Annotated in this window: 212 protein-coding genes, 3 tRNA genes and 3 riboswitches (2 of these 218 cut by a window edge); of the genes, 125 read left to right on the top strand and 90 right to left on the bottom strand. The window is 64.5% G+C overall.

Translation table 11 applies throughout. The features are described 5' to 3' along the window. Positions 1-1,214 carry the 3' portion of a phosphoenolpyruvate carboxykinase (GTP) gene (locus ACSU1L_RS05880; protein ID WP_439255010.1) on the top strand. The gene continues 652 nt to the left of window position 1, outside the view, so 1,214 of the gene's 1,866 nt are visible here — the last part of the coding sequence; its start codon lies off the left edge, out of view; it ends in the stop codon at positions 1,212-1,214. A gap of 84 nt (positions 1,215-1,298) precedes the next feature. Here the strand turns inward: ACSU1L_RS05880 and ACSU1L_RS05875 are convergent, their stop codons facing one another. Both ACSU1L_RS05875 and ACSU1L_RS05870 read right to left on the bottom strand, forming a co-directional pair. Beyond that, a complete protein-coding gene (locus ACSU1L_RS05875) occupies positions 1,299-3,218 on the bottom strand; it encodes an ABC transporter ATP-binding protein (RefSeq protein ID WP_439255009.1) in 1,920 nt (639 codons plus the stop codon). 25 nt (positions 3,219-3,243) lie between these two features. After that, positions 3,244-3,450 (bottom strand): AsnC family protein, encoded by a 207-nt coding sequence (locus ACSU1L_RS05870; RefSeq protein WP_438253294.1) that lies wholly within the window; start codon positions 3,448-3,450, stop codon positions 3,244-3,246. A gap of 72 nt (positions 3,451-3,522) precedes the next feature. Between ACSU1L_RS05870 and ACSU1L_RS05865 the strand changes: the two genes are divergently transcribed. Together ACSU1L_RS05865 and ACSU1L_RS05860 are read left to right on the top strand one after the other, a co-directional pair. After that, entirely contained in the window at positions 3,523-4,554 is a 1,032-nt protein-coding gene (locus ACSU1L_RS05865; protein WP_439255008.1) for a S66 family peptidase, read from the top strand. 73 nt (positions 4,555-4,627) lie between these two features. Beyond that, complete coding sequence (locus tag ACSU1L_RS05860; RefSeq protein ID WP_439255007.1) at positions 4,628-5,881, top strand: DUF222 domain-containing protein; 1,254 nt, start codon at positions 4,628-4,630, stop codon at positions 5,879-5,881. Between the two features lie 11 nt (positions 5,882-5,892). Here the strand turns inward: ACSU1L_RS05860 and ACSU1L_RS05855 are convergent, their stop codons facing one another. The 12 genes from ACSU1L_RS05855 to ACSU1L_RS05800 all read right to left on the bottom strand — a co-directional run bounded on the left by ACSU1L_RS05855 (position 5,893) and on the right by ACSU1L_RS05800 (position 17,773). Then, positions 5,893-7,116: an alpha-hydroxy acid oxidase gene (locus ACSU1L_RS05855; protein WP_439255006.1), complete on the bottom strand. Its 1,224-nt coding sequence runs from the start codon at positions 7,114-7,116 to the stop codon at positions 5,893-5,895. Continuing rightward, complete coding sequence (locus tag ACSU1L_RS05850; RefSeq protein WP_438253298.1) at positions 7,113-7,844, bottom strand: ABC transporter ATP-binding protein; 732 nt, start codon at positions 7,842-7,844, stop codon at positions 7,113-7,115. The genes ACSU1L_RS05855 and ACSU1L_RS05850 overlap by 4 nt, the downstream gene beginning before the upstream one ends. Further along, positions 7,831-9,525 carry a branched-chain amino acid ABC transporter ATP-binding protein/permease gene (locus ACSU1L_RS05845; RefSeq protein ID WP_438253299.1) on the bottom strand — a complete coding sequence of 565 codons (1,695 nt, stop codon included), beginning with the start codon at positions 9,523-9,525 and terminating at the stop codon, positions 7,831-7,833. The genes ACSU1L_RS05850 and ACSU1L_RS05845 overlap by 14 nt, the downstream gene beginning before the upstream one ends. Beyond that, positions 9,525-10,400 (bottom strand): branched-chain amino acid ABC transporter permease, encoded by an 876-nt coding sequence (locus tag ACSU1L_RS05840; RefSeq protein WP_438253300.1) that lies wholly within the window; start codon positions 10,398-10,400, stop codon positions 9,525-9,527. The genes ACSU1L_RS05845 and ACSU1L_RS05840 overlap by 1 nt, the downstream gene beginning before the upstream one ends. Before the next feature lie 25 nt (positions 10,401-10,425). Further along, on the bottom strand, positions 10,426-11,601 hold the full coding sequence (locus tag ACSU1L_RS05835) for an ABC transporter substrate-binding protein (RefSeq protein WP_439255005.1): 1,176 nt from the start codon (positions 11,599-11,601) through the stop codon (positions 10,426-10,428). Positions 11,602-11,781: 180 nt separating this feature from the next. After that, positions 11,782-12,132, bottom strand: coding sequence for a Fe-S protein (locus ACSU1L_RS05830; RefSeq protein ID WP_438253302.1), 351 nt, complete (start codon positions 12,130-12,132; stop codon positions 11,782-11,784). A 47-nt stretch (positions 12,133-12,179) separates the two neighbouring features. Continuing rightward, positions 12,180-12,659 carry a 6,7-dimethyl-8-ribityllumazine synthase gene (gene ribH / locus ACSU1L_RS05825; RefSeq protein WP_438253303.1) on the bottom strand — a complete coding sequence of 160 codons (480 nt, stop codon included), beginning with the start codon at positions 12,657-12,659 and terminating at the stop codon, positions 12,180-12,182. Next, on the bottom strand, positions 12,656-13,930 hold the full coding sequence (gene ribA, locus ACSU1L_RS05820; RefSeq protein WP_439255004.1) for a GTP cyclohydrolase II: 1,275 nt from the start codon (positions 13,928-13,930) through the stop codon (positions 12,656-12,658). Before ribA ends, ribH begins: the two co-directional genes overlap by 4 nt. Continuing rightward, positions 13,927-14,559: a riboflavin synthase gene (locus tag ACSU1L_RS05815; RefSeq protein WP_439255003.1), complete on the bottom strand. Its 633-nt coding sequence runs from the start codon at positions 14,557-14,559 to the stop codon at positions 13,927-13,929. Before ACSU1L_RS05815 ends, ribA begins: the two co-directional genes overlap by 4 nt. Further along, positions 14,559-15,599, bottom strand: a complete 1,041-nt coding sequence (gene ribD, locus ACSU1L_RS05810; RefSeq protein ID WP_439255002.1) for a bifunctional diaminohydroxyphosphoribosylaminopyrimidine deaminase/5-amino-6-(5-phosphoribosylamino)uracil reductase RibD — start codon at positions 15,597-15,599, stop codon at positions 14,559-14,561. The genes ACSU1L_RS05815 and ribD overlap by 1 nt, the downstream gene beginning before the upstream one ends. Positions 15,600-15,650: 51 nt before the next feature. Continuing rightward, a riboswitch (FMN riboswitch) is annotated at positions 15,651-15,794 on the bottom strand. Between the two features lie 70 nt (positions 15,795-15,864). Next, positions 15,865-16,728, bottom strand: a complete 864-nt coding sequence (locus ACSU1L_RS05805) for an Fpg/Nei family DNA glycosylase (RefSeq protein WP_439255001.1) — start codon at positions 16,726-16,728, stop codon at positions 15,865-15,867. 37 nt (positions 16,729-16,765) lie between these two features. Then, positions 16,766-17,773, bottom strand: a complete 1,008-nt coding sequence (locus ACSU1L_RS05800; protein WP_438253308.1) for a LacI family DNA-binding transcriptional regulator — start codon at positions 17,771-17,773, stop codon at positions 16,766-16,768. A gap of 116 nt (positions 17,774-17,889) precedes the next feature. Between ACSU1L_RS05800 and ACSU1L_RS05795 the strand changes: the two genes are divergently transcribed. The 4 genes from ACSU1L_RS05795 to ACSU1L_RS05780 all read left to right on the top strand — a co-directional run bounded on the left by ACSU1L_RS05795 (position 17,890) and on the right by ACSU1L_RS05780 (position 23,973). Continuing rightward, positions 17,890-19,002 (top strand): carbohydrate ABC transporter permease, encoded by a 1,113-nt coding sequence (locus ACSU1L_RS05795; RefSeq protein WP_438253309.1) that lies wholly within the window; start codon positions 17,890-17,892, stop codon positions 19,000-19,002. Beyond that, positions 18,999-19,886 carry a carbohydrate ABC transporter permease gene (locus tag ACSU1L_RS05790; protein WP_438253310.1) on the top strand — a complete coding sequence of 296 codons (888 nt, stop codon included), beginning with the start codon at positions 18,999-19,001 and terminating at the stop codon, positions 19,884-19,886. The genes ACSU1L_RS05795 and ACSU1L_RS05790 overlap by 4 nt, the downstream gene beginning before the upstream one ends. Before the next feature lie 31 nt (positions 19,887-19,917). Beyond that, on the top strand, positions 19,918-21,294 hold the full coding sequence (locus ACSU1L_RS05785; RefSeq protein WP_438253311.1) for an extracellular solute-binding protein: 1,377 nt from the start codon (positions 19,918-19,920) through the stop codon (positions 21,292-21,294). Between the two features lie 63 nt (positions 21,295-21,357). Then, entirely contained in the window at positions 21,358-23,973 is a 2,616-nt protein-coding gene (locus ACSU1L_RS05780; RefSeq protein ID WP_439255000.1) for a glycoside hydrolase family 2 protein, read from the top strand. A gap of 24 nt (positions 23,974-23,997) precedes the next feature. Here the strand turns inward: ACSU1L_RS05780 and ACSU1L_RS05775 are convergent, their stop codons facing one another. Next, positions 23,998-24,612 carry a TetR/AcrR family transcriptional regulator gene (locus tag ACSU1L_RS05775; protein WP_438253313.1) on the bottom strand — a complete coding sequence of 205 codons (615 nt, stop codon included), beginning with the start codon at positions 24,610-24,612 and terminating at the stop codon, positions 23,998-24,000. A gap of 123 nt (positions 24,613-24,735) precedes the next feature. On the opposite strand from ACSU1L_RS05775, the gene mfd reads away from it, so the two are divergent. From mfd to ACSU1L_RS05760, 3 genes are read left to right on the top strand one after another with little or no spacing between them, the layout of a single operon-like run. Continuing rightward, complete coding sequence (gene mfd / locus ACSU1L_RS05770) at positions 24,736-28,260, top strand: transcription-repair coupling factor (protein WP_439254999.1); 3,525 nt, start codon at positions 24,736-24,738, stop codon at positions 28,258-28,260. Positions 28,261-28,303: 43 nt separating this feature from the next. Next, the gene (locus tag ACSU1L_RS05765) at positions 28,304-29,044 is read left to right on the top strand and encodes an SDR family oxidoreductase (RefSeq protein ID WP_439254998.1); all 741 of its coding nucleotides are present in this window, start codon (positions 28,304-28,306) and stop codon (positions 29,042-29,044) included. 38 nt (positions 29,045-29,082) lie between these two features. Further along, entirely contained in the window at positions 29,083-29,679 is a 597-nt protein-coding gene (locus ACSU1L_RS05760; protein WP_438253316.1) for a gamma carbonic anhydrase family protein, read from the top strand. Positions 29,680-29,732: 53 nt separating this feature from the next. On the opposite strand, the gene gdhA is transcribed toward ACSU1L_RS05760, so the two are convergent. After that, on the bottom strand, positions 29,733-31,100 hold the full coding sequence (gdhA, locus tag ACSU1L_RS05755) for an NADP-specific glutamate dehydrogenase (RefSeq protein WP_438253317.1): 1,368 nt from the start codon (positions 31,098-31,100) through the stop codon (positions 29,733-29,735). Positions 31,101-31,231: 131 nt separating this feature from the next. Then, positions 31,232-33,850 carry a phosphoenolpyruvate carboxylase gene (locus ACSU1L_RS05750; protein WP_439255049.1) on the bottom strand — a complete coding sequence of 873 codons (2,619 nt, stop codon included), beginning with the start codon at positions 33,848-33,850 and terminating at the stop codon, positions 31,232-31,234. A 163-nt stretch (positions 33,851-34,013) separates the two neighbouring features. Between ACSU1L_RS05750 and nhaA the strand changes: the two genes are divergently transcribed. From nhaA to ACSU1L_RS05730, 4 genes are all read left to right on the top strand, one after another. Further along, positions 34,014-35,180: a Na+/H+ antiporter NhaA gene (gene nhaA / locus ACSU1L_RS05745; protein WP_438253318.1), complete on the top strand. Its 1,167-nt coding sequence runs from the start codon at positions 34,014-34,016 to the stop codon at positions 35,178-35,180. Between the two features lie 20 nt (positions 35,181-35,200). After that, positions 35,201-35,851, top strand: a complete 651-nt coding sequence (locus tag ACSU1L_RS05740) for a MazG family protein (RefSeq protein ID WP_439254997.1) — start codon at positions 35,201-35,203, stop codon at positions 35,849-35,851. Between the two features lie 155 nt (positions 35,852-36,006). Beyond that, a complete protein-coding gene (gene hisS / locus ACSU1L_RS05735; protein WP_438253693.1) occupies positions 36,007-37,266 on the top strand; it encodes a histidine--tRNA ligase in 1,260 nt (419 codons plus the stop codon). A 76-nt stretch (positions 37,267-37,342) separates the two neighbouring features. Then, positions 37,343-38,167 carry an SGNH/GDSL hydrolase family protein gene (locus ACSU1L_RS05730; protein WP_439254996.1) on the top strand — a complete coding sequence of 275 codons (825 nt, stop codon included), beginning with the start codon at positions 37,343-37,345 and terminating at the stop codon, positions 38,165-38,167. On the opposite strand, the gene ACSU1L_RS05725 is transcribed toward ACSU1L_RS05730, so the two are convergent. Both ACSU1L_RS05725 and ACSU1L_RS05720 read right to left on the bottom strand, forming a co-directional pair. Then, positions 38,121-39,347, bottom strand: a complete 1,227-nt coding sequence (locus ACSU1L_RS05725) for an APC family permease (RefSeq protein ID WP_439254995.1) — start codon at positions 39,345-39,347, stop codon at positions 38,121-38,123. The two genes, ACSU1L_RS05730 and ACSU1L_RS05725, sit on opposite strands and share 47 nt — an antisense overlap. A 37-nt stretch (positions 39,348-39,384) precedes the next feature. Next, positions 39,385-39,858 carry a DUF4442 domain-containing protein gene (locus tag ACSU1L_RS05720; RefSeq protein ID WP_438253322.1) on the bottom strand — a complete coding sequence of 158 codons (474 nt, stop codon included), beginning with the start codon at positions 39,856-39,858 and terminating at the stop codon, positions 39,385-39,387. A gap of 107 nt (positions 39,859-39,965) precedes the next feature. Between ACSU1L_RS05720 and ACSU1L_RS05715 the strand changes: the two genes are divergently transcribed. From ACSU1L_RS05715 to ACSU1L_RS05665, 11 genes are all read left to right on the top strand, one after another. After that, positions 39,966-40,316, top strand: coding sequence for a GntR family transcriptional regulator (locus ACSU1L_RS05715; protein WP_439254994.1), 351 nt, complete (start codon positions 39,966-39,968; stop codon positions 40,314-40,316). Then, a complete protein-coding gene (locus ACSU1L_RS05710; protein ID WP_439254993.1) occupies positions 40,313-41,332 on the top strand; it encodes a DUF1648 domain-containing protein in 1,020 nt (339 codons plus the stop codon). Before ACSU1L_RS05715 ends, ACSU1L_RS05710 begins: the two co-directional genes overlap by 4 nt. Before the next feature lie 15 nt (positions 41,333-41,347). Next, positions 41,348-42,289, top strand: coding sequence for a lysostaphin resistance A-like protein (locus ACSU1L_RS05705; protein WP_439254992.1), 942 nt, complete (start codon positions 41,348-41,350; stop codon positions 42,287-42,289). 47 nt (positions 42,290-42,336) lie between these two features. After that, entirely contained in the window at positions 42,337-43,005 is a 669-nt protein-coding gene (locus ACSU1L_RS05700; protein WP_438253326.1) for an O-methyltransferase, read from the top strand. Positions 43,006-43,162: 157 nt separating this feature from the next. Then, positions 43,163-44,191: an NAD(P)-dependent alcohol dehydrogenase gene (locus ACSU1L_RS05695; protein ID WP_439254991.1), complete on the top strand. Its 1,029-nt coding sequence runs from the start codon at positions 43,163-43,165 to the stop codon at positions 44,189-44,191. Between the two features lie 30 nt (positions 44,192-44,221). Next, positions 44,222-45,163, top strand: a complete 942-nt coding sequence (locus ACSU1L_RS05690; protein WP_439254990.1) for a sugar-binding transcriptional regulator — start codon at positions 44,222-44,224, stop codon at positions 45,161-45,163. Positions 45,164-45,243: 80 nt separating this feature from the next. Continuing rightward, positions 45,244-46,524, top strand: a complete 1,281-nt coding sequence (eno, locus tag ACSU1L_RS05685; protein WP_438253339.1) for a phosphopyruvate hydratase — start codon at positions 45,244-45,246, stop codon at positions 46,522-46,524. Positions 46,525-46,570: 46 nt separating this feature from the next. Further along, positions 46,571-47,065: an FtsB family cell division protein gene (locus ACSU1L_RS05680; RefSeq protein ID WP_439254989.1), complete on the top strand. Its 495-nt coding sequence runs from the start codon at positions 46,571-46,573 to the stop codon at positions 47,063-47,065. A 36-nt stretch (positions 47,066-47,101) separates the two neighbouring features. Then, entirely contained in the window at positions 47,102-47,620 is a 519-nt protein-coding gene (locus ACSU1L_RS05675; RefSeq protein ID WP_438253341.1) for a DUF501 domain-containing protein, read from the top strand. 11 nt (positions 47,621-47,631) lie between these two features. Continuing rightward, the gene (locus tag ACSU1L_RS05670) at positions 47,632-48,960 is read left to right on the top strand and encodes a S8 family serine peptidase (protein ID WP_438253342.1); all 1,329 of its coding nucleotides are present in this window, start codon (positions 47,632-47,634) and stop codon (positions 48,958-48,960) included. A 35-nt stretch (positions 48,961-48,995) separates the two neighbouring features. Next, positions 48,996-50,516 carry an NAD(P)/FAD-dependent oxidoreductase gene (locus ACSU1L_RS05665; RefSeq protein WP_439255048.1) on the top strand — a complete coding sequence of 507 codons (1,521 nt, stop codon included), beginning with the start codon at positions 48,996-48,998 and terminating at the stop codon, positions 50,514-50,516. Between the two features lie 77 nt (positions 50,517-50,593). Here the strand turns inward: ACSU1L_RS05665 and ACSU1L_RS05660 are convergent. Then, positions 50,594-50,666: transfer RNA gene (locus ACSU1L_RS05660), tRNA-Leu, on the bottom strand. Between the two features lie 78 nt (positions 50,667-50,744). Between ACSU1L_RS05660 and ACSU1L_RS05655 the strand changes: the two genes are divergently transcribed. From ACSU1L_RS05655 to ACSU1L_RS05645, 3 genes are all read left to right on the top strand, one after another. Beyond that, the gene (locus ACSU1L_RS05655) at positions 50,745-51,950 is read left to right on the top strand and encodes an alanine racemase (protein ID WP_439255047.1); all 1,206 of its coding nucleotides are present in this window, start codon (positions 50,745-50,747) and stop codon (positions 51,948-51,950) included. After that, complete coding sequence (locus tag ACSU1L_RS05650; RefSeq protein WP_439254988.1) at positions 51,947-53,260, top strand: D-arabinono-1,4-lactone oxidase; 1,314 nt, start codon at positions 51,947-51,949, stop codon at positions 53,258-53,260. Before ACSU1L_RS05655 ends, ACSU1L_RS05650 begins: the two co-directional genes overlap by 4 nt. Positions 53,261-53,332: 72 nt before the next feature. Continuing rightward, complete coding sequence (locus ACSU1L_RS05645) at positions 53,333-53,899, top strand: LemA family protein (protein ID WP_438253344.1); 567 nt, start codon at positions 53,333-53,335, stop codon at positions 53,897-53,899. A gap of 12 nt (positions 53,900-53,911) precedes the next feature. Here the strand turns inward: ACSU1L_RS05645 and ACSU1L_RS05640 are convergent, their stop codons facing one another. Together ACSU1L_RS05640 and ACSU1L_RS05635 are read right to left on the bottom strand one after the other, a co-directional pair. After that, the gene (locus tag ACSU1L_RS05640) at positions 53,912-54,796 is read right to left on the bottom strand and encodes a hypothetical protein (protein ID WP_439254987.1); all 885 of its coding nucleotides are present in this window, start codon (positions 54,794-54,796) and stop codon (positions 53,912-53,914) included. After that, positions 54,793-56,052 carry a winged helix-turn-helix domain-containing protein gene (locus tag ACSU1L_RS05635; protein WP_439254986.1) on the bottom strand — a complete coding sequence of 420 codons (1,260 nt, stop codon included), beginning with the start codon at positions 56,050-56,052 and terminating at the stop codon, positions 54,793-54,795. Before ACSU1L_RS05635 ends, ACSU1L_RS05640 begins: the two co-directional genes overlap by 4 nt. Positions 56,053-56,121: 69 nt before the next feature. Here ACSU1L_RS05635 and ACSU1L_RS05630 point away from each other — a divergent pair, with 69 nt between their 5' ends. Together ACSU1L_RS05630 and ilvA are read left to right on the top strand one after the other, a co-directional pair. Continuing rightward, a complete protein-coding gene (locus tag ACSU1L_RS05630) occupies positions 56,122-57,315 on the top strand; it encodes an AI-2E family transporter (protein ID WP_439254985.1) in 1,194 nt (397 codons plus the stop codon). Next, positions 57,312-58,541, top strand: coding sequence for a threonine ammonia-lyase (gene ilvA / locus ACSU1L_RS05625; RefSeq protein WP_438253348.1), 1,230 nt, complete (start codon positions 57,312-57,314; stop codon positions 58,539-58,541). Before ACSU1L_RS05630 ends, ilvA begins: the two co-directional genes overlap by 4 nt. Here ilvA and greA read toward each other — a convergent pair. Together greA and ACSU1L_RS05615 are read right to left on the bottom strand one after the other, a co-directional pair. Then, positions 58,538-59,026, bottom strand: coding sequence for a transcription elongation factor GreA (gene greA / locus ACSU1L_RS05620; protein ID WP_438253349.1), 489 nt, complete (start codon positions 59,024-59,026; stop codon positions 58,538-58,540). The two genes, ilvA and greA, sit on opposite strands and share 4 nt — an antisense overlap. 93 nt (positions 59,027-59,119) lie before the next feature. Then, positions 59,120-59,506 (bottom strand): DUF4307 domain-containing protein, encoded by a 387-nt coding sequence (locus tag ACSU1L_RS05615; protein ID WP_439254984.1) that lies wholly within the window; start codon positions 59,504-59,506, stop codon positions 59,120-59,122. 68 nt (positions 59,507-59,574) lie between these two features. Between ACSU1L_RS05615 and ACSU1L_RS05610 the strand changes: the two genes are divergently transcribed. Continuing rightward, on the top strand, positions 59,575-59,862 hold the full coding sequence (locus ACSU1L_RS05610) for a hypothetical protein (RefSeq protein ID WP_439254983.1): 288 nt from the start codon (positions 59,575-59,577) through the stop codon (positions 59,860-59,862). A gap of 7 nt (positions 59,863-59,869) precedes the next feature. On the opposite strand, the gene ACSU1L_RS05605 is transcribed toward ACSU1L_RS05610, so the two are convergent. The 3 genes from ACSU1L_RS05605 to trhA all read right to left on the bottom strand — a co-directional run bounded on the left by ACSU1L_RS05605 (position 59,870) and on the right by trhA (position 61,940). Further along, entirely contained in the window at positions 59,870-60,637 is a 768-nt protein-coding gene (locus ACSU1L_RS05605; RefSeq protein WP_439254982.1) for an SDR family NAD(P)-dependent oxidoreductase, read from the bottom strand. Then, positions 60,637-61,110: an S-ribosylhomocysteine lyase gene (locus tag ACSU1L_RS05600; protein ID WP_439254981.1), complete on the bottom strand. Its 474-nt coding sequence runs from the start codon at positions 61,108-61,110 to the stop codon at positions 60,637-60,639. The genes ACSU1L_RS05605 and ACSU1L_RS05600 overlap by 1 nt, the downstream gene beginning before the upstream one ends. A 125-nt stretch (positions 61,111-61,235) precedes the next feature. Next, entirely contained in the window at positions 61,236-61,940 is a 705-nt protein-coding gene (trhA, locus tag ACSU1L_RS05595) for a PAQR family membrane homeostasis protein TrhA (protein ID WP_438253696.1), read from the bottom strand. Positions 61,941-62,060: 120 nt separating this feature from the next. Between trhA and ACSU1L_RS05590 the strand changes: the two genes are divergently transcribed. The 3 genes from ACSU1L_RS05590 (at position 62,061) to ACSU1L_RS05580 (ending at position 65,544) form a co-directional block, all read left to right on the top strand. Continuing rightward, on the top strand, positions 62,061-62,843 hold the full coding sequence (locus tag ACSU1L_RS05590) for an isoprenyl transferase (protein ID WP_438253354.1): 783 nt from the start codon (positions 62,061-62,063) through the stop codon (positions 62,841-62,843). 36 nt (positions 62,844-62,879) lie between these two features. Then, positions 62,880-63,998, top strand: a complete 1,119-nt coding sequence (locus ACSU1L_RS05585; RefSeq protein WP_439254980.1) for an aminotransferase class V-fold PLP-dependent enzyme — start codon at positions 62,880-62,882, stop codon at positions 63,996-63,998. A gap of 190 nt (positions 63,999-64,188) precedes the next feature. Then, positions 64,189-65,544 carry a PhoH family protein gene (locus ACSU1L_RS05580; protein WP_439254979.1) on the top strand — a complete coding sequence of 452 codons (1,356 nt, stop codon included), beginning with the start codon at positions 64,189-64,191 and terminating at the stop codon, positions 65,542-65,544. A gap of 98 nt (positions 65,545-65,642) precedes the next feature. Here the strand turns inward: ACSU1L_RS05580 and ACSU1L_RS05575 are convergent, their stop codons facing one another. Beyond that, a complete protein-coding gene (locus ACSU1L_RS05575; protein WP_439254978.1) occupies positions 65,643-66,476 on the bottom strand; it encodes a DUF559 domain-containing protein in 834 nt (277 codons plus the stop codon). Between the two features lie 234 nt (positions 66,477-66,710). Here ACSU1L_RS05575 and ACSU1L_RS05570 point away from each other — a divergent pair, with 234 nt between their 5' ends. Next, a complete protein-coding gene (locus tag ACSU1L_RS05570; RefSeq protein WP_439254977.1) occupies positions 66,711-67,136 on the top strand; it encodes an ASCH domain-containing protein in 426 nt (141 codons plus the stop codon). Between the two features lie 113 nt (positions 67,137-67,249). On the opposite strand, the gene ACSU1L_RS05565 is transcribed toward ACSU1L_RS05570, so the two are convergent. Genes ACSU1L_RS05565 through xseA form a run of 5 tightly spaced genes read right to left on the bottom strand, consistent with a single transcriptional unit; the run spans position 67,250 to position 71,504 of the window. Beyond that, positions 67,250-68,671, bottom strand: a complete 1,422-nt coding sequence (locus ACSU1L_RS05565) for a class II fumarate hydratase (RefSeq protein WP_439254976.1) — start codon at positions 68,669-68,671, stop codon at positions 67,250-67,252. Then, complete coding sequence (locus tag ACSU1L_RS05560; protein WP_438253360.1) at positions 68,668-69,342, bottom strand: carbonic anhydrase; 675 nt, start codon at positions 69,340-69,342, stop codon at positions 68,668-68,670. The genes ACSU1L_RS05565 and ACSU1L_RS05560 overlap by 4 nt, the downstream gene beginning before the upstream one ends. Continuing rightward, positions 69,339-69,980: a DUF4245 family protein gene (locus tag ACSU1L_RS05555; protein WP_439254975.1), complete on the bottom strand. Its 642-nt coding sequence runs from the start codon at positions 69,978-69,980 to the stop codon at positions 69,339-69,341. Before ACSU1L_RS05555 ends, ACSU1L_RS05560 begins: the two co-directional genes overlap by 4 nt. Next, positions 69,977-70,216, bottom strand: a complete 240-nt coding sequence (locus tag ACSU1L_RS05550) for an exodeoxyribonuclease VII small subunit (protein WP_438253362.1) — start codon at positions 70,214-70,216, stop codon at positions 69,977-69,979. The genes ACSU1L_RS05555 and ACSU1L_RS05550 overlap by 4 nt, the downstream gene beginning before the upstream one ends. Position 70,217: 1 nt before the next feature. Then, on the bottom strand, positions 70,218-71,504 hold the full coding sequence (gene xseA, locus ACSU1L_RS05545; RefSeq protein WP_438253363.1) for an exodeoxyribonuclease VII large subunit: 1,287 nt from the start codon (positions 71,502-71,504) through the stop codon (positions 70,218-70,220). Positions 71,505-71,653: 149 nt separating this feature from the next. Between xseA and ACSU1L_RS05540 the strand changes: the two genes are divergently transcribed. The 4 genes from ACSU1L_RS05540 (at position 71,654) to ACSU1L_RS05525 (ending at position 75,517) form a co-directional block, all read left to right on the top strand. Then, the gene (locus ACSU1L_RS05540) at positions 71,654-72,649 is read left to right on the top strand and encodes a 4-hydroxy-3-methylbut-2-enyl diphosphate reductase (RefSeq protein ID WP_438253697.1); all 996 of its coding nucleotides are present in this window, start codon (positions 71,654-71,656) and stop codon (positions 72,647-72,649) included. After that, positions 72,591-73,448, top strand: a complete 858-nt coding sequence (locus ACSU1L_RS05535) for an IclR family transcriptional regulator (RefSeq protein WP_438253364.1) — start codon at positions 72,591-72,593, stop codon at positions 73,446-73,448. Before ACSU1L_RS05540 ends, ACSU1L_RS05535 begins: the two co-directional genes overlap by 59 nt. A 228-nt stretch (positions 73,449-73,676) precedes the next feature. Next, on the top strand, positions 73,677-74,207 hold the full coding sequence (locus ACSU1L_RS05530; RefSeq protein WP_439254974.1) for a DUF6264 family protein: 531 nt from the start codon (positions 73,677-73,679) through the stop codon (positions 74,205-74,207). Positions 74,208-74,257: 50 nt separating this feature from the next. Continuing rightward, complete coding sequence (locus ACSU1L_RS05525; protein WP_439254973.1) at positions 74,258-75,517, top strand: hypothetical protein; 1,260 nt, start codon at positions 74,258-74,260, stop codon at positions 75,515-75,517. A gap of 78 nt (positions 75,518-75,595) precedes the next feature. Here the strand turns inward: ACSU1L_RS05525 and fbaA are convergent, their stop codons facing one another. Further along, on the bottom strand, positions 75,596-76,624 hold the full coding sequence (gene fbaA, locus ACSU1L_RS05520) for a class II fructose-bisphosphate aldolase (RefSeq protein WP_439254972.1): 1,029 nt from the start codon (positions 76,622-76,624) through the stop codon (positions 75,596-75,598). A 185-nt stretch (positions 76,625-76,809) separates the two neighbouring features. Between fbaA and glpX the strand changes: the two genes are divergently transcribed. Next, positions 76,810-77,796 carry a class II fructose-bisphosphatase gene (glpX, locus tag ACSU1L_RS05515; protein ID WP_438253368.1) on the top strand — a complete coding sequence of 329 codons (987 nt, stop codon included), beginning with the start codon at positions 76,810-76,812 and terminating at the stop codon, positions 77,794-77,796. A gap of 131 nt (positions 77,797-77,927) precedes the next feature. Continuing rightward, positions 77,928-78,221, top strand: a complete 294-nt coding sequence (locus ACSU1L_RS05510) for a hypothetical protein (protein WP_439254971.1) — start codon at positions 77,928-77,930, stop codon at positions 78,219-78,221. Here ACSU1L_RS05510 and rmuC read toward each other — a convergent pair. Genes rmuC through ACSU1L_RS05495 form a run of 3 tightly spaced genes read right to left on the bottom strand, consistent with a single transcriptional unit; the run spans position 78,218 to position 80,586 of the window. Further along, positions 78,218-79,504 (bottom strand): DNA recombination protein RmuC, encoded by a 1,287-nt coding sequence (gene rmuC / locus ACSU1L_RS05505; RefSeq protein WP_439254970.1) that lies wholly within the window; start codon positions 79,502-79,504, stop codon positions 78,218-78,220. The two genes, ACSU1L_RS05510 and rmuC, sit on opposite strands and share 4 nt — an antisense overlap. Positions 79,505-79,550: 46 nt before the next feature. Further along, the gene (locus ACSU1L_RS05500; protein WP_439254969.1) at positions 79,551-79,958 is read right to left on the bottom strand and encodes an ankyrin repeat domain-containing protein; all 408 of its coding nucleotides are present in this window, start codon (positions 79,956-79,958) and stop codon (positions 79,551-79,553) included. A gap of 34 nt (positions 79,959-79,992) precedes the next feature. Further along, positions 79,993-80,586 (bottom strand): 3'-5' exonuclease, encoded by a 594-nt coding sequence (locus tag ACSU1L_RS05495; protein WP_438253372.1) that lies wholly within the window; start codon positions 80,584-80,586, stop codon positions 79,993-79,995. A gap of 284 nt (positions 80,587-80,870) precedes the next feature. Here ACSU1L_RS05495 and ychF point away from each other — a divergent pair, with 284 nt between their 5' ends. The 3 genes from ychF (at position 80,871) to ACSU1L_RS05480 (ending at position 83,817) form a co-directional block, all read left to right on the top strand. Beyond that, entirely contained in the window at positions 80,871-81,944 is a 1,074-nt protein-coding gene (gene ychF, locus ACSU1L_RS05490; protein ID WP_438253373.1) for a redox-regulated ATPase YchF, read from the top strand. Between the two features lie 527 nt (positions 81,945-82,471). Next, a complete protein-coding gene (locus ACSU1L_RS05485; RefSeq protein ID WP_439254968.1) occupies positions 82,472-83,083 on the top strand; it encodes a hypothetical protein in 612 nt (203 codons plus the stop codon). Between the two features lie 8 nt (positions 83,084-83,091). Then, a complete protein-coding gene (locus ACSU1L_RS05480; protein ID WP_439254967.1) occupies positions 83,092-83,817 on the top strand; it encodes a class I SAM-dependent methyltransferase in 726 nt (241 codons plus the stop codon). Positions 83,818-83,953: 136 nt separating this feature from the next. On the opposite strand, the gene ACSU1L_RS05475 is transcribed toward ACSU1L_RS05480, so the two are convergent. Then, positions 83,954-84,334 (bottom strand): transposase, encoded by a 381-nt coding sequence (locus tag ACSU1L_RS05475; RefSeq protein WP_439254966.1) that lies wholly within the window; start codon positions 84,332-84,334, stop codon positions 83,954-83,956. 171 nt (positions 84,335-84,505) lie between these two features. Between ACSU1L_RS05475 and ACSU1L_RS05470 the strand changes: the two genes are divergently transcribed. The 10 genes from ACSU1L_RS05470 (at position 84,506) to ACSU1L_RS05425 (ending at position 96,861) form a co-directional block, all read left to right on the top strand. Beyond that, a complete protein-coding gene (locus tag ACSU1L_RS05470; protein WP_439254965.1) occupies positions 84,506-84,634 on the top strand; it encodes a hypothetical protein in 129 nt (42 codons plus the stop codon). A gap of 338 nt (positions 84,635-84,972) precedes the next feature. Then, entirely contained in the window at positions 84,973-85,188 is a 216-nt protein-coding gene (locus ACSU1L_RS05465; RefSeq protein WP_439254964.1) for a helix-turn-helix domain-containing protein, read from the top strand. A gap of 179 nt (positions 85,189-85,367) precedes the next feature. Then, positions 85,368-86,936 carry a type I restriction-modification system subunit M gene (locus tag ACSU1L_RS05460; protein WP_439254963.1) on the top strand — a complete coding sequence of 523 codons (1,569 nt, stop codon included), beginning with the start codon at positions 85,368-85,370 and terminating at the stop codon, positions 86,934-86,936. Continuing rightward, complete coding sequence (locus ACSU1L_RS05455) at positions 86,936-87,874, top strand: restriction endonuclease (RefSeq protein ID WP_439254962.1); 939 nt, start codon at positions 86,936-86,938, stop codon at positions 87,872-87,874. The genes ACSU1L_RS05460 and ACSU1L_RS05455 overlap by 1 nt, the downstream gene beginning before the upstream one ends. Beyond that, positions 87,871-89,052: a restriction endonuclease subunit S gene (locus ACSU1L_RS05450; protein WP_439254961.1), complete on the top strand. Its 1,182-nt coding sequence runs from the start codon at positions 87,871-87,873 to the stop codon at positions 89,050-89,052. The genes ACSU1L_RS05455 and ACSU1L_RS05450 overlap by 4 nt, the downstream gene beginning before the upstream one ends. Then, positions 89,052-92,093: a type I restriction endonuclease subunit R gene (locus ACSU1L_RS05445; RefSeq protein WP_439254960.1), complete on the top strand. Its 3,042-nt coding sequence runs from the start codon at positions 89,052-89,054 to the stop codon at positions 92,091-92,093. The genes ACSU1L_RS05450 and ACSU1L_RS05445 overlap by 1 nt, the downstream gene beginning before the upstream one ends. 375 nt (positions 92,094-92,468) lie before the next feature. Continuing rightward, the gene (locus ACSU1L_RS05440; protein ID WP_439254959.1) at positions 92,469-93,470 is read left to right on the top strand and encodes a DUF4238 domain-containing protein; all 1,002 of its coding nucleotides are present in this window, start codon (positions 92,469-92,471) and stop codon (positions 93,468-93,470) included. 240 nt (positions 93,471-93,710) lie between these two features. Next, positions 93,711-95,648 carry an AAA family ATPase gene (locus ACSU1L_RS05435; protein WP_439254958.1) on the top strand — a complete coding sequence of 646 codons (1,938 nt, stop codon included), beginning with the start codon at positions 93,711-93,713 and terminating at the stop codon, positions 95,646-95,648. 582 nt (positions 95,649-96,230) lie between these two features. Further along, entirely contained in the window at positions 96,231-96,632 is a 402-nt protein-coding gene (locus ACSU1L_RS05430) for a RidA family protein (protein WP_439254957.1), read from the top strand. 22 nt (positions 96,633-96,654) lie between these two features. After that, on the top strand, positions 96,655-96,861 hold the full coding sequence (locus ACSU1L_RS05425) for a DUF1697 domain-containing protein (RefSeq protein WP_439254956.1): 207 nt from the start codon (positions 96,655-96,657) through the stop codon (positions 96,859-96,861). A gap of 220 nt (positions 96,862-97,081) precedes the next feature. Here ACSU1L_RS05425 and ACSU1L_RS05420 read toward each other — a convergent pair whose 3' ends face one another. The 3 genes from ACSU1L_RS05420 to ACSU1L_RS05410 all read right to left on the bottom strand — a co-directional run bounded on the left by ACSU1L_RS05420 (position 97,082) and on the right by ACSU1L_RS05410 (position 99,667). After that, the gene (locus tag ACSU1L_RS05420; protein WP_439254955.1) at positions 97,082-98,254 is read right to left on the bottom strand and encodes an alpha/beta fold hydrolase; all 1,173 of its coding nucleotides are present in this window, start codon (positions 98,252-98,254) and stop codon (positions 97,082-97,084) included. 71 nt (positions 98,255-98,325) lie between these two features. Continuing rightward, on the bottom strand, positions 98,326-98,934 hold the full coding sequence (locus ACSU1L_RS05415; RefSeq protein ID WP_438253375.1) for a TetR/AcrR family transcriptional regulator: 609 nt from the start codon (positions 98,932-98,934) through the stop codon (positions 98,326-98,328). Positions 98,935-99,115: 181 nt separating this feature from the next. Then, the gene (locus ACSU1L_RS05410; protein WP_438253376.1) at positions 99,116-99,667 is read right to left on the bottom strand and encodes a TetR/AcrR family transcriptional regulator; all 552 of its coding nucleotides are present in this window, start codon (positions 99,665-99,667) and stop codon (positions 99,116-99,118) included. Between the two features lie 113 nt (positions 99,668-99,780). Between ACSU1L_RS05410 and ACSU1L_RS05405 the strand changes: the two genes are divergently transcribed. Then, complete coding sequence (locus ACSU1L_RS05405; protein WP_438253698.1) at positions 99,781-100,269, top strand: HPP family protein; 489 nt, start codon at positions 99,781-99,783, stop codon at positions 100,267-100,269. A gap of 188 nt (positions 100,270-100,457) precedes the next feature. Here the strand turns inward: ACSU1L_RS05405 and ACSU1L_RS05400 are convergent, their stop codons facing one another. Together ACSU1L_RS05400 and ACSU1L_RS05395 are read right to left on the bottom strand one after the other, a co-directional pair. Beyond that, positions 100,458-100,670, bottom strand: coding sequence for a helix-turn-helix transcriptional regulator (locus tag ACSU1L_RS05400; protein WP_438253377.1), 213 nt, complete (start codon positions 100,668-100,670; stop codon positions 100,458-100,460). Between the two features lie 2 nt (positions 100,671-100,672). Then, entirely contained in the window at positions 100,673-101,146 is a 474-nt protein-coding gene (locus ACSU1L_RS05395) for a hypothetical protein (protein WP_438253378.1), read from the bottom strand. A 192-nt stretch (positions 101,147-101,338) separates the two neighbouring features. Here ACSU1L_RS05395 and ACSU1L_RS05390 point away from each other — a divergent pair, with 192 nt between their 5' ends. After that, positions 101,339-101,707, top strand: coding sequence for a DUF4440 domain-containing protein (locus tag ACSU1L_RS05390; RefSeq protein WP_439254954.1), 369 nt, complete (start codon positions 101,339-101,341; stop codon positions 101,705-101,707). 203 nt (positions 101,708-101,910) lie between these two features. Here ACSU1L_RS05390 and ACSU1L_RS05385 read toward each other — a convergent pair whose 3' ends face one another. Both ACSU1L_RS05385 and ACSU1L_RS05380 read right to left on the bottom strand, forming a co-directional pair. Next, positions 101,911-102,513 (bottom strand): GNAT family N-acetyltransferase, encoded by a 603-nt coding sequence (locus ACSU1L_RS05385; protein ID WP_439254953.1) that lies wholly within the window; start codon positions 102,511-102,513, stop codon positions 101,911-101,913. Further along, positions 102,510-103,118 carry a TetR/AcrR family transcriptional regulator gene (locus ACSU1L_RS05380; protein WP_439254952.1) on the bottom strand — a complete coding sequence of 203 codons (609 nt, stop codon included), beginning with the start codon at positions 103,116-103,118 and terminating at the stop codon, positions 102,510-102,512. The genes ACSU1L_RS05385 and ACSU1L_RS05380 overlap by 4 nt, the downstream gene beginning before the upstream one ends. A gap of 488 nt (positions 103,119-103,606) precedes the next feature. On the opposite strand from ACSU1L_RS05380, the gene ACSU1L_RS05375 reads away from it, so the two are divergent. The 5 genes from ACSU1L_RS05375 to ACSU1L_RS05355 all read left to right on the top strand — a co-directional run bounded on the left by ACSU1L_RS05375 (position 103,607) and on the right by ACSU1L_RS05355 (position 105,577). Then, entirely contained in the window at positions 103,607-103,954 is a 348-nt protein-coding gene (locus tag ACSU1L_RS05375) for a hypothetical protein (protein ID WP_439254951.1), read from the top strand. Between the two features lie 11 nt (positions 103,955-103,965). Continuing rightward, entirely contained in the window at positions 103,966-104,412 is a 447-nt protein-coding gene (locus ACSU1L_RS05370) for an NUDIX hydrolase (protein WP_438253383.1), read from the top strand. 79 nt (positions 104,413-104,491) lie between these two features. Next, positions 104,492-104,773 (top strand): type II toxin-antitoxin system RelE/ParE family toxin, encoded by a 282-nt coding sequence (locus ACSU1L_RS05365; protein ID WP_439254950.1) that lies wholly within the window; start codon positions 104,492-104,494, stop codon positions 104,771-104,773. After that, positions 104,748-105,068 carry a HigA family addiction module antitoxin gene (locus ACSU1L_RS05360; RefSeq protein ID WP_439254949.1) on the top strand — a complete coding sequence of 107 codons (321 nt, stop codon included), beginning with the start codon at positions 104,748-104,750 and terminating at the stop codon, positions 105,066-105,068. Before ACSU1L_RS05365 ends, ACSU1L_RS05360 begins: the two co-directional genes overlap by 26 nt. Beyond that, positions 105,065-105,577 (top strand): RES family NAD+ phosphorylase, encoded by a 513-nt coding sequence (locus ACSU1L_RS05355; RefSeq protein WP_439254948.1) that lies wholly within the window; start codon positions 105,065-105,067, stop codon positions 105,575-105,577. Before ACSU1L_RS05360 ends, ACSU1L_RS05355 begins: the two co-directional genes overlap by 4 nt. 175 nt (positions 105,578-105,752) lie before the next feature. On the opposite strand, the gene ACSU1L_RS05350 is transcribed toward ACSU1L_RS05355, so the two are convergent. Together ACSU1L_RS05350 and ACSU1L_RS05345 are read right to left on the bottom strand one after the other, a co-directional pair. Beyond that, positions 105,753-105,980, bottom strand: coding sequence for a tautomerase family protein (locus ACSU1L_RS05350; RefSeq protein ID WP_438253386.1), 228 nt, complete (start codon positions 105,978-105,980; stop codon positions 105,753-105,755). Positions 105,981-106,115: 135 nt separating this feature from the next. Further along, positions 106,116-107,186, bottom strand: coding sequence for an alpha/beta fold hydrolase (locus ACSU1L_RS05345; RefSeq protein ID WP_438253387.1), 1,071 nt, complete (start codon positions 107,184-107,186; stop codon positions 106,116-106,118). A gap of 246 nt (positions 107,187-107,432) precedes the next feature. Between ACSU1L_RS05345 and ACSU1L_RS05340 the strand changes: the two genes are divergently transcribed. The 4 genes from ACSU1L_RS05340 (at position 107,433) to ACSU1L_RS05325 (ending at position 109,969) form a co-directional block, all read left to right on the top strand. Further along, positions 107,433-107,864 (top strand): MepB family protein, encoded by a 432-nt coding sequence (locus ACSU1L_RS05340; RefSeq protein WP_438253388.1) that lies wholly within the window; start codon positions 107,433-107,435, stop codon positions 107,862-107,864. Positions 107,865-108,034: 170 nt separating this feature from the next. Beyond that, on the top strand, positions 108,035-108,493 hold the full coding sequence (locus ACSU1L_RS05335; RefSeq protein WP_438253389.1) for a hypothetical protein: 459 nt from the start codon (positions 108,035-108,037) through the stop codon (positions 108,491-108,493). Further along, on the top strand, positions 108,483-108,785 hold the full coding sequence (locus tag ACSU1L_RS05330; RefSeq protein ID WP_438253390.1) for a transcriptional regulator: 303 nt from the start codon (positions 108,483-108,485) through the stop codon (positions 108,783-108,785). The genes ACSU1L_RS05335 and ACSU1L_RS05330 overlap by 11 nt, the downstream gene beginning before the upstream one ends. 215 nt (positions 108,786-109,000) lie before the next feature. After that, entirely contained in the window at positions 109,001-109,969 is a 969-nt protein-coding gene (locus ACSU1L_RS05325) for a zinc-binding dehydrogenase (RefSeq protein ID WP_439254947.1), read from the top strand. A 42-nt stretch (positions 109,970-110,011) separates the two neighbouring features. On the opposite strand, the gene ACSU1L_RS05320 is transcribed toward ACSU1L_RS05325, so the two are convergent. Both ACSU1L_RS05320 and ACSU1L_RS05315 read right to left on the bottom strand, forming a co-directional pair. After that, positions 110,012-110,824 carry an arginase family protein gene (locus ACSU1L_RS05320; protein WP_439254946.1) on the bottom strand — a complete coding sequence of 271 codons (813 nt, stop codon included), beginning with the start codon at positions 110,822-110,824 and terminating at the stop codon, positions 110,012-110,014. Positions 110,825-110,944: 120 nt separating this feature from the next. Then, positions 110,945-112,135, bottom strand: coding sequence for a N(5)-(carboxyethyl)ornithine synthase (locus ACSU1L_RS05315; protein ID WP_439254945.1), 1,191 nt, complete (start codon positions 112,133-112,135; stop codon positions 110,945-110,947). 158 nt (positions 112,136-112,293) lie between these two features. On the opposite strand from ACSU1L_RS05315, the gene ACSU1L_RS05310 reads away from it, so the two are divergent. Together ACSU1L_RS05310 and ACSU1L_RS05305 are read left to right on the top strand one after the other, a co-directional pair. Continuing rightward, positions 112,294-112,869, top strand: a complete 576-nt coding sequence (locus tag ACSU1L_RS05310; RefSeq protein WP_438253394.1) for an alpha/beta fold hydrolase — start codon at positions 112,294-112,296, stop codon at positions 112,867-112,869. Between the two features lie 46 nt (positions 112,870-112,915). Continuing rightward, entirely contained in the window at positions 112,916-113,467 is a 552-nt protein-coding gene (locus ACSU1L_RS05305) for a HEAT repeat domain-containing protein (protein ID WP_438253395.1), read from the top strand. An 11-nt stretch (positions 113,468-113,478) separates the two neighbouring features. On the opposite strand, the gene arfB is transcribed toward ACSU1L_RS05305, so the two are convergent. Both arfB and ACSU1L_RS05295 read right to left on the bottom strand, forming a co-directional pair. After that, positions 113,479-113,922 (bottom strand): alternative ribosome rescue aminoacyl-tRNA hydrolase ArfB, encoded by a 444-nt coding sequence (arfB, locus tag ACSU1L_RS05300; protein ID WP_439254944.1) that lies wholly within the window; start codon positions 113,920-113,922, stop codon positions 113,479-113,481. Positions 113,923-113,947: 25 nt separating this feature from the next. Then, positions 113,948-114,382, bottom strand: a complete 435-nt coding sequence (locus ACSU1L_RS05295; protein ID WP_438253397.1) for a DUF6630 family protein — start codon at positions 114,380-114,382, stop codon at positions 113,948-113,950. A 48-nt stretch (positions 114,383-114,430) separates the two neighbouring features. Here ACSU1L_RS05295 and ACSU1L_RS05290 point away from each other — a divergent pair, with 48 nt between their 5' ends. Beyond that, entirely contained in the window at positions 114,431-116,098 is a 1,668-nt protein-coding gene (locus ACSU1L_RS05290; RefSeq protein WP_438253398.1) for an ABC-F family ATP-binding cassette domain-containing protein, read from the top strand. On the opposite strand, the gene ACSU1L_RS05285 is transcribed toward ACSU1L_RS05290, so the two are convergent. Together ACSU1L_RS05285 and ACSU1L_RS05280 are read right to left on the bottom strand one after the other, a co-directional pair. Beyond that, on the bottom strand, positions 116,085-117,110 hold the full coding sequence (locus ACSU1L_RS05285) for an acetylxylan esterase (RefSeq protein WP_439254943.1): 1,026 nt from the start codon (positions 117,108-117,110) through the stop codon (positions 116,085-116,087). The genes ACSU1L_RS05290 and ACSU1L_RS05285 overlap by 14 nt on opposite strands. Beyond that, positions 117,110-118,153: a LacI family DNA-binding transcriptional regulator gene (locus ACSU1L_RS05280; protein ID WP_439254942.1), complete on the bottom strand. Its 1,044-nt coding sequence runs from the start codon at positions 118,151-118,153 to the stop codon at positions 117,110-117,112. Before ACSU1L_RS05280 ends, ACSU1L_RS05285 begins: the two co-directional genes overlap by 1 nt. A gap of 300 nt (positions 118,154-118,453) precedes the next feature. Here ACSU1L_RS05280 and ACSU1L_RS05275 point away from each other — a divergent pair, with 300 nt between their 5' ends. The 5 genes from ACSU1L_RS05275 (at position 118,454) to ACSU1L_RS05255 (ending at position 124,923) form a co-directional block, all read left to right on the top strand. Then, complete coding sequence (locus ACSU1L_RS05275; RefSeq protein ID WP_439254941.1) at positions 118,454-119,446, top strand: ABC transporter permease; 993 nt, start codon at positions 118,454-118,456, stop codon at positions 119,444-119,446. Further along, positions 119,440-120,372, top strand: coding sequence for a carbohydrate ABC transporter permease (locus ACSU1L_RS05270; protein WP_438253402.1), 933 nt, complete (start codon positions 119,440-119,442; stop codon positions 120,370-120,372). The genes ACSU1L_RS05275 and ACSU1L_RS05270 overlap by 7 nt, the downstream gene beginning before the upstream one ends. A 43-nt stretch (positions 120,373-120,415) precedes the next feature. Beyond that, positions 120,416-122,077, top strand: a complete 1,662-nt coding sequence (locus ACSU1L_RS05265) for an ABC transporter substrate-binding protein (protein WP_439254940.1) — start codon at positions 120,416-120,418, stop codon at positions 122,075-122,077. Between the two features lie 75 nt (positions 122,078-122,152). Further along, positions 122,153-122,908, top strand: coding sequence for a DUF624 domain-containing protein (locus tag ACSU1L_RS05260; protein ID WP_439254939.1), 756 nt, complete (start codon positions 122,153-122,155; stop codon positions 122,906-122,908). After that, entirely contained in the window at positions 122,905-124,923 is a 2,019-nt protein-coding gene (locus ACSU1L_RS05255; RefSeq protein ID WP_439254938.1) for a beta-galactosidase, read from the top strand. Before ACSU1L_RS05260 ends, ACSU1L_RS05255 begins: the two co-directional genes overlap by 4 nt. Before the next feature lie 31 nt (positions 124,924-124,954). On the opposite strand, the gene ACSU1L_RS05250 is transcribed toward ACSU1L_RS05255, so the two are convergent. From ACSU1L_RS05250 to uxaC, 3 genes are read right to left on the bottom strand one after another with little or no spacing between them, the layout of a single operon-like run. Then, the gene (locus tag ACSU1L_RS05250) at positions 124,955-126,913 is read right to left on the bottom strand and encodes an alpha-glucuronidase (RefSeq protein ID WP_439254937.1); all 1,959 of its coding nucleotides are present in this window, start codon (positions 126,911-126,913) and stop codon (positions 124,955-124,957) included. A gap of 37 nt (positions 126,914-126,950) precedes the next feature. Further along, the gene (manD, locus tag ACSU1L_RS05245; protein WP_438253407.1) at positions 126,951-128,186 is read right to left on the bottom strand and encodes a D-mannonate dehydratase ManD; all 1,236 of its coding nucleotides are present in this window, start codon (positions 128,184-128,186) and stop codon (positions 126,951-126,953) included. Then, positions 128,183-129,721, bottom strand: coding sequence for a glucuronate isomerase (gene uxaC, locus ACSU1L_RS05240; protein WP_439254936.1), 1,539 nt, complete (start codon positions 129,719-129,721; stop codon positions 128,183-128,185). The genes manD and uxaC overlap by 4 nt, the downstream gene beginning before the upstream one ends. Positions 129,722-129,906: 185 nt before the next feature. Between uxaC and ACSU1L_RS05235 the strand changes: the two genes are divergently transcribed. Continuing rightward, positions 129,907-130,914 carry a LacI family DNA-binding transcriptional regulator gene (locus ACSU1L_RS05235; RefSeq protein ID WP_438253409.1) on the top strand — a complete coding sequence of 336 codons (1,008 nt, stop codon included), beginning with the start codon at positions 129,907-129,909 and terminating at the stop codon, positions 130,912-130,914. A 29-nt stretch (positions 130,915-130,943) separates the two neighbouring features. Beyond that, on the top strand, positions 130,944-132,290 hold the full coding sequence (locus ACSU1L_RS05230) for a mannitol dehydrogenase family protein (RefSeq protein ID WP_439254935.1): 1,347 nt from the start codon (positions 130,944-130,946) through the stop codon (positions 132,288-132,290). Between the two features lie 64 nt (positions 132,291-132,354). On the opposite strand, the gene ACSU1L_RS05225 is transcribed toward ACSU1L_RS05230, so the two are convergent. The 3 genes from ACSU1L_RS05225 to ACSU1L_RS05215 form a co-directional block, all read right to left on the bottom strand. Beyond that, positions 132,355-132,654: a Fe-S cluster assembly protein HesB gene (locus ACSU1L_RS05225; RefSeq protein ID WP_438253411.1), complete on the bottom strand. Its 300-nt coding sequence runs from the start codon at positions 132,652-132,654 to the stop codon at positions 132,355-132,357. A gap of 130 nt (positions 132,655-132,784) precedes the next feature. Next, entirely contained in the window at positions 132,785-133,357 is a 573-nt protein-coding gene (locus ACSU1L_RS05220) for a 1-acyl-sn-glycerol-3-phosphate acyltransferase (RefSeq protein ID WP_439254934.1), read from the bottom strand. 26 nt (positions 133,358-133,383) lie between these two features. Then, complete coding sequence (locus ACSU1L_RS05215; protein ID WP_438253413.1) at positions 133,384-133,908, bottom strand: DUF6328 family protein; 525 nt, start codon at positions 133,906-133,908, stop codon at positions 133,384-133,386. A gap of 71 nt (positions 133,909-133,979) precedes the next feature. Here ACSU1L_RS05215 and ACSU1L_RS05210 point away from each other — a divergent pair, with 71 nt between their 5' ends. Then, positions 133,980-134,111 carry a hypothetical protein gene (locus ACSU1L_RS05210; protein WP_438253414.1) on the top strand — a complete coding sequence of 44 codons (132 nt, stop codon included), beginning with the start codon at positions 133,980-133,982 and terminating at the stop codon, positions 134,109-134,111. Positions 134,112-134,144: 33 nt separating this feature from the next. Here the strand turns inward: ACSU1L_RS05210 and ACSU1L_RS05205 are convergent, their stop codons facing one another. Then, a complete protein-coding gene (locus tag ACSU1L_RS05205; protein WP_438253700.1) occupies positions 134,145-135,554 on the bottom strand; it encodes a DHA2 family efflux MFS transporter permease subunit in 1,410 nt (469 codons plus the stop codon). A 215-nt stretch (positions 135,555-135,769) separates the two neighbouring features. On the opposite strand from ACSU1L_RS05205, the gene ACSU1L_RS05200 reads away from it, so the two are divergent. From ACSU1L_RS05200 to ACSU1L_RS05175, 6 genes are all read left to right on the top strand, one after another. Then, positions 135,770-137,818 carry an ABC transporter ATP-binding protein gene (locus tag ACSU1L_RS05200; protein WP_439254933.1) on the top strand — a complete coding sequence of 683 codons (2,049 nt, stop codon included), beginning with the start codon at positions 135,770-135,772 and terminating at the stop codon, positions 137,816-137,818. 112 nt (positions 137,819-137,930) lie between these two features. Further along, positions 137,931-139,145 carry an ROK family protein gene (locus ACSU1L_RS05195; RefSeq protein ID WP_438253416.1) on the top strand — a complete coding sequence of 405 codons (1,215 nt, stop codon included), beginning with the start codon at positions 137,931-137,933 and terminating at the stop codon, positions 139,143-139,145. A gap of 47 nt (positions 139,146-139,192) precedes the next feature. Next, complete coding sequence (locus ACSU1L_RS05190) at positions 139,193-140,035, top strand: ABC transporter permease (RefSeq protein ID WP_438253417.1); 843 nt, start codon at positions 139,193-139,195, stop codon at positions 140,033-140,035. Then, entirely contained in the window at positions 140,032-140,838 is an 807-nt protein-coding gene (locus ACSU1L_RS05185) for an ABC transporter ATP-binding protein (RefSeq protein ID WP_438253418.1), read from the top strand. The genes ACSU1L_RS05190 and ACSU1L_RS05185 overlap by 4 nt, the downstream gene beginning before the upstream one ends. 24 nt (positions 140,839-140,862) lie before the next feature. Beyond that, entirely contained in the window at positions 140,863-141,888 is a 1,026-nt protein-coding gene (locus tag ACSU1L_RS05180) for an aliphatic sulfonate ABC transporter substrate-binding protein (RefSeq protein ID WP_438253419.1), read from the top strand. Between the two features lie 83 nt (positions 141,889-141,971). Then, entirely contained in the window at positions 141,972-143,408 is a 1,437-nt protein-coding gene (locus tag ACSU1L_RS05175) for a sulfatase family protein (RefSeq protein ID WP_439254932.1), read from the top strand. 11 nt (positions 143,409-143,419) lie between these two features. Here the strand turns inward: ACSU1L_RS05175 and ACSU1L_RS05170 are convergent, their stop codons facing one another. The 7 genes from ACSU1L_RS05170 to ACSU1L_RS05140 all read right to left on the bottom strand — a co-directional run bounded on the left by ACSU1L_RS05170 (position 143,420) and on the right by ACSU1L_RS05140 (position 150,874). Continuing rightward, on the bottom strand, positions 143,420-144,229 hold the full coding sequence (locus ACSU1L_RS05170; RefSeq protein WP_439254931.1) for an SDR family NAD(P)-dependent oxidoreductase: 810 nt from the start codon (positions 144,227-144,229) through the stop codon (positions 143,420-143,422). Beyond that, complete coding sequence (locus ACSU1L_RS05165) at positions 144,226-145,176, bottom strand: glycosyltransferase family 2 protein (RefSeq protein ID WP_439254930.1); 951 nt, start codon at positions 145,174-145,176, stop codon at positions 144,226-144,228. Before ACSU1L_RS05165 ends, ACSU1L_RS05170 begins: the two co-directional genes overlap by 4 nt. Positions 145,177-145,290: 114 nt before the next feature. After that, entirely contained in the window at positions 145,291-146,433 is a 1,143-nt protein-coding gene (locus tag ACSU1L_RS05160; protein WP_439254929.1) for a cysteine desulfurase family protein, read from the bottom strand. Between the two features lie 16 nt (positions 146,434-146,449). Beyond that, positions 146,450-147,301: a carboxylating nicotinate-nucleotide diphosphorylase gene (gene nadC / locus ACSU1L_RS05155; protein WP_439254928.1), complete on the bottom strand. Its 852-nt coding sequence runs from the start codon at positions 147,299-147,301 to the stop codon at positions 146,450-146,452. Further along, the gene (nadB, locus tag ACSU1L_RS05150) at positions 147,301-148,797 is read right to left on the bottom strand and encodes an L-aspartate oxidase (protein WP_439254927.1); all 1,497 of its coding nucleotides are present in this window, start codon (positions 148,795-148,797) and stop codon (positions 147,301-147,303) included. The genes nadC and nadB overlap by 1 nt, the downstream gene beginning before the upstream one ends. Next, a complete protein-coding gene (nadA, locus tag ACSU1L_RS05145; protein WP_439254926.1) occupies positions 148,794-150,101 on the bottom strand; it encodes a quinolinate synthase NadA in 1,308 nt (435 codons plus the stop codon). The genes nadB and nadA overlap by 4 nt, the downstream gene beginning before the upstream one ends. A gap of 107 nt (positions 150,102-150,208) precedes the next feature. Beyond that, positions 150,209-150,874, bottom strand: coding sequence for an NUDIX hydrolase (locus ACSU1L_RS05140; protein WP_438253427.1), 666 nt, complete (start codon positions 150,872-150,874; stop codon positions 150,209-150,211). Positions 150,875-150,968: 94 nt separating this feature from the next. Next, positions 150,969-151,064: riboswitch (glycine riboswitch) on the top strand. Continuing rightward, positions 151,065-151,173, top strand: a riboswitch (glycine riboswitch). 54 nt (positions 151,174-151,227) lie between these two features. Here ACSU1L_RS05140 and gcvT point away from each other — a divergent pair. The 8 genes from gcvT to ACSU1L_RS05100 all read left to right on the top strand — a co-directional run bounded on the left by gcvT (position 151,228) and on the right by ACSU1L_RS05100 (position 161,545). Further along, positions 151,228-152,334, top strand: a complete 1,107-nt coding sequence (gene gcvT / locus ACSU1L_RS05135) for a glycine cleavage system aminomethyltransferase GcvT (RefSeq protein WP_439254925.1) — start codon at positions 151,228-151,230, stop codon at positions 152,332-152,334. Further along, positions 152,331-152,708, top strand: a complete 378-nt coding sequence (gcvH, locus tag ACSU1L_RS05130) for a glycine cleavage system protein GcvH (protein ID WP_439254924.1) — start codon at positions 152,331-152,333, stop codon at positions 152,706-152,708. The genes gcvT and gcvH overlap by 4 nt, the downstream gene beginning before the upstream one ends. Before the next feature lie 61 nt (positions 152,709-152,769). Then, positions 152,770-155,589 (top strand): aminomethyl-transferring glycine dehydrogenase, encoded by a 2,820-nt coding sequence (gcvP, locus tag ACSU1L_RS05125; protein WP_439255046.1) that lies wholly within the window; start codon positions 152,770-152,772, stop codon positions 155,587-155,589. A gap of 184 nt (positions 155,590-155,773) precedes the next feature. Further along, positions 155,774-157,408, top strand: coding sequence for a peptide ABC transporter substrate-binding protein (locus ACSU1L_RS05120; RefSeq protein WP_439254923.1), 1,635 nt, complete (start codon positions 155,774-155,776; stop codon positions 157,406-157,408). A 76-nt stretch (positions 157,409-157,484) separates the two neighbouring features. After that, the gene (locus ACSU1L_RS05115; protein ID WP_438253431.1) at positions 157,485-158,417 is read left to right on the top strand and encodes an ABC transporter permease; all 933 of its coding nucleotides are present in this window, start codon (positions 157,485-157,487) and stop codon (positions 158,415-158,417) included. Continuing rightward, positions 158,404-159,348 (top strand): ABC transporter permease, encoded by a 945-nt coding sequence (locus ACSU1L_RS05110; protein WP_438253432.1) that lies wholly within the window; start codon positions 158,404-158,406, stop codon positions 159,346-159,348. The genes ACSU1L_RS05115 and ACSU1L_RS05110 overlap by 14 nt, the downstream gene beginning before the upstream one ends. Further along, positions 159,345-160,991, top strand: a complete 1,647-nt coding sequence (locus ACSU1L_RS05105) for a dipeptide ABC transporter ATP-binding protein (protein ID WP_438253433.1) — start codon at positions 159,345-159,347, stop codon at positions 160,989-160,991. The genes ACSU1L_RS05110 and ACSU1L_RS05105 overlap by 4 nt, the downstream gene beginning before the upstream one ends. Further along, positions 160,988-161,545, top strand: a complete 558-nt coding sequence (locus ACSU1L_RS05100; RefSeq protein WP_439254922.1) for a PH domain-containing protein — start codon at positions 160,988-160,990, stop codon at positions 161,543-161,545. The genes ACSU1L_RS05105 and ACSU1L_RS05100 overlap by 4 nt, the downstream gene beginning before the upstream one ends. A gap of 22 nt (positions 161,546-161,567) precedes the next feature. On the opposite strand, the gene ACSU1L_RS05095 is transcribed toward ACSU1L_RS05100, so the two are convergent. Continuing rightward, positions 161,568-162,362, bottom strand: a complete 795-nt coding sequence (locus ACSU1L_RS05095) for a CPBP family intramembrane glutamic endopeptidase (RefSeq protein WP_439254921.1) — start codon at positions 162,360-162,362, stop codon at positions 161,568-161,570. Between the two features lie 112 nt (positions 162,363-162,474). Between ACSU1L_RS05095 and typA the strand changes: the two genes are divergently transcribed. Further along, on the top strand, positions 162,475-164,385 hold the full coding sequence (gene typA / locus ACSU1L_RS05090; protein WP_438253436.1) for a translational GTPase TypA: 1,911 nt from the start codon (positions 162,475-162,477) through the stop codon (positions 164,383-164,385). A gap of 81 nt (positions 164,386-164,466) precedes the next feature. Here typA and ACSU1L_RS05085 read toward each other — a convergent pair whose 3' ends face one another. Beyond that, entirely contained in the window at positions 164,467-165,015 is a 549-nt protein-coding gene (locus tag ACSU1L_RS05085) for a helix-turn-helix domain-containing protein (RefSeq protein WP_439254920.1), read from the bottom strand. A gap of 64 nt (positions 165,016-165,079) precedes the next feature. Here ACSU1L_RS05085 and ACSU1L_RS05080 point away from each other — a divergent pair, with 64 nt between their 5' ends. The 6 genes from ACSU1L_RS05080 (at position 165,080) to ACSU1L_RS05055 (ending at position 169,500) form a co-directional block, all read left to right on the top strand. Next, positions 165,080-165,841, top strand: coding sequence for an AzlC family ABC transporter permease (locus ACSU1L_RS05080; RefSeq protein WP_438253438.1), 762 nt, complete (start codon positions 165,080-165,082; stop codon positions 165,839-165,841). Continuing rightward, positions 165,838-166,152 (top strand): AzlD domain-containing protein, encoded by a 315-nt coding sequence (locus ACSU1L_RS05075; protein ID WP_439254919.1) that lies wholly within the window; start codon positions 165,838-165,840, stop codon positions 166,150-166,152. The genes ACSU1L_RS05080 and ACSU1L_RS05075 overlap by 4 nt, the downstream gene beginning before the upstream one ends. Before the next feature lie 37 nt (positions 166,153-166,189). Beyond that, positions 166,190-166,588 (top strand): histidinol dehydrogenase, encoded by a 399-nt coding sequence (locus ACSU1L_RS05070; protein WP_438253440.1) that lies wholly within the window; start codon positions 166,190-166,192, stop codon positions 166,586-166,588. Positions 166,589-166,597: 9 nt separating this feature from the next. Continuing rightward, a complete protein-coding gene (gene fdxA, locus ACSU1L_RS05065) occupies positions 166,598-166,918 on the top strand; it encodes a ferredoxin (RefSeq protein ID WP_438253441.1) in 321 nt (106 codons plus the stop codon). A 5-nt stretch (positions 166,919-166,923) separates the two neighbouring features. After that, positions 166,924-168,036, top strand: coding sequence for a succinyldiaminopimelate transaminase (gene dapC, locus ACSU1L_RS05060; RefSeq protein ID WP_439254918.1), 1,113 nt, complete (start codon positions 166,924-166,926; stop codon positions 168,034-168,036). Positions 168,037-168,204: 168 nt separating this feature from the next. Next, entirely contained in the window at positions 168,205-169,500 is a 1,296-nt protein-coding gene (locus ACSU1L_RS05055; RefSeq protein WP_439254917.1) for a citrate synthase, read from the top strand. 61 nt (positions 169,501-169,561) lie between these two features. Here ACSU1L_RS05055 and ACSU1L_RS05050 read toward each other — a convergent pair whose 3' ends face one another. Together ACSU1L_RS05050 and dapD are read right to left on the bottom strand one after the other, a co-directional pair. Next, positions 169,562-171,019 carry a DEAD/DEAH box helicase gene (locus ACSU1L_RS05050; protein WP_439254916.1) on the bottom strand — a complete coding sequence of 486 codons (1,458 nt, stop codon included), beginning with the start codon at positions 171,017-171,019 and terminating at the stop codon, positions 169,562-169,564. 230 nt (positions 171,020-171,249) lie between these two features. After that, on the bottom strand, positions 171,250-172,191 hold the full coding sequence (dapD, locus tag ACSU1L_RS05045; protein WP_439254915.1) for a 2,3,4,5-tetrahydropyridine-2,6-dicarboxylate N-succinyltransferase: 942 nt from the start codon (positions 172,189-172,191) through the stop codon (positions 171,250-171,252). Positions 172,192-172,247: 56 nt separating this feature from the next. On the opposite strand from dapD, the gene dapE reads away from it, so the two are divergent. From dapE to ACSU1L_RS05030, 3 genes are all read left to right on the top strand, one after another. Continuing rightward, complete coding sequence (dapE, locus tag ACSU1L_RS05040) at positions 172,248-173,321, top strand: succinyl-diaminopimelate desuccinylase (RefSeq protein ID WP_439254914.1); 1,074 nt, start codon at positions 172,248-172,250, stop codon at positions 173,319-173,321. Further along, positions 173,303-174,520 carry a hypothetical protein gene (locus ACSU1L_RS05035; protein WP_439254913.1) on the top strand — a complete coding sequence of 406 codons (1,218 nt, stop codon included), beginning with the start codon at positions 173,303-173,305 and terminating at the stop codon, positions 174,518-174,520. Before dapE ends, ACSU1L_RS05035 begins: the two co-directional genes overlap by 19 nt. A gap of 93 nt (positions 174,521-174,613) precedes the next feature. Then, positions 174,614-174,781, top strand: a complete 168-nt coding sequence (locus tag ACSU1L_RS05030; protein ID WP_084595462.1) for a DUF3117 domain-containing protein — start codon at positions 174,614-174,616, stop codon at positions 174,779-174,781. Between the two features lie 59 nt (positions 174,782-174,840). On the opposite strand, the gene ACSU1L_RS05025 is transcribed toward ACSU1L_RS05030, so the two are convergent. After that, the gene (locus tag ACSU1L_RS05025) at positions 174,841-175,476 is read right to left on the bottom strand and encodes an O-methyltransferase (protein WP_438253448.1); all 636 of its coding nucleotides are present in this window, start codon (positions 175,474-175,476) and stop codon (positions 174,841-174,843) included. A 94-nt stretch (positions 175,477-175,570) separates the two neighbouring features. Between ACSU1L_RS05025 and ACSU1L_RS05020 the strand changes: the two genes are divergently transcribed. Next, positions 175,571-175,963, top strand: a complete 393-nt coding sequence (locus ACSU1L_RS05020; protein WP_438253449.1) for a Sec-independent protein translocase TatB — start codon at positions 175,571-175,573, stop codon at positions 175,961-175,963. Here ACSU1L_RS05020 and ACSU1L_RS05015 read toward each other — a convergent pair whose 3' ends face one another. The 4 genes from ACSU1L_RS05015 to ACSU1L_RS05000 are packed head-to-tail and all read right to left on the bottom strand — an operon-like array spanning position 175,964 to position 179,450. Beyond that, positions 175,964-176,467 carry a YcxB family protein gene (locus ACSU1L_RS05015; protein ID WP_438253450.1) on the bottom strand — a complete coding sequence of 168 codons (504 nt, stop codon included), beginning with the start codon at positions 176,465-176,467 and terminating at the stop codon, positions 175,964-175,966. Positions 176,468-176,479: 12 nt separating this feature from the next. Next, on the bottom strand, positions 176,480-177,646 hold the full coding sequence (locus tag ACSU1L_RS05010; RefSeq protein ID WP_439254912.1) for an Mrp/NBP35 family ATP-binding protein: 1,167 nt from the start codon (positions 177,644-177,646) through the stop codon (positions 176,480-176,482). Continuing rightward, positions 177,643-178,185 (bottom strand): DUF1003 domain-containing protein, encoded by a 543-nt coding sequence (locus tag ACSU1L_RS05005; protein WP_438253702.1) that lies wholly within the window; start codon positions 178,183-178,185, stop codon positions 177,643-177,645. The genes ACSU1L_RS05010 and ACSU1L_RS05005 overlap by 4 nt, the downstream gene beginning before the upstream one ends. Further along, on the bottom strand, positions 178,185-179,450 hold the full coding sequence (locus ACSU1L_RS05000) for a magnesium transporter MgtE N-terminal domain-containing protein (RefSeq protein WP_438253452.1): 1,266 nt from the start codon (positions 179,448-179,450) through the stop codon (positions 178,185-178,187). The genes ACSU1L_RS05005 and ACSU1L_RS05000 overlap by 1 nt, the downstream gene beginning before the upstream one ends. 68 nt (positions 179,451-179,518) lie before the next feature. On the opposite strand from ACSU1L_RS05000, the gene ACSU1L_RS04995 reads away from it, so the two are divergent. Both ACSU1L_RS04995 and ACSU1L_RS04990 read left to right on the top strand, forming a co-directional pair. Further along, the gene (locus ACSU1L_RS04995) at positions 179,519-180,265 is read left to right on the top strand and encodes a general stress protein (RefSeq protein WP_439254911.1); all 747 of its coding nucleotides are present in this window, start codon (positions 179,519-179,521) and stop codon (positions 180,263-180,265) included. 7 nt (positions 180,266-180,272) lie between these two features. Continuing rightward, positions 180,273-180,968, top strand: coding sequence for an alpha/beta hydrolase family protein (locus ACSU1L_RS04990; protein WP_439254910.1), 696 nt, complete (start codon positions 180,273-180,275; stop codon positions 180,966-180,968). Here ACSU1L_RS04990 and ACSU1L_RS04985 read toward each other — a convergent pair. Both ACSU1L_RS04985 and ACSU1L_RS04980 read right to left on the bottom strand, forming a co-directional pair. Then, positions 180,871-181,503, bottom strand: a complete 633-nt coding sequence (locus ACSU1L_RS04985) for a YdcF family protein (protein ID WP_438253455.1) — start codon at positions 181,501-181,503, stop codon at positions 180,871-180,873. The genes ACSU1L_RS04990 and ACSU1L_RS04985 overlap by 98 nt on opposite strands. Continuing rightward, on the bottom strand, positions 181,503-182,900 hold the full coding sequence (locus ACSU1L_RS04980) for an aminopeptidase P family protein (RefSeq protein ID WP_439254909.1): 1,398 nt from the start codon (positions 182,898-182,900) through the stop codon (positions 181,503-181,505). Before ACSU1L_RS04980 ends, ACSU1L_RS04985 begins: the two co-directional genes overlap by 1 nt. Positions 182,901-182,936: 36 nt before the next feature. Between ACSU1L_RS04980 and ACSU1L_RS04975 the strand changes: the two genes are divergently transcribed. Then, positions 182,937-183,326, top strand: coding sequence for a DUF3054 domain-containing protein (locus ACSU1L_RS04975; RefSeq protein ID WP_438253457.1), 390 nt, complete (start codon positions 182,937-182,939; stop codon positions 183,324-183,326). A gap of 113 nt (positions 183,327-183,439) precedes the next feature. Here the strand turns inward: ACSU1L_RS04975 and ACSU1L_RS04970 are convergent, their stop codons facing one another. Then, complete coding sequence (locus ACSU1L_RS04970) at positions 183,440-184,456, bottom strand: endonuclease/exonuclease/phosphatase family protein (RefSeq protein WP_438253458.1); 1,017 nt, start codon at positions 184,454-184,456, stop codon at positions 183,440-183,442. Positions 184,457-184,530: 74 nt separating this feature from the next. Here ACSU1L_RS04970 and ACSU1L_RS04965 point away from each other — a divergent pair, with 74 nt between their 5' ends. Continuing rightward, on the top strand, positions 184,531-185,400 hold the full coding sequence (locus ACSU1L_RS04965; protein ID WP_438253459.1) for a PHP domain-containing protein: 870 nt from the start codon (positions 184,531-184,533) through the stop codon (positions 185,398-185,400). Positions 185,401-185,516: 116 nt separating this feature from the next. Here ACSU1L_RS04965 and ACSU1L_RS04960 read toward each other — a convergent pair whose 3' ends face one another. Further along, positions 185,517-187,022, bottom strand: coding sequence for a DEAD/DEAH box helicase (locus ACSU1L_RS04960; protein WP_439254908.1), 1,506 nt, complete (start codon positions 187,020-187,022; stop codon positions 185,517-185,519). Between the two features lie 172 nt (positions 187,023-187,194). Here ACSU1L_RS04960 and ACSU1L_RS04955 point away from each other — a divergent pair, with 172 nt between their 5' ends. After that, positions 187,195-187,905: a ferritin-like fold-containing protein gene (locus ACSU1L_RS04955; protein WP_438253461.1), complete on the top strand. Its 711-nt coding sequence runs from the start codon at positions 187,195-187,197 to the stop codon at positions 187,903-187,905. A 43-nt stretch (positions 187,906-187,948) separates the two neighbouring features. On the opposite strand, the gene ACSU1L_RS04950 is transcribed toward ACSU1L_RS04955, so the two are convergent. Beyond that, on the bottom strand, positions 187,949-188,236 hold the full coding sequence (locus tag ACSU1L_RS04950) for a hypothetical protein (RefSeq protein ID WP_438253462.1): 288 nt from the start codon (positions 188,234-188,236) through the stop codon (positions 187,949-187,951). A 4-nt stretch (positions 188,237-188,240) separates the two neighbouring features. Then, entirely contained in the window at positions 188,241-188,465 is a 225-nt protein-coding gene (locus tag ACSU1L_RS04945; RefSeq protein ID WP_439254907.1) for a DUF3107 domain-containing protein, read from the bottom strand. An 83-nt stretch (positions 188,466-188,548) separates the two neighbouring features. On the opposite strand from ACSU1L_RS04945, the gene ACSU1L_RS04940 reads away from it, so the two are divergent. Next, on the top strand, positions 188,549-191,812 hold the full coding sequence (locus ACSU1L_RS04940) for an ATP-dependent helicase (RefSeq protein WP_439254906.1): 3,264 nt from the start codon (positions 188,549-188,551) through the stop codon (positions 191,810-191,812). Beyond that, positions 191,809-195,276, top strand: coding sequence for a UvrD-helicase domain-containing protein (locus ACSU1L_RS04935; protein ID WP_439254905.1), 3,468 nt, complete (start codon positions 191,809-191,811; stop codon positions 195,274-195,276). The genes ACSU1L_RS04940 and ACSU1L_RS04935 overlap by 4 nt, the downstream gene beginning before the upstream one ends. Here ACSU1L_RS04935 and ACSU1L_RS04930 read toward each other — a convergent pair. Continuing rightward, positions 195,222-196,496 carry a phosphotransferase gene (locus ACSU1L_RS04930; protein WP_439254904.1) on the bottom strand — a complete coding sequence of 425 codons (1,275 nt, stop codon included), beginning with the start codon at positions 196,494-196,496 and terminating at the stop codon, positions 195,222-195,224. The genes ACSU1L_RS04935 and ACSU1L_RS04930 overlap by 55 nt on opposite strands. A 64-nt stretch (positions 196,497-196,560) precedes the next feature. Between ACSU1L_RS04930 and nudC the strand changes: the two genes are divergently transcribed. Next, the gene (gene nudC / locus ACSU1L_RS04925; RefSeq protein WP_439254903.1) at positions 196,561-197,436 is read left to right on the top strand and encodes an NAD(+) diphosphatase; all 876 of its coding nucleotides are present in this window, start codon (positions 196,561-196,563) and stop codon (positions 197,434-197,436) included. Beyond that, positions 197,433-199,154, top strand: a complete 1,722-nt coding sequence (locus tag ACSU1L_RS04920) for an ATP-dependent helicase (protein ID WP_439254902.1) — start codon at positions 197,433-197,435, stop codon at positions 199,152-199,154. Before nudC ends, ACSU1L_RS04920 begins: the two co-directional genes overlap by 4 nt. A gap of 823 nt (positions 199,155-199,977) precedes the next feature. Here ACSU1L_RS04920 and ACSU1L_RS04915 read toward each other — a convergent pair. After that, on the bottom strand, positions 199,978-201,345 hold the full coding sequence (locus tag ACSU1L_RS04915) for a zinc-dependent metalloprotease (protein ID WP_439254901.1): 1,368 nt from the start codon (positions 201,343-201,345) through the stop codon (positions 199,978-199,980). A gap of 117 nt (positions 201,346-201,462) precedes the next feature. On the opposite strand from ACSU1L_RS04915, the gene ACSU1L_RS04910 reads away from it, so the two are divergent. Continuing rightward, the gene (locus ACSU1L_RS04910) at positions 201,463-202,548 is read left to right on the top strand and encodes a YlbL family protein (RefSeq protein WP_438253470.1); all 1,086 of its coding nucleotides are present in this window, start codon (positions 201,463-201,465) and stop codon (positions 202,546-202,548) included. Positions 202,549-202,605: 57 nt separating this feature from the next. Continuing rightward, on the top strand, positions 202,606-205,557 hold the full coding sequence (locus ACSU1L_RS04905) for a UPF0182 family membrane protein (protein WP_438253471.1): 2,952 nt from the start codon (positions 202,606-202,608) through the stop codon (positions 205,555-205,557). A gap of 163 nt (positions 205,558-205,720) precedes the next feature. Here the strand turns inward: ACSU1L_RS04905 and ACSU1L_RS04900 are convergent. Together ACSU1L_RS04900 and ACSU1L_RS04895 are read right to left on the bottom strand one after the other, a co-directional pair. Then, positions 205,721-205,797 (bottom strand) — tRNA-Met (locus ACSU1L_RS04900). Between the two features lie 155 nt (positions 205,798-205,952). Further along, a tRNA-Met gene (locus ACSU1L_RS04895) sits at positions 205,953-206,026 on the bottom strand. 68 nt (positions 206,027-206,094) lie between these two features. Here ACSU1L_RS04895 and ACSU1L_RS04890 point away from each other — a divergent pair. Then, positions 206,095-206,898, top strand: coding sequence for a carbon-nitrogen hydrolase family protein (locus ACSU1L_RS04890; RefSeq protein WP_439254900.1), 804 nt, complete (start codon positions 206,095-206,097; stop codon positions 206,896-206,898). Between the two features lie 31 nt (positions 206,899-206,929). Here ACSU1L_RS04890 and ACSU1L_RS04885 read toward each other — a convergent pair whose 3' ends face one another. After that, the gene (locus ACSU1L_RS04885) at positions 206,930-208,132 is read right to left on the bottom strand and encodes an aminotransferase class I/II-fold pyridoxal phosphate-dependent enzyme (RefSeq protein WP_439254899.1); all 1,203 of its coding nucleotides are present in this window, start codon (positions 208,130-208,132) and stop codon (positions 206,930-206,932) included. A 98-nt stretch (positions 208,133-208,230) separates the two neighbouring features. Here ACSU1L_RS04885 and ACSU1L_RS04880 point away from each other — a divergent pair, with 98 nt between their 5' ends. The 3 genes from ACSU1L_RS04880 (at position 208,231) to ACSU1L_RS04870 (ending at position 212,445) form a co-directional block, all read left to right on the top strand. After that, positions 208,231-209,688 carry a S1C family serine protease gene (locus ACSU1L_RS04880; RefSeq protein WP_439254898.1) on the top strand — a complete coding sequence of 486 codons (1,458 nt, stop codon included), beginning with the start codon at positions 208,231-208,233 and terminating at the stop codon, positions 209,686-209,688. Between the two features lie 70 nt (positions 209,689-209,758). Further along, positions 209,759-211,012 (top strand): CDP-glycerol glycerophosphotransferase family protein, encoded by a 1,254-nt coding sequence (locus tag ACSU1L_RS04875; protein ID WP_439254897.1) that lies wholly within the window; start codon positions 209,759-209,761, stop codon positions 211,010-211,012. Then, positions 211,009-212,445 carry a CDP-glycerol glycerophosphotransferase family protein gene (locus tag ACSU1L_RS04870; RefSeq protein WP_439254896.1) on the top strand — a complete coding sequence of 479 codons (1,437 nt, stop codon included), beginning with the start codon at positions 211,009-211,011 and terminating at the stop codon, positions 212,443-212,445. The genes ACSU1L_RS04875 and ACSU1L_RS04870 overlap by 4 nt, the downstream gene beginning before the upstream one ends. A gap of 37 nt (positions 212,446-212,482) precedes the next feature. On the opposite strand, the gene ACSU1L_RS04865 is transcribed toward ACSU1L_RS04870, so the two are convergent. Continuing rightward, the gene (locus ACSU1L_RS04865; protein ID WP_438253703.1) at positions 212,483-213,508 is read right to left on the bottom strand and encodes a glycosyltransferase family 2 protein; all 1,026 of its coding nucleotides are present in this window, start codon (positions 213,506-213,508) and stop codon (positions 212,483-212,485) included. A 97-nt stretch (positions 213,509-213,605) separates the two neighbouring features. Here ACSU1L_RS04865 and ACSU1L_RS04860 point away from each other — a divergent pair, with 97 nt between their 5' ends. The 7 genes from ACSU1L_RS04860 to ACSU1L_RS04830 all read left to right on the top strand — a co-directional run bounded on the left by ACSU1L_RS04860 (position 213,606) and on the right by ACSU1L_RS04830 (position 220,954). Next, positions 213,606-214,895 carry a CDP-glycerol glycerophosphotransferase family protein gene (locus ACSU1L_RS04860; protein WP_439254895.1) on the top strand — a complete coding sequence of 430 codons (1,290 nt, stop codon included), beginning with the start codon at positions 213,606-213,608 and terminating at the stop codon, positions 214,893-214,895. Between the two features lie 59 nt (positions 214,896-214,954). Next, the gene (locus ACSU1L_RS04855) at positions 214,955-216,235 is read left to right on the top strand and encodes a CDP-glycerol glycerophosphotransferase family protein (RefSeq protein ID WP_439254894.1); all 1,281 of its coding nucleotides are present in this window, start codon (positions 214,955-214,957) and stop codon (positions 216,233-216,235) included. 17 nt (positions 216,236-216,252) lie between these two features. After that, positions 216,253-217,017: a biotin--[acetyl-CoA-carboxylase] ligase gene (locus ACSU1L_RS04850; protein WP_438253479.1), complete on the top strand. Its 765-nt coding sequence runs from the start codon at positions 216,253-216,255 to the stop codon at positions 217,015-217,017. Positions 217,018-217,094: 77 nt separating this feature from the next. Beyond that, the gene (locus ACSU1L_RS04845; protein ID WP_439254893.1) at positions 217,095-217,649 is read left to right on the top strand and encodes a PH domain-containing protein; all 555 of its coding nucleotides are present in this window, start codon (positions 217,095-217,097) and stop codon (positions 217,647-217,649) included. Positions 217,650-217,721: 72 nt separating this feature from the next. Next, positions 217,722-218,840, top strand: a complete 1,119-nt coding sequence (locus ACSU1L_RS04840) for a 5-(carboxyamino)imidazole ribonucleotide synthase (RefSeq protein ID WP_439254892.1) — start codon at positions 217,722-217,724, stop codon at positions 218,838-218,840. 198 nt (positions 218,841-219,038) lie between these two features. Beyond that, entirely contained in the window at positions 219,039-219,506 is a 468-nt protein-coding gene (purE, locus tag ACSU1L_RS04835; protein WP_438253704.1) for a 5-(carboxyamino)imidazole ribonucleotide mutase, read from the top strand. Beyond that, entirely contained in the window at positions 219,503-220,954 is a 1,452-nt protein-coding gene (locus ACSU1L_RS04830; protein WP_439254891.1) for an LCP family protein, read from the top strand. Before purE ends, ACSU1L_RS04830 begins: the two co-directional genes overlap by 4 nt. Positions 220,955-221,107: 153 nt before the next feature. On the opposite strand, the gene ACSU1L_RS04825 is transcribed toward ACSU1L_RS04830, so the two are convergent. Both ACSU1L_RS04825 and ACSU1L_RS04820 read right to left on the bottom strand, forming a co-directional pair. Beyond that, positions 221,108-221,722: a hypothetical protein gene (locus tag ACSU1L_RS04825; RefSeq protein WP_439254890.1), complete on the bottom strand. Its 615-nt coding sequence runs from the start codon at positions 221,720-221,722 to the stop codon at positions 221,108-221,110. A 149-nt stretch (positions 221,723-221,871) separates the two neighbouring features. Further along, on the bottom strand, positions 221,872-223,596 hold the full coding sequence (locus tag ACSU1L_RS04820) for a DUF4012 domain-containing protein (RefSeq protein ID WP_439254889.1): 1,725 nt from the start codon (positions 223,594-223,596) through the stop codon (positions 221,872-221,874). Between the two features lie 102 nt (positions 223,597-223,698). On the opposite strand from ACSU1L_RS04820, the gene ACSU1L_RS04815 reads away from it, so the two are divergent. Next, positions 223,699-224,772, top strand: coding sequence for a glycosyltransferase (locus ACSU1L_RS04815; RefSeq protein ID WP_439254888.1), 1,074 nt, complete (start codon positions 223,699-223,701; stop codon positions 224,770-224,772). Positions 224,773-224,858: 86 nt separating this feature from the next. Then, a protein-coding gene (locus tag ACSU1L_RS04810) for an FG-GAP repeat domain-containing protein (protein WP_439254887.1) crosses the window boundary here: on the top strand, positions 224,859-227,107 show its 5' portion. 238 nt of this gene lie beyond the right edge of the window; only the first 2,249 of its 2,487 coding nucleotides appear in the window; the start codon lies at positions 224,859-224,861; the stop codon falls past the right edge of the window.

The following is a 227,107-nucleotide window of genomic DNA, read 5'->3' as shown; positions in this document are numbered from 1 at the left end:
ACATCGTCCACTTCCCCGACACGCTCGAGGTCTACTCCTACGGATCCGGCTACGGTGGCAACGCCATCCTCGCCAAGAAGTGCTTCGCACTGCGCATCGCCTCGGTCATCGCCCGCGATGAGGGCTGGCTGGCCGAGCACATGCTCCTCATCCGCGTGATCGACCCGAAGGGCAAGGCCTACCACGTGGCCGCGGCCTTCCCCTCGGCGTGCGGCAAGACGAATCTCGCCATGCTGCGCCCGACCATCCCCGGATGGACGGTGGAAACCCTCGGCGACGATATCGCCTGGATCCGCCCCGGCGAAGACGGCCGGATGTGGGCGATCAACCCCGAGGCCGGCTTCTTCGGCGTCGCACCGGGCACCGGCGAATCAACCAACGTCACCGCGATCGAGACCCTGTGGGGCAACACGATCTTCACCAACGTCGCACTCCGCCCGGACGGAGACGTGTGGTGGGAAGGCCTGACGGACGCCCCGCCGGCGAACCTCGTCGACTGGCAGGGAAATGACTGGACTCCCGACTCGGGTCGTCCCGCAGCACACCCGAACTCTCGATTCACCGTGGCTGCAGCTCAGTGCCCGCAGATCTCCGACGACTGGGAAGAAGCTGTTCCGCTCGACATCATCCTGTTCGGCGGTCGTCGTGCGACCAACGTCCCGCTCGTCGTCGAGGCGACGGATTGGACGCATGGCGTCTTCCTCGGCTCGACGATCTCCTCCGAGCGCACCGCCGCCGCTGAGGGGACTCTCGGGGAACTGCGCCGCGACCCATTCGCCATGCTGCCGTTCTGCGGTTACAACATGGGCGACTACTTCGCGCACTGGTTGAAGGTCGGTCGGTCGCTGCGCTTCGACCGTGCACCGCGGATCTTCCAGGTCAACTGGTTCCGCCGCGGCGCAGACGGCCGGTTCCTCTGGCCCGGCTTCGGCGATAACTCGCGCGTCGTGGACTGGATCATCCGCCGCATCAGTGGCGAGGTGGGCGCTGTCGACAGCCCGATCGGGCGTCTGCCGATCATCGACGATCTCAACCTGGACAACCTCGACATCCCCCAGCAGGATCTCGACGAGCTCTTCGCAGTGGATCCGGATGCTTGGCGGCAGGAAGCCGACTCGACAGAGGCGTTCTACGACACCTTCGGTGACAAGCTGCCGGCTGCGCTGCGCACCGAGCTCGCTTCGCTGCGCTACCGACTCGCCCAGGCCGAGTAAAGACCCGCGACGGCGGGATGGCAGGGACATACCCATGGCTGAGTGGTCCCGCCATCCTGTCGTCGCGTTAAGCCGCTCGGGGGACTAGGCCAGCAACTGGTGCCGTGCCAGATCGCGGTACAGCGGCGTCGATTCGATGAGTTCCGTATGCGTTCCCTGCCCCACGACCTCGCCAGCCTGCAGCACGACGATCTGGTCGCTGTCGACGACGGTGGACAGCCGATGCGCGATCACGATGAGCGTGCGGTCAGCAGAGACCGCATCGATCGCTTCGCGCATGCGCTGCTCGTTCACCCCATCGAGAGATGATGTCGACTCGTCCAAGAGCAGGATGGGGGCCTCGGTGAGGAGAGCGCGGGCGATTGCGAGGCGTTGACGCTCACCGCCGGAGAGCATCACACCATCCTCACCGACGGGTGTTTCCAGTCCCAGCGCTCCGCGATCCAGCACGTCGCCCAGGTTCACGGCACGCAGAACACGTTCGCAGTCGGCATCCGTGGCCTCCGGTGACGCCAACCGCAGATTATCGGCCAACGTGCCGGCGAGGGTCGGGGCATCCTGCTCGACGTAGCCGAAGTTCGCGCGCAGATCCGTCCGCGGATAGGTGCGGATGTCGTGACCATCGAGGCGGATTGAACCACCAGTCGGGTCGTAGAACCTCTCGATCAGCGAGAGGATCGTGCTCTTTCCTGCACCGCTCGGTCCGACGAGTGCGACGCGGGAGCCGCGTGGAACTGCGAAGGAGACGCCGCGGAGTACGTCGCGATGTTCTTCTTTCGCGAGGGCTGAATCATCCGTCTTGCTTTCGAGGTGCGCATCGACGAGGACGGTGTGCGCCTCGGTCGTGGCGGCCTCGCGGGCGGCGATGACAGCATCCGGATAACGGAAGCGCACGTCATGGAACGACAGCGCGGGGACGACTGCCCGCCCGGTGGCAGGATCAGCGGCCGCATCAGCATCGCTTGTTCGGACGGCGGCGGCGATCGCGGCATCTTCCTGGTCTTCGGTGGGAAGATCAAGCACCTCTTGGATGCGGCCGAGGGCGCCGAGCGCCTGGTTGACCGAGGTGATGGCGCCGAAGGTCGTGGCCAGCGGCATGAGCATCATAAACAGGAACATCACGAACGTGATGAGCGAGGCCACGGTGATAGCGCCCGCGGCAACGCGGAATCCTCCCACACCGAGCACGGCGAGCAGGGACAGTTGCAGTGCGACACCGGAGATCGGCACGACCAGAGCGGACACCTTGGCAATCTTCACACCGAGACCGTACGCCTCGCCGGCCAGGTGGGAGACCGACGTCGTCTCGCGCTCGGTGGCACCGGATGCGCGCACGGTGCGAATGGAACCGACGGCGCGTTCGACCGCCGAGGCGAGCTCGCCGACCTTCACCTGCTGCGCGGTGGAGGCGGTGCGGATTCGGCCGCTGAGCATGACCACCACGGCCAGCGAGAGCCCCACGACAGCGACGATGATGAGCAGCAGGATCGGATCGATGATCAGCATGGCGATCAGAGCGCCGAGGAACAGGATCGCGCTGCCGACGGCATCTGCAAGGCCTTGCGTGAGTACGGCATACAGCAGCGTCGTGTCGGTCCCGACGCGCGAGACGAGATCGCCGGTGCGGCGCGCGTCGAACTCGCGGATCGGCAGGTGCAGGATGCGGGCGATGAGCTGACGGCGACTGGAATGCACGACGGCTGTTCCGGTGCGCTGCAGCAGATAGTGCTGGTAGCCGGAGATGACGGATGACACGATCACGAAGCCGACCAGCAGCCAGACGAGCACTCCCAGCGTCTGATTGGACTGCACCGCGACGATGACCTGTCCGACCAGCAACGGCTGGGCGAGCGAGGTGGCCGCTCCGAACACACTGAGGATCGCGACGACGATCAGCGTGCGCTTGTGCTCGAACAGGAAGGGGAGAAGCTGGCGGAACGTGGCGCGCGGGCCGTCCTGCGGTGCGCCGCGTCCGCGTCGGCGGCTGGTCGCCGTGCGAGACATACGAGACCTCGATCTGAGTAAGGGGTTACCTACGACCGTACTTCCTATGTGCGGCCTGTTTTGTCACTCCGAGCGCGCTGGCGATCGCCTGCCATGAATATCCGGCCAGTCGCGCACGCCGCACCTGTGTCTCTTCGGTGCGGGCGATCTCACTGCGGATCCCGGCGAGTCGGTGCAGTTCAGCGATCGGCTCGCCATCCGGTTCGAGGCTTTGTGCGGTGCGAATAGTCATAACGTCAATATATGTTGACGATTCGGGCTCGTCAAGCAATGTTGACGCCTGGTCATGCGAGAGAATCAGTGGATGCTGACTGTGCCCAAGCTCGTTCCCGGCGACCGTGTCGCTATCCTTTCGCCCGCGTTTGCCGCGCCAGCGGTGGCTCCGGAGATCCATGAGCAGGCGCTACGGCGACTGACTGAGCTGACCGGGCTCATCCCGGTCGAGTATCCGACCACCCGTCAGCTCGACGCGTCACCAGAAGCCCGGGCGGGCGATGTCAACGCGGCCTTCGCGGATCCCAGCATCCGAGCGATCCTCGCCACCATCGGCGGCGACGATCAGATCCTTGTCGTTCCGCACCTCGACGCGACGCTCGCGCAGGCCGACCCGAAGCCGTTCATCGGCTACAGCGATAACACCAACATTCTGAACTGGCTCTGGGGTATCGGCATCCCGGGGTTCTACGGCGGGTCAACGGCGGTGCACCTCGGGCCCGGCCCCGCCGTGGATGACGTTCATCTGCGCTCTTTGCGGGCGGCTCTGTTGGGCGGTGGGGAGATCGAGCTCACTGAGCCGGGGGAATCCGAGGACGTCGGCAAGCGCTGGGAAGACCCGCTCGCCCTCACAGAGTTCGGTGATCGCGTGCCGACGGAACCGTGGAGCTGGGCGGGCCCCGCCGTGCGCATATCCGGACGCACCTGGGGTGGTTGCCTGGAATCGATCGATGAACTGGCACTCGCAGACCGACTGCCCGCACTGTCGGCGCTTGAGGGGACGATCCTGATCGCCGAGACGAGCGAAGAGCGTCCCTCGGCCGGGTGGGTGGGGCGCTGGTTGCGCGGCTTGGGGGAGCGAGGTCTCCTCGCGGCGGTCTCAGGGGTCGTCTTCGCGCGTCCGCCGGTCAGCGATTTCGAGTTCCACCCTTCGCCGGATGAGGCACAGGCGCTGCGGGATGCGCAGCGCGACGTCGTGATCGAAACCGTCGCCCATTACAACGCGGATGCTGTGGTTTGTGTTGGTGTGCCATTCGGGCACACCAGGCCGCAGTGGATCGTTCCCTATGGCGGAACCATCACGCTGGACGGCGCTGCACAGCGGGTGCTCGCCAGCTATTGATATCTCGAAGATAATTTCGAGAGTACGCAAATAAGCTCTTGCTCGATTAGAAGATAGATGCCATAATTGACCTATGGCAGATATCTCTCCCATCGAAGTTGAGTTCCAGCGCGTATCCGCGTTGCGGGACGAATGGGCCACGCTCGGAACCGAAGTCTCGCGGCTCGAGGCTCGGCGCGCCGAGATCATGGGCGAGCGGTTCGCGATGCTGCGCGAGAAGCTGCCTCCGGGTGCCTTCGACCATGACGTGGCATTCCGTTCGATGGCCGCCGAGTTCGCGGCGGCGGCGAATATGTCGCAGGGGACGGTAGAAGGCGACTTCTGCCGAGCAGACACTCTGAGGCGAGAGCTCCCCGAAATCGCGAAGGCGTTCGCGGCAGGGCTGATCAGTAAACGACACGTCGACGTCATCATTCCGCCGACGATCGGGCTGCCGTATGGCGATGCAGATGCCTACGCGCAGTATCAGGCGCGCATACTCGAGTTCGCCGTCGGCGAGACCCCGGCCCGCACCGGAGCGCACGCCAAAGCACTTGTCGCAGCAATCGCTCCCGCCAGTGTCAGCGAGAGACATCGCAGCGCACGCGAGACGAGAAACGCGCAGTTCCACTCTCTCAGCGATGGTATGGGCCAGCTTGTCATCACGACGCCCGAAGTGCTGGGCAGAGCCGCCTTGGATCGTGCCACAGCCATGGCCAAAGTGGTCTTCGAACAGAACAAGAACGACACCTCTCCCGATGCCGACAGACGAACGATGGGCCAGATCCGCGCAGATATCATCATGGATCTCCTCCTGGCGGGAAAGGCCGAATCAGTAACGGGCACGGCAGCCGAATCGATCAAGGCGACCGTGCAGATCACGCTCACCGCGAGCACCCTCACCGGTGACGACGAGCGGATGGCTGAGCTCGACGGCTATGGGCCGGTTCTCCCAGACCTGGCTCGAGACTTCGCCAGCAGAGCGACATCCTGGTCCCGCCTGTTCCTCGATCCGGAGGGGATGGCCGTTTCCACTGACAATTACGTGCCAACAGCCTCGATGAAGCGATTTTTACGGGCGAGAGATCGACACTGCCGCTTCCCCGGGTGCCGGAGGCCCGTACACCGCTGCGAGATCGATCACAATCATGACCACGCCAAGGGCGGAGCAACCGAGATCTGCAACCTTTCGCACTTCTGCAAAGGGCATCACACGCTCAAGCATCCGGATCTCGACGAACGATATCGATGGTCTGCCACCCAGCTTCCCGGTGGGGCGATCGCATGGACGAGCCCAACGGGTGCCACGTATATCGACGAACCGCCGCCTCGCGTGATGTTCGTCTGACCGAAGTGGCGTCAGCCCAAGCTGACGCGTCCGCGCAGTTCCCCGATCGAGCTCACACCAGTGAGCTGCATCGTGCGCACCGCTTCCGCGCGCATGATCTCCAGCATCCGATCGACGCCGCGCTCGCCGCCGGCCATCAAGCCGTACAGGTACGCCCGGCCCACCATGCACGCGTCGGCGCCGAGACCGACGGCTGCAAGCACGTCCGCTCCCGACAGGATGCCGGTATCCAAGAAGACCTGTGCCTGGCCATCCACAGCAGCGGCGACCTCGGGTAGCAGCCGCAGGGGAGTAGGTGCGCGGTCGAGCTGCCGGCCGCCGTGATTCGAGACGACCAGTGCGTCAGCACCAGCATCCACCACCTGCCGGGCATCCTCAACAGACTGGATGCCCTTCACGACGAGCTTGCCCTCCCACTGTTCGCGCAGCCACGCGAGATCTGTGAAGCTCAGCGTCGGATCGAACATCTTCGCCACGAGCTCTGCGACCGTGCCATCGAAGGAACGCAGGCTCGCGAACTCGATCGGGTCGGTCGTGAGCACATTGATCCACCAGTTCGGATGCAGGGCGAAGTCCCACATCGTCTTCACATTCAGAGCAGGCGGAATCGTCAAGCCGTTGCGGGTGTCCCGCAGCCGGTTGCCAGCAACCGGCGTATCGACGGTCAGCACGAGGGTGTCAAAACCGGAGGACCGTGCCTCATCGATCAGCCGCAGCGTTCCCTCGCGGTCCTTCCACAGGTACAGCTGGAACCAGTTGTCTCCCGGTGCCTCGTGCTGCAGGGCACGCGGTGACGTCGTGCCCATCGTCGAGAGGCTGTATGGAACTCCGGCCCGCGCCGCAGCACGTGAGACCGCGATCTCGCCCTCATGATGCATCATCCGGGTGAATCCGGTGGGCGCCATGATCAACGGGAAAGAGGCCGGACGCCCCAGAATCATCGTGGACGTGTCCACGGCGCCGACGTCGCGCAGGACGCGGGGCGAGAACTCCACCGAGGAGAATGCCGAGCGCGCCCGGCGCAGGCTGAGCTCGTCCTCCGCTGCCCCGTGCACATAGTCGAACACGGAGCGCGGCGTCGTGCGCCGAGCTACCTGCGCCAGATCCTTCACCGTCAACGCTGCGCGCAGCCGTCGCTCGACGGGATCGAGCACAGGACGACGGAATCCGAGCAGCGGAGCTACGGCTGACCAGGTGGGGATGCGGCGCCGGATGCGCCGGCGGGAGACACTCACGCGGTTGTGCCTCCGGTACCCAAGTACGCCTGGATGATGTCGTCATCGGCGAGCAGATCGGATGCCGCACCCGAGCGCACGACTGAGCCGTTCTGCAGGATGTGTCCCTCGTCCGCTGCCTGCAGCGCACGACGAGCGTTCTGCTCCACCAGGAGCACCGTGGCGCCGGTGGCACGAATCTCAGAGATCACCTCGAACACGCCGTCGACGATCTTCGGAGCCAGCCCCATGGACGGCTCATCCATCAGCACCAGACGCGGCTGCGCGAGCATGGCCCGGGCGATGGCGAGCATCTGCTGCTCGCCACCCGACAGTGAACCCGCTGCCAGCGACCGACGCTCACCGAGCACCGGGAACCGCTGATACATCTCGTCGATCGCGGATCCGGCACGTCGCCCCTGCGAGCGGGCACCCATCCGCAGGTTCTCGGCGATGGTCATGGTCGCCAGAATCTGACGGCCCTCCGGCACCTGAACGAGGCCCCGAGGAACCAGCTTGTGCGAACGGGTGCGGGTGATGTCCGCACCGTCGTAGGTGATCGTCCCCGAAGCCGGACGCACGATGCCCGAGATCGCATTGATGATCGATGACTTGCCGGCGCCGTTGGCTCCGACCAGCGTCACGAGTGCTCCCGGGGCGACATCGAAGGAGACGCTGCGGACGGCCTCTACGCGTCCGTACGAGACCACGAGGTCCTTCACGCTGAGCAGTGGTTCAGACATGGTCATCGGCCTCCGTATCTGCGCTGTCGGCCGAGCCGAGGTACGCCTCGATCACCCGTTCATCGGCTGCGATCTCATCGGGTGTGCCATCGGCGAGCACCTCACCGAAGTTCAGCACGATGATGTGGTCGCAGGTACCCAGCACCATGCCGACGTTGTGTTCGATGAAGATGATGGTCAGGCCATCCGAAGCCAGCGAACGGATGAGCTCCGACAAGCCCTCGGCCTCGACGTGGTTCATACCGGCGGCCGGTTCATCGAGGATCAGCAGGGAAGGATCGGCGGCAAGGGCCCGCGCGATCTCCAGCCGACGCTGGTCGCCGTACGACAGTGCGGTGGCCGTGACATCAGCCTTGTCGAGCAGGCCGACACGGCGCAGGCAGCGGGCCGCGTGCTCCAGCGCGAGACGCTCGTCGCGTCGCGCCGAGGGCAGCCAGATCAGCCGACGCAGGAACGTGGGCTTCGCGACGAGGTGGGCGCCGATGAGGACGTTCTCCAAAGCGGTGAGGCGGTTGAAGAGCTTCGAATGCTGGAAGGTGCGGGTCACACCCGCTGCCGCGAACTTATGCACCGGGGTCTTGCCGATCTGCACGCCAAGCACCGTCGCTGATCCGCCCGACGGCGGGATCAAGCCACTGAGCATGTTGACCAGCGTGGTCTTGCCGGCGCCGTTGGGCCCGATGAGGCCGACGACCTCGCCGCTTCGGATGGTCAGATCGACGCCGCGCACAGCGTGTACGCCGCCGTATTCCTTCGAGAGACCCTTCAACTCGGCGATGACTTCACCCGCGGCGGGGTGGCTGCGGCCGGTTGCCGGAGCATCCATGTCGAGAGCGCTGATATCGATGCGCTGCTTGCGACGCGGGATCAGGCTCGCGATGCCGCCGGGCAGGTACAGGATGACGATGAGCAGCAGCAGCCCGGACAGGAACGGGCGGATCCAGCCCGCTTCGATCCCGATGAGGCGTTGGATCTCCGGAAGCATGGTCTGGAAGCCGCTGCCGAGGATCGGTCCGAAGAAGTTCGCCGTTCCGCCGACAACCGCGGTGACCAGACCATCGATGGCCGTTTCGAACGCGAAGTCCTCCGGTGCGATCAGGCGCATGTAATACGCCCACATCACGCCGTAGAGCCCGGCGAGCACACCGGCCGAGACGAATGCGGTCAGGCGGTGCCCGCCGACGTTGATGCCGATGGAACGCGCGGCGAGTTCGTCCTCGCGGATCGCCTCCAGCGCCCGGCCGTAGCGTGAGCGGGTCTGACGCCAGAACCAGTAAGCGACGATGATCAGCACGACCCAGGCGATGACCGGGGTCATGATCTTCGGCACGGACATGCCCTGCGCACCGCCGGTCCATTCGGCGTTGAGGATGAAGATGCGCATCGCCTCGGCGAATCCGAGGGTCGCGATGGCGAGGAACACCCCGCGCAGCTTCATCGTCGGAAGACCGAGGATGACAGCGGCGAGAGCGCCCACCACCATGCCAACGAACATCGCGAACAGCAGGGTGGGGAGCGGGCCCCACTCGGTCGGAGCAGGGGCGATGCTGGCGGCGACGAATGCGGACAGCCCAGCGAATCCGGCCTGAGCAAGGCTCAGCTGGCCGGCGACGAGAACCGCGTAGAACGAGAACGCGAAGACGCCGTTCATCGCGATGAAGACGAGAGTCGACTCCGTGAAGAACATCAGACTTCCCGCACCTTCCGCTTACCGAACAGTCCCTGTGGTCGCAGCAGCAGAATCAGGAACAGCAGAGCGAACGCGATCAGATCACGCCAGCTCGATCCGACGTACTGGATCGTGAAGACCTCGGCGATACCGAGGATCAGCCCGCCGATCAACGCGCCGGGAAGAGAACCCATACCGCCGACGATGATGACGGCGAGCCCTTTAAGCTCGATCGCGGTTCCCATGCCGAGCTGGGCGCTATTGACGTTCAGAGCGAACAACACACCCGCAACAGCGCCGAGCGCCGTCGATATCGCGAAGGTGAGGGAGGTTACCCGGTCGACATTCACGCCGAGAACGCGGGCGGCGGTGGGGTTCTCCGCCACCGCCCGCATCGAGCGTCCCAGTGACGATCGCTTCACCAAAATGGTGAGGGCGATCATCAGTCCCAGCGAGATCGCGAGGATTGCCAGCTGCAGATAGCTTGCTGTCACCCCGCCGATCTGAAGGGACTCATCAGATACCGTCCCCGCCGGGAAGCGGCGGGTGTTCGGTCCGAAGAATGCCTGCAGCAGTGCGATCACCATGCCGCCGAGCGCGATGGACGAGATCAGACCCGCGAAGTGCGCGTCTGGTCGGTCCCGCAACGGGCGAAAGGCGATGCGTTCGATGAGCAGACCCAGGATGCCTCCGAAGAGGAACACCAGGATCAGCACAACGCCGATCGGAAGATCGTAGGCCTCGGTGAGCCAGATTCCGACGAATGCCGAAGCGGCGAACGCCGAGGGATGAGCCAGGTTCAGCCGATCCAGGATGCCGAATACCAGGGTGAACCCGATAGCGAACAGCGCATAGATCGAACCGAGAAACAGGCCATTGAGCAACTGCTGCATGGTGTGTCCTCAGGGAGGGAGACGGTTAGTTCATCACGGCGAAGGAGCCGTCCTTGACGATCTGCACCACTGCCGGGTGCTCAGCGTCACGGTCAGCGTTGATTGTCAGCGAGCCCAGCGGGGTCGCCAGATCCTTCACCTGGGTGAGGCCATCCTGGACATCGGTGCGCTCGCCCGAGCAGTTCACGCGAACCGCGTGGTCGATGACCAGCAGACCGGTGTACGCCTGTGCAGCGAACTGGTCAGGCGCCGAGCCGAACTCCTCCTCGAACGCCGCCATGAACTCGGTGTTCTCGGGGCTGTCAGAAGCAGAGTTCCAGGCAGCGCCGACGATGACGTCCTCAGCGGCTTCGCCAGCATCCGCCATCAGCTGCGGGTTGTTGAACCCGTTGCCGCCGATGATGGGCTGGTCGATGCCGAGTTCGCGGGCCTGGGTGACGAGCGGGATGGCCGCCTCGATGAGCGCGGAGACGACGATCGCGTCGGGCTGGAGTTCCTTGGCGGCCGTCAGCAGGCTGCGGAAGTCGGTGTCGCTGACCGAGAAGGTCAGCGTGTCGAGGATCTCAACGCCGGAGTCCTCGAGAGAGGATGCCATGACCTCGTACCCGGACTCGGTGAAGGCGTCATCGTTGCTGTACATGACGACGACCTTCTCCAGGCCGAGCTTCTCGGTGGCGGCCTGGATCGTCTGCGGGATGACCTGGCCCTCGGTGAGCGAGTCGCGGAAGATGAAGTCGCCCTGCGCGGTGATGCCCTCTGCCGTGTTGGAGATGGCGACGACCGGAAGGCCCGATTCCTGCGCGACCGGCTGTGCCTGGAAAGCGGTGTTGGAGAGGGTCGGTCCGATGACGGCGCTGGTGCCGTTGGCAGCGAAGCCCTCGAACACGGAAATCGCCTGGCGCGGGTCGGTGCCGTCGTCTTCGATGGTCAGGTCGTACTCGACGCCGTCTTCAGCATTGAGGTGCTCAAGCGCGAGCTCGAGGCCCTTCTGCTGCGACTCGCCGTAGCTGGCAGCACCACCGGTCAGGCTGAGCGCCGCGCCGACGGGAACGGTCGCGTCGATGACACAGCTGTCACCGCTGCCGGAACCCTTCAGAGCGCCGGCTTCTCCGCCGGACTCGCCGCCGCCGCTGGCTGCGCAGCCAGTGAGGACGAGGGCGGAAGCAGACAGGACGACAGCAGTGCGAAGCAAGTAGCGCATGTGATTCTCCGATCGTGAGGCAGGGTGGATAAGCCGCGGATCGGTTCCGCCGGTGCAGGGGTATGGCGGAGCTTCTCAGGGGTTGCAGCGCCTCAGCCTCTGTGATGGGCGCGCGTTTACGGCAACGGATCGATTATAGGCAAGATCACAGCTTGTTGTCATGACAAGCAGCCCGGCGAGTCACCAGAGGACGGCGATACCGGCGTTGACGAGCGTCAGGATGCCCACGAGCCAGAAGACGGCCGGTGCGACGCTGCCGGTCTTGCGCTGCTTCGATGTACCGATGCCCAACAGTGCGCCGATGATCAGCAGAACCACGAGCTTGGTGCCGATCTTTGCGTAGTTCATGTCACCCTCGATGCCCCACGGGGCTGCAAGAGCGAGACCTGCAACAGCAGCGATCGCCATTCCGATGCTCATCAGGCGGGTGAACTCGCGCTTCCCGCCGAAGGCCTGCACAGCCCACGATCCGAAGAGCGTGGCAAAGCCGATGAGGTGAATGAATACGACGACGTGGCGCAGGGTCTCCATGTCCTCACAGTAGGCCGACACCGAAGAAAGTGCCAGATAGGCGACCCTCAGTCGCGCAGCTGCTTGATGAGCAGCGCGGTACGCAGCGCAGCATCCGCCGCTTCGGCGCCCTTATCTTCCTTCGAGCCGGCGAGACCCGCGCGATCGATGCCCTGCTGTTCGTCGTCGAGGGTCAGCACACCGAAGCCGATCGGCTTTCCGGCATCCAGCGACACCCGGGTGAGCCCATCGGTCGTCGCAGCAGACACGTATTCGAAGTGCGGTGTGCCGCCTCGGATGATGACACCGAGAGCGACCACAGCATCCGCACCGCCGGCGAACGCAGCCTGCGCTGCGACCGCGAGCTCGAACGATCCGGGCACGCGTACGACCTCATAGGAGGCACCGGATGCCGTGAGCACCCGCTCGGATCCGGCGATCAGACCGTCCGTGATGGTGTCGTGCCAGGTGCCGGCGATCACGACGACGCGGAGTCCGGCGCCGTCGATCTTCTCGGTTCCTGTCGAAGGGGCTCCTGCGCCGCTCATACGTTGTCCTTTCCCTGGGCAAGGGCTTCGGCCAGCTCGGCTGCGCCGAGGATATGACCCATGCGATCGCGCTTGGTTTCGAGGTACTGATGGTTGTTGACGCCGACGCCAACGATCAGCGGAACCTGTTCGATGACATCGAGGCCGAGCTCGCGCAGCTTGGTGACCTTGTCGGTGTTGTTCGTCAGCAGGCGCACCTTCGAGACGCCGAGATCGCTGAGGATGCCGGCCGCTGAGGCGTACTCGCGGGCATCTGCCGGAAGGCCCAGAGCGAGGTTCGCGTCGACCGTGTCGAGCCCCTCCTCTTGCAGGCTGTATGCCCGCAGCTTGTTGATCAGCCCGATGCCGCGTCCCTCGTGCCCGCGCATGTAGATGACGACGCCGCCCTGGCGTTCGATTGCCTCAAGCGACGCGTCCAGCTGCGGACCGCACTCGCACTTCAGTGACCCGAACGCCTCGCCGGTCAGACATTCGGAGTGCACGCGCACGAGCGCAGTCTCATCAAGTTCGCCCGAAACGACGGCGATGTGGTCCGTGCCGGTGACGCGATCCTTGTAGGCGAGAAAACGGAATGTGCCGTGCGAGGTGGGCACCGTGGCATCCGCTCGCAGACTCACTCGGCGCCGACCTGCGTGCGATGACGTCACTGGCGCGTCCAGCGGGTCGGTCTCATTCAGGTAGGCGATGAGCTGTTCGATCGTGATCACCGGGATCTCGTACTGCTTGCCGAGTTCCTTGAGGCCAGGAAGACGCATCATGCTGCCGTCTTCGTCGACGACCTCGGCGATCGCGCCGACGGGCTCCAGGCCTGCCAGTCGCATCAGATCGACCGCGGCTTCCGTGTGGCCACCGCGTTCACGTACGCCGCCGTCGACAGCGCGCAGCGGCAGCACATGTCCTGGGCGGATGACGCTCGTCGCTGTCGACTGCGGGTTCGCCAGCACGTTGAGGGTGTGTGCGCGGTCGGAGGCGCTGATGCCGGTCGTCACGCCTTCTGCGGCATCCACGCTGACCGTGTATGCGGTGGAGCGGGCATCCTCATTGGCTTCGACCATGGGAGGCAGGTTGAGGGTGTCGGCGAGATCTGCGGGCATGGGTGCGCAGATGAAACCGGATGACCAGCGCACTGTCCAGGCGACCCACTCGGGGGTGGCGAGCTCTGCGGAGAGGATGACGTCACCCTCGTTCTCACGGTTCTCGTCGTCGGCGACGATGACGGGACGCCCCGCGCGCAGAGACGTGAGAGCTTCTTCGATGGTGGCAAGGCTCATCGCGAGCCTCCTTCCGAGACAGCCCGGAACGCGAGGAGGCGTTCAACATGGCGGGCGAGGATGTCAGTTTCGAGATTGACGCGGTCGCCGACGGCGCGGGTTCCGAGCGTGGTGGCGGTGAGGGTTTCCGGGATGAGCGAGATTTCGAACCAGTGCGACGCGGTCAGTGAAGGGTCTGACACCGCACTCACCGTGAGGGATGTGCCATCCACCGAGATCGAACCCTTGTCGACGACTAGCGGCGCAAGCTCGGCCGGCAGCGAGACGCGCAGAACGCTCCATTCGACGCCAGGACGCACCTCCAGAACTTCGCCCGTGCCGTCGATATGCCCCTGGACGATATGGCCGCCGAGACGTGCACCGACGGGCATCGCCTTTTCAACGTTGACGCTGGTGCCGACGGATGCTGTGGCAAGCGCCGATACGTCGAGCGTCTGCTTCATCACATCCGCGGCGAAGGAGTCCGAGGTCGACTCGACCACGGTGAGGCAGACGCCGGAGACCGCGATCGACTCGCCGTGCACAGCATCCTGAACAGCGCGCGGCGCTCGCACTGTCAACCGCCAGCCGTCACCAGACGGGGCGATGGCAGTGATCTCGCCGATCTCTTCGATGATTCCGGTGAACATCAGCGGACTCCCTTGCTCTGCGGTTCTGGGGCGGTCGGGTGCGCGATCGCGAGGAGATCGGCGCCTAGCGGCACCCACTCGTCGATCGTCAGACGGCGGGCGGCATCGATCGTCGGCACGCCGATGTCAGTCAGCGCCAGGCGATCGCCGCCCAGCAGGACCGGGGCGATGTAGGCGAGCACACGATCAGCGAGGCCAGCGGCGATGAACGCGCTGGCCAGCGTCGGGCCGCCCTCGATGAACACGCTCTGGATGCCGCGAGCATGCAGGTCGCGGACCACGACATGCAGATCGCGGGTGCTGAAGAAGAGTGGATCGTGCGGGTGGCGGTGTACGGCAGCATCCGGTGGTGTCGCGCGGGACCCGATGACGACGGGGATCGGCTGATGCGCGTACAGGGTGTCGCCGTCACGTGCGGTGAGGGCCGGATCATCGGCGAGCACGGTGCCGGTGCCGACCACGATCGCGTCGGCCTCGGCCCGGCGGCGGTGCACATCGGCGCGTGCATCCGGGCCGGTGATCCACTGACTGGTGCCATCGGTCGCAGCCGCGCGTCCGTCGAGGCTCTGCGCCCATTTCACGGTGATGTGCGGGCGGCCCGCACGCTGAGCGGTCAACCAATCGGAGATCACCGCGCGGGCGGCGTCTCTCTGTTCGCCGGAATCAACATCCACACCGGCATCGCGCAACCTGTCGGCGCCGCCACCGGATGTGGCACCGGGATCATCCAGCGCGTAGACGACGCGGCTGATCCCTGCTTCGATGAGCGCCAGGGCGCAGGGGCCGGTACGGCCGGTGTGGTTGCAGGGCTCGAGGGTGACGACGGCGGTTGCGCCGCGAGCCGCACCGGGCGGCAACTGCGACAGCGCGTCGACTTCGGCGTGCGGAGTGCCGGCACCACGGTGCCGGCCTTCAGCGATGATGTCGCCGGCGGGGGACAGGATCACGGCTCCGACCTGCGGGTTGATCCCGCGGGGGCCGAGGGCGGCGAGCTCGAGCGCACGCGTCATCGCGCGGCGCTCTGCGTCGTTCACTGCCATCCGTCGTCCTTCGGTTTTCCTCCGGGGATGATAGACGGCGCGCTCTCGCGCATCGTGCTGCCTCCCTTCCGGACTAGCGAGATCTCTCTCACATCACCGTCGGTCCCGGAATTCCACCGGATCGGCATCTGAATATCTCAGACACTCGCGGACTGTCACCGCCGGTTCGGATTCACACCGACCCCGGAGCACGTTGATGCTCAGTGTACTCAACGCGTGGACGCACATTTCATTCCGCGTCGGGCAGAGAGGATTTGCGCCTATGTCACTTGAGTAGCCGTGACAGCCTGCGGTCCGCGAGGATCTTGCCCCCGGTCTGGCAGGTGGGGCAGTACTCCAGCGAACGCTCGGCGAAGAACACACTGCGCACCTCATCGCCGCAGACCGGACACGCCTCACCGCGGCGCGCGTGCACCCGGAACCCCGCGCGTTTGGCGTCCTTGAGGTCGGCCGGTGGTTTTCCGGATGCTGCGGCGACAGCAGCCGTCAGCGTCGTCTGCATCGCACGGAACAGACGATCGATCTCGTCATCGGCCAGTGTTGCGGCGATCGCGTACGGCGACATGCGCGCGGCGTGCAGAATTTCGTCGGAATAGGCGTTTCCGATGCCCGCGATCACCGATTGATCGCGCAGCAGTCCTTTGATCTGCGTGCGGCGCCCCGCAATCAGTGTGGCGAAGGTGTCTCGGGTGAACGATTCCCTCAGCGGATCCGGCCCGAGCCGAGCAATGCCGGGAACGTCTGCGGGATCTCGCACCACGGAGACAGCGAGTGACTTCTTCGTGCCCGCCTCGGTGAGATCGAACCCACTGCCATCGTCGAGGGCGACACGCAGCGCAATCGGAGATCTTCCGGGTCTGATCACTGTTGATGGCAGCTTCTCGTACCAGCGCAGCCAACCAGCTTTGGCGAGGTGGAAGACCAGATGCAGATCCTCACCGCAGGAGAGCACGACGAACTTGCCGTACCGCGTGGCGGCGGTGACTGCTGCTCCCTCCAGAGCGGTATTCGGCGGATCATACGTTTTGAGAGCTGCGATCTCTCCGACGCTCGTGCGCGTGATCGCCCGTCCGACGGTGCGCTCGCCGAGGAAGGTGACGAGCCCGTGGACTTCCGGCATCTCCGGCATGGCATCATCCTGCCATCGGTATCCGACGCTCGAAAGGTCAGCCGCGGCCGGAACTCTCCCGCACGATCAGTTCGTAGCCGATGTCGACGTTGGTCGGCTCGAGAGTGTCATCATCGAGAAGCGCGAGCAGGGAATCGACGGCCCGATCGGCGATGGCCTGCTTGTCCGGGGCGATCGTGGTCAGCGATGGCACCGAGAATTCGGCCTCCTGCACATCGTCGATCGAGGTGATCGCGACGTCTTCCGGCACACGTACGCCCATGTTCGCGAAGGCGCGGATGGCGCCGAACGCCAGCATGTCGGTGAAGCAGACGAGGGCGTCGAAGCGGGTGCCCGCCTGCCACGCCTGCGTGATGCCCTCCAGCCCCGCCTGTCGACCGAAGCGATCGGTGTAGAGCACGAGTTCCGGGTCGAAGGGGATGCCCGCCTCGTCGAGAGCCTGGCGATAGCCGCTCAATCGCAGCCGGGAGCTGCGATAGAGCTCGGAGTGATACGCACCCAGCGTGGCGATGCGGCGGTGTCCACGCTCCAGCAGGTGCCGGGTGATGTCTGCCGTCGCTGCGACGTTGTCGATCGCGATGTTCGTGTAGCGCGAGCTGGAGATCTGCTCGCCGATGAGCACGGTGGGCACATTCGGGGGAGTGCGGTAGAGCTCTTCCTTCTCCATCGACATCGGTGAGAACACCAGTCCGTCGACGATATGGGAGCTGAGATCGCGCAGGACGCGCCGCTCGTTCTCGCGGATGCCGCCGGTCTGTGTCGCGATGACGGTGTATCCGCGCTTCTGCGCAGCGATTTCGACCAGCTCGCTCAGCTCGGCGAAGTAGGGCTGGGAGAGCTCGGGCACCGCGAAGCCGAGGATCCGGGTGCGCCCCTGCCGCAGCCGACGCGCGGAGATGTTGGGCCGGTAGCCCAGTTCTTCGATGGCAGCGTGCACGCGCTGCCGGGTACTGTCGCGCACATGGACGAAGTCGTTCACCACGTTCGACACCGTGCGTGGTGAAACGCCGGCGAGCTTCGCCACATCATTGATGCTCGCGCTCATTCAGGCCCTTCTTCGGTCACGGTTCGATCCCATCCTCGCAGACGCATTTGACAGAACGTATGCCACGTGGCAAAAATAACTCTATTGCAAGTTTGCAACGTGGCAAAGGAGAACGGATGTCGAGCCCCTCGACCATCGAGCGCAGCCGCATGCGCCGAGCATCACAGCGCAGCGGCAGTGGCCTCAAATACGGCATCGCCTTCACTGCGCCCTTCCTGGTGCTGTACCTGATCTTCGTGATCTATCCGGTGCTGCAGGCAGTATGGATGAGCTTCCACGACTGGGATCTCCTCGGCGCCACCCGCGATTTCATCGGCCTCGACAACTTCGAGCGGATGCTGTGGGGCCACGAGATCACCTGGTCGATGACCCACCTGCTCCTGCCGCGGGCCGTGCTGGTGATTGCGGCGATCGCCCTGCTGATTCGCCCGCTACTGCGTCGTCGACTCACCATCGGCGTGGGCCTGGGCGTCGCCGGCATCCTGGCGATCGTCGTAGCACTGGGCTTCCACCCGTCCGAGGGCGGATTCTGGTTCGATCCGGATTTCTGGACCGCGCTGCAGAACACGCTCCTGTTCACAGTCATCTCGACGCCGCTGATCGCCGGTCTCGGCCTGGTGATGGCTCTCGCACTGCAGGGAAATCGTCGGGGAACACGCATCTACCAGATGGTGTTCTTCGTGCCCTACATCCTGCCGGTGTCGGTCGTTACGCTGGTGTGGACGTACTTCCTCTCGCCGAACCAGGGGCTGCTCTCAGCGATGCTCGAGCCGCTCGGCATCGATCCGATCCCCTGGCTGTCCAACCCGAGCGTGGCGATGTTCGCCGTGATCGCCACCACCGTCTGGTGGACGGTCGGATTCAACCTCGTGCTCTTCTCCGCAGGGCTTCAGGACGTCGACCCGGCCCTCTACGAGGCGGCGTCGCTGGATGGCGCGGGCGCCTGGCGCAAGTTCACGAGCATCACGCTTCCCGGCATCAAACACGTGCTGCTGCTGGTCATGGTGATGCAGGTGATCGCCTCGTTCCAGGTCTTCGGCCAGGTCAACATCATGACCGGCGGCGGACCGGGCACCTCCACCCTGGTGCTGATCCAGCACATCTATGAGGCGGGCTTCCGCGACTTCGAGCTCGGCTACGGATCGGCGATGTCGCTGTTCCTCTTCGCGGTGATGCTCGTCGTCTCGGTCATCCAGATGCGTACCCTCGGCAAGGACGACAGCAAATGAGTGCACAGACGATGGCGATGACCGTCTCCGACAAGCGTGCCGCCCCGGCTCGCATCCGCCGCAGTGGGGTCGTCACTGCCTGGTATCACGTGGCGATGATCGTCGCTGCGCTGGTCTGGCTGATTCCGATGCTCTGGATGCTGTCGCTCTCGCTGAGTGACAACCAGGCTCTGACCAAAGAGACCCAGACGCTGATCCCGCAGGGCTTCACACTGGAGAACCTGTTCGGGGTGTTCAGCGTCGGTCTCACCAGCCGCTGGTTCATCAACAGCGCGATCGTGACCATCTTCACCACGCTGCTCACAGTGCTGCTGTGCGCCATGGCCGGATACGCCTTCGCGCGCTTCACCTTCCGCGGCAAGACGATCGTCTACGCGAGCGTGCTCGCAGGCCTCATGATCCCCAAAGAGGCGATGTTCATCCCGTTGTTCACGATGGTGGCCGACGTATCGATGCACAACACCTATGCGGCGCTGATCCTGCCGCGCATCGCCGCGCCGCTGGGCGTGTTCCTGATGACGCAGTTCTTCTCGCAGGTTCCGGCAGAGGTCGAAGAAGCCGCGCGCATCGACGGTGCAGGACCCTGGCGCACCTTCTTCTCCGTCATGCTGCCGCTGGCCCGGCCCTCGATGATCGCTCTGGCGATCTTCACCTTCGTGCAGACCTGGAACGACTACCTGTGGCCGCTCGTGTCGGCGACGAAGTCGGAGATGTTCACCATCACCACCGGTCTGGCATCCCTGCAGGGCAACTTCGCGCAGGCGACTGAACTCGGCAGTCTGATGGCCCGCGGACTGATCGGTTCGCTGCCGCTGCTGCTGGTCTTCATCTTCTTCCAGAAACACCTCATCCGAGGCATCTCCATGACCTCGGGCAGCAAGTAGTACCACTGTCCACACAACAAAAAGGAAAACCATGCGAAAGACCAAGACTGCTGTTGCGGCAGCGTCGCTGACTGCAGCGGCGTTGCTGCTTACCGCCTGCGGCACCGGCGCTGAAGCCGGAGCCGGTACCGGCGACGCCGGAGATCTGAATGAGCAGATCGCCGCTGTCACCGCCGACCAGCTCGAGGGCACCACCATCACCATGTCGCGCATGTTCGGCGACTGCGAGGAGAGCACTCAGGGCGTCACCGACCCGGCGCTGGCGACCACCGAGTGCGAAGCGATCCAGATCCTCACCAACAAGTTCAACGCCGAGAACGACAACGGCATCACCGTCGACCGCCTCGGCGGCACCGACTGGAACTCGTACTACGACGCCTTCAACGCGTCTGTCGCCGGTGGCGAGCCCGCGAACATCGCCAACCTGCACGACTACTCGATGTCGGACTACGCCACCCGCGACCAGCTGCTGGCGTTCGACCCCGAGTCGTTCGACATCGACATGACGGATGCCACCGAGCAGGCGCAGAAGTCGGTCATGTGGGACGGCTCCACCTACGCCGTTCCCTTCGACGCGCACGCGCTGGTGATGCACGTGAACACCGACGTGCTCGCCGAGGCGGGCTACATCGGCGAGGATGGTCGCCCGGTGCTGCCGACCAGCCCCGAAGAGCTCCTGCAGATGGGCAAGGACGTCAAGGACAAGACCGGCCTGATGCTGTTCTCCGCGGGCTTCGCCAACGATGACATGGCTTGGCGCTTCTTCTACTCCCTGGTTCGCCAGCAGGGCAGCGACGTGGTCTCGGCCGATGGCAGCGCCGAGGTCGACACCGAGGCGGCGGCCGCCGCGCTCGAGCTCATCAACGAGATGCTCGACGCCGGCTACATGCACACCGACGCCGACTACGCCGGCTCCATCGACGAATGGAAGAGCCAGCAGTCCGCGATCCTGCTCAACGGCGTGTGGGCGATCAACGAGTACGCAGCGACCCTCGACTTCGGCTACACGGTCACCGACCTGCCGACCATCTACGAGGCACCGGCCGCATGGGCGTCCTCGCACATGTGGGTGCTGCCGCGCCAGAAGGGCGACGACCCGGTCAAGTACCGTGCTGCGCTCGAGTTCGCGAAGTTCCTCTACGACAACAGCGGATCCTGGTCGATTGCCACCGGGCACATCGCACCGCGGGTCTCGATCATCGAGTCCGAGGAGTACCTGAACGCTCCGGAGCGTGCGAACTACACCGAGACCGCTCTGACCGGCATCAGCTTCGTGCCGCAGATCGAGAACTGGACGGCGGTCAAGTCGCTGATCCACGCTCAGCTGGACGAGGTCTGGTTCAGCGGCAAGGACGTCGCTGACGCCCTTGGCGAGGCACAGGCACGCGTCACGCAGGAAATCAAGTAACACCGAAGTTCTGAGGGGTGGGGTCCACCTGACCCCACCCCTCACTTTTTGGAAGAAGGCCCCATGTCAACCGCCCACCGCGCCGCCGTCAGTCTCGACGGCGCCTGGCTCTTGCACCTTCCTGGCGAGTCCGAGACGCATCAAGTCTCGGTCCCCGGTACCTGGACTACTCAGGTTCCCGGCCACGGTGATTCGCACGAGACCGTCCGCTTCCAGCGTGCACTCGAGCTGCACAAGCAGGCTGGACGGCGCCTGGTGCTGTGCTTCGGAGCGGTGAACCACACAGCTTTGGTGCGGGTGAACGGCAACGAGATCGGCACGCACATCGGTGCGTGGGAGCCCTTCGAATTCGACATCACGGATGCTGTCGTCGACGGCACGAACACTCTGGAAGTCACCGTCTCCTACCCGCCGCGCTACGGCTCGGCCGATGAGGCGGGTTTCTTGGAGCATCCCCTGGGCAAGCAGTCCTGGTACGGCACCACCGCGGGGATCTGGCAGTCGGTGACGCTGGAAGAACGGCACCCGGTTCACCTTCTCTCGCTTGCTGTGCGAACGGACGCCGCAAGCGGCGAAGTGACCATCGCAGGCTCGGCGACGGCGGGAGCGGATGCTGCGCGGGTTCGGCTGCTGCGCGATGGAACTGTTGTCACGGCCGCTGCACTCGGAGTGCAGGGCACAGATATCGCCGGCTCAGTCACAGTCGAGAACCCGGAGTTGTGGGACCTCGACCACCCCAATCTGTACACGGTCGAGGTCTCGCTGGAGCAGGCGGGCGAGATCACCGACCAGATCACGCGCGAGAGCGGCTTCCGCAGCTTCCGCGCGGACGCCGGACGGTTCTTCCTCAACGACCGGGAGATCTACCTGCGCGCTGTTCTCGATCAGGACTACCACCCCGATGCCACCCTGGCTCCAGAGGATTTCGCGGCCTGGGAAGACATGCTGCGTCAGACCAAAGCGCTCGGCTTCAACATGCTGCGCGTGCACATCAAGCGTCCCGATCCGCGCTATTACGAGATCGCCGACCGCCTGGGGATTCTCGTGTGGACGGAGCTGCCCAGCTGGATGACCTGGACGCCGGAGACCGCCGCCGATGGCCACGCGCTGCTGCGTCGCCTCATCGATCTCGACGCCCATCATCCGAGTATCGTCATCTGGACCATCATGAATGAGTCCTGGGGGATCGATCTCGCCAGCGCCACGCAGCGAACCTGGCTGCGCGAGGTGTTCGATGACATCGAGCAGTACGCCGCGGGATCCCTCGTCGTGGACAACTCAGCCTGCGAACCGAACTTCCATGTGCGCACGCACATCGATGATTTTCACGTTTACCGCGGGATTCCGGAGAGCCGCGCACTGTGGGACGAGAAGATCGCCGACTTCGCCGCGCGCCCGGACTGGACCTTCTCGCCGCACGGCGATGCTGAGCGCACCGGCGCCGAACCGCTCGTGCTCAGCGAGTTCGGTAACTGGGCGCTGCCGCATGCGCTCGATCAGTACGACGCGGATGGCGCTGAACCCTGGTGGTTCGCCCTCGGGGCGGACTGGGCGTTCGGCGCGGCGGAAGGAACGGGGCTCATGCCGCGGTTCCGCTCGCTGGGGCTGGAAGAGGCGTTCGGTTCGTGGGAGGAGCTGGTTCGTCAGCTGCACCACGCGCAGCTGGTCGCCAACCGCTATCAGACCACCAGCATCCGCCTGCATGACGACATCAGCGGCTACGTGCTCACGCAGCTCAGCGACGTGCAGTGGGAGGCCAACGGCCTGTTCGACATGAACCGCAGGCCCAAGCAGTACACCGCGGAGTTCGCGCTTGCTAACGGCGAGCATGCCGTGGCGCTGCGCCCACAGACCTATAGCCTCTATGCCGGCGCGGAGTTGCCGGTCATGGTGACGTCACTGCCTTCGCCAGCCGGTCTGCCGGAAGATGCCGTCATCCGCGTGCGCGTCGACGGTGAGACGGCTCTCGAATACGCCGTGCCCGGCGATCGAGAAGAGCGGATGCTGAACATCCCCGTGCCCGCGGCTGTTGGACAGCACCGTGTCGAGGCCGAACTGCACGGCGGGGGAGCGCTGCTCGCCCGCGATGCCGCGGACATCCTGGTCGTCGCTGACACCGCGTGGACCGGTGGTGCCGTACGGGCGGGAGACGAAGCTACGGCCCAGTGGCTGAGCGCGCTCGGCGTGCCGGTCGACGTCGAAGCGGATCTGCTCGTGTCACTCTCATTCACCGCTGAAGCGCAGCAGCACGCCCGCTCGGGTGGGCGTGTGCTCGTCCTCGCGGAAACGCAGGATGCCCTGGGCTCGGCGTTCGACTATCTGCCGTCGGCGCGTCTGGCCTTGCGCGCGGGGGACGGGGACTGGGTGCCCCGTACTGAGTGGCTCGATCGACGCGGTGCCTTCGCTGAGGTTCCCGGCGACACGATCCTCGGCATCGCCTTCGAAGATCTGCTCGGCGAGTTCGTGATCAGCGGCATCCCCGGTCCACTGCGTGCAGCGATCGTGCACTCGGCGATTTTCTCCGGGTGGCTGCGGGGAGCGGCGACCAGCACGGCGACCGTGCGCTGGAGCGAGGGCTCTGTGACGATCAGCACGCTGCGGGTGCGCACAGCGCTGGAGAAGGCGCCGATCGCACGAGCCGTCGGCCACGCGTTGCTGCGGGCCGCGGCGACCTCCTGACCGCGATCCGCCGATCAGAGCGGCTCAGACGGCGCGGCGCAGAAGCTGGATGCTGGCGATTCTGAGCCGCTCGATGGCAGTGATCTCACCGCGCAGAAAGGCGATCAGGGCGTTGAGGAAGATGCCATCGAACAGGGCGTACGCGGCTGTGGCATCGACCGTGGGCGTGCGGCCTTCGAGTTCGCTGTAGCGCGAGATCACCGCCCAGACCATCTCGGACAGCAGTCCGTCCAGCGCGACGATCGTGTCGCGGAACCCGGTTTGGAACAGTGACTGGTTGCGCAGGTCGTACCAGAGCCGGTGCATGTCGGCCTCATCACGCAACGTGGCGGCCATCGCCTGGGCGAATCGTTCGGCGAGTTCCGCGCCGCTGCGTGAGGTGGCGATGATCGGGTCGTAGCGTTGGACGCATTCGGACTTGTACTGCCAGATGGCCTGGCCGATCAGATCGTCTTTGTCGTCGAAGTAATAGTGCAGGATGCCGAGGGAGAGGTCGGTGTGCGCGGCGACGTCGCGGAGACCGGTGTTGGCGAAGCCCCGTGCGGCAATGGCTGCCAGTGCGGCATCGGCAAGCTCACGTCGCCGCAACGCATATCTGCCCGCGCCGGACTTGTCGGCACGGACGACGGCATCGACCATCGTTCCTCCAGGGGTGGGATGGTCGATTTTACCCCTGATCCATGGGAAAATCGAGGACTTGTTCTCGCGATCGTAATGGTTGCTCGCCTGTCCCGTGTCCGAGGCAGCGACTAAGCTCATCTGGTGACTGTTCCCGGGATTCTGCGCGCCTTGGAAGAGGCGACCCTGTACGAAGACGCCCTCACCTGGGCGCAGACCGATGCCGATCTCGGGCTCGTCGATGGGCTTGATGTTCCCACCATCGCCGGGCTGCTCGGCAAGCGGGCAGCGGTGGGGCGTCCGCCCGCCCTGCTGGTGATAGCGCCGACCGGACGACGTGCGGAATCGCTCGCCTTGGCGCTGGGTTCGTATGTTCCGGATGCTGAGATCCTGCGGTTCCCGGCCTGGGAGACGCTGCCCCATGAGCGGCTGAGTCCGAGCCCAGACACGGTGGGACAGCGACTGCAGACGCTGCGTCGGATCACCACCTGGACCAGAGAGCGCCCGCTCATCGTCGTCGCATCCGTGCGCGCTGCGCTGCAACCGATCGCCGGCAATCTCGGCGACACCGCCCCCGTGGTGCTGGGCCTCGGCGCGCGCGGGCTCGAGCTCGATGACGCGGTCGAACAGCTTGTCGAACGAGCGTACTCGCGCGTGGACATGGTTTCGCGTCGCGGCGAATTCGCTGTGCGCGGCGGCATCCTCGACGTGTTCCCACCGACCAGCGATCATCCGTTCCGCGTCGAATTCTTCGGCGATGAGATCGACCAGATCCGCGCTTTCTCGGTCACCGATCAGCGTTCGCTGCCCGGTGATGTCGACCGGGTAGAGCTGGCAGCGACGCGCGAGTTGCTCCTGACTTCCGACGTGCGCGAGCGCGCCCGTTCTCTTATCGCCGGTTTTCCCGCGATCGCCGGGATGCTGGAGAAGATGGCGGAGGGCATCCCCGTTGAGGGCATGGAATCGCTGCTGCCGGCGGTGTCGGGCCCGCTGAAAGCGCTCATCGAGTACTTCCCCGAGGGGACCGCAACTGCACTCATTGATCCGGAACGAGCCAGTGCTCGGGCCCAGAGCCTCGGCGACACGAACCGGGAGTTCCTCGATGCGGCGTGGAGCGCAGCGACGTCCGGGGCATCCGCTCCCATCGATCTCGGCGCGGGCGACTTCCTCACTGTTGCGCGCCTGCGCGAGATCGTGCGCGAGCGCGACGGCGTCTGGTGGCGGCTAAGCCCCTTCGCCACCGATGACGACGCGGCGGCGAACATCGACTCGTCGATCATTCCGTCCTTCCACGGCAACGTCGACGGTGCCATCGAGTTCGTGGCTGCGCGCCTCACCGACGGCTGGCGCGTGGTGGTCGTCGCCTCCGGCTCCGGCCTCGTTGACCGTGCGAACGATGTGCTCTCTGACCGCGGGCTGGCAGCGCGCACGGTCGAGTCGCTCACCGAAGCGCCCGAGGCAGGTATCGCGACGCTCGTGATGGGTGATCTCGAATCCGGCTTCCAGGTGCCCGAGATCAAGCTCGCCGTCCTCACCGACAACGAGTTCTACGGCCGCACGATCGGTGGCGATCAACGGGTCGTGCGAAAGCTCGCCTCGCGCCGCAAGAACGTCGTCGACCCGCTACAGCTCAAAAACGGCGACCACGTCGTGCATGCCACGCACGGCATCGCGAAATTCGTCGAACTGACCCAGCGAGAGGTCTCCACCGGCGGACGCAACGCCACCAAGACCACCCGCGACTACCTCGTGCTCGAGTACGCGCCCTCCAAACGCGGCTATCCGGGTGACAAGCTCTACGTACCCACCGATCAGCTCGATCTGCTGTCGAAGTACGTCGGTGGGGAAGCGCCGACCCTCTCGAAGATGGGCGGCAGTGACTGGTCAGCGGCAAAGAGCAAGGCACGCAAAGCTGTTCGCGATATCGCGGTCGAACTGGTCAAGCTCTACTCCGCGCGGATGTCGGCGAAGGGACACGCATTCGGGCCGGACACACCGTGGCAGCGTGAGCTCGAAGAAGCCTTCCCGTTCGCGGAGACTCCCGACCAGCTGCAGACCATCGATGAGATCAAGGCCGACATGGAGCGGCCGATCCCCATGGACCGGCTGCTGTCCGGAGACGTCGGCTTCGGGAAGACCGAGGTCGCCGTGCGCGCGGCGTTCAAAGCCATTCAGGACGGCAAGCAGGTGGCGATGCTCGTTCCCACCACGCTGCTCGTGAAGCAGCATCTGGAAACCTTCACCGAGCGGTTCGCCGGATTCCCGGTGAAGGTCAAATCCCTCTCGCGCTTCCAGACCGACAAGGACGCACGGCTCACACTGGAGGGGTTGCTTGATGGGTCGGTGGACATGGTCATCGGAACCCACCGCATTCTCACCGACCAAGTGCTGTTCAAGGATCTGGGACTGCTCATCATCGATGAGGAGCAGCGGTTCGGCGTCGAGCACAAAGACAAGCTCAAGAAGCTGAAGATGAACGTCGACATCTTGGCTATGAGCGCCACGCCGATTCCTCGCACGCTGGAGATGGCGGTCACCGGCATCCGTGAGATGTCGACCCTGCAGACGCCACCGGAGGACCGGCATCCGATCCTCTCCTTCGTCGGTCCGCGCAGCGACAAGCAGATCGCGGCGGCAATCAGACGGGAGATCCTGCGCGAGGGACAGGTGTTCTTCGTGCACAACCGCGTCCAGTCGATCCAACGGGTCGCATCAGAACTCGCCGAACTTATTCCGGAGGCGCGGATCGCGGTCGCGCACGGACAGATGGGCGAGCATCAGCTCGAGCAGGTCGTCGATGACTTCTGGGAGCGCAAGTTCGACGTGCTCGTCTCGACGACGATCGTGGAGACGGGCCTGGACATCTCCAACGCCAACACGATCATCATCGATCGCGCAGACAAGTACGGCCTCTCGCAGCTGCACCAGTTGCGCGGCCGAGTCGGTCGTGGTCGTGAGCGCGCCTACGCATACTTCCTGTACGACGAGATGAAGCCGCTGTCTGAGACCGCGGCCGACCGACTGCAGACCATCGCGGTGAACAACGATCTCGGATCCGGCATGCAGGTCGCGCTCAAAGACCTCGAGCTGCGCGGTGCCGGCAACATGCTCGGAGGCGAGCAGGCCGGTCACATCGCCGGTGTCGGATTCGATCTGTACCTGCGAATGGTCGGCGAAGCAGTCGCGACTTTCCGGGGCGAAGACACCGACGGCGGCACCGAGCTGCGGATGGAACTGCCGGTGGATGCCCGCATCCCGGAGACCTACATCGACAGCGAGCGGCTGCGCCTGGAGGCGTACCAGAAGCTCTCAGCGGCGGCCGCCGCGACGGCGAAGGACGACGCGATCGACCTCGTGATCGAAGAGCTCACCGACCGCTACGGCACACCGCCCGACGAGGTCGAAGGGCTCTTCGCCGTCGCTCGCCTGCGCCGTCGAGCAGCCGCAGCCGGCCTGAGCGATGTGGTCGTGATGGGATCGAACCTGCGCGTCGCGCCGGCACATCTGGCGGATTCGATGCAGGTGCGACTGCAGCGCCTGTATCCGAAAGCGAAGCTCGTCGCCGGGGGAGAAGCAGTTGTCGTGCCGATGCCGGCCGACATCGACATCCTCGGGTGGGTGGCGCAGCTGATCACCGCGCTGTTCCCCGAGCCGGTGGTTGCTGCCTGAGAGGGCGTTGTGTGCGTGGTCGGCGCACGGCAGGCTGGATCGTATGAGAATCGCGGTCGCAGGGGGCACTGGACAAGTCGGAGCGCACGTGGTGGAGGTCGCGCGTCTTCGCGGACATGATGTCGTCGTGCTCGCGCGCAGCGTCGGGGTCGATCTGGTCACCGGGTCAGGTGCAGCGGATGCCATGCGCGGTGTCGACGTCGTCATCGACGTCGCCGCGACCACCACGATGAACAAGTCCACGGCGACCGCATTCTTCGAGGCGACCACGCGTACGCTGTTCGCGGCTGAGCAGGCAGCCGGAGTCGGCCATCACATCGCGCTGTCGATCGTCGGCATCGATGGGGTCGACGCCGGGTACTACGGCGCCAAGCTCGCTCACGAGCGTGCCGTGATGGCGGGTGCAATCCCGTGGACCATTCTGCGCGCCACGCAGTTTCATGAGTTCGCTGGCCAAGTGTACGAGCGCGGGGCATTCGGTCCGTTCCACGTCGCCCTGCGGATGCGCACGCAGCCGATTGCCGCACGAGAAGTCGCCGAGCGGCTGGTGAATCTGGCAGAGGGCGCTCCGACGGGAAGAGCCACTGACCTTGCGGGACCTCGGGAAGAGCAACTCGTGGACATGGTCCGCGCCTACGCCCGATCGCAGGGTGCACGCGGCTGGATCCCCGCGATGTCGCTTCCTGGAGAGTGGGGGCGCGCGATGCGGGATGGTTCGGCGCTGCCCAGCGTCCATGCTGATCTCGGACAGCAGACCTTCGCAGAATGGCTCGACGCACGATGACTCCGACCTCCTGCCGGACAACGCGCTAGTCTGGCGGCATGTTGTACGAGCACCTCGGGGCTCGGCCCCGGATTCATGACACTGCTGTCATCGCGCCCACCGCCGTCATCTCCGGTGACGTGGAGATCGGTCCCGGCTGCCAGGTGCTGCACGGCGCCGTCATCACGGCCGAGGGCGGTGCGATCAGACTCGGCGAGCACGTCATCGTGATGGAGAACTCCCTGATCCGTGCGACCGCGGCCAACGCCGTGCATATCGGCGACCACACCCTCGTCGGCACGCTGGCGAGCATCGCCGGTGCGACGGTCGGCGAGGAGGTCTTCTTCGCCTCGGGCGCGCGCATCTTCAACGGTGCGATCATCGGTCCTCGGTGCGAAGTGCGTGTCAACGCGATCGTGCAGCGTCGCGCTGTCCTCCCGGAGGGCACTGTTGTCCCGATCGGTTGGGTGGCTGCCGGAGATCCGCTGCAGCTGTTCTCGCCTGATCAGGCCGAGGAGATCGCCGAGGCGCAGCCGGAACTGGACTTTCCTGGACACGTGTTCGGGGTGGACCGGGACACTCCCGACCTCATGGTGCAGCTCACCGAGCGCTACGCCTCGTCACTCGCTCGGCACGCGGACGACACCCCGGCGTAGCGAAACGCCCCATGCTCCGAGAAGCATGAGGCGTTTCGTAAAGAAGCGAGGGATCAGATGACGCCCTGGGCGAGCATCGCCGCAGCAACCCGCTGGAACCCCGCAATGTTGGCACCGGCGACGTAGTCTCCGGGAACACCGTACTTCTCAGCCGACTGGAAGGCGGCGTCGTGGATGTTGGACATGATCTCGCGTAGCTTGTTCTCGCTGTCGCCGAAGGTCCAGCGCTGACGGGACGCGTTCTGGCTCATCTCGAGCGCCGAGGTTGCAACGCCACCGGCATTTGCTGCCTTGCCCGGCGCGAACAGCACTCCAGCGCGTTGGAATGCCTCAACGGCCTCCGGCAGGCAGGGCATGTTCGCGCCTTCCGAAACCGCACGCACGCCGTTGGCGATAAGTGCTTCAGCATCGGCGAGGTTGAGCTCGTTCTGCGTTGCCGAGGGCACCGCGATGTCAACGGGCACTTCCCAGACGCTGCCACCCTCGATGAAGCGAGCACCGGGACGACGCTTGGCGTATTCGACGATGCGGCCGCGCTCGACCTCCTTGATCTGACGGAGCAGATCAAGGTCGATGCCGGCGTCGTCGACGACGTAGCCGGAAGAGTCGGATGCGGTGACCGCCGTCGCGCCGAGCTGCATGGCCTTCTGGATCGCGTAGATCGCGACGTTGCCGGAGCCAGAGATGCCGACGCGCTTATCCTGCAACGAATCGTTGTGGACGGCGAGCATCTCCTGGGCGAAGAACACTGCACCGTAACCTGTGGCCTCGGTGCGCACCTCGGCGCCGCCCCAGCCGGTGCCCTTGCCGGTGAACATGCCGGACTCGTGGCGGTTGGTGATCTTGCGGTAAGCGCCGAACAGATAGCCGATCTCACGGCCGCCGACTCCGATGTCACCAGCGGGAACATCGGTGTGCTCGCCGAGGTGACGGTACAGCTCGCCCATGAATGAATGGCAGAAGCGCATGATTTCTGCGTCGGTCTTGCCGTGCGGGTCGAAGTCGCTTCCGCCCTTCGCGCCACCGATGCCCTGACCGGTGAGCGCGTTCTTGAAGATCTGCTCGAATCCGAGGAACTTGATGATCGACAGGTTCACCGAGGGGTGAAAGCGCAGGCCGCCCTTGTACGGGCCGAGAACAGACGAGAACTGGATGCGGTAGCCGCGGTTGACCTGGATCTTTCCGGCGTCGTCGATCCACGGTACGCGGAACATGATCTGGCGCTCCGGCTCCACGATGCGATCCAGGATGCCGGCCTCGACGTACTCCGGGTGCTGTTCGAGCACGGGAGAGATCGTTCCGAGGACCTCATGCACTGCCTGCTGAAATTCGGGTTCATGCGGGCTGCGCGCCAGAACCGTATCGAACACGGGCTGAACGGTCTCGGCGAGCGGGTGGAATTCGGTAAGAGTAGCGGTCACGCGGGACGACTTTCTGAAGAGTGTCAAGGAGGTGCGATCGTGTCGCATAAGAGGGCGTGCAAGGTCCGGCACGAGTTCCCACTGTACCTCGCGTGTTTCGCAGTCATCACACGCGAGGTTTTCGGGCGGGCTTACCCGGTGTTTTGCAGACCCGCTGCGACGCCGCTGACCGACAGCAGGAGCAGTCGGCGCTGTTCTTCTGCTGCGCCAGACCCTTCGGCTGTCTCCGTGGTTGACTCGGCAACAGCGGCGGGCGAGCGCAGTTCGCGCAGTGCACGAAGCTGCAGTAGCGACAGCGCATCGACGTACGGGCTGCGCAGTGTCACGGCGCGCTGCAGGATCGGCTTGTTCTCGAGCAGACCCGTGCCTCCGGTGAGGCGGATGACCCACTCTTTGGTGAGGGCGAGCTCATCCAGCACCAGCTGTGCGAGATCGTCACGGTCACCGAGCGCCAGATACTGACGCGCGATGCGCTCATCAGTCTTCGCCAGGCTCATCGCCACGTTGTCGATCATCGTCTGCAGCAACGGCCACTCGCGGTACGCCTCGCTGAGGAGAGCCTCGTCGCCGACGGCCTCGAGGGCCGTGCCCAGGCCGAACCAGCCGGCCAGGTTGATGCGCGCCTGTGTCCAGGCGAACACCCACGGGATCGCTCGCAGATCCTCCAGGGACTCGACCGAGAGACCGCGGCGTGCGGGGCGAGAGCCCAGAGCGAGCAGCCCGATCTCCTCCATCGGCGTCACCGTGGCGAACCAGGGTGCGAAGCCGTCCGCCTTCACCAGCGAGAAGAAGCACTCGCGTGAGGCCGTATCCATGATGCTTGCGACATCAGCGAAGCGGGCGGCAGCACCGCTGGTGCGCGCCTCGACGGTGGGAGATGAGGCGAGCAGCGTGGCTGCGGCAACCTGGTCGATGTGTCGCATGGCGATGGCCGGCTCGCCGTAGCGGGCGAAGATCGTCTCGCCCTGCTCGGTGAGCTTGAACCGGCCGTCGACGGAGTGCGGAGGCTGGGCGAGGATCGCCGAGTTCGCGGGCCCGCCACCACGGCCGAGGGCGCCGCCACGACCGTGGAACTGGGTCAGCGCGATGCCGGCATCCTTCGCCCACAGGGCGATCTTCTCCTGTGCTTCATACAGCGCAAGTGTTGCGGCGACAGGGCCGACGTCCTTCGACGAGTCGGAGTAGCCGAGCATGACCTCGAAGCGGTTTCCGGTCGCGGCCAGACGGGACTGGAACTCGCGGAAGGTGACGACCTCGGCGAGGATCCCGGGGGCAGCTTGCAGATCGGCGAACGTCTCGAACAGTGGCACGACGTCGAGCTGGGGAACATCATCGCCGAGCGCGTAGCGCGCGAGGCGGTGCACGTTCGCGAGGTCTTCAGCCGATGTCGTGAACGACACGACATAGCGCCCGGCAGCCCGCAGGCCATAGGTGCGCTGAATCTCCGCGACCGCACGGAACACCTCGAGCACCTCTTGTGTGCGCTCACTGAGTGCGCCGCCGGCATCGAGTTCGGCGAGGGCTTCGCGGTGAACCTGCGAGTGCTGGCGCACCTCGAGTTCGGTGAGGTGGAAGCCGTAGGTCTCCACCTGCCAGATCAGGTGCTGGATGCCACCGAAGGCGTGCCGTTTCGCCCCGGATGCTGCCAGTGAATCCTGCACAGCACGCAGATCGGCGAGCAGCTCCTCGGGGGCCTGGTAGCCGCCTTCCAGGTGGAGGCGGGTTTCGGCAATGCGACGCGACAGCGCCTGCAGCACCCGGCGGTGCGGCTCGTCGGGTGCGCGGGCTGCGATCTCGGCTGCGGTGGTGGCATCCGATGCCGCAAAAGCATCCCACAGGGCGACGACGGCACTGCTGGGAGGCGTGCCTTCGGCGTCGAGAGTGAGCGTGCGTCCGATGCGGTCGAGTGCGCGCTCGAGTCCGCGAAGAACATGGTCGGAGGCGATGTGGGCGGCTTCTCTGGTGACCGAAGCTGTCACGAACGGGTTCCCGTCGCGGTCACCGCCCACCCACGATCCGATGCGCACGAAGGCGGGAACGATCGGAGCGCTAGCACCGGAATCTTCGCCGCGCAGGGCATCGTCGATGCGACGGTACACGTGCGGGACAGTGGTGAACAGCGTCTCATCGAACACCGACATCACGGTGCGCACCTCATCGGTGGGCGAGGGCTTCTGCCCGCGCAGCGGTGCGGTGCGCCAGAGCGTGTCGACTTCTTCGAGCATCCGTCGGCGTGCGCGGTGCTCCTCAGAGCCACCGGCGCTGGCCGCGTCGTGCTGGGTGAGCAGTTCTGACAGGCGACGGATGCTGGCAGAAACCGCCCGACGGCGTGCCTCAGTGGGGTGCGCGGTGAAGACCGGGTGGAAGCGGAGATCCTCCAGCCGACGCCGGGCCTCATCATCGCCGACCTCCCGGCGCAACTGCGCATAGGCGGTCGCGACGGTGTCGGTTGCATTCTCACGTCCGGGCTTACCAGCGCGTTCGCGCAGAATGCGCACCCGCTGGTGCTCTTCGGCAAGGTTCACCAGGTGGAAGTAGCAGGTGAACGCACGCGCAACCTCATCAGCGCGCTGCACCGTGAACGAGTCCGCGATCTGCGTCGCGCGCTCAAACGCGTCCGTGCTCTCTTCTTCGTAGGCCTGGATCGTCGCCAGGCGGAGACGTTCGACATCTTCAAACAGTCCAGGGCTGCCGCATTCGCGCAGCACCTGGCCCAGAAGGGCGCCGAGCATGCGTACGTCCGCACGCATCTCGTCGGGAATCCCGCGTCCGGCTTCGAATCGGCCGATGACGCGGATGGCCTCTGTGTTGGTGGGCTCGGGAGTCACTATTCGAGGTTATCCCCGAGTGGCGACCGCTTCTGACCACGTGACGACCGGGGCAGGCGAACCGGGCGGAGATAGCATGGGACGGATGTCTGAATCCAAGAACCTTCTGCGCACTCAGCAGTTCCCGGCGGTGCTCCTGCTGGTCGCCGCTGCCCTCGGGTTGCTGCTGGCGAATCTGCCGACCTTCGGTCCGATCGATCAGGTGCTGGGGTTTCACATCGCGATCCCCGGAGTCGGCATCGACATGTCGGTGGCGCACTGGATCTCGGACGGGCTGCTGGCGATCTTCTTCTTCGCCGTGGCGATGGAGTTGCAGTATGAGCTGACGCGCGGTGAGCTGAACACACCCCATAAGGCCGTGCAACCGGCAATTGCCGCCGCCGGAGGCGTTCTCGTTCCGATCGCGGTGTATCTGATGTTCGCCGGCAGTGGCGATACAGCGACCGGCTGGCCGATCCCGACCGCAACCGATATCGCCTTCGCGCTCGGGGTGCTCGCGGTATTCGGCAAGGGGCTGCCGGCCGCGGTCCGCGTCTTCCTGCTCGCGCTGGCGATCCTCGACGACATCATCGGAATCATCTTCATCGCGGTGCTCTTTGCACACGACCTGAACTGGCTCTACCTCGTACTCTCTCTCGTCGGTGTGGCGGTGTTCGCTGTGCTGTCGCGCATGCTGCCGACCCGGCATCCGCGGCTCATCGTGACCGCCATGATCATCGTCGGAGTCGTGGTCTGGGCGCTGGTGCTGCTTTCCGGCATCCACGCGACCATCGCCGGCGTCATGCTGGGGCTGGCCATCGCATACACGCCGTCGGTGCGTGCCCGCGAGGTGCTGGAGCCCTGGGTCAACGGTGCGATCCTGCCGGTCTTCGCGTTCGCTGCCGCATTCGTGGTGATCCCGGCGGTATCTCCGTCCGAACTGTCGCCAGCGTTCTTCGGCATTGCCGTGGCCCTGCCGGTCGGCAAGATCATCGGAATCACGCTGTTCGGCTGGGTGGCAGTGCGCATCGGAATGCGCGGCAAGAAACCCGCGCTGAAGATTCCCGACCTGCTGGCGGCCGGAACACTGGGCGGCATCGGCTTCACCGTCTCGCTGCTGCTGGCCAACCTTGCCTTCGCCGAGGACGCGGCCACGCGTGACCAGGCCATTCTCGGCGTGCTGGTCGGCTCGCTGATCGCTCTCGTCCTGTCGGGCTTCATCGTGTCCGCGCGAGCGGCGTGGCACCGACGGGTGACGGCCGCGAGTTCCTGAACCACCTTCGGAGGTACACGATGACCCAGTCCTCGGACTCGCTGCGTGAAGCTGCCGAGACAATGCGCGCTGTTCGAGAGCGCTGCGCGTGGTCGCAGCAGATCACACATCGTGACCTGGTGCCGTATCTGATCGAAGAATCGCACGAGGTGATCGATGCGGTGGAGAACGGCACTCGTGCGGACCTGCGTGAAGAGCTCGGCGACCTGCTCTGGCAGGTGCTGTTCCACGCGGCGATCGCCGCTCAAGACCCGGACGATCCCTTCGACATCGACGACGTTGCAGATACTCTCACCGAGAAGATGGTGCGCCGGCATCCGCATGTGTTCGCTGACGCTGTCGCGAACACGCCGGAAGAAGTCTTGGTGCACTGGAACGCCGCCAAAGCCGCCGAGAAGCGCTCACGACTCAGCGTGCTGGACGGCGTGCCGAGGGGGATGCCCGCGCTCGCGCTCGCCCAGAAGATCGCTGGCCGCGCGGCTGCTGTGCTTCCGGTCCCTGGGCCTGCCGGCGCGTCGAAGGCGGCGCCCCCGGCATCCGAAGCTGAACTCGGTGACGCGCTGCTGGTCCTGGTCAACCAGGCGCGCGACAACGGCTGGGACGCCGAGCGCGCTCTTCGCGAGCGCCTGCGCGTGCTGGAGGACGAAGTCCGCGCCGCCGAGGCGGACTGAAGCGTCCGAAGTCCCAGACGATCCGGCAGCGTTGCGGCGTGCCGTACTGCAACACGCCGCAAGCCACCGTCGCCGTCCGGTATTCGGCACAGAACTTGGCTCACCTCAAGACCTGGAAAGATAGAGACGTGGCTACTGTGAACCCGCCGCGCGGCATGCGCGATATCCTCCCCGCCGACAAGGCTCGCCGTGAGCGTGTGCTCTCCGTCATCCGGGGGCGCTATCGCGCTCATGGCTTCGACGAGATCGAGACGCCGGCGCTGGAGGAATACTCGCGTCTGCACGCAGGCCTCGGCGGTGACAACGAGAAGCTCGCGTACAACGTTCTTCGTCGCGGGATGGATGCTGAGGCGATCCGTGCTGGCGCAGACGATGCCGCCGCGCTTTCCGACCTCGGGCTGCGTTACGACCTCACCGTGCCGCTCGCACGGTTCTACGCGAGCAACCGCGGACAGCTGCACGGCGTGTTTCGTGCGATCCAGATCGGTCCGGTCTGGCGAGCCGAGCGCCCGCAGAAGGGGCGCTATCGCCAGTTCATGCAGTGTGACATCGACATCATGGGGGATGACTCCTCGCGCGCCGAAGCCGAGTTGATGGTCGCTTCGCTTGACGCCGTCGACGCGCTCGGGCTCGAGGGCGCGACGGTGCGGATCAACGACCGCCGCGTGCTCGATTGGATGCTCGATGCCTTCGGATTCACCGCCGAAGAGCGCCCGGGCGTGCTGATTACGATCGACAAGCTCGACAAGATCGGTCCGGTGGGGGTTGCAAAGGAGCTGCGAGAACGCGGTGCAGCGGCATCCGCTGTCGACGCTTTCGAGGCATTCCTGAACCGCCCGCAGACCGACGAGCTCAATCCATTCGGCGAACGGCAGATCCGTCAGGCACTGCCGGAGGGCGCACCAGACGAGATCGTCGCGCACCTGGTCGGCATCGGCGAAGCGGTCGCGGTGGGCCGGGCGCTCGAGGGCGATATCCCGCTGGCGTTCGATCCCTTCCTCGTGCGCGGTATGGGCTACTACACCGGCACGATCTTCGAACTCGCGCATCCGTCCGTCGACTATTCGCTCGGCGGTGGCGGACGATACGACGGCATGATCGGTCGTTTCCTCGGCCAGCAGGTTCCGGCAGTCGGGTTCTCCCTCGGGTTCGAGCGACTCGTCGACCTGGTCTCCGAAGAAGACGACGATGCGGCGCAGGCCATCGTTCTTGTGCACGACGCGGACGTTGCGGTCGCTGAGCTCATCGCGCACAAGGCCGCGCTCGTGCAGGACGGCGCGCGGGTGCGCTTGGAGCGTCGTGCGAAGAACTTCAAGGCGCTTCTGGAGCGTTCGGCAGCCGATGGCTACACCTCCTTCGCCACTGTCGCCGCCGGCGCGGCGGTGGGATCTTTGGAGATCAAGCCGCTGAGCTGAGTCCTGTCCGCGAAAATCCACCGACAGGTGTACCGACGTTCAGGCCGTGTTCACGGTGGAACGCTCGAATGGGGCCATGACTCGGGTCCGCGTTGCCCTCGTCGTGGGAGCGGCCTTCGCAGCACTCGCGTTCGGCGGACGCGCACTGCTCACCCATCAAGCAGCGATTGCGCGCGAGCGCATCGGCAAACCGCTCGGCGAGGACGCGCTGAACGCCGATCGAGTATGGACGCGTTCGTTGAGCGGACAGCCGGTGGAGATGCTGCTGCTCGGTGACTCCCTGGCCGCAGGCCTCGGTGCTGAACATCGGAAAGAGACGCTCGGCGGGCGCATCGCGAAAGCCACAGCCAAGCGGATGCAACGGCCGGTGCGCCTGCGCACCGCCGCGGTCGTTGGGTCGGAGTCATCGGCGCTCGCCAGCCAGATCGATGCTCTTCCCGGCGAGTATCGCGCCGACGTCGCGGTGATCGTCGTCGGTGGCAACGACGTCACGCACGTGGTTCCGCCCGCCGTCGCCGCTGAGCAACTCGAGCAGGCGATCACTCGACTTCAGGCTGCCGGTACCGCCGTCGTGATCGGCACCTGCCCCGACCTCGGCACACTCCAGCCGGTGCCGCAGCCGCTGCGCGCGCTGCTATCGCGGATGTCACGACGCCTCGCGCTGGAACAGACGAGGGTCGCATGGCGCACCGGTGCGGTGCCGGTCGATCTCCGAGAGACGGTTGGGCCGGCGTTCCGCGAGCAATCGGAGGAGATGTTCAGCCTTGACCGCTTTCACCCCAGCGCCGCTGGCTACCGACGCACCGCCGAGGCGTTGCTGCCCGCGGTCGTCATGGCGCTGGAGTCTCACCCGCTCAGCGAGCGAACCGCAGCCGCAGCATCCGGTATACGACACCGATGATCACCACACCCGTGCCGATCAGCGATGCCACCAACGGCAGTGTGTTGACCAGTACCAGACAGCCGAGCGCACCGATCACGGGGATGAACCGCGGGTAGCGCCGGGCCGCGCTGGGCTGTCGGAACGCCGAGGCGTTCGCGATCAGGTAGTAAAGCAGCACCCCGAACGACGAGAATCCGATCGCATTTCGCAGATCCGCGACGAGCACGATCCCGATGACGACCAGTGCGATGGCGATCTCCGCACGTTGGGGCACCTGCCAGCGCGGGTGTACGACGGCGAGGAAGCGGGGCAGATCTGACTCCCGGGCCATCGCCAGTGACGTTCTGCCGATTCCGGTGAGCAACGCCAACAGTGCGCCGAGGGATGCCGCGGCCGCAGCCACCCGCACGGCAGGTGCCAGATCCGACCATCCGGCCGCATCGACGACAGCTGCCAGGGGTGCGGTGCTCGTCGCAGCATCCGCTCCGAGCGTCAGCGTCACGACGACCGCGATGAGCACGTAGACGATCAAAGCCCCGGTGAGAGCGATCGCGATCGCTCGCGGAATGTTTCGTGCGGGATCGGTCACCTCTTCGCCCATGGTGGCGATGCGCGCGTATCCGGCGAAGGCGAAGAACAGCAGGCCCGCTCCCTGCAATACGCCGTAGATAGTGACATCGGGCAGCGGTGCCGGTTCGGCCGAGGTCGAAGCGGTGAAGCCCGCTGCCGCCACGATGGCGAGACCCAGCAATGAGACGACGACCAGGATGCGGGTGAGAAGCGCCGTACGGGTGACGCCAAAGCAGTTCACGGCGGCGAGAGCCGCGACGGCGACGATCGCGACCGGGAGTTCCCAGCCTGCCGGAGCGGCGTATGCGGCGAACGTCATCGCCATCGCAGCGCAACTCGCGACCTTCCCGATCACGAAGCACCAGCCCGCGATGAAGCCCCACCAGGGCCCGATCTCCGCGCGTGCGTACGCGTAGGTGCCGCCGGCAACCGGGTGCACTGCGGCGAGCTGAGCGGACGACGCCGCGTTGCAGAATGCGACGACCGCGGCGATGGCGAGTGCGATCAGCAGCCCGGAGCCTGCGACCTCGATCGCCGGACCCCACACCGAGAAGACGCCGGCACCGATCATCGAGCCGAGGCCGATGGCGACAGCATCCGTTAGCGTCAGGCGACGGGCGAGTTCCATTCGGTAATCGTGGCACGCACGAGTTAACGGATGGTGCTCAGTCTTGGCGAGCCGCGGTGACGCGCTTTTTCTCTCGGATATAGACCTCGCGGCGCACCCGCGCGACGACATCGCCGTCGCGGTCGGTGATCTCGGTTTCGAACCACTCCAGCACTTTGGTGCCGCCAGCCGCTCGCTCGCGGAGTTCATCCGCCTTCTCTTTCGGCACGTGGAAGTGCGCGGTCAGCACTCCGCGCCCCGGCTTGAGGAACTCGATCTCTCCGCGGGTGTCCCACACGACGTAGTCACGACCGAGCTGGTGCATGACGAGCATGAAGAAGTAAGGGTCGGTCATCGCCGACATCGACCCACCGAACGCGGTCTTTACGTAGTTGCGGGTGATCACGTTGATGTGCAGCTCAACGGTCGCGTGCGTCCAGTCTTCGCTGAAGCGGCGGATGCGGATGCCGCTGAAGAAGTTCGGAGCCCACAGGCTCATGCCGATCGCGAGACGTCGGGGAGTGATCTTCATTCCGCCAGTGTGGCCGAGAGTGTACGTCGCGACAAAGTAGGTGGAGAGTTGTGACAGTTGTTCTAGTTGAACTAGAATTACTATAAGTTCAGACGGAAGGGGGAACGATGTTGATCAAGATCGACGTCGATAGCTCCCAACCGTTGTTCGAGCAGGTTGCCGCCTCGGTGCGCATGGATATCGTGGCGGGGCGCCTTGCTCCCGGTCACCGGCTCCCATCCGCCCGCGAGCTCGCCGAGGCGCTCGAGATCAACCTGCACACCGTGTTGCGTGCCTACCAACAGCTGCGCGATGAGGGGCTGGTTGATCTTCGCCGGGGGAGAGGCGCCGTCGTCGCGGCGTCGGCCGGTCCGCTCGCCGAACTGTCACAGGACATCACCGCTCTTGTATCCCGAGCCGCAGGGCTGGGGATATCGCCGACTACTCTTGCCGCTCTCATCAAGGAGACTCCCGTATGACTGACGAAATCCGTCGCGCCCGCACTGCTTTTCTGTGGGTGGGTGTCATCGTGCCGCTGGGGCTCCTTGCGCTGGCCGCCGCGGTGATCATCGCGTGGATGCCGGAACTGCCGGACCCCATGGCGATCCACTGGGGCTCGGACGGCGTCGACGGCGTCGCCTCACAATGGGGTTACATCGCGATGATTCTCGGCATTGGCGGTGGTGTGGTCATCTTCGATGCTGTGATTGTGGCATTCGCGCAACGTCTGCCGCAGAGCAGCACCAAGCAGCCGGTCGCGCAGTGGTCGACGACCGCGCGCTTCATGGGCGCAGTCAATCTCGGACTCGGCACAATGATCGCGTTCCTCGCGGTAGTGGGCGCAGCGCTGCAGCGCGGTCTGGCGGATGCCGCAGACACTCCAGATATCGGGATCTGGACATTCGTCGGCTTCGGGCTGCTCGTCGGCTTCACAGCGCTGGGTTGGTTCCTGCAGCCGAAGAGCCCGGTGTACGAGGCCGCTCAAGCGGCGCCCGCCGGAAGCATCCCACTTGCGACCACCGAGCGCGCGGTCTGGTTCGGCACCGCGACCATGGCCCGAAGCGGCGTGGTCGTTCTCGTTTCGGCATTGGCGCTGCTGGCATTGATGACGGTGTTCTGGATCGCGCGTGGCGATGACAGCTGGTGGATTCTCGGTTTCGTGACCTTCTTGCTGGCGGTAACGATCGGAAGCATGGTCGTCTTCCGTGTGCGGGTGAACGCTGAGGGTCTCCGCGTTCGCTCGCTGCTCGGTTGGCCGAACACGCGAATCCCCCTCGAACGCATCGAGAAGATCGAGTGGGTGCAAGTCAACCCGTTCGCCGAGTTCGGCGGCTGGGGATGGCGCATCGGGCTCGACGGGCGGCGTGGCGTCGTGCTACGCACAGGCGACGCCCTGCAAGTGACGGAGGCCAACGGACGCGTGTTCGTCGTCACTGTCGACGGGGCATCCGATGCTGCCGCCGTATTGGAAACTCTCCGCGCGCACAGCGCCTGACGACAGGAATCTGACATGACCCGCATCCGCCCGATCGCCACAATCTCATTCGTCATCCTCGCTCTCGGCCTCGCCTGGCTCCTCGCCCTGCCGCTGTGGCTGGAAGGCGGACTGGCCAACCCGCTTGCCGGCATACTCATCCCCGTGACGATGTTCACGCCGGCGCTCGCCGTATTGATCGTCATGCTCGTTTTCCGGCCGGTGCCGAAGGGGGAGCGGCTGCGGTTCCTGGGCATGTGGCCGCTGCGGCCGGCTAAGCGTGTGGTCTGGATGATGGTGCTCGGCCTGTTCGGACCGACTGTGGTGATTGCAGCATCCGTCGCCATCGCAGCGCTGTGCGGCTGGGTGCAACTGGATCTCGTTGCGTTCTCGGGCTTTGCCCAGCAGTTGGAAGCGAGTACGCCCGCGGGGATTCCGGTGCCTCCGGCGATCATCGTCATCCTTTCTCAACTGGTGGCCATTCCGTTCGCCGCCGCGACGATCAACGCCTTCCTCGCATTCGGCGAGGAGATCGGCTGGCGCGGATTCCTGCTGCCGGCGCTCCGTCCGCTCGGCACCTGGCCCGCGCTGCTGATCAGCGGTGCGATCTGGGGCGTCTGGCACTCGCCGATGATCCTGCTCGGCTACAACTTCGGACGCATCGATATCACCGGTGTGCTGCTGATGACAGCGGGATGCATCGCCTGGGGCATCCTGCTCGGCTGGCTGCGGTTGCGCTCGGCGTCGCTGTGGCCGGCAGTGTTCGCGCACGGTGCGATGAATGCCGCCGGTGGCCTCATCGCTCTGCTGTTCGCCGCCGGAACCACCTTCGACATGGCGTTGGCCGGACCGCTCGGGGTTGCCGGATGGATCGCCTGCGCGATCGTGATCGTCATCCTCGTGCTGGCAGGGCAGTTTCGCCGCCAGCCCGAACTGGACGGATCGATCGGACGGATGCTGTCCCAACCACGCGGCTGAATCCCTCAGCCCTTGACGGCGTCGAGCGCGCGGGGTTGGGTGGAGCCATGGCTGAACCAACGGCTGCGAACTGGCGCCGCACTGATGAGTACCTGTCCGACGCGCTGGTCGGGCATGACCCCGCGTTGGAGGCGGCGCTCGCCGCGCAGCGGGCCGCGGGGCTGCCCGACATCGAAGTCGCCCCGGTCAGCGGCAAACTGCTGAACCTTATCGCCCGCATCAGTGGTGCGCGGCGCGTGCTGGAGATCGGGACGCTAGGTGGATACTCGACCATCTGGCTCGCCCGAGCCGTCGGCGAAGGCGGCAACGTCACAACGATCGAGGCGGAACCGGCCAACGCCGCCATCGCCAGAGCGAGCATCGACGCAGCTGGCGTCGGCGGTCGCGTCGCCATCCGCATTGCTCGCGCAGCCGACGTGCTGCCGACGCTGGAAGGTTCCGAGCCGTTCGACCTCGTCTTCATCGATGCGGACAAGGAATCGAACACGCTCTACCTCGACTGGGCAGCACGGCTCGGTCATCCCGGCACGGTGGTCATCCTCGACAACATCGGTCGCGATGGCGAAATCGTCAACGACGAAACCACTGATCCGCGCGTGATCGGAACCCGTGACGGGCTGCGGATGCTGGGGGAGGACCCCCGCTTCGACGCAACAGCCCTGCAGACCGTCGGAATCAAGGGATGGGACGGCATCGCGGTCGCCGTCATCGTGTGAGGCGCGGTACATCGCCCCGTGCCGGCGTACGAGCATTCGCTCTTTAGTGTGACAGCGGCGCTCCTATGAGCGCGGATGATTTCGATGTGCGGCATCCCATTAGCGTGACTTCTGATCATGGTCAGGCGTCTTGGCGCCGCACGGAAGGAAACCAACGATGGCGAATCTCGCAGCAGTCATGCCCGCTCTGGGAACGATCCGAGTTCAGGAGGTTCCGGTTCCGGAACCCTCAGCCGGTGAAGCGATCGTTCGCATCGAGGCGGTGGGCATCTGCGGATCCGACACGGCGTATTACCGAGTCGGGTACATCGGTGATTGGAAGGTGGAAGGCCCGATCATTCTGGGCCATGAAGCAGCCGGAACGGTCGTCGCCACCGGCAGCGAAGTCACGAATGTCGCCGTCGGCGATCGCGTCGCCATTGAACCGGGTACGCCATGTCGCAACTGCGAGGAGTGCCTCGTCGGCCGCTACCACCTGTGTCCGGACTTCGTCTTCCTCGCGACGCCGCCATACGATGGCGCGCTCGTGCAGAGCCTCGCGATCGACTCGCGCAACCTGTTCGTGATTCCGGATTCGATGTCTTTCGAGGCGGCAGCGCTGTGCGAACCGCTCTCGGTCGGCTTGTGGGCCTGTCGTCGCGCCGGCCTTCTGCCCGGCGACCGGGTGCGGGTGACTGGTGCAGGACCGGTCGGGATCCTCGCCGCTCAGGTCGCTCGAGCCGAGGGCGCCGCCGATGTCGTCATCTCGGACATCTCGGACTTCCGTCTCGCGCTCGCTGCGAAACTTGGCTTCCGCACCGAGAAGGTCGGCGAGATCCCGGAGGGGCCCGGACATGAGGACGCGGACGTGCTGCTGGAATGCTCGGGCGCACCGGGCGCCCTCGCCCAGGGGCTTTGGCGCCTGCGCAACGGCGGGCGTGCCGCGATGGTCGGACTGCCGAAAGAGGACGTGACGCTGCCGCTTTCGCGTCTGAACGTCAAGGAGATCTCGGTCTCGCTCGTGAACCGTTACGCGCATACCTGGCCGACGGCCATCGCGCTGGTCTCCAGCGGGCGCGTCGACGTCGAGCCGCTCGTCACTCACCGCTTCGAGCTTGCGGATGCCGAATCCGCCCTGACTCTGGCAGTGGATGTGCCGGACTCCATGAAGGCCGTCGTGTACCCGAACGGCATCCCGGCGCACTGATCTGCTCATAAGTAGCTCTATAGTGCTCTTATGAGCAAAGTGCTTCCCTTGGATCAGCAAGTACTCCACGTCTATGTCGCGCTTCAGAACCTTGCGCACGGGCGGACCGTGAACGACATCGCCGATGAGATCGGTCGATCACGATTCGCAACCGCCCGGATGGTGCGCAGGGCGCGCGAACTCGGGCTCATCGAGGTGCGCGCAACGGTCGCCGAACCGATCGATGTCGAACTGTCGGCCCGGCTGGCTCAGCGCTTCGGACTGCGATCAGCGCTCGTCGTCGCGACGTACTCGACGAATGAACTGACCGTGCGAGAGGCGATCGCCGCCGTCACAGCTCGGGTGATCGTCGAGACGATCGAAGAGGACGACGTCGTCGGTTTCACTCCCGGCCGCACGCTGGTATTGGCTTCGCGGGGCATCTCCACACTGCCGAGCGCGGACGTGGTCCAACTCACCGGTGTCGGCTGGCCGCGGCTCGAGGACGGCGTAGAGGTCATCTCCAACATGGGCCGCGCCGCTGGCGGTGCCACCTATCCGCTGTATGCGCCGATCCTGATCGAGCCGGAGGCGCGGGTAATCCTCAAGCATCCCGCGATCCAGCACACCCTCAGCCGTTTCGATCACGTCACGAAAGCGTTCCTCACGATCGGCGGCTGGCCGAGCGCTTCGTTGCTTGCACAGCACCTCACCGAGACAGGCGAACTCGACGCATACGCCGAGCAGGGTGTCATCGCCGAATATGGCACGTCGCTGCTTGACGCACACGGGCGAACGGTGCCCGGACTCGAGGATCGATTCGTCGGAATCAGCGAAGAACAGCTGCACAAGGTCGACCTGCGTGTCGCGATCGGCGGTGGGGAGGGCAAGGAGCGTGCGGTCAGCGCGGTGCTGCGCTCCGGGCTGGCGGATGTCATCATCACGGATGTGCGCTCTGCGCAGCTTGCGCTGGAAGAGCAAGACGACATGTGAATGTCGGATGCCTCGCACTAGACTGGCCACGGATCGACGACGCTCCACAACAACCTTTTCTCTGAGCAAGGAGCACATACGTGGCACTCATCGAGGCTGTAGGCGCACGCGAGATTCTGGATTCCCGCGGCAACCCGACCGTCGAGGTGGAGGTGCTCCTCGACGATGGCATCGTCCAGCGCGCGGCCGTCCCCTCTGGCGCATCCACCGGCGCATTCGAGGCGTACGAGCTCCGGGACGGCGACAAGAGCCGTTATGGCGGTAAGGGCGTCCTCAAGGCCGTCGACGCCATCATCGACGAGCTCGGCCCGGCCGTTGAGGGCATCGAGGCGAGCGAGCAGCGCATCGTCGACGAGATCCTGAACGAGACCGACGGTACCGAGAACAAGAAGCGCACCGGCGCCAACGCGATCCTCGGCGTCAGCCTCGCGGTTGCCAAGGCTGCCGCAGACAGTGCCGACCTGCCGCTCTACCGCTACCTCGGTGGCCCGAACGCGCACGTTCTGCCCGTGCCGCTGTTCAACGTCATCAACGGTGGCGAGCACGCCGACAACGGCATCGACATGCAGGAGTTCTTCCTCGCACCCATCGGTGCAGAGACCTACTCCGAGTCGCTGCGTTGGGGTGTTGAGACCTACCACGTCCTGCGCAGCGAGCTCAAGGCTGCCGGCTACGCCACGGGCCTCGGCGACGAGGGCGGCTTCGCCCCCGACCTGCCCAGCAACCGCGAGGGCCTGGAGTTCCTCATCAAGGCGATTGAGAAGGCCGGATTCACCCCGGGCAAGGACATCGCCCTCGGCCTCGACGTCGCCGCCACCGAGTTCTTCAACGATGGTGTCTACCGCCTCGACAACAAGGACTGGTCGGGCCCTGAGCTCATCGAGTACTACGTGGGTCTGGTCAATGACTTCCCGATCGTCACGATCGAGGATGCCCTCGCTGAGGACGACTGGGACAACTGGAAGCTTCTCACCGACGCGCTCGGCTCGAAGGTTCAGCTGGTCGGAGACGACCTGTTCGTCACGAACCCGGCACGTCTGGCTGATGGCATCAAGCGCGGCGTCGCCAACTCGCTGCTGGTCAAGGTCAACCAGATCGGCACCCTGACCGAGACGTTCGACGCGGTCAGCCTCGCACAGCGCTCCGGATACACCGCGATGCTCTCGCACCGCTCTGGTGAGACCGAAGACACCACGATCGCAGACCTCGCCGTCGCTACCAACGCCGGTCAGATCAAGACCGGTGCGCCGGCGCGCAGCGAGCGCGTGGCGAAGTACAATCAGCTTCTGCGCATCGAGGAAGACCTCGCTGAGGCCGCGGTATTCGCTGGCCGCTCGGCGTTCCCCCGTTTCCAGGGCTGAACGCTGAGAGCACAACAGCTGAAGCAGTAAGACGAGAGGGGGAGCCATGGCACAGCGTCAGGCTCCCCCTTCTCGTCCCCGGACGGCGCGGGCGCGGACGACATCGGCCCAGGTCGATGTGCGGGAGTGGGCATCTGGCATCCGACTGTCCGGGTTCATGGTGATCATGCTCTCGCTCGTGGTCCTGGGGGCGTGGGTGCTCGTGCCGACCCTGGGCACCTACATCGACCAGCGGCAGAAGATCGCGGCGCTCGAAGTAGCCGTTCAGGTCAGCGACGATGAGATCAAAGCGCTCGAGCAAGAGCGCGAACGCTGGGACGACCCGGCGTACATCACAACCCAGGCGCGCGAGCGGCTCTACTACGTCAAACCGGGCGAGGTCGTCTATCTCGTCGATAACGACCTGGATCCTGCGTCGCTTCCCGCCGAGCAGACTCCGGTCAGCGATGAGCTCGAAGAGACACCAACCGACTGGATGCCGCAGCTCCTGCGCACGATCGCCGGAGCAGGCCTCGCCGCCACGGCGAGTGCAGCTCAATAGGGGTTTGCACAGCATCTGCTCCCGTAGGCTGGGATGGTGACGACACCGCCTTTCACCCCGCCCACCCCTGCCGAAATCCACGTGGTCTCGACCCAGCTCGGTCGGCCGGCTCGCGGTGTCATCGGCATCGCCGCGCGTTGCATCTGCGGCAACCCCACCGTGGTCGCCACCAGCCCGCGCCTGCCGGACGGCTCGCCGTTTCCGACGTTCTACTACCTGACGCATCCCGCGGCCACCGCCGCGATGTCGACGCTTGAAGCCACCCTCGTGATGCCCGAGCTCGCTGCGCTTCTCGACGACGAGGATGTCGCCGCCGCATACCAGGCCGCTCACGAGGCTTATCAGGCAGATCGCGCCCAGTTCGGCGCGGTGCCCGAGATCGATGGCATCTCGGCCGGCGGGATGCCCACGCGGGTGAAGTGCCTGCATGCGCTGGCCGGTCACGCTCTCGCCGCCGGTTCCGGCGTGAACCCGATCGGTGACGCGGCGCTCGCGCGCTCGAGCTGGTCGCCTGAGCGCTGCCAGTGCGAGGAACCGGGAGTCGCAGGCGGATGAAGCTGCCGACGATGCTGCGAAACACCGTTGCCTTCGCAGCGGTGGCGGCATCTGTTCTGCTCATCGGGGCTGCGGCTACGCCGACTTCGACACCCGCGCCGAGCCCAAGTCCGAGTCCCACCTCGACGCCGCCGCCGATCCCGGATGATCCCACCGATCCGGTGCGTGCGACCGAGTACTGGCTCGACGGCGCTGGAATTCGCGAAGCGTGGCACACCACACGCGGTAAAGGCGTCACGATCGCCATCATCGATACCGGGATCGGCAAGGTGCCCGGCGTCTTCGGTGACGCGGTCATCGATGGCATCGACGTTTCCGGAAGCGGCACACCAGACGGCCGCACCCCCGTCGGAGCGATCGACAGCAATCACGGCACACTGGTCGCATCTGTCGCGGCCGGCCGCGGAAAAGCTGACGGCACAGGCATGATCGGCGTTGCCCCGGAGGCGAATCTGCTGTCGATCTCGGTCGGTTTCGGCGCCGCGGCGGCCGTGCCGTTCAGCGAGCAGATTGCCACCGGCATCCGCTGGGCTGTTGATCACGGCGCAGACATCATCAACATGTCGCTCACCACGAACACGCTTGACTGGGACGAAAGCTGGGATGAGGCTTTCCTCTATGCCTACGAGCACGACGTCGTCGTGGTCGTTGCCGCCGGCAACCGTGCCAGCGGCACCGGAGTCGTCGGTGCGCCCGCGACGATCCCGGGCGTGCTCACCGTCGGCGGCGTCGATCAGACCGGTACCGCGAGTGTTGAGGCATCAACCCAGGGCATCACGATCGGCATCTCAGCGCCGAGCGAGGGGCTGATCGGCATCCTCGCGGACGGCACGCTGACACCGTGGCGCGGCACGAGTGGGGCAGCTCCGATCGTGGCAGGGGCTGCCGCACTCGTTCGTGCTGCGCACCCCGAATTGGATGCCGCGAACGTGATCAACCGCATCATCAAGACGGCGATCAAGGTCGATGAGATCGAAGAACTTCCTGACCCGCTCTACGGATACGGACTCTTGGACGCGGCAGCCGCCGTGTCGGAATCGGTTCCGCTGGTCGATGAAAACCCGATGGGGGATCTTGCCGAGTGGATTCGGCTGTACCGTCGCGCGGAGGCGGATCCTTTGCCACAGCCGGAAGTCACGCCCATCGAGGTTGAGCCGCTGCCTGCCGCGGAGGCACCGACGACTCCGGGTTCGCCGCTGCTTCCCAGCGCTGAATCGCTGCGCTACGGTACCCTTCCGCTGATCGCACTCACAGTCCCTGGTATTCTTGTCGGGCTAGGCGTCACCGCAGCTGCCCGGCTCATCCGATCGGCGCGCAAATCTCGCACGCCAGCACCCTGATTAGGAGTTTCCCAACTGTGCCCGAGAACAGCACTGTGCCCAAGATTCTGATCGTCGGTGGCGGCTACGCGGGTTTCTATACTGCATGGAAGCTCGAAAAGCAGCTCCGCAAGCGTGAAGCCGAAGTGACGGTTGTCGACCCGCTTCCGTACATGACATACCTGCCGTTCCTGCCGGAGGTGGCTGCAGGATCGATCGAACCGCGCCACGCGGTGGTCGCCACACGCCGTCACCTCAAGCGCACGAATGTGATCGCCGCGAAGGTCACCAAGATCGACCACGCGAACAAGGTTGCCACGATCACCCCGACAGAGGGCGACGCATACGAGTTCGCGTACGACCAGATCGTCGTCACCGCGGGCTCTGTCTCTCGCACCTTCCCGATCCCCGGCATCGCTGACAACGCGATCGGCATGAAGTCGATCGAAGAGGCAGTCTGGGTTCGCGACAAGCTGCTGTCGAACTTCGACAAGGCTGCTTCGATGCCGGCCGGCCCCGAGCGTGAGCGACTGCTGACGGTCGTCGTCGTCGGCGGTGGCTTCGCGGGCATTGAGACCTTCGCGGAGCTGCGCTCGTTCGCATCCGCCCTGCTCAAGCGCTACCCGCAGCTCACCTTCGACGAGACGCACTTCCACCTCGTCGAGGCGATGGGGCGCATCATGCCCGAGGTTTCGCTCCCGACCAGCGAGTGGGTCCTCAAGGACCTCGCTAAGCGCGGCGCGAACGTCCACCTCGACACGCAGGTGACCGGTGCGGTCGGCGGCAACGTCGAACTCTCCACCGGCGAGGTCATCCCCAGCGACATCATCGTGTGGACGGCCGGAGTTATGGCCAACCCGCAGGTGGTGCGTGCCGGCGATCTGCCGACCGAAGAACGCGGACGCATCCGGGCTGAGGCGACGCTGCGCGTCGTTGACGCTGATGGCGCGGTCGTCGAAGGCGCATGGACCGCTGGTGACGTGTCGGCTGTTCCCGACCTGACCGGTGGAGGCGTCGGCGGCTTCTGCGTTCCCAACGCACAGCACGCTGTGCGCCAGGCCAAGCGTCTCGCCAAGAACCTCATCGCTGTGCTTCGCGGCGAGGAGCCGGTGAACTACGTGCACAAGAACCTCGGCGCTGTTGCTGGCCTCGGCCTCGGCACCGGTGTCTTCCAGTCCGGCAAGTTCGCTCTTAAGGGCTTCCTCGCGTGGGTTGCGCACCGTGGCTACCACGGTCTCGCAATGCCGTCGTGGGAGCGCAAGTGGCGCGTGCTGTGGGGCTGGTGGAACAACCTGTGGCTCGACCGCGACATCGTGAACCTCGAGAAGGTTCAGCAGCCGCGTGCGTTCTTCGAAGAGTTCGCATCGCGTCCGCGTCCGGCAGCGGATGCCGCGCCTGCGGCCACCGCGAAGCCCGCAGACGCAGCGAAGTTTGCTGACGCAGCAAAGCCCGCTCAGCCGGCGAAGCCGACCGAAACCGCCGCAGCTGCCGCTGCGAAGCCGGCCGTGAAGAAGGCTCCTGCGAAGAAGCCCGCGGCCAAGAAGGCTCCTGCGAAGACGGAACAGCCCGCGAAGTAGCATCGAGAACGCAGAAACCGTCCTTCCCGAGCAATCGGAAGGGCGGTTTCTGCGTTCTCGAGCTGTGCGGCCACCGGTGCCCCCACTGGGACTCGAACCCAGACTGTAGCGATTTTAAGTCGCCTTCCTCTGCCATTGGGATATGGGGGCGCGTCTGACCAGCTTATCTGCGCGTGAGCAGCGCAGACGTCGTAGGGTGGGGGAGTGCTCGACCTCACCGCGACACCGATGTCCGCAGACCACCGTGCTTGGGAGCATCCTGCCCGCTGGTGGCCGAGGCTCTCGGATGCCACCGCCCACCTCGCTGCGCCTGTCGCCGTCATCGACCTCGATGCTCTGCGCCACAATGCGATGGACCTGCTGGTGCGCTCCGGGGGCATCCCGATTCGTGTCGCATCGAAATCCGTGCGGGTGCGCGGCGTGCTCGACGCAGTGCTGAGGCTGCCCGGATACCGGGGCATCCTGTCGTTCTCGCTCGCCGAGGCGCTCTGGCTCTCCGAAACCTACGATGACATCGTGCTCGGCTATCCGACGGTCGATCGTGCAGGGCTGTCGCGGCTGGTGCACGACGAACAGGCAGCATCGCGCATCACGCTCATGGTTGATGACGTAGCGCACCTCGACCTCATCGACAGCATTGCAGCGCCATCTCAGCGCGAGACGATCCGGGTGGCCATCGATGCCGACGCATCGTGGCGTTCAGCCGCACTCGGGCACATCGGTGTCCGTCGTTCCCCTCTGTTCACCGCAGCCGAGGTCACCGCTTTTGCCCGCACGATCCTCGGCCGTCCCGGATTCCGGCTCGTCGGCCTGCAGATGTACGAGGCGCAGATCGCTGGTCAGGGAGACAACGGCTCTGACGCCCCGATCATCCGCATGATGCAGTCGCGCTCGAGTCGTGAGCTGCGCATCCGTCGTGCAGAGATTGCGGATGCCCTCACCGATCTCGCACCGCTGGAGTTCCTCAACGGCGGAGGAACCGGCTCGCTGGAATTCACCGGAAGTGATGAGTCCGTCACCGAGGCCTCAGCCGGCAGCGGTCTGCTGGGCGGGCACCTGTTCGACGGCTACCGTTCGTTCCGCCCGGCACCGGCCAGCGCCTTCGCCTTCGATGTCGTGCGCCGTCCCACCCCCGATATCGCCACGGTACTCGGGGGCGGCTGGATCGCCTCGGGCCCGGCGGTCGCATCACGGCAACCCCGAGCGGTGTGGCCGGAGGGCTTGCGGATGCTGTCCAGAGAAGCGGCAGGGGAAGTGCAGACTCCACTGCAGGGCGACAATGCGCGAACCCTGCGGATCGGGGATCGCGTCTGGTTCCGGCACGCCAAGAGCGGGGAGCCTGCTGAGCGCGTGAACGCGTATCACGTCGTCTCGGGCAGCGACGTGATCGAGGAGCTTCCCACCTATCGCGGCGAGGGGAAGGCCTTTTTGTGACTCGTCCTGGTGGCGTCTGGCAGAACTGGGGGCGTTGCGCACAGATTCGTCCGGCGCGGGTCGAGCGACCGCGCACACCCGAGGGAGTGCAGCGCGCCGTCCAGGCCGCCATCGCCCAGAATCTGCCGATCAAGGCTGTTGGTGCCGGCCACAGTTTCACCGGTATCGCCGTTGCGCCAGGCGTGCTGCTCGAGCTTGATGATCTGCAGGGGCTGGTTTCCGTCGATGCGACGCGCTCGCGCGTGACGCTGCTGGCCGGCACCCGACTTCACCGCATTCCCCGGTTGCTCGCGGCGCACGGGCTCGCGATGGAGAACCTGGGCGATATCGATCGTCAATCCATTGCAGGAGCGATATCCACCGGCACGCACGGCACCGGAGCAGGGTTTCGTGGTCTGGCAGGTCAGGTCGTCGCGGCGACGCTGATCACGGCGGAGGGCGAGTTCCTGCGCGTCCGTGAGTCCGAGCACGCTGAGATGCTGCCGGCGGTTGCTCTCGGCCTCGGCGCTCTGGGAATTCTCGTCGATGTGACGCTGCAGTGCGTGCCGGCATTCCTCATGCATGCAATCGATGAGCCGCTACCGCTCGAGGATGTTCTCGCGTCGCTGGATGAGTGGGTGACAGCATCCGATCATTTCGAGTTCTACTGGTTCCCGCATACCGATGTCGCCCTGACTAAACGACAGACGAGACTGCCGGAGTCAGCACGACGGCATCCGCTGCCCCGGATCGGACGCTGGGTCGATGAGACGCTGCTGTCCAACGGCGTGTATCGCGTGACGTGCGCCGCCGGAGGTCTGATCCCGGCGATAACGCCGCCGATCAGCAGGCTGGCGGTAAAACTCACCGGCGATCGCGACTACACCGATCACTCGCATACGGTGCTGACGCAGCGCCGCACCGTACGTTTTCGCGAGATGGAGTACGCGCTGCCAGCGGAGAACATCGTTCCGGCCTTTCGCGCGGTTCAGCAGTTGATCACTCAGCGCGGATGGAAGATCGAGTTCCCGATCGAAGTGCGATTCGCCGCGGCTGATGACCGCTGGCTGTCCACGGCCTACGACCGGGCCAGTGCTTATCTCGCAGTCCATCGCTACTGGCGGACGGACCCGACTGAGTATTTCTCCGCGATTGAGAAGATCTGTCTGGAATACGGCGGTCGTCCGCACTGGGGCAAGCTGCACACGCTCGACGCCGAACAACTGCGCGAGAAGTATCCGCGTTTTGACGATTTCGTCGCCCTTCGCGACCGCTGGGACCCGGAGCGCCGGTTCGCGAACAGCTATCTGGATCGCGTGCTCGGTGCCTGACGGAGCATCCAGTTCTCACGCAGACAGCGTAGATAGTATGAAAAGAAATTCGGCTCTAGGGGGTAAAGCGCCATGGAATGGCTCATTCCGGTTCTGATCGTCGTTGCGGTAGTGGTGCTGGTCGGCATCTACCTCTGGGCGACGTACAACTCTCTCGTTCAGCTGAATGTGCGCGTCGACGAAGCGTGGAGCGGCATCACCGTGCAGCTGAAACGCCGCGCAGATCTGATCCCGAATCTCATCGAGACGGTCAAGGGCTATGCCTCACATGAGAAGGCGGTCTTCGAGAACGTCACGCGCGCTCGTGCGGAAACACTTTCCGCTACGGGGCCCGGTGAAGCAGGCATCGCCGAAGGTCACCTGCAGCAGGCGCTGAAGAGCCTGTTCGCCGTCGCCGAGGCATATCCGCAGCTGCAGGCGAGTCAGAACTTCCTCCAGGTGCAGCACGCGCTCGTGGACACCGAGGACAAGGTGCAGGCCGCCCGCCGCTTTTACAACGGCGGTGTGCGCGAGCTGAACACCAAGATCAAAGTCTTCCCGAACAACCTGTTCGCTCGTGGCCTCGGCTTCACCGAGCGCGAATTCTTCGAAGTTGCCGATAGTGCTGCGATCGCGGAGCCTCCCCGCGTGCAGTTCTGACACGCAAAGGGCTCACCATACCGAGAGCGCAATGTCATCCGCGGTGAACGACACGTCCCCTCGCAATGACCAGGTGGTTGTCCGGTAGGTACGCGTCGCGTTCGAGCCGTCTGGTGCCGTGCCGGTGACCGTGGCGATCAGCTCGCCGCCTTCGGCACGAAAATCGGTGCGCGAGATCGTGATCTGCGGCAACTTCTCGACGCGGTAGCTGAACTCGCTGACTGACGTGAAATCGGCAGCCCAGGGGATGACAATGCCGCAGGACGCCGGCAGCACCGTGCTGCTGACGGTGCAGGACGCCGCATAGTCGTCGAGCTCTTCCTGGGCGAGAACGGATGCTTCGGGGCGAAGCGTTGCGTCGATCTCGATGTCTTCGGAGCTTCCGGGAAGGACAGCGAACGTCGTTTCGCCCGCGAGGAAGGCGCTTGGCGCCGCGACCGCGGTGTACGCCGCCGGCAGCAGCGTGATCTCGGTGTCGTGCTGGAGCACGGCATCGCCGATCGCGAGCGGCGCGTTGGTGGTGACAGCGCCCAGCGCCGAGGCGGGCTCCGGAACCCAGCGCTCGCCATCGCGAAGCAGTGTCAGCTCGGTGTCGTACTCCTGGGCTGCCAGGCGGTAGGAGACCGCCACGGTTGCGGAGGAGGTCTCTTCGGACAGTGGTGACACCGATACGTCACTCAGATGCTCGGCGGCCGCGAGGAAGGCTGCTGCCGCCTGCTCATCGACGATGACACCGGCCGTTCGTACGGCCGGAAGATCGCCGTCTGCGAGGGCTTGGAAGTACGCCTCGGCGTGATCTTCGGCACTCGAACCACGAGCGAGGAAGAACCAGCTCAGACCAGCCGCCACGACGACAGCGGCCGCTATTACGACAATCCAGACCGTGCGAGACCTCATGCGGATTCCCGCGCATGCACGTGGCGCTGGACATGGCCACGCTCGACGTGGAGCGCCCCGGCCAGAGTCTCGGCGGCGTTGCCCCAACCCGATACAGACACGTTGTCGAGGCCCTGCCACCGCGCCGCCAACGCCAGTTCCCGAGCGATGGGGTCGGCGTCGTCGGGCCGCGCCTGCGGCTCCCACCAGGCGGACTGCACCTGCAGGGTGGATGTCGCCCGATCGGCTTTGAGATCGACCCGCGCGACGATGCGATCACCGACCAGGACCGGCAACGAGTAGTAGCCGAAGCGCCGCTTGTGCGCAGGCACATAGATCTCGATCCGATAGTCCAGGTCGAATGCGCGCAGCGCGCGCTCGCGGAACCAGACCACCGGGTCGAACGGCGAGAGAATTGCCGCGGCATCCACGCGACGGGGAAGCACAGCGTCTTGATGCATCCAGGTCGGCACGGGGGAGCCGCCGCGCTCCCAACCGCGTACCTGCACGGGGATGAGCTCGGCGCTGCTGACGAGTTCGTCGATCGCCTGGCGCACGGCCGGGCGGTCACGGATGCGATAATAATCGCCGAAGTCGGCTTCGGTGGCGACGCCGGAAGAGCGGGCAGCGCGGCGGACCAACTCGCGAATCGCCTCATCACGGGAAACAGTGCGCTCACGCACCTCAGCCGGGATCTCCTGCTCCGCCAGCGCATACCGACGCTCGAAACCCTGTCGTCCGCTGACGGCGACATCGCCGATGCGCCACAGATGTTCCAGAGCGTTCTTGACCTCGTCCCAATCCCACCAGGCGCCGCGCTCTCGCGGCGCATCCGCTCGAAGCTCGGCCGGGCGCAGGGGGCCGCGCGTACGCAACTCGTCTTTCACCCAGGCGATCGTGCGGGCGTTCTGATTCAGCCAGGAATCGGGGTCGGTCTCCCACCGCCGACGAAAGTCATCCATTCGGAACTGCCAGAGCGGCCAGTCCTCGACAGGCACAAACGTCGCCTCATGCGCGAGATATTCCACGTAGTGCGTGGTGCGCGACAGGAAGACCCGATCGAGCAACGCCGGGTCATAAGCGCCCAGCCGCGAGAACAGCGGCAGGTAGTGGCTGCGCGCAAAGACGTTCACCGAATCGATCTGCAGCACTCCGAGGCGTTTCATCGCGGTGTGCAGATGACGGGCAGAGACTTCGGCGGATGGACGCCGCCGGGTGAAGCCCTGGGCGGCAAGCGCAATCCGGCGAGCCTGTGTCGCAGTGAGGGTCTCGACCATCTGGTCAGCGTATCGTCCGGCTCGGACATGCACGCAGAAACCGCACAGGCGCACAACTAGAATGACGACATGACGGATGAGCACCGCCCACGCAAGCGCGATCTGCTGTGGGGCCGTATGCCCACGGAGCGCACGATCAGCACGGAAGCAGACCAGCCGGTGCCGCTGTCGCTACGGGTCGCCGCCGGATACGCGTGGCGCCTGTTGCTGATCGCCGCCGCCGCCGGTGTTTTCATCTGGGTCATCATCCAGCTCAAACTCCTCGTGATCCCGTTGCTGGTGGGCATCCTCATCACAGCGCTGCTGTGGCCCGCGTTCGACCTGATGCTGCGCAGGCACTTCCCGCGCTGGCTCGCGATCGTCATCGCGCTGCTCGGCACGCTCGCGATCGTGGTGGGGCTCATGTGGCTGGTCGGGTGGCAGGTGGGGCGCGAGTGGCCTGAGGTTCAGGCGCGTACCGCTGAGGCCATCGAGGAGTTCCGCCAATACCTCATCAACGGTCCGCTGCATCTGACCGAATCCGATATCGCCGAGTACCTGGGTCAGGCATGGACGCTGATTCAGGAGCAAGCGCAGCTGCTCTGGTCCGGTGCGCTCGCCATCGGTTCCACCGCCGGGCACGTGCTCGTCGGCACTCTGCTCACCGCCTTCGTCCTCATCTGCTTGCTCGCCGACGGCGGCGGGATCTGGAAATGGACGACGAAGCTGTTCCCGCGGGACGCGCGTCCTGCAGTCGATGCGGCCGCGCGCAATGGCTGGCGCACGGTCGTCAACTACGCCAAGACTCAACTGCTGGTGGCGACGATCGACTCGATCGGCATCGGCCTCGGCGCCTTCCTGCTCGGCGTGCCCCTAGCGATTCCTGTGGCCGTGCTCGTGTTCCTCGGTGCGTTCATCCCGATCGTCGGTGCCGTGGCTACGGGCGCTGTGGCCGTCTTCCTCGCGCTGGTGTACAACGACCCGTGGAACGCCTTCTGGATGCTTGTCGTCGTAATCGGCGTGCAACAGGTGGAGGGCCACATTCTGCAGCCGATCCTGATGGGGTCCGCCGTCAAGGTGCATCCGTTGGCCGTCGTGCTCGTCGTCGCCGGAGGATCGATGATCGCCGGCATCCCCGGTGCGCTGTTCGCCGTGCCGCTGGCAGCCTTCGTGAACGTGGTCGCGGTAACCCTCAGCACGGGATCGTGGAAGACTGGACGACAGCCTGCGGGCGATCTGATCTGGAGTACAGTGCCGCGGGAGCGGCGACGGAGGAATACATGAGTGCAGTCCCCAGTCTGGCCGAGTTCGAGGAAGCCGCACGGGGGCTGGAGCGAGTAATCTCGCACACTCCGACGCTGCCCTCCAGGGCGTTGTCGGACATTCTCGGCGATCCGGTCGTGCTGAAGATGGAGAACCTGCAGCGCACGGGGTCGTTCAAGATCCGTGGTGCTGCATACCGACTCTCTCAGCTGACCGCAGAAGAGCGCTCACGCGGTGTCGTGGCCGCATCCGCGGGAAACCACGCGCAGGGCGTCGCACTCGCAGCGCAGGCGCTGGGGATCTCTGCAACGATCTTCATGCCGCTGGGCGTGCCGGTACCGAAGCTCCTCGCTACCCGCGGATACGGCGCTGAGGTCGTGCTCGAGGGGGAGACGGTCGCCACATCGCTGCGCCTGGCGGCAGAATTCGCCGAGCGCACCGGCGCCGTCATGATTCATCCTTTCGACCACCGCGACATCATGATCGGTCAGGGCACGCTCGGTCTCGAACTGATCGAGGATGCCCCGGATATCGACACGATCCTCGTCGGAATCGGCGGAGGCGGACTCATCGCCGGAGTTGCCGCCGCAGCCAAGGCCGCAGCGGCACGAATCGGCCGCACTGTTCGCATCATCGGCGTGCAGGCGGAGAACGCAGCGGCGATGCCGCCGTCGCTGGCAGCGGGGCATCCCGTCGAGATCCAGACGCAGCCGACCATTGCCGATGGCATCCTGGTCGCAAAGCCAGGAGATGTGCCCTTCGCGGTCATCAAGGACCTCGTCGACGAAGTCGTCACAGTGACCGACGACGACATCGCCCGCGCGATCCTCATCCTGCTCGAGCAGGCGAAGGTCGTGGCAGAACCCGCCGGAGCGGTCGGAGTGGCCGCGATCCTCGCCGGGAAGGTCTCCGGAACGGGAAAAACTCTTGTGGTGCTCTCCGGCGGAAACATCGACCCGCTGCTGCTTCAGCGCGTAGTATCGCACGGGCTCGCGGCATCCGGACGTTACCTGACCATCCGCATCCCGCTGCCGGATCGTCCCGGTCAGCTGGCACGCGTCTCTGAGCTCGTCTCGCAGGCAGGTGCCAACGTCATGGAGGTCATGCACACCAGACACGGGCAGGGTCTGCAGATCAGCCAGGTGAGCCTGCAGCTGAGCATTGAGACGCGCGGGGCGGAGCACACCGAACTCACGCTCGATACGCTCCGCCACGCGGGTTATGACCCGGAGGTCATTCCGGACTAACCGGCGAAAGTCTCAACCTTGGTCACCTGGACCGAGATGTTCTTGCCGCTGGGAGCCTCATAGCTGGTCTTCGCGCCGACCTTGAGGCCGAGGATCGCCTGGCCCAGCGGGCTGGCCTCGCTGTATACGTCCAGCTCGGTGCCACCGGCGATCTCGCGGCTGCCGAGAAGGAAGACCTCTTCGCCCCCTGCGACGACAGCAGTGACGACGGTTCCGGGTTCCACGATGCCGCGGCTCTCCGGAACCTCGCCGACCTTGGCGGTCTTCAGTAGTGCCTCGAGAGTGCGGATGCGGGCCTCCTGCTTGCCCTGCTCATCCTTGGCAGCGTGATAGCCGCCGTTCTCTTTGAGGTCGCCTTCTTCGCGAGCCGCTTCAATGCGTTTCGCGATCTCGTCACGGCCGAACGTTGAGAGATGCTCGAGCTCGGCGACGAGTCGATCGTAGGCTTCCTGCGTGAGGAAAGGTACCTGAGCGTCTGTGGACACAGCGTGCTCCTTTGTGCGAATGCCCTTCAGGGCGGTGGGGATAAGCCAAGACGCCCCGGCAGTTGGCCAGGGCGTCGGTCGTCTCAGGGGATTCTATGCGACCCAGCAGGTGTTAACCAAACCTGTTGTCGCTTCCGAAACAGTGGGAATGACTGTGCTCAGACGCTGACTGTGGCTGCCATCGGCAGGAATTTCCAGCACTTTCCAGCCGACAACACCGAACTCTTCATCCAGTGCCTCGACAGCGCAGACGACGTCTCTGCCCTGCGGCTCGGTCACCTGAAAGTGCAGCAGGACGCTGTGCTCGTCGACGACTTCGAAGCCCAAGTCGTCAGCCACGACAGAGTTCATCGACTGGTCGATGGTCATCCAGCTGGCGATGATGATGACGATCACAGCGACCACGGCACCGATGATCCACAGCGCACGCGGAGAGCGCGTGCGGCCGTACCGTTCGTCAAGCTCGAGCGCGGTCGTCACAGGGAAGGTCTTTCGGTCGTTAGGCTGGTAGTTCCAGGGTACGCGACCTGCGAACGAGAGGTGGACACATGATGGTGCTGTTCGGAGCAGAAACCCCGATGCCGACGCCGTCGATGACCGTCGATCCCAACTCGGTCACCCCCGGCCCCCTCGGATTCGCGGTGATCGTCATCGTGCTGATTGCCGTCGTGCTGCTCATCTGGGACATGAATCGCCGCGTGCGCCGCGTGCGCTACCGCGAAGAGGTGCGTGACGAGTTGGATGCCGAGCAGGCAGCAGGCGAGGCATCCGCCGACGCCGGTGCCGATGATGCGGCGTCCGATGGTGAGCAGCCGACGAGCGATCCCGGTCGCTGAACCGGCGTCAGTGCATTGTCATGCCGCCGGTGACATTGAGTCCCTGGCCGGTCATGTAACTTGCCAGGTCGCTGGCCAGGAATAGCGCGACACCGGCGACATCGTGCACGGTGCCGGTACGTCCCAATGGCACCTGAGAGCGATCCTCGGCGGCGACCTCTTCCGCGCTCATCCCACGGATGGCTCCTCCCTCGACGCGTTCGCGGTGCTTCATCGGTGTCTCGATGATGCCGGGGCAGATCGCATTGACGGTGATGCCGTGCGGCGCCAGTTCCACAGCCATCGTTTTGGTCACGCCCAGTACGGCATGCTTCGAGGCCACGTAGGCGGTCATTCCCCGGTAGCCGTTCTTTCCGGCCTGCGAGGCGATGAAGACGATGCGGCCGGTGCGCTCCTGCTCCAGAAGCCGACGGGATACGCCTCGAGCGATCAGGAACGAGCCCTTCGCGTTGACATCGAGGTTGCGGTCCCAATCTGAGCCCGTGGTCTCGGTGGCAAAGCCCAACGTCGAGGTTCCGGCGGCGGTGACGGCGACGTCGATCGTGCCGATGCGGTCGGTGATGGCATCCAGCACCTCCTCGACAGCGTGCTCGTCACTGACGTCGAGATTGACCGCCCACTCTCGCTCAGCGATCTGGTGCACCCCGGCCGGCAGTGTCAGGTCGGCACCGATGACGGTCGCCCCCTCAGCGAGGAAGGCGTCGACGATTCCGGCTCCGATACCGCTGCCTGCGCCGCTGACGAAGACGACACGGTTGCGTAGTTCGTCGAACATCACACTCCAACGCGCGCGAACGCGTCGAGGCTGATGCCCTGAGCAAGGATGTGCTTGGACCACTCCCGCGCGCTGTGCAGGCTGTGATCGCGGTAGTTGCCGCAGCTGACTGCGTCGACGCCGGGCACATCGTCCCAGGTGATCTCATCAGCGATGGCGGTGAGTCCGGTGCGGACTGCCCGGGCAACGTCAGTAACTGAGGGCTCGCCCCAGGTGATCAGGTGAAAGCCGGTACGGCAGCCGAAGGGGGAGATGTCGATCACGCCGTCCAGCTGATCGCGCAGCACACTGGCGAGCACATGCTCGATCGTGTGCAGCCCCGCCGTCGGGATCTCACCGGCATTGGGCTGGACGAAACGCACATCGAAGTTCGAGATTGCATCGCCTCGCGGACCTGTCTCCACCGCGATGCGCCGGATATAGGGCGCGTGCACAGCGGTGTGGTCGAGGGCGAAGCTTTCGACGTCAGCCATGGTGTTCTCCTTGCGTGTTCTCAGCACACCTTCCGGGTGCACAAAGAACCTAGCCGCGGATATGGCCGCAGATCACATCCTGTTACGCACCGTTGCTTCGCCGGTGGACAACCGGGCCATCGATCTCAACCGGGGAGGCCGAGTGAGGGCGAGTACGGTGCGATCGAGATGAGGAGGCAGGCGGTCCAGTGGCACAGGAACGCCAGCACCGTGCAGAGGTGAAAGATCTCGTGGAACCCGAAGTGTCCCGGCCAGGGGTTCGGTTTCTTCAGCGCGTAGACAACGGCGCCGCCGGTGTAGAGCAGACCACCGACGCAGACGAGCAACATCATGGCCACATTCGCCTGCAGGAGATCCACCATGTACATCACGGCCGCCCAGCCCAAGACGAGGTACAGCGCGACGTACAGCCATCGAGGTGCGTTGATCCAGAACACCCGGAACAGGATGCCCAGCAGCGCTCCGCTCCAGACCAGGATGAGCAGCAGCGAGCCCTTTTCGGGGACGAGCGCGTTCACAGCCAAGGGTGTGTAGGTGCCCGCGATCAGCAGCAGAATGTTCGCGTGGTCGATGCGCTTGAGGATCAGCTTGGTCTTCGGACCCCAGTCGAAGCGGTGATACAGCGCGGAGTTCCCGAACAGCAGCAGCGAACTGGCCATGAACACGGCCGCGGCCCACTTAGCGGGGGCCCCCTCCGCCAGCACGATCAGCACGATCCCGGCTACGATCGCCACCGGGAACGTGCCGGCGTGCAGCCAGCCCCGCCAACTCGGTTTGACCTCGACGGCGGCATCTGCGGCCGCAACCTCCAGCAGCGGAAGCTGGGGCACAGGTACGGAGTTCGTGTCGGGTGCGCTCACGTGTTCACTCTAGATCGCGCACCATACGGTTACGTGTACATATCCGCCCGGTGCACAGCTGAAGCGCACAAGGCGCGATAACGTAGGCACGTGAATGCACGCACGAGCGAGGGTCGAGGGCTGCTGTACCGGCTGTACGGCAACCGGCTGCGGCGACACCTTGATCCAGCATCCGTTCCGCATCACGTCGCAATGATGATCGACGGCAACCGGCGCTGGGCTCGGCAGCTGGGTTTTGATTCGCCGGCCGACGGTCATCGTGCCGGAGCTGCGAAGATGCGCGAGTTCCTCGGCTGGTGCGATGAGATCGGCGTCCGCGTTGTGTCGCTGTATCTACTCTCCAGCGACAACCTCATCAAGCGCGACTCGAAAGAGATCGAGGATCTCATCGAGATCATCGCCGAACTCGCCGAGGCCCTGTCACAGGAGGGCGGCTGGCGGGTCAAGCATGTCGGGCGCAGCGACATCATCCCGAATGAGCTCGCACGCGTGCTGCACGATGCTGAAGAGCGCACCAAAGATCATGACGGTCTGCATGTGAACCTTGCCGTCGGGTACGGCGGACGCAATGAGATCGTGGATGCGATGCGCTCCATCATCACCGAGCACGGCGAATCCGGTGGAACCATAGAAGACCTGGCCGCACATCTCACCCCGGAGATGATCGGCGAGCACCTGTACACCGGTGGCCAGCCCGACCCGGATCTGGTGATTCGCACCAGTGGCGAGCAGCGTTTAAGCGACTTTCTGCTGTGGCAGAGTGCGCACAGCGAGTTCTACTTTGTGGAAGCACTCGGCCCGGATCTGCGCGAGGTCGACTTCTTGCGCGCGATTCGCGACTATGTCGATCGGGATCGTCGCTTCGGACGTTGATCTGCGCCCCATGCATTTGCATGGGACACTCATAGGGTGAGTGCTTTCGATGATTACCTCGCCACCTTCGAGGGCGACCCCGGATATCTTGACTGGGCGGCTTTCGGCCCGCTGTCGCCGACCGTCCGCGCGGAGGTCTTTGCAGACGCCGATCTGCTCGGCAGTGGTAGACCCTCCTCCCGGAAGCTGATCGCTGAACGTGCCGATCAGGCGCGCGCAAGCGCAGCGGACCTGCTCGGCGTTGAGCAGGAGCGTGTCACCCTGCAGCCCTCGGCAACCCACGGCCTGATGCACGCACTGTACGGATTCTCCGGCGAGGTGATCGCCTCCTCGGCGGAGTCCCCGAGCATCGCCGTAACGCTCGAGCGGGCAGCCCAAGCATCCTCTGGCGCACTCGCTGCACGCTGGATCACCCCCGATAAGACCTTCGTCACCCCGGATGTCGTCGCCGAGGCCCTGGACGATGATGTGACCGCACTCGCCGTCAGTCACGTCGACTTCCGCACCGGCTACCGTGCCGACCTCGCAGCCCTGCGCGACGTGATCGGACCCCACCGGTTGCTCATCGTGAATGCCGTGCAGTCGTTCGGCATCGTCGACGACGACTTCTCGGTCGCCGATGTCGTCGTCGGACACGGCGACAAGTGGCTGCGTGCCGCACGAGGCACCGGCTTCGCCTCGTTCTCGGCGCAGGCGAGGGAACGTATCGCTCCGGTGCTGTCAGGGGTCGGCGGCGTGGAGGGCGGGCTTCCTGTCGACGCGCTGCCGCAGCCGGCAGCATCCGCGGCCGCATACCAGATCAACAGACCCGACCAGCTTTCCGTCGCGCGTCTGGCGATCGGCCTTCGCGACGTGCACAATGCCGGCGTCGTCAACATCGAGACCGCGATTCGCGAACGCGTCGACCGGATCTTCGAGATCGCCGAGCGGCATGGCATTCCGGTGGTCACACCGCGTGATCCTGCGCGTCGTGCGGGGATCGTCGCGTTCGCGCCGGAGGCACCGGCAGCGCTCGCCGCAGCTCTCACCAATGCCGGGGTCGTCGCCACCACTCGCGGAGCCACCGTGCGGGTGTCGGCACACGCTGGCACGAGTAACAACTCACTGCAGATGCTCGACGACGCCATCGGCTCGGCGATCATCCCAGGCGCGTAGCGGCGTTCAGCGGGGGTTCATGCAGGGTTAATCCTGCGTGTGGGCGTGTCCCGCCGGACACATGCGGTCCTCGTCGTACCGTCAAGGCATCGGACATGGTGTCCGATCGGGTCGGCCGTCAGGACCGCGACTCGTGGCCCCAGGTCGACTCGTGGCATAGCCGGGAATCATCCCGGGTCGGGAGTGGGTCGTGACCACACGTACATCGCAGCAGTCCACCCGTCAGGTCTCGCATCGGGCGGCTTCGCCCGACCAGGACCTCCGCACCTATGTGCTGGACACCTCGGTTCTGCTGTCGGATCCGCAGGCGTTCTTCCGCTTCGCCGAGCACTCGATCGTTCTTCCGGTCGTGGTGATCACCGAGCTGGAGGCCAAACGTCATGACCCCGAGATCGGCTACTTCGCGCGGCAGGCGCTGCGTCACCTCGACGATCTGCGAGTCGAGCACGGTCGGCTCGATTTTCCGGTACCGGTCGGCGCGGGCGGCACGCTCAGAGTCGAGCTGAACAACACCGACGGGCAAGTGCTGCCCAGTGGCATCCGACTCGGTGACAACGACAGCCGCATCCTGTCGGTTGCGATGCACCTCTCGCAGAACGGCCAGGACGTCACGATCGTCTCCAAGGACCTGCCCATGCGTGTGAAGGCGGCGTCCCTCGGGCTGTCAGCTGAGGAGTACCTGGCCGAGCAGGCCGTCGACTCGGGGTGGACGGGCATCGCCACACTCAATCTCTCCGGCGATGAGATCAGCGACCTGTACGAGAGCGAGGTCGGAATCAGTGAGGACGCCCGCGGAATTCCGGTCAACACCGGGCTGATCATTCACTCCGAGCGCGGCTCAGCATTGGGACGGATGGCCGGCGACGGCGAGTTCACACTCGTGCGCGGTGACCGCGACCTGTTCGGGATGCACGGGCGTTCGGCGGAGCAGCGCATCGCGATCGATCTGCTGACTGACCCGGACATCGGGATCGTGTCGCTGGGCGGGCGTGCCGGGACAGGGAAGTCGGCGCTCGCGCTGTGCGCGGGACTGGAAGCCGTGCTTGAGCGGCAGCAGCAGAAGAAGATCATCGTCTTCCGGCCGCTGTTCGCTGTCGGCGGGCAGGAGCTCGGATACCTTCCCGGCGACCAGGGCGAGAAGATGGGCCCCTGGGGTCAGGCGGTCTTCGACACGCTCGGCTCGGTGGTCTCGGGCAACGTCATGGAAGAGGTGGTCGAGCGCGGGTTGCTGGAAGTTCTGCCGCTAACGCATATCCGCGGACGTTCCTTGCACGATGCCTTCGTGATCGTCGACGAAGCGCAGTCGCTAGAGCGCAACGTGCTGTTGACCGTGCTCAGCCGGATGGGGCAGAACTCCCGTGTCGTACTCACCCACGACGTCGGTCAGCGGGACAACCTGCGGGTCGGCCGGCATGACGGGATCGCATCGGTGATCGAGACGCTGAAGGGACACGAACTGTTCGCGCACGTGACGCTGATGCGCTCGGAACGCTCGGCGATCGCCGCGCTGGTTACGGAACTGCTAGAGGGCGGGGAGCTCAACTGAGCTTGCCTTCTGGGTGTTGCACCTGTCGGAGGGTGTTACGAATGTCGGAGCTTTAGGGGGAATCGCACCGACAGACGTAACACCCTCCGACGGCTGTGTCACCGAGCGCGGAGCCGTCGCAGAGCGCCGAGGATGGCCGCTTGCACGGTCGGCCAGTCGTGAATAATCTGCGCGTAGTCGAAGCGCAATGTTTCATATCCGAGAGCGGATGCCGCGGCATCCCGTGCCCGGTCATTATGGCGCTTCGTCTCACTGTCATGATTCTCCTTGCCGTCGGCTTCGACGATCAGGCGTCCGCCGAGGACGAAGTCGACCTTCCCGACGCCGGTGATCACGACCTGGCAGTCGAGGTGGATGCCGAGGATGTGCGTTCTCAGCCGCAGGAGAGATTCCAGTCCGCTGTCGGCATCCGGTCGGGCGATCTCGACCAGCCAGCGAGCGGATGCTGGCAGCGCCTGCCGCACGCGGGAACGAGCAGACTTCGACAGGAGCCGCTTGCGCCAGGCAGACTCGTACGCCGCGAAGAAGGCCTCGTCTCCGGCGCAGCGTCGCAGATGAACCAGCGCAATCTCCACGGGCGCATACCCCAGCGGTGGGATACCAGTGTAGAAGTGGCTGGTGCATGAGCACGCGTCGTGGCTGTGCACGCGACCTTTCGGTCCCATCCAGACATGAGGCCCATCGTCGTCGGGGAGCACCCAGATCTCGTGCGCGCGCAGCGCCGAGGCACAGGTGACAGCCCCGCCGTGAGCGGCTGCGGTGCGGATGCCGCTATCAAGGTCGTGCGTCGCGAAGACACCGGCGCGCACGCGTTGAATCTTTTCCTCTTGCACCAGGCGTGCCAGCTGAGTGCGGGTGAACCCGAGGCGTTGCAGATGGGAGCCGCGGGCAATGCCGCCGAGGCGACGGATGGTCTGTGCAGGACTGAGCATGATCCATACAGTGCCGCATCACCACCCCCTCGAACGGGATTCCACAGGTGTTTGGCTAGGGGGCCGATCGTGCAGAACAAGTGGTCGCCCCGGGGGAACTCTCGTCGGGCTGCGACACCCGTCGGAGCCTGTTACGGATGTCGGAGGAATTGATCAAGTTCCTCCGACGGATGCAACATCCTCCGACATCCGAAACATAAGTCCGCGGCCGGGACCGGTCGATAGGCTGAGCGGATGCCAGACGCAACTGACCTGCCCGTGTCCGAGTATGCGTTCCCCGGGCCGCTTCGTGACTTACTCGTCGGGGCGATCCTCACGGGCGAGAAGACGTCAACTACCTCACTGGTCACGGAGTACGAGCTCGAGCGCGAACCCCTGCCTGCCGTCGGCGACCGCGCAGTCGTGATCGACTCCGAGGGCGAGCCGGTGTGCATCGAAGAGGTCATAGAGGTCCGAGTCGTGCGCCTGGCAGATGTCGACCTCGACCATGCCGTCGCAGAGGGCGAGGGATTCACGACCATAGCCGACTGGCGCACTGGACACGAAAAGTTCTGGCACAGCCCGGAGTTCCGCGAAGGAATGGGCGAGGCATCCTTCACGGTCGATGACGACACTCAGACTGTGCTCGTGCGCTTCCGAGCCGAGCCGCTGAGTCCCTGAGACGGATGCCATGGCGTCACACATGTCGGAGCCTGTTGCGGGTGTCGGAGGAATTCACAAAAAACCTCCGACGGATGCAACAGGCTCCGACAGGTGTAACAGGCGAACGAACGTCAGCCGGCGTGGGTCATGCTCAGTAGGTCGAGCTTCTCGTCCAACTGAGCCTCGGTGATCTCACCGCGCTCGACGTACCCGAGGGCGATGACGGCCTCGCGCACAGTAATGCCTTCGGCGACAGCGTGCTTGGCGATCTTCGCGGCAGCCTCATAACCGATGATCTTGTTCAGCGGCGTCACGATGGACGGGCTCATACCGGCGAATGCGGCAGCGCGCTCGGTGTTGGCAACCAGGCCGTCGATGGTCTTGTCAGCCAGAACGCGGACAGCGTTCGAAAGCAGACGGATCGACTCCAGCAGAGCGGTGCCCATCACGGGAATGGCGACGTTCAGCTCGAAGGAACCGGATGCCCCGGCCCAGGCGACGGTCGCATCGTTGCCGATGACCCGAGCGCACACCATGAGCACGGCCTCCGGGACGACCGGGTTGACCTTTCCGGGCATGATCGACGATCCAGGCTGCAGGTCAGGAATGTGCAACTCGCCAAGACCGGTGTTGGGCCCAGAGCCCATCCAGCGCAGGTCGTTGTTGATCTTCGTCAGCGAGACGGCGATGGTGCGAAGCGCACCGGATGCCTCGACCAGACCATCACGGTTGGCCTGAGCCTCGAAGTGGTCCTTGGCCTCGGTGATCGGCAGTTCGGTCTCTTCGGCGAGGAGCGCGATGACCTTCTGCGGGAAGCCGAGCGGCGTGTTGATGCCAGTGCCGACAGCCGTGCCACCGAGGGGAACCTCGGCGACGCGGGGGAGGGCGGACTGCACGCGCTCGATGCCCAGGCGGATCTGGCGGGCGTAGCCGCCGAACTCCTGACCGAGGGTGACGGGGGTTGCATCCATGAGGTGCGTGCGCCCGGCCTTGACGGCATCCTTCCACAGCTCAGCCTTCGCCTCGAGGGCGACGGCGAGGTGGTCGAGCGACGGGATGAGAGTGTCGATGAGGACCTGCGTGACCGCGATGTGCACCGAGGTCGGGAACACGTCGTTCGATGACTGCGAGGCATTCACATGGTCGTTCGGGTGCACAGCCGAACCCAGGATGCTGGAGGCGAGGTTTGCCAGCACCTCGTTCATGTTCATGTTCGATGAGGTGCCAGAACCGGTCTGGTAGGTGTCGACGGGGAACTCACCGTCGTGCTTACCGGCCGCCACCTGGTCGGCAGCGGCGGCGATCGCGTCGGCGATGGCGCCGTCCAGGGTGCCGAGTTCCTTGTTCGCCAGGGCTGCGGCCTTCTTGATGCGAGCCAAAGCGGCAATGTGGGTCGGCTCCAGGCCCGTGCCCGAGATCGGGAAGTTCTCTACCGCGCGCTGCGTCTGAGCGCTGTAGAGCGCGTTCAGGGGCACGCGAACCTCGCCCATGGTGTCGTGTTCGATGCGGTAGCTCTGCGATTCCTCGCCGCTGCGCTGGTGTGTATCGGTCACTTCGATGCCTCCTCGGTTGCGGGGACGCCTTCGATCCCCGTGTCGATTCCCACTGTGATCACGGGCACGGCCGTGCCCTCAGCAAGACGGTAGTTCGCGCCCACGATGCCGAGGCGGCCCTCGGCGACGGCGTCGCTGATCAGCTCAGACGACTGCAGCAGGTTCGCGACGGTGTTACGCAGGTGCTCGCGGCCGACCAGTTCGGCGTCGATGTCAGCCGGGGACGTACCGCCATTGGCCGCGAGTACCTTGCGGGCGGCGGGAATGATCGGCGCGATCAGCTTCCAGATGTGCGGCGGGAGGGGCGCTGCGTCGATCGCCGTCCCCTCGATGGCAGCACTGACCGCACCGCACTCATCGTGGGCAAGCACGACGATCAACGGCACCTGCAGGATCTCGACGGCGTACTCGAGGCTGCCGACGATCGATTCGCCGATGACCTGCCCGGCGTTGCGGACGACGAACAGGTCGCCCAGGCCCTTGTCGAAGATGATCTCGGCGGCCAGTCGCGAGTCGGAGCAACCGAACAGCGTCGCTGTCGGATGCTGCTGATGGGCCAGATCATGCCGGCGCTCGACATCCTGATTCGGATGCCGCGGCTCACCCGCGACGAATCGACGATTTCCGTCCAGCATCTCCTGCCAAGCGGCTGTCGGGGTGAGTACTGTCATGAGGCCTCAGCAATCGCTTTGATCTGCGGAATCAACGAGTTGGCGAGCTCAGCCGTCGACTCAGGGGAGCGTGCGCCGTAGAGCAGCACGTAGTCTTCACCGGCCTGCGTGCCGATCGCGTAGGAGACATTGCTCTCGGTGGCGCCGCCGAGCTCGTACACATCCCATTCCAAGCCACCGATCCGCGTGGTGTCGGTCGGCGCAGTGCCATCCAGCTGCTGTGGTGCCCAGGATGAGTCGGCCTCGAAAGCCTGCACGACGTTGATGAACCCGCGCTCGTCTTCTGAGGCCGGTGCCATGGTGACCTTCCAGGTGACCGTTGCGCCACCCTCGAGCTGTGCGGCGTTCGCGCGCCAGAAGCCATCCGTCTCGGGCACGAGAGCCGGACGTTGCATGGTGGATTCGACGTCGGCGGCGATGCCTGCCACATCGATCTTCTTCTCGGATGCCGGTACGCCTCGCGGCACCGCGAAGACGATGACAGCGACCACTGCCACTGTCGCGATCAGCGCGGCGATCAGATTGCGGAACGTTTGGCTGGCACGATATTTCTTGCTGAACTCCGCCTTGCGTGCTGCGGTCTCCGCCGGTGTCTCGGGGCGTCCGAGCTCAGCGACGACGGGTGCGGGCTTGTTCATGCGTCATCCTCATCAGCGGCAGCCGTACGTGCCTGCTCGAGGCGGCGCTTGGCGCCCAGCAGCCATTCTTCGCAACGGGCGGCAAGAGCTTCGCCGCGTTCCCAGAGCGCGAGCGAGTGCTCAAGGGTAGGGGAGCCCTGCTCGAGCTCGGCGACGACACGGACGAGCTCGTCACGAGCGGCCTCAAATGACAGAGTCTCGACGGGGGCGTCATTCGGCGAAGTCACGCCTTCCATCCTACGACGGGGTGTTGCCCTCGGCGATTTCTCCCTCGGAGCGAGCTGCCAGCGAGCCGCGATCCACGGTGATGGTCAGTGCGCTGCCGGCGGGAGCATCCGCTGCGTCGCGCACGATCACGCCGCCATCGAGATGGGCGATGGCGTATCCCCGAGCGAGAGTCGCCGCTGGCGAGAGCGCGCGCAATGACGCGCGCAGCTCACCGGTCCTGCGCCCGGCGAGGTCGAGTTGACGGGTGATCGTGTCGCGCCCTCGCGAGAGCAGCAGCCACAACTCCTGCGCGCGATCGGCGATGATCGGATCAGGCGAGCGCAACACCGGACGGGTGCGCAGCTGCTCGAGCTGCGTGATGTCGTGCGAGACCCGTTGCGTCAGACGTGAGGTGGCACGCGATCGCAGCTGCGCGATGATCGCGCGCTGCTCGCCCACGTCGGGAACGACACGTTTGGCGGCATCGGTCGGCGTCGAGGCGCGGAGGTCCGCTACATCGTCGAGCAGCGGGTGATCGTTCTCATGTCCGATGGCGGAGACGACCGGAGTGGATGCTGCTGCCACCGCCCGCACGAGTCGTTCATCGCTGAACCCGAGCAGGGTCTGCGGGTCTCCGCCGCCGCGGGCGATGATGATGACATCGACATCGGGGTCGGCATCCAACGTCGCGAGCGCGGCGAGGACCTCGGGCACGCACCGTTCGCCCTGAACAGCGACGTGCTGGGTGCGGAAGCGCACGTGCGGCCAGCGCAGCTCGGCGTTGCGGTGCACGTCCTTCTCGGCATCCGATCTCTCACCCGTGATGAGGCCGATGACGTGAGGAAGGAAGGGAAGAGGCTGCTTCCTGGCCGAGTCGAACAGTCCCTCTTGGCGCAGCTGGGCACGCAACTTCTCGAGACGTTCGAGCTGATCGCCCAATCCGACATGCTTCATCGATGAGACGGTAAAGCTGAAATCGCCTGCTTTGACGAAGTAGTCGGCTTTGACAGCTGCGATCACATGGTCGCCCACGGCGAGGTCGGCGGGGATGCGCCCGCGCACGCTCGACCAGATGCGGATCGATATCTGCGCATCGGACTGGGTGTCTTTGAGGCGACCGAACACGTTTCCACCGCGAACGTTCCACGAGGTGATCTCGCCTTCGACCCAGACGACGTTCCAGCGCGCGATGAAGTCGCGGATCGTTGAGTTCAAACGTGCGACAGAGGTCGGTGCATCCGCGGTCGAGTCACGGGGCGCGACAGCATCCGCCGGCGGAATCTCGCCTTTCATGGATGATGCTTCGAAGACCGTCATCGGGTCTGCTCCCTCCTTATGCGCCTGAGCGCTCGCACAGGCCCAGCACCGCTGTACGACGGTAGAATCAAGGTGTGACCCAGGCCACCGTACATCTTCCCATTCCTCGCATCCCTCGTTCCCGGGCGAAGCGGCTTCAGGATATCCCGGTGGACGGACCCAAGAAGGTGCTGCTGGCGGCACCGCGCGGGTATTGCGCCGGTGTCGACCGGGCCGTGGTGGCCGTCGAGAAGGCTCTCGATCGTTACGGGGCTCCGGTCTATGTGCGCAAGCAGATCGTGCACAACATCCACGTCGTCACCGAGCTCGAAGAGAAGGGCGCGATCTTCGTCGAAGAGGTCGATGAGGTGCCAGAAGGCGCGCACATCGTGTTCAGCGCGCACGGCGTCTCGCCCGCAGTGGTCAGCGCAGCATCCGATCGTGGATTGCATGCCATCGATGCGACCTGCCCGCTGGTGACGAAGGTGCATCGCGAGGCCGTCCGATTCGCTCGCGATGATTTCGAGATCCTCCTGATCGGCCACGAGGGCCATGAAGAGGTCGAGGGCACCGCCGGTCACGCGCCCGAGCGAGTGACCATTGTGAACTCCCCGGACGAGGCTGACACCGTCGTGGTGAAGGACCCGTCGAAGGTCGTATGGCTGTCGCAGACGACACTCTCCGTCGACGAGACGATGGAGACCGTGAATCGACTGCGCACGCGTTTTCCCGAGCTGCAGAATCCGCCGTCTGATGACATCTGCTACGCCACCCAGAATCGGCAGGTTGCGATCAAGAAGGTTGCGAAGGACGCGGACCTCGTCATCGTGGTCGGTTCCTCGAACTCATCGAACAGTGTGCGCCTGGTCGAAGTGGCTCTGGAATATGGGGCCAAGGCGGCGTACCGTGTGGATTACGCTGAAGAGGTTAAGCAGGAATGGCTCGACGGCGTCGCCACCGTGGGAGTGACGAGCGGGGCCTCCGTGCCGGAGATCCTCGTGGAGGAAGTCCTCGAAGCGCTGCAGAGCGCGGGATACGGCGACGTGGAAGAAGTTCGCACCGCTGAGGAGGATCTGATGTTCTCGCTGCCCAAGGAACTACGCCAGGATGCCTCCGGTAAGCGCGACGCTCGTGCTCTCGGTGGTCGCGCCACTGAGTCCCCGTGATGATCTGAGCGACGCTGTGAACACGCAGGAGTCCGAACCGACATTGATCGGCTCCGTGCAGCGTGCGCTACGGCTTGTTGACATCGTCGCGAACGCACCGCGGCCATTGCCGGCGAAGATGTTGGCTGCCGCAACCGGCCTCACGATCGGCACCACATACAACCTGGTGCGTACGCTCATCCATGAGGGTTACCTGGCGGCCGAGCCGGACGGGTTGGTCCTGGGCCGGCACTTCCCGGCGTTTCGCGATGAGATCGACGGGCGAGGGGTGTTCCTCGCTCGCGTGCGGGCAGCGCTTCGCGCAGTGACCGACGAGGTCGGAGCAACGGCATATCTGTCGCGTTTCGACGACGGCGAGGTGCATCTGGTGGACATCGTGGATGCTACGAGCAACCCCCGGGTGGAATTGTGGGTCGGTCTGCACCGCAGTGCGCACGCAACGGCACTGGGAAAGCAGATCCTGGCAGATCTCGAAGAGAAAGACCGCCTGGACTACCTCTCTCGGCACCAGCTGGAGGAGCTGACGCCCAAGACGATCAGCGATCGCCGTACGCTTCTGACGCAGCTGGAGCACTCACCAGGGTGGGTTGTGGACGAGGAGGAGTACTCGATCGGCAGTACCTGCATCGCCGTTCCCGTCATCGCACCGAATTTGACGGCATCGCTCGCTATTTCTCTGCCCGCCGACAGCGCGGTCGTGGATGCTGCCCTCATCAGTAAACTGCAGCGCACGGCGCGGCAACTGTCTCTGCAACTGGGCGCAGACGCGTTGGATACGAGTAGCGACTTCACTATCTGAATAACAACCCCTCGCGCTTTCCTGGACAGTTGTCTAGTCTGTTCGTGAAGGCACCCGTCTGACGGTGTCTTCAGATGGAGATAGCGCCCCCAGCGCTGCTTCGTCTCGGCATGAGCGTCCCCAGCGCTCAAGCCAGCGGCCCCCGAGGAGTCCCCACTTCTCTGGGGCCGCCGCTTTTGGCGGGGCTGGCTGGACGCAGATCAAAGCCGCGCGCATTAGCATGGCGGCATGATCGATGAGCGGCCGCAGTATGGCGAGTATGCGACTCCGGAGGAGCAACGCCGGTTGGCGGGGTTGCCGCCGATGGATGCTGTTGATGAAGTTCCGACCGCAGAATCGGCCGCATCCCAGGAGACCTCGACGCCGGCGCCGGCTGTTACCGCGCCCCGCCGGTGGGACCGCATCCTCACCATTGCCCTGGTGGCCTACGGGCTGGTCAGCGTCATCATCAATACGGTGGCGTATTTGGATCTGAGTTCGATGATGAACGACAGTATGGAGATCATCGGCATCGAGGGGGAATTCACCAACTTCGCACAGGCCAAGGTCTGGGGGACCATCGCCGCCTTCGTTCTCGTGGTCGGATGGATGCTGACCGCCTGGCTGTCGTTCAAACGTCTGCGCACCGGGAAGTTGACCTGGTGGGTGCCGCTGGTGGGCGCGGCCGTGACGATGATCATCGTTTCGCTCTGCATCGCGGTGCCGATGATGGGGGATCCGGCGTTCATGTCCTATGTCGATGGGATGGCCGGACGGTAGACGGCTTTCAACACCCCGGCTCGCATGGCGTGAGCCGGTAATGTCGAATGATGCTCGAAAACAGTTTTGGTGTTCAACTCTCCTACGCATCCGTCGACGCTGCTGACGGGGCAGATCCCCGCCCAGCAGCTCGAGAGCTGCTCGTGCACCTGCGTGTGCCGGCCGGATTGATCGACGCAGACGCCGCGTGGGGTGAGTCTCAGCAGGAGGCAGTCGTCGCGATTCCGATCACCGACGCCGGTTTTGTGCTCACGCTGACTGATCAAGACGTCATCGCGACGACTCTGACGGCGGGGGAGTTGCGCACGGCATTCGCGGATGCCGGTCTGACGTTGTGGCTGCAGGACTCTGACGATGCATGCTGCGACGACGGCGGCTGCGATGACGGTGGGTGTGACGACAGCGAAGCGGATGCTCTCGTGACAGAGTCGTTCGACGAAGCATCCGATATCTCAGCAGAATTCGATGCGGCGCCTGTTCGCATCTCGGTGTTCTCGCACCGCGGACCGTCTGCCGCGCGATTGATCGCGCAAGTGAATGGGCTGGATGTCGAATACATCGAGTCCGGCTCATGGTCGTTGCTGCGCTTCGAATCCGAGGATCCGACCAACGCGGGCGTCGCGGCGAAGGCAGAACTGCCGGTGATCGAGTTGAACCGTGTGGATGACGGCGGTGACTGGTTCGAGGTGACGACGAACGGCGGCGTGCATCAGTTCTGGCCCGATGCCGAACGGCACACCGTGCCGGTGATGGATCTGGAAGCGCTCACGGTGCCGGAGACGGCGGAGATCTGCCGTCGGCTGCTCAGCGATGGCGATGGCAGTCGTGACGAACTTGTCCAGATCGCTGCGCACTCGCGGCTGGACGTTGCTGGTGCGCATCGTGCGCTGCAGCCCGAGGCTCTGGATGGGGTGGTCGGGACGCGTGCGCGGCAGGAAGCCTTCCTTGCCGCATTCGGTGTGCCCGCTGATCTCATCGCCGCAGTATTCGACGAAGCCGTGTCCTCCGACACGGACCTTGAGGTGCTGCGTTTCGGGCCGGACGGCTGGGGATCAACGCTCGGCGAGATTCTGGTTGACGGTATGAGCGGGTTTACCCCGCTCACCCGTCGCGACCGGCCGTTGGCTCGCGTCGCTGGAGCGTTGCGCCGCAACCGTCTCCTGGCCGCAGCGCTCAGCGTCGGCGAACTGGCGCTCGGCGTCGCAGCATCCCGACGCCGCGGCTTCAGCCGTTTCGTGGGCATTCTGCTGATCGTCGATGCCATCGCCGACCTGGCAATCGGGGTGGTGCGCGCCCGTCGCGGGCGCTGACACACCCCACGTACGAAGAATGCCCCGGCCTGACGGCCGGGGCATTCTTGTGTTTCGCTGCGGTCAGCGAATGTCGTATCAGCTCTGGGACTGGCCGTGCGAGCCGAGCTGACGGGTCGACTCGACGACGCGGGCGGCCATAGCCGCCTCTGCGACCTTGCCCCACGCGCGGGGGTCGTAGACCTTCTTGTTTCCGACCTCGCCGTCGACCTTCAGGACGCTGTCGTAGTTCTTGAACATGTAGTCCGCAATCGCACGCGTGTATGCGTACTGGGTGTCGGTGTCGATGTTCATCTTGATGACGCCGTTGGCGACCGCAAGGGCGATCTCCTCGTCGCTCGAGCCCGAACCGCCGTGGAAGACCAGGTCAAGCGGCTTCGCACCCGTGTTGTACTTGGCTGCGACCTCAGCCTGGATCTCGCCGAGGAGTTCCGGACGCAGCTTCACTCCACCGGGCTTGTACACACCGTGCACGTTGCCGAAGGTGAGCGCTGCGATGTAGCGGCCCTGTTCGCCGAGGCCCAGTGCCTGCACGGCCTGGTCGACATCGGCGAACGTCGTGTAGAGGGCGTCGTTGGAGCCCTCGTGCTGGACACCGTCTTCCTCGCCGCCGACAACACCGATCTCGACCTCAAGGATCGCGTTGATGTTCTTCATGCGGGGGAGCAGTTCCTTGGCGATCTCGATGTTCTCCGCCAGCGGCACGGCCGAGCCGTCCCACATGTGCGACTGGAAGATCGGATTGCGGCCAGCCTTGACCTCTTCTTCGCTGGCGGCGATCAGCGGCTCGACGAAGCCCGCGAGAGCATCCTTCGGGCAGTGGTCGGTGTGCAGGGCCACGGTCACCGGGTAGTTCTTGGCGACCTCGGTGGCGTAGCGAGCGAAAGCAAGCGCGCCTGCGGCGCGTGCCTTGACGGTGTGGCCGGCGAAGTAGTCGGCGCCGCCCGTGGTCACCTGAATGATGCCGTCGGAGCCGGCCTCGGTCAGGCCCTGGAGGACGGAGTTGATGGTCTGCGAGCTGGAGACGTTGAATGCGGGATACGCGAAGCCACCGGCCTTCGCGCGGTCGAGCATTTCTGCGTACTGATCCGGAGTGGCGACGGGCATGAAAACTCCTGCGATAGATGAAGCCGGGACAGCTTCAACTCTATCGGTGGGGAGCATCGGATGCCGGGTGCTCTCCGGCCTGTTGAACGAGGGCACTCTTCGCAGGTGTTAAGAATCGCTGTTCCTTCATCGAAATCGGGGCGAAAGACCCCTGTTTCAGATGGCACGATCGTTAGGCTTGCCCCATGGTGAGTCTGACGGCCGATATGAGCCCGCTGCGTCCCGACCGAAATCTTGCACTGGAGCTTGTGCGGGCGACTGAGGCGGCATCGATCCGTGCCGTGCCCTTCATTGGGCGGGGAGACAAGGAAGCCGCCGACGGTGCAGCTGTCGACGCGATGCGCGCGTTCCTCGGCACCGTGAACTTTCAGGGCCGGGTCGTGATCGGCGAGGGTGAGAAGGATAACGCTCCCATGCTGTTCAATGGCGAGGTTGTCGGCTCCGGTCGTGGGCCGGAATGTGACATCGCCGTCGACCCGATCGATGGCACGTCGCTCACTGCGGCGGGGCGCCAGAATGCGCTGTCAGTGATCGCGGTCTCGGACCGCGGGACCATGCTCGACGCATCCAGCGTCTTCTACATGGACAAGCTCGTCACCGGCCCAGCAGGTGTTGGCGTCGTTGACATTCGCCTGCCTGTCGGCGAGAACATCCGGCTGCTGGCCAAGGCGCTCGGCAAGCCCGTCGACGAGATCGTCGTGTCGGTGTTGAATCGTCCGCGCCATGAGCGGCTCATCGAGGAAATTCGCGAGGCCGGTGCGGGCACGCGACTCATGAGCGATGGCGATGTCGCCGGTGGCATCAATGCAGCACGTCATGGGGCGCGTACGGACATGTGCGTGGGCGTCGGTGGCAGCCCGGAAGGCATCGTCACCGCCTGCGCGATCAAAGCGCTGGGCGGCCACATCCAGGGGCGTCTCTGGCCGCGGGATGATGACGAGCGTCAGCGGGGCATCGATGCGGGTCTGCAGATGGACCACGTGTACGAGGCAGATGGCCTGGTGAAGGGCGACAACACGATCTTCGTCGCCACCGGTGTGACCGACGGGCAGCTTGTTGCCGGGGTTCGTCGCGAAGGCAACTACGTCTACACGGAGTCTGTTGTGCTGCGCGGCGCGTCTGGAACACTGCGTCGAATCGCGTCGGAGCACCTCGTCTCCAAGTGGCTGTAGGCCGATCGTTACCGACCTGGTGCTGGTGAACGCGCGGTCTTACCGGCTTTCCCAGGCTTTGCTGGCACAATGGTGCCTGGATTCGTCGCCTCGATAGGGCATCAGAATGGCGGTGTCCGGGAGGGTGACAAATGACCACGCAGCAGTCGCGGAGCGAGAGCAGGTCCGTGCCAGCGAACATGGTCACCACCAACACCGGCCGTATTCTGCGCATTTCACCGCAGGATGAGGCCGCACGCGCTGCAGCCGTCGCGGCTCTTCCCGTGACACCTGCTCACGCTGATCCTGCACGCCGCGCCGACGTGCTCTTCCGCGTTCGTCGCGCTGAAGGGCACGAGCTCAGCTCGTGGTGGATGGTCGGTGCCTTCGTGGTGAGTTCCGGGCTGGTCATCGCGCTGCTCAGCTGGGTTCCGTACAGCGCTTAGTCTCTGTCGGCTCGCGCGCGCACGGCGCCGAGGTCGGCTCCGATTGTCGCAGTCTCTGCGATCTCCGCAGTCTCTGCATTTTGTGCTGCTTCGACGAGTTCGGGGGCGGTGAATCGGCGCGCCGGGGTCGTGATCGACTGCGGTGTGGCGTCGAGCGTTGACGCGTCGATACCGGGGAACTGGCGCGCGGTGACCAGCACCCGGCTCTCGAGGGAACCCGCGAACTTGTTGTAACTGTCGACCGTACGCTCCAGTGCCCGACGGAGGTCATCGGCATGCCCGGCGAGGGTGCCCAGACGATCGAACAGCTGCGTGCCGAGGTTCAGCAGTGTGCGAGCCTCCGCCGATACCTCCTGCTGGGTCCAGGTGAAAGAAACTGTTTTCAGGACGGCCCAGAGGTTGACGGGTGACGCCAGCGCTACTCCCTTGCCGAATGAGTAGTCCAGAAGCGTCGGATCCTCGTCGATGGCCGCGGCCAGGAGCGATTCATTGGGCAGGAAGCAGATGACGAACTCCGGGCTTGCATCAAGCCCTGACCAGTACGCCTTCTTCGAGAGAGCATCAATGTGTGCGCGCACTGCCCTGACGTGCTTTTGCATGTACCGCTGGCGCTGCGCCTCATCGGCGCTGCTCCCGGTCAGGGCGCTCGCTTCGAGATAAGCATCAAGGGGAACTTTCGCATCGACGGCGATGGATGTGCCTCCGGGCAGTCGGATCACCATGTCGGGCCGACCCTGCCCGCGGTCGGACGAGATCGTCGACTGCAGGTCGAAATCGACGTGCCGGGTGAGCCCGGCAGCTTCGACCACACGGCGTAGCTGCGTTTCTCCCCAGACACCGCGGGTCGCGGTGGAGCGCAGTGCCCCAGCAAGTGACTCGGTCGTCGCCCGGAGTGCTTCGTCGGATTCCTGAGCTCGTCGCAACTGCTCGGCGAGCGAGCCGAACTGGGCGTGGCGCTCCTGCTCGAGCGTGGTCACCTTAGTCTGCATCTGCTGCAGCGATTCGCGGACCGGCGCCAGCGCTGTAAGCACTGCATTCTGTTGCTGCACGCGCTCGGCCTCAGCCCGCTGCTCGGTGCGGGCGTGCTCAACCGCATCCCGATACAGGTCGTACTGACGGTCTCGATCATCACGCACGGCAAGGAGTTCGGCCTCGGTGCGCGCGAGTTCGGCGGTACTGCTCGAGAGTTCGCGCGCACTGCGGGCGGCTCGAGCAAACCAGCCTGCCACGGCCCCAAGAGCAACGGCTGCCAGGAGAAGAACGACGATCAGTGGAGCATCCATAAGGCCATCATGTCGAGGGCCTCGGACATTGCGGGGATCCCGGTCGTCAACGCCCCGCGTACTCGTCCAAGATCGAGCGCATTTCTGCGAGTTGGAACTGCTCAGCGATAGCGGCGGCGGAGAGGCCGCCGGCATCCGGATCTGCGCCAGCATCCAATAGCATGCGCAACAGAGTCTCGTTCTTGCGGAAGACCGCGCAGGAGATAGCTGTCTGACCGTTCGCGTTCGTAGCGTTCAGATCGGCTCCGCGCCGCACCAGGTCGGCGACGGTGTGCGTTTGCTCTGCATACGTGGCCACGATCAGAAGGGTGTCCTGCCGGGGATTGCGGGTATCGATCGGCACACCGGCGTCGATCATCTCGCCCAGCGGCCCGGTGCGGCCCTGACGCGCGAGATCGAAAGTGCCCTCGATGACTTCGAGGCTGAGGGGAGATGCGCCTGCGGGATTCGTCATGAATACATTGTCGCGTGTGAACGGACGGTTGTGCTCAGGCAGCGCGTTCACGCGGGGCGACGACAGGCGCGTCGGCCACGCGGATGCCGAGAGCGGTGGCCAGTTCGTCGACATCCGCAGCCCCGGCGCGACGTCCCGCGTCGATGATTATCTGCGCGCATGCTCGGGCATCCGCCAGCGCATCGTGGTGCGAGAACTCGGCGAAACCGGCCGCGGCCGCAGCCTTCGGCAGGCGATAGGACTCGAGATCGTAGGTCTTGCGGGCGACCTGGAGGCTGCACAGCGAACGATACGGCGGGCAGTCCAAGTCCGTCACATCGGATGCCGTGCGCAGTACTTTGAGGTCGAAACCGGCGTTGTGCGCGACGAGCACGTCGGCTCCGGCGAAATTGCAGAGGCGGTCGAACTGCTCAGGCCAGGTGGCGGCTTCCGCAACATCGTGCGGATGGATGCCGTGGATCTTGATGTTCCACTCCTGGAACTCATCGTGGCCTGCCGGCGGACGAATTAGCCAGTCTGCGGTGGCAACGACCTCGCCATCTCGAACGCGGACGAGTCCGACGGAGCAGGCTGAGGCGGGAGAGGAATTCGCCGTCTCGAAGTCGATTGCGGTGAAATCCAAGGGCACCTGTTCACCTTCTCTCCCGGGGTGCCGCTGTGGGGTCAGACTCGCCGCGAAGCGCGGGAGTTGCGGCGCACGCTTGGGCGCGACGGGGGGAGTTGCGGCGCACGCTTGGGGGCGACGGGGGGGAGTTGCGTCGCACGCATGGGCGGAGAACGCACGCTCGGGCGGAGGATCCGCTTGAGTTTCTCCGCCCAACGCTGCGTTCTCCGCCCAACGCTGCGTCGCGGAGCCCCGCACAACGCCGAGGACTCAGGTGCTGGCATCCGCGCCCGGTAGACTCGTATCCCGTGGCTCTAACTATCGGAATCGTGGGCTTGCCCAACGTCGGCAAGTCGACTCTCTTCAACGCACTCACCAAGAACGACGTGCTCGCGGCGAACTACCCGTTTGCGACGATCGAGCCGAATATCGGAGTGGTGAACCTGCCCGATTCGCGACTGAATAAGCTGGCTGAGATCTTCGGCAGCGAGCGTATCCTTCCGGCCGCGGTGTCGTTCGTCGATATTGCCGGCATCGTGCGCGGCGCGAGCGAAGGGGAGGGGCTGGGTAACCAGTTCCTCGCGAACATTCGTGAGGCGGATGCCATCGCCCAGGTCGTGCGTGGCTTCGCTGACGGTGATGTCGTGCACGTCGAGGGCACGGTGAATCCGGCATCCGACATGGAGACCATCAACGCTGAGCTCATGCTCGCGGACCTTCAGACTGTCGAGAAGGCGATCGTCCGCCTCGAGAAAGAGGTGCGCGGCAAGAAGGTAGAGCCCGTCGTGCTCGAGACCGCGAATGCCGTGAAGGATGCTCTTGAGCGCGGCACTCTCCTCTCGACGAGCGGCATCGACCTCGAGCCCGTCAAGGAACTGGGCCTGCTTACTGCGAAGCCGGTCATCTTCGTCTTCAACGTTGACGAGGCTGTGTTGACGGATGCTGCGCGCAAGGAGGAGCTCGCTGCTCTTGTTGCGCCCGCCAAGGCGATTTTCCTCGACGCGAAGATCGAATCGGAGCTGATCGACCTCGATCCGGAAGATGCCGCGGAGTTGCTTGCATCGACCGGTCAGGATGAGTCTGGTCTCGACCAGCTCGCCCGCATCGGGTTCGACACCCTCGGTCTGCAGACCTACCTGACTGCCGGGCCCAAGGAAGCGCGCGCTTGGACGATCCCCAAGGGATCGAAGGCTCCGCAGGCGGCCGGTGTCATCCACACCGACTTCGAAAAGGGCTTTATCAAGGCCGAGGTCATCTCCTTCGAGGATCTCGTCGAGACCGGCTCCGTCGCCGAAGCCCGCTCCAAGGGCAAGGCTCGCCTCGAGGGCAAGGACTACGTCATGAAGGATGGCGACGTGGTCGAGTTTAGGTTCAACGTGTAAAAACCCCGTAATTCCAGGGGTTTTGGTTCATCTGCTCTCACCGAAGATCAGGACTCGCGTTCCGATCTAATGTTTCAAAGGGGCCAGGAGCCCAACTTGCGGGTGTTCTTGGGCGCGTGGCGGCTCGGCCCTGTACGCGAAACTCGACCGGGTGGATGTCGCGACTTTGCTGCACGAGCGGGGCGCGCGGACGCGCTGACACTCCTCGGGGTATGTCTCGTGTTCACGCGAAGCTGTACTGCCGGGTCAACTTTCTGACTCATAAATCGGCCTGTCTCTATATTCGGATCCCGACAGTCGAGGAGCTCACGGCGTCGGGTCAGCGCTGAACTAACCGTCGCCTTCACTCTGTGAGAGCAGTCGGAGGGCCTCGGCCCAGTTCCCGTCTGCCATCCACTGGCGGTGCCGTCTGGCTACTGTTCTCCACGATCCGGACGTGGATGGCAGCTCGCGCCAGCGCCAGGGAACTAGCGTCCGGATCCGCCGTTCGGCGTAGTAGGACATGGCCGTGGCTATAGCATTGGCTCGTGATTAGGACCATCCTCGCGCAACTCTCAGCGGTTGCCGCTATCGTGCTGACAGTGCTGTTGGCTGGCTCTCTGGAAGAACTGCTCATGACACCCTGGAAGGCCGTCCTGGTCGTGGTCGTCGTGGCGGTCGCCATCTCGCTAGCGCTGTGGGAAGTGATCGCTGCCGTGCGGTTGCGGCCTATTGCGTACAAGGGGAAGAAACGCAACGAACGCATCCGGAAGTACATGGCGAATCTCACGAAGTTCGATGGCCAGTGCGTCGTTTCATCCAACGACCTGAGCTGGGTGTCAGGCGAAGCGTACGAGATGCTCATGAAGAAGGCTGCGGAGCGATCCCTGGTGCTGGTTATGCCGAGAGCTAACGAGATGAGCCGTAAGCTCGTGAGGGCCGGCGCGGAGGCGCGCTATTACGGTGACGAAACGTTCCGGCTTCGGAGTAGATTCACGGTCGTTAATTCGAACAGGGCCGACGCATGGGCGGCTGTCGGATATGGGCGCAAAGGCGCGCACATGATCCGGGAATTCCACTCCAGTGACGACCCGACGCTGAACATGGCAAAGGACTTGATTGACATCGCGCGCCGTCTTGCGGAGAAGGGCTCCAGGTGATTGAGCCCGTGAGGTTCTACGATCACAAGGACGAGGCTGACATCGTTCGCGAATGGGATTCAATCGCTCCGATCCGTGACCGTCAGGTCGCCCTGCATCAGGACACGTCGTATGAGCGCGTCCTCGAACCGTGGATTCTCGGGCGGGTCGATCGCTCAACTGCGAAGAGCATAGTCGACGTCGGGTGTGGGACGGGGCGGCTCACATCGAAGCTCGCGATCAGGTCGAGTGAAACGCTGGGGATCGATCCGAGCGCCGTGAGCATTGGACTGGCTCGCGCTCACGATGATGTGACGCGATTCGAGGTCGCGACGGCTGAAGAATGGGTGCGTCGAGGCTCCGATGTACGGTTCGACTTGGCTGTGGCGAACATGGTCCTCATGGACGCGCTTGATCTGGATGGGATCGTCGGTGCCCTTGCGGCGCTCGCGCGCGGTGGAGTAGTGCTCTCGACTATTGCTCACCCGGCCTTCTGGCCAATTTACTGGGATTACGCCGGCAGCGACGGGTTCAGTTACCTCGATGAGAAGGTGGTTGAAACCCCATTCAGGACGAGCTCGCAGTCCTACGGGCTGGTGGCTACTCACGTGCACCGGCCCATCGAGATGTACCTGCGTTCATTCCGTCGGCACGGGTTAACAGTGACCGCGTTCGAAGAGCTGCGGGGACCGGAGAGCATCGAGAAGTTCCCCTATCCGCGGTTCATTGGCATCGAAGCCTCAGTGCTACCGTGACATGGCTTCCGTAATGGAGCGGGCACGAGGGGTTGTGATCGCGCCGTGGCACGTATCACGGTGAGCGTTGCCAAGAGTTGAACAGCAACTCATAAACCGGCCTGTCTCAATACTCTGATGCCGGCAGCTGAGGAGCTCACGGCGTCGGGTCAGCGCTGGGTAAGCCGCCGCCGTCACTCTGTGAAAGCAGTCGGCCGACCTCGTCCCAGCTCCCGTCTGCCAGCCACTGACCGTACCGCCGAACTACTGTTCTCCACGATCCGAACGTGGATGGCAGCTCGCGCCAGGGGATGCTCGTGGCGTCGCGATACAAGATCGCATTCACGACCGTGCGGGCGTCCGCACTCGGTCGTCCTCGACGAGGATGGTCGTCGGGGTGCACGATGCTACTGATCGCTCTCCACTGCTCGTCGGTGAGTAGTCGATAGACCTCCGTGACGCCGACCTCGTCAGCGACGTCCGTGCCCGTCGATCCACCAGGGGCAGCCTCCACGACACCGCGCGTTGAATCGCACACCGAGCACCGAGCCGTCGTCGGTGCGGTGGTTCTGTTCCCGGTGACCACGGACATCACGTGACTGCAGGTCAAGCTCAGGTGCCAAGAGGCCCGGTGCGGCGAAGGCCGACCCAACAGCGTCCGCAATGTTTTGACTTGGGATGGACTCAAGGGCGGGGGTGGGCAGCACTGATGGCAATGGTCCACGCTGCAGCCGACCATGCTCCAGAACCCGAGGCGGCAGCCCTCGTGCTTTCCGCGGAATGCAGCGTTGTCGACGTTGGGGCCAGTGCTGGTGACCTCGCCGTTGTCCGCGGGTAGTTCGTCGAGTAGCGGACGCCGGCATGCTCGGCAGGGCTCGCCGGAGGCGAAGGCTTCGTATGGCTGATAGAGGCCTTCGTCGGTCCACTCCTGGCGCTTCACCTCAAATATGGATTCCCACGTTTCAACGAGCAGCGCCAGCGATCGCGGTGTTCGCTGGACAGCGGAGTCGCCGTTCTGGTCGTCCGCAGCGGACTTTCGTGATTTCGGCACCGTGACGTTCTCCCTCGCATCGGTTTCGTAGCCGCCGCGAGGTGTCGTGTTCAGCCTCTACAACAGCAGCAACTGGAAGCGATAACTTCCTGGAAGTCATGACTACCAGCCTCAAGGCTGGTTGGATGGCAGAAACGCTTAAAACTGTGCTCGGATCACAAGTGCGCGATCTGCGCCTCGCACGTCAGCTGTCGCAGGAAGGTCTCGCCGAGCAACTTGGAGTGTCGACTCGATACCTCGCCGGCATCGAACGTGGAGAGCGCAACCTCACCTTGGACTCGGTCGAGGCACTCGCTGAACAACTGGGCGTTCAGGCGCGGGCACTGATCATTCGGTCGTGACTTCCTTCGCTTGAGGTCGTTGAGGACGAGCAGGAGGCCGTCCTCAACGTCGGCACCGAGGGCCGTCTCTGCTGCGGTCCGCGGCGAGCATCCCGAAACGGTCGGTCCCCGCCGATACCTTGAGAAGTACCAGTTGCCATAAGTGAAGAGCCGCCCCATGGGTCAAGGAGAACGAACGTATGACACCGACCACGAGCGAAGCCCAGCGTGCGGAGCTGCACAAGACCATCTGGCGAATCGCGAACGACCTGCGCGGCTCGGTGGACGGCTGGGACTTTAAGTCCTACGTGCTCGGCATGCTGTTCTACCGGTTCATCTCAGAGAACCTCACTGCCTACATCAACAAGAGCGAGCACGACGCAGGTGAGTTGAGCTTCGACTACACGCGACTCCCGGACTCGGACGCCGAGTACGGCCGCGAAGAGACGGTGGACGAGAAGGGCTTCTACATCTTCCCGTCAGAGCTGTTCCAGAACGTCCGGGAGCGCGCTCCGCGTGACGCGAACTTGAACGAGACGCTCGCTCGCGTCTTCACGAACATCGAGGGCTCCGCGCTCGGCACGGATGCAGAAGATGATCTCAAGGGCCTGTTCGACGACCTAGACGTGAACAGCTCCAAGCTCGGCCCCACTGTCGCGAAGCGCAACGAGAAACTCGTGAAACTCCTCGATGCGATTGGCGACCTGCCACTGGGGAACTTCGAAGACAACTCGATCGATCTGTTCGGCGACGCGTACGAATACCTCATGCAGATGTACGCCTCAAGTGCGGGCAAGTCCGGCGGCGAGTACTACACGCCGCAGGAGGTCTCCGAACTGCTCGCCCGCATCACCGTGGTCGGCAAGACGCAGGTAAACAAGGTCTACGACCCGGCTGTCGGCTCGGGATCGCTGCTGCTGAAATTTGCAAAGGTACTCGGCAAAGAGAACGTTCGCCAGGGATTCTACGGGCAGGAGATCAACCTGACCACGTACAACCTCGCCAGGATCAACATGTTCCTGCACGACGTGAACTACGAGAAGTTCAACCTCGCTCATGGCGACACGCTCATCGACCCTGCGCACTGGGATGACGAACCGTTCGAGGCGATCGTCTCCAATCCGCCGTACTCGATCAGGTGGGATGGTGACGCGAACCCGCTGCTCATCAACGATCCCCGGTTCGCGCCGGCGGGAGTGCTCGCTCCGAAATCGAAGGCCGACCTTGCCTTCACGATGCATATGCTCTCGTGGCTCGCCGTCAACGGCACCGCTGCGATCGTCGAGTTCCCCGGAGTGCTGTACCGCGGGGGAGCGGAGCAGAAGATCCGCAAGTACCTCGTCGACAACAACTACGTCGATGCCGTCATCCAGCTTCCGCCGGACTTGTTCTTCGGTACCACGATCGCAACGTGCATCATCGTGCTCAAGAAGTCGAAGAAAGACAACGCAGTTCTGTTCATCGATGCCTCGGCCGAGTTCAAGCGCAGCGGCAACAAGAACAAGCTCACGGAGACCAACCAGAAGCACATCCTCGATACGTTCACCGCGCGTGCAAATGTCGACCATGTCGCGACGCTCGTGCCGAACGAGGACATCGCCGCGAACGGGTACAACATCGCGGTGTCGTCGTATGTCGAGCAGGAGGACACCCGCGAGATTGTCGACATCACCGAGTTGAATGCCGAGATCGACCGAATCGTCGCGCGTCAGGCTGAGCTGCGTGTGTCCATCGACGAGATCGTCGCCGATCTGGAGGGCACAAAGTGATGGCCGAGATACCCACCTGGGAGGAGTTCATGACCCCAACGCTGCGGGTGTTGAACTCGGGCGCGACCATGCACTGGCGTGAGTTCCAGCCCCTGGTCGCCGACGAGTCTCGCCTCACCGATGAACAAAAGACGGAGATGCTTCCATCCGGGAGCCAGATCAAGTACCAGAACCGGATCGGCTGGGGAGTCTCGTTCCTGACCAACGTCGGTGCGCTGGAACGACCGAAGCGGGGGCACTACCGGATCACTGAGGCGGGTCGGCAACTCCTCCAGCTCTTCCCGGGCGGAATCAAGGAACGCGACATCAAGACTCTCGGTGAAGATCCTTCTTCTCCGATCAGGGTCTATCAGTCGACGGGGCCGCGTTCGAAGAGCGCAGACGATCACGCCAGCGCTCTGGTCCGCGACGAGCTCTCATCGTCGTTGACCCCCATCGAGCAGGTGCAGGAGGGCGTCGCGCGAATTCACGAGGAAGTCGCCGCCGAACTGCTCGAGCGCCTGCAGGGCAAGGAACCTGCATTCTTCGAACAGGCTGTCGTCGACCTGTTACTCGCGATGGGATATGGCGGCACGACGGGCAAGGGAAGCGTCACGCAGCTTAGCAACGACGGCGGCATCGACGGCGTGATCGACCAGGACATCCTTGGACTCAGCCGTGTGTACATCCAGGCGAAAAGATACGCCGATGGCAACACGGTCGCGCGGCCCGACCTGCAGGCCTTCGTCGGTGCTCTCGCAGGCAAGGCCGATCGCGGCGTTTTCATCACGACGAGCCGATTCTCGGACGGTGCGCGGACGTACGCAGAGAATGTTCCAACGAGGATCATCCTCATCGACGGCAAGCGCCTGACGACACTGATGATCAGGTACGGCGTGGGCGTGCAGGTTCGGGAGACGTACAGAGTTGTCGAGATAGATGAGGACTTCTTCGCATGAGCCGTATTAGCGAATTGGTCCATGAGCTGTGTCCGAATGGCGTGGAACACAAAACCTTCGGAGAAATGGGCACATTTATTCGAGGCGGAGGTCCTCAGAAAAAGGACTTTGTTTCAGAAGGAGTGGGCTGCATTCATTACGGGCAGATTTATACTCACTACGGTATCCATGCTGCCGAAACGACCGTATTCGTGTCGGAGGAAGTGGCTGCAAAGTCGCGCCAGGCTCAGCCCGGCGACGTAGTTATTGCGGTAACGGGAGAGAACGATGAGGATCTCGCGCGAGGGGTTGCCTGGCTGGGTGATCGGCCTGTGGCTGTTAGTAACCACACGCTCATTTACACTTCGGCTTTGGATCCAAAATACGTCTCGTATTTCTTACGTTCTAGTAGTTTTGACGAGCAAAAGCGACGTCACATAAGCGGGACTAAGGTTCGTTCATTGTCGTCTCAGGGGTTTGTTAAGATCCGAATCCCCGTCCCGCCTCTCGAGGTTCAGCGCGAAATCGTGCGAGTCTTGGATCAGTTCGCTCAGCTGGAGGCAGAGCTGGAAGCAGAGCTGGAAGCCCGCCGCCACCAGTACGAGCACTATCGCTCAGAAATTGTCGAGCGTTCTCAGCTCGGAGAAAAATCATCGCTCGGTGCGATCGAATCTCGCGGAATCATCAAACTCGGTCGTGGGAAAGTTATCTCGAAAATTGACCTTGCTAGCAACCCTGGCGAGTATCCCGTGTATTCGTCTTCTGGTGCTGGCACTGGCGAGTTTGGGCGCTACGGACTCTACATGTTTGATGATGAGCGAATAAGTTGGTCGGTCGACGGCGGCGGACGATTCTTCTACAGACACCCCCATCGATTCTCAGTTACGAACGTCAGCGGTTGGATGACTGTAGATACGTCGATACTTCGAGTCAAGTATCTTTACTACGCTTTGACGGTCCAGTGGGAGAAGCAGTCATTCGATTACACACGGAAAGCGCATCCATCCGTGATCAGGGATGTGTACGAGATCGCTATCCCTCCCTTTGGGGAACAGGATGCGGTCGTTGACTCACTCGATGCATTTGATGCCCTCGTGAACGACCTCAGCATCGGTCTCCCTGCTGAGCTTGCCGCGCGTCGCAAGCAGTACGAGTACTACCGCGACAAGCTCCTCACGTTTAAGGAGCCCGAAGCATAATGAGCGACGCCGCACCGCGCAAGTTTGCTCCGATCGCTGTCTCGTCGGAGAGCACGGTCGTTGCGCAGTACGTTCATGACGCTGTAGGCGCAGCTTCCTATCAGTCGGAGGCAGAGCTTGAGAGAGAGCTGATCCGATTGCTGCAGTCGCAGGCGTACGAATACCTGCCGATCACCTCGGAAGCGCAGCTGGCCGCAAACTTGCGCCTCCAACTCGAAGCGCTGAACTCCACCACGTTCACTGACGCAGAGTGGGATCAGTTCTTCACCGAGCGGATCGCGGGTGCGAACGACGGCATCGTCGAGAAGACGGTGCGGATCCAGGAAGACCACGTCCAGCTCCTGAAGCGTGACGACGGCTCGATGAAGAACATCCTGCTGATCGACAAGCAGAACATTCACAACAACCGCCTGCAGGTGATCAACCAGTACGAGATCGGCCAGGGCGAAGGTGGTTCGGCGCGCTCGAACCGATACGACGTCACGGTCCTGGTCAACGGCCTCCCTATGGTGCACGTCGAGCTGAAGCGTCGCGGCGTTGATATTCGCGAGGCGTTCAACCAGATCGACCGCTACCAGCGCGACAGTTTCTGGGCTGGCTCAGGTCTCTTCGAGTACGTGCAGCTGTTTGTAATGTCGAACGGCACGTTGACCAAGTATTACTCGAATACGACGCGCCGGGAGCACCTGAGTGAAGCCTCCGGCGCGAAACGCGTGCGGAAGACAAGTAACTCTTTTGAGTTCACGTCGTGGTGGGCTGATGCGCAGAACAAACCGATCGCCGACATGTCGGCGTTCGCGAAGACGTTCTTCGCTAAGCACTCGCTGTTGAACGTGCTGACGAAGTACTGCGTGCTCACGGCCGATCGGATGTTGCTGGTAATGCGGCCGTACCAGATCGTCGCGACGGAGAGGATCCTGCAGAGGGTCGATGTCTCGACCAACTACAAAACTCTCGGCAGCCTCGCCGCCGGCGGGTACGTGTGGCACACGACAGGTTCGGGCAAGACGCTGACGTCGTTCAAGGCCGCGCAGCTCGCCTCGAAGCTGCCGAGCGTCGACAAGGTGCTATTCGTCGTGGACCGCAAGGACCTCGACTATCAGACGATGCGCGAGTACGACCGGTTCGAGAAGGGCGCTGCCAACTCCAACACCTCGACCGCAGTGTTGAAGAAGCAGCTTGAGGATCCGAGTGCACGGATCATTATCACGACGATTCAGAAGCTCTCCACGTTCATCGGTGCGAACAAGGGCCACGCGATCTACGACGGCCATGTGGTGATCATCTTCGACGAGTGTCATCGCTCGCAGTTCGGCGACATGCATGCTTCGATCACGAAGGCGTTCAAGCGATACAACCTCTTCGGTTTCACCGGCACGCCGATCTTCGCGGTGAACTCTGGGAGCGGCGGGAATCCGCAGCTGAAGACCACCGAGCAGGCCTTCGGGGAGAAACTGCACACCTACACGATCGTGGACGCGATCACCGACAAGAACGTTCTGCCGTTCCGGATCGACTACGTCAATACCGTCAAGGTCGGCAACGTGGTCGACATGCAGGTCTCTGCGATCGACACCGAGAAGGCGCTGCTAGCTCCTGAGCGGATCAGTCAGATTGTGGGCTACGCACTCGAGCATTTCGACCAGAAGACGAAGCGTGCCGAGCACTACACGCTGGGTGAGCGGCGGGTTCGTGGGTTCAACGCACTGTTCGCGACCGCATCGATCGAGGCGGCCCGCGTCTATTACAACCACTTCCAGTTGCAGCAGGAGGGTCTGCCGTCGGATCAGCGGCTGAAGGTTGGTCTGATCTATTCTTACGGCGCGAACGACGCGGTCGAGGACGGCGGGCTCGACGAAGAGGGCTTCGACACGGGCGCGTTGAATATGGACGCGCGGTCGTTCCTGGAAGACGCGATCCAGGACTACAACGACATGTTCGGGACCTCGTTCGACACGTCAGCCGATCGGTTCCAGAACTACTACAAGGATCTGTCCCTCCGGCTCAAGCAGCGCGAGATCGACCTTGTGCTCGTCGTGAACATGTTCCTGACCGGTTTCGACGCGACGACGTTGAACACGTTGTTCGTCGACAAGAACCTGCGCGCTCACGGGTTGATCCAGGCATACTCCCGCACCAATCGCATCCTGAACTCGGTGAAGACGTACGGCAACATCGTCAGCTTCCGTGACCTCGAAGCGGAGACCAACGACGCGATTGCCCTGTTCGGCAACAAGGACGCGCGCGGCGTGGTTCTGCTCAAACCATATGGCGAGTACTACGACGATTACGCCGACAAGGTCACCGAGCTACTGACCACATTCCCCCTCGGGCAGCCGATCATCGGTGAGTCCGCGCAGAAGGAGTTCATCAAGCTCTTTGGCGCGATCCTGCGTTTGCAGAACATCCTGACCTCGTTCGATGAGTTCACCGGTCATGAGATCCTGACTGACCGTCAGGGGCAGGACTACCGCAGCGTGTACTTGGACCTCTACGCGGACTTCCGCAAGGACAAGAACGCTGACAAGGAGCAAATTAACGACGACGTCGTCTTCGAGATCGAACTGATCAAACAGGTCGAGATCAACGTCGACTACATCCTGATGCTCGTCCAGAAGTATCGCGACGAGCGCGGCGACGGTGACGACAAAGAGATCCGCGCTGCGATCTCACGTGCCGTCGCAGCGAGCCCGACACTGCGCAATAAGAAGGACCTCATCGAGGACTTCGTCGAATCGCTCTCCGTTGACGGGGAGCTCGACCAGGAATGGCGGGACTTCATCGCAGCCAAGCGTGAGGCCGAGCTCGAGGCGCTAATCATGGAAGAAAATCTCCGACCTGACGCCACACGAGCATTCGTCGAGACTGCGTTCCGTGATGGTCAGGTGCGGACCGCGGGGACGGCAATCACGAAGGTTCTGCCGCCGGTCTCCCGGTTCGCTGCCGGCGGAGGTCGCGGCGAAACGAAGAGGCGGGTTATCGAGAAGCTCGGCTCGTTCTTCGAGCGGTTCTTCGGACTCGGCATGGGGACAGGGGAGTAGCCCGGCATATGGTCACTGACAGCGCAGACCGTTCTCCTCAGGTAATCCGCTGCGAGCACTGGTCTGAGGAACTTGGTCGCTTCGGCGGGTGGCATCACCACGCAGGCCCTCACGCGTGCGACTGGACAAACCACGATGATGAGTGTCCGTACTGGGCGAGCATTGGCGCGCGGCCGGACTCCTGGCCTCCTCCTGGCTGTGTCTAATATTCCATGACCATCGGAATGCGGGGGAATCCCGCCTTAGTAACTAGAGCTGCGTAAACGCGAGGTTCATGCGTGAGGCAGACGCCTCCTGTGTCGGTTCTGTGTGCCGGGTGGGTAAAGACGAACTGTGGCTACGCACATCGCGGGCGACTCAGTCCAGAATGGGCTTATGGCGCAAACACCTGCGAAACGGCACCACCACGTTCCGCAGTTCTATCTCCGAGGCTTCGCGGATGGCGAACAGATAACGACCGTTCGGCTCCCCGGCGACCAGCGGTACACGACGAGCGTGCGCAAGACAGCCGCGGAGAATGGCTTCTACACGGTGCCCGGTCATGAGGAAGGACCGGATGTCTTCGAGAAGCTGCTCAGCGGCGCTGAAGGTGAAGCAGCAGCGGTCTTCAAGAAGCTCGAAGCCGGAGTCTGGCCTCTGGCACTGGAAGACCGCGCGACGCTCGCGTCGTTCATCGCCCTTCAGGTGGCCCGCGGCCCCGAGCAGCGGCGGAACATGCAGCATGTCCAGGCGCAGGTTGCGCGTCTTGAAGTCAGTGCCGTAGGGAAAGCGGGCGTGAAGGGCTGGGCGAAGCGCAAGCTTGGCATGGATCTAGACGATGCTGCCGCCGAGCTGGTATGGGAACAAGCGAATCGGCCGGAAGGCCCGCCGATTCGCGTATCCGCGCTCTCTCACATCAGACAGATTGGCGAGATGGTCAACGGGCTGGTGCCATACATCGCGGGCCGACCGTGGATGCTCGTCGAGTTCGAGAAGCGGTCGCTCTTCACTTCGGACACACCGGTAGTGCTCGTCCCGCATCCCGATGACGATGAGGATGAGGATGACGACGAGGAATATTATGCCGATCGTGGTGTCGGCTTCATGACGGCGTGGGGCATCACCTACCCGATCTCGCGCAAGCTCGGACTCGTCATGAGCGACCCGATGGTTTTTGCAGACCGTGTCGGCATCGAGCGCGTCGCTCGAGGTGAGCTGGACTACCGGCAGCCGGGGAACACGCAGATCGAGCGGTTCATCAATCTGAGCACCGCGACGAGCGCATCACTATCCCTCTTCCATCACCCGGATGACGGCGGGTTCGTCCCGGATGAGCTGCCCGCCCCGGACCCGGTGACGTTGAGGATGAGCGGCGGTCCGCAGGAGTTTTCCGGGTAATAGTGGTTCGCGAGGCTTCAAGGTGCACTGGAATCGCGTGGATGCATCAACTGAGATCGGCGGGTCCATGGCAGTTGTTGCACCGGAAACCGATGGTGTCCCCGCAGTCGTACGTCGCGTCAACGACTCAAAAACTCCCACAAAGTGGACGGCTTCGACGAAAATCGTTGCGCGCGGCGGTGTCGGTGCCGCCAAGTAGGCTCAGGAGCGTTCAGAGAGGCGTGAGGGAGAGGTCGCATAGTGAGACTGAAGTCGTTCCGGGTAACCCGGTACAAGAACGTGCTGGACTCGACAGAAGTGTCGGTGGAGGGGGACGTCACCACCCTTGTCGGCATGAATGAGTCCGGCAAGTCGACCATGCTCGACGCGCTCTATCGGCTCAACCCGGTCTACGGCGACAAGTTCGTCGAGCTCGACGACTACCCGCGCTGGCGGCGCAGCCGAGATAGTCGCAACGAAGACCTGCAGAAGATCTCGCCGATCGACGCGACCTTCGAGCTTGACCAGCAGGACCTCGAGGCACTTGAAGAGGCCCTGGGGGAGGGCGTCGCCGCACCCGAGACAGTGCAGGTCGGTCGACGATACAACGACAGCCATTGGCTCCGTGTCTCGGTGGACGAACGCCGATTCCTGCGCAACGTGCTCGAAGGGCATCGCGATGCTGAGGCTCTTGCCGAGGCGCATGAAACGGCCGCCTCGCTGAAGACTGCGCTCACGGCTTTTGTCAAAGCAGAAGCAGCCGCGACCGCCGAAGCAGTGTCAGCAGAAGAATCTAGCCCAATCGACGACGTTGCGGGCACGCCCACCAGTGACGTGCTCGATCGCATCGATGGTTTCCTCGGCGCTAACGGAAGCCCGGGCTCGGTGGCCAGATCTACGATCTGGGCGCGACTGCCGAAGTTCTTCCTGTTCACCGACTATCAGAGCCTCGAGGGCCGGGTAGACGTTGCTGAGCTTAAGACGCAATCAGACGAGCATCCTGGTGCCTCGCCGAAGCAGACAGCTCGCGCCCTCCTCAAGCTCGCGAACACCGACGTGAACGCGATGACGGACTCCAACTTCGAGTCGAGCACAGCAGAGCTCGAATCGGTCTCCAACGATCTCTCCAGGGAGATGAAGGAGTACTGGAGCACCAACCCGGAGCTGCGGATCAAGATCATGACGGAGCCGGAGACGGTCTCTGATCAGCGCGGTCAGCACAGCGTCGTGCGATATCTGAATTTCCGCGTCGAGGATCGGAAGCACGACTTCACCAACAACTTCTCGCGGCGCTCGTCAGGCTATCGGTGGTTCTTCTCATTCCTCGCTGCGTTCAGCGAGTTCGAGACTCGTGAGAGCAACGTGGTCATCCTGCTCGATGAGCCGGGCCTCACGCTGCATGCGAAGGCCCAGCGAGACTTCCTGCGCTTCATCAATGAACGACTTGTGCCGGCGGGGCAGGTGCTCTACACGACGCACTCGCCGTTCATGGTTGATCAGATCGAGCGTGTTCGCGTTGTTGAAGACCGCGGCGAGGACATCGGCTCGGTGACCACGTCCGAGGCTCTGGAAGTCGGGGATGACAGCGCGTTCCCGCTCCAAGCGGCACTCGGTTATGACCTGACACAGAACCTCTTCATCGGTGAACGGAACCTACTCGTTGAAGGACCGTCCGATCTTGCCTTCCTGGACTTGGTCAGTCGTCGACTGCGCGATACGGGACGTGAGGGTGTTGACGAGCGGTGGCGCATCCTGCCGGCAGGCGGATCATCCAATGTGCCGGCGTTCGTCTCGCTTCTCGGTCGTAAGGTGTCGGTCACTGTGCTGCTCGATTCGGGTACCGAAGGGGGCGGAAAGGTCGAAGCGGCTATGAACGCGAACAAGATCGACAGCGAGCGAATCGTTCTCGTCAGCTCTGTTCTCGAGCAAAAGCATGCCGACATCGAGGATCTCTTCTCCGTCGATGACTACATCGCGCTATACAACGCGGCGTTCGGTAAGAAGCTCAAAGCCAAAGACTTATCCAACCATCATGAGCGCATCCTGAAGCGCTTGGAGAACTTAGGCGAGCCCAAGTTTGATCACTGGCGTCCAGCTGAAGTCCTCTTGCGTGACCCCACCCGTGTCGAGAAGCTCTCCGAAGCTACGTTGGTCAACTTCGAGGCGCTGTCGCAGAGGATCAACGCCACCCATGCGTAGCGCTTCACCGGAAAGAGGTTAGTCCGTGCCGAAACTCGAGCGCGTCACCCTGGCCGTCGATGACCGCCGGGGACAGCGCGTCAGATCTGGGACCTGCCCGCAGCTCATGCCGGGATGGTCCGCTTAGTGACGCCACCAGCTGGGTCTGTCTCGCATGCCCGGGTGCCAGGCGCGGTTGCGGCACATGTGCAGGTTGCTGCTCCGACCTGCCATTACCGGCGCTGTAGCACGAGCTCGGGTTGCCCGCTGAGATGCAACGTAAGATCGTGCGGGAGCATCCGCAGCTCAGGGCGACAGCCCGCGCAGCGCACGAGTGGTTTGGCGTCGCCGGAGCAAGTTCCTGAGAAATTTCGAGATGCGACTGGCGGGACCAGACGCATCGAACTATGAGGTCGAGCCTCGTGTTGCCTAATATTCTATGACCATCGGAATGCGGTGGAGTTCCGGTTCAACGTCTGAGCCTCTGACTGTCAGACGCCCACTCCGTTGGGGAAGCGTCAACTCGTTGGTACAGCGAGTTCGCAGGAGAAGCCTGCGTCGACGTCTTTCGCGATGTCGGTGGTGCGCGTCATGATAGTGAGCATGACCTCAGTGCAGCGCCTTCGTCCTTCAGGGCTTGTCTCCAGTCCCGCATTCAGCCACGTTGCCATAGTTCCTCCGGGTGCGACGACGATCTATGTCGGTGGGCAGAACTCAGTCGACGCCGATGGCTCACTGGTCGGCGCAGACGATGTGGCTGCGCAGTCACGTCGCGCTCTCGCGAACGCGAGGACGGCGTTGGAAGCAGCCGGCGCGACGATCGACGATGTTGTGCAGTGGACCGTTCTTTTCGTCGACGGTGTAGATCTTGCTGCCGCATATGGGGCGATCGCAAGGGATCTCGCATCCGATGAGCCACCGTTGGTGACCGGTGCGCGAGTCGCCGGTCTGGGAGTTCCGGGTGCGCTCGTCGAAATCGGTGCGGTCGCTGCGCTCATGCGATGACCGTCGATCCCGCGGGTGCGCGATGATGCTGTTTGTGGCACCGCTGAGGGGGATCAACGTCGGCGGCAGGATCCTTGTCTCAATGAGGGACATCGCAGGGACGTTGCGAGAGGCCGGGTGCGCGAATGTGAGCACTCACGGGCAGAGCGGTAATGTGCTCTTCGAAACGGACGGCACGGGAGGCCTTGGTCGGGCGGTGAGGGTGACGTGCGCGGTCGTAGGTGGTTAGCCCCAGAGGTTGTTATCTGCGGCGACGTGGTGGAGTTTAGATTCAATGTCTAAACTCCAGGTCGTGCAGCATTAATTTTGCTACAGATCAGTGTAGATACGCCGTGGTTGTAGCGGTCTTGTAGTGGCGTCTGGACTCTAGGTGCGGAAGGCCCTCTGAGAATACAGGGGCCCTTCTGTGTACGTGGCGACATTCGTTGGGGCTTCCCGCTGAAAACTGATTATCTTGCTGGCGCGGGGAGAAGCTTGGCGACGCCGAGTCGGAACGAGATCAATCGAGCGATGGCCGACCGTGAGCCACTGAGATCGTGGAGGCCACTTGGTGTCGTGCCGTTCGCTGCTACAAGGTGATCTATCGCCTTGATGGCGAGGTGCGGTGCAGTGTCTAGAGTGCTATGTCCGTGGTGTTCGATCGGTACGAGTACCGCGTTCGGTGCGCTTGCGATGACCTGTTCAGCAACAGACCGCGGCGTGCGCACGTCACGGTCACCCGAGAGCGCGAGCAGAGGCCAGTCGAAGCTTGGCAACGACCCTCGCACATCGACTGGCTCACCCCTGAATGGCGGAAATCGCTCCGCGAGATCAGCAAAGGAGGCGTCGTTGCGCAGCGGACCCGTTTCAGAATCATGGGGGAGGCCATAACCGAGATCGGTGAATGCGCAGTGAGCGACCAAGTCGAATTCCATGAGGAAGGGGCGGGTGCGCATGACGTCGGAGGTACCGAGGCGGTTCAGCCACGACCAGACGCGCACGCCCTTCCCGCGATTCAGAAGGTCGAGCATCGACGTGACAAGATCGGGGCCGCCAGATTCATGCAAAAGCTGGATCGGGAATCCGGCATCTTCAACTGAGACCGTTCCGCGTTGAGTAAGAGCGCGTAGCCGAGCGGCCTGCTTCGAAGTCTTCTTGGTGCCGTGCCAGTACAGAGTGTTGAGTGCTTGTGCGGTGTCGTGCTTGCTTTGGGCGTCGAGCACCGGCGAGTCGAGAATCATCCCGCTCACCCGACCGGGATAGAGTGCACCGAACGCCGTCGCGAGATAGCTGCCGTACGACGACCCATAAACGATCACCTGTTCGATGCCTTCGGCGTCGAGCACAGCGGCCAGGTCATCCAGTACGTCAGTTACTGTGATGTCGGCGGGGTTAAGGTCGGTGTTGTCGTCTGCCTTGCGCGATAGGCCGACGCCACGATGCTCGACCATGACCACCTCGAGCCCCTGCTTCGCTGCCGTTGTGCGGAACCGCTGATACGGCAGCATCGAACCTAGGCCAGGCCCGCCAGGGATCACGAGTACCGGCGCGGTCGTGCGTGGCCCGCTGCGCACATACGCGAGAGGCAACGTCCGGCCTTCCGGGAGCTGCCGGGGCAGCATGCGCGCTCCGGTACTCTTCATGAGTGCTGCACGCCGGCGCTCCCAACTGTTCGGTGGTATCTCGGCTTTCATCGTCGGGGAGTGTTGCCCGCTCATCTTGTGCTGTCTTCTTTCGGTATTGCCCGCGCTGCGCGGCGCACGAGGCTGCGTGCGTCGTCAATGGTCATTTCCGTGCCCGGAGTGGCAAGTTCAAGGCACACCCCAGCGATCAGAGCACTCAACTCCAGCACGTGGGTGCGCACGAATGAGGGATCAAGGTGTCCCTCGTGCGCGATGATCTCCAGCCATGTCCGAATGCGTTCGCGGGATCGAGTGGTGGAGACTTCCAGAAACGCTCGTGCGAATGGTGGCCCGGACGGGTCCAAGCCGACTCGATACATACCGAACCACACGTCGACAAGATGTGTTGCTTCGTCGGACGTCGGCACGAACTGCAACAGGCATCGTTCCAAGCGCTCTTGCGCGGGCAACGTGCTGTCGCGAATCTTGTAATCCTGGGTCTGGTCGTCGACGAGCTTGAGGATCAGGGCCTCGTGCAACGATTTTTGATTGGGGAAGTAGTGCCGGAGCGTGCCCATCCCGATCCCTGCTGCCTCCGCCACAGTACGCACTGACAGTCGACCCATTCCTGATGTGGCGAGCAACTCTGCCGCGGCAGACAGGATGAGATCCCGGCGTTCGACGTGTCCTGAATAACTCATGGCCTCTAAACTAGCACAGTGTGCTAATTCGAGAATCGCGTCAGTGTCTCATGCCTGATGCCAAAGGTTGTTATCTGCGGCGACGTGGTGGAGTTCAGATTTTCGGTCTAACCTCTGGCGGATTCAGGCGGCAGAGAACCCGGACCGGTTCATCACTCTAAGGGCTAAGCCTGCTGATGCCTCAGTCGGACCCCAGTAGTCGGGAAGCTGCTTCTTTGGCTTGTGCCGTAGCGTCAGTGTTTCCCGAGATCCCCGCCGTTACCATGCAGCCTTCGCCCAGAAGGAAGATCGCGTCAGCTACGGCCTGTGATGCCCCGGCATCGTGTACGACGTCGTCCATGTAAGCCTTCAGCCGGGTCTTGTGCCGGCGTACGGCATCTGCGACATCCGGGGATACTCCACCAAGTTCGCCGAAGGCGTTGATCCACGCACACCCACGATGGCCTTCATCCGAGAGCCAATCCGCGAGCCAATCGAAGATTGTCAGCACCCGACTCCCCGGTTCCGTCTGGCGATCGACTCGCTCTGCGAGTGAAGCGTGCCATCGTTCGTCGCGCCGATCGAGCATGGCGACGGCGATCGCGTCCTTGCCCTTGAAGAGTGAGTAGATGCGTTTGAGAGGCATGCCGGAAGCGGTGCGGAGGGCGTCCATGCCGACGGACTGATACCCACGCTCGTAGAAGAGCTCCTCTGCTGCGTCCAAAAGCTGCGCGACGTCGGCCTGCGGGGTCATGCTTGATCACCGGTCCTTCGTATTTGCATGGAGAACGTTCATTCTCTATGGTAGCAAGCCTATGAGAACGACCGTTCTCGCCAGCCTGAAGGAGTGCCGCTGTGACCTTGGATATGAAGTGGGTTCGGACTAGTAAGGCCCCGGTCCGCCCGACGGTCCCAGTCGTGTTGGTGTCGACACTCACCTCCATAGCAGCTCTCGCTTCGCTTGTGGGGCTGGGAACTTTGTCCGGACATGTGCTGCTCATTCCACCGATGGCAGCGAGCATGGCATTGGTAGCTGGCGCGCCGTCGTTGCCACTTTCTCAACCTCGCCACGTCATTGGTGGACAGGTGATCTCGGCGGTTGTCGGCGTTGCTGTCGGGTTGCTGGGTGATTCACTTTTGCTGGCAGCGATTGCGGGCGGACTTGCGTTAGGCGCGATGTTGCTGACGCGCACGTCGCACTCGCCAGCTGCAGCTACTGCGGTTATCGGAACAATGACGGTGGATGCGCCGGTCTCCTTCGTTGCTTGCGCTGGGCTTGCTGCCGTCGTGCTCGTGTTGTTCGGTTTGGTCCGCTCCAGGTTGGGTCGTACGCAATACCCTGCGTACTGGTGGTGATCCGAAGCGCGTACATCCCGCGGGGGAGTGTGCCGAGTGGCTTTGTACTGGTTCGCCCCCTGTGCCCTGTCTGGGCCACTGCTGGCTGGTCATTGAGAGGTTGGTATCTACCGGAACGCGGTGGAATTTAGGTTTAACGTTTAGTCGCATTCCGGTTTGACCTCTCGTCTGCCTTTACATATCGGGCCTCAGCTCGGCTCCGTGTCTTCGGACCGGGGATCGAAGAGTTCCTCGATCCTGCATTTGAAAACCTCAGCCAGGCGGAAAGCTAGCGGCAAAGATGGGTCAAACCGTCCGCGTTCGATGGAGATGACTGTTTGACGGGAGACGCCGAGCTCTTCGGCGAGGCGCTGTTGCGACCATCCGCGGTCCTGCCGGCGTTCGTGAAGCGAGTTCTTCACAGTCAGCCCCGCTTCTTCGCCATGAGGTACCGCACAACTGTGCTGAAGAAGGCAACCCAGACGACGCCGATGAGCGCGCAGGTGACATCGAGTTCGAAGCCCGTGGTGACGAGCGTCGCAAGCGCGAATCCTGTCAGCATGATCGTGTCGCTGAGCGCACCAGCCATAGCGGCTTCCAGCCACTTTGACTCGATCGATTCATCTGGCCTGTCGAGTGCTCCCCGCAGGCTTGAGTGATCCACGACTAGGACCCAGATGAGGCCGATGAGCCCCCAGGGCATGATGAGGGCGAACACGCCGGCGATGACCAAGGCTTTGTCTCCCTGGGAGACTTCAGTCAAAAGTGGGAGCGCACCAACTCCCGTGGCCAGGATCAGCCCGGCCGGGATCGCAACCGCCATGGCGGGGACGCGCCCTCCGGCGAACTTGATGCGGCCCCAGCTCGTTGGGGTGTCGGTTCGTGGTTCGGTGCTCATAGTCTCTCCGTTGTGAAGCTCGTTGGAAATGTGAAGCAAGCTAGATATGTACAGCTCGCTTTACGCAATTTGGCGATTTCGAGTTCGTCGTGCGGGCGCATAATTCCAGGAATTTTGGGTTGTCAGCACTCGCCGAAGATCAGGACCGGGCCGTAGCGGTTCGACGCCGATCAACTGTGTGACGATGGTGGGATGCACCAGCACGACACGCAGTTCTTCGTTGACCTTGAATCCAAGGTTTGGGCCGCTCAGGTCAGCGGCGATGTCGTTGCCGATCGTGAGTTGCTGTCAGGTGATTTCGTCGGGGTGTACCCGACTGGGTTCGCTGCAAGAGAAGATCACGTTGAGCAGCTTTCTAACGGGCCGGTGATTGCGTCGTACGCTATCTCTCAAGCGCGACTCATCGTTGCTTCCCCGGTTTCGGTGATGCTCTCTTACCGCGCTGACTACAGGCGGCCCGGAAGATCGGGGTTAGAGGCGATGTTCGTGAGCTCCCTGTGGGTCCAGGGTGACGGCCGCTGGCGAAACACGTTCAGTCAGGACACGCCCGTGAGTTCCTGACCTTCACAATGGATGCTGCGTCCCGCTGAGCGAGTGTCCGTGCTCGGCGAGCTTCAGTAGGTGACCGCAATCCTGACCTCAGTCTCGCAGCGGCAAATTCCTTGACCGACGGAATGCGGTGGAATTCCGTTTTTCGCTCTCGAGCCCGGACTTGAGGAGAGTCCCCGAAGCGCGCTTCCGGGGCTGTCGAGTTCGTGCGCCCTTCAAGCATCAGCCTTCGCGCGGTTGAGGCCCATCGAGACATACGCGGAGAACCCAGCTCGCTTAGCGAACTTGATGCGTCGTCGCTGCGTCTCGGTGAATCCGAGTTTGGCGTACAGTCCAAGGGCGGGGGTGTTGGTGTCCTTGATATCACGCAGCACGAACTCGTCGGAGGGCAGCTCCAGGAGTCTACGCATCAGCGCAGTGGCTACGCCTTTGCCCTGATGCTGCGGCGCTGTCGTGACGAATGCAATCTCCGTCAGACCATCGCGGGCACCGTCGTCGGCCCCCATGAATTGGCTTCGGATGATCCGATAGCTGATCATCCCGTGTATTGGACCGAGCACGCGCTGGAGCTCGTGCCGATCCGGCTTGAAGCACTCCTGCTCGCCTTCGGTGACGACCGCGACCGCGGCGGGCTCGCCGTCGACGAGTGCGATGTGGAAGCGCTCGAGGATGAGCATCGGGGCGAACGCGTCGGCGAGTACATCCGCGTTCTTGGAGAAGTAGGCGAAATCCTCGGCGAACCCTTGCGTGAGAACTTTCGCGATCTGGTGTCGGTATTCCTCCCCGAGTTCGCCTGCACGTGTGACTTCGATCTTCATCGGGGTCCTCCTGTGAATACTCGTAGGATCAGGTCGACATCGGGCTCCGCGGATTCCTCCCCCAGAGCAACGTGCAACGTTGTGATGCCGGTAAGCATGGCGAAGTAGTGAGCGGTCAGTCGGGTGGAGTCTCCCTCGGCGATCTGACCCTTAGCCTGGCCCCGCGCGATGAGCGAGGCGAAGGCCCGCCAGATCGTTCTCTGTGATGCAGCCAGCCGAGATGAGGTTCCCTCCGGGGTGTCCGTCGTGACGCCCTGATTTATCATCATGTAGAACTCGGCCGCGCCGTTGTCCGCTGCGAGGTCCGCCACGTATACCTCGGTGAAGGATCGGATCATGGAGATCGGATCCCCTTCGGTCGAGAGCTGCGCGGCGGCAGCCCCGAGCCCGCGCGAAGCCTGATCGATCAGTTCATCGAACAGCGCTTCCTTGCTCGCGTAGTGCCGGTAGATCGACCCGGTGCTGATCCCCGCCTCGACGGCGATCTGACGCATGTTCGTGGCCGCGAAACCACGGTGCGCGAACACCCGGACGGCAGCCGTCTCCACAGCGGAGCGCGTGGCTGAGCGCAACGCTTCGTTCTGCTCCGTCGTCCGTGGCACCATAACCCTTTCAATGAACCCTTGTTCATTTTATGCTTCGATCGCACGCGGCGCAACAGGCCCGGTGCTCGACTGGGGCTGGTATCCGAGGTGCCTGGTGGGCAGTGGATTGATGCGCGGCACCGGTTCGACACCCAGAGGTTGGTACGTACCGGAACTCGGTGGAATGGCGTTTCTCGAACTAAACCTTAGAGGGTGAAGCGTCCGCTGGAGGCCCATCTTGCCGCCGTCGAGAGATCATGCGATCGTCGGTTAGCTTGGGGCGCTGAGCGGCGGCGGTGCCGTATCGTGACAACGTGGTGCGCTACGAAAGATCGATGACCGGCTCGCAGAGCTCACGACTGATAATCATTCGGGGAAACTCGGGAAGCGGAAAGTCGCTCCTTGCCCAATCGATCAGGGCAGCGCGGCCGCGCGGAGTCGCGTTGCTGGGGCACGACACATTGCGCCGGGAGATCCTTCACGTTCGGGATCGTCCCCAAGCCCTCAGCGTGGCTTACATTGACCTGTCGGCTCGCTTCGCTCTCGACAACGGCCTAGATGTCGTCGTAGAGGGGATCCTTCACTCGGAGATATACGGCGACATGCTCACCCAACTCCAGAAGGATCATCGCGGTGTTACGCGCACGTTCGTTTACGAGCTCGGGTTGGACGAAACTCTGCGGAGGCACCGCACGAAAACGCTCGCAGCTGAAGTGTTGGAAGAACAGGTCTCATCTTGGTATCGCGAGTCCGACAGGATTCCCGAACTGGGTGAGATCGTGTTTGACGCTGAAGCCAGCGCGAACGATGCGCTTGCTCAAGTGCTCACTGAGGTCGGGTGGGGCGAAGCGGAATGACGATCGAGAGCGTGAGCAGACGTTCGGTCAAGAAGGCAGTCGCGTACGTCGTCCACCGAGGAAAGCTGCTCGTATTTACGCATGACGATTTCCCGATGGAGATCACAGGTGTGCAGGTGCCCGCTGGATCGATCGCTGAGGGCGAGTCGCCCGCGGATGCCGTCGTGCGCGAGGTGGCGGAAGAGACCGGCCTCACCGCCAGGATCGTTCGTTCGCTCGGCGTCGAATCGTACGACATGTGGCCCGCAAAGCCCGAGGTTCACGAACGGCACTTCTTCCAGCTCGAGCTGGTGGATCCGGACGTTGCGGACCGCTGGACGTGCGGCGAACAGGATTCGTCTGACGGAGGCGAACCCGTTAGCTGGACGTGCTGGTGGATGGCGCTGACGGATGCTCACGTTCTCTGCGCAGGCTTTGGCGCCCGCCTCGGAAGCGTCGAAGCCGATGGTGACTTCTAAGGTTGTTATCTGCGGCGACGTGGTTGAATTCCGATTTAACGTCTAGCGTTATTGACGGCCTCCGTTATACGCTGGTCGCGTGATCAGATCGTTCGGGAGCAAGGACACCGAGCGCATCTGGCATGAGCAGTACGTCAAGCGCGTCGACCGAGTGGTGCAGAGGGCGATTCTGCGGAAGCTCGAGCTGATCCATGCGACCAAGGAGGTGGAGGATCTGCGGATTCCTCCGGGGAGTCGGTTGGAACGGCTGTCGGGTGACCGTCGTGGTCAGCACAGCATCCGGGTCAACGTGCAGTGGCGTATCTGCTTCGTCTGGAGAGAAGGAGGTGCGGAAGATGTCGAACTCGTCGACTGTCACTGAGGCTGACTTGATCGAGCCGATCCATCCGGGGGAGATCCTGATGGAGGACTTCATCGAGGGTTTTGGGATCACGCAGAATAAGCTCGCCGTGTCCATCGGTGTGCCGCCGCGGCGGATCAACGAGATCGTGCACGGAAAGCGTGGGATCACGGCAGGTACGGCGATCCGTTTGGCGCGGTACTTCGGGACTTCTGAGGAGTTCTGGATGAATCTGCAGTCCAACTACGAGCTGCGGCTCGAGCGTCGTGCACTGCGGGAGAAGGTCGCGGCGATCACACCCCTGAAGGTCGCGTGAGCGTGGAGCCCCTTGTGACGATGTCCACCGTTCGAGGGACCTTCTACCGCGCGATCGATCCCCAGTTTCGCAAGTTCGCAATCGTAGGATCGCGTGCCGCGGGCCGATATTCGCGGCCCGACCAGCCGACCCTGTACCTGAGTTCGTCCATCGACGGGGTCGAAGCCGCGATGGTAGCTCACAAGGATTCGCGATCCGCTTCGCTCGAGATCGCTTCGGTTGATGTCGACGCATCCGCAATCGTCGATCTGCGGGAACCTGCGGTTCTCGACGAACTGGGCATCGAGATGGCTGATGCGATCGCACCGTGGCAAGATGTTTCCGCGTCGGGCGGTGAGCCCACGTCCTTGGGTGTGAGGGAGCGGTTGGTCGCAGCCGGTGCGCACGGACTGATCGATCCATCTCGCAAGAGACCAGGGCTCTGGCACCTCGTCCTGTTCCACTGGAACGTGGCGGGTGCACCGATAGCTCGTCTCGTAGGTGAGCATGACCCTGTCAACGAAGACTGATGCGCATCAGTCTTGAGGTAGGTATCTGCGGCGACGTGGTGGAGTTCCGGTTCTCGAACTAGCCTCGGACGCGGTCTGATAGCTGCCCGTTCGCACGACGAACCAAGCGCGGGCGAGCAGCGACGTCAGAGCGCCGTTCGCAGGCGGACGGCGCTCCTTTGCGATCAACTGGCGTTCAACCGACGGCCGCGCCGCGGGCGAGGGTCATCACGTCCTCAGTGGTCAGAGGCTTCCCGGCGATTCCCCAGTCACCGCTGCCGACCTCCTCGATCACGCACGAGGTCACGGAGCGCATATTCTCGCCCTCGATCTGCACCATGGTGTCGGTGAGATTCTTGATGATCTCGTGCTTCTGTTCTGACGTGAATACGCCTTCGATGATCTTGACGTTGATGAATGGCATGTCGTCCTCCTAGAGTGTGGATTTGCGGTTTGTGTAACTGATTTCACGCTAGGCCGATGCCGGGGTGGTCGCATCGGTGATATCCGCCACATTTCGCGCGTATTCTGGGCGCGGATGTCGGGAACCACCCACTGCTCACGCGTCTAGCGCGTCGCGTTCCAGTTCGGTCAGCCGTGCAGCGACTGCAGCTCTCGCGGACTTACCCGAGAGCGAGAGCTTCGCATAGACGTTGGAGAGGTGGCGTTCGACGGTTCGCGTGCTCATCGACAGTCGGCTGCTGCACTCGTGGTTGCTCAATCCCTGGGCAACAAGGCGCACTACCTCAAGTTCACGGCTCGTCAGGCCAGCGGTCGGAGGGTTAACTGCCGCTGCGCCGACGAAAGCAGTCACTTCTTCGACGAACTCACCCCAGGCGGGCTCATCGGCCAATAGAATGTGGTTCTTCCCGTGCAAACAGACGAGCCTGGCGCTGGGGATGAGGCCCGCTAACCGCCGTCCTTCCTCAAACGGGACAACGCGGTCTCCATCCGCGTGCAACACGAGAGTGCGGGCGGTAACAGCGGATGCGGAGGCACTCACGTCAACACTCGCTCTGGCGATGCTGCTGGCTAGGGCAGCCTCCGGCGTCATCGACAAACGTTGAAGGTCATCGAACCAACGCATCTGCGTCTCGCTCGCGCCGGGAATGAATGAAGAGGTGAAGACGCGGCGATAAATTGGGTCAGCGCGCCCCCAGCCCACCTTGATCATCTGGCGCTCGAGCTTCATCTCCTCACGAACCGCCGCGCCAGGGTTCCGCGCCATTATGCCTCGGCCGTATGCGCCCAGCAGGATGAGATGACTGACCCGTTCCGGGTGGCGCTGCGCGTACTCCGCGGCCACGGCGCCGCCCTGCGACATACCTAACAGGGCAAAGCTCGGAAGCCGCGCGGCATCCACGACTGCTTCAAGGTCTGCCAGCATTGCAGGCAGACTGTAATCGCTCGGATTACGGTCTGACAGCCCGTTGCCGCGGGCGTCGTAGCGGATGTAACTGAAGTGCTGGCCAAGCGTCTCCAGCCAGTGACTCCACACCGGGCTAGACCAGTCATATTCGAGGTGCGTGAGCCAGGTACCCGTTCGCACAAGCGGTGGCCCTTCGCCGTGACGGGACCACGCAATATTCGTGCCGTCTGCGGAGGTCGTGAACGATATCTCGTTCCTCATGGCTTGAGTATAGGCCGCGCCCTTTCGCTCCGCGGGGCTGTTCCGACACGGGGTCTTAGGGCACGGACCCAGGGGGTGCTCCGTGCCGGAACTCGGTGGAATTTCGCTTCAATGTTTGATCGTCTCTGCTCTGGGTGCTTGCTTGCGTCGCGCAGTACCCGGCCGGCATAGGGTGGCATCTTGTGCGGAGGGTTCGGTGGGATCCTGGCGGAAGAACGGCGCAATCTCAAGCGATAGTGTTGTCGCGTGAACTTTCCTGCCTTCGAGGCATACGCTGCTGAGATGGGGTTCGCTCTCGCGATTGCGCCGGAGGAGCAGAACAGCGACTACGAGTCGGGAATCGTGCAGATCGACCGCGACTCATGGCATATTCGAACTGCGCGGAACACTCCAACCAAACCGGGTGCATTCGTCGCCTTCTGGAGGCGAGGCGCTGATGGAGTGACGACCCCGTTCAGTGAAGATGATCCTGCCGCGGGGCTGCTGGTCTTCGTGGAGCAACTGGGCAGACGCGGCGTCTTTCGGTTCACCGCTGCGGATCTCGCCCGGCTGGGCATCACGTCGGGAGTGTGGCCAGGCAAACGTGGCTTCCGGGTGTATCCGAGTTGGTGTGTGGATCTGAACTCCGGAGCGACGGCTGCGCAACGTGCTCAGTCGTCCTCTTTCCTCACATACTGAGCCGATCGCTGTCCGCCGCTCAGCGGCCGCCCGGATGCCCACAGTGGCGTGCAGTTCCTGCCGGCCGAACATCCAGTCGGCACCGCCATCAGTTTCCGCCATGCATCGGTCGATCTCCTGGCATGGGTGCGAAGTTGCTTAACTAATGGTTGAGTGATTGACTCAACCGCATGGAAAGTCATTTCGAGAATCAGCGTGACGCTGCATCCGTGCTCGAGGATCTCAGCACTGACCGTGGCCGAATCGGCGAACGGATCACGGCCGAAACCTGGTGGGCTGCACCTGCGCAGGGGTTGGGAGTGGCGCTGATCATCGGGGCACCCGCGGCCGGGCTGGCATGGGCGTGGTTGCCCTTTGCGCTCAGCGTGGGGGTGTTCGTCGGCGTTGAGCTGCTCTTTCGTAAGCGCAGTGGCTTCGGCATTACCCGACCGGCTGGTCCTCGCGGGTGGTGGTTGTTGGTTCCGCTCTTCTTGATTATCTTCTTCTCGGTTGTACTCAGCCTGGGATTCGCGCTGTTCGGTCTGACCGGATGGGTGGTTGCCGTCGCGGTGGCCGCGGGCGTCGCCACCGCGCTCATCGTCGTGGCGTATGACCGCGCGTATGCTGCCGAGGTGCGCCATGCGGGCTGAACCCCGCTTTGACGAGGCGATCCACGCGCCAACCCGGCTGCGTCTGTGTGCAATGCTGCGCCCGCTCGCCAATGCGGATTTCGCCGCGATTGCCGCGACGCTAGAGCTCAGCGAGGCAAACCTGTCGAAGACCGTGAGAAACCTCGTCGAAATCGGCTATCTCGTCACGAGTAAGCAGGCCTCGCCTCAGCGAGCGGACGCGCGGCAGACGACCACAGTCAAACTCACCGCACAGGGTCGCCGGGCTTTCGACGCGCACCTCGCGGCGCTGCGGGCGATGGCGGGCGACTGAGGCGTGTCTCTTGGCTGCCTGCTGACGACCGAGCTGGTGAGTGAGTGCTCCGAGCACCCGATCGAGCTCGAGCACCGCGCTGGTCGCTGGCGCGCGCGAGCACTAGTGAGGAACTGAACGATGCGGATCCGCCTGCCGGCGGGGCCGCGAGCAGCTCTGCATCACGCAGCCAGCCTGAGGGCTAGCGTCATCCGGCTGTATAAGATGGCATCACGATGCTTTCTCTTGCGCAGAAGCGGGCCGGAGTGCCGCTTGCGTTGGTCGATTCAGCTATCCCGCAAACGGGTCCTGGTCACGTGCGGATCAAGGTTGAGGCGGTCGGCCTGAATCCTGTGGATGCAGACCTTGTCGCGTCGGGAAACGCGGAGTGGTCCTGGCCGCACGTGCCGATCTTGGACGCAGCAGGTGTCGTCGACGCGATCGGTGATGGCGTCACCGAGTGGCGCGTTGGTGATCGAGTCGCCGCTCACGGCGACCTCCGCGCTCCCGGTGCGGCGGCACAGTTCGCCATATTCCGCGCGGAAGTTCTGGCACGGATCCCGGACGGCGTCTCTTTTACCCAGGCAGCAGCCGTTCCGTGCGCCGGCATGACTGCGTATCAAGCCGTACACCGCAGGCTCACTGTCCGTTCGGGGCAGAGCGTCCTCATTACTGGAGCCACCGGGGGAGTTGGCGGATTCGCCGTGCAGCTTGCCGCGCAGGCCGGTGCGCACGTTATTGCACTTGCCTCGCACGGGCATGAGGATGTCATGCTCCTCGGAGCCGCCGCCATCATCGATTCCCGCGCCGCAGATGCAGCCGAACAGATTCGTGCTGCCAATGATGGCCGCGGTCTCGATGCAATCGTGGACGCCGTCAGCTCAGCAAGCGCCACGCGCCACCTCGCCATGCTGAGGTATGCCGGTGGCATCGCCTGCATCGCAGGTCTGCCGGATCTGCACGCGATTCCGTCTTTCGGCATCTCGCCATCGGTTCACGAAATTTCTCTTGGTGCCGCTTACAGCCACGGCGAAGATCGCCACCGCCGCGACCTCAGCATCATGCTGACCGACCTGCTTGACCAAGTGGCCGCCGGCCGTCTTGTGGTGCCGATCGCACAGGTCATCGGTCTCGATGGAATTGATGCAGCGCTAACCGGAATGCGTGCGCGCCATACGCGCGGCAAGATCGTGGCTGTCATCTAGCGCCGACGCAACCGACGCATCTGAGGCAGCGGCCACCTCGTCTCAGCGCCGCAGAGCCTGGAATGTCTCGAGAATGAGTTCGATGCTGACCGGTGACGGGACTTCGGGAGCACCGTATTCGAACTCTGCGAGTTCCACGCCCTTGACGCGATCCGCCGGGAGCGCCGCGAAGATGTCAGCGATCTGATGCGGCAGCAACCCGTCCGGCACGCGGTATGCCGCGGGGATATAACCCGGCTCGAGCACATCCCAGTCGACATGGATCCACACGTCACGGCCGGCTACCAGCTCCGCCACGCGTGCCGGAGTGCTTTCACTCGGAGGCAGCACGCGAACGCCGGCTTCTACCAGGAGATCACCCTCGATCTGGTCAATATCGCGTCCACCCACGACGATGACCTGCTCCGGATTCAGACCTGCGCCGTGGCCGCTGTCCCACAGCCCGCATGCGGCCGCGAGTACCATTCCACCGAGGTATCCGGAGCCGGTGCTCTCCGGGGTGTTGAAGTCTCCATGGGCATCGATCCACAGCACGACCGCTCCGGGCTGACGGGCCGCGACTGTCGGCAGTGTTCCCAAGCTCGCAGCGCACGTGTTGGTCAGAAGAAGCGGCACCTGACCGGCATCCAGGACAGCGCTGACGGCATCCCGCAGGCCCTCCAACGTCTGCCGTGCAGCGGGAAGCGCGACACTCCAGTCGTCTACCGTTGCTGGAGAAGGCGTCCCGACGATGACCGGAGTGCGACCGAGGTAGGCGCTCAACGCATCCCCGGCCGCGAGCGCTCCTCGCAGCGCACCATCCGTGCGGTCCGCAACGCGGCCCTGGGAGATGATGATCCCGAAATCCTGTGCCATATTCATCCCTTCTGAGAGCTGCCGTTGCGGATTACCCACGTTGTCCGCACCCAATGTTTGCACGATCGTCGCGTTGCCGGTGCTAGAGCCAGCACGAACGCGGAGCAAGGCGGATCAGAACTAGGGCGCCGAGACGGCTAGCGCGTGCGGATAGTCCGAACTGCGATTCTGAAAACTCAGGATGCTCGGATTCTTGATGACGCCGTCCTGGATCTCGATCGCGCGGGAGAGGGTGACATTCGTCGCCCATGCGGACGGCCCTTCCATGACCGTTCGCATGAACGGCAGGATGGCCTCGCTGACCTCCCAGGTGGATGAGTTCCACAGGTACGACGGGCTGTGGTCGACGGCGTAGTAGTTCACACCGTGACCGACGGTGAACATCGGCTCCTCGAATGTGGTGGGCCGTGCCCACTCGAAACCCATGCCCAGGTCGCACGAAACGTCGATGATTAGGCTTCCCGCAGCGAAATGCTCCAGGTCCGCTGTCCTCAGATAGGTCAACGGCGCAGCGACGTCCTGGAAAGTGCAGTTGACGACGATGTCGTGCGATGCCAGAAACTCTGGGAGCAGGACGTTGCCGCTCTGTGTGAGGACCTCACTGAGATGGGTCGCGCCGCCGTCGGTGTTGAGCTGGGCGATGTGCGCGCTGTGAATTGGTGAAGCGACGGCTGCGACACCACGCTGGGTGAGAATCTGGATGTCGTGGATCCCCTGCGCGTTCAGCGCCGTCACGGCACCTCGTGCCGTGGCGCCGAAGCCGATGACAACCGCGCTGAGACGAGGCCCATAATCACCCGTCGAGCCGATCAATCTCAAAGCGTGCAGTACCGAGCTGTAGCCGGCCAACTCATTGTTCTTGTGGAACACGTGCAGGCTGAGATCTCCGCCTGGAGCCCAATGGTTCATCGCCTCGAAGGCGATTAGTGTGAGCCGGCGATCGATCGCCGTCTGCGTCATCTCCGCATCCTGCACGCAGTGCGGCCATCCCCACAGCACACGGCCCTCCGGGATCATCGCCACATCCGCAGCTTGTGGCTTGGGTAGAAGGAGGACATCAGCAGATTCGAGCACTTCGGATCGTTCCGCGATCCGGCCGACGCGTGACTCGACGTAACCAGGTTCCAGCTGGAAGTCAGAGCCGTAGCCACGCTCGACAATCATCCGCGCGCGCACGTCTGGATCGATCCGGTCCAAGTGGTGGGGATGTACGGGAAGTCGCCGTTCGTTCTCCATCGACGAGCCCGCGAGCAACCCGAGGGTGAGCAAGTCGGTGGGGGCGTGAGCGGAAGGTTGAGTAGTGCCGGACATCCGGACTCCCATCATTGGGGAACCAAAATCAGCTCCTTCTTTGACTGTACGTGTCTCGCGCACGGTTCCACGCCGATCCCCAACCGGTAACGTGGTGGCGTTCCCTTTCGCTCGCAGCGGTGGTGGAATGAATCGACGACACAGGAGGACAGACGACAGTGACGCACAAGCGCATCTTTGAAACGGAACGCCATGTCGTGCCGTATATCGACGAAGGCGAAGGCCCGGTGTCGCTGGTGCTGATCTCAGACCGAGATCTGGACGCAGACGGGCTGGGAGTCGTTTCGCATTACCTGGCAGAGGAAGCAGGCTTCCACGTCGTCCGAATCGAATCTCGTGGTCAGTCGAACGGCGTCGACGTGCCCATGAGCGACCGTGTGGCAGCCACCCTTGCGGTGATCGACCACCTCGAACTCGCAGACACCTGGATCGGCGGGTACGGGGCCGGCGGTACCGTGGCCCGAGTTTTCGCTGCGACACACGGCGACCGTGTGAACGGTCTCTTGCTGCTCGGAGTCGAAGACGAGCAGATTCCGCTTGCCCCGGCAATCCCGGTTCTGATCGTTCAGGCATCCGAGGACAAGAAAAACCTGTTTGCGGATGCTGAGAAGCTGCAGGCCACCGCGCCAGAGCGCGCCAGCATCAAAACCGTTAGCGGTGCCGATCATCTGTTCCCGGCGACGCACCCGATCGAGACCGCCGTCATCATCGAGGAGTATCTCGACTGGGATTGACTCTCCGCGTCTCGCAGGAATGCTGCTGAGAGCCTAGGGTTGATCTGTGCCTCGAAACTCTGCGGATGACTCCGCCTCCATTCCTGTCGATCTGCCCCTTGAACGACGACTGGCGGCTGCGGTCGAGCGATACACCGAGGCCGGTGTGATCGAACGCTCGCTTTCTCTGCTCGCCGGCAACAACGAGGGCGAAGACTTCCTGCTCTTCGTCGGAGGAGAGCATGCAAAGGGCATCCTCGATGGCGCCCCCGTTCTCTACTGGCCGGAGCTGTGGGGCCTTCGCGCTCTGCTCTACGTCTGGGAAGACTCGGCAGCACCGGCCGTGTTTGATGCCCTGAGCAACCCGGCCTGGCGCGTACGCGAGATGGCTGCGCGCGTCGCTGCCGCGCGTGAACTGGCAGCGGCATCGGCTCTCGCACGTCTACTCACCGACACCGTGCCACGCGTCCGCGTCGCGGCGGTCCGAGCCCTCGGCGCGGTCGGATCACTCGACGACATCGACCGGATGCGACCGCTGCTGAAGGATCCGGAAGTCGACGTTCGGCGTGGCGCGCAACAGGGCATCGACGCACTGCGCGGACGCTTCGCTCAGAACTGACGTTCGCGCCATCAGTCCGGGAATCCCGGTCGTCGGCGTGCCGCCTTCGTCTCAGACCGCTGGCGTTTACCGTCCAACCGGCGACGTTGCGAGCCTCTGGTCGGTTTGGTCGCACGGCGTACGGCCTCCGGCGCGATCGCATCACGCAGCAGAGCGCTCAGCCGCTCTCTCGCCGCAACGCGATTGCGGCGTTGCGACCGGTGCTCCGCCGCAGTGATGGTGAGCACCGAGCCGGAAAGCCGATCGGCAAGTCTCATCAGCACACGTCGACGTTGAACGTCGCTCAACGCCATCGTCGTTGCGATATCGAAGCTGAGTTGAACCCGAGAGTCGGTGGTGTTGACCCCCTGGCCGCCCGGGCCCGAAGCATGAGAGAACTGCTCGACCAGGTCAGCTGCGGGTATGCGCAGCCCGTGCGGAGCACCCGGCCCTGGTGGCACGTGCAGATCATCCATCTGATCAGTCTGCTACAGCATCCGATCAGGAGAACACGCGTGCGGTGAAGCCCAGCCGCTCTGCGATCTCGAGAATCTCAGCCGCATTCGACGCCGGCACGACAACCAGAGGAAAAGACTCGGCGTCTTCTTCGAGATACACCGCACGAAGCCCGAAAGGAGCCAGGATGCTGTCTGCTCGAGCGATCGCAACAGGCAGAGGCCCGTCCACATCACCGACTTCATCGACCTCAGCACCGGAGGCGAAGACGCGGGGAAGCTGGGCCAGCGCATCGGCGAGTTCGACAGCGGTGTCACCCCGATCCAGATACGCGAGAGCCCCCGCGTCATCGAGGCCGTCCAGCAGCGCTGCCCACGCTTCATCGTCACCGCTCGCGGCGGCAGATCGCACAGTGGGAAGAAGTTCAGGGTCGTCGTCCACGAGGTTGCAGAGACGGATCCAGTCATTGAGATCAGACACAGACAGGACGTTAGCATCCGAGCGCCGAAGCGATGCAAGGATTGAGCAATGACTGCAACGCTCGTCGCTCAAGACCTTGCCGGCGGATACGGCCACCGCACACTGTTCGATGGGCTGGATCTGACAGTTGCCGCCGGCGACGTGATCGGTGTGGTCGGCGCCAACGGTGCGGGAAAATCCACGCTGCTTCGTCTGCTCGCGGGCATCGATGAGCCCCAGGAAGGTACGATCGCGCTGTCGCCAGCGGATGCCTTCGTCGGGTGGTTGCCACAGGAGCACGAGCGCATCGTGGGGGAGACGGTCGCCGAATACATCGGTCGGCGCACCGGATGCGCACAGGCGACCAGAGACATGGATGCCGCCGCCGCTGCTCTCGGCGATACAACAGGAGCGGATGCCGGTGGGGCAGACCCAGCCGATGTTTATTCGACGGCACTGGAGCGCTGGCTTGCCAGCGGCGCCGCAGATCTGGAAGAGCGCATCCCGGCAGTGCTCGCCGATCTGGGGCTCGAATCGGGCGACACGCAGCTCACAGAGGCTGCGATGACTTCGCTCTCCGGGGGTCAGGCCGCCCGTGTCGGACTGGCCGCGCTGCTTCTTTCGCGCTTCGATATCGTCCTCCTGGACGAGCCCACCAACGACCTCGACCTGGATGGGCTGGAACGTTTGGAGGCGTTCGTGCGCGGCCTGCGCGGCGGCGTCGTTCTCGTCAGCCACGACCGCGAGTTCCTGGCGCGCTGTGTGACGCGGGTGTTGGAACTCGATCTCGCACAGGGAAGTAATCGCATCTACGGCGGTGGATACGATTCGTATCTGGAAGAGCGGGCAACGCTGCGTCGTCATCAGCGTGAGAAGTACGACGAGTTTGCAGACAAGAAGGCCGATCTCGTCTCACGTGCGCGCACGCAACGGGAATGGTCGAGCCAGGGCGTGCGAAATGCGATGCGAAAGGCTCCGGACAACGACAAGATCAGACGCCGGGCATCGACAGAATCCAGTGAGAAGCAGGCGCAGAAAGTCAGGCAGATGGAGAGCCGCATCGCTCGGCTCGACGAGGTCGAAGAGCCGCGTAAAGAGTGGCAGCTCGAATTCACCATCGGAGCGGCGCCGCGCTCGAGTTCCGTGGTGTCGACGCTCAGCGGCGCCCGTTACTCACAGGGTGCGTTCACGCTCGGCCCGGTCTCGCTGCAGGTGAACGCGGGCGATCGGATCGGCATTACCGGCCCCAACGGCGCAGGGAAATCCACGCTGCTGCGGGCGCTGCTCGGACGACAGCAACCGGATGACGGCACGGCGAGCCTCGGCGCCAGCATCCGAATCGGTGAGATCGATCAGGCCCGTTCGCTGCTGACAGGGCACCAGCCGCTTGCTGTGGCTTTCGAGGAACTCGTGCCGGAGATGGCGTCCGGTGAGGTGCGCACGCTGCTGGCGAAGTTCGCCCTGCGAGCCGACCATGTCGATCGCCCGGTCGACGAACTCTCACCGGGGGAGCGCACCCGTGCGGCCCTGGCGCTCCTGCAGGCAAGAGGCGTGAACCTGCTCGTGCTCGACGAACCGACGAACCACCTCGACCTGCCCGCGATCGAGCAGCTCGAGCAGGCGCTGGAGTCCTATGCCGGAACGCTGCTGCTGGTGACGCACGATCGACGGATGCTCGACACCGTGACGACGAACCGACGCTGGCACGTTGAGGCGGGAAGCGTCAGCGAGCTGTAGCCAAGGCTGCGGCCGCGCTCAACGGACTCGGTGCCCACTGCGCAACCGCTGCGAGCGATCGCCGCACGAAATGCGCGTCACCGCCTTCATGATGATTGTGCGGGTAGACCTCGATCTGTTTCTCTGGTTCATTCCCGCTGAGAGATCCGTAGTGATTGAACGCCGCGAACACGGTCGACGGAGGGCAGATCGAGTCGCGGAGCCCAACCGCGAACAGCGCGGGGGCGTCAGAGCGCCGACCCAGGGACGCCGCATCCACGTAGGACAGGGTGCGCATCACTTCGGCCTCGGCTCCGCGCTGCACCGACAGGAACTGCAGTACCTCGCCCCACGGGTGCTGCTCCGTGATCTCCAGTGCGCGAGCGGGATGACACAGGAACGGCACGCTCGCGATCAATCCGGCGAGCGAATCTGATAGCCCGGCGGCTGCGAGAGCCAGTCCACCGCCTTGACTGTTACCCACCAGCGTCACCCGCGAACCGTCGACGCCCGGCAGCGCGCGCACCGCGTCAACCGCTCGCACCGCATCGGTGATGAGACGTCGGTAGTAGTGCGTTTCGGTATCGAGGATGCCCCGCGTCAAGAACCCTGGTGCTGCCGGTGCTGCCCCGTGCGGGTCTGCGGTAGCGCCGCCCGAGCCGTACTGACCGCCCTGCCCCCGTGAATCCATCAGCAGATGGGCGTATCCGGCAGCTGCCCAGGTGATGCGCTCGTGCGCGAGTCCTCGACCACGCCCGTAGCCGAGGTATTCGACGACCGCCGGCAGAGTGCCCGTGACGCCGGCGGGGCGCGAGTACCAGGCACGAATGGGGTCGCCGGCGTAGCCGGCGAACGTCACATCCCAGGTGTCGATCATCGCGAGTCCGGTATCGATCTGCTCGATGCTCACGATCGTCGGATGCCGGCGAGCATCTGCGAGCGTCGCCGTCCAGGATGCATCCAAGTCGGCCGGCTCATCCAGTTCGGGCAGATACTCCTGCAGTGCGGGCAGCGCCATATCGAAATATGCCATCAAATACTCCCTGACAGAGGCGGTGCGGTGCTTTCTCTCACCACGAGATCAGTTGCCAGATCGATGCGAGACAACGCTGGCTTCTCACCGCGTGCGAGCTGCATCAACATCGTGGTCGCTGCTGAGGCCATGGCTTTGAGCGGCTGGTTCACGGTGGTCAGGGCCGGGCTGAACCACTGCGTCACAGGAAGGTTGTCGTAGCCGACCACGGAAAGATCGCGGGGCACAGCGAGACCGAGCTCAGCCGCGGCGCGCAACACTCCGATCGCCTGCAGATCTGAGCCGGCGAAGATCGCGGTCGGGCGGTCCTGGCGAACGAGCATCCGGCGAGCATGCTCATAGCCCGCTTCGATCTCAAATGTTCCGTGGACGATGAGATCCGCGTGCACGGCGAGCCCCGCAGCGCCCAGGGCGCTTCGGAAGCCATCGATGCGCGCACGTGAGCACAGCAGATCCTCGGGGCCGGAGATGACCGCGATCCGCCGATGACCGAGCTCAACGAGGTGTCGCGTGGCCACCAGGCCGCCGTTCCAGTTGTTGGAGCCGACGGTCGCGACGCCGGGCGGAAGCTCACCGGCCGTGTCGAGGACGACGAACGGAATCGATCTGCTCTCGAGCTGGTGCTGCTGTTGTTCCTCCAACGCCGACAGCACCAGGATCACGCCGACGGGGCGGCGGGCGAGCACTGCGTCCATCCAGCTCTGCTGGGGCCGTCGCTTGCCGCTGAACTCTGAGACCACGACACTTGCCCCGGCGTCCGCCGCCGCGGCTTCGACCCCGCGGATGATCTCGATCGACCAGGTGGAGGACAACTCGTGGAAGGCGAGGTCCACGAGGGGGACACGCGCTGGTGCCGGTCCGCGGGCGCTGCGGCGGAAGTCGCGCTCGCGCATCACTGCTTCTACGCGCGCCCGCGTCGCGTCAGATACGCCGGGTCGGCCGTTGAGCACCTTGGAGACCGTGGGCACAGACACTTCGGCCTCGGCGGCGACCGAAGCGATCGTCGACTGACCGGTGTTACGCCGGGGAACGGGAGAAGTCATCGGTGACCAGTTTCTGCTACCTGCGGATTCGGGGCTCTGGACGAAATATATCAGCAAGGCGCCAGCGGGAGTAAAACTCACCGATTCACGTAAACGTTGCAAACCTTGCGAACGTTTTCCATTGATAAAACGGGCCAAATTCTGACTACTTCTGAAAGTTAGCTTGACTTGCAGTGCGCCCGCGGTCTACGTTCTGAAAAGCGCTATCGACGAAGTCCACGATAGTTTCTCTCGCTCGACTCACGAGCGTCCGCCGGCACGTGTGCCGAGCCCAGAATGCGAAGACAAAGGAGTCATTCAATGGCGGTGATTGACGAACTGAGCACGAAAGCGACCGTGGTCGCGCCAACACCGGCGCAGCGACGCAAAGCGGACAAGAAGCTTCGCCCTGGCCGTTCGTGGAAACGAGCGCTGAGAAAAGACTGGCAGCTCTACTCGCTCCTGCTCCTGCCGTTGCTGTTTCTGCTGATCTTTCGGTATGCGCCGATGGTGGGAAACATCATCGCGTTCCGCCGATTCCGCCCCGGTGGATCGATGCTCGGCGATGAATGGGTCGGCTTCTACTACTTCGAGATGTTCATCAACAACGCTCAGTTCTGGCAGGTTTTCTGGAACACGGTGGTCCTGGGCGCTCTCACGCTGTTGATCTGCTTTCCGCTGCCGATCGTGCTGGCGTTGATGCTGAACGAGTTGCGCTCGCGCAGATTCAAGAAGATCGTGCAGACGATCTCGTACCTGCCGCACTTCATGTCGATCGTGATCGTCGCCGGCCTGGTTCTTCAGATCACGTCTCTCAACGGCACGGTCAACCAGATTGTGGAAGCTCTCGGCGGCGATGCGATCTCCTACATGCAGCGGCCGGAGTGGTTCCGCTCCATCTACATCACCTCCGAGGTCTGGCAGACCGTCGGATGGGGGACGATCCTCTACCTCGCGGCGCTGTCGACGCTTGATGATCAACTCTACGAAGCTGCTCGCATCGACGGAGCCAACCGTTGGCAGCAGACCTGGCACATCACTCTTCCCGGCATCCGCCCGACCATGATGGTGCTGCTGATCCTGAACATCGGCACTTTCATGGCCGTCGGTTTTGAAAAGGTTCTGCTCCTGCAGAACCCGCTGATCTACGCGACCGCCGACGTCATTTCGACCTACCTGTATCGCGTCGGCATCCAGTCAGCGCAGTTCTCCTACGGCACGGCCGTGGGACTGTTCGAGGCGCTGATCGGTCTTGTCCTTATCCTCTCCGCGAACTATATTTCGCGCCGCACGGTTGGAGCATCTCTGTGGTGACCGAAGCCATCGCCACCCCCGACATCGCATCGGTGCGGCGAGAGAATGGCGCAATCAGGGAGTCGACCGGGTATCGGGTGTTCCGCGTCATCAACGTGATCGTTCTCCTGATCATCACCGGCGTGATCCTGTATCCGTTCCTGAACCTGTTCGCGAAAGCGTTCTCTTCGGAGGGATACATCGCCGCGGGCGAGGTGAACCTCATTCCGCGCGGGTTCAACACCGAGACGTTCATCGTCGTGCTGAGCGATCCGATGTTCTGGATCAACTACCGCAACACCATCGTGTACACCGTGCTGGGCACGTTGATCGCCATGGTGCTGACGACAACGTACGCGTACGCGATCAGTCGGCCGTATTTGAAGGGGCGCTCCTTCTTCATCGGGGTTGCCGTTTTCACGATGTTCTTCTCCGGCGGCATGATCCCGAACTACATCCTGATCGGCAACGTGCTTGGCATGCGCAACACCATTTGGGCGATCGTGCTGCCTGGTGCGATCTCGGTGTTCAACCTGCTCGTCATGAAGTCCTTCTTCGAGAACTTCCCGACGGAGCTGGAAGAAGCAGCGGCCATCGACGGCCTGTCCACGTATGGAACGCTCGGACGAGTCGTGCTGCCGCTGTCCAAAGCGGTGTTGGCGACGATGACCCTGTTCTACGCCGTGAGCATGTGGAACGCCTGGTTCGGCGCATTCCTCTACCTCGACGACAAGAACCTGTTCCCGGTGACCATGTATCTCCGGAATCTGATCGCGTCGGCCACCGGCACCGAGGCGATCACCGGTGGAGCGGGGGATGCCGTCCAAATCGGCGCCAATATCCAATCAGTCACCATGCTGCTCACCATTTTGCCCATCGTCTGTCTCTATCCCTTCATCCAGAAGTACTTCGTCTCGGGCGTGATGCTCGGCTCCGTCAAGGGCTGAACGCGAGACGAAACCACCCGAAAGACCGTCACTAAGGAGAACCATGAGAACGTCACAGAAACGCGTTGCGGTCGGCATCGTTGCCGCCCTCACGATCTCACTCGCAGCATGTTCGTCACCCGCGGATGGAGGTGACGAACAAGGCGCAGCGGGCGAGATCGGTGCGGACCAGTCCGTCGGAGCGATGGAGGACTTCGCTGCCGGAACTACGTTCAAGGCGACCGAGCCCGTCGAATTCTCGCTGATGTATCGCGACCACCCCAACTACTCCGTGCAGGAGGACTGGTCGGTCTTCAAACACCTCGAAGAAGACAACAACGTCACCTTCGATCGCACTGATATTCCGCTCGCCGACTGGGACAACAAGAAGTCGCTGCTCGTGGGAGCAGGCGATGCATCCGCTCTGATTCCGGTCACGTATCCCGGTCAGGAAACGCAGTTCGTCTCGGGTGGCGCGGTGCTCCCGGTCTCGGACTACGTGCAGTACATGCCCAACTTCGAACAGAAGGCGAAGGACTGGGGTCTGCAGGACGAACTTGATGCTCACCGCCAGGCGGATGGCAAGTACTACCTGCTCCCCGGAGTTCGAGAGATCCCCGATGTGCAGTACTCGGTTGTCATCCGCGAAGACCTCTTCGAGAAGGCGGGCATCACCGAAGATCCCGAAACCTGGGAGGAATTCGCCGAGCAGTTGGCCGAGGTGACCGCGGCGAACCCCGACCTCTCTTTTGCGATGTCAGATCGATGGACGGATTCGCAGCCACTGGGTGCGATGCTGCAGTACATCGCCCCCAACTACGACACGATCGCCGGCTGGGGATACAGCAACAACCGCTTCGACGAGGCTTCCGGCGAGTTCCAGTTCACCGGGACGACTGACGGCTACAAGGAGCTGCTCGAGTACGCGGCCGGTCTTGTCGATGCCGGTCTGCTCGACCCCGAAATTACGCAGAGCGATGACCAGGCCATTCAGAAGTTCGTCTCCGGTCAGACCGCTGCTATCTCCGGCAACACGCAGGAGATCAACAGCTACCGAAGCAAGTTCGCGGATGCTGGCAACACCGAGGCGTCGCTGAAGATGGTTGTTCTTCCGGGCGGGCCCGCCGGCGGTTACCTCACAGGCAGCCGGCTTTCCTCCGGCGTCATGATCTCGGACGACGCGAAGGACAATGCCAATTTCCTCGCCATGCTGCAGTTCGTGGACTGGCTGTACTACTCCGACGAGGGCATCGAGTTCGCCCAGTGGGGTGTGGAGGGCGAGACCTTCACAAAGGATGCTGACGGCAAGCGCGAGCTGTTGCCCGAGATCGGATGGAACGCTCTCAACCCGGACGCACCCAAGAAGCTCAACGCAGACTTCGGCTACTCCAACGGTGTCTTCCTGCTGGCGAACGGCTCCTCCAAGGACCTGCTGCAGTCTGTCATGTCAGATGAGACGCGGGAATGGACCGACCAGGTGCTCGCTGTGAAGGAGATCGTCCCGGTAGCTCCCGCTGCTCCGCTCGACGAGATTGAACTCGAGCAGAACTCCCTGCTGGACACGCAGCTGAAGGATGCCGTGATGGCGGCAACCGCTGCCTTCGTCACCGGGCAGCGCTCCTTCGACGACTGGGATGCCTTCGTCGCCGAGATCGATGCACAGGGCGGAAAGCAGCTCATCGACACGATGAACGGCGCACTCGAGCGGGCGAAGTCTGCCAACTGATTCACTGCAACACATACGGGAGGGAGATGCGGTCGGTAGCCGCATCTCCCTTCCGAGGACATGAGAGAGACGGACATGCCTGAGCTTCTGTTCGAACCGGCCCCGCCGCGTCAGCCGATAGCCGGTGCTCGCGAGTTCGGCCAAGGCCCGCTCGGACGAGCCTCCACTGTCATCTACTGGTACATGATGATCGGGCTCCTCATGGCCCTCACCCAACTGCCCACGCTCGTCGCGGTCATGCTTCTGGATCGCTCAGCCAGCAATATTCCGTTGTATGCGGCGGCCATGATTCCGCTTGCTCCGGCCTTTGCCGCCGGCACCTCGGCCCTATCTCGCCGCGTCCATGATGATGATGCGACGCCATGGCGGGCGTACTGGCGTGGTTTCGGCAGCAACCTCGTCGACGTGCTCCGGTTGTGGCTTCCGCTGCTGCTGCTGGGTGCGCTGATCGCCATGGTGCTCGCCAACAGCGAGGCAGCGGGTATCTCCACCGGCTACGCGCTCGTCCTCATCGTCATCTTCGCCACGCTCACCGTGATCGCGGTACATGCGATGGCGATCAGCACATTCTTCGCGTTCCGTTTCGTGGACGCGCTCCGGCTCGGTGTCGTCTTCCTGGCCCGTCGCCCGCTCTCCTCTCTCGGAGTGCTCTCCCTGCTTGTGCTCGCTGCCGCCGCCGTCATCTTCTCCTCAGAGCTTGTCGTGACTCTGCTGTCGGTGGTGTGGGCGGCCTTGCTGCTGCGCAACGAGCGCCCGGTGCTCCGAGGAGTCGCCGACCAGTTCATTGTTCCCAACCCTGAAGAAAGCCGATTGGAAGCGCAGCGCGAATGAAGATTCTCTATGGTGGCGACTACAACCCTGAGCAGTGGCCTCGTCCGGTCTGGGAAGACGACTACGCAGCATTTGACCTCGCGGGGATCGACACGGTGACCATCGGCGTGTTCGCCTGGTCATACCTGCAGCCGGACGAGAGCACCTACGACTTCTCGCGTCTCGATGAGATTGTTGCGCGTGCCGTCGCCGGAGGCCGCAATATCGTGCTCGCAACCGCGACGGCTGCGCTTCCGCCGTGGCTTGCGACGCAGTATCCCGAGGTCAACCGCACCGACTTCGAAGGGCGGCGCCACCTCTATGGGCAGCGTCATAACGCCTGTCCGAACTCGCCGGTATACCGGCGCCTCTCCGCGGAGCTGGCCGGCAGGATCGCCGAGCGATACGCCGGAACGCCGGCACTGGTGGCCTGGCATGTCGGCAATGAGTACGGGGGCTATGACGGCGGATGCTGGTGTGACAACTGCGCGGTCGCTTTCCGTCTGTGGCTGCGAGAACGGTACGAGACGCTGGACCGACTCAACGACGCCTGGAACGCGACGTTCTGGTCGCATCTGTTCACCGACTGGGATCAGATCGTGCCACCGAGCAAGATCAGTGAGCATTGGCGTGGTCCGGACCACACCGCGTTCCAAGGCATCACGCTGGATTACCGCCGCTTCATATCGGATTCGATGCGGCAGAACTTCCGCGACGAGAAGGCGCGCATTCGAGAGCATGACCCTGACGTACCGGTGACGACAAACTTCATGGGCGCCTACCGGCCTCTCGACTACCACTCCTGGGCGGACGATCTTGACTTCGTGTCGTGGGACAACTATCCGCCCGGTTCGCGCGAGCATGTGCGAATGGCGTTCGCCCACGATCTGATGCGCGGCATCAAGGGCGGCAAACCGTTCTGGGTCATGGAGCAGACTCCCACCATCACCGCCAGCCGTGATGTGAACCCGGTCAAGCGTCCTGGAGTACTGCGGCTGTGGTCATGGCAGGCGGTGGCGCACGGTGCCGATGCGGTGCTCTACTTCCAGATGCGCCAGTCGAAGGGCGCCTGCGAGAAGTATCATGGCGCCGTGCTGGATCACTCCGGCAGAACCGACACACGCGCGTTCACCGAGGCGGCCGTTCTGGGTTCCGAGTTCGAGCACGTGGGCGACACGATCACAGGTGCGAAGACACCGGCGAAGATCGCACTGCTCGTCGACTGGAACTCGTGGTGGGCTGCCGAGATGACAGATGGTTTCAACCGGCACGCGAAGTACATCCCTACCGTTCTCGGTTACTACCGCGCGCTGTGGAATGCGCATGTCGATGTCGATGTGATCTCCGCACAGGCGGATCTGAGCCGGTACGACGTCGTGATCGCACCGATGCTGCATATGCTCACTGGCGACATCGTCGAACGGCTGGAAGCGGTGGCAGGACGGGGCGGTTCCGTCGTCGCGTCGTACTGGTCGGGCCGCGTCGACGTCGACGACAACGCGTTCCTCGCGGATGCGCCGGGCCCGCTCGGTGCGCTGTTCGGCGTACGGGTGGACGAAACCGACTCAGCCGCACCGGGGGAGGCGAATCCCGTGACGCTGGGGGCTGGCGAGGTCGTCTCGGCCGCGGAACTCGTGTTCGAGCTTCTGACCCCTCTCGGGGCAGAGGTCGTGGGAGCGTACGGAGCCGACTTCTATGCCGGAACACCTGCGGTGACCCGCCGCGACGTGCCAGGCGGCGGTCAAGCCTGGTACGTCGGAACCGGACTTGACGATGCCGGATTGGCATGGATCATCGATACGATCCTCGCTCGCCACGGACTGGTCGGGCCCTACGCCGGCATCGCGGATCTCGAGGTGAGCGTTCGCGACAACGGTGATGAACGAACGACGTTCCTCCTGAACCACGCCACCACGGATGTCGAGGTGGCCGCGCACATCGGCGGAACTGACGTGCTCACCGGAAGAAACATCTCTGCTGGCGAGCCGTTGCGACTCAAGCCGACTGACGTGCTCATCATCCGCAGCGACCGCTGAGCTTCTGCCGAGCCCGCGGGGGCACCGATCCTCAGTGGATCGTGCGCCCCGCGGCATCCGGAATACCTGACTTACGCAGGAAATAGGTGTTCACCTGATCGCGCCATTCGCGCGCCGAACGTCGCTGTTCGTCCAGTCGCTCGGCGACACGATCGAACAGTGCGCGCTCGACGTGTCCGTCGAGCGTCGCCCAACGCTCGACCATCTCATCGACGCGATCCGCTCCGGCGAAGTGCGTGTCGTAGATGTGCTGGATCACCGTGCTCCCGGAGTGCAGTACGTGCGAATACGGCACGTGATGGAAGAACAGCAGCAGCTCGTCGGGGCAGGTTGCGGCGCTTTCATACTGTTGACGCAGCGGAGTGAGATATTGCCCGGCAAAGCCGGTGCCGCTGGAGAGGGATCGATCAACGCCGACCCCATCACGATCGGCGAAATGATAGGTGCCCCACGGTGAGTATTCGTAACCGTCGACGGAGGGGCCGTAATGCGAGCCCGGCGTGACCATGAAACCCACCCCGAGCGGGGCGGTGTACAGCTCATACGTCTCCCATGAACGATCCATGATCGCGTGCAGCGTCTCGCGGACAGCCGCATCCACCTGGCCATCGGGAGATGCGAAGGTCAGCGAGATCCACTCGTCCAGCACGGTCGCCGGATCAAGCGTCGGGTCCCAAGCCAGTCGGCCGAATGCGTAGAGGTTGGCCTGCGCGAGCGGATGACCGCTCCAGAAGGCGTCGTCACCCACATTCGACACGGCCGCGATGCCGCCGCCACCGGCCACGATCTGAGAAACCGTCGCTCCGCTGTCATCCAATGCCGAGTTCAGGATCTCGCTCCACCACGGACCGAGATAGCAAACATGCTTCTGGTGACCGGTGTACTCCTGCGTCACCTGCAGCTCTACGGCGAGGCGGGTGCTGGGCATGGCGGCCAGCACCGGTGAGATGGGCTCGCGCGTCTGGAAGTCCATCGGGCCGTGCTTCACCTGCACGATGACGTTGTCGGCGAAGGAGCCGTCCAGAGGTGTGAAATGGTCGTACGCGGCACGCGCGCGATCAGTGCGGCGGTCCCGCCAGTCCTGGCGGTGGTTGTAGACGAAGGCTCGCCAGTGCACAACGCCGCCATGCGGTGCCACGGCTGCCGCGAGCATGTTCGCGCCGTCCGCGTGATTTCTTCCGTAGGCGAACGGGCCGGGTTGACCTTCGGAATCCGCTTTCACGAGGAAACCACCGAAATCCGGAATGCGGTCCCAGACCCGGGCCGCGGCATCCGCCCACCACTGGCGCACGCTCGTATCCAGCGGGTCAGCAGTGCTCAGCCCGCCCAGCCGCATCGGCGAGGCGAAGGAGACGGCCAGGTGCACGCGCACGCCCCAGACACGAAACTCTTCAGCGATGCGTTCGACATCGCCCAGGCGATCGGTGAGCAGCTCTGATTCTGTGGCGCCGACGTTGACGTTGTTGATGGAGACGCGGTCGATGCCGATGGCGGCAAGCAGGCGCGCGTAGGTGCGTACCCGTCGCAGGTCTTCGCGCACAGCTCCGGCGTCGTAGAAGATCGAGCCACCGGCGTAGCCGCGCTCCACCTGTCCCATCACAGGGTGAACGATGACGTTGTCCCAGTGATCCAGCATCCGCAGCGCGTGCGCGGGCCGATGATGGCCGGCGGGCAGGTCGGGGCTGAACGCCCGGTCCCCGAGCCGAACGAGATGGAACCAGCCATGCAGCAGAGAAGTCGTCGAGGCAGCTGACACCGTCGTCGTTTCTGCGCGGTCCAGACGGAACCCGGTGTCGACAGACTCGTCGAGCGTGAAGACGAGATCGGCCTGCGCGTCATCGCTGACGATGACACCACCCGCATCGATGACGTCGGCACGCAACGATTCAACCGGACCTCCGGCGGCGTCTATTCGTACGCGTCGACCGCGTATCGCGGCGAACGCACCGGGAGCGAGCCAGGCGGGGTGGGCGAGGGGGAGGGAAGTCACGAGGTTTCTCCGATGTGAGGAAGGGGAGGTGTCACGGTCACCAGTCGTGGACGGTGCCGTCCTGAAGCCGGTTGAATGGCAGGTACGCCGATTGATAGGCGAACGCCGCAGCTGCATCATCGGCATAGTCGACGCCGAGTCCCGGCTCGTTGCCTGGATGCAGATAGCCGTCGGTGAAGGTGAAGGACGACCGGAATACCTCGTTGGTCGCATCCGAGTGCTGCATGTACTCCTGAATGCCGAAGTTGTGGATCGCGAGATCCAGGTGCAGGGCCGCGGCCATGCCGACCGGGGAGATATCGGTGGGGCCATGGATGCCGGATTTGATCTGATACTGCGCTGCGAAGTCGAGGATACGGCGAACCCCGGTGATGCCGCCGGTGTGCGTCACCGCGGAGCGCACGTAGTCGATGAGCTGCTCACGGATCAGGGTCTGGTAGTCCCACACCGTGTTGAAGACCTCGCCGATGGCCAAGGGCGTCGTGGTGTGCTGACGGACCAGGCGCAGCGCCTCCTGATTCTCGGCGGGGGTGCAGTCCTCGAGCCAGAACAGGTCGTAGGGCTCAAGTTCCTTGCCAAGCTTCGCCGCCTGGATCGGGGTCATGCGGTGGTGACCGTCGTGCAGCAGCGGAAGCTCGGCGCCGAACTCGTTGCGCACGGCCTCGAACACTCCGGGCAGATGGCGAAGGTAGGCCCGCGTGTCCCAGTCCTCCTCCGCGGGCAGCGGGATTCGCTGTGCGGGTTCGTAGTCGTATCGACCTCCCGCGGCCGGCTGAGCGGCGACGCCGTACACCGCATTCACACCGGGAACGGAGGTCTGCACGCGAATCGAGCGGAAGCCCATGTCGAGGTGATGGCGGATCGAATCGAAAAGTTCCGGGATGTCGCGGCCGGAAGCATGACCGTACGCCATGATCCCGGAGCGCGAGGCGCCTCCCAGGAGCTGGTACAGCGGCATCCCCGCGATCTTCGCCTTGATGTCCCACAGGGCGACATCGACGGCAGCGATCGCGGCCATCGTCACAGGGCCGCGACGCCAGTACGCGCTTCGATAGAGAAACTGCCAGGTGTCTTCGATCGTATGAGCGTCTCGTCCGATCAGCAGGGGGACGACATGGTCGCGCAGATACGAGACCACCGAGAGCTCCCGGCCGTTCAACGTGGCATCGCCGAGTCCTGTGACGCCATCCTCGGTTGTGATGCGCAATGTCACGAAATTACGACTCGGGCTGGTGACGAGCACCTCGGCGGAACGGATGCGGGTGCCGGTCATGCGGGAGTCCTCTCAAGGTGGTCCGAAGCTGTGGGGCTGGAGTGCTTCGGGGCAGACGACGGGCGTGGATACGCCTTTTTCGGTAGATGGTAGGCGAGATCTGCTGCGGTCTCGATCGCCTCATCGATGTCGAGCCGGTGCTCGCAGACGAGTCTTCCCAGGTATCCGGCATCGATTCGACGAGCGAGATCGTGACGGGCGGGGATCGAGCAGAACGCGCGGGTGTCATCGACGAAGCCACTGGTGTTGTAGAAGCCCGCCGTATCGGTGATCGCTTCCCGGAACCGGCGCATGCCATCGGGTGAATCCAGGAACCACCACGGTGCTCCGAGCCGGAGTGCCGGGTAGACGCCGGCCAGGGGAGCAAGCTCCCGAGAGAACGTGGTCTCGTCGACCGTGAACGCGATCATGCGGAAGTTCGGATGATGGCCGAAAGCATCCAGCACCGGGCGAAGTCCGTGCACATAATCCGTCGGAACCGGAATGTCGTAACCGATGTCGTGACCGTAGCGCGTCATCGCTGATGACGAGTGGTCGCGCTGAACGCCGGGATGTACCTGCATCGTGAGTCCATCATCGACGGACATCGCGGCCATCTCGAACAACATGTGCGCAGCGAAAGCGCGGCTTTGCGCCGGCGTCGTCTGTCCGCGCAGAGCAGCAGTGAAGATGCGGGATGCTTCGGCGGGATCAAGCGGTGTGGTGTCGGCGCTCATGTGCCCGTGATCTGTCGCTCGGGCGCCCGCCGCGATGAACGACTGCCGCTGTGCTCGCAGCGCTTCGAGGTACGTTCGGTAGTCGTGCACGTCGATGTGCGCGCTCGCCCCCAGCGACAGGATCCGCTCGGCCCAATCGGAAGACGACACGTGCAGCAGCGAGTCGGGACGGAATGTCGGTATGACGCGATCAGCCCACCCCTGTGCTGCCAGTTGCGCATGATGGCTGAGCGAGGATTCCGCAGGGTCGGTGGTGGCAAGCGTCTCGATGCCGAACTGTTCGAAGAGCGCGCGGGGCCGGAACTCGGGAGATCGGAGACGCTCCATGAGATGGTCATAGATTCGGTCGGCGGATGCTGCCGAGGGGCGTTCCGTGACCTCGAAGACTTCGATGAGCACGTGTTCGAGCCAGTATCTCGTCGGGGTGCCGCGGAACAGGTGCCACCCCGCGCAGAACCGCCGCCAGATCTCCCGAGGGCTCTGTTCCGCGGCTTCGACCCCAGAGGGGGCGCGGTTCGCCGGGGGGACGCCGAGACTCTGCACTCCGCGCACGCCCGGGGAGCCGTCGGGAGACGTGCTCTGCGCGACGAGCATGCGCAGCAGATAGTGATCGGGCGTGACGAACAGCGCTGCCGGGTTCTCGAACGGAGCATCGGCTGCGAGCAGGGCCGATTCGACATGGCCATGCATCGAAAGGATGGGAAGAGCGGAGGTCTGCGCCAGAATCTCACGCGCTGCGGATCGCACGCTCGGCTCAGCAGGAAGTGCCCGGTCTGGGTGCAAGTTCCAGGCTCGTGGCGGTGGTACAGGGCGCGTCATAGCTCTCCTCGACGAATGCGAACGTTTGCAGTCTATGGCATCAGCCCGCACCGTCAAGGTTGCAGTTTCTAGGTGAGAGTTGACTACAATCGTTCGTAGAGGTTGATAATTTTTGGCAATCAGCATGCTGGTTGCACTGGCATGGATACCCTGGACGCACCACAGTCCACGATGAGGAGGCGGCATTGGCGGTCACCGCGAAGGACGTCGCAGAAGAATGCGGCCTATCGATCTCAACGGTGTCTCGGGCCCTCGCGGAGCCCGAGCGCGTCGCCGTAGCTACTCGTGAGCGAGTCGTCGCCGCCGCGAACCGACTCGGCTACCATCCGAACCGCGCAGCGTCGGGCCTGCGCGCAGGCCGCACCGGTGTGATCGGCCTGGTCGTTCCCGATCTGGAGAACCCGTACTTCGCTTCGATCGTGAAGGGTGTGCAGAACCGCGCTCGTGCCACGGGCAGAGCGTCGTTCGTCGTCGACTCCGGTGAGGACGCGCATCTGGAGATCGAGCTGGTGCGAGAGCTCAAGAATCAGACGGACGGGATCGTGCTGTGCTCACCGCGCGCTGTGGAGTCAGATCTGGAGATTCTCGGCTCGCGTCCTGTCGTGCTGGTCAATCGCGTCGTCGAAGGCCAGATGTCAGTGACCGCCGATAACGCAGCCGGGATGATGCTCGCGGTTGAACATCTGCGGGCACTGGGCCATCGCCGCATCGCGTACGTCGGCGGACCGGAACGCTCCTGGTCAGATGAGCAGCGTCGTGCGGCGTTGCATCAGGCCGGTGAGAACTTCGCCGACACCGACCTCGTGTCGGTGGGATCCTTCCTCCCGCACGTCGAAGGCGGCCGCGCTGCGGCTGATCTCGTCGTAGCTGCCGGGGCAACAGCCGCGATTGCTTACAACGACCTGATGGCGGTGGGACTCATGGACCGTCTGCGAACGCGAGGAAAGCGAATCCCGGAGGACATTAGCGTGATCGGATTCGATGACACCTATGTTGCCCAGCTCACGTCACCGACGCTGACCAGCGTTCGTGCGGGGCTCGTCGATATCGGTGCGCGAGCCGTCGACGAACTGGTGCTGGATCTGGAGCGACGCCGATTGCGAACGCCGGCGAGCGATCCGGCTGCGGTGGAACTCGCGGTCACACTGCGGGTGAGGGATAGTACATCGGTGCCGCCGAGCGCAGCACGATGACGCTGGCGCGGCTCAGCCGTGCTGCCGTGATGAACGGCTTGCCGGCCGGAATGGAAACGCCCGTCGCTCCGACGCAGATCGGCATTGTGCATTTGGGCATCGGCGCCTTTCATCGTGCGCACCAGGCTGTATATACCCAGCAGGCGATGCGTGCTGGTGATCTGCGGTGGGGGATCCTCGGCGTAACGCACCGCTCGCCGACCGTTCGAGACCAGCTTGTGGCCCAGGACGGGTTGTATTCGGTGGTCACCGCGGGTGCCTCGGGAATCAGCTCACAACTTGTGGGCTCTGTCGTGGATGTGGCGTGGACAGGGGAGGAGACCGAGCGGATCCTTGCGGTGATGGCCGCGCCGACGACCCACATCATCACTCTCACCGTGACGGAGAAGGGGTATTCCCGGCGGGCAGACGGCTCTCTTGACCTCGACGCCGTTGCCGCGGATCTTGACGCCCTGGCACACGACCAGCACCGTGCCGCGCCGGCGTCCACCACGATCGGTCTGCTCGTGCGCGGACTGGTCGCGCGGTGGCGCGCAGGACGCACGCCTCTCACCGTGCTCAGCTGCGACAACCTGGCGGGCAACGGTGCGATTGTGCGCCGGCTTGTCTCGGAGGCTATCGAAACGGAATTTCCGGGTGCGGAGGGAACCGACCTGCGGCGGTGGATATGCGATTCGATCACCTTTCCGGGGAGCATGGTCGATCGGATCGTGCCGGCGACGACGCCGGAGTGGGGGTCTGTCGCGGAGGATCTGCTGGGATTGCGCGATGACGGCGCGGTCATCGGGGAGCCGTTCATGCAGTGGGTCATCGAAGACGATTTCGCTGGCCCCCGGCCGGACTGGGAGAGCAACGGTGCGATCATCACGTCGGATGTGGACGCCTACGAACGCGCAAAGCTGAGGCTTTTGAACGGTGCCCATTCGGTCATCGCCTATGCGGGGGCCCGGCGGGGGCACGACACCGTTGCCGCAGCGATGGGCGATCGCGAGGTCGTGGCAGCGGCTCGAGCAGTGCAGGAGGATGCGAGGGCGAGTCTGTCAGCGCCCGCGGGCATGGATCTGCTCGCCTATTCAGACGAGATCATTGATCGCTTCGCCAACCCGGTCATCATCGACACGACGCGACGTATCGCCGCCGATGCGACCCAGAAGCTTCCGGTGCGGTGGGGAACCGTACGCGCGGAACTCCGCGCAGCAGGCAGAAGCGCTCCGGGGATCGCGCGGGCCTATCAGGAGTGGGCAGCGTTCGTCATTGCGGAGGTGAACGCGAGTCGCCCGCTGGTCGATCCCCGATCGGACGAGCTGCGACTCATCGTGGAGAACGCGTCGTCAGCAGAGGCTGCCCGCGAGATGCTGGTTGCGCTCATGCGTTGAACGACCCGTTCTAGACAGAGGTGGGGTGGGATGCCGTAGCATCCCACCCCACGCTGTTCTCAGATCAAACCGGCTGCGGCAAGATCGTGAAGCTGACGGCGCCCTGATCATCGACATCGGCATCGAGCACCTTGTCGGAAAGTGTCTCGGCGGCATTTGGTTCCAGGAAGACCCGGCTGCCTGCGCCTTCAACGACGACATCAGCGGGTTCGGGGGAGGGCACGACGTGAACGGCGAAGCGTGCTTCGCCGCTCGGGCCCTGTCCATCGGCGGTCTGAATGCGCAGCCCCGCGTCAGCGCTGGCATCCTCTCGGCCGACGATGGTGGTTACAACAGCATCTGCATTTTCGGTCAGGGTGAGCACGAGGCTTTTCCTTCCGGGTTGAGGACATGTTCCAGACAGAACATGTCCGGGCCACGATTCCTCAATCGGGCTTCGTCTTCAAGCCCACCTCAGCTGTTCGGAGGAACCTCTCACCTGCGCCGTCGCGAACTCAGGTCTCCGCGCCTTCGTCACGCAGGCGCGGCTCGGTACGCAGCTCAGGACGCAGACCCGCCTTGTCCGCATAGAACTGACGGATGCGATCCATATCGGATGCCACATCACCGGTCAGCTCGAAGGTCGGTCCCAGCCCCGTGGTCATCGTGGTCCGATCGACAAAGCCGAGTGTCACCGGCATCTGTGCTTCACGAGCGATGCGGTAGAAACCGGATTTCCAGTACGTGTTGGAGCCTCGTGTGCCGTCAGGGGTGACGACCAGTCCGAACACCTCACCACCGCGGATGCGGGCGACGACGTCTGAGACGACCTGACCCGGATCGGAACGATCGACAGGAATGCCGCCGAGACGGCGCATGATCGGTTCGCGCCAGCCGGCGAACAGACTCTTCTTGCCGAGCCAGCGCACGTCGATTCCCAGGCGCCAGGCGATCGCGAGCATCAGAACAAAGTCCCAGTTCGATGTGTGCGGTGCGCCGATGAGCACTGTGGGGCGACCGGGGGCCGCGGAGCCGACCAGCTTCCAGCGGCTGAACGCCCAGAAGATGCGGGCGAGAAGACGAGGCATTCCTCAACAGTATGCGATGCGCGCGCTCAGCCTGCTCGAGGGCCCGTGGACGCCCCAGAGCGTCGACGTCGGGCGACTACCAGCGGCAGCACGAGCCACAGCCCCAACACGATAATCGCGCCGACGATGAGCACGACCACGGCGAAATCTCGCTGCAGCGTGAAGTCGACGATCAGCGTGGTCACCCCGACACTCAGGGCTCCGACCACGACGAGGTTGGCCTTCACGATTCGTGCTCCGAAGCGCACCAGGTCCGGCTTGCGCCGCATGCCGAACAGTGATCGGTGCATCCCCACCGGCGTCAACGACAGGATGGTCGCCAGTGCCGCCAGGCCCACAAGAACGAGATAAAGCGTTCGCTGCACAGCATCGAGGTCGGCGAAACGCGGCTGGAAGGCCACCGCGAGTAGGAAGCCGGACAGCACTTGCGTGCCGGTCTGCATCACACGCAGCTCCTGCATCAGTTCTTCCCAGTTGCGATCGGCCCGTTCGTTGGCGGACTCATCGCGCCCGTCACCGCGAAGGTGGTCGGCTTCGACATCTCGATTCATGGCTCGAGTCTCGATGGCGCGCGCGATCTTGTCCAGGCCCTTGCCTCCGAATACCGGCGTAGCATGGAGCCATGACCACCTTGCCGTCCTCAGACGCCACTGCGAACGTTCAGCCTCTTACTGCTCCTGCAGGACTCAACCTGCTGGGCGATGCCGAAGCGGGATCCTGCTGCGGCGGCTCCTGCTCAACGCCTGCCGAATAGGCACCGCGCCTCGGCGACGATCCCGCAGCAGTCTCAGTGGCCGCCGTGCACGCCCTCGCCGATGTCATCTGCCGGCTTCTTCACGAATGCGCTCAACGCGACCGCACCCAGTGAGATGATCGCGGCGATCAAGAACGCCAGCCGCGCGCCGGGAGCGCCAGCGACCGCCGTCGACAGGCCCTCGCTCTCACCCGCGTGCAGCATCGAGGAGTACGTCACCGTGAGGACAGCAACCCCGGCGGCACCGCCGACCTGCTGAATGGTGTTCAGCGCGGCGGACCCATGCGAGTACAGGTGACGCTGGAGCGATCCGAGTGACGCCGAGAACAACGGCGTGAAGGACATGGCGAGCCCGACCGACATGATCGTCTGCGCGATCACCAGCAGCCACCATACGGTGTGCTCGCCGACGGTCGAGTAGAAGAACAGCGCGGCCGAGACCATGATGGTGCCGGGAACCAGGAGGGTGCGCGTGCCGCGCGCGTCGTAGACGCGTCCCATGATCGGGCCCAACAGGCCCATCAGCACGGATCCGGGCAGCAGGATCAGGCCAGACTGGAGTGCATCGAGACCGGCGACGTTTTGGAGGTACTGCGGCAGCAGCGTCAGCGTGCCGAACATCGACAGAGCCAGGATCGCCATGACGATCACCGCGATCGTGTAGTTGCCGGAGCGGAACACGCGCAGATCGAGCAGCGCGTCATCCTTGCGCTGCAACAGAAGCTGACGCCAGACGAACAGTGCCAGCCCAACAGCGCCGATGGTGAGCGAGAGCACGCCGATGGTCGCTCCGCCCGATTCACCCTCGCCGCCGAACTGGCTGAGGCCGTAGACGACGCCGCCGAAGCCGAATACGGACAGGACGATGGAGAGCACATCGATCGGAGCATCCGTCGTCTCGCCGAGATTCGTCATCCACTTCGCGCCCATCAGCAGCGCGACGATCGCGATCGGCAGAACGATGGCGAACAGAGCGCGCCAGCTCAGCGTCTCAAGTACGGCGCCGGCGAGCGTCGGCCCGATCGCGGGGGCAAGCGAGATCACGAGGCCGACGCGGCCCATCATTCGGCCACGCGACTGCGGCGGCACGACGTTCATCATCGTGGTCATCAGCAGCGGCATCATGATTCCGGTGCCGCCAGCCTGAATCACCCGGCCCAGGAGCAGGATCTCGAACCCGGGAGCGACGAGGCAGACCAGCGTTCCGAGCGAGAACGACGTCATCGCCGCGATGAAGACCTGCCGGGTCGTGAAACGCTGCAGCAGGAAGCCGGTGGTCGGGATGATGATCGCCATCGTCAGCATGAACGCACTCGTCAGCCACTGACCGAGTTCGGGCGGGATGCCGAGATCGGTGTTGAGATGCGGGATCGCGATGCCCATGGTCGTCTCGTTGAGAATCGCGACGAAGGCGGCGACCAGCAGCAGCCAGATCACCCGCATATCGGATGGTGCGATCAGCGGCTGCGGCTTCACGGTGGGAAGGGAACCGGTCGATGCGGTGGCCAAGGCGTCTCCTCAGTGGTTTGGGTGTGGCGGTAGGCCTGAGACGGAGCCGACAGATGAGGCATTCGTTCTAGGGCAACGCTCCAGGATAACCCTGCGGCTGTCATCCTTGTTCCCGCCTCCGCAGATTTTGTTGCGGATAGGCTGACCGAATGAGCATGGGCGGCGGTCGCGGCGGCGGATTTCGTGGTGTTGACGAGGCGGCGCAGAAGCGTTTGAATGCCGAGGCGCCGCGGATCACCGGTCTGGGTAAGCGTGTCGTTGGATTGTTCCGCCCGTACCGCGGACGGATCATCGCCACCGGCTTCCTCGTCGTCGTCGGTGCCGCCATCGCCGTCATCCCGCCACTGATCGTGCAGCGCATCTTCGATGATGCGCTGTTCCCCGTCGACGGAGGCGGCCCCGAGATCGGGCTGCTCATCCGACTCGTGGTCTTCATGGTCGGCCTCTTCCTCCTCTCCGCCCTCCTCGGCATCGCGCAGACCTGGCTCACCTCGACGGTCGGAAACAACGTCACCGGCGATCTGCGCGTGCGCCTGTTCGAGCATCTGCAGGCGATGGAGCTGGGGTTCTTCACGCGAACGAAGACCGGCGTCATCCAATCCCGCCTGCAGAACGATGTCGGGGGAGTGTCCGGTGTGCTGACCAATACGGTCACCAGCATCCTCGGCAATATCGTCACCGTCATCGCCTCACTCGTCGCCATGATCTTGATCGATTGGCGCCTGACCCTCATCGCGGTTGTGCTGATGCCATTCCTGATCATCGTGCAGCGCCGGGTGGGGCAGGTGCGCGCACGCATCGCGGGCGAGACCCAGGAATCGCTGAGTGAGCTGACCTCCATCACCCAGGAGACCCTGAGCGTCTCAGGCATGCTGCTGTCGAAGTCGTTCAACCGTCAGCGCGCAGAATCGCAGCGTTACCAGGACGAGAACCGCAACCAGGTGAAGCTGCAGGTGCGCAGAGCAATGAGCGGTCAGGGTTTCTTCGCGGTCGTGCAGGTGCTGATGGCATCCGTTCCCGCGGTGATCTACCTCGTGTCCGGGTATCTGATCGCCGGCGGCGAGGGAGCGATCACGGCCGGAACCGTCGTCGCGTTCACGACCGTCCAGGCACGGCTCCTGCAACCGCTGATGGGGCTCATGCGTGTCTCGCTGGATCTGCAGACGTCCTCGGCGCTCTTCGCCCGCATTTTCGAGTACCTCGACCTGGTTCCTGAGATCGAAGATGCGCCGGATGCCGTATCGGTCGATGTGGCGCCCGGTCCGCGTGGACAGGTCGAGTTCCAGGACGTCGTCTTTCGCTACCCGGATGCTGCAGCCGATGCCCGACCGACCCTGCAAAGCGTCTCCTTCGTCGCGGAGCCCGGACAGCATGTGGCCTTTGTCGGGCCGTCGGGCGCGGGCAAGACCACCGTGCTGTATCTCGCGCCGCGACTGTACGAAGCTCATGGCGGTTCGGTGCTGTTCGCCGGAGCGGATGTGCGAACCCTGACGCAGGGCTCGATCATCGATGACGTCGGCATCGTCTCGCAGGAGACCTATCTGTTCCATGCCACGATCCGGGAGAACCTGCTCTACGCGAAGCCAGGGGCGTCAGAGGAAGAGCTCATCGCGGCCTGCACCAGTGCGAACATTCACCACATCATCGCCGGGTTCGAGCACGGCTACGATACGGTCGTCGGCGAACGCGGCTATCGCCTTTCCGGCGGCGAGAAGCAGCGCATCGCGATCGCGCGCGTGCTGCTGAAGGACCCGCCGGTTCTCCTGCTGGACGAAGCGACCTCGGCGCTGGACACCGTGTCGGAACGTGTCGTGCAGACAGCTCTCGATGAGGCGGCGAAGGGCCGCACAACCATCTCGATCGCACATCGACTGTCGACAGTGATGGGTGCCGATGTCATCCATGTGCTCGAAGCTGGGCGGATCGTGGAGTCGGGCACGCACAGCGAACTGCTGGCGCGCGGCGGGCTCTACTCCGAACTCGCAGCCGAGCAGGTTGCGGCAACCCGCGTTCTGGAAACCGAGGCCATCGTCGAGGGAACCGTCGCCGGGGGAGTAGCCGCGGCTTTCCTTGATCGACGCGCTGACCGTGCGCCGGAGGACTCAGCCGGAGCAGATGCTGTTGCCGCGCTCACCGCTCCCGTGCCGCTTCTGGACGGGCCGAGCAACGACACACGCGTGTATCCCGCGGAGGGCTGAACAGCCTCCATCATCGCTCCCGGAGGATGATCTGGGAGGACCCCTTACATTTTTCAGATTGAATTATGTCGGAGGGTTGATGGAAAAAATCGCGGCTTCTACTGTTGTCCCCATGTCAACGCCGATCGGAGTGCAAGCACTCGTCCGCAGAACCCACGAGGATCGGGTTCTGCAGGCGTTGCGCGAGCACGGCTCGCTGACACGAACGGAGCTGGCAGCGTACATCGGGCTGTCACGGACCACACTGTCCGAGATCACATCGAGCCTGCTGCGGCGCCGTGTCATCTCGAGCCTTCCGCCTCGGGAAGCCGCGGTCGGTCGCGGACGCCCGGCAAATAAGCTGCGTCTGGATCCGTCCGCAGGTCAGTACATCGGCGTCGACTTTCGGCACAGCCTGGTTCGCGTCGCCGTCGCCAATGCCGCACGTGAACTTATCGCCTCCGACTCCGCCGAATACGACAGCTCCTCGCGCTGGGAAACGCGCATCGAAGCGGCTTTTGCGCTGATCGAATCAATGAGCGCGGAAGCCGATATCCACCTGGACGGTGTGCTCGGCATCGCCGTCGGTCTGCCGGGACCATTCTCCTCGCGGGTGCCGCACGACGAAGACGAACCCCTCGACCGTGCTCGCCACGTCGGTGCCGACCTCGTGCGCCGGTCCTTCTCCGAGCGGTTCGCCGCCGATGTGCTGCTCGACAACAACACGCGCCTTGCCGCGCTCGCCGAAGCAACCTGGCACACTGCCGGCGCTGTCGGCCATCTGCTCTACCTGCGGTTGTCTTTCGGCATCGGTGGTGGCCTCATCATCGACGGCCGACTGGTCTCCGGATCGACGGGGATCTCCGGCGAGTTTGGGCACATGACCGTCAACGGCGTCAGCACGCTGTGCCGCTGCGGTAAGCGCGGATGCCTGGAGACCGTCGCATCCATCGACGCCATCCTCGAACGCTGCCGGACCGCGGGCGCCGCGGTAACGACGCTCGCCGACATGCAGGTCGCAGCTGAGCATGGTGACCCGATCGTGCTCGGAGTCATCCGCGAGACCGGCGTCGCTGTCGGACAGGTGCTCGGCGGGCTGGCCGTCGCACTCAACCCGGCGGAGATCGTCGTCGGTGGAGAAGTAGCGATGATCTCGGATGCCCTCATCCAGCAGGTCGCAGAAACCGTCTCCTACGAACTGCTGCCGGTAGGCGGACGCGGCCCGCGCGTGCGCCGAACTGCGCTCGGCGACGAAGGCGGCGCGATCGGCGGAATCGTCGCGCTGCTCCGGCGCACTCCCGTGCTCAGCGGCTACCCCTCCGGCTCGACGCAGCCGCAATCGACATGACCCGAAGGACGACTGATGAACACCGTACGACGATCAGGACCGAGCCGGTGAGCGCCGTAAGCACCACTGCGCCGCCGGAGACAGCGACCTCGACCCTGGCAACAGGATCCACGGGCGACGGACCCCAGCGCCGGCGCCGCACGAGGAAACGCCGCTTCACCCTGGTACTCAGCACGGCCAGCGTCGTGCTGGGAGTCGGTCTGTGGTGGGTACTGTCGCTCGTCGGCTTCAACCTGCCGACGCCGCCGGCAGTTGCGGTCCGGGCCTGGGAGCTCACCGCCGATGGAACGCTGATCGCCGATATCGGTGCGAGCCTCACCCGCGTGCTCATCGGCTTCGCGCTGGGTACTGCCGTGGCGATTCCGGTCGGATTCCTGATGGGCTGGTACGTATCGGCGCGCGCCGTGATCGAGCCGTGGATCCAGTTCTTCCGCACGATCCCGCCGCTGGCGATCATTCCCCTCGCGATCGTGCTGCTGGGAATCGGTGAAGAGCCGAAGATTCTCGTTATCTTCCTGGCGGCCTTCTTCTCCTGCGTGATCTCGACCTTCCAGGGCGTCGTCGACGTCGACAAGACACTCATCAACGCCGCCCGCGTGCTGGGAGCCAAGGACGGCACGATCTTCGTGCGCGTCGTGGTGCCGGCATCCGTACCCTTCATCCTCGTCGGCATGCGTGTCGGCCTCGGTGCCTCCTGGGCGACCCTGGTCGCCGCCGAGCTCATCGCCGCGCAGCAGGGCTTGGGATATCGGATGCAGTACGCGCAGCTGTACTACGAGATCGAGACGATATTCGTCGGCCTCATCGTGATCGGCGTGCTCGGTCTAGTGATGGACCGACTGCTGCTGCTCGCTGAACGCCGACTCACAGGATGGCAGGAACGCCGATGAACTCGAACACGCAAACCGCCCGCATCAGCGTTCGCGGTGTCACCAAGACCTTCGACCTCAAGGGCGACACCTTCGTCGCGCTCGACAACGTGTCGCTCGACGTCGCCGACAATGAGTTCGTCACCGTCGTCGGCCCCAGCGGCTGCGGTAAATCCACGCTGATGAACATCCTCGCCGGGCTCGACATGCCCACCAGCGGCGAGGCGCTCGTCGATGGTGAAGCCGTGGCGGGTCCCGGACCCGAACGCGGTGTGATCTTCCAGCAGTACGCGCTATTTCCCTGGTTGACGGTGCGCAAGAACGTCGAGTTCGGACTCAAGACCGCCGGGATGAAGGCGGTCGACCGCCGTGCCAAGGCCGATCACTTCATCGAGATGGTCGGGCTGACCGACTTCGCCGATGCGCTGCCGAAAATGCTCTCCGGAGGCATGAAGCAGCGTTGTGCCATCGCGCGTGCCTACGCGGTGGATCCCAGCATCCTGCTCATGGATGAGCCCTTCGGCGCGCTCGATGCGCTCACCAGAGTGAAGCTGCAAGAGCAGCTGCTGCAGACGTGGAGCCAGGAGAAGCGCACCGTCATGTTCATCACGCACGACGTCGACGAGGCCGTGTTCCTCGCCAACCGTGTGGTCGTGATGGCAGCACGACCTGGCCGCATCTACGAGGTCATCGATGTCGATCTGCCCTATCCGCGTACCGAAGAGATGCGATTGAGCGCGGAATTCACCGAACTGCGCAATCGCGTCTGGAGCGCCGTCTACCACCAGAACCCCGGCCACCGGGCCACAGCCGCCGTCGCCTGACGGCCCCAACCCAGAGGAAAACCCATGACACGCATTCTGCGCCGGCGCGGCATTGCTGCCGCTGCCTTGATTGCTGCCGCGACTCTCACCTTTACCGGCTGCGCGAGCAGCAGCCCCGCCGCCGAGGGCGAATCCGCCCCCGAAGCGGTGGAGTTCCCGAAAGTCCGCGTCGGCTACATCGCTGACTTCAACGGTGCGAGCCTGCTCGCGATCGCCGACGAGCAGGGCCTGTGGGAGGAACACGGGCTCGAGGTCGAGACGCCCGTGTTCACCAATGGCCCGCTCCAGATCCAGGCGCTGGGCACGGACAACCTCGACTTCGGATACATCGGACCCGGTGCCATGTGGCTGCCAGCATCCGGTGAAGCGCAGGTCGCGATGATCAACAGCCTCGGAAACGCCGATCGTGTGATCGCTCAGCCCGGAATCACCTCGGTCGAGGACCTCAAGGGCAAGAAAGTCGCCGTTCCGGAAGGAACGTCGGGTGACATGATCCTGACGATGGCGCTCAAAAATGCCGGAATGACCATCGATGATGTCGAGAAGGTCGCCATGGATCCGGCCACCGTCGTATCGGCGTTCGCGTCCGGTCAGGTCGACGCCGCCGGGATCTGGTTCCCGCTGATCGACACGATCCAGGAGCAGGTGCCGGACCTGGAGATCCTCGCCGAGAACGAAGACTTCGCCGACCAGGTCGCATTCCCCAGTGCCATCGTCGCAAACCCGAAGTTCACCGAGGCACACCCGGAGGCGACCGAGGCCGTGCTGGCCGTGTTGCGCGATGCCATGGACTTCCGCGTCGCGAACCTCGACGAGACGATCGAGATCACCGCCGCGATGCTCAAGGGCGATGCGGATGCATTCGCTTCGGATGCCGCCAACGCCAAGTACCTGACCTCGTCCGAGCTTGACGACCTCACCGCGGACGGCACAGTGGCTACCTGGCTCACGAGCTTGAATGAGTACTTCGTCTCGGCGGATAAGCTCGAAGACGCCACTGACGCCTCGACCTACTACCTGGGTGACGCGTTCGTCGCCGCAGGCAAGTAGAACTTTCTTCATCCTTGCCCTGCCGGCCGTGGCGATCACGCGCTGGCAGGGCACCCCCCTGCATTGCCGAACGATTGAGCTGTATGAACACCGCATCCAAGCGCCCCAACATCGTCCTGATCCTCACGGACGACCACGCCTCGCACGCCATCAGCGCGTACGGATCGGCAGTGAACTCCACACCGCGCATCGACGAGATCGCCCAGGCCGGGGTGCGACTGGACAACTGTTTCTGCACGAACGCGCTGTGCACCCCCAGCCGCGCATCGATCCTCACTGGCACGTACAGCCACATCAACGGCGTGACGACTCTGCACACACCGATCGACGCCAGCCAGCCGACGTTCATCTCACAGCTGCGCGAGGCAGGCTACCGCACCGCCGTCGTCGGAAAATGGCACATGGGCGAGGGGGAGGGGCACGACCCGCAGGGCTTTGACTACTGGGCCGTGCTGCGAAACCAGGGGGAGTACTTCGACCCGCAGATCCTCACCGAGGACGGCATCCGCATCGAACCCGGCTACGCCACCGATGTGCTCACCGACCTCGCCCTCGCCTGGCTCGATAAGCAGGAGGGGGACGAGCCCTGGTGTCTGCTGCTGCACCACAAAGCCCCGCACCGCCCGTGGGAGCCGGATGAGAAGCACAAGGGCATGTACAGCGACCCGATCCCGTTGCCGGCAACGTTCGACGACGACTACGCGACGCGGTCATCTGCCGCGCACCGCGCAGCTATGCGCATCGCCGACCACCTCACACTCACCGACCTCAAGGTCGCCCCACCCGAGGGGCTGACATACGAGCAGGCGGCCGTGTGGAAGTACCAGCGCTACATGGAGGACTACCTCGCGTGCGTGGCATCCGTCGACGACAACGTCGGGCGCGTCATCGACTGGCTGCGCGACAGGGAGCAGTTCGACGACACGCTGCTGATGTACACCTCAGATCAGGGCTTCTTCCTCGGCGATCACGGCTGGTTCGACAAGCGGTTCATGTACGACGAATCGTTGCGGATGCCGCTCGTGATGAGCTACCCCGCGCGCATCCCGGTGCGGGAGCAACCGGTGGAGCAGATCGTCACGAACGTCGACTTTGCCCAGACGATCCTCGATTTCGCCGGCGTCGACGCGCTTGACCGGATGCAGGGGGTCAGCATCGTCCCGCAGTTGACCGACGACCCCGAACGCCCGACGCGCGAGGCGATGTACTACCGGTACTTCGAGAACGACGACGTCGACCACCACGCGCTCGCGCACTACGGCATCCGCACCGAACGACACAAGCTCATCTACTTCTATAACGACGGTCTCGGCCTTCCCGGGTCATCACCGCACTCGTACCCGCCGGAGTGGGAGATGTACGATCTCGAGGCCGATCCGGAAGAGCTCAACAACGTCTACCTCGACCCTGCTTACGCCGAGCTGCGCGAGCAGCTGAAAGTGCAGCTGTGGCGGCTGCAGGCACAGCTCGGCGATACCCCGCACCACTCCCAGCCGGTGCCAGCAGGTATCGCAGGCTAAGCGGCGTGCGCTCAGTGCGCTGACAGGCCGCCGTCGACGAACAGCGAGTGGCCGGTGACATATGCCGCCGCGGCGCTGGCGAGGAACACCGCGGCGCCGGCGAAGTCGCTCGGCACCGAGTTGCGGCCGATCATCGTACGAGCGGCCAGCTGCTCAACCTGCTGGGGGTCCTCCTGCAGGCGAGCGTTCAGCGGGGTGAGCACGAAGCCCGGAACCAGCGTATTGCTGGTGATGCCGCGGTCGCCCCACGCTTCGGCCTCCGAGCGCATGAGGGACTCCACGGCGCCCTTGGAGACACCGTAGACACCGCTTCCCACGAACGCTCGATGCGCTTGCTGCGAGCTGATGTGGATGAGACGGCCGAACCCGCGCTCGGCCATGCCCGCTGCGTAACGCTGGCCGAGCAGGAACGGCGCCAGCGCATTCACAGTCATGGTGGCATCCCAATCGGCCTGGGTGATCTGCGCGAAGGGCGGGCGGATGTTGATTCCGGCCGAGTTCACGAGGATGTCCGGCTCGCCGAATGGTTCGGCGGCAGCCTCAGCAGCCGAGAGGATGCCGTCACGCGTACTCAGATCTCCGACAACGCCCGCAGCCCGACACCCGGCATCCGACAGTTCGCGCACTGTCTCAGCGATGCGCTCGCTACCCCGCGCGACGATGACGACAGATGCCCCGGCGCGGCCGAGCGCGAGTGCGATGCCGCGACCGATTCCGGAGCTGCCTCCGGTGATGACAGCGGTGCGGTTTCGAAGGGAGAAGAGTTCAGCGAGGTAGCCGTCCACAGGGTTCCAATCAGAGGGCAGTGCGGGGTGCGTCACCAGGCGAGCGCGGCCGTGATGTTCGGATCGGGGTGAGCGTCGGCGAACTCCGGCAAGTCGTGCAGCTCGTGCAGGAACGCGGTCACCTCAGCCCCGTAGGCGGGGTCCGGGTGCGTGCTGGCGATCGCCTGAAGCGGCGGCAGATCCATGGCGAGGATGAGCTCGAGTCTGGCGCTGACAGCCGCTGTTGCCCCGGCCTCATGCAGCACACGGATGCCGCCGCGCAGCGCCGCCAGATAATCCCGCAGCACCGGCAGCTGTGACTTGCCCTGGGTGATGGACGTGCCATCGGCACGCAGCCGCCAGTGCACCACAACATCCGGGATGACATCGAACGTCGCGGCGCGGGTATACATCTGCTGCGCCACGATCTGATCCTCGTAGGCGACACCTTCGGGAAAGCGCATCTGTGACCAGAAGTCCGCACGGCTGATCTTTGACCAGGCGACGATGTTCGCCGAAGCACGCGGATGCTCGAGGATCGTTGTGCGCAGACGAGCCGGGTCGGTAGCGGCCGCAGTCCAAGGCTGCACGCGCCCCGGAACGTAGGCACGCCCCTGTGGCCGTGAGCGCACGTAGGCGCCGGCCACGAAGTCGCTGCCTGTTTCGGCCAGAGTACCGGTGAGACGGGCAAGCGCTGTGGGAGTGAGTTCGTCATCTGCATCGAGGAAGCCCAGCAACGGTGTGCCGACCAGGTCGAGGCCGGCGTTGCGGGCAGCGCCCAAGCCCCGGGACGTCTCGTGTCGGACGACCATGAGCCGGTCGTCCTCGGTGGCGGCGTGTTCGAAGATCGCGCCGGTGGCGTCTGTTGAACCATCGTCGATGAGGATGGCGCGCCAGCGCGGCTCGGTCTGCGCCTGCAATGAGGCGATCGCCGCCGGAGCGTAGGCGTCGATGTTTCGGCCGGGGACGATCAACGTCACGATCGGGGCGGAGGCGTTCGTCACGTTCCGAGTTTATGGTCCCTCCTCTGTGCACAACTCCTGAAGAATTCGCGACAGCTGTTCGGCGGGGCCGGAAAGACGCGGCTCCGGTCCGGCATGCGGGCCAGTTTTCAGGAGTTATGAACCGGTGGCGACGGTGGCGACAGCCGCGGCAACCAGGTGTGCGAGCTGAGCCGGGGCCGCATCGGCCAGCGGTGCACGCCCGAAGGTGAAGCGCACGGATGTCTGCGCCACCTCGGCCGGCACGCCGCAGGCCAGCAGCACGTGCGACGGCTCGTCGCTGTCTGCCGCACAGGCCGAGCCGCTGGAGGAGATCACGCCGCGGCGCTCAAGCTCCAGCAGTACCGCCTCGCCGCTGGTCCCGGCGAAAGTGAAGCTCGCGGACCCCGGCAGTCGGTGCACTGGGTCGCCGGTGAGTGCAGCCTGCGGAACCTCCGCGAGGACGGCAGCGATGAAGCGGGCGGTCTGCTCGCCGATGCGTGTGGACGCTGTCAAGCGCTCTGCCTCGGTCAACTCCAGTGCGACGGCCAGGCCCACGGCGCCGGCGACGTTCTGGGTTCCCGAGCGATGCCCGCGCTCCTGTCCGCCGCCGTGCAGCAACGGCTCCAGCGGGATGCGTGCACGCACACCGAGCGCGCCGATGCCTTTGGGGGCGCCGATTTTGTGTCCGGCGATGGACATCGCAGCAGCACCCAGATCGCCGAGCGGCAGCCATCCGGCCGACTGCACGGCATCCACGTGCAGCGGCACTCCGGCCGCCGTGGCCACAGCGGCAAGAGCGGCAACAGGCTGCACCGTCCCGATCTCGTTGTTCGCGTGACCCAGCGAGACGAGAGCCGTGTCTTCGCGCAGCGCTTCGGCCAGCGCGTCCGGGGTGAGCCGGCCCGTATCCATCACAGGAACGCAGGTCACCTCGACGGCATGAAATCGCCGCAGATACTCGACGGACTCCAGAATCGACTCGTGCTCGATTGGCGTCGTCACAATGTGGCGGCGTCCGCGAGCCAGGGCGGAAAGGACGATGCCCTTCACCGCGAGATTGTTCGCTTCGGTACCGCCGGAGGTGAAGATCACATCGCCCGCGCGCATACCCAGAATTCGTGCGACCCGTGCTCTGGCATCCTCCAGCGCGCTCGCCGCAGCTTCGCCGGCGGTGTGATGACTGGACGGGTTACCGAACACACCGGTGAGATAGGGACGCATAGCCTCGAGCACCTCCGGGCGCACCGGAGATGTCGCAGCATGATCGAGATAGAGCATCAGACGAGACCGCCGATCAGGCGATGCGCACATCCAGACCGAGATCCAATGCGCGGGCGGAGTGGGTGAGCGCGCCGACGGAGATGACATCGACACCGGTTTCAGCGATGGCCCGCACGGTGTCGAGGTTCACACCACCGGATGCTTCGGCCGTCGCCCGCTCGCCGATCAGTTCGACCCCGGCGCGCAGATCGTCGAGGGAGAAGTTATCAAGCAACACGGTGTGTGCCCCGCCGTCGAGGACCGCGTCGACCTGATCGAGGCGATCCACTTCCACCACGACGTGTGTGGTGTGCGGCAACCGCGACAGCGCTTCGCGCAGTGCGGTGGCCAGATCTGCACCGGAGCGCTGCAGAACGGCGAGGTGGTTGTCCTTGGCCATCACAGCATCCGAAAGTGAATAGCGATGATTGCTGCCGCCGCCGGAGACCACCGCGTGCCGCTCGAAGGCGCGCAATCCCGGCGTCGTCTTGCGGGTATCGGCGATGCGGACGCCAGTTCCGGCGACGGCCTGGACGTACTGCGCAGTCAGCGTTGCGATTCCGCTCATCCGCTGGGTGAAGTTCAGCGCGACGCGTTCGGCGGTCAGGATGCTGCGGGCCGAACCCGAAACAGACGCGAGCACATCGCCCGGTGCGAAGACATCGCCATCGCCGACGTGCACGTCGACCTCGAGTGTCGGATCGGTGAGGGCGAATGCAGCCGCGAACACGTCGCCGCCGCTGAAGGTGCCGGGTTCGCGGGCAACGAGGTCGGCAGCTGCCGTGGCGTCGGCAGGCAGCAGCACCGTGCTGGTGAGGTCGCCCCAGGGGGCGTCCTCTTCGAGGGCTGCGCCGACGATGCGGGTGAGAGTGGCGGCAGTGAGCATCAGGCTCCGATCAGAGCGGGTTCGCGGGAGAGCTGGTGTGCACCGACCGATTCGGTGCGAGCGAGAGCGGCGGATGCGGCGGCTTCGGCCACGGTGAGAAGGTTAGCGGTTTCGTAGTCGGCAACGGATGCCGGCGCCGGTGCTGCTGCGGCCCAGGAGCGGATGCTGGTCAGCGCTTCGGCGAGGCCGTCCGGGGTGCGAACGAGCCCGACCCGATCCCACATGAGTTCCTGCAGAAGGCCTCGCGAGTGCGCAAACCCTCCGCTCCGGTCGCAGTTCGTGTCGCTATTCGCGGGTTTTAGCGACGTGAACTGCGACCGGAGCGGGATGGAATGCGCGGGCACGGCGGCGGCCGCGGCGGCGCGAGCAGCGAAGACTGCGGCCTCCAAGAGCGAGTTGGAAGCGAGGCGATTGGCGCCGTGGACTCGGGTGCAGGCCGTCTCTCCCACGGCGAAGAGACCGGGGATGCTGGTGCGTCCGTCGAGATCAGTGCGGATGCCGCCCATCAGATAGTGCGCGGCCGGCGTCACCGGGATTGGCTCTCGGGCCCAGTCGAACCCGCGCTCGCGCGTTGACCGGTCGATCGTCGGAAACCGCTGGGTGAGCCGTGCCGCACCGATCATGGTGGCATCCAGCCGGACGGGGGAGCGCTGCAACCCCGCCTGCCTCGCGATGGCCCCGGCCACCACATCGCGTGGCGCCATCTCACCGTCAGGGTGGCTGTCGAACACGAACCGCCGACCCCGGTCATCGATCAGCGTCGCGCCTTCGCCGCGCACGGCTTCGGAGATGAGAAACGATCCGCCCGCGGCCAGCACCGTGGGGTGGAACTGTACGAACTCCAGGTCCGCCACAGCGGCGCCGGCACGGATGGCGGCGGCGATCCCATCGCCGGTCGCACCGAGCGGATTGGTCGTGTGCTGATACAGCTGTCCTCCGCCGCCGGTTGCCAGAATCACCGCATCCGCTGTGATGTCGAGCGTCACGCCGTGGTGCAGCATCCGGACGCCGCGCACAGCACCGTGCTCGATGAGGAGATCGAGCAGGAACGCATGCTCGACGATGTCGATGCCGCGATCGTGCACCTGCGCGATCAGTGCCCGGGAGATCTCGGCGCCGGTCGCATCGCCGCCGGCGTGCACGATGCGGGCGTGAGAATGGGCTGCTTCGCGCCCGAGTAGCAGCGTGCCATTGACGTCCCGGTCGAATGCGACACCGCGCGCGATCAATTCGGCGATGCGCGCCGATCCCTCGCCCACGAGCACATCGACGGCCATCGCATCCGATAGTCCTGCACCAGCGTCGAGGGTGTCCGCGGCATGCTGCCGAGGCGAGTCACCAGGGCCGTAGATGCCTGCGACACCTCCCTGCGCAAGCGGGGTGCATCCGCCGCCGAGTGCATCCTTCGTCACGAGCGTGACGGAGTGCCCGGACTGTTGCGCATGCAGCGCAGCGGTCAATCCCGCAATGCCGGATCCTGCGACAACGAGGTTCATCCGCGGGGCTTTGCGGCCAGCATCCGCTCGAGAGCCGTGCGTGCCGGATCTGCGACATCAGCGGCTACCTGAATGCGGTTCGGCGCGCGCCCGGCGACGAGCTCTTCCAGCACCCAGGCCAGATATCCGGGATGGATGCGATACATCGTCGAGCACGGGCAGACCACCGGATCCAGGCAGAAGATTTCATGCTGCGGATACTGCGCTGCCAGGCGACGGACGAGGTTGATCTCGGTGCCGATCGCGAAGGTTGTCGGCTCTGTCGCACCGGCGATCGCGCGGCGAATGTAGTCGGTGGACCCGGCCTCATCGGCGGCGTCCACAACCTCCATCGGGCACTCCGGATGCACGATCACGCGCACATCAGGGTGCTCGGCGCGGGCCTGATCGATCTGCGCGACCGTGAATCGGCGGTGCACAGAGCAGAAGCCGTGCCACAGAATGACCTTCGACTCGACGAGCTCGCCGGCGCTGGAACCGCCGAGGGGACGACGCGGATTCCACATCGGCATCTGGTTAAGCGATACCCCCATGGCCTTCGCGGTGTTGCGTCCGAGATGCTGGTCGGGGAAGAACAGCACACGCTGCCCGCGTTCGAACGCCCACTCCAAGACGGTCTCCGCGTTGGAGGATGTGCACACGATTCCGCCGTGGCGTCCGACGAATCCCTTGATCGCAGCCGAGGAGTTCATATAGGTCACGGGGATCACCGGTACGCGACCGTCCGCGTCGACGGCATCCAGATCGCCGAAGACATCGGCCAACTGCTCCCAGCAGTCCTCCACCTGATCGATGTCGGCCATGTCGGCCATGGAGCATCCGGCGGCGAGGTTCGGCAGGATCACGGCCTGGTCGGGGGTGGAGAGCAGGTCGGCCGTCTCGGCCATGAAGTGCACGCCGCAGAAGACGATTGCCTCAGCATTCGGATGCTCCAGTGCAGCGTTTGCGAGTTGGAAGGAGTCGCCGACATAGTCGGCGTGGCGCACGACCTCTTCGCGCTGGTAGAAGTGGCCCAGCACGACGACGCGGTCGCCCAACGTCTGCTTGGCAGCGCGGATGCGCTCGTGAAGAGCTTCTTCGTCGGCTTCGCGATACTCGACGGGCAGCTCGCCCTGGCGGGGAGTGCCGGTCGGGATGACATCACCCATTGAGGAACCGGGACCATAGCCGGGGACGCTGTCGAACGTCCAGGGGGCGGCGGCCAGATCCGTGTTGCAGGTTTCATCCGTGGATGCGCCCGTGACGATCGCCTGGATCGCGTGATCGACAGAGGGATTGATCGTTCGGAGGTTGAGCGTGGGCATCGGGCGCCGCCTTCTGGTCACTTCGACACTTAGTGTGTGGGTTCACATTATGTCGAATCGACCTTAAGTGCAATCGCCGGAGTGCGAGGCAACGGGAACTGACGGGTTCAGTCCGCCGTGGCGAGTCGGAAAAGCCGAGCGGGGCGGTGCTTGCCAGTGCGGAACGATTCGGTTGGGATCAATTCGGCTGACCCCTCCAGCAGGCGACGGAAGTTCGACGGGTCCAGCCGGCGCCCGAGTACCGTCTCATACACCTCGCGCAGCTCCGTGAGGGTGAACTCATCAGGCAGCACTCCGGCGCCGATCCAGCTGTATCCGACCTTGTTCCGCAGTCGCCACAGCGCGTACTCGGCAATGCGGTTGTGGTCGAACGCGAGTTGCGGCATGGCGTCCACATCGAACCACTCCACGTTCTCCGGGGCATCCGCTCCCGCGCGCTGCGCGTCGACGAGGTCAGAACGAAGCAGTGCCCAGTACACGATCGAGATCGTCCGTGTGGGGGAACGGTCGACGTCACCGAACGTGTATAGCTGTTCGAGGTAGCTCGGCTTGAGGGCGGTTGTCTCGGCGAGGGTTCGAGATGCTGCGGCATCCAGATCTTCGGCGGGGTCCAGCCATCCTCCGGGCAGCGCCCAGGAGTCCCGGTACGGTTCGCGCGTGCGCCGGACCAGTGGCAGCATCAGTCGGTCTCCGTCGGTTCCGCCGCGGAGCGAGAAGATCACGGTCGAGACGGCGACGCGGATCGCGTCGGAGCTGCCGGTGGGTGAGGTCACGTCCTGAGTCTATGAGTGCGGGCACGCGGCAGTCATGCGTGCGATCGCTTCGGCCGAGGGACGGTAGAGTGGGGGCATAACTGAAGACGGCCCCACGAAGCGTGCGGGAGAGCCCCGGTGAGTGCAGCCGGGCACCGAAGGAGCAAGCCTCCCCGCCAATCTCTCAGGTACCGCGTACCGCCCGCTTCCGGCCACTCTGAAAAGTGATGCTCCGCATCCGCCGACGGTGAAAGCCCCCGATTTTGCTCCCTGAGCCTGTCGAAGGGTGAAACTCTCAGGCACATGACAGAGGGGGAGTTCTCGGATACCGTGCATTCCGTACGGCATCCTTCCGATCTATACGGGAGAACTCCATGACCCAGGCCCGATTCACCCCGCTTCGCGAGCGACATGAGTCGCTCGGCGCATCCTTCACCGACTTCGGCGGCTGGCAGATGCCGGTGCGCTATACCTCCGACCTCGCCGAGCATCATGCTGTGCGTCAGGCGGCCGGTCTGTTCGACATCTCGCACATGGCTGAGTTCACCGTCGGGGGACCGGATGCCGCGGCCTACCTCGACTACGCACTCGCCGGGCGGCTATCGACGATGACGATCGGTAAGGCGAAGTACTCGCTGCTGCTCGCCGAAAACGGCGGCATCATCGATGACGTCATCGTTTATCGCCTGGCCGAGAGTCGCTTCCTGATCATCTCGAATGCCGGAAACCGGGACGCCGTCGCCGCGGCGCTGCCCGTCCGCACTGGGGCCTTCGACGTCGCCGTCGAGGATGTGTCCGACTCCTACGCACTGCTCGCCATTCAGGGCCCTGCCTCCGAGAGGATCGTCGCCGAGGTCTCGGGAATCACCGAGCTCAGCATCCCGTGGGACGAGCAGAAGTACTACGCGTGGGCGTCAGCACGCTACAACGGCGAACCCCTCATCGTTGCCCGCACCGGATACACCGGTGAAGACGGCTTCGAACTGCTCGTCCGCAGCGAAGACGCCGTCGCGCTCTGGGACGCGGTGCTGGCAGCGGGCGAGGCCCACGGCATTGTTCCCGCTGGGCTCGCGGCCCGCGACACTCTGCGTCTCGAGGCAGGCATGCCGCTGTACGGGCATGAGCTGTCGCTTATGACGAAGCCTGCTCAAGCGGGGCTCGGACGCGTTGTGGCATCCGAGAAGGAAGCATTCGTCGGCAAGGACGCTGTCACCGCTGACGACGATGCGCGCGTGCTCGTCGGACTCGCCGCCGAAGGCAAGCGTGCCGGTCGTGCCGGCTACGCCGTCGTCACCGAAGACGGCACTGCGCTCGGCGAAATCACCAGCGGCGCGCTCAGCCCGACGCTCGGGCATCCGATCGCCATGGCATTCATCGATCCCTCATCAGCTGAAGAGGGCACCGCCGTTTTCCTCGACATCCGAGGAAAGAAGATTCCCGCAACCGTTACCGCCCTGCCTTTCTACCGGAGGAAGAAATGACCGATCTCACCGCACTCAAGTACACCGAAGAGCACGAATGGCTCGCTGTTGACGGCACGACGGTGACCATTGGTATCACCGACTACGCCGCGGAGAAGCTGGGCGACGTGGTGTTCGTCGAGCTGCCGGACGTCGGCACCGAACTCGAAGCGGGTACGGTCGTCGGCGAGGTCGAATCGACCAAGTCGGTGGGAGAAATCTACGCGCCTCTCGCCGGCACGGTCACCGAGGTCAACGACGCGGTCGTCGATGACCCCTCCCTGGTCAACAGCTCCCCTTTCGAGGGCGGCTGGCTCATCAAGATGTCCGTTGCTGATGGCGCCGCAGACGCACTGCTGGACCGCGATGCCTACGTCGCACTGACGGAGGGTTGATTCCTTGAAGACCCGATTCTCCGATCGTCATATCGGGACGACAGCAGAGACCCAGCGAATCATGCTGGAAGCTCTCGGTGTTGCCGATGCTGATGCCCCCATCGATGCTCTGATGCGCAGCGCCGTTCCCGCATCGATCTTCTCGGACGCGTCCGGGACATCAGCGATTCCGCCGGCTGCCACGGAAGCGGAAGCACTCGCCGAACTGCGCGGCTTCGCATCTCGCAACAGGGTGAGCCGGTCGATGATCGGCCTCGGCTACTACGGCACGCTTACCCCGAGTGTGATTCAGCGGGGTGTCCTCGAGAATCCGTCCTGGTATACGGCGTACACGCCGTACCAGCCGGAGATCTCACAGGGCCGGCTGGAGGCGCTCATCAACTTCCAGACGATGGTCGCTGACCTCACCGGGCTGTCGACCGCCAACGCGTCGATGCTCGATGAATCCACGGCTGTCGCCGAGGGGATGCTGCTGGCACGGCGCGCCTCGAAGGCGAAGTCCAGCGTGTTCGTGGTCGACGCGGATGCGTTCCCGCAGACGAAGGCGCTGCTCGAGACCCGCGCTTCAGCGCTGGGCATCGAGCTCGTCGAACGCGACCTGGCTGGCGGAGAATCCCTGCCGGATGAACTGTTCGGCGTGTTCGTGCAGTACCCCGCAGCATCCGGCCGGGTCTGGGACCCGAGCGCCGTCATCGACGCCGCTCACGTCGCAGGCGGCCTCGCGGTCGTGGCAGCCGACCTGCTGGCGCTCACGCTGATCTCCTCGCCGGGCTCGCTCGGCGCGGACGTCGCGGTGGGCACCACGCAGCGCTTCGGCGTGCCGATGGGCTTCGGCGGACCACACGCCGGCTACATGGCTGTGCGCTCAGGCCTCGAGCGCCAGCTTCCCGGTCGCCTCGTTGGTGTCTCGGTGGATGCCGATGGCAAGCCCGCGTACCGTCTCTCGCTGCAGACGCGCGAGCAGCACATCCGCCGTGAGAAGGCGACGAGCAACATCTGCACCGCGCAGGTGCTGCTGGCAGTGATGGCGGCGATGTACGCGGTTTATCACGGGCCGGACGGGCTGCGAGCGATTGCAGGCGAGGTCGCCGCGAAGGCATCCATGCTGCGCGACTGGGTGACGGACGCCGGCGCGGAGATCGTGCACGACGCCTTCTTCGACACGCTGACCGTGCGCACCGCAGAAGCTACGACGATCGTTGCCCGTGCCCACGAGGAGCAGGGCATCCTGCTGCACCTCGTGGATGACACCACCATCGGAATCTCGGTCGACGAGACGACCACCGTCGCGGAGCTGCACCGTGTCGCCACTCTCTTCGGCGGCACCCAGGAGCGCACCTTCGGGTTCTTCGGAACCGGATCGCGCGGGGCACTTCCGGAGTCCCTGCACCGCACCGACGAGTACCTCACGCACCCCGTCTTCCACGTGCATCGCTCCGAGACCGCCATGATGCGGTATCTGAAGAGCCTCGCCGACCGTGACTACGCGCTCGATCGTGGCATGATCCCGCTGGGCTCGTGCACGATGAAGCTCAACGCTGCCACGGAGATGGCGGCGATCACCTGGCCAGAGTTCGCCGGCATCCACCCGTTCGCACCGGCATCCGATGTTGCGGGATATCTCGAGATGATCGACCAGCTGGAAGCCTGGCTGGCCGAGGTCACCGGGTACGACGCGGTCTCGCTGCAGCCGAACGCCGGCTCGCAGGGTGAGCTCGCCGGTCTCCTCGCGATTCGCAGCTACCACCTCGCGAACGGCGACGAGCATCGCACCGTCTGTCTGATTCCGTCATCGGCGCACGGCACCAACGCCGCCTCAGCAGTGCTCGCCGGAATGAAGGTCGTCGTCGTCGCCTGCGATGAGATGGGCAACGTCGATCTCGATGATCTGCGCGCGAAGATCGCGGTCAATGCCGAATCGATCGCAGCCCTGATGATCACCTACCCGTCCACGCACGGTGTGTACGAGCAGGACGTCGTTGAGATCACCTCCGCCGTGCACGACGCCGGCGGTCAGGTGTACGTCGACGGAGCGAACCTCAACGCCCTGCTTGGTTACGCGCGCTTCGGCGACCTCGGCGGGGATGTCTCGCATCTGAATTTGCACAAGACGTTCGCGATTCCGCACGGCGGTGGCGGTCCGGGTATCGGACCAGTCGCGGCCAAAGCCCATCTCGCGCCGTATCTGCCGTCGCACCCGCTCGCACAGCGCACCACGCATGCGGGCGGATACGAATTCGGCGGTGGAGTGGTTTCGGGCGCGCCTTATGGCTCGGCGGGAATCCTGCCGATCTCGTGGTCGTACGTCCGGATGATGGGTGCTTCGGGCTTGCGTGATGCGACCGCGGCCGCAGTGCTGTCGGCGAACTACATCGCCGCACGCCTTGGCGAGCACTTTCCGGTGCTGTACACGGGAGAGAGCGGTCGGGTTGCCCACGAGTGCATCTTGGATCTGCGTCCGCTGAAGGAAGCCACCGGCATCACCGTCGACGACGTCGCTAAACGACTCATCGACTACGGATTCCATGCACCGACCATGTCGTTCCCCGTGCCGGGCACCCTGATGGTGGAACCGACAGAGTCGGAGGATATCGGCGAGATCGATCGGTTCATCGAGGCGATGATCATGATCAAGCGCGAGGCGGATGCCGTGGCATCCGGTCGCTGGCCCGCAGAAGACAACCCGCTGGTGAACGCGCCGCACACCGCTGTCTCGCTGATCGCGGGGGAGTGGGACCACGCGTACACACGTGAGGATGCCGCCTACCCGGTGCCAGCGCTTGTGGCCGCCAAGTACTGGCCGCCGGTGCGCCGTATCGACCAGGCGTATGGCGATCGCAACCTGGTGTGCTCCTGCCCGCCGATCGAGGCGTTCGCCTAGATCTCATCGCGAGTGGTGACCTCCGAGCGAAGGTCACCACTCGTGCAAAGGACAGTCGAAGGGCACCAACTCAGTAACGGTTGATTAACGGACCTATCGTTCAGTCGACCGTGGGGTTAGCCTCGAGACATCTCGGTGCATTCGACGCAGAACGCGCCTGTAACTGTCCACAGGAGGGCACGCAATGAAGCGAAACAAGATCACTCTGGCGGGTGTGGGACTGCTTGCGGCGAGCGCCATGGCGCTCGCTGGCTGTGCAAGCGGTGGTGGGGATTCCGACACGGACGACTTGGGTGACAACGGCGGCGACGCAAGCGCCATCATCACAGTCAACGGTTCCGAGCCGCAGAACCCACTGATCCCGACCAACACGAATGAGGTGGGTGGCGGCAAGATCCTCGACGCGATGTTCGCCGGACTCATCGGCTACGCAGCTGACGGTGCGGTCTTCAACGACGTGGCCGAGGACATCACGGTCGAAGACCCGCAGCACCTCACGGTGAAGATCCGTGAGGGCCTCACCTTCACCGACGGTGAAGAGGTCACCGCCGATAACTTCATCCAAGCCTGGAACTATGGTGCACTCGCCTCGAACGAGCAACTGTCCAGCTACTTCTTCGAAGATATCGAGGGCTTCAGCTACGACGCCGACTCTGAACTGACCGGCTTGGAGCAGGTCGACGACTACACGTTCACGATCGCGTTGAACAAGCCGGCTTCCGACTTCGCCCAGCGCCTGGGCTACTCGGCCTACTATCCGTTACCCGACGTAGCGTTCGAAGACATCGAGACGTTCGGTGAGAACCCGATCGGCAACGGCCCCTACATGCTTGACGGTGAAGGTGCCTGGCAGCATGACGTCGGCATCGACCTGGTCACGAACCCCGACTACGACGGTCCGCGCACCCCGGCCAACGGCGGCCTGAGCATCACGTTCTACGCCTCGCAGGACGCCGCGTACAACGACCTGCTGGCCGGTGAGCTTGACGTGCTCGACGCGATCCCCGACTCGGCTTTCGAAACCTTCGAATCCGACCTGGGCGACCGCGCCGTGAACCAGCCGGCAGCGATCTTCCAGTCGTTCACGATCCCTGATCGACTCGAGCATTTCGGTGGCGAAGAAGGAAACCTGCGTCGTCAGGCGCTGTCCATGTCGATCAACCGTGAGGAGATCACCGACGTCATCTTCCAGGGCACCCGCACGCCGGCCAGCGACTTCACATCGCCGGTCATCGACGGCTGGTCCGATTCGCTCGCAGGTGCTGAGGTACTGGAGTTCAACCCGGAGAAGGCAGTGGAGCTCTGGGCCCAGGCTGACGCCATCAGCCCCTGGAGCGGAGAGTTCCAGATCGCGTACAACGCTGACGGTGGCCACCAGGCCTGGGTCGACGCGACCGTGAACTCGATCAAGAACACTCTCGGCATCGAAGCATCGGGTGCTCCGTACCCGACCTTTGCTGAAGCGCGTGCGCTGATCACGGACCGTACGATCCAGACCGCGTTCCGCACCGGTTGGCAGGCCGACTACCCCGGTCTGTACAACTTCCTCGGGCCGCTCTACGCGACCAACGCTGGCTCCAACGACGGCGACTATTCCAGCGAGGAGTTCGATTCGCTGCTCGCAGAGGGCATCTCGGCAACAGATGCTGAGGAGGCCAACTCGCTGTTCCAGCAGGCGCAGGAAGTGCTGCTGAGAGACCTCCCGGCGCTGCCGCTGTGGTACTCGAACGTGGTCGGCGGCTACAGCGAAACCGTGGAGAACGTCCAGTTCGGCTGGAACTCGGTGCCACTGTACGAACAGATCACTAAGGTCGGCTGACACTGACAGGCGACGGGGCGGTGGTGTACCACCATCGCCTCGTCGCTTTGCGCCCGTACCCGAAGGGAGGTCGAGGGTGGCCTTTTACATCCTCAGACGGATCCTGCAGGCGATTCCGGTGTTCTTCGGCGCCACCCTGCTGATCTATTTCATGGTTTTCGCGATGCCCGGTGATCCCATCGCGGCGCTGTTCGGCGACCGACAGCCCAACCCGGCTGTTCTCGAGCGCCTGCGCGAGCATTATCACCTCGATGAGCCGTTCGTCGTGCAGTACTTCTACTACATCGCCGGCATCTTCCGACTCGATTTCGGAGTGAGTTTCTCCGGTCAGCCGGTCAGCGACATTCTGGCTCGCACGTTCCCCGTGACATTGCGGCTCGCCGTGATGGCCGTGGGCATCGCGTTCGTCCTGGCGATTGTCATCGGCCTGTTCTCGGCGCTCGGCAAGGGCGGTATCTTCGACAACTCGATGCTCGTGCTCGCACTCGTCTTCGTCGCTGTGCCGATCTTCGTCCTCGCGTTCCTGGCGCAGTATTTCCTCGCAGTGCAACTCGGCTGGTTCAGACCTACGGTCGGCGGACGCAACGACTGGGGTGATCTGTGGCTACCGGCGATCGTGCTCGGGGTGAGCGTGTACGCCACGAGCATGCGGCTCACGCGCGCCTCGACGATCGAGACACTCAACCAGGACTGGGTACGTACCGCGTACAGCAAGGGTCTCTCTAGAAATCGCGTCATTCCGGTGCATGTGCTCCGCAACTCGCTGATCCCGATGGTCACCGACCTGGGCACTGTCTTCGGCATCCTCATGGTGGGAGCGACGGTCACCGAGGGCATCTTCAATGTGCCCGGCGTCGGCAACACCCTGTATCAGGCCATCATCCGCGGAGAGAACCCGACGGTCGTCTCGTTCGTTACCGTGTTCGTCGTCGTCTACGTGTTCATCAACATCGTCGTGGATCTGCTCTACGGCCTGCTCGACCCGAGGATTCGCTATGTCTCGACCTGATGCTTACCAGGAGCACTACGTCGCTCCCGTCGATACAACCTCTATCCCGGTGGATGTTGTTCGCATCGATGCTAAACGCAGTAACCTCTGGCTCGATGCCTGGCGCGATCTGCGGCGTCGGCCGGTTTTCTGGATCTCTGCCGCGTTCGTCCTGCTGGTGCTTGTCGTCTCCGTCTGGCCGTCGCTGTTCACCAATGTGGCGCCCAACAACGGCTGTTCGCTCGGCAGCAGCAACGGAGGGCCGGAGGCCGGGCATCCACTGGGCTTCACGCGTCAAGGCTGCGATGTCTACTCGCGCATCATCTGGGGGACACGCACGTCGCTCATCGTCGGCGTGCTCGCAACCCTCATCAGCACAGTCATCGGCATGGTGATGGGTGCGTATGCGGGATTCTACGGCGGCTGGCTCGACTCGCTGCTCTCTCGTGTCGGCGACATCTTCTTCACGATTCCGTACATCATCGCCGCCATCGTCGTGATGTCGGTGATGCCGGTGCGCAACGAGCTCGTGCTTGCCTTCGCCATCGGCGGGTTCGCCTGGGCGTCGACGGCCCGGATCATGCGAGCGGAAGTGCTCCGCGTGAAGCAGGCGGACTTCGTCATGGGAGCAGAGGCTGTGGGACTCTCTCGCTTCCGCACGCTGCTCTCGCATGTGCTCCCGAATGCGATGGCGCCGGTCATCGTTGTCGCCACTCTCAGTCTGGGCGCCGCGATCGTCGCGGAGTCCGTTCTGTCGTTCCTGGGGGTCGGCCTCGGCGGCAGCACCATGTCGTGGGGCAACGACATCAGCCAGGCGCAGACCAGCATCCGAACTGCGCCGATGGCGCTGTTCTGGCCGTCTCTCGCGTTGACGCTGACGGTGCTGGCATTCATCACTCTCGGCGAGCTGCTTCGCGACGCCGTTGATCCGAAGGCGAGGGCTCGGCGATGAGCGCACCACTTCTGAGCATCCGCGACCTCACGGTTGCGTTCCGCAGTGGCAAACAGTCCAACGAAGTGCTGCACGGCGTGAGCTTCGACATCCTCGAGGGTGAGACGCTCGCGATCGTCGGTGAATCCGGGTCCGGAAAATCCACCACGGCGGCCGCGATCATCGATCTGCTCCCCGGAACCGGCGAAGTGACCGGCGGAAGCATCATGCTCGAGAACACTGACCTCACCCGCGTCCACCGTCGGCAGATGGAGAAGATTCGCGGACGCGAGATCGGCTACGTGCCGCAGGACCCGATGTCGAACCTCAACCCCGTCTGGTCGATCGGGTTCCAGGTCAAAGAGGCCGTCCGCGCCAACGGCCTGGCGCAGGGACGTAGACAAATCCACGATCGTGCGGTTGAAGTGCTCGTCCAGGCCGGTCTTGCGGACGCGGCCCGCCGCATGCATCAGTTCCCGCATCAGTTCTCCGGCGGTATGCGTCAGCGCGCGCTGATCGGCATCGGGCTGGCGGCCGATCCAAAGCTGCTGATCGCGGATGAACCCACCAGCGCACTCGATGTCACCGTGCAGAGGGTGATCCTCGATCACCTCGCCTCGCTGACCAGCGAGCGCGGCACCTCGGTGCTGCTGATCACACACGACCTCGGGCTCGCCGCCGAGCGGGCGGACCGCATCCTCGTCATGAACCAGGGGGAGATCGTCGAGGCGGGCGTCAGCGTGGAGATCCTCACCAACCCGCAGCATCCGTACACGCAGAGACTGGTCGCCGCAGCTCCCAGCCTCGCATCCAAGCGCATCGGGATCACAGCGCATAAAGAGTCGACGCCGGGGGAAACGGCGCCAGCTGTGGTCGAGGTCCAGAGTCTTGTCAAGGACTACTCGATCCGCACTGGGGGACTCCGGCACGAGCGCTTCCGTGCGGTCGATGACGTGTCCTTCTCCATTCCTCGTGGCAAGACGCTCGCGCTGGTGGGCGAATCCGGATCGGGAAAGTCGACCGTCGCGAAGATGCTGTTGCAGTTGGAAAAGCCCACGGATGGCGAGATCCTCATCGACGGACTCGCCACCAGCACGATGTCTCGCTCAGACATCTTCCATCTGCGACGCCGCATGCAGCCGGTGTTCCAGGACCCCTATGGTTCCCTTGACCCGCTGCGGAGCATCGGCCACGTCATCTCCGAACCCCTGCACGTGCACGGGATCGGCACCAAGGAAGAGCAGCACCAGCGGTCCCTCGATCTGCTGGAGCAGGTGGCGCTGCCACGGGAGCTCGCTTGGCGCTATCCGAGTGAGCTTTCCGGAGGCCAGCGACAGCGGGTGGCGATCGCGCGTGCGCTCGCGTTGAAGCCTGACATCATGGTGCTCGATGAGGCGGTGTCAGCGCTGGACGTGCTGGTGCAGGACCAGATTCTGCACCTGCTCTCGGACCTTCAGCGCGATCTCGGCCTGACCTATCTGTTCATCACGCATGATCTGGCGGTCGTGCGCGTTGCTGCAGATTTCGTGTGCGTCATGGAGCAGGGACAGATCGTGGAGCAGGGAACGGTGGATGAGATCTTCAGCAATCCGCGTGAGGAATACACCCGTCGTCTGCTGGAAGCGATTCCCGGGGCATCCTTGCCGCTGGGCGGCATCGGGTGAGAACGGCAATTCACCGCAAACGAGTGTTCCCGGCCACGGGGGCCGTCATCCTGTTGGCGATCTGCGCAGTGATCACTCTGGTGCTGCTCGCCGATGCCGCCATCCGTTCGGGCCTGGAGAACGCGGTGCTGCTGGCACCCTGGCCGCTGCTCGTGCTCTGGGGCGTGTATGTGGTCGGCATCGCCTCCGGCATCAGTGCAGACAGCTTCGGGATGCGCGTGCAGAACTTCCTGCGCCGCACGAGCGCGCCCTGGTCGATGGTGAAGCGCATCGACATGCGGTGGCAGCTTGAGGTGACGTTCGCAGACGAATCTGTGCTGCGGTGCTTCGGTGGTCCGACCCGCTCTCGTCCGCGCAGGCTGGGCCCGGAGCGGACACGGGAGGATGCCAGCCCGGAAGATGACGGCATCGCGATGCTGCGTCGTCTGCGAGCGGATGCCGTGGCTGGGGGAGTGCCCCGCAGCGGCATCAGCCGCAGCTGGGATATGCCGGCGTTCGCCGCGCTCATCGTGCTCGTGATCTGGGCGGTAATCGCCGTTGCCGTCACCCGGTAGCGGGATTCGGCAGCGGGAAGGCTCAGCCGGGGAGGCCGAACATCGCGGGGAAGGTCGACGCGGCCCACGGATACCCGATGAACGCCGCCGCATCGATCAGGAAATGGGCGACCAGGAACGGCAGCAGCCGACCGGAGCGTGAGAAGAGCCAGCCGAACAGCAGCCCCATCGCCAGGTTGCCGATGAACGCGCCCGGTCCCTGATACAGGTGGTAACTGGCTCGCAGCACACTCGTGGCAATGATGATCGGCCAGATACCCCACCCGATCTGCTTCAGACGCGCGAACAGGTAGCCGAGCACGACGAATTCCTCCATGATCGACGCGCGTGCGGCCGACAGCAGCAGAATCGGCACCGTCCACCAGTGCGTGTCGAGTCCGCCCGGATTCACCGCGACGAACAGTCCCAGCATCCGGCCGACGATGTAAAGCGCGAGACCAGGAATGCCGATCGCCAGCACGAGCAGGATGCCGTTTCGGCTGTCGCGGGCGATGCGGGTGCCGTCCAGCCCGAGCCGACCGAGATGCGGCCGCGGTGACTGCCAGAGCAGGTAGCACACCAGGAGCACGGGAACGATCGCGAAGCCGATCGCGAGCACCTGATAGATGAGGTCGAACACCTCCCGGTCGCTGCGCGAGGGATTCAGCGTTGCGACCTGGTCGGCCAGCGGCGTCGCATCCGTCAGCCGATAGGCGAGCTGCACGATCGAGTAGATGGCCGATTGCCCGAGTCCGAGCGCCAGCACGATCGCTATCTCCCACCACAGCCGCGTGCGGGAGAGCGGAGACGTGGCGGCGGCGGTTGCAGATGAGGACACAGCCCGATGTTACGACAGGCGTAGAAGGCTGTTCAGACACTGGACAGCCTTCGTGGGATATCCTGAAACGTCGGCATCCCGGCGCACCCCACACTCTTTTAGGAAAACTTGCATGGCGCACGCCCTTCGCTCTGATCTCCGCAATGTCGCAATCGTCGCGCACGTCGACCACGGCAAGACCACCCTCGTCGACGCGATGCTCCGTCAGACGGGCTCGTTCGGCGAGCACGCGCACGTCGATGAACGCGCGATGGACTCGGGTGATCTCGAGCGCGAAAAGGGCATCACGATCCTCGCGAAGAACACCGCGATCACCTACACCGGCGTCCACAGCGACGTTCCGATCACGATCAACGTGATCGACACCCCCGGCCACGCCGACTTCGGTGGCGAGGTCGAGCGCGGTCTGTCGATGGTCGATGGCGTCGTGCTGCTCGTCGACTCTTCGGAGGGCCCGCTCCCGCAGACTCGTTTCGTGCTGCGCAAGGCGCTGGAGGCAAAGCTTCCCGTCATCCTGCTGGTCAACAAGACTGACCGCCCCGACGCCCGTATCCCCGAGGTCGAGGAAGAAGCGCAGGACCTGCTGCTGGGCCTCGCGTCCGACCTGGTCGACGATGTGCCCGATCTTGATGTGGATGCGCTGCTTGACGTTCCCGTCGTGTACGCCTCCGGCCGCGCCGGCGCGGCATCGCTGAACCGTCCCGAGAACGGCACGCTGCCGGACAACGAGAACCTTGAGCCGCTGTTCGGTGCGATCCTCGAGCACATCCCGGCTCCGGCATACGATGACGAGGCTCCGCTGCAGGCATGGGTCACGAACCTTGACTCCAGCCCGTTCCTTGGCCGCCTGGCGCTGCTGCGTGTCTTCAACGGAACGCTGAAGAAGGGCCAGACGGTCGCCTGGGTCCGCGCAGACGGCACCCACCAGAACGCCCGCATCACCGAGCTGCTGAAGACGCGTGCTCTGGAGCGCTACCCCGCCGAGTCCGCCGCACCGGGCGACATCGTCGCGATCGCCGGCTTCGAGGACATCACGATCGGTGAGACCATCGCCGACCCGGACGATGTTCGTCCGCTGCCGCAGATTCACGTCGACGACCCCGCGATCTCGATGACGATCGGCACCAACACGTCACCGCTGATGGGCAAGGTCAAGGGTCACAAGCTCACCGCACGCATGGTGAAGGACCGCCTCGACCGCGAGCTCATCGGAAACGTCTCGCTCAAGGTCGTCGACGTCGGACGCCCGGATGCTTGGGAAGTTCAGGGCCGTGGTGAGCTGGCGCTCTCCATCCTCGTCGAGAACATGCGTCGCGAAGGCTTCGAGCTCACCGTCGGCAAGCCGCAGGTGGTCACCAAGCAGGTCGACGGCAAGGTTCACGAACCTTTCGAGCACCTCACCATCGACGCCCCTGAGGAGTACCTCGGCGCGATCACTCAGCTGCTCGCGGGTCGCAAGGGCCGCATGGACAACATGGTCAACCACGGCACCGGCTGGGTGCGCATGGAGTTCATCGTTCCTTCGCGCGGCCTGATCGGCTTCCGCACGGAGTTCATGACCACGACCCGCGGCACCGGTATCGCCAACGCGATCTCGCACGGCTACGACGCATGGGCGGGACACATCTCCACGCGTCAGAACGGCTCGATCGTCGCTGACCGCTCCGGCGTCGTCACCCCGTTCGCGATGATCGCTCTCCAGGAGCGGATGTCGTTCTTCGTTCAGCCCACGCAGGAAGTGTACGAAGGCATGGTCATCGGCGAGAACTCGCGCGCCGACGACATGGACGTGAACATCACCAAGGAGAAGAAGCTCACCAACATGCGTGCTGCGAGCTCGGACACCTTCGAGTCGATGACGCCGCCGCGCCAGCTGACACTGGAGGAGAGCCTCGAGTTCGCCCGCGACGACGAATGCGTCGAGGTGACCCCGGACGCTATCCGCATCCGCAAGGTGGTTCTGGATGCAACCACCCGCGGACGTGAGACCTCGCGCCTGAAGCGCCAGGACGCCAACGCCTGAACTGCTTGATAGGAAAGAGCCTCGTCCGCCGGTTGAACCGGTCGGGCGAGGCTCTTCTTGTACCCGTCAGTCCAACAGCGCTCAGCGCAGTTCCGAGATGAGCACTGCGCTGGTGCCGGGGACGAGAGCATCGAAAACGTGCGGGATGTCTCCGGCATAGGTGAGGTAGTCGCCGGGATTGAGCAGCACTGGCGCGTCGGCGGGGCCGATCTGCGCCTGCCCTGAGGTCAGGATCACGTGCTCGGTGGTGCCGGAATGGTGCGGATCGGACCTGCGTGGTTCGCCGGGCTCGGCGCGGATGAGGTAGATGTCCCGGCGTGCACCGGGCGGGCTCGCGGAGAGCAAGCTCGCGCTGTACGAGGCCGCCGCCGACGGGACGCTGGCGAGATCATCGGCGCGAATGAGGGTCGGGGCGTTGGCCTGCTGATCGACGAGCACGGCGAAGGGGACACCCAGTGCCACGCCCAGAGCCCACAGGGTCTCGACACTGGGGTTGCCCGCGCCGTTCTCCAGCTGCGACACGGTCGCTTTCGATACGCCGGCCTGCCTGGCCAGTTCAGACACCGACATTCCGATGGCTTCGCGCTCGCGGCGCAACGTGCGGGCGATGCGAGTTCCGAGATCCTCCATGCGTTCATCATGTCAAACGTTCGTTCACTTGACTATCCGATGTGCAGTGTTCAGAATGATACGCATGCGTTCAGTGAATCGAACGGCCGAGGTGCGGGCCGGTGGACGCCGCGAGGTCTGGCGCGAAGGCGTCGGGGTCGCGGTCGCCACCAGCGCCTACGGGATATCGTTCGGCGCGCTGGCCGTGGCATCCGGTCTTGACGTCTGGCAGACCTGCGTGCTGAGCCTGCTGATGTTCACCGGCGGGTCGCAGTTCGCCTTCATCGGGGTACTCAGCGCTGGTGGTGTCGCGGCCCTTCCCTCAGCGATCGCCTCGGCGGCGCTGCTCGGGGTGCGCAACATGGCATACGGCATGCGGATGTCGACCACGATCGGGTCCGGCTTCTGGCGGCGTTCGGCGGCCGCCCACATCACGATCGACGAATCCACGGCCGTCGCCATCTCTCAGGATTCTGCTCCACTGCGTCGACTCGGGTTCTGGGTCACCGGCATCGGCGTCTTCGTCGGCTGGAACCTCACCACACTCATCGGCGCCCTCATCGGCGATGTTCTGGGCGACCCGAAAGCCTGGGGCCTGGATGCCGCGGCGGCCGCCGCCTTCCTCGCCCTGCTCTGGCCGAGGCTGAAACAGCGACAGGCCATTGTCGTCGGCGTAGCCGCGGCGGTTATCGCAGCCGTGCTCACCCCGGTGATCATGCCCGGACTTCCCGTGCTCGTTGCCGCTGTGGTTGCCATTGCGGTCGGGTGGTTCAACTGGTTCGACGGCTCACGCGCACCCCTGAAGCAGACCGGCGCAACGGATACCGCGATCGGCGAGACACCATGAGCGTGTGGAGTGCCGTGCTGCTCGCGGCGTGCATCTGCGCGGCGTTCAAGGCATTCGGTTACCTGATTCCGCCGCATCTGCTGGAAGCCCCGCGCCCGGCGCGCATCTCGGACCTGCTGACGGTGTCGCTGCTGGCCGCTCTGGTAGCTGTTCAGGCGCTCGGAGCGGGCCAGGCCGTGGTTGTGGATGCCCGGATCCCGGCCGTGCTGGTCGCTGCCGGGCTACTGTACCTGCGGCAGTCGTTCCTGGTCGTCGTCGTGGCCGCTGCCGCATCGGCAGCACTGCTGCGCCTGGTCGGCTGGGCAGTATGAGCAGAAGGGCCACAGCAGGCCCGCGTAGGATCTCAGGGTGCCCCACTGGATCTCTCGCGCTATCTCCTGGATCGCTGCTGCCCTCGCTGGTGCTGTTTACGGCACGGCGGGAACCATCGCGCACAGCCTCACGATGTGGGGCGTCATTCCCATCGGAATGATCGTCGGGGCCATTGGCTGCGGAGCACTACTGATCGCGACGCGCGCTCTGACCTTGGATCGCGCGGCGGCACTGGCCGCAGCCATCGGAATGCTGGGCATGCTGATGATCATCTCCGGTGTCGGGCCCGGCGGATCCGTCGTCGTGCCGAACACCCCGGCCGGTCAGATCTGGACACTTTTGGTGGCCGCTATCGCGCTGCTGGTGGTCGCCTGGCCGCGGGTGAAGAGCGCACCTGTGCGTACGCAGGTGCCCGGTGGTGAGAACGGGTCGTAGACTGGAGGGGTGACGTATGTGATCGCTCTTCCGTGCGTCGATGTCAAGGATCGCGCCTGCATCGACGAGTGCCCCGTTGACTGCATCTACGAGGGCGAGCGTTCGCTGTACATCCATCCCGATGAATGTGTCGACTGCGGCGCCTGCGAGCCGGTGTGCCCCGTCGAGGCGATTTACTACGAGGATGACCTGCCCGATGAGTGGCAGGACTACTACAAAGCCAACGTCGAGTTCTTCGAAGAGATCGGCTCGCCCGGCGGCGCTGCCAAGGTCGGGGTCTACGCCTTCGACCACCCCGTGATCGCAGCGCTTCCTCCTCAGGGCGAGTAGATCCGGTGAGCGTCCGCGACCTCGCCGATTATCCGTGGGATGCAGTCGTTCCGTACCAGGAGCGTGCGGCGCGGCATCCGCACGGTCTGGTAGACCTCTCCATCGGTTCGCCCGTTGATCCCACCCCGGGTATCATCCGGCAGGCGCTCGCCGATGCCACCGATGCGCATGCCTATCCGCAGAATATCGGCACGCCCGCGCTGCGCGAGGCGATCGTCGAGTGGTATTCGCGTCGACGCGGTGTTCCGGATCTGAGCGTCGAGAACGTCTTGCCGACGATCGGCTCCAAAGAGCTCGTGGCGCTGCTGCCGACCCTGCTCGGGCTCGGCGAGGGCGACACCGTCGTGTACCCGCGCGTTGCCTATCCGACCTACGAGGTCGGCGCACGCGTCGTCGGTGCGACACCGATCGCCGAGGATGATCCGGCGCTGTGGCCGGACGGTGCCAAGCTCATCTGGATCAACAGCCCGGGCAATCCGGACGGGCGCACCTGGACGGTGGATGAACTCGCCACCGCCGTGCGACGCGCTCGCGAACTCGGGGCGATCCTCGCCAGCGACGAGTGCTACGCCGAACTCGGCTGGGACGGGCCCTGGGCCCATGAACCCATTCCCTCCGTTCTTGATCCCCGGGTGACAGGCGGCACGCGTGCGGGTCTGCTCAGCGTGTACTCGTTGAGCAAGCAGTCCAACCTCGCCGGTTATCGTGCGGCATTCGTAGCCGGCTGCTCCCGGATCATCGCCGACCTACTCACTGCGCGCAAACACCTCGGACTCATGATGCCGGCGCCCGTCCAGCAGGCGATGATCACCGCCCTCGGTGATGAAGCGCACGTCGCCGAGCAGAAGGAGTTGTACCGGACCAGGCGCGAACTCCTGCTCCCGGCGCTCGAAGCTGCCGGATTCCGCATCGACGGCTCAGAAGCCGGTCTCTATCTCTGGGCGACGGCCGGCGAAGACGCCTGGGCATCCATGGGGAGACTGGCCGATCTCGGCATCCTGGCCGGTCCAGGGCCCTTCTACGGGCCGGATGCTGCGCAGCACATCCGACTCTCGCTGACCGCTCCGTCAGAGCGAGTGGCTGAGGCCGCACGCCGCTTGCGCGGGGAGCCGCTGTAGGTTCCCATGTCATATTCTTGAGGTCTCTTGGCGGATGTCACAGTAGGCCAATCAGGCGGCTAGGCTGTAGAGGCGATTCGGTCGAGACCCGACCAGGCGTCAAGCGCCGTGCATCGCCCTCGACGAAACAGACCAACAGGTCGCGTAAATACGTACAAGGAGGTCCGCGTGAGTGCAGCGGGAGATCAGCAGGCGAAGGCCACCCTCACCATTGGTGGAACCACCGCAGAATTCCCCGTACTGCGTGGTACTGCGGGTGGCGACAGCATCGACTTTTCGACGCTGACCCGGCAGACCGGCTACACGGGGCTGGACTACGGGTTCGTCAACACCGCATCCACGAAGTCGGCGATCACCTTCATCGACGGTGACCAGGGCATCCTCCGCTACCGGGGCTATCCCATCGACCAGATCGCGCAGAACTGCACCTATCTCGAGGTGGCTTGGCTGCTCATCTACGGCGAGCTGCCCACGCCTGACGAGCTGGCGAGCTTCGATGACCGCATTCGTCGGCACACGCTGCTGCATGAAGATCTCAAGCACTTCTTCTCGGCACTGCCGCACACCGCGCACCCGATGTCGGTGCTGTCTTCGGCCGTGGCCGCGCTTTCGACCTACTACGAGGGACAGACCGACCCGAACAACCCCGAGCATGTCGAGCTCAACATGGTGCGCATGCTCGCCAAGCTGCCCGTCATCGCGGCCTACGCGCACAAGAAGAGCATCGGACAGGCATTCCTGTACCCGGACAACTCGCTGAGTTTCGTCGACAACTTCCTCAAGCTCAACTTCGGCGTCAACTCTGAGCCCTACGAGATCAATCCAGTGATGTCGAAGGCCCTTGAGCTGCTGCTCATCCTGCACGAAGACCACGAGCAGAACGCATCGACCTCGACTGTGCGCCTGGTGGGCTCCACCGGAGCGAATCAGTTCGCTTCGATCTCTGCCGGCATCCAGGCGCTCTCTGGACCGCTGCACGGTGGCGCCAACGAGGCTGTCCTCACGATGCTCGGAGAGATTCGCGATTCCGGTCAGGGCGTGAAGCGCTTCGTTGAGCGAGTGAAGAACAAAGAAGAGGGCGTCAAGCTCATGGGCTTCGGCCACCGGGTGTACAAGAACTACGACCCCCGCGCCAAGCTCGTCAAGGAAGCCGCCGATGAGGTGCTGCGCGAGCTCGGCGTCACCGACCCGCTGCTCGACCTGGCCAAGGAACTCGAAGAGATCGCACTGGCGGACGAGTACTTCCAGGAGCGTCGCCTGTACCCCAACGTCGACTTCTACACCGGCGTGATCTACAAGGCGATGGGCTTCCCGACGCGTATGTTCACCGTGCTGTTCGCGATCGGCCGCCTTCCCGGCTGGCTGGCGCAGTGGCGTGAGCTGCAGCTGGACCCGCAGACCAAGATCGGTCGTCCGCAGCAGCTGTACACCGGAGCGACTGAGCGTCAGTTCCCGACGCGCTGATCGGATGCTGAAAAGCCCCGGCCCCTTCCCGAAGGAAGTGGCCGGGGCTTTCGCGTGGGGATCAGCGTCCCTGGGAACCGCCGCCCTGAGCGCGGCGCGGACGCCGTGAGTCGGCGCGCTGGCCGACCGCAGCGGGGCGCTGCTGGCCGGAGCGCTGGCCGCCACCGGAGCGCTGTCCCTGGGCTGTTGCGGGCTGTCCCTGGCTGTTCTGCCCCTGGGCGCCGCCCTGCGGGCGACGGCGGCGGTTGGCTGGGGAGCCTGCTGCGGGAGCGCCACCCTGCTGCGGCTGGCGCGGCTTCTTCGGCTGCTGACGCTGCTGCTGCTGTTGCACCGGCGCGGGCTTCACGTGCGGGGCGCGTTCGCCGACAAGCTCGTCGACGATGTCGGAGTTCACCTGCTCGAGTTCGGCGGTGATCTGGGCCTTGCGCAGCAGGTCCTTCACATCGCGGCGCTGCTCAGGAAGCACGACGGTGACGACGGTGCCGGCGGCGCCGGCGCGGGCCGTGCGACCAGAGCGGTGCAGGTATGCCTTGTGCTCCATCGGCGGGTCGACGTGGACGACGAGGTCGACGTTGTCGACGTGCACGCCACGGGCCGCGACGTCGGTCGCGACAAGAACGCGCACGCCACCATCTGCGGGGTCTGCAGAGAAGGCGCTGAGGTTGCGTTCACGCGCGTTCTGCGACAGGTTTCCGTGCAGGTCGACCGCAGGCACGCCGGCGGCAGTCAGCTGCTTGGCCAGCTTCTTCGCCTGGTGCTTGGTGCGGGTGAACAGGATGCGGCGGCCGGTGCCGGAGGCAAGGTCGCGCACGAGAGAGGTCTTGTGCTCGGTGGAGGTGGTCACCAGCACGCGGTGGGTCATCTCGCCGACCGGGACGCTGGATTCGTCGACCTCGTGGCTGATCGGGTTCGAGAGGAACCGGCGTGCCAGGGAGTCGATGCCACGATCCAGCGTCGCGCTGAAGAGCAGACGCTGACCGCCGGCGGGCGTTGCGGTGAGGATGCGGGTCACGCCGGGCAGGAACCCTAGGTCGGCCATGTGGTCGGCCTCGTCAAGGACTGCGACCTCGACGGCGTCGAGGGCGACGAGCTTCTGCTTCATGAGGTCTTCGAGGCGCCCGGGGCACGCGACGATGATGTCGACTCCACCGCGCAGCGCCTGCTCCTGCGGGCGCTGGCTGACGCCGCCGAAGATCGTGGTGACGCGAAGCCCTGCTGCTGCGGCAAGCGGGGTGACGACTGCGGCGATCTGCGTGGCAAGCTCACGCGTCGGAGCGAGGATCAGGCCACGCGGATGCTGCGCGCGGGTCTTCTTGTTCGATGCGGAAAGGCGCGCAACGAGGGGAATGGAAAAGGCGATCGTCTTGCCGCTGCCAGTGCGACCGCGACCGAGGAGGTCACGGCCGGCGAGGGAATCGGGGAGCGTGTCGCGCTGGATGGCGAACGCCTCGGTCTTGCCATCGGCAGCAAGGACATCAGCCAGGCGTGCGGGCACGCCGAGTTCGAGAAAGGTAGGCATAGAAATACTCCGTGAACACGCGTCAGCGTGTCGAGTTCGTGTGATGGGCGACCGCGCACAGGAAGTGCGCAGAGGTTCGCCGTTCGAAACGCCAACTGGTGGAGGAGCTGTTCAGCTCGCTTCGGTCTGGGAAGACCCCGTGACGACGACGTAGCTGCCCGTTAATTGGACAACTGTTCAACAGTAGCAGGACAGGTATGTCGCAACCTGCATGCGCACCGTGCGTGTCCTCAGGCGTGCAGCGTCTCGTTCAGGGTCACACCGGAACCCGCGCGACGCTTGACCTCGATGGCGCCGGTGAGCGAATTGCGCCAGAACAGCAGACCGTTCTGGCCGGAGAGCTCTGCCGCTTTCACGACGGGCTTGCCGCCGTCTGCGGTGTCGGGGCCGTCCGCCAGGACCACCTTGGAGCCTGCCGTGATGTAGACGCCAGCCTCGAGAATGCAGTCATCACCCAGCGCGATGCCCAGGCCCGCATTCGCGCCGAGGAGGGTGCGCTCTCCGATGGAGACGCGCACGCTCCCGCCGCCGGAGAGTGTGCCCATGATGGATGCGCCGCCGCCGATGTCGCTGCCCGCGCCGACGACGACGCCCTGGGAGATTCGCCCCTCGACCATCGAGGCACCGAGCGTGCCGGCGTTGAAATTCACGAAGCCCTCGTGCATCACGGTGGTTCCGGGCCAGAGGTACGCGCCCAGACGAACGCGGGCGGCATCCGCGATGCGCACGCCCTCGGGCTGGAGGTAATCGGTCAGACGCGGGAACTTGTCGAGTCCCTGCACCTGGATGCCGTGGCGGCGCAGCTGCGGCTGCAACCGCGTGGCATCGGCCGGGAGCATGGGGCCGGCGTTGGTCCAGGCGACATTCGGCAGCTGAGTGAAGATGCCGTCGAGGTTCAGATCGTTGGGGCGCACCAGCAGGTGCGACAGGGCGTGCAGACGCAGGTAGGCATCGGCGGTGGACGCCGGGGCTTCGTCGAGGTCGATCTGCAGCGTGACGCTGTCGATAACGACGTTGCGACGCTCGTCTCCGCCGGTGTGGGAGGCGAGGTCTGCGAGGCCGGTGCGGGGGAGATCACCGGTGCCGAGCTGCTGATACCAGGCATCCAGCACCGTGCCGTCTTCAGCGATCGTCGAAAGGCCTGTGCCCCATACTGTGCGCCGCGTGCTCATCCATTAACGCTACCGGTATCGCCGAGCGCGTCTGTGCGAGGTCTTAGGCTGAGCATATGCTTCTCGATCTGACTGCGTCATCCGTCGATCTCACCCGCACGATCTGCGACATTGCCAGTGTCTCTGGTGAGGAGAAGGATCTGGCCGATCTGATCGAGGAATCCGTCCGAGCCTATGAGCACCTCGAAGTGATCCGGCACGGGAACACCGTCGTTGCGCGGACAAACCTCTCGCGCGCGCAGCGCGTGGTGATCGCCGGTCACATCGACACCGTTCCCATCAACGGCAATGTGCCCACTCGCACCGTTGAGTACGACGGACACCCGTACCTGTGGGGTCGTGGCACCGTCGACATGAAGGGCGGCGTTGCCGTGCAGCTCAAGCTCGCCGCAGAGCTGACCGATCCCGTGGTCGACATCACCTGGATGTGGTACGACAACGAGGAGGTCGCGGCATGCATGAATGGATTGAACCTGCTGTCCGCCGAGCGACCCGACCTGTTCGCAGCCGATTTCGCGATTCTGGGCGAGCCATCCAACGGCGAGGTCGAGGGTGGATGCAACGGCACGCTCCGCGCGATCGTGCGCACCCGCGGCGTGCGGGCGCACAGCGCCCGAGCGTGGATCGGTGAGAACGCCATCCACGCGGCCGCCCCGATCCTTGCGCGTCTGGCCGAGTACCGCGCGAAAGAGGTGCAGGTAGAAGGCCTGGCCTATCGCGAGAGCTTGAGCGCCGTGCGCATCGACGGCGGCATCGCCGGCAACGTCATCCCCGACCTGTGCGAGGTCGAGGTGAACTATCGGTTCGCGCCCAGCAAGACGGCAGCGGATGCCGAGACTCACGTCCGCGGCGTCTTCGAGGGCTTCGACCTCGAAATCACCGACGCCGCAGAGGGCGCTCGACCCGGACTCGACGCCCCGATCGCACAGCAGTTCGTTAACGCTGTCGGTGCGCAGCCGCGTCCGAAATACGGGTGGACCGATGTGGCGCGCTTCAGCGCCCTCGGCATCCCCGCGGTCAACTACGGCCCGGGCGACCCTCACCTCGCCCACCATGACGAGGAACGTGTTCCGCTCGCGCAGATCGATGCGGTGGAGCAGGGGCTGCGCACGTGGCTCACGGCCCGCTGACCACGCTCGCGCGCCAGTGGGCGCGGATGCCGGTCATCGCGCGGATCGGCGCGATCTATGTGCTCGGTCGGCTCATCACCACCGGGCTGCTGTCCTGGGCGGCGCACCTGTCCGGGCCGATGTCTCGCTTCGGCGCCGACGCCGATCTCGGTCGCTTCGTCCTGGGCTGGGACGCGCAGTGGTACTGGCTGGTGGCATGGGCGGGGTACCCGTCGGTTCTGCCGCTCACCGAATCCGGGCAGGTCGCCGAGAACGCGTGGGCTTTCATGCCGGTGTACGCATATCTGGCGCAGGCAGTGGGCTTCCCGTTCGGTTCCTGGGGTGCCGGGGCATTCCTCATCTCCCTGGTCGCGGGGTTCTTCGCCTCGGTGATGCTGCACCGCCTGCTACGGGAGCGGATCGGCTCCACCGCAGCGCTCTGGGCGGTCGCCTTCTTCGCCTGGGGTCCGCTGGCGGCGCTCTTCCACGTCGGCTACGCAGAATCGCTGTTCGTCCTCCTGCTGCTCATTGCGCTCGACCTCGTGGCGCGGCGTCGATTCGCGTGGGTGTATCCGGTGATCGCCGTGATGGCGTTCACCCGTCCAGGCATCCTTGCCTTCGCGCTCTACCTGGGGCTCTACGGCATCCTGCGGTGGGTGCGCCGACGTACGGACCCGCTGCCGGCCGCGCACGTCGTGCACATCATCGCCCTGGGCGCGCTGGCCACAGCGACCGGTTTCGCCTGGCAGGGTTTCGCGGCGCTGGCGACGGGGGACGCGGGCGCATACCTGGCGACGGAACTGTCGTGGCGACGGAACTGGGGCGCCGGATCCGACGGCTTCATCCCCTTCGAGGGATGGGTGCAGGGCGCGCAGTTCTGGTTCGGCCAGTGGGGGATGCCGCAGTGGTGGGGACCGATCGCGCTGGTGGTGTTGCTGATCGTGGTGGCTGGCGCGCTGATCTTCGCACCGCAGGTGCGTCGCCTGGGACCGGATCTGCGGCTGTGGAGTGCGAGTTACCTGCTGTACCTGCTGGCGGTGTTCTTCCCGCAATCGAGCACGTTCCGTCTGCTGATGCCGCTGACGCCGCTGTGGGGAGCCGTCGCCGTGCCGCGGTCGCGCGGGTACCGGATCGGGGTGCTGGTGCTGTGCGTGGTGGGCCAGTGGCTGTGGATCTATCCCATGTACGCACTCGGAAACACCTTCTGGCAGGTGCCGTAACCGAGCGTTCATTACCGATTCTTCGTGCCCGTGAGCAGTGGCGGAAGCTTACCGATAAACTTGATGCATACCAATGATGGAAAAGGAGTCACGATGGCAGCGATGAAGCCGAGAACCGGAGACGGACCCATGGAGGCCGTGAAGGAGGGACGACTCATCATCGTGCGCGTTCCCCTCGAAGGTGGCGGCCGTCTGGTCGTCTCCGTGAACGATGCTGAAGCGAAGGAGCTGCACGACGTCCTCGCTGGCGTCGTGAGCTGACCTTCAACGAATCAGGGGCGGTGGATCTTCAGATCCACCGCCCCTTTCGTGTTCCTGGATCAGTCCGTGCTGCGGCTGATGAGCTGCAGCAGTCCCTCGCCGACCGTTGAGATCGCGGCGAGAACCGCAGGGGACTCCTGCGTCTCCTGCACGAGCGAGCGGTAAGCGCTGGTGACGGCATCCCGTTGCACGGGGTCTGCGGCTTTTCCGCCGGCGAGCACGCGGGGGACGAGGACGATACCGCCGGTGCGCACCAGGCGCAGACCGTGCTCGACGTACTCGATGACATTCTCGGGGTCAGCGTCGACGAGCACGATGTCGTAGGCGTCCTCGTTCATCCGGGGCAGAACATCGGAGGCACGGCCGGTGATGAAGCGTGCCTTGGTCGGCACGATCTTCGCTTCGCTGAAGCTGCGGCGGGCCGCGGCCAGGTGCTCGGGCTCATTGTCGATAGAGGTGAGGACCGCCTGCGGGGCTCCGCGCAGCAGCCAGAGCCCAGAGACACCGGCTCCCGTGCCGATCTCGACGATCGAGCGCGCGTTGGTGGCAGCTGCCAGAACGGCAAGCTGCGCGCCGACGGCCGCACTGACCGGGGCTGCTCCTAATTCGACCGCGTGAGCGCGTGCGCGCGCGATGGCGGCGGGTTCGATGATGGCCTCGCGGACATAGCGTGCGTTGGCGTCGTTCTCGCTCATGACCTTCTCCTCAAGCCGCTTGCACAAGCGGCTGATTCCAGACTATTCGTATGCCATGGCTGAAGGGGTCAGGCGCGGCGGGTAGCCTGGGTACATGGACTTCGGGCTCACCTTTGAGAAGCTTCTGCTTATCGGTGTACTCGCTGCGATCATCATCGGTCCGGAGCGGCTCCCGAAGGCTGCGGAGACGTTCGCGCGCTTCGTTCGCAGGGCCGGCGAGTATCTGCGCGACACCAAGAGCAGAATGCGCGACGAGATCGGGCCGGAGATCGACGATGTGGATTGGCGCAAGCTCGATCCGCGTCAGTACGACCCACGCCGCATCATTCGCGACGCGCTGCTCGAAGAGCCGTCCGTGACTGCCGCCCCTGCCGCTGCCACAACAGCCGTTGCACCGGCGCCGACGAATGAGTATCCGCGCAAACCGGTGTTGCGTCCGATCTTCACGCGTGATGCACCGCCGCCATACGATGTCGAGGCGACCTAGTCAGATCTGCGACTTGAGCTGCGCGATATCGGCGTCGTCCAGGAGAGCGCGGGGGATAGCGGTGACCACTGACTGTCCGCGAAGCTGCAGGATGACGGCGTGCTTGCCGACGCGGACCGAACGAAACGTCTCGTAGCTCATCTCTGAGACGCCGCGCTTCGACATCATTCTGATCATCTTGTCGTCGAGTTGGATGCCGATCTTCGTGCCGGCCGGCATCGCCGATCCGATGGCACGCTGAACGGACGACCGTGTGAAGATGATCGACGCCGCAATCAGCGCGGCGATCGCGAACGGAGTCCAGGACAGCGTTGCAGAGCGTTCGTGCTCGGCGTCGCCGATCAGCACCAGCACGATGACGTTCACAATGAGTGCGGCGATCAGCGAGGCGTAGGCGATGACTGCCAGCGGACGGGTGAGCGTGTAGAGCGTGGCGTCCCGAGTCAGGTTGCGCAGGAGTTCCTGATCGACAAGGACAGTTCGGGGAGCGGCGTCAGATGTCACTCGGACAGTCTTTCATTTCTGAGGCGTGGTGCCGTGCTGCGCGTCTGGGGCGGGTCGAGACGTCACCGACATCGGCAGCGAACGTCCTGCGAGCCTGCGGCCCTGACGGGCGAGATCGACCGCCACGGCGCGGATCGCCTGGGCCGAAGCATCCTCGGGATCACCGATGACCACGGGCGTGCCCGCATCTCCACCCATGCGCAGCGCGGGACTGAGGGGAATCGTCGCCAGCAACGGCACGGGTTGCTCGCCCTGCGAGAGCGCATCGGCCACTTCCTGCCCGCCGCCGGTGCCGAACAGGTCAAAGACCGTGCCGTCTTGCATCGTGAGCGCAGACATGTTCTCGATCACGCCGATGACGCGCTGTCCGGTTTGGCGGGCGACGAGTCCGCTGCGGATGGCGACATCGGATGCCGCCGTCTGCGGCGTTGTGACGACGAGCACCTCCGCGTGCGGAAGGATTTGGCCGATCGAGATCGCGATGTCGCCGGTGCCCGGCGGCATGTCGATGAGCAGCACGTCGAGGTCGCCGAAGAACACGTCGGTGAGGAACTGCTGCACAGTGCGGTGCAGCATCGGTCCGCGCCAGGCGACAGCGGCCTCACCGTCTCGGAGGAACATTCCGATCGAGATGGTCTTCACCCCGTGGGCGACAGGAGGCAGCATGAGATCGTCGATGCGGGTCGGCTGCGTCCCAACCGGAATGCCCAGCAGCCCCGGAATCGAGAAACCGTGCACATCGGCATCCACCAGGCCGACGGCCAGCCCCTGTTCTGCCAGCGCGACAGCCAGATTCGCGGTCAGCGTCGACTTGCCCACGCCGCCCTTGCCGCTGGATACCAGGATCACCCGTGTCAGCGAATCCGGCCCGAAGGGCATCTGCCGGGCCGGACGCCCGTCGCGGAGCTTCTCGGTCAGCGCCTTGCGCTCAGCCGGCGTCATGACGCCGATGTGGATCGTGACGTCGGTGATTCCCGACACCGATGCCGCCGCACGGCGCACATCGCTCTCGATGCGATCAGCGGCGGGGCATCCGACGATTGTCAGCGCGATGGCGACGTCGGCCCGACTGCCGTCGACGGAAATCTCGCGCACCATGTCGAGGTCGCCGATCGGTTGACGAAGCTCTGGGTCGGAGACTGCTCCTACGGCGGCGCGAACACGCTCAGAAAGGCTCATCGCTGCGTCCGGGGCGTGCTCGGGGCGGAGCCGGCCTCATCGGCACGGTCATCGTCCATGTCGGTAAGCAGCGACTTCAGCTCGGCGCGCAGAACATCACGTGTCACGGCCTGCGCGTTTCGCTCTTCCAGCGCCATGCGCAGGGCGACGATCTCGCGGGCCAGGTATTCGGTGTCGGCGAGGTTTCGCTCAGCACGCTGACGGTCCTGCTCGATCTGCACGCGGTCACGGTCATCCTGCCTGTTCTGCGCGAGCAGGATGAGGGGAGCGGCGTACGAAGCCTGCAACGACAGCATCAGGGTGAGAGCGGTGAAGCCGAGGGCCGCGTCGTCGAAACGCACCGAGATCGGCATCAGGGTGTTCCAACTGATCCACGCCACGCAGAAAAGGGTGAGGATCAGCAGGAATGCGGGCGTGCCCATGGCACGGGCGACCCACTCGGTGAACCGGCCGAAGCGGTCGCGCGAGCTGGCTGGGCGCTGGCGCGACGTTCCGCGCCCCAGGGGTGCGTCGAGACCTGCACGCTCGGCCTTGGCCATCATCGTGCACCTCCCGCGTTCGTCGCATCGTCGACGTCCTGGGTGCGCCAGTCATCAGGCAGCAGGTAATCGAGCACGTCATCGATGCTCACCACGCCGACGAGCCTGTTTGCGGCATCCACCACGGGCAGGGAGACGAGGTCGTAGCTCGCCAGGAGTCGCGCTGTCTCCGCGGCGGATGCTGTCACCGAGATCGGCTCCATCGTCTCGTCCACGATCGCGCCGAGCCGCTCATGCGGCGGATAGCGCAGCATCCGCTGAAAATGAACGACGCCCAGCAGGCGGCCGGTCGGTGTCTCAAACGGCGGCAGCGTGACGAAGACCGCGGCGGCGAGAGCCGGATGCAGTTCATGGCGACGAATCAGCGCGAGCGCTTCGGCGACAGTGGCATCAGCGGAAAGGATGATCGGCTCGGTGGTCATGAGACCACCCGCGGTGTCCGGTTCGTAGCGCAGCAACGTGCGCACATCCTCGGCCTCTTCGGGTTCCATCAGACCGAGAAGCTGCTCGAGGCGTGTCTTCGGAAGCTGCGCCAGCAGATCAGCCGCGTCGTCCGGTTCCATGTGGTCGAGGATGTCAGCGGCCCGCTCATCGCCGAGCCCATCGAGAATGTGCACCTGCTCGTCTTCCGGCATCTCTTCGAGAGCGTCGGCCAGGCGGTCGTCGGAGAGTTCTTCGGCCACTTCGATCATGCGCCGCTGGGGCAGATCGAGCAGCGTTGTCGCAAGGTCGGCGGCGTGCAGTTCTGAGTATGAAGCAACGAGCTGCTCAGCCGACTGGGCTTCACCCGGTGCCCGCTTCTCAGCCACTTCGTGCCAGGCCGCGAACGTGGTTGGTCCTTTGGCGAAGGGGGACGCGCTCGTCTTGGGCTTGCGGAGGAACAGCTGGCTGACATTCCATTCGCCGAGTCGGTTCGGTTCGATCGCAACATCTTCAATGACCGCGCGCCCGTTGCCGTCGACGAGTTCGACCCGACGACCGAGCATCTCTGCGAGAACCCGCACTTCGCCGGAGCGGGGCTGAAATCTGCGCACGTTGATGAGCCCGGTTGTGAGCACCTGACCGGTCTGGATCGAGGTGACGCGACCGATCGACATGAACACGTGCCGGCGTCCGGGAATCTCGATCACGAGGCCGATCACGCGCGGCGAGGCGGTACTTCGGTACACGATGACGACGTCTCGGACCTTGCCGAGCCGGTCGCCGACGGGATCGAAGACGGCGCAACCGGCCAGTCGCGCGACGAAAACCCGTTGTGTGCTCACGCTTCCAGCGTAGTCCGCGACCCGTTGTTCTCGGTCGGGGTGCGGGGATGCATGGAACAATGGGGGGCATGAGCATGCTGAACCGTCCGCCCAACGCCGCAGCCGTCGGTGACACCGTCGCGTCGGTCCGCGATTATGAGGCCGCGCAGAAGACGGTTTCTCAGCTGATCTCCGCCGAGATCCCCGCCCGCGATATTGCAATCGTGGGGCAGGGTGTGCGTACCGTGGAGCGGGTCACCGGCAAGCTCGGCTATGCGTCCGCAGCCCGCTCCGGTGCGGTCAACGGTGTGCTCATCGGCCTGCTGCTCTCGGCGATCCTCGTGATCGGCAACCCCGATGCGCCGATTCAGCTGTTCGTCGGCTTCCTGTTCATCGGCGTCGCGATCGGGATGCTCCTGAGCCTTGTCACCTACGCGATCGTGCGTCGTCGACGTGATTTCGCCAGCGTGACCCAGCTGGCCGCAGACCACTATGAGGTCACCGTGCTCCCGGCGTCGCTGGCGAAGGCACGCGAGGTCGTCGGAAAGCCGCATACGACGGTCGTGCGCCCGCCGGTCGACCTCAACGAGCCGCCGCGCTACGGGGAGCGCGTGGACCCCGCAGCAGCCGCAGCAACGGCAGCAGCCACAGCAGCCACAGAGGCTGCATCCGCGAAGGAACCAGCTCCGGGCGAGCATGTGATTCCGCCCCGGCCGGCCGATCCGGTACCCCGTTACGGTGAGCGAGCTCCGGAGAGTCCGACCTCGGATGCACCGGCCACTGCGGAAGAGGAACAGTCGCCGGAGGCCGACGGCGAGAACCCCGACCGCGTCTGAGCCGGATATGGACTTCCCTGTTGAGCTGCCCAGCGGTCCGGTGTCGGTATCCGCTGAGTGGGCTGAGGGATCCGATCGCGGTACCGTGATCGTCGCCCATGGTGCGGGAGCGGGAATGGAGCATCCGTTCCTCGTCGGATTCACTGACGCACTCAATACGCTCGGCTTCTCGACGTTACGTTTCACCTTTCCGTATCGCGAGCAGGGGCGACGGATGCCGGGTCCCGCCGCGCATGCGATCGCCACGTGGCATGCGGCAGCACGATTCGCGCGCACACATGACCCTGCTGCGCCACTGTGGGCCGCGGGAAAGTCTTACGGCGGGCGGATGGCGTCGATGGCCGTCGCCGAAGGCTTGCACGTCGACGCCCTGATCTACCTCGGATATCCGTTGCACGCCCCGGGCAAACCGGAGAAGCCGCGTGCCGAGCACCTGCCGGCGATCACCGTGCCGCAACTGTTCATCGAAGGCACGAATGACGCGTTCATTCAGCCGCTGTCGCAGTTCGAACAGGTGCTGTCCACATGTCACGACGCACGCGTGGAGTGGATCGAGGGCGGCGGTCACTCATTCGAAGTCAGGGGCGCTCGCCGTCCGCCGGAGGTCATCGGTGCGTCATTGGCACAGCTCGCGGGAGACTTCCTCGAGTCAGTCGCTGCTGGCAGCGATACCAGACCGCCCGTAGCGCCGCCACGATCTTGATCGGCAGGATTTCGCCGAAACGATGCTCCTCGCCACGGACAAGTCGCTCACCCAGATCCGGTCGCAACTGCCACAGGTGTTCCCGAGCGACCTCGGCGTGCGGTGAGTTGGAGACGATCTTGATGGCGTCGGCCTGCTCGATCAGCCCGATCGCGTTCTCAATGTTCTGCAGGGTCGATGCGCTCGTGGTGTCCAACAGGATCTGGCCCGTGTAACCGAGCTCATCACGGGCGTAACGCTGCATCAGCTCGGCCTCGGGGACGGTGCCGGCCACGGCTCCGCCGCACAACACCAGCACGCTCTCTCCTCTCAGCGAAAGCGAACGGATGCCGGCGCGCACCCGGTACCGGTTGACGAAGTTGGCTCTGGGGGCGTGGTTGCGGAAGCCGAGCACGACGACAGCCTCAGATGCTCCCGTACGCGCCTGCGTACCCAGCATCCCGTGGCTCGATCGCCAGTGCACGACATCCGCCCACGCCGCCAGCGCCACATAAGCGATGGCGCCCGCGCGGAACAGCATCCGCCGGGAGAACATCAACCCTGCTGAATGCGTTCGATCCACGCCTCGACATCCGCGGCGCTGCGCGGGATGTCGGCCGACAGATTCACGGGGCCGTCTTCGGTGAGCAGGATGTCGTCCTCGATGCGCACGCCGATTCCACGCAGCTCTTCCGGCACAGTCAGATCGTCGATCTGGAAGTACAGGCCGGGCTCGATCGTGAAGACCATGCCTGCCTCGAGAACACCGTCGTAGTACATCTCCCGACGCGCCTGAGCGCAGTCGTGCACGTCGATTCCGAGGTGGTGGCTGGTGCCGTGCACCATGTAGCGGCGGTGGTGGCCGCCGGCATCCGCATCGAGCGCTTCTTCGGCAGTGACCGGCAGCAGACCCCACTCGGCGACGCGCTCGGCGATGACACCCATCGCAGCCTCGTGAACCTCGCGGAACTTCACGCCCGGACGAGCCACAGCGAATGCGGCATCCGCGGCCTCGAGCACGGTCTCGTACACGCGGCGCTGCACGTCGGAGAACTTACCGTTCACCGGGAGTGTGCGCGTGATGTCGGCTGTGTACAGGCTGTCGCGCTCGACGCCGGCATCCACGAGGATCAGATCTCCGGGAACGACCCTGCCGTCATTGCGTGTCCAGTGCAGGTAGCAAGCGTGCGGACCCGATGCCGAAATCGTGTCGTAGCCCTCGCCATTGCCGTCTTCGCGGGCGCGGCGGTGGAAGACACCCTCCACGACGCGTTCGCCGCGAGCATGCTTGGCGGCATCGGGCAGTGCATGGATGATGTCATCGAAACCGCGGCCGGTGATCTCGACGGCACGACGCATTTCTTCGATCTCGTATGCGTCCTTGACTAAACGCAGCTCCGATGCGAACCGTGCAAGATCGGCATCCTCGATCGTGACGTCGGCGGCGCCGGACGCGAACTCGGCCAGGTGCGCCGTGGCGATGCCGAGGTCTGCGGCGACCGCGGCAAGCGACGGGCGTGGGCCGATCCAGAACTCACCGACCGTGGCATCCGCGAAGAACTCGGTCGTCGTGCGGTCAGCACGCTCACGGAAGTACAGGGTGACATCGTGCCCGGCATTGGCCGGCTCGAACACGAGCACGGAGTCCGGCTCGGTGTCTGCTGCCCACCCGGTCAGATGGGCGAAGATCGAATGCGCGCGGAAGGGGTAGTCGGTGTCGTTGGAACGTTGCTTCAGCGAGCCCGCTTCAATCACCAAACGCTTGCCGGTGAACGCAGCGGAGACCGTGTCGCGCCGGGCCTGTGCGAATGCCGCCTGCTCGCGGGCAACGGGCATCGTCTCGGGGCGATCTGCCCAGCCGGTCGAGATCGTGTCGAGGAAACCGCGGGGGAAGGGCTGCTTGCGGTTGGTGACGGGGGCCTCAGCGATGGTGTCGCTCTCTCCAGTACTCATACCTCCAGTCTCTCACTCCCGCATAGGCTGGGGGACGTGAACAGCTTCAGAGTGGCTCCGCCGATCGTGATCCTCATCGACGTCGTCCTGGTAGCAGTGTTTTGCGTGATCGGAAGGCTCTCGCATGACTCCGGAATCGTCGGCGACATCCCGGGAACCCTGAACACGATGTGGCCGTTCCTCGCCGCTGTTCTCATCGCTCACGCCGTCGTGCTGCTGCTGCGCTGGCATCCCGAGCGGCTGATGGTCGGACTGCTGGTCTGGGCGGTCACGGTAGTGGGCGGACTGCTGCTGAGGGTGGCGAGCGGGCAGGGCACGGCACTGCCGTTCACGATCGTCGCAACACTCACGCTGGCCCTGTTCCTGCTCGGCTGGCGCGCGATCTACGCTCTGGTGCGCCGGGCGCGCCGCCGCTCCCGCGCATAACTCCTGAGATTTGCCGGTGCGGCGGCATCGTGCCCGCGTGAATACGCCGGATGCCCCGGCCCCCGCCGCTCTTTTTCAGGAGTTGTGCACGGGGAATGGTCGGGGCGCGCGGCTCAGCCGACCGGCTCCAGTTGCACAAGGAGTGCACGGTGGTCGCTGCCAGCGGCATCCAGCACGAGCGAACCGGTCGGATTCCAGTTCCGACTGGTCATGACGTGATCGATCGGAGCACCCACCAGCTCAGGGAACGATGCCGGCCAGGTCGCGGTGAACCCCGTTCCGGTGCGTACCGCGGCGTCGCGGCAGTATCCGATGTCGCCCCCATCGACTCCGAGGGCTGCCATATGGTCCAGCGTCGCGTTGAAGTCGCCCGCGAGGATGAAGTCCCCTTCGGGACACTGGTCGGCGATCCACTGCAGATCGGATTGCCAACGCTCCATAGCCTCCACGCGTGGAGCCACGGCATGCACCGCGACGATCGTGGGTCCGGAACCATCCACCGGCATGATGACAACGCTGGGAACGGAGCTGGTGTTGTTCGTACCGTCCTGGGACGATGCGATCACCGAGTAATCGCCCAACTCGGGGGAGATGAGGATCGTGGTCTCCCACGCCTGGGGGCCGTTGGGAACATTACCGAACTGCACGTGATGCACCCACATCGGCCGTCCCTGCTCACGCAGCATGATTGCGATCCGCTCGCCGACAGACTCCGCCGTTTCGGGCAGCGTGACCACGTCGACCTGCTGCGACAGGATCGTCTCGGCGATCTTCTCAGCCGAGACCGCTTCGCCGGCGGTGTTCCAGGTCAGCACGCGTACGCTGTCTGCAGTCTTCTCGGGCAGTTCGCCGGTGCCGAAGCCGCGGACCGCACCGATTCCGGCGGTCGCCCCGGCTCCCAGCAGCGCGATGATCAGAATGGATGCCGCGAACCCGCGCAGCGGCCGCGCAAACAGCAGCAGCAGTGAGACGACCGCAATCACCAGGAATGCGACAACGACTGCGCCGCGGACGGCGACCAGCTGTGCGAATGGGTAGACCTGCTCAAGGTGGAAGAACTGCGGCCACACCACGATCGCTGTCGCAATGGCGAACAGCACCGTAATCAGGATCCCCAGCAGCCGAAACATCACCCCAAGCCTAAAGGCGCACACTGTGAATCGCCTGCCGCCGCGGGCCGCGCGCGCCGCAGTACTGTCGAGGTATGAGCAACGTGCATCGCTTTAGCGGACCGAACGATCTGCACCTGCATTCCAACCACTCAGACGGAACGGAGAACCCCGGTCAGGTGGTGCGGCAAGCTCACGCCCACGGCGTTCGCACGATGGCTCTGACCGACCATGACCGCACGACGGGGTGGGATGAGGCTGCGACGGCCGCGGCTGCTGTCGGCATGACTTTTCTGCCGGGGATGGAGCTGTCGGCGAAGTACGAATGGCGCAGCGTCCACGTGCTGGGATATCTATTCGACCCGGATGCTCCAGCGCTGCGTGCTGAGACCGACCGCATCCGAGACGACCGGCTGGGCCGCGCCGAGCGGATCGTTCGCAATATCGCGCGCGACTACGACCTCACCTGGGCGGATGTCGTCGCCCAGACGACGAAGGATGCCACACTGGGCCGCCCGCACATCGCTGATGCACTGGTGGCGCGTGGCATCGTCGCTGATCGCTCAGCCGCGTTCGAGGGCATCCTGCATCCACGTGAGGGGTATTACGAGCCGCACTACGCCCCTGATCCGTTGACTGCCGTCGGTCTGATCACCGAGGCTGGGGGAGTCGCCGTCATCGCGCATCCGGTCACGGCCGGACGCGACCGGATGATGCCGCTGTCGTACTTCGAGAAGCTGATCGCGGCGGGACTGGGCGGAGTCGAGATCGACCACCGTGAGAACACCGCTCAGGGCAAGCGCACTTTGCAGCGGCTGGCCGCCGAGCACGATCTGATCGTCACAGGCTCCAGCGACTACCACGGCACGGGAAAACCCAACCTGCCGGGTGAGAACACGACAAGCGATGAGATGGTTGCTCGCATCATCGAGCGGGCCACCGGCACGCCGCCCCGCTTCGCCTGAACCGCGCGATCCGCCGCCGCCCGATCCGCCGCTGTGCGCACCACGAAACAACAGGCGCCGCACCGAATGGTGCAGCGCCTGCTGAATGATGGTTTCGGCGAAGTGCGCCGCTGGGCTCAGGCGCCAGCTGGCGCGGCACCGCCGGAGCGGCGACGACGGCGGCGGCGCTGCGGGGCAGGCTTGCCGTCCTGGTGCTCGTGGCTCTTGTCACCGTCGTGGGTTCCGGCACCTTCGGCGTCACGGTCGGCGACAGGTGTGCCCTCCGCTGTCGGGGTCTTCGGAGCGTCCTCGACGAAGGTCGAGCCGACCTTGTCACCCGCACCGCGGCGGCGCCGGCGACGGCGCGTGCCGGGCTCGTCGGTTCCCTGCTCGGCAGCAACATCGGCGGCCTTCTCCGGACGCTTGCTCTGCGTCTTGACCGACTGGGTCTTCGGAGCGGTGGTCAACCGTCCCTTCGTGCCGGCCGGGATGTTCAGGTCCTCGTAGAGGTGCGGGCTCGACGAGTACGTCTCGACGGGCTCGGGCTGGCCGAACTCGAGGGCGCGGTTGATGAGGGCCCACTTGTGCAGGTCTTCCCAGTCCACGAACGTGACGGCGATGCCCTTCTTGCCGGCCCGGCCCGTACGGCCGACACGGTGCAGGTACGTCTTGTCCTCGTCCGGGATGGTGTGGTTGATGACGTGGGTGACGTCGTCGACGTCGATGCCTCGGGCAGCGACGTCGGTGGCGACCAGGACGTCACGCTTGCCGGCCTTGAACGCGGCCATCGAGCGCTCGCGCTGTTCCTGCCCCATGTCTCCGTGCACGCCGCCGACGTTGAACCCGCGATCGCCGAGCTCGTCGACCAGTCGCTGAGCCGCACGCTTGGTGCGGGTGAAGATGACGGTCTTACCGCGACCCTCGGCCTGCAGGATGCGGGCGATGACCTCGTCCTTGTCGAGCGAGTGCGCGCGGTACACCAGGTGGTTGATGTTCGCCTGCGTCAAGCCTTCGTCGGGGTCACTGGCGCGGATGTGAATGGGGTTCGACATGAATCGGCGCGCCAGGGCGACGATCGGCCCGGGCATCGTCGCGGAGAACAGCTGCGTGTGCCGGATGGCGGGAATCTTCTGGAAAATCTTCTCGATGTCGGCGAGGAAGCCGAGGTCGAGCATCTTGTCGGCCTCATCGAGGACGACCTCGGTCGCGTTCGACAGGTCCAGCAGACGCTGACCTGCCAGGTCGATGAGTCGGCCCGGCGTGCCTACAACGATCTGCGCACCGGCCTTCAGCTGGTCGATCTGACCCTCGTATGCCTTGCCGCCGTAGATGGCGACCACGCTGGTCGAGCGACCGGTGGTGAGCAGGTCGATGTCTTCGTAGACCTGCACGGCGAGCTCACGGGTCGGCACAACGATGAGCGCCTTGACGCCCGGCTCGGGGTTCAACCCGAGACGCTGTACGACGGGGATGCCGAAACCGAAGGTCTTGCCGGTGCCAGTCTTGGCCTGGCCGATGATGTCCTGGCCGGGAAGGCCGAGGGGGATGGTCTGTTCCTGGATGGGGAATGCGTCGACGATGCCCTTTGCGGCCAACGAGTCGACGATGTCCTGATCGACACCCAGATCAGCGAATGTTGTCACGTGTTCTATTGCCTGTCCGGCGCTGTTCAGATGTGAAACAGACGCCTCGTTACGGATCCACGCCGTCTCTTGTGCCACAGGCGCGGCGCCCGGCTCCAATGGCAGGGCAACTTCAGACTACCTGAGGGGCGCAGAACACAGCGGATCATCGATGCGCGGGTAGTCTGAACGCGTGGTGAAATGGTTCTGGCAGACGGATAAGCCTCGACGCAATCTGACCATCCGCAGTCGCGGAGATCTCAGCGGCGCGACCCGAGTCGATTTCGCCGAGCTCGCGCCTGAGCTGAACCGGTTCCTCGGTCAGGCCGCCTACCTGCAGCTCGGATACTTCGAGACGCTCACCCGATTGATCCGCGCGACACCGGAGCTGGAGGAGAAGGGCGCACTGGCACGTGCCGCCGGCGCAGCCCTCAGCAAGCATCGCGGCATCGTCGAGGTCATCCGGCAGCAGGGCGAGGACCCGACCGAGATCATGCTTCCGTTCCAGGAGTACCTGGATGCCTTCCGTCGCAAGACCATCGGAGTGCGTCCGAAGGAAACCCTTCTCGCCGTCTACATCACCGCCGGGATGCTGGACGATTTCTATCTGGCATTGGCCTCGAGCTACGGCGACACCGGGCAGCGCGTCGCCGATATCCTCAGCGAGGACGACGACACCGGCGAGATCGTAGCCATCCTCAAGCAGACGATCGACATCGACAACGAGTGGCGTTCGCTGCTGTCGATGTGGGCGCGCCGACTTGTCGGGGACACACTTCTGGTGGCGCGACAGGCGCTTCGCCCGGAGCGGCTCGCCGTGAACGAAGACCGGGTGGAACCGGTTTACACCGAACTCATGGGCGCGCACGCGCGACGCATGGATGCGATGGGCCTGGCCGCGTAGCATCCGCTGGACACAATGCCCAGCGCGATCAGATTCCGCGCAATCAGATCCCGAGCGCAGCCTTGGTCTCGGCATCCGACCGGACGCGCGCCGTGGTGAGAACGTATCCCGCAACGGCGGAGATTACGACCGCGCCGAGGATGCTCGTAAGCCACAGCCAGATGCTCTCAGCGCCGACGCCGGACCACTGCATCACCGTGTAGATGATGGCAGCGGCCGCGGTCGAGACAGCGGGGACCAGCGCGACGCCGCGAAGAGTGCGGCGGGGCAGCAGATAGTGCACGGCGATTCCGAGCGCGCACGCCGCGATGAGTGCGAGAAGGATGTACACGAGGTCAGGCGACGAAGCCGACGCGACGTGACTCCTCGGTGCCCAACTCGATGTAGGCGAGGTTTGCGGTCGGGACGATGTAGGAGTTGCCCTTGACGTCGACGAAACTCACATGAGCGGTGTTCTGCTCGAGCGCCGCGGACACCTGAGTGCGGACCTCATCCGCGTTGGCGGGGGTCTCGAAGTTCAGCTCGCGGCCGGTGTTGATGATGCCGATGCGGATTTCCACGCGTGCTCCTTGAAGGTTCGGGGACTGCGCCCAACTCTACCCCGGCTCGGCTGATGTCCGGGCCTCCCGATAGCGTGGAAGTCATGACCTCAGATGCTGCACAGCGCGCCGTGGTCGCGGCCCCGGTCGACACCTCCGGCGTCATCATCGGTGCACCCGGAACAGGAAAGACGCACACGTTGATCGACCGTGTCGCGCACCTGCTCACCGAAGATGACAGCGCCGGTGTGCTGGCGCCGGAAGAGGTGCTCGTTCTCACCCCGAACCGGCAGGCCGCCACACTGTTGCGCGACCGCATCGGTGTGCGCATCGGTCAGGCGACTCCGGGCCCGCTGGCGCGTTCGGTGGGGTCTTTCGCCTTTCAGATCGTGCGCGGCGCCATGGTGCGTGCCGGGGAGGAGCCCCCGGCGTTGCTGACGGGAGCCGACCAGGACCGCATCATCGCCGACCTTTTGGCGGGCGACGATGAGGATGAAGCAGCGGGGGCACCGTCGCGCTGGCCGGAAGCGCTCGGACCGAGTGTTCGTGCCTCAACCGGATTCCGCTCCGAACTGCGCGCGCTGCTCGCCGAGTGCCGGGAACTCGGTGTGCTGTCGGACGAGCTGCAGGCATCGGCACGACCGGTCTGGCAGGCTGCCGGATCCTTCATCGAGGAGTACCGCGCGGTGCTTGCGTCGATGCGCACCGCCTACCGTGACAGCGCCGACCTCATCAGCGAGGCTGCCGCGATCCTCGAGACGGCGGATGCCGCAGACCTCGGCCCGCTTGCACCGCTTCGCGTGGTGCTGATGGATGACGCGCAGGAGATCACCCGCGGTGGCATCACCCTGGTGAGGGCACTGCGCGCGCGCGGCATCTCCGTTCTCGCCTTCGGCGACCCTGACATCTCCTCCGGGTCGTTCCGCGGGGCCAGCCCGCAGCTGTTCCATGAGCTCTCGGGAGTCCTTGCCCAGGTCTTCGTCCTGGACACGCCGCACCGGCAGATACCGGCTCTGACCGATCTGACCCGCCGGGTGACGCAGTCCATCGGTGTTGCTGGTCGTGTCGAGCACCGCCGCGCACCCGGACCCACCCCCGAGGTCGCCGACTCCCGTGTACAGGCATTTCTCGCCACTTCGCCCTATGAAGAGGTCGACCGCATCGCCGGCATTTTGCGGGATTGGCACCTGAGCGACGGCATCGCCTGGAGCGACATGGCCGTCATTGCACATGACACGCGACAGGTGACGGCGTTGGAGACAGAGCTTGCCGCTCGCGAGGTGCCCACTCGCGCCGCCGGTGTGCAGCGTCCACTCGGCAGCGAGGGCGTCGTCCGCGACATCGTCGGCATCGTCCGACTTGCCGCGCAGCATCCTGACGACCGCGCGCCGGAGGCGCTGATCGACGCCTTGTGCTCGCCATTCGGCGGGATGGATGCCGTTGGCCTGCGGCGCTTGCGCGCGCGGCTGAGACACCTGGAACTCGCCGATGGCGGCTCGACTCCGGCGTCGGAGCTGCTGCGCCAGGCGATGGCATTTCCCACGCATTTCACCTTTGTGGATGCTCCGGAAGCTCGAGCGGCAGCCCGTTTCGCCAAGACCCTGTCTCAGACGGCGGATGCCATCGCCGCCGGCGAAACGATCCATGAACTGCTCTGGCGAATCTGGGACGATGCCAGGGCGCAGAACGGCTCGAAGCTGCAGAAGTACTGGCGCGAGGCTGCGGGACAGCCCGGCGGCGGAGAGATCTCTCGCGCATTGGACGCGCTGGTGGCGCTTTTCGATGCGGCCAAACGGTTCGTCGAGCGGACTCCCAATGAGCCGGCCGAGACGTTCGTGCGTGAGATTCTCGACAGCGAGGTTCCTGAAGACACTCTCTCCACCCCGGATCGACCGGGACTGGTTACCCTGCTGACGCCGGCGACGGCATTGGGGACCCAGTTCGATGCCGTGGTGGTCGCCGGCGTGCAGGATGGTGTGTGGCCGAATGTGCGTCTGCGCGGTGGGCTGCTGGAGACCTGGCGGCTGGCGGATGCTGTGCTCGCCACACGTGCGGGCGCTCCGGCGACCACGCCGGACAGCATTGATCGACGCCGTGCGGCACTCCACGACGAACTGCGGCTGTTCGTGCGCGCCCTCTCTCGTGCCCGCTCGCGGATCGTGGTGACCGCGGTCGACGACGACAGCACGGGCCCGAGCCCCTTCTTCTCGTTCCTGCCCGAACCTCCGCCGGTCTCTGCCCATCCCGCCGCCGAGCATCCGCTCACCCTCCGCGGCCTGGTCGCCAAACATCGCCGGACCCTGACCAGCTCGCCGGACGCTGACGCGCGCGCGGCTGCGGCCGGGCAGTTGGCGGTGCTCGCCCGTGAAGGCATCCCCGGTGCAGATCCGCAGGACTGGTACGGAATCACTCCGATGTCGACGACCGCGCCGCTGCACGACCTGTCTGCGGAGGCCGCCCGTGTCTCGCCATCGAAGATGGAGTCGTTTGAAGAGTGCGAGCTGAACTGGGCGATCTCGGCGCTGGGCGGCGATACTGTGCTGCCGCCGGCTGCCGGGATGGGCACGATCATCCACGAGGCGATGGAGACGGTCCCGGATGGCGACCTGGAGAAGTTGCAGGCTGTTCTCGCGGAACGCTGGCCGGAACTCGAGTTCGATACCGAATGGATCGGACGCAAGGAGCGTCGCCGTGCCGACCTGTACATCGAGCGGTTGCACGCCTACCTCGGCGAAGTCACATCCGAACGCGGTCGGGTGCTCGCCAGCGAGGTCGAGTTCCGATTCTCGGTGGACGTCGCCGAGCAAGCTGACCTTGAAGGCACGAGCGTTGATGCGGTGCCAGCGGTGCGTGTCGGCGACGAGATATCCGGTCCACATCGGGCGATCGTGCATGGTTTCATCGACCGCGTCGAGGCGTACCCGACCGGTGGGGGAGAGCATGCAGCGGCCCGCGGCCGTGGCTGGACCGATATGGGAGCGGGAGAAAACGGAGAGCGCATCGTCGTCGTGGATCTGAAGACCGGGAAGAACGAGCCGACCTCCGGCGTGAAAGTCGATGAGCATGCACAGCTCGCGGCGTATCAGATCGCTGTCGAGCAGGGGCTGGTCGAGGGTGCCAGCGCCGGGGCGCTCACCGGTGCGCGTCTGCTGCTGGTGGCCAACACGCTGTCGGGCAGCGATTACCGGATCGCCCATCAGCACACTCTGACCGGTGAACCGCGGACGAAGTTCTTGAGCAGACTCGCCGCCGCCGCCAGGGGGATGTCAAGTGACAGCTTCACCGCGCATGTCGAAGCGCACTGCGCCGATATGCAGTGGCGGGTTCACCCCTGCCGTGTGCACACGGTCCCGGCGGTCAGCTCATGACCGGGTGGGGCAACCAGGGGTCGGGGCTTTCCGCGCTCGATGTCGCCGCCGCTCTCGGCCAGCCGCCGCCCACGGCGGCGCAACAGCGGGTCATCGAGGCACCGCCGACGCCAGCGCTGGTCGTCGCCGGTGCCGGTAGTGGCAAGACCGAGACGATGTCGGGCCGCGTTGTCTGGCTGGTTGCCAACGGACATGTGCGACGCGATGAGATCCTCGGGCTGACCTTCACACGCAAAGCTGCTGGAGAGCTCGCCGAACGCATTGCCGCGCGGCTGGCGGTGATCGACGAGTTCGGTCAGCGCGGTCTTCTGCCGCATATTCCGCAGATCGTCGCCTCGGATGCGCTGCGACGAGTGAACGACGCCGCAACGGGCGCGCAGCGCGTGCTCCTGCGCACACACGTGCTCGATGAACTCGCCGCCCGATTCGACACCGGCTGGGACCCGACGTCCCTGCGCACGGCGGAAGACCTGATGATCCGGCCCCGGGTGTCTACATACAACGCGTTCGCCGATTCGATCGTGCGCGAGCACGCCGCCCGAATCGGGCGAGACTCGGACGTTGCCATGCTCAGCCAGGCTGGGTCCTGGATGCTGGCCCGCGAGGTGGTGCTGCGAGCGGAGCTTCCCGAACTGGAGGGCATCGACTACGCCCTCGGAACAGTCGTCGACGCCGTCCAGCGACTCGCCGGCGACACTCTCGATCATCGTGCCGACCTCGCGCGCGCTGAGCGGATCACCCTCGAGCAGGCACGGGCGTTCGAGCCGTACCGCAGCAACGGCGACATCGCTAAAGCAGCGGACAACCTGCTCGCCCTGCCGACGCTGGCCGCTCTGGTGCGCGACTACATCGCTGAGAAGCACCGCCGAGGCGTGCTCGATTTCGCCGACCAGGTCAGTGGTGCCTACGACATCGTCGAGTCATCGCCCGATGTTCGCGACGACCTGCGTGAGCAGCACCGCGTGGTGCTGTTGGACGAGTATCAGGACACTTCGGTGATCCAGACACACTTTCTCGCCGAACTGTTCCGCGATAGTGCGGTCATGGCAGTGGGGGACCCCCATCAGTCGATCTACGGCTGGCGCGGTGCCAGCGCCGACAACCTGTACGCGTTCTCGCGCACCTTCGCTCGGGATGCTCCGACCCAGAGCTACAGCCTCATGACCAGCTGGCGCAACGACAGCTCGATCCTCGCTATCGCCAACCGTGTTCTGCAGCCGCTGCGCCGCCCCGAACTCGACGTGCCCCCGCTGGAGCCTCGTCCGGGAGCCGGAGTCGGCGCCGTGGACGTGCGCTATCCGCTCACTGTGCACGACGAAGCAGCCGAAGTGGCCGAGTGGTTCGCCGAACGCCGCGCGGCACATGCTGACCTGGCGAATCCGCACACGGGTGCGATCCTGTTCCGATCAAAACGGCACATGCAGACATTCGCCGAGGCGCTCGCCGCCCGGGGCATTCCGCACCGCATCCTCGGACTCGGCGGATTGCTGGCAACTCCCGAAGTTGTTGATGTCGTCGCGGCGTTGCGCGTGATGCACGACCCGAACGCGGGCTCAGCGCTCATCCGCCTGCTGGTCGGGCCCCGCTTCGGGGTGGGCGTTGCCGATATGCGTGCGCTCTACGACCTGGCATCCGAGCTCTCGCGACGGGACAGCTCACTGCTGCCGCTTCCGGACGAGCTGCGCGCCCGCATTCGCGCGTCACGCGGAGCAGATGAGGCCGTCTCGATCGTCGATGCGGTCGACGTGGTGCGCGGACTCCGTGACGACTATCGGCTTCTCGAAAACATCACGCCGGAGGGGCGCGGGCGCATCCGCGCGGCCGGCGAGATGCTGGAGCGGCTGCGTCGGGCTTCGGCACAGCCCATTCCCGAGCTCATCCGACTCATCGAGACGGAGCTGCGTCTGGATATCGAACTGGCCGCTAACGAGACCAGGGGGCCCGCGCGGGTCGCGGCGACCCAGCTTCGAGCATTCGTCGATGAAGTGCGTGCCTTCCTCTCCGCCGACGACAGAGGCACGATCTCGAGCCTGTTGGCCTGGCTGGAGAAAGCCGAGAGCACCGATGAGCTGATGCCGCGGCCTGAGCCGCCGGAGCCGGGAGTGGTGCAGCTGCTGACTGTGCACGGCTCCAAGGGCTTGGAATGGGATGCGGTCGCGGTTGTGCGCATGGTCGAGGGCGAACTTCCTTCCCGACCCACGGACACCTCGGGATGGTTCGGTTTCGGCGTGCTGCCGTTCGCGCTGCGCGGTGACAGTGCGGCGCTGCCGACGTTCAGCTGGAACCCGCCCATCGATGACGAGCCGGATCCGGCGAAGCGGTTGAAGGCGGGAGTGGCATCACTGACGAGTAAGAGCAAGACCGCTCCGGGCGCGCTCACCGTCTTCAAGGATTCCTACCGCGACTATCAGCAGCAGGAGGAACGCCGGCTCGCCTACGTCGCCGTCACGCGGGCACGGACCGATCTGTTGCTGACCGGATCGCACTGGGCGGGGCAGAAGAGTCCACGTGCGGCCGGGGCGTATCTCTGCGAAGCGATCGAGGCGCTCGGGCTAGACCCGATCACGGTGGTCGATGACGCAGACAATCCCTACGCCGGAGAGGGCAAAACCAGCGTGTGGCCGATGGACCCGCTCGGCGGGCGCCGCACTGCAGTCGAAGAAGCAGCTGCGCTGGTGCGCGCTGTGGTTGATGAGCCAGCGCCGACCGTGCAATTGGAACGGCTGCTCGCGGAGCGGGCGGAGCGTCAGCGTGGCCTCCGAATGGCTCCGCCCACCCGCGTTCCGGCGTCGAAGTTCAAGGACTATGTCACCGACTTCGACGGCACTGTGCTCGCTCTGGCCAGGCCCATGCCCGAGCGGCCGTACCGGCAGACGCGATTGGGGACGCTGTTTCACGCCTGGGTCGAACACCGATCCGGTCTTGTGGGAACAGGCCCCAGCCCCGACAGCGCGCTGTGGGATTCCGATGACGAGCAGCCCGATCCCTGGAGCGTTTCGGCTGCAGATGAAGTCGATCTCGAGCGGCTGCGAGAGATCTTCGAGAGCAGCGAATGGGCACCGTTGCGACCCATCGCCGTCGAGATCGAGATCAACTTCGCGCTCGGCGCAGGGGTCGACCCTGATTCTGCCGCTGGCGCAGAGCGAGAGTCACCGGGGCGAAGCGACGGTCATATCGTCATTTGCAAACTCGACGCGGTCTACCGTCGCGAAGACCGGGGCGGGCGTATCGAGATTGTCGATTGGAAAACGGGCAAGGCCCCGCGCACGAAAACCGAGAAGGATGAGCGGATGCTGCAGCTGGCGCTGTACCGGCTCGCCTACCACCGGCGCTTCGGTGTACCGCTGGAGGAGATCGACGTCGCGCTGTACTACGTGGCCGACGATCTGGTGATCCGCGGCGATCGTGTCTACTCCGAGGAAGAACTCGTCCAGCGTTGGAGGGCAGCGCGGGCCGCGCGCTGAGCCTCGCCAGCCGGATCGGCTCCGCTTTCGGAACCTCGGGCGTCGCCATCTGCAGACAAGCCAGGCTGTTCGCCGGGTGCGCGCGGCACGAGGTCCGACTCGACGACGTTGGACAGGTCCTCGGTGGCGTCGTGCTCGACGATCTCAGCGGCATCCTCACCCAGCATCAGATCTTCCGGGCTGTATGCGTCCGTCTGCATCGAGGTGTTGAATCCAGAAGCAGCCGTCGCTGGCACGTGATCGAGCGCATCCAACGCAGAGTCCACACCCTCGCTGCGCGATGCGATGACAGAGAGATCACGCTCGCGCAGCCCCTCCGACAGTGCTTCGAGCAGGTCCGCCGCATCATCCATGATGTCCTGGCGGCGCAGATTATCCCCATGCACGAGCCAGCGGGCGAACTCCAGCTCGGCCAGCAGCCGGGCGCGCACAGCCAACGCCGCATCCGGTGCGCGATCGGACGCCGCGGTATAGGCCGCATGCACATCGTCCGCAGCCTCGGGGGCCGAAGAGAGCCAGGTCAGATCCACCGCAGGATCTCCCACCGACAGGCCATGCCAATCCAGGATGCCGACGACTTCAGGGCCCTGCTCTGGGTCATCCTCGAAGAGGAATGATGTGGCGTGCGTACCGCCGAGCGTCACTGCGGATTCGAATCGCCACAGGTCATCGTCGCCGACCGCTTCACGCCAGCGCACGGTGAGGCGTGCGGGCACGCGTCCGGTCGCGGACGCGCGATCCACCAGCTGGCGGATGTCTGTGCGTGCTTCCTCGGCGCTGCGGGTGGAAAGCCCGGCGCTGCGCACCACGGAAGCTGGCAGGGCATGCACAGCGGCGATTGAGGCGCCAATCGATTGCGCGGCGCCGCGACCTGCTGGCACATGGGCCGCCTCGATCTGGAAGCCGGGCAGCAGGCTGGTGACGAGCGCGCGGCCCTCGGCGAGCTGCGTCTCGCCGAGGAACTCCGGCACGCGGAACGGCAGCATCGAGCGCGCTCCCGCGGTCAATGCGCGCAGCGCGATCGACTCGGCGGCGAGCTCACGCGCAGTCTCGTCATCGTCGCCGACACGGATGGCGACTTCGCTGCCATCGGAGAGTGTTGCCACTGCCGAATCGAAACGTCCATCGCCGCCTGCGGTCAAAGAGCGCGCACCGACGACCTCCGCACCGGACAGTGCAGCGGTGACCGCCGCGGCTAGAGTGAAGGGAGACCGTGCCATGCCCCCAGGGTAGGTCGGCCAGGGGGCGGATTCGCCTACGCCACGCCTGCGAGAGAGGGAGTCGATGACAGTTCGTACCGTGTTCGATCGTGCAGGACACATTCGCGACGAGCCGGGCATCCTCGACTCGCTTCGTGCATCTGATGACGCGCAGGTCGTTGTCGTCCGAGAAGGACGCGCGCGGGTCGAGGATGACGCACTGCTCACCGTCGCACCCTCCGAGGTCGGTGAGGCCGAGTGGGGCCTGTTGGGAAGACGCGAAGACGGAACGATCGTGCTGGTCGCGGCCGCCGCTTCGCTGACCGACTCCATCGACGCGGCTCCCGCAGAGACCTGGATGGGCCTGCGCGATATCGGGGGACTGCTCGACGCCGAGAACACGGAGATGCTGGTTGCAGCTGTAACGCTCGCGTCCTGGCTGCGTGACGCTCGGTTCTGCACCATGTGCGGCTCCGAGAGCGAGCTGCGCCAAGGCGGTTGGTCACGTCGATGCGCGCAGTGCGCGCTCGACCTTTTTCCTCGTACCGACCCAGCAGTGATCGTCGCGGTGGAGAGCGAAGACGGCGAGCGGCTGTTGCTGGGCGCCAACGCGAACTGGCACGGGCGGATGTACTCCTGCTTCGCCGGATTCGTCGAAGCAGGCGAGTCACTGGAATCGACCGTTCATCGGGAGATCGAAGAGGAAGCCGGGGTGCTGTTGCACAGCGTGCGGTATATCTCCTCGCAGCCGTGGCCGTATCCGCGTTCGCTGATGATCGGATTTCGGGCGACAGCATCTGAGGAGCGGGACGCGCGAGCAGACGGCGAGGAGATCATCGACGTTCGCTGGTTCACCCGCGAAGAGATCGCCAGTGCGCTGGCCGGCGATGGTCCGGTGGGGCTGCCCGGCCCGGCATCCATCGCGCGAGCGTTGATCGTGGACTGGTACGAGTCGAAGTGAGCGCGCTGGACGGCCTCGACGAACATCAGCGCGAGGCAGCATCTGTGCTGCGTGGGCCCGTGGCGGTCCTCGCCGGCGCTGGCACCGGTAAGACCCGGGTCATCACGCATCGGATTGCACACGGGGTGGACACCGGAGCGTACTCGCCCAACCGTGTGCTCGCGCTCACCTTCACCTCGAAGGCCGCCGGGGAGCTGCGGGGACGCCTGCGGGCCCTCGGCGTGCAGGGCGTCGTCGCGCGCACGTTCCACGCGGCTGCCCTTTCGCAACTCAATTTTTTCTGGCCTACGCTCGCGGGTTCTCCCGCGCCGAGCATCATCGATAACAAGGTTCGCGTGCTGGCACAAGCGGGGGAGCAGTTGCGGATCCGACTGGATACCGCGACCCTGCGGGACGTGGCCAGCGAGATCGAGTGGCGCAAGGTCTCGATGCTCTCCATCGAGCAGCACGCGGCCCTGGGACGATCGGTGGGTCGGGTGAACACCGAGCAGCTCGCCGAGCTGCAGCAGGCCTTTGAGATGCTGAAGGACGATCGTCGCCAGCTCGACTTCGAGGACGTGCTGCTGGCGTGCGCCGGGATGCTCGAGGCCGAGCCGCGCGTCGCGGCGTCTGTGCATGAGCAGTACCGGCACTTCACCGTCGATGAGTTCCAGGACGTTTCGCCGCTGCAGAATCGTCTGCTGGAGCTCTGGCTGGGGGAGCGCCGCGACCTGTGCGTGGTTGGTGACGCCAGCCAGACCATCTACTCCTTTGCCGGGGCCGATCAGAAGTACCTGCTCGAGTTCGGTCGCACCTACCCGGATGCCACGGTGGTGCGCCTGGAGACGAACTACCGTTCCCAGCCGCCGATCCTTGCCGCCGCCAACGCGCTGATGAAGGGCCGCCCCGGTGCGCTCGAGCTCGTGGCGGCACGGGAGTCGCTGACCGCGGACCCGCCCACGATCACCGCATACGACAGCGAGACCGACGAAGCCGCCGGGGTCGCGAAGGCGGTTGCCGCGCGCTTGAAGTTGGGTGCGGCTGCCTCGGAGATCGCGGTGCTGTACCGGGCGCATTCGCAGTCTGCTGTCATCCAGCAGGCGCTGGCACAAGCCGGAATCGCGTCCACAGTGCTGGGCGGGAAGCGCTTCTTCGATCTGCCGGAGGTTCGTCAGGCGGTGCTGGCGCTGCGCGGAGCATCCGTTGCTCCGACCGAGCGCGGGTTCCTGCCTAACGTGCGTCGGGTGATGCGCGAGATGGGACTCAGCGATGAACCGCCGGCAGCCGGAGGCGCCCAACGCGATGGCTGGGAAGCCCGGCGGGCGATTCTTCGCCTGGCCGAGGAAGCCCCGGCCGAGACCACGCTGCGCTCGTTCAGCGACACGCTGATGGCGCGGGCTAAAGATCAGCATGAGCCGGCGATGGAGACGGTCACGCTGTCGACGCTCCATGCCGCAAAAGGCTTGGAATGGCCGCACGTGCATGTGGTGGGGTGGGCAGAAGGTGCGCTGCCGATCGGCTACGCCACCAGTTTCGAGTCCATTGATGAGGAACGGCGGCTGGCCTACGTGGGCATCACGCGCGCTGCGCGAACGCTTGATCTCTCGTGGTCGCGTGCGGCCGGTCACCGGGAGCGGCAGCAATCGCGGTTCGTCCAGGAGATTGGAACGACTGCTCGCGGCACCGGCATTCTGCGTGAAATGTCACCGCGTGCCACACGCGGCGTCCGTCGGGGCTGATCCGCACGCTCTTCGTGCGTTTCGCATTCCCCGACTCGGTGAGGATTCGGGCCACGAGCACGGCAGCTTCGGCAGCGCGTGCGCCGGTGATGGGAACGGATGTCGCGGCGACCAGTTGCGCATGCATCGCCGGCCAAGCGGGGTCGCGGTCTCGTTCGTGCGCGTCGCGGCAAGCCAAGCAGGCCGTGCGACCGGGAACGATCAGCGGCCCGATCGTGGTGCCGCCCGGTTCGAACGCCACCGGCACGTGCGCCAGATCATCGCGCAGATAGGGGACCAGCTGGTGTGCGGATGCTGCGCCATGCACCAGAACGATCCCCACCGCACCGACCGCTGCCCGTTCAGCAGTGACGAACCCCTCCTCTGCCAGCGCGCTCTCCAGTCGCACCGGCACGCGTGAATCCGCGACGTTGAGGTTTTCGATCCATACCGGCGGCGGGCTGGGGCTGTCGGTGCACAGCACAGGACGCAGCTGGCGCAGTAGTTCGCGCGCGGCCTCTCTCGGCGCGCCGTTCGCATGGGCGATCACATCGAATGTGCGTCGGCGGAAGCCTGTGCGCATCGCCTGCAGCAGCGGTTCGATCCAGGGCTCGGACAGCGCAATCAGCACGCGGCCTTCGAGACCGAATTGCACGGTATCGGCATCGCGCCACAGCAGCGGGTACGCCGGATCGAGGCGTGTCAGCGTCGGCGGCGTGATCGGGGGCATGACCCGATTCTGCTCACTCCGAGGCCGCCGCGGGACGACAAAGCGTGATCAGTGGACAACTCTGCGCATCGCCTGATTGTGCAGATCGAGTGGATGCTGCGGCGATCCGGCCGGTCAGACCGGAGTCTCGCCACCCTGGTTGCCGCTGCCGTCGGTGAAATCCTCGCCGTCGAGCAGACGGGCCAGAGCCTCATCGAACTCGTCGGTTGCCGGTTCTTCGCCCCGGGCACGCGCCTGGAGGCGTTCGATCAGCGCGGTGGGGTCGTCGATGTCCGCTGCTGTCGGCTGCAGATCCGGGTAGTCCCAGAGAGAGTCGCGTGCGGCCATGCCGACGGCATCCGTCACCTTGCGCCACATGTCGGCCGCCTCGCGCATGCGACGCGGACGCAGTTTCAGCCCGACCAGCGCTCCCAGAGCATCCTCGGCCGGCCCACCGACCGCCCGTCGACGTCGAGCGGCCTCAGCCAGACGCGCACCGTCCGGGAGACGTGAGGTCGCCTCATTCGTGACGACATCCACCCAGCCATCGATCAGCGCGATGATGTTCTCCAACCGGGTCAGCGACTCGCGCTGCGCCTCGGTCTGAGCTGGCAGCAGTTCGCCGCCCTCGATCGCTGCGCGCAGCTCTTCAGGGTTGGAGGGATCCAGCCTGCTGGCGACGTCCTCGAGTGCTTCGACATCGACGGTCACACCGCGGGCGAAGTCGGTAATCTGCGACATCACATGCAGGTGCAACCATTTCGCGTGCCGGTACAGCCGCGCGTAGGCGAGCTCTCGTGTTGCGAGGTACAGCGAGATCTGGTCTTCCGGAATCTCGAGTCCGGTGCCGAAATCGGCGATGTTCTGCGGAATCACGGCAGCAGTTCCAGCCGGAAGAACCGGGATGCCCACATCACCACCGGAGACGACCTCGAGCGACAGGTTGCCGAGCACCTGCCCGAATTGGGCGGCGAACACGGATGCGCCGAGACCGCGCATGAGCTTTCCCGCACCCTGGATCGCATCGCGCATGTCTTCGGGGACCTGGGTGTCCAGTGCTCCGGTGAGTGCATCTGCGATGCTGGTCGAGACGGGACCGGCAATCTCTTTCCAGACCGGAAGCGTCTTCTCGACCCACTCGCCGCGCGTCATCGCCTGCGGAGCCTCGGACAGTTCCGAAATGGTCGTCGCCTCACCGAGCCACAGATTCGCGAGCGCGAATGCGTCGACAACGGACGAGCGAGATCCGTCGGTGATCCCCTGCCCTTCCTGGTTGGCGATGTGCAGTGCCTGTCGCAGAGTGTTCTCCCACGGGTCACCGTTGAACGCGCCCTGCAACTGCTGCATGAGAGCAGCCATCATCGAAGGATCGAGGTTGATACCGTCGGGGCCGCCCAACGCGTTCTGCAACGCGCTGAGATCGAAGTCTCCGCCACCCTCGCCGGACATCATCTTTCGGAGGAACTCCTGGAAGTCCTCGGGGTTCGGTTCGTTGTCTGCCATGTCGGTCGCCTCTCAGCACGTCGCTAGCCGTGCCATCTACGCTAGTTGCAGGCGTCCCTTAGCGGCCCCATCACAGGAAGATCGCTGTACGCCGGTCGCGAACGACGGAGGAACCACTTGTCTCAATCCCGCACACCCCGGGTCGGACTCGGCGTCTGGGCGCTCATCGTCGCGCTCATCGCGCTCGTCGTGCTGACGTTCCTGCCGACGCCTTATGTGATCCAGCGGCCGGGCCCCGTCTACGACACGCTGGGAACCGCGACCAGCAGTGACGGCGAGCAGGTGCCGCTCATCGCGATCGACGGCGCGGAGACATTCGAGACCAGTGGCAGTCTGAACCTCACGACAATCGAGGTGGTCGGCAACAGGGAGCGCACACCGTCCTGGTTCGAACTCGCTCTGGCCTGGATGGACTCCTCACGCGCGGTCGTGCCCATCGACGCGATCTTCCCGGAGGGTCTCACCAGCGAGCAGCGCAATGAGAACAATGCGCTGATGATGGTCGATTCGCAGCACGAGGCGACTGCGGCAGCGCTGCATCATCTGGGCTACGACACCGGTGCTGCCGTGCAGATCTATTCAGTGATCGAAGAATCACCATCTGAGGGCTTACTACTCGAAGACGACGTGATCACGGCGCTGGACGGTGCTCAGATCCAGGATGCCGAAGAGCTGCGCGCTGGCATCCAGGAGGCGAAGGGCAACCCGGTGCAACTGACCGTACTGCGCGATGGAGCGCAGAAGCAGGTTGAGATCACACCCGAGCTGGGCACCTCGAACGGGGTCGACACCTGGCTTGTCGGCATCCAGCTGATGACCACATACGATTTCCCGTTCGACGTGACGATTCAGCTCGACAACGTGGGCGGTTCCAGCGCCGGAATGATGTTCGCGCTCGGGATCATTGACGAGCTCACCTCCGGTGAGATGACCGGCGGCCAAGACATCGCCGGTACCGGCACGATCGACGCCGCGGGTCAGGTCGGACCGATCGGGGGAATTCGCCAGAAGCTGTACGGTGCCCGTGATGCCGGTGCGGACTATTTCTTGGCGCCGGAATCGAACTGCGCTGAGGTCGTCGGTCATGTTCCGGACGGGTTGCAGGTGATTCGCACATCGACGCTGGAGGAGTCTGTGAGCGCGGTCGAGGTGATCGCCGCCGGCGGCGATGTCGAAACGCTGCCGACGTGCACTGCATCGTGACCGCTCTGACACCGTAAGCACAGCCGACACATACGTGAGGGCACTTAGGATAGATAGGTGACCACGACCTCGGCGCCGAATCCGGCCACGCCCAGTACCTCTCGACGAATACTCACCATTTCGTTGGTGATCATCGCGGCGATCATCGCTGCGTTCTTCGTCTTCGCCTCGCTCTACACCGACTTCCTCTGGTTCAACCAGCTGCAGTTCGCCAACGTGCTGACGACGCAGTGGCTGGCCACGGCGGTGATGTTCGTGGTGGGCTTCCTCGGAATGGCTGTACCGCTGTTCGTCGTGATTCAGCTGGCCTATCGTCTGCGTCCGGTATATGTGCGGTTGAGCTCGCAGCTGGACCGGTACCAGGAAGTCATCGAGCCGCTGCGCCGACTGGCCATGTGGGGCATGCCGATCTTCTTCGGTCTCTTCGCCGGCTTTGCCGCATCGAGTAACTGGCAGACGGTGTGGCTGTGGATCAACGGCGGCAGCACTGGTGTCACTGATCCGCAGTTCGGCATGGACACCGGCTTCTACCTCTTCGCGATGCCGTTCTACTCGATCCTGCTGGCCTTCGTCTCGGCTGTTGTGCTGCTGAGCCTGATCATCACCGCGCTGGTGTCGTACCTCTACGGTTCGCTGCGCATCGGTCAGGGCGAGCTGCGTATTTCCAAGCCCGCTCGCATCCAGTTGGCGATCCTCGCCGGGCTCTATCTGCTCGTTCAGGCAGCCAGCCTGTGGCTCGACCGGTACAAGACCCTGGTCGCTGAAGAGGACCGCATCACCGGAGCTGCCTACACGGCGGTCAACGCCACGATCCCGGGTATGGCGATTCTCGCGATTCTCGCGATCCTCGTCGCAATCCTCTTCTTCGTCACCGCGATCATCGGTCGCTGGCGCTTCCCGCTGGTGGCCACCGGCCTGCTGATCGTCGCATCGCTCGTCGTGGGCATGGGCTACCCGTGGGTTGTCGACACCTTCCAGGTGCGCCCGAACCAGAACAGCTTCCAGGCCGAGTTCTACCAGCGAAACATCGACGGCACGAAAGCGGCCTACGACATCGCCGACCTCGAGGTCACGCCGTTCAAGGCTGCTATCGATGCCGAAGCCGGCCAGCTTCGTGAGGACGCCGAGACCACGGCATCCATCCGCATCCTCGACCCGAGCATCATCAGCCCGACGGTGCAGCAGCTCGAGCAGTTCCGTGGCTACTACCAGTTCAAGGACACCCTCGACGTCGACCGTTACGAGATCGACGGTGAGACACAGGACACCGTGGTCGCCGTGCGCGAGCTCGATGTCGACCGTCTGGGCGACAGTAACAACTGGAACAACCGCACCGCGGTCTACACCCACGGCTACGGCCTGGTGGTCGCCGCGGGTAACCAGCGCACCAGCGAGGGTGAGCCGGTGTTCCTTGAGCGCGGCATCCCGACCTCTGGATTCCTGAGCAAGGGCGAAGAGTTCGAGCCCCGCGTGTACTTCGGTGAGGACTCGCCGCTGTACTCGATCGTCGGAGCGCCGGAAGGCACCGATCACGTCGAGATCGATTATCCGCGCGGTGAAGACGGCGCCAATGAGACCAAGACGACCTTTGAGGGTGACGGCGGTCCAGAAGTGGGCAGCACGTTCAACAAGCTACTGTTCGCGCTGAAGTTCCAGGAGGCGGAGATCCTGTTCTCCGACCTGGTCAACAGCGATTCGCAGATCCTCTACGACCGCAACCCGGTCGACCGTGTGCAGAGCGCTGCTCCGTACCTGGAGCTCGACAGCGATCCGTACCCGAGCGTCGTCGATGGCCGGATCGTCTGGATCGTTGATGGCTACACGACCAGCTCGACGTACCCGTACTCGACGAGCGTCAGCCTGTCGGATGCGATCGCCGATTCGAACTCGCAGGCGCAGACGTTCGCGCTCGACGACATCAACTACATCCGTAACTCGGTCAAGGCCACGGTCGACGCCTACGACGGCTCGGTGACGCTGTACGCCTGGGATGACGAAGACCCGATTCTCAAGGCCTGGCAGAAGGTGTACCCCTCGACGGTGCAGCCCATCAGCGAGATGTCAGCTGATTTGATGAGCCACGTGCGGTACCCGACCGACCTGTTCAAGGTGCAGCGCGAGATCCTCGAGGTCTACCACGTCGATACTGCGGGCTCCTTCGCCCAGCAGGACAACCGTTGGCAGACGCCCAATGACCCGCGTAACGCCAACCAGCTGCAGCCGCCGTACTACCTGTCGATGCAGATGCCCGGCCAGGATTCGCCGCGCTTCTCGATGTTCTCGACGTTCATCCCGGCATCCGCTCAGGGGACGACCAGTCGTAACGTGCTGATGGGCTACCTGGCGGTCGATTCGGATGCCGGAGCGACTGCGGGGGAGAAGGCAGAAGGTTACGGCCAGCTCCGGATGCTGGAGATCGATGCTGATACTACGGTGCCGGGCCCCGGTCAGGTGCAGAACACGTTCAACTCCGATCCGGATGTCGTGCGAGAGCTGAACCTGCTGCAGCAGGGTGAGTCGCAGGTGAAGTACGGAAACCTGCTGACCCTTCCTGTCGGTGGTGGTCTGCTCTACGTGCAGCCGGTGTACGTGCAGTCGTCTGAGGCGGCTGGCACGCAGTTGCCGCTGCTGCAGAAGGTGCTGGTCACGTTCGGCGACAGCATCGCGTTCGAAGACACGCTCACTGCGGCTCTCGATGAGATCTTCGGCGGCGACTCCGGTGCGAGCGCTGGCGATGAAGAAGTGGAGCCGGCTGACCCGGATGGCGGCACTACGCCGCCAGATGAAGGCACGACGCCTCCTGCAGAGGGTGGCGAGGAGCCGCCCGCTGAGGGTGGCGAGGAGCCCGTTAGTGGCGACGCTCGTGAAGAGGCGCTCGCGGATGCGAAGCAGGCTCTCGCAGACCGTGACGCAGCTTTGAAGTCCGGCGACCTCACCGAGTTCGCCGAGGCAGACAAGCGCCTCACCGCCGCGATCACCACGCTGCTGGAGCTCGAAGCAGCCGAGTAGTCCCCGCGGGCTGCAAACAGAAGAAAGTCCTGACTGAAACTTCGGTTTCCGTCAGGACTTTCTTCTTCCCCTGCCGGCTGTATGCCGGCGCGGTCACTTCCCCCGTGGAAAGCAGAAGGCCCCTGATCTGGATTACTCCCGATCAGGGGCCTTCGTGTCGCGTTGGTTGCGGGGGCAGGATTTGAACCTACGACCTCCGGGTTATGAGCCCGGCGAGCTACCGAACTGCTCCACCCCGCGGCACGTTGAACAGTTTACGTGACGTTCAGGGTGAAGACCAATCGGGCTCGACAGCGGGGGTGTCGGCGGAGCCGGGAGCATGTTCGAGGCAAAGCAAAAGGCTCCTGATCTGGGATAAATCCCTGATCAGGAGCCTTTTGTGTGTCGCGTTCTCGTTGCGGGGGCAGGATTTGAACCTACGACCTCCGGGTTATGAGCCCGGCGAGCTACCGAACTGCTCCACCCCGCGGCACGTCTTATAGCTTAGCACGCGTTTTCTGCCTCGCTCGCCGCCGCCGGGTACGCGAAGATGGGGGCATGTCTGAGATTTCCGCAGTCGCCGTTTCCGTGTGTCAGTTCAGTCCCACCGCCTCGCGCGCAGACAATCGTGAGCGCATTGCGGCGCTGACGGCGGATGCCGCGAGCCGAGGCGCGCGCCTGGTGGTCTTTCCGGAGTACGCCAGCTATTTCACCGACCCGATAGATGACTCGTTCTCCGCGAACGCGGAAGCTCTCGATGGTGAGTTCGTCCGGCATCTGCAGGCGATAGCATCCGTGCACGGCATCACAATCATCGCGGGACTCGTGGAATCAGCGGGGGAGCGCGTACGCAACGCACTTGTCGCGGTCGACGCGACAGGTCTCAGAGCCGTGTACCGCAAGCAGCACCTCTACGACGCCTTCGGACAGACCGAGTCGGACTGGATCGAAGCTGGTGAGATCACCGAGCCGCAGACGCTCGATATCGACGGCCTCCGCATAGCGATGATGACCTGCTACGACCTGCGATTCCCTGAGGTCGCGCGCACGCTGGTGGATGCCGGGGCGGACGTCATCGTGGTGCCCGCCGAATGGGTGCGAGGACCGCTGAAAGAGCACCACTGGACCACGCTGCTCGCAGCGCGCGCAATCGAGAACACCGTGTATGTCGTCGCCGCGGATCACCCGGCCCCGATCGGCGTCGGGCACTCGCAGATCATCGACCCGCTGGGCGTTGTGATCGCCGGGGTCGGTAGTGCGGAGGGCATCGCGACCGCCCACCTCGAGCAGCAGACCATCGTCCGGGTGCGCGAGATCAACCCAGCCTTGAGGCTGCGTCGTTACACCGTCGCACCCCGCTGAGGTCGCACCCCGCTGAGTGAGACTGAGGAGCTCAGAACTCCGCGGCCGCCAGTCGGGCTGCCGCTTCTTCGAGCACCTCGACCCGTTTGCAGGCCGCGAAACGGACGAGGCCGGCATAATCGCCCTGGTGCTCGGTGCTGACGAACGCGCTCATCGGAATAGCGACGACTCCGGACTTCTCGGGCATGGCCCGGCAGAATGCCGCAGTGTCTGCACAGCCGAGGGCGGTGGCATCCGCGACGGTGAAATAGCCGCCCTGAGGGGCGAACACCTCGAAGCCGGCGCTGCGCAGCCCTGCGCCGAGGATCTCGTGTTTGCGGGCGAGAGCGGCGACGGCATCCGAGAAGAAAGAATCAGGCAACCGCAGACCCACCGCGATCGCCGGCTGGAATGCGGATCCGTTCGCGTACGTCAGATACTGCTTGACCGTCAGCACCGCGGTGATCAGGTCGGCCGGCCCATGCATCCAGCCGATCTTCCACCCCGTCGCCGAGAAGGTCTTGCCGGCAGAAGAGATCGTGAGCGTCCGCTCGGCAGCGCCGGGAAGCGTCACCAGCGGGACATGCGGAGCGCCGAAAACCAGGTGCTCGTACACCTCATCGGTCACGATGATCGCGTCATGCTGATGCGCGAGGCGGATCACCTCGGCCTTCACCTCGGGAGTGAACACCGTACCGGTCGGATTGTGCGGGTCGTTGACGAGAATGATGCGGGTGCGGTCGGTGACGGATGCCGCCAGCACCTCGAGATCCGGCTGAAAGTCGCCTCGGCGCAGCGGAACGGTGCGCAGCCGGGCCCCGGCGAGGGCCACTGCCGCGGCATAGGAGTCGTAATACGGTTCGAAGACGACGACCTCGTCGTCCGGCGAATCGATCAGCGCCAGCAGTGTTGCCGTCAGTGCTTCTGTCGCCCCCGCGGTCACGATCACCTCGGTTGCCGGGTCGATCTCGAGCCCGTAGAACCGATGCTGGTGCTCGCTGATCGCTGCCAGGAGGTCGGGAAAGCCGCGGCCGGGCGGGTACTGATTGACGCCGGCAGAAATGGCGGCGCGTGCGGCTTCCAGAACTTCGGCAGGACCGTCCTCATCCGGAAAGCCCTGACCGAGGTTGATCGAACCGGTTCTCACCGCTGCCGCAGACATCTCTGCGAAGATGGTGGGCGCAACGACGCCATCGGGGGAAAGCAGACCGGCTCCAGCCGCAGTGCGCCGCCAGGCGCCAGCAATAGCACTCATGTAACCCAGGCTAAGGCCATAGCGGACACTCATCGCGACCATAACGAACGCACAGGTACACGCGGCACTCTGAGAAGGCGTTGTTGAAGGAGCAGACTATGAACGAAGACAACATTCCCAACGAGTCCACGTCGCCCGAGCAGCCTGCGCCGCAGGTACCGGGCAGCACGGGCTCCGGACACGAGATCCCCACCGCTTTCACGTCGCCGATCGCGCCGTACGCGCAGCCGACGATGTCGTCGATGCCGTCGTCGAATCCGCAGGGCGCAGCCTTCGGCATTCCGACTGCGGCCTACCCGTATGGCACCGGCCACGAAAGCACCGTCCCGATCGCGCCGATCGAGAACCATGCTGCGCCGCAGAAGAAGTCGTTCGGCGCTGGCAAGGTCGCAGCCCTCATCGTGGCGGCCTCGCTCGTCGGTGGCGCAGCGGGGCTGGGCACGAGTTACCTCGGCAACACGCTGTGGGCGCAACCGGCCGGGACTGCGGCGAGCGGCCCGGAGAGCATCACCGTGAACAACCCCGGATCGGTCAACGAGACCACGGCGATCGCCACGAAGGTGCTGCCATCGGTCGTCACGATCGAAGCGGCCGGTCAGAGCGAGTCCGGCAGCGGATCGGGCGTCATCCTCAGCGAGGACGGTTACGTGCTGACCAACACCCACGTTGTGACTTTGGGCGGTGCGTCCGGAGATGCCGCAATCCGCGTCACGACCTCAGACGGACACCTGTACGACGCGTCGATCGTCGGTACCGACCCGATCTACGATCTCGCGGTGATCAAGCTCGAGGATGCTGAAGACCTGTCTCCGATCGCTTTCACTGATTCGTCCGAAATCAACGTCGGCTCCACTGCCGTTGCGGTGGGGGCACCGCTCGGGCTGTCGAACTCGGTCACCACCGGTATCGTCAGCGCGTTGAACCGCAGCATCCAGATCGCGTCGTCGGCACTGCCTGAATCGGCGGATCAGGATGCCCCGGAAGAAGAGTCCGGCCAGGACAGCCCGTTCCAATTCGATCTGCCCGGTACGACGCAGCGCGGAGCGACGCAGAACATCTCGATCTCGGTGATCCAGACCGATGCCGCGATCAACCCCGGAAACTCCGGTGGTGCCCTGGTCGACAGCGAGGGCAAGCTCATCGGCATCAACGTCGCGATCGCCACAGCCGGCGGGTCTGGCGGCGAAGCCGGATCGATCGGTGTCGGCTTCGCCATACCGTCGAACATTGCACAGCGCGTGGCCGACGAGATCATCGAGAACGGCGCGGCCACGCACGGTCTGCTGGGTGCGACCGTGCAGGATGCGTCCTCTGTCGAGGACGCGGACGTTGCGGGTGCCTATATCGTTGACGTCTCGCCCGACGGCGGGGCTGCGGCGGCCGGCCTGAAGAAGGGCGACATCGTCACGAAGTTCAACGGCTTCCCGGTCAGCGGTGCCACTGATCTGACCGCGCAGGTGCGTGGTGCGGCGGCTGGCAGCGAGGCGACCGTCAGCTACGTCCGTAACGGCAAGTCGTTCGAGGCGGATGTGACGCTCGGAGAGCTCGTGCTCTGAGCGTGCTCAGAGGCTCAGAACAGCCGCCAAATTCTCAGAGAAGGACGCCATCCCGCGATAGGCTCGCGGGGTGGCGTCCTTCTCTTTCGGCTCCGGCAATGTCGCGAAGCTCTTGCGCATTCCGTTGTATGCCGTCGGGCGCATAGGCACGCTTCTGGTGCCACGTGGAGACCGTTGGGTGTTCGGCTGCGGTGCCGGCATCGGCGACGGTGCCCTGGCTCTGTGGCGGACCGCGAGCGCGGAGGGTCATCGTGCCGTGTGGCTGACTTCGAGCGATCGTGAGCGTGCGGATGCCGCTCGCCTGGGGATCCGCACGGTTGTGAAGTCGTCGCTGCGTGGCTGGTGGGAGACCGCACGGGCAGGAGTCCTCGTGGTCACGCACGGTCTCGGCGATGTGAACAGATACGCCGTGGCGGGCGGGTTCGTCGTGCAGCTGTGGCACGGGATTCCGCTCAAGCGCATCGGACTCGATTCGCCTGCGACGACCCAGGTCCCGAATGTTCCGGGGGCGGCGCTGCTGCGTCGACTCATCGGTGTGCTGTACCGGGGCGCCGCTCAGCGCATTCGTGTTCTGCCCGCGGCATCCGATCGCTCGCGCGGACGACTGGAATCGGCGTTCGCGCTGGGGGACGACCGTGTCGTCGTCACCGGCGAGCCGCGCGTCGATGTGCTCTCGGCCGGCGATGCGCACGAGCGGCGGGCGACGGCGTCTGCCCTGCTGACAGAGGCGGCCGGCGCACTCCCGAAGGGAGCGCGGACGGCGCTGTATGCGCCGACCTGGCGAGACGGTGCAGCAGATCCGGCAGTGCCATCCGCTGACGAATGGGTGCGCCTCATCGCCGTGTTGGAGAGCCAGAACACCGTGCTCTTCGTGCGATCGCATCCACTCGGCGCGGGCGCGTATCAACCGCCGCTTCCCAGCGGCCGGGTGCGGATGCTCGGCTCCGACGTGCTCGCGGATGTCACCCCGGCGCTCCCGGCTATCGACGTGCTCATCACCGACTACTCGTCCTTGGCGTACGACGTCGGCCTGCTCGCGATGCCGGTGCTCTACCTGGCTCCGGATGCCGCCCAGTACGCTCGCACCCGCGGGTTCTACGGCCGCTACGAGGATGTGGCCGGGGCCGACGCTGCGACGACCTGGACCGAACTGCGCGATCGTTTGGAAGCGCTGCTGAGCGATCCAGGCGTGTTCACGGAGCGGTCCGAACAATCCAGTACGCTCAGCGCACAGGTACATGCGTATCGCGATGGAGAAAATACCCGTCGCGTGTACGAAGTAATCCGCGCGCGGGGGATCCCCGCGCCGAAAGGAGCACGATGACCACCGCCCGCATCGATGAACAGACCGAGAGTCTGGTCATCGCCGGCACGGGGCCGAAGCCGGCCACGGCGACCCTCGAGGGGGCTCGTGCATGCGTCACGGCAAAGGTCACCGGTGGTGGCAAGACCTGGAAGGCGACGTTCCCGTTGCGGGCGTCGCGTTGGGGCGGGGCAGAGCTGCCGCTTCCCACCGGAGACTATGTGTTGCACGTCGACGGCGCCGATCTTGATGAGCTCGCGATCAGTCCGCAGGTGCTGACGAGGCTGCGGGTCGCGCAGCACGGCGCGCATGTCGATATCGCCGCCCCGCTCGACCCGTTCCACCAGACGCCCGAGGGTCAACGCGAGCTGGAAGAGCGATACGTCGCTCAGCCCGGTGGCGATGAGAACGCGATTTTCTTCGAGAGCTTCTACGGTCAGAGCGTCGGCTGCAATCCGCGCGGAATTGATCGTGAGATCGCGAGGCGAGCACCGGGTGTGACTCGGTACTGGAGCGTCGTAGACCTCTCGGTCGCTGTACCTGAAGGCGCGGTCGCGGTGGTCGAAGGCAGCCCCGAATGGTGGCGGGCCCGCGCGGCTGCGCGTCTGCTGGTGGTCAACGACTGGCTGCGGCGACGGTTCGCGCGTAAAGAGGGCCAGCGGGTCCTGCAGACCTGGCATGGTACGCCCCTCAAACGGCTGGCGCTTCATCGCCCCGGGTTCGCACCGCGCCGGATGGCCGCAATTGTCAAGGAGTCTCGTCGATGGGATGTGCTGCTCGCGCAGAACACCTATTCCGAGCGCATTCTCAAGAAGGCATATGCGTTTTTCGGCAAGCCGGTCTGGACTGACGGGTACCCGCGAAACGACATGCTCGTGACCTCCGATGGCGCAGACATGCGGGCGGCGCTCGGCATCGGCGCGGACGAGCACGTGCTGCTGTACGCGCCGACATGGCGCGACGATCGTTCTGAGATCGTGGACTTCATTGATCTGCAGCGTCTGGCCGAGCAGACGGATTCTGTTGTGCTGGTGCGCGGGCATTCGCGGACACTGCGCCCGGGGCGCGATCAGGCCGGCGCGCGCGTGATCGATGTGACCGGGTACCCGGAGACGGCACAACTACTCCTTGCGGCAGACGCGCTCATCACCGACTACTCATCGGTGATGTTCGACTACAGCGTTACCGGTAAGCCGATGTACTTCATGGTCCCTGACCTGGAGCACTACCGCGGTGAACTGCGTGGCTTCTACTTCGAACTCGCCGAGCGGGCGCCGGGTCCGCTGGTGACGACGCAGGACGAACTCGTCGATGCGCTCAAGGACGACACGGTGCCGGGACGTTTCGCCGAGCGCTATCGCGCCTGGCAGAAGCAGTTCAACACCCGCGACGATGGTCGTGCCGCCGAGCGTGTCGTCTCCCGCATGCTCGACCTCGGCTACATCACGGCCTGACCGCGCGTCGCGCGGCTGGGCCGGTCACTGGGCGGCGCTAGGGCAGAGGGGTGTTCTGCGTGCCGAGGCGCGATGCATCCACCGTGTCACGCGCGCCGCGCAGCACACCGGTGAGAAAACCGATGCCCCAGGAGAGGTGCATCGTCGGAAGCACAGCGAGAGTCCAGATGCGCTCGCGCAGACTGCGCTCGCCGCCAGGGCGCAGCGCCATGGCGAGTACCAGCAGCACGTACAGAGCCAGCGGAAGATAGACGATGGATGCCAGCAACGACAGGATGCCGGACACAACGCCGGTGAGCTGCAGCACTGCGACGACCAACGCCAGTGCAACGTTCAGTACCAGCGCCGGAGGCGCGAAGAACCGCAGTCCGTTGCTGCGGCCGAAGCGACGCACGAGCTCACCACGCCACGCACCGGTCGCCCGGAACTGGCGAGCCAGGCGCCACCAGCTTTCGCGCGGCCAGTAGGTTACCGAGAGCTTCGGGTCGAGCCACACTTTATGGCCGGCCTGGCGAATGCGCAGGTTCAGCTCCCAGTCCTCACCGCGGCGGATCGACTCGTCAAAGAGTCCCACCTCGTCGAGTACCGAGCGACGCATGACGCCAAGATAAGCGGATTCGGCTTCGCCCTCGTGTGCGGTGCCGTGGTAGGCGCCACCGCCCAGACCGACGGCGGAGTTGTAGGCTCGCGCCACCGATTTCTGGAACGGGGTGCGCCCGTCCGCACGCATGACACCGCCGACATTCGCTGCTCCCGTGCGCTCCAGCGTCGCGAGCGCCTCGCGGGCGTACCCGGGGGACAGCTCGGAATGGGCATCCACCCGCACGATCGTCGAATATCTGCTCGCCCTGATCGCTGCGTTGAGCCCAACGGGAATGTGCGCCGCGGCGTTATCGACCAAGCGGATGCGATCGTCTGACTCGGCCAGTCGCTGCGCGAGCGCTGTTGTGCCATCGGTCGACGGACCGAGCGCCAAAACGAGTTCGGTCGGGCCCTCCAGATCCTGGCTCAGCACAGATCTGACGGCATGTTCGAGGTAACTGCGCTCGTTCAGGACCGGCATGACAAACGACACACCGGTCACAGGTGTTGCCGAATCGTTCTCTACCACCCCCCGATCATGTCACGGAGACCCCACCATGCCTGCGTAGGCTGGACATGTGGGTGCTGTAAGAGATCTTCAGAAGTCCTTTCGCCTGCTGCGAAAGGCACTAGCGTCACGGTCCGCCGTGCAGCGCGTTCGTCGTACCCTCGCGTCGCGCCCGCGGCACCCGGCAGGTCATTTCAAAATCGCCGTCTACTTCGCCGATGGCGCGGTGAACATGTACCAGATGCGTCAGTGGTACCGCCCGCTGGCTCAGCTCGCGCAGAAATGGCCCGTCGTCGTCTTGGCCCGCAACGCCACAGGCGCCGAGAAGCTGCTCGAAGAGGACGCGCCGCCGGTGGCATTCGTGCCGACCGTGCGTGACCTGGAGCGGTTCATCCGCAAACAGGACATTCGCATCGTGCTGTATGTGAATCAGAACATGCGCAACTTCCAGATGTTCCGCTACGGCCGGCGCTGGCATGTGTTCATCAACCACGGCGAGTCCGACAAGATGTACATGACCACGAACCAGTACAAGGCGTACGACTATGCGCTGGTTGCCGGTCAAGCTGCTCGTGATCGACTGTCGCGCACTCTCTGGGACTTCGACATCGACCGTCGCACGATCGAGATCGGCCGTCCCCAGGCAGATCACTACTCAGGAGTGCTTCCCTACACGCCGGATGAGCGCACCGTCGTGCTGTATGCGCCCACGTGGGAGGGCGACCGCCCGAGCGCGTACTACGGTTCCATCGCCAGTCACGGCGAAACACTCGTGAACGCTCTGTTGTCAACCGGATCGCATCGAGTGATCTACCGCCCGCACCCGCGCAGCGGAGTGGTCGACGCCGCCTATGGTGCGGCGCACCGCCGCATCATCGCAGCGATTGCGGCCGCTAACGCTCGTGATCCGCGGGCGCATCACGTGCACGACGACGGTCCCGAGCTCGGCTGGCAGCTCGCTGCCGCAGACGTAGCGATCGTCGATATCTCGGCGATGGTCTACGACCGGCTCGCAGCCGGGAAACCACTCATGATCACCCGCCCGCTGGATGTGCGTGCATCGATCGATACGGCCGGTTACCTTTCCGATTGCGAATGGCTGACGGTGGATGCCGCGGCCGACATCGTCGCGGAAGTCGAACGCGTGCGAGCCGATGAAGAAGCGATCCTGAAGCTGCGGATGTGGGTTCAGCACTACTTCGGAGATACGTCCGCAGGAGTCGCGACTGAAAAGTTCCACGGCGCCATTGAGCAGCTCATGCAGAAATGGGATCAGTGGCACCAGGCCGAGATCGGTGTGGTCACGGTCGACGAGGACGATGACGACGAGGAAGAGAAAGAAGAAGAAATCGGCGCGTGAAGCGCGCTGCATTCCTCCTGTCTCAGCTTCGGCTAAGGATGCGCTCCTATCGTCGTCGGATGGGCTTTGTCTATGACGGGCGTAAAGCATTTCGCCTGCTGAAACGCGCACTGAACACCCGATCGGCGGCACGACGGGTGCGCCGGATGCTGGAGCACCATAACCCCGCCACGTTTCAGATCGCGGTCTATTTCGCCGATACCGATGTGAACATGTACCAGATCCGGCAGTGGTATCAGCCGCTGGCGGATATTGCTCGTCGCTGGCCGGTCGTCGTCTTGGCGCGCTCGCCGCTGGGCGCGCAGGCACTCATCGACGATGGGAAGCTGCCGGTCGCCTTCGTGCCGAAGATCCGTGACCTCGAGCGTTACATCGCCACGCAGGACATCAGGTTGGTGTTTTACGTGAACCAGAACACGCGCAACTTCCAGATGTTCCGCTACGGTCGGCGCTGGCACGTGTTCATCAACCATGGCGAGTCCGACAAGGTCTACATGGTCAGCAACCAGTTCAAGGCGTACGATTACGCGCTGATCGCGGGCCAGGCAGCGCATGATCGTCTCTCGCGCACGCTGTGGGGCTACGACGTCGACAACAGGACCATCAGGATCGGGCGACCGCAGGCCGACTACTACCTCGCTCAGACTCCGTATCCGAGCGATGACCGCCAGGTCGTGTTGTATGCGCCCACCTGGGAAGGGGATCGCGCATCGATGAGCTACGGCTCGGTGATCACCCACGGAGAACGCTTGGTCGCTGAGCTGTTGCGCACGGGGGAGCACCGCCTGATCTACCGCCCGCATCCGCGTACCGGCGTGAACGATGCTGCCTATAAAGCCGCGAACGAGCGGATTATCGCGGCCATTGCCGCGGCGAATGGGAAGGATCCGTCTGCCCATCATCTGTACGACGACGGGCCGGATCTCGGCTGGCAGCTCGCCGCTGCCGACGTCGCGATCCTCGACATCTCGGCCATGATCTACGATCGCCTAGCGACCGGAAAACCGCTGTTGGTCACCCGCCCTGTTGACGAGCGCGCAACGGTCGACACGAGTGGGTATCTCGCTCAGTGCGAATGGCTGACGGCGGATGCCGCGGCCGACATCGTCGCAGAGGTTCAGCGAGTCGGCTCCGATGAGGTGGCGATGAACCGTCTGCGCACCTGGGTGCAGCACTATTTCGGCGACACCACGCAGGGGGTCGCGACGGCGAAGTTCCATGCCGCGGTTGAGCGGCTGATGGCGGAGTTGGACGAATATCTCCGCGCAGAGATCGGCGCGGCCGCCGCTGACGAGGACGACGATGACGAAGAAGCCAAAGAAGAGGGGCTCAACGGCTGAGCTCTAGAGTTGCTGCCATGGACTATCCGCGTACCGAAGCTGCTTCCGGACGGTTCGAGATGCTCGAGCAATCGGCATCGACGAACCACGACATGCGCGAGCACGCGTCGGAAGCGTCGGGCTGGCCGCACCTTTCCGTGCTGCTGACCATGAACCAGACGGCGGGCCGCGGGCGACTCGATCGCACCTGGATTGCTCCGCCGAATGCGGCGTTGGCGATCTCGGTGCTGCTGCGGGATCTGCCGGTATCGGCTGAGACGCTCGGCTGGATTCCGCTGGCTGCGGGCGTCGCGATGGCGGATGCGGTGACCGCGCAGCTGGCGACACACACGGTCGGCGTGAAGTGGCCCAACGACGTGCTCGTGGAGGGGCAGAAGATCTGCGGCATTCTGGCCGAGTCAACCGGGACCGCGGTCATCGTCGGTGCGGGCATCAACACCAGGATGACCGCTGAACAACTGCCGGTGCCGACAGCGACGTCGTTCGCCGTGCTGGGGGCGAGCGTTGATGAGGATCTGCTGGCGGCTGATTTCGTGCGTCATCTGGGGGAGTTGCTGCGCGCGCTCGTCGCGGCCGATGACGCCGAGCTGAGCGGTCTGCATAAAGCTGCGACTGAGCGCTGTCTCACGATCGGTCGGGCAGTGGATGTCCTGCTGCCGGGCGGCGATGTGCTGCAGGGGAAGGCAACGCGTCTGGCGTCTGATGGTCGCCTCGTGATCGTGGCCGACGGTGTCGAGCACCTGATTGCCGCGGGCGACGTGGTGCACGCGCGCTTGAGCTGAATGCATCGAATCGGACACGCGATCGGACACGCCGACTGCCGACACACGATGTCGGCGGTCACGGGCACAATGGATGCATGACTCAACCAGTGACTCTCGGCGGTAGGCCCCTGATGCCACCGCCCGGCGCGCCGGCTGAAGAGCTGCTCATCGTCCGCTTCCGCGGTCACGCCCGGCGACTGTTCTGGTCGGCGATTCTGCTGATCGCCGTGTTCGGCGCAACCGCCTACTTCTTTGAGAATCTGCCGGACGGATTCGAGAACTGGATGCTGTTCGCCGGTGCGGGAGCGCTGATCATCGTGGGCGTTCTGATTCCCTACGTGATCTGGGCCTCGCGCCAGTACACCGTCACTACCCGGCGGGTGATCGTCAGCCACGGTATCGGTGCGCGTCAGCGTCGAGAGATGTCGCACGTGCGCGGGTACACGATCGGGGTGCGTCGTGGCCTCCTGCAGCGCATGTGGGGCGCCGGCACCATCACACTGTCAAACGGCGTCGACACACCGCTGCGCCTGGCGAACATTCCCAATGTCACCCTCGTGCACGAGGCACTCGCCGACCAGATCGAGGTCAACCAGATCCTGGCGCATCGCGATGCTCAGGCGATGTCCGATCCGGACTCCGCGCGGTAGCACCTGTCCGCATCATCTGGTGCGCAGCCTGGTCTGCATGCGGAACAATGGGAACTGACGAACGGAGACTCAATGACCCTGCGTGTTGGCGTGATCGGCGGCGGACAGCTGGCTCGAATGATGATCGCTCCCGCGGTCGAACTCGGCCTCGACATTCGCGTTCTCGCCGAAGCCGAGGGCATGTCCGCGCAGCTTGCCGCCTCCGCGGTGGGGGACTACCGCGATCTTGAGACGGTGCGTGCTTTCGCCAGCACGGTGGATGTCGTCACCTTCGACCACGAGCACGTGCCGCAAGCCGTGCTGCGGGCACTCGTCGACGATGGCGTTGCCGTGCACCCGGGTCCCGATGCGTTGCAGTTCGCCCAGGACAAGCTCGTCATGCGTGAGAAGCTGGCCGAACTGGGGGTGCCGCAGCCGGATTGGGCCGCGGTGTCCGACAGTGCAGCGTTGCAGGCGTTCATCGATGATCACGGCGGCAAAGCCGTGGTGAAGACTCCGCGTGGTGGTTACGACGGCAAGGGCGTGCGTGTGGTGCGTAACGCGGACGAGGCAGCCGACTGGTTCCTCGACAGCGGAGATGCCCTGCTCGTGGAAGAGCTGGTGTCGTTCAGCCGCGAACTCGCGCAGCAGATCGCTCGGCGTCCGAGCGGACAGATGGTCGCATATCCCGTGGTGGAAACCGTGCAGCGAGACGGCGTCTGCGCCGAGGTGTTTGCTCCCGCACCGGGCGCTGGCGAGCGGCTGTCTCAGATGGCAGAGAGCATCGGACGGCAGATCGCAGAGGGCCTGGGCGTCACCGGGATGCTTGCCGTTGAACTTTTCGAGACTGACGACGAGCGCATTCTCGTCAACGAGCTGGCGATGCGGCCGCACAACAGCGGGCACTGGAGCCAAGACGGCGCCGTGACCGGGCAGTTCGAGCAGCATCTGCGCGCCGTAGCCGATCTGCCGCTCGGAGACCCGACGCCACGCGCTGACTGGTCTGTGATGGTGAACATTCTCGGTGGACCAGCGCAAGGCGCCTTCGAGGACTGCTTTGATGCGGCCATGACGGCGCATCCGGACGCGAAGATCCACATCTACGGCAAGGCCGCCCGTCCCGGTCGCAAGGTCGGACACGTGAACACGGCCGGCGACGACCTCGAGGACGCCGTCTACACGGCTCGCGCCGCCGCCACCCACTTCGCCTAACCCCACCCACCCCCACCCCCACTCACCAGCTTGCGAGTGGGCAATTGTGGCTCGATTTTCGCGTCACGAGGAGCCACAACTACCCACTCGCAACGGGTAGAGGGCGCGTTGTTCAGGGGATCCTGGGGAACCAGACCGTAGCCTGGGGGAGTGACTGAGCCACTGCACTCCTCCGCTGTACCCGTTGTCGGCGTCGTGATGGGGTCTGACTCCGACTGGCGGATAATGAGCGACGCTTCACAGGCGCTGACCGAGTTCGGCATCGCCCACGAGGTTGAGGTCGTGTCCGCACACCGCACACCCGACAAACTCATGCAGTATGCGCGCGAGGCGCGTGGTCGCGGCATCCGGGTGATCATCGCCGGCGCTGGCGGCGCCGCCCATCTCCCCGGCATGCTGGCGTCGATGACGCCCCTTCCCGTCGTGGGTGTTCCGGTTCCGCTGGCCTACCTCGACGGGATGGACTCGCTGCTGTCGATCGTGCAGATGCCCGCGGGCATCCCAGTCGCCACGGTGTCTATCGGCGGCGCGCGCAATGCCGGCATTCTCGCCGCGCGCATTCTCGGAGCATCGGATGCCCGGATCGCCGATCGCGTCGAAGACTATGCCCGCACGCTCGAAGCTCAGGTGGCCGAGAAGAACGAACGGCTGAAGGACTCCCTGTGACACTCGCCGCGCCACGCGCGATGGGTCGTTCCGGGCATCCGCTGATCGAGACGCGCCCGCTCCGCAATCCGGATGCGTCCGATGCCGCCTTCATGGGGCGACGGGGCTGGTGGCTGATCGCGGTGAACGTGTTGGTACCGGGATCCGCGCAGATTCTCGCCGGCGGCAACCGCAAACTCGGGCGCATCGGACTGGCTGCCACGCTGTGGAGCTGGTTTCTCATCGTGCTTGCCGTGGTGGCGACGATCTTCTGGCGCTCAGCGCTGATTACCGTCGCCACGAACTGGTTCGTCCTGACCGCGCTGCAGGTACTTCTGATCGCTTATGCGCTGCTGTGGGTTGTGCTCACCATCGATACGGTGCGGCTGGTGCGGCTGGTGAAAGTACCGCCGATCTCTCGCTTTATGATTCCGATCACCGCGTTCATCATGGTGGGACTGCTCGGCGGTGGTGCCGGATATGCGGCCACTCTCGCCGGTTCCAGCCGTGGCGCGATCAACGACATCTTCGCGCAGAGCGGGCCGAGCGTTGAGCCCAGTAACGGGTATTACAACATTCTGCTGCTGGGCGCCGACAGCGGTGATGGTCGCGACTCCATGCGCTTCGACAGCCTCTCCGTGGTTTCCGTGAACGCCACAACCGGAGCGGTCACGATCGTCGGCATCCCGCGCGAACTCCCGCATGCGCCGTTCAGCGAGGGCAGCCCGATGCATGCGCTGTATCCGGACGGTTTCCATGGCCAAGAATCTTCGACCTGCGGCTGGAACGGGTGGATGAACCACGTCCGCTATGCGGCCGAGGTCTGTCGCGATGACGAGGGAACAGGGCTCTACCCTGACGCTGCCGCCCACGGATCGGCACCGGGGATCGAGGCGACCAAGGACGCCGCCGAGGGAATCCTCGGAATCGAGATTCCGTACTACATCTTCATCGACATGAACGGGTTCGCGAACATGATCGACGCGCTCGGCGGTGTAGAGATCAACGTCACCAAGCGTCTTCCCAAGGGCGGACCGCCCGAAGGCTGGACCGGCAACGACGTCAACGAATGGGCGATCGGCTGGATCGAGCCCGGCCAGCAACTCATGAACGGTGATACCGCCCAGTGGTACGCGCGTTCGCGCTACACGACCGACGACTGGGATCGGATGGAGCGTCAGCGGGAGCTGCAGGTGGCGATGCTCAATCAGTTCACGCCGCAGAATATCCTCACGCGATTCAACGAGATCGCAGCCGCCGGAACCGTTCTTGTCGACACCGATCTGCCGAGGGACAAGCTCTCGGAGTTCTTCGACCTGATGGTGAAAGCGAAGGATCAGGAAGTCACGTCGATCGAACTCGTGCCGAAGCACGGCGTCGACGAGTTCAACCCCGACTATCCCTACATTCGCGACCTCGTCCAGCAGACGCTGCATCCGCCGACACCGACTCCGACACCGGAGCCGTAAGCCGGCACACCAATGGCCCGCTGCTGGACACCCCACGTCTGTGGTGTCCAACAGCGGGCCTTCCGGTGCGTACCGGACTGCACCGGACGACGACAGTCGGAGGGGGAGGGACCGCCGCCGCCCGGCGAGCGACCACCGCGGAGAGCGGTTGACCTAGGCGCGCTTGCGGCGTGCGATGCCCGCCACAGTGAGCGCAGTTCCCGCAGCAAGCGCGGCAGCGCCTCCGGCGAGAATCCACGGCGATGCTCCGCCGCCGGTGAGAGCGAGCTCCATGCCGTCCCCAGTTAGCGGCAGCTCCATGCCGCCCCCAGTCAGCGGCAGTTCCGTGCCGGATGCTGCGACCTGAGGGTCGTGATCGCAGCTCACAGCGGCGTCATGCCCCTGCGAAACTGTGATCAACGCCGTATACGAGCGCGTTCCATCGAAGGCCAGTGCATACGAGCCGTGACCATCTGCCGGTGGCCGGAATGAAAGCACCATTCCACCGTCCGCGTTCGCGACGTTGCCCGAGTAGGAAGCCGCAGCAGCGTTAAAGCCGGACACCCCGATCGCGACCTGCTCGCCGTCAGCGAAATACCCCGAACCGAACACGACCGTCGAAACCTCGCACACGTCGATGACCGGAGAGTCAACGGCGACGCCTGGAGGATCGACGTACGATCCGGATGCGAACGGCGCGACCTCGGTCGGCGCAGCAGAGGCGACAGCGGGTGCACAAAGCACCAGCGCGCCAGCGGTCAGGCTGATGACAGCCAGTTTTTTCAGCATGATTCTCCCCCAGAGAGATACACGCGGAATCACACCCGAACACACCCCTGCGTTCGACTGCGTGGGCCCTTCTTGCCCCCACGGCAAGATGGTAGAGCCCAATATTCCCCAGTGATGCTGACACTAGCTCATTCAGAGTCGATTTGTCACTAACCGCAGACCAATTCGGTTCGGCCAATGTTCGGATCCTCGATCAGCGGCGTGTGCTGCACGCGTGTGAGGCGGTCACCGGCACCCGGGCCGTCGAAGGAAACCGTGATCGTGGTCGATTCGCCCGGGGCCAGCAGAACATCGTGCTGAACGACGCTGCGTGTATCGAGCATGGTCGTCTGCACACTGTCTTCATCGCCATCGCGATCGACTGCTCGCACGTTCGCGCCTTCCGGGCCATAGACGGCGATGAGTGTGCGTACGTCGCCGGGATCCACGCCGTAGTGGCCGCCTGCTGTCACATACTCTGGCAGCGATTCGGCGGCATCCACCGGGGCGGTGTTACGCCAGGTGACCGTGACCTGGGTGATCGGTTCGCCGCGGCAGACGCCGACCGCGGTGCTGATCTCAGCGCGGGTGTAGAAGTCCATCTTGCCGCCGGTGGCGTCATTGAAGAGCACTCCCACATAGGGCCCGCGTTCCCCATCGACGGGCAGCGCACCGCCGAGCGTGGATGCGGCGAGGCGCTTTTCCTCGTCGGGATGCGCGCTCCAGATGCGGATCCGATCGGCATCAGCGGAAGCTGCCAGCGCGCTGATGAGCTGCTGCGGCTCTCCGCTGGTCAATGCGGCGGAGAACAGGGCGTTGGCAGCCCCGGCGAAAACCGCATCCTGTTCGACCGGATCGGGGAAGGTCGCGTAGATCTCCGACAACAGAATCGGCACGATCGTCTCTGACGTCGCCGTGAACGGGCCGAAGGTGAGATCGCCGGTGGCTGCGACCAGATGCTTGGCCACGATCGCGTCGATGGCGATCACTCCGTCGACGACATCACCGAATCGCTGCTCCCAGCGCAGCGCGAGGGTCGCGCCGGCCTCGGTGAAATCCGGGATGCTGGTGATGTTCTGCATGTACCGGCCCGGCCGGTCTTCGAACAGCGCAACGGTGGAATCACTCAGCGGCAGCGGCTCATCCAGCGGAGGGAAATCTCTCGTGGATGCCTGGCGCACGATGCTGATGCTGCCGTTGTCTGCCCGCAGCAGGGCGAGTGAGCCGACGATACCGCCACTCGAGCGAAGCTCGGCGTTGTTCTGCATTGCGACGACGTACGTGCGAGGACCGTCGACGCCGAGCATCGGTGGCAGGAGAACAGAGGCACCGTGCAGCGCACCGACGACGGTGGCGGCCTCAGCGACGACATCGCGCATCTTGTGGACCGCGTCGGCGAGCGGCTCGAGCGTGGCATCGGCATCGATGTGCTGTGCACGCAGGTCAGCTTCGCTGAGCGTCGCGCTGGCTGCGGCAAGAGGCTTCTGAACCTCAGCGAACGGCGCCAGATCGAGCGTTGATCCGGTGAACCCGAAGCTGGCCAGATCCATGTCGGCTGCGACCTCGAGAACCGGCGCCACCGCGTCGGCCGCCACATCGTCCGCGATGTGCGCGACTTCACGCACAGCTGTGAAATTGGCACCCAGCCAGGGAATGAACTCGAATCCGCGCCAGATGAAGTCAGAGGTGAGGCTGTGCGCGTTCGCGGCGTGTTCTGCAACGCGTGGGGCGATGCGCTCGGCTTTGGTGAGGTCGCCCTCGGCGATCGCGGTGCGCATCTGAGAGGCCGAAGTCTCGACGCCCTGCAATTCGCTGACCGCGCTCGCGCCGCGGATCACGACCCATCCGACGGCGAACACACTGAGCGCCGCAATGACGCCGATGGTCCATCCCACCCAACGTCGTCGCACTGGTAGCCGTCCGTCGCTCACCTGAGCATTCAAGCACGACCGGCGTCGGTGGCGGGTTTTCTCATGCGCCACCGTTACTCTTTGGATATGGGAGCCCAGTTGCGCCTCGTTCTCGACCAGATTGCGCAGGTCGTCGATTCTGATCAGGCCGGAGCCGCCCGCGATCTCGCCGTGGGGCTCATCGCCACAGCTCCCGTCGGATGCACTGTGGAAGCGATCGTCCCCGCTGGCGGAACAATCGAGATCGCAGGACTCGCCGGGGTACGGGCACTGCCGCTGGCTCGTCGTGAGCTTGCCGGATCCTGGCAACTGGGAATCGCTCCGGGCGTCGGCGGCGGTCTCATTCACGCCCCGACGCTTATGGCACCGCTGATCAAGCATGACCGCCTGCACAACCACGATCAGACCGCGGTGACTGTCTGGGATCTGAACGCCTGGGAAGCTCCGCAGACCATGTCCAAGACGGCCGTGGCGTGGCAACGCGGGATGCTTCGTCGAGCAGTCAGGCACGCCGATGTGGTTGTTGTGCCCTCACATGCGATGGTCGACCGGATCGGTGCTCTGGCGAAGCTCGGGGACCGCGTTCGAGTGATCGCGGGCGCGCCGCCGGAAAATTTTGCTGCCGTGCGCGACGTTGCCGCGCGACGCAAAGAACTGTTGCTGCCCGAGAAATATGTCGTCCTCACCGGCACAGCCGAGGAACTCGAGCACGGGTTCCGTGCCGCTGCCGCCGCTGATCTGCATGCCGTGGTTCTTGACGCGCCGGAGGGGTCGGAACCGCGTCTGGCCGAGCATGCTTCAGCGGCCGGTCTTCCGGAGCAGCGTGCGCACGTGCGCGGTGTGCTTTCGCGGCAAGATCGTGCGGTCGTGCTGGGCGGGGCATCCGCATTCGTTGCCGCGACCACGCTTTCGGCATGGCCCTGGCGTGCGATGGAAGCGATGGCGATGAGCGTGCCGATCGTCGCGGTCGACACTGAGGTGCACCGCGACGCGATTTCTGAGGGTGGCGCGTTGGTCGCGGCGACGGATGTGACCGAGGCGGTGATGGATGCTGTCGGCGCCGGCGCGAAGCGCCTCGGGGTGCTGGCGGGGGATAGGGCACGGGCCTTCTCCTGGGCGAGTTCGGCCGAGCGGGTGTGGTCGTTGCACGCTGACCTGTGACGTCGAATTTGGGCGACATGCCGGGGTCTGCGCGCTTTCGTCGTGTCGGACGCGGATAATCTCACAACTTCCGTCACACTGGTCACATGTCTCGACGCGCCCTTCGCTCTCGAAACGTGCTCCGGATCACCCGCTTCCTCACCGTCCTCGTCGCTGTCACCGCCGTCGTGGTCGGCACTGTGGCGCCGGTGTCGGTTGCGACAGCATCCGCTTCACAGAGCACGCCGACCAGTCTCTCCCGCACGTCGGTCGACGCGACCCAGCTCCGCGTCGTCAAAACGACCCTCGATGGGTTCACGCCGGGCAACCTCATCAGCGATGCCGTGTTCACGAACAAGAACACGATGACCGAGGCGCAGATCCAGAGCTTCTTCAAAGGCAAAGTGGCGAACTGCCGCTCCGGGTACACCTGCCTGAAGGACTTCAAGATCAACTCGGTGACGCGTCCTGCTGACGCGTACTGCAAGGGCTACAAGGGGCAGAACAACGAGAGTGCGGCCCGCATCATCTACCGCGTCTCGCAGAGCTGCAACATCAATCCGCATGTGCTGATCGTGATGCTCCAGAAGGAGCAGGGGCTGATCACCCACACCTGGCCCAGCCAGTGGCGCTATGACATGGCGCTCGGACAGGGATGCCCGGACACCGCGCCTTGCGATCCGAACTTTGTCGGCTTCTTCCACCAGATCTACGGCGCGGCCCGCCAGATGCAGATCTACATGGAGGGCAAGTGGTTCCAGTGGTATGCGCCGGGCAAGACCTGGAACATCCAGTACCACCCGAATCGCGCCTGCGGAACGTCGCCGGTCTATATCGCCAATAAGGCGACCGCTGCGCTGTACTACTACACGCCCTACCAGCCCAACGCCGCGGCTTTGAAGGCCGGACGCGGCACCGGTGACTCGTGCTCGAGCTACGGCAACCGCAACTTCTACAACTTTTTCACCGACTGGTTCGGCTCGACGCAGACCATCACGAAGCCCAAGCCGAAACCGACTCCGAAGCCGGAAACCCCGAAGCCGAATCCGGCGACCAAGGTCACGTCGATGGATACGAACCCGTTGGCGATCGCGCTCGGGTCAAACGGCACGGCATGGGCATACCCCTACGCAAAGGGTAAATGGGGTGCGAAGACGCAGATCGCGACCGGTCTGAACGGCATCAAGAAGCTCATCGGCATCGCTGACCTCGATGGCGATGGTCATCGCGACCTGCTTGCTGTGACCAAGTCCGGACAGTTCTCCGTGCTCTACGGAAACGGATCGACCACTTACGGCAAGCCGGTTTCTCTCTCCGGCGTCGGAAACGGTGCGCGTCTCACGACCGGCGCCGGCGATTTCGACGGCGATGGCGTTCCCGACTTCTTCACCACGAACTCTGCGCACGATCTCTTGCTCTGGCGCGGGAACGGCTTCGGATCATTCCACGCTCCGATCAAGGTCGGCCGCGGCTGGGGCGCGATGAACATGATCAGCGGCGGCGCTGATCTGTCGGGTGACGGCAAAGTTGATCTCGTCGCACGCGACAAGAACGGCCGGCTATGGCTGTACCTGGGCAACGGCTCGGGTGGATGGAGCGGCAGCTTCCAGATCGGCCACGGCTGGGGATCCTTCGGCGACATCATCAACATCGGCGATTTCACTGGCGATGGCAAGGGCGATCTGATCGGCATCGCAGCCAACGGCGACAGCCTGCTCTACCGGGGCGCTGGCGGTGGCAAGCTGGGCGCATCCTCCAAGGTCGGAAACGGGTGGGGCTCGCTCGCCATCGCACCAGGCGGCAGCGCGGTGAAATCCGAGCGCGTTCTTCCCAGCGGAGTCGGCAACCTCGACGGCGCGGGAGGCAACGACGTCATCGCCGTGTCAGGAGCGAGCCAGCTTCTTCTGTACCCCGGCACCGGTCGAGGCGGCTGGGGCGCCAAGAAAGTACTTGGAACTGGTGGGTGGAAGGCAGAAGACCGGATGTTCCCGGTCGGAGACTTCAACGGCGATGGCATCGTCGATCTTGCCCGCGTCGACGGAAGCGGGAACTTCCGACTGCTACGCGGAAAATGGGGAGGCACCTTCCAACAGTCGATCGTGATCGGCCAGGGGTGGTCATCCATGACGATCATCGCCGCCGGGATCGATTATGACGGGGATCACCATCCCGACGTCCTCGCGAAGGCGAAGAACGGCGATCTACTGCTGTACCGGGGCAATGGAAGTGGTGGCTGGATCGGTGGTTCGACCAAAATCGGCCACGATTGGTCGAAGATCAATGCGGGCTTCTACGCCGGGGACTTCAACGGCGACGGCAATGGCGATGTCATCGCGCGTGCAACAGACGGCACGCT

Source organism: Microbacterium sp. A94 (genome assembly GCF_051842855.1).
Taxonomy (GTDB): Bacteria; Actinomycetota; Actinomycetes; order Actinomycetales; family Microbacteriaceae; genus Microbacterium.
This window is presented reverse-complemented; position numbering and strand designations above follow the sequence as displayed.

Excerpts from the sequence above, each read along its gene's own strand:
- ACSU1L_RS05875 (WP_439255009.1), bottom strand. The coding sequence starts at position 3,218 with ATGTCTCGCACGGCGACCAGCCGCCGACGCGGACGCGGCGCACCGCAG.
- ACSU1L_RS05870 (WP_438253294.1), bottom strand. The coding sequence starts at position 3,450 with ATGACTATTCGCACCGCACAAAGCCTCGAACCGGATGGCGAGCCGATC.
- ACSU1L_RS05865 (WP_439255008.1), top strand. The coding sequence starts at position 3,523 with ATGCTGACTGTGCCCAAGCTCGTTCCCGGCGACCGTGTCGCTATCCTT.
- ACSU1L_RS05860 (WP_439255007.1), top strand. The coding sequence starts at position 4,628 with ATGGCAGATATCTCTCCCATCGAAGTTGAGTTCCAGCGCGTATCCGCG.
- ACSU1L_RS05850 (WP_438253298.1), bottom strand. The coding sequence starts at position 7,844 with ATGACCATGTCTGAACCACTGCTCAGCGTGAAGGACCTCGTGGTCTCG.
- ACSU1L_RS05845 (WP_438253299.1), bottom strand. The coding sequence starts at position 9,525 with ATGTTCTTCACGGAGTCGACTCTCGTCTTCATCGCGATGAACGGCGTC.
- ACSU1L_RS05840 (WP_438253300.1), bottom strand. The coding sequence starts at position 10,400 with ATGCAGCAGTTGCTCAATGGCCTGTTTCTCGGTTCGATCTATGCGCTG.
- ACSU1L_RS05835 (WP_439255005.1), bottom strand. The coding sequence starts at position 11,601 with ATGCGCTACTTGCTTCGCACTGCTGTCGTCCTGTCTGCTTCCGCCCTC.
- ACSU1L_RS05830 (WP_438253302.1), bottom strand. The coding sequence starts at position 12,132 with ATGGAGACCCTGCGCCACGTCGTCGTATTCATTCACCTCATCGGCTTT.
- ribH (WP_438253303.1), bottom strand. The coding sequence starts at position 12,659 with ATGAGCGGCGCAGGAGCCCCTTCGACAGGAACCGAGAAGATCGACGGC.
- ribA (WP_439255004.1), bottom strand. The coding sequence starts at position 13,930 with ATGAGCCTTGCCACCATCGAAGAAGCTCTCACGTCTCTGCGCGCGGGG.
- ACSU1L_RS05815 (WP_439255003.1), bottom strand. The coding sequence starts at position 14,559 with ATGTTCACCGGAATCATCGAAGAGATCGGCGAGATCACTGCCATCGCC.
- ribD (WP_439255002.1), bottom strand. The coding sequence starts at position 15,599 with ATGGCAGTGAACGACGCAGAGCGCCGCGCGATGACGCGTGCGCTCGAG.
- ACSU1L_RS05805 (WP_439255001.1), bottom strand. The coding sequence starts at position 16,728 with ATGCCGGAGATGCCGGAAGTCCACGGGCTCGTCACCTTCCTCGGCGAG.
- ACSU1L_RS05800 (WP_438253308.1), bottom strand. The coding sequence starts at position 17,773 with ATGAGCGCGAGCATCAATGATGTGGCGAAGCTCGCCGGCGTTTCACCA.
- ACSU1L_RS05795 (WP_438253309.1), top strand. The coding sequence starts at position 17,890 with ATGTCGAGCCCCTCGACCATCGAGCGCAGCCGCATGCGCCGAGCATCA.
- ACSU1L_RS05790 (WP_438253310.1), top strand. The coding sequence starts at position 18,999 with ATGAGTGCACAGACGATGGCGATGACCGTCTCCGACAAGCGTGCCGCC.
- ACSU1L_RS05785 (WP_438253311.1), top strand. The coding sequence starts at position 19,918 with ATGCGAAAGACCAAGACTGCTGTTGCGGCAGCGTCGCTGACTGCAGCG.
- ACSU1L_RS05780 (WP_439255000.1), top strand. The coding sequence starts at position 21,358 with ATGTCAACCGCCCACCGCGCCGCCGTCAGTCTCGACGGCGCCTGGCTC.
- ACSU1L_RS05775 (WP_438253313.1), bottom strand. The coding sequence starts at position 24,612 with ATGGTCGATGCCGTCGTCCGTGCCGACAAGTCCGGCGCGGGCAGATAT.
- ACSU1L_RS05765 (WP_439254998.1), top strand. The coding sequence starts at position 28,304 with ATGAGAATCGCGGTCGCAGGGGGCACTGGACAAGTCGGAGCGCACGTG.
- ACSU1L_RS05760 (WP_438253316.1), top strand. The coding sequence starts at position 29,083 with ATGTTGTACGAGCACCTCGGGGCTCGGCCCCGGATTCATGACACTGCT.
- ACSU1L_RS05750 (WP_439255049.1), bottom strand. The coding sequence starts at position 33,850 with ATGCGTGCGGACGTACGCATGCTCGGCGCCCTTCTGGGCCAGGTGCTG.
- nhaA (WP_438253318.1), top strand. The coding sequence starts at position 34,014 with ATGTCTGAATCCAAGAACCTTCTGCGCACTCAGCAGTTCCCGGCGGTG.
- ACSU1L_RS05740 (WP_439254997.1), top strand. The coding sequence starts at position 35,201 with ATGACCCAGTCCTCGGACTCGCTGCGTGAAGCTGCCGAGACAATGCGC.
- hisS (WP_438253693.1), top strand. The coding sequence starts at position 36,007 with ATGCGCGATATCCTCCCCGCCGACAAGGCTCGCCGTGAGCGTGTGCTC.
- ACSU1L_RS05730 (WP_439254996.1), top strand. The coding sequence starts at position 37,343 with ATGACTCGGGTCCGCGTTGCCCTCGTCGTGGGAGCGGCCTTCGCAGCA.
- ACSU1L_RS05725 (WP_439254995.1), bottom strand. The coding sequence starts at position 39,347 with ATGGAACTCGCCCGTCGCCTGACGCTAACGGATGCTGTCGCCATCGGC.
- ACSU1L_RS05720 (WP_438253322.1), bottom strand. The coding sequence starts at position 39,858 with ATGAAGATCACTCCCCGACGTCTCGCGATCGGCATGAGCCTGTGGGCT.
- ACSU1L_RS05715 (WP_439254994.1), top strand. The coding sequence starts at position 39,966 with ATGTTGATCAAGATCGACGTCGATAGCTCCCAACCGTTGTTCGAGCAG.
- ACSU1L_RS05710 (WP_439254993.1), top strand. The coding sequence starts at position 40,313 with ATGACTGACGAAATCCGTCGCGCCCGCACTGCTTTTCTGTGGGTGGGT.
- ACSU1L_RS05705 (WP_439254992.1), top strand. The coding sequence starts at position 41,348 with ATGACCCGCATCCGCCCGATCGCCACAATCTCATTCGTCATCCTCGCT.
- ACSU1L_RS05700 (WP_438253326.1), top strand. The coding sequence starts at position 42,337 with ATGGCTGAACCAACGGCTGCGAACTGGCGCCGCACTGATGAGTACCTG.
- ACSU1L_RS05695 (WP_439254991.1), top strand. The coding sequence starts at position 43,163 with ATGGCGAATCTCGCAGCAGTCATGCCCGCTCTGGGAACGATCCGAGTT.
- ACSU1L_RS05690 (WP_439254990.1), top strand. The coding sequence starts at position 44,222 with ATGAGCAAAGTGCTTCCCTTGGATCAGCAAGTACTCCACGTCTATGTC.
- ACSU1L_RS05680 (WP_439254989.1), top strand. The coding sequence starts at position 46,571 with ATGGCACAGCGTCAGGCTCCCCCTTCTCGTCCCCGGACGGCGCGGGCG.
- ACSU1L_RS05670 (WP_438253342.1), top strand. The coding sequence starts at position 47,632 with ATGCTGCGAAACACCGTTGCCTTCGCAGCGGTGGCGGCATCTGTTCTG.
- ACSU1L_RS05655 (WP_439255047.1), top strand. The coding sequence starts at position 50,745 with ATGTCCGCAGACCACCGTGCTTGGGAGCATCCTGCCCGCTGGTGGCCG.
- ACSU1L_RS05645 (WP_438253344.1), top strand. The coding sequence starts at position 53,333 with ATGGAATGGCTCATTCCGGTTCTGATCGTCGTTGCGGTAGTGGTGCTG.
- ACSU1L_RS05640 (WP_439254987.1), bottom strand. The coding sequence starts at position 54,796 with ATGAGGTCTCGCACGGTCTGGATTGTCGTAATAGCGGCCGCTGTCGTC.
- ACSU1L_RS05635 (WP_439254986.1), bottom strand. The coding sequence starts at position 56,052 with ATGGTCGAGACCCTCACTGCGACACAGGCTCGCCGGATTGCGCTTGCC.
- ACSU1L_RS05630 (WP_439254985.1), top strand. The coding sequence starts at position 56,122 with ATGACGGATGAGCACCGCCCACGCAAGCGCGATCTGCTGTGGGGCCGT.
- ilvA (WP_438253348.1), top strand. The coding sequence starts at position 57,312 with ATGAGTGCAGTCCCCAGTCTGGCCGAGTTCGAGGAAGCCGCACGGGGG.
- ACSU1L_RS05610 (WP_439254983.1), top strand. The coding sequence starts at position 59,575 with ATGATGGTGCTGTTCGGAGCAGAAACCCCGATGCCGACGCCGTCGATG.
- ACSU1L_RS05605 (WP_439254982.1), bottom strand. The coding sequence starts at position 60,637 with ATGTTCGACGAACTACGCAACCGTGTCGTCTTCGTCAGCGGCGCAGGC.
- ACSU1L_RS05600 (WP_439254981.1), bottom strand. The coding sequence starts at position 61,110 with ATGGCTGACGTCGAAAGCTTCGCCCTCGACCACACCGCTGTGCACGCG.
- ACSU1L_RS05575 (WP_439254978.1), bottom strand. The coding sequence starts at position 66,476 with ATGCTCAGTCCTGCACAGACCATCCGTCGCCTCGGCGGCATTGCCCGC.
- ACSU1L_RS05570 (WP_439254977.1), top strand. The coding sequence starts at position 66,711 with ATGCCAGACGCAACTGACCTGCCCGTGTCCGAGTATGCGTTCCCCGGG.
- ACSU1L_RS05560 (WP_438253360.1), bottom strand. The coding sequence starts at position 69,342 with ATGACAGTACTCACCCCGACAGCCGCTTGGCAGGAGATGCTGGACGGA.
- ACSU1L_RS05555 (WP_439254975.1), bottom strand. The coding sequence starts at position 69,980 with ATGAACAAGCCCGCACCCGTCGTCGCTGAGCTCGGACGCCCCGAGACA.
- ACSU1L_RS05550 (WP_438253362.1), bottom strand. The coding sequence starts at position 70,216 with ATGGAAGGCGTGACTTCGCCGAATGACGCCCCCGTCGAGACTCTGTCA.
- xseA (WP_438253363.1), bottom strand. The coding sequence starts at position 71,504 with ATGACGGTCTTCGAAGCATCATCCATGAAAGGCGAGATTCCGCCGGCG.
- ACSU1L_RS05535 (WP_438253364.1), top strand. The coding sequence starts at position 72,591 with ATGCCTCCGGTAAGCGCGACGCTCGTGCTCTCGGTGGTCGCGCCACTG.
- ACSU1L_RS05530 (WP_439254974.1), top strand. The coding sequence starts at position 73,677 with ATGATCGATGAGCGGCCGCAGTATGGCGAGTATGCGACTCCGGAGGAG.
- ACSU1L_RS05525 (WP_439254973.1), top strand. The coding sequence starts at position 74,258 with ATGCTCGAAAACAGTTTTGGTGTTCAACTCTCCTACGCATCCGTCGAC.
- fbaA (WP_439254972.1), bottom strand. The coding sequence starts at position 76,624 with ATGCCCGTCGCCACTCCGGATCAGTACGCAGAAATGCTCGACCGCGCG.
- glpX (WP_438253368.1), top strand. The coding sequence starts at position 76,810 with ATGGTGAGTCTGACGGCCGATATGAGCCCGCTGCGTCCCGACCGAAAT.
- ACSU1L_RS05510 (WP_439254971.1), top strand. The coding sequence starts at position 77,928 with ATGACCACGCAGCAGTCGCGGAGCGAGAGCAGGTCCGTGCCAGCGAAC.
- rmuC (WP_439254970.1), bottom strand. The coding sequence starts at position 79,504 with ATGGATGCTCCACTGATCGTCGTTCTTCTCCTGGCAGCCGTTGCTCTT.
- ACSU1L_RS05500 (WP_439254969.1), bottom strand. The coding sequence starts at position 79,958 with ATGACGAATCCCGCAGGCGCATCTCCCCTCAGCCTCGAAGTCATCGAG.
- ACSU1L_RS05470 (WP_439254965.1), top strand. The coding sequence starts at position 84,506 with ATGGCAATGGTCCACGCTGCAGCCGACCATGCTCCAGAACCCGAGGCG.
- ACSU1L_RS05465 (WP_439254964.1), top strand. The coding sequence starts at position 84,973 with ATGGCAGAAACGCTTAAAACTGTGCTCGGATCACAAGTGCGCGATCTG.
- ACSU1L_RS05460 (WP_439254963.1), top strand. The coding sequence starts at position 85,368 with ATGACACCGACCACGAGCGAAGCCCAGCGTGCGGAGCTGCACAAGACC.
- ACSU1L_RS05455 (WP_439254962.1), top strand. The coding sequence starts at position 86,936 with ATGGCCGAGATACCCACCTGGGAGGAGTTCATGACCCCAACGCTGCGG.
- ACSU1L_RS05450 (WP_439254961.1), top strand. The coding sequence starts at position 87,871 with ATGAGCCGTATTAGCGAATTGGTCCATGAGCTGTGTCCGAATGGCGTG.
- ACSU1L_RS05445 (WP_439254960.1), top strand. The coding sequence starts at position 89,052 with ATGAGCGACGCCGCACCGCGCAAGTTTGCTCCGATCGCTGTCTCGTCG.
- ACSU1L_RS05440 (WP_439254959.1), top strand. The coding sequence starts at position 92,469 with ATGGCGCAAACACCTGCGAAACGGCACCACCACGTTCCGCAGTTCTAT.
- ACSU1L_RS05430 (WP_439254957.1), top strand. The coding sequence starts at position 96,231 with ATGACCTCAGTGCAGCGCCTTCGTCCTTCAGGGCTTGTCTCCAGTCCC.
- ACSU1L_RS05425 (WP_439254956.1), top strand. The coding sequence starts at position 96,655 with ATGATGCTGTTTGTGGCACCGCTGAGGGGGATCAACGTCGGCGGCAGG.
- ACSU1L_RS05420 (WP_439254955.1), bottom strand. The coding sequence starts at position 98,254 with ATGAAGAGTACCGGAGCGCGCATGCTGCCCCGGCAGCTCCCGGAAGGC.
- ACSU1L_RS05415 (WP_438253375.1), bottom strand. The coding sequence starts at position 98,934 with ATGAGTTATTCAGGACACGTCGAACGCCGGGATCTCATCCTGTCTGCC.
- ACSU1L_RS05410 (WP_438253376.1), bottom strand. The coding sequence starts at position 99,667 with ATGACCCCGCAGGCCGACGTCGCGCAGCTTTTGGACGCAGCAGAGGAG.
- ACSU1L_RS05405 (WP_438253698.1), top strand. The coding sequence starts at position 99,781 with ATGAAGTGGGTTCGGACTAGTAAGGCCCCGGTCCGCCCGACGGTCCCA.
- ACSU1L_RS05395 (WP_438253378.1), bottom strand. The coding sequence starts at position 101,146 with ATGAGCACCGAACCACGAACCGACACCCCAACGAGCTGGGGCCGCATC.
- ACSU1L_RS05390 (WP_439254954.1), top strand. The coding sequence starts at position 101,339 with ATGCACCAGCACGACACGCAGTTCTTCGTTGACCTTGAATCCAAGGTT.
- ACSU1L_RS05385 (WP_439254953.1), bottom strand. The coding sequence starts at position 102,513 with ATGAAGATCGAAGTCACACGTGCAGGCGAACTCGGGGAGGAATACCGA.
- ACSU1L_RS05380 (WP_439254952.1), bottom strand. The coding sequence starts at position 103,118 with ATGGTGCCACGGACGACGGAGCAGAACGAAGCGTTGCGCTCAGCCACG.
- ACSU1L_RS05360 (WP_439254949.1), top strand. The coding sequence starts at position 104,748 with ATGTCGAACTCGTCGACTGTCACTGAGGCTGACTTGATCGAGCCGATC.
- ACSU1L_RS05350 (WP_438253386.1), bottom strand. The coding sequence starts at position 105,980 with ATGCCATTCATCAACGTCAAGATCATCGAAGGCGTATTCACGTCAGAA.
- ACSU1L_RS05345 (WP_438253387.1), bottom strand. The coding sequence starts at position 107,186 with ATGAGGAACGAGATATCGTTCACGACCTCCGCAGACGGCACGAATATT.
- ACSU1L_RS05335 (WP_438253389.1), top strand. The coding sequence starts at position 108,035 with ATGGAAAGTCATTTCGAGAATCAGCGTGACGCTGCATCCGTGCTCGAG.
- ACSU1L_RS05330 (WP_438253390.1), top strand. The coding sequence starts at position 108,483 with ATGCGGGCTGAACCCCGCTTTGACGAGGCGATCCACGCGCCAACCCGG.
- ACSU1L_RS05325 (WP_439254947.1), top strand. The coding sequence starts at position 109,001 with ATGCTTTCTCTTGCGCAGAAGCGGGCCGGAGTGCCGCTTGCGTTGGTC.
- ACSU1L_RS05320 (WP_439254946.1), bottom strand. The coding sequence starts at position 110,824 with ATGGCACAGGATTTCGGGATCATCATCTCCCAGGGCCGCGTTGCGGAC.
- ACSU1L_RS05315 (WP_439254945.1), bottom strand. The coding sequence starts at position 112,135 with ATGTCCGGCACTACTCAACCTTCCGCTCACGCCCCCACCGACTTGCTC.
- arfB (WP_439254944.1), bottom strand. The coding sequence starts at position 113,922 with ATGGATGATCTGCACGTGCCACCAGGGCCGGGTGCTCCGCACGGGCTG.
- ACSU1L_RS05290 (WP_438253398.1), top strand. The coding sequence starts at position 114,431 with ATGACTGCAACGCTCGTCGCTCAAGACCTTGCCGGCGGATACGGCCAC.
- ACSU1L_RS05285 (WP_439254943.1), bottom strand. The coding sequence starts at position 117,110 with ATGGCATATTTCGATATGGCGCTGCCCGCACTGCAGGAGTATCTGCCC.
- ACSU1L_RS05280 (WP_439254942.1), bottom strand. The coding sequence starts at position 118,153 with ATGACTTCTCCCGTTCCCCGGCGTAACACCGGTCAGTCGACGATCGCT.
- ACSU1L_RS05275 (WP_439254941.1), top strand. The coding sequence starts at position 118,454 with ATGGCGGTGATTGACGAACTGAGCACGAAAGCGACCGTGGTCGCGCCA.
- ACSU1L_RS05265 (WP_439254940.1), top strand. The coding sequence starts at position 120,416 with ATGAGAACGTCACAGAAACGCGTTGCGGTCGGCATCGTTGCCGCCCTC.
- ACSU1L_RS05260 (WP_439254939.1), top strand. The coding sequence starts at position 122,153 with ATGCCTGAGCTTCTGTTCGAACCGGCCCCGCCGCGTCAGCCGATAGCC.
- ACSU1L_RS05255 (WP_439254938.1), top strand. The coding sequence starts at position 122,905 with ATGAAGATTCTCTATGGTGGCGACTACAACCCTGAGCAGTGGCCTCGT.
- manD (WP_438253407.1), bottom strand. The coding sequence starts at position 128,186 with ATGACCGGCACCCGCATCCGTTCCGCCGAGGTGCTCGTCACCAGCCCG.
- uxaC (WP_439254936.1), bottom strand. The coding sequence starts at position 129,721 with ATGACGCGCCCTGTACCACCGCCACGAGCCTGGAACTTGCACCCAGAC.
- ACSU1L_RS05230 (WP_439254935.1), top strand. The coding sequence starts at position 130,944 with ATGAACGGCTTGCCGGCCGGAATGGAAACGCCCGTCGCTCCGACGCAG.
- ACSU1L_RS05220 (WP_439254934.1), bottom strand. The coding sequence starts at position 133,357 with ATGCCTCGTCTTCTCGCCCGCATCTTCTGGGCGTTCAGCCGCTGGAAG.
- ACSU1L_RS05215 (WP_438253413.1), bottom strand. The coding sequence starts at position 133,908 with ATGAATCGAGATGTCGAAGCCGACCACCTTCGCGGTGACGGGCGCGAT.
- ACSU1L_RS05210 (WP_438253414.1), top strand. The coding sequence starts at position 133,980 with ATGACCACCTTGCCGTCCTCAGACGCCACTGCGAACGTTCAGCCTCTT.
- ACSU1L_RS05205 (WP_438253700.1), bottom strand. The coding sequence starts at position 135,554 with ATGCGGGTGATCTGGCTGCTGCTGGTCGCCGCCTTCGTCGCGATTCTC.
- ACSU1L_RS05200 (WP_439254933.1), top strand. The coding sequence starts at position 135,770 with ATGAGCATGGGCGGCGGTCGCGGCGGCGGATTTCGTGGTGTTGACGAG.
- ACSU1L_RS05195 (WP_438253416.1), top strand. The coding sequence starts at position 137,931 with ATGTCAACGCCGATCGGAGTGCAAGCACTCGTCCGCAGAACCCACGAG.
- ACSU1L_RS05185 (WP_438253418.1), top strand. The coding sequence starts at position 140,032 with ATGAACTCGAACACGCAAACCGCCCGCATCAGCGTTCGCGGTGTCACC.
- ACSU1L_RS05180 (WP_438253419.1), top strand. The coding sequence starts at position 140,863 with ATGACACGCATTCTGCGCCGGCGCGGCATTGCTGCCGCTGCCTTGATT.
- ACSU1L_RS05175 (WP_439254932.1), top strand. The coding sequence starts at position 141,972 with ATGAACACCGCATCCAAGCGCCCCAACATCGTCCTGATCCTCACGGAC.
- ACSU1L_RS05160 (WP_439254929.1), bottom strand. The coding sequence starts at position 146,433 with ATGCTCTATCTCGATCATGCTGCGACATCTCCGGTGCGCCCGGAGGTG.
- nadC (WP_439254928.1), bottom strand. The coding sequence starts at position 147,301 with ATGCTCACTGCCGCCACTCTCACCCGCATCGTCGGCGCAGCCCTCGAA.
- nadB (WP_439254927.1), bottom strand. The coding sequence starts at position 148,797 with ATGAACCTCGTTGTCGCAGGATCCGGCATTGCGGGATTGACCGCTGCG.
- nadA (WP_439254926.1), bottom strand. The coding sequence starts at position 150,101 with ATGCCCACGCTCAACCTCCGAACGATCAATCCCTCTGTCGATCACGCG.
- gcvT (WP_439254925.1), top strand. The coding sequence starts at position 151,228 with ATGACCCAGGCCCGATTCACCCCGCTTCGCGAGCGACATGAGTCGCTC.
- gcvH (WP_439254924.1), top strand. The coding sequence starts at position 152,331 with ATGACCGATCTCACCGCACTCAAGTACACCGAAGAGCACGAATGGCTC.
- gcvP (WP_439255046.1), top strand. The coding sequence starts at position 152,770 with ATGCTGGAAGCTCTCGGTGTTGCCGATGCTGATGCCCCCATCGATGCT.
- ACSU1L_RS05120 (WP_439254923.1), top strand. The coding sequence starts at position 155,774 with ATGAAGCGAAACAAGATCACTCTGGCGGGTGTGGGACTGCTTGCGGCG.
- ACSU1L_RS05110 (WP_438253432.1), top strand. The coding sequence starts at position 158,404 with ATGTCTCGACCTGATGCTTACCAGGAGCACTACGTCGCTCCCGTCGAT.
- ACSU1L_RS05105 (WP_438253433.1), top strand. The coding sequence starts at position 159,345 with ATGAGCGCACCACTTCTGAGCATCCGCGACCTCACGGTTGCGTTCCGC.
- typA (WP_438253436.1), top strand. The coding sequence starts at position 162,475 with ATGGCGCACGCCCTTCGCTCTGATCTCCGCAATGTCGCAATCGTCGCG.
- ACSU1L_RS05085 (WP_439254920.1), bottom strand. The coding sequence starts at position 165,015 with ATGGAGGATCTCGGAACTCGCATCGCCCGCACGTTGCGCCGCGAGCGC.
- ACSU1L_RS05080 (WP_438253438.1), top strand. The coding sequence starts at position 165,080 with ATGCGTTCAGTGAATCGAACGGCCGAGGTGCGGGCCGGTGGACGCCGC.
- ACSU1L_RS05075 (WP_439254919.1), top strand. The coding sequence starts at position 165,838 with ATGAGCGTGTGGAGTGCCGTGCTGCTCGCGGCGTGCATCTGCGCGGCG.
- ACSU1L_RS05050 (WP_439254916.1), bottom strand. The coding sequence starts at position 171,019 with ATGCCTACCTTTCTCGAACTCGGCGTGCCCGCACGCCTGGCTGATGTC.
- dapD (WP_439254915.1), bottom strand. The coding sequence starts at position 172,191 with ATGAGCACGCGGCGCACAGTATGGGGCACAGGCCTTTCGACGATCGCT.
- dapE (WP_439254914.1), top strand. The coding sequence starts at position 172,248 with ATGCTTCTCGATCTGACTGCGTCATCCGTCGATCTCACCCGCACGATC.
- ACSU1L_RS05030 (WP_084595462.1), top strand. The coding sequence starts at position 174,614 with ATGGCAGCGATGAAGCCGAGAACCGGAGACGGACCCATGGAGGCCGTG.
- ACSU1L_RS05025 (WP_438253448.1), bottom strand. The coding sequence starts at position 175,476 with ATGAGCGAGAACGACGCCAACGCACGCTATGTCCGCGAGGCCATCATC.
- ACSU1L_RS05020 (WP_438253449.1), top strand. The coding sequence starts at position 175,571 with ATGGACTTCGGGCTCACCTTTGAGAAGCTTCTGCTTATCGGTGTACTC.
- ACSU1L_RS05010 (WP_439254912.1), bottom strand. The coding sequence starts at position 177,646 with ATGAGCCTTTCTGAGCGTGTTCGCGCCGCCGTAGGAGCAGTCTCCGAC.
- ACSU1L_RS05005 (WP_438253702.1), bottom strand. The coding sequence starts at position 178,185 with ATGGCCAAGGCCGAGCGTGCAGGTCTCGACGCACCCCTGGGGCGCGGA.
- ACSU1L_RS04995 (WP_439254911.1), top strand. The coding sequence starts at position 179,519 with ATGAGCATGCTGAACCGTCCGCCCAACGCCGCAGCCGTCGGTGACACC.
- ACSU1L_RS04990 (WP_439254910.1), top strand. The coding sequence starts at position 180,273 with ATGGACTTCCCTGTTGAGCTGCCCAGCGGTCCGGTGTCGGTATCCGCT.
- ACSU1L_RS04985 (WP_438253455.1), bottom strand. The coding sequence starts at position 181,503 with ATGTTCTCCCGGCGGATGCTGTTCCGCGCGGGCGCCATCGCTTATGTG.
- ACSU1L_RS04980 (WP_439254909.1), bottom strand. The coding sequence starts at position 182,900 with ATGAGTACTGGAGAGAGCGACACCATCGCTGAGGCCCCCGTCACCAAC.
- ACSU1L_RS04970 (WP_438253458.1), bottom strand. The coding sequence starts at position 184,456 with ATGTTTCGGCTGCTGGGGATCCTGATTACGGTGCTGTTCGCCATTGCG.
- ACSU1L_RS04965 (WP_438253459.1), top strand. The coding sequence starts at position 184,531 with ATGAGCAACGTGCATCGCTTTAGCGGACCGAACGATCTGCACCTGCAT.
- ACSU1L_RS04940 (WP_439254906.1), top strand. The coding sequence starts at position 188,549 with ATGACCTCAGATGCTGCACAGCGCGCCGTGGTCGCGGCCCCGGTCGAC.
- ACSU1L_RS04935 (WP_439254905.1), top strand. The coding sequence starts at position 191,809 with ATGACCGGGTGGGGCAACCAGGGGTCGGGGCTTTCCGCGCTCGATGTC.
- ACSU1L_RS04930 (WP_439254904.1), bottom strand. The coding sequence starts at position 196,496 with ATGGCACGGTCTCCCTTCACTCTAGCCGCGGCGGTCACCGCTGCACTG.
- nudC (WP_439254903.1), top strand. The coding sequence starts at position 196,561 with ATGACAGTTCGTACCGTGTTCGATCGTGCAGGACACATTCGCGACGAG.
- ACSU1L_RS04915 (WP_439254901.1), bottom strand. The coding sequence starts at position 201,345 with ATGGCAGACAACGAACCGAACCCCGAGGACTTCCAGGAGTTCCTCCGA.
- ACSU1L_RS04890 (WP_439254900.1), top strand. The coding sequence starts at position 206,095 with ATGTCTGAGATTTCCGCAGTCGCCGTTTCCGTGTGTCAGTTCAGTCCC.
- ACSU1L_RS04885 (WP_439254899.1), bottom strand. The coding sequence starts at position 208,132 with ATGAGTGCTATTGCTGGCGCCTGGCGGCGCACTGCGGCTGGAGCCGGT.
- ACSU1L_RS04880 (WP_439254898.1), top strand. The coding sequence starts at position 208,231 with ATGAACGAAGACAACATTCCCAACGAGTCCACGTCGCCCGAGCAGCCT.
- ACSU1L_RS04870 (WP_439254896.1), top strand. The coding sequence starts at position 211,009 with ATGACCACCGCCCGCATCGATGAACAGACCGAGAGTCTGGTCATCGCC.
- ACSU1L_RS04865 (WP_438253703.1), bottom strand. The coding sequence starts at position 213,508 with ATGCCGGTCCTGAACGAGCGCAGTTACCTCGAACATGCCGTCAGATCT.
- ACSU1L_RS04855 (WP_439254894.1), top strand. The coding sequence starts at position 214,955 with ATGGGCTTTGTCTATGACGGGCGTAAAGCATTTCGCCTGCTGAAACGC.
- ACSU1L_RS04850 (WP_438253479.1), top strand. The coding sequence starts at position 216,253 with ATGGACTATCCGCGTACCGAAGCTGCTTCCGGACGGTTCGAGATGCTC.
- ACSU1L_RS04845 (WP_439254893.1), top strand. The coding sequence starts at position 217,095 with ATGACTCAACCAGTGACTCTCGGCGGTAGGCCCCTGATGCCACCGCCC.
- ACSU1L_RS04840 (WP_439254892.1), top strand. The coding sequence starts at position 217,722 with ATGACCCTGCGTGTTGGCGTGATCGGCGGCGGACAGCTGGCTCGAATG.
- purE (WP_438253704.1), top strand. The coding sequence starts at position 219,039 with ATGGGGTCTGACTCCGACTGGCGGATAATGAGCGACGCTTCACAGGCG.
- ACSU1L_RS04825 (WP_439254890.1), bottom strand. The coding sequence starts at position 221,722 with ATGCTGAAAAAACTGGCTGTCATCAGCCTGACCGCTGGCGCGCTGGTG.
- ACSU1L_RS04815 (WP_439254888.1), top strand. The coding sequence starts at position 223,699 with ATGGGAGCCCAGTTGCGCCTCGTTCTCGACCAGATTGCGCAGGTCGTC.